This is a genomic window from Aminobacterium sp. UBA4987, from assembly GCF_002396985.1.
Taxonomy (GTDB): Bacteria; Synergistota; Synergistia; order Synergistales; family Aminobacteriaceae; genus Aminobacterium; species Aminobacterium colombiense.
This window is the reverse complement of sequence record NZ_DGZF01000009.1, coordinates 259,799-485,531: the sequence shown is the minus strand read 5'-3', so window position 1 is coordinate 485,531 and position 225,733 is coordinate 259,799. Positions and strand designations below refer to the sequence as shown.

Below are 225,733 nucleotides of genomic sequence, written 5' to 3'. Positions count from 1 at the left end.
GAGATAAAATACTATTTCTTTCGTCATCCGCGCGAACTGAATGGGGCACTCGCGGATCTTTTCTGTTCCCAACAACCATGGAGTTCCAACGCCGCCGACAATGTCCAAAGAAACGCACCCTCCCATGAAAACCGGAGTCCCGCTCCATGCCCCTGTCCAAAGAAAAGGGGCAGAACTCCTAAATCCCTTCTCAACGGCTTCAATAGGGCTGCTCTTTGATGCGGCCCACACCTCCGCAACATCAAAAGACCTCATGTCGTCAGCTATCATCTCGCAGTCTCCTGGAATCGCTCTGCGCAACACGAAACCCCCGCGAGATTTAACCTCCAACTTCAACACTTGGAATCACCGCCAAAATCGTCATGGGCAGTGGAAAGCGCTGCACGATATAGACGTTTCCGCCATTCCGGTCAAAGCCTGACGGGATGGCTATCGGAGGAGTATCTCCTGTAACAAGAGCAATAGGGTCTGTTACAGTAAAGGGCGGTTTCAGGTCTATCATCTGGTTAGGCCTGTCGCTATTTGGGGCTACAGCAACCCCTCTCGTATCTTGTACACGCAAAGTAACGTCTGTAATCCTCTTGGGCCGGCCTTGGACTGTGCCATCTCTTAGTTCAGCTTCAATCTGTAAGGTTTCTATTTCGCTTACGTAAGACAGCCCCACTGTTACATATTCCGCTGGTTCCGGAAGGGTAATAGCTCCACCCGTAACGACAAGGTCAGACACAACGCCGCCATCGGCCAAAACAGAAACGGCCTCGCCTTCAAGCCAATCCAGCCCCGAAATAGTCGAGGCGGCCTCGCCATGATAGGTAGCGCCGCAATCCACGAAGTAGGCTTTTTTAACATCTCGGTCCTCTAGTCTGACAGAAAGACGTTCTACAAATCGCCTTACGGTGCCGTTTATCGTTCTTTTGACTATGAAATAGACATCGTCCTGCTTCGCCCCTGGGATAGAGCATACGGACTCAAATTCTCCTGCCGTTTCGTGCTGGGTCCATGCCCAGACTTCGTGCTCCTTCATGTATGTAAGGGTTAAAGCCTTGCCATCATCTCGAATGACCCATACAAGACTCCACGGCTCCTGCTGGTAGGTCCAGTCGATGAGCTCATGGCCCTTGAGCAGGTGGTCTGACAACACGGTCAGGTCATTTCCAACGTAGCCGTCGCTCTCGAGAGAATAGCCGAAATCCCGGACCGTAGATCCCTTTTCTTGAACAAAAAGAATCGTATTCCCGACAATAAGGGGGGCAATTTCTGATGTGCCTCTGTAGCCCTCAGGAGATACATCCTTATCTCTGTACGAGAAGACGCCTGAAGATGCAGATATGCGCCACTCAGAACCACTTGTCAGAACTATGAGGTCTTTTAAGGGAATCATCCCCCTAATTTCATTCACCATGCGACTCACGATAGGAGCCGTTATAGCGTCCGAATCCACTTGTGGCGTAGATACCTTAAAGCTGTTGTAATTGCCTGCCTCGCTAAACCAGAGAGTACTCGGAGTTTTGGCCGTTCCGCCGAAACATAGCCGTTCCTGGAAGAACATTGTCACCTTCGGCCACCCCTGTGTTCCGTTCCATGCCCCAAGCCCCCAACGCTTCGTTGCATCAGTGGAAGCAATTTTCTTCTTTACAATTCCCGTTACAACAGTGTCGCTTGTAAACCCTGTAATTTTCACTATTCCATCATTGAGCCGCGGAGCCGCCGTAAGGGTCACGGTGCATGGGCCGGGATGGTCTGTGTCTGTAGAGTAGCCGGTCATTGTCACCCTTATTTTTATAACTGTTGACGTTGTGTAAGATCTGTCATGATTCCCATCGGTAATAGTGTCGGTAATGTATGTTTTGTACGGAATCCATGTAGCCCCATCGTCGTAAGATTTCTCTAACACCAGAGTCCCTTTCCATTTTCCACTCGTTCTAAAATTCCATTCCCCTTCCACTTCAAGCGCATCGCTCGTCCCATTAGCGCTGAAGACCTTTGTCGTCTTCTGTTCTCCGACATGATGAGATACCCGCACAAGGCCCCCTGCGTCTCCTGCGGCAAAGAGGCTTGCAGAAGCTGTCAACGTAACCGTCCCCCCTACGGAGAGTGAGCCTGATGACGTTATTGTCGTTGATGTGGTGTTTTCATCTTGGAATGGGCCATCTTGAAACTCGAAGGGGGCAAGCTCCCAGTTATCGTGGGCATATCGCCGGAGTTCCTGGGGAGGGTGGTTGGGGCTGCATAAAAAAAGTATATCGGCAGATTGGGTATATTTGATACTTGAGAGTTCAGTGGATGAGTATGGGGAAGTTATTTCATACGGGAGCTGCGTCGGCGCCAAGACATAACCGCCATCCACAATGATCCTGATGTACTTGTCTCCAAATTCAAGCACATACGCCTGTTCAGTAGAGTACATGAACGGGATAAGACGACTTTTCTTGTCTGGATATTTCGTCTCTCCTGCCCAGAGAGTACCAGGCCTATTACTTGCGCCCCCGTGCGGGTGGATAAAAACGTTTCTTGCCAGCCTGAGCCCTGTCTGGTACTTGGCCAAATCAGTTCGAGCCCATAAAGCTGGCGAAAGCTCCCCTGCCGCAAAGCTTGGCTGCATCGCCCTGAGGAAAGTCATGGCTATAACCTGGCCTTCCTGTATTTGTCGTAAGTGATTTTTCTACGGCCTTCGTTCGACGCCGTCACTTTCGCATTATTGAGCGCATACAGGTACAGTTCCATCATCTCGCCGCGCTTCCTGCTGTCAACCGACAAAGCCACGGCGATCTGCGCCGCCAAACGACACGAAAGGACCTGAACAAACTGAGGATCAAACATGGTCGGGTCCTCAATGCGGCCTGTATATTCCAAATAGGCCTTCTCGGTGTTTGTTACGATATATTTAGATGTGCCGTTGCTAGAAGCCCGGATCTCGAACAGAGCAACAGGCACGGATTCTCCACTTGACAAGACAATTTTGCGCGGGTACAGGCAATCCGAAGGCAGCGAATATGTGTACTCCCACCCTGGGAAGCTCACCCCGGCAACGGTGGCAAGGGCTGCCACTTTCGTGGCAAATGGCCATTCAAAAGACCTCAAAACCTCATCTCTGCATGGATCATAGTGTTGAAGACAAACACGAGCCTCCACAGACTGTTCATCCAGAGACGCAATAGCGTACCCGCCTATGGAAGACAGGGCCATGTTACAGATTGAAATAATGCTGACCGGCATGAGACACACTCCCCTCTATACAACAAAAAACGGGGAGAAAATTCCATCCCCCCGTTTATAACCTTTTTTTGCTTGTGGCCTTCCCCTTTGTCGTAGCGCTTTTTTTAACGTTCTGATCTTCTTTGGTTTCTACGGGTTCATTCTCTGGCTTAAAAAAAGATGGGCATGAAGCGAAATCTCCCTCCATGCCCACTTCCCAAAGCCGGTTGTCCCGGAAGCACTTCCGAACGCACCGGCAAAGCATTGCGCTACTCCGGCTTGTCTATGCCGCTGACGAGGAACGCTGTGAATTTCCCCTTCGTGAGCGCAGCTGTGCCTACGGTGTAAGACATGCGCAAATAGCGCTTGCACCCCATGGGGAGCCGCGCCGTGAGCAACGCTGTCCCCGCTACAATTGCAGTTTTTGCAAGAGCGGCGGTAGCAACAAGAGTGTCGGCACTTGTAAAAGCTTCGGTATCGCTCGTCTCAAGAGCGATAGCCACGGTGGCATCTCCAGTGCTAGTGGCAGTCTCTGTGCACAAAACCTGGAGCCACAAAGAGTCGATGGCATCTCCAGGCTTTGTGAGGTCAACGACGTCAGTGCTGGCAGCTGCGCCAAGGTCTGTCACTGCCTGGTTTTTGCTAAAGATAAGTTCTTTATCAAGAATCATATACATTCACTCCTTTCTAAGATGCCGCAGGCACAAGGGCCTCGGCATTGAGAAGCGCATCGCATCGTGCGACTGGAATATCATCAAAGGCCATGACCCGCTTGCCAGCGACAGTCTCCCAGGTCAGGTTGCTGGCAATTTTCTCAAGGATTCCAAGCCGTAGGGCACTGTGAACAGTGCGGTTCATGCACCATACAGCGCGGCCCATCCCAAGGACAGGAATGCGCTCGGAAGCCTGAACCATCAGTGCTATGAGTGCTTTCTGCCCAGCCGCTCCGGCAAGGTCGCTCACATCGATATTGGCGATGCGGACTGCATAGCGCCAATCACGGACAGTAAGGCCGATATCCCACTTATAGTGAGTCCTGTACCCCTGGTATTTCCCTCCTTGTGCGTCAGTAAGGGTCACCTCTCCGAGGTCTTGGTGGGACACTCCAGCCTTGGACCCCTTGGGATAAATGGCATGGACAGTATTCGGCCCAAAGACGACGAGCCAGACCGAGGTATTGTCGTCGCCCTGCCCGCCGCCATGTATGACGTTGAAACTAGACTTCGTATCATCTGTACTTTGGCGCGCTGTGTAGCGTGGGGCCAGTCCGGTGAATTTTTCAGGATCTGCGAGCGTGCTGCCATAAAAGAGGGTGCTGGCCATCTGCTGGTTCATGGCTTCCAAGAATGGCTGGTCCTCGGAGAGCCGGAATTCGGCGGTATTGCCGTTGAGGTCTGCGAGAGCCTTGTCTACCTCTGAATACGCTTCGAGCATGCCTGTCGAGTCTGTGACCTGTTTGGTCTGAGATTTGCTTGGCTGGACACCGTAATTGAGCATTCTCCATGTTGCGCTTGGCAAACCTGTACGTACAGTAGTCTTATGTCCGGTACCGTTGTTACACTCAAGGCACGTCAAATAATCGAGTACATCGTTTGTCTGATTCAGGAGCTCTACTATCGTCGCTATTTTCCCGTCAGGGTCGCTCCTGCGAGCAACATCCATCAAGGTGGGGTTCATATTTCCGATTGTGGTCATTTATACCACCCCTTCTATCAAGTTTTTATTTCTTTCCGTATAAGATTTCCGCAGCGCTCTTTTGCGCTGCCCCGCCGCTTCCGCCTCGTGGCGTTTGGTCCTCCGAAATCCGCATGCCTACCCTGTAAAGGAGCCGCAAGATCTCCGGATTGTTGAGCATCATAGCCTGAGACAATTCAGAACGAAGCTTGTTCTCAGGGTCAAACGCCTTGAACGCCGCGTTGATAACCCCTATGGATTCCGTGAATTTGTCCCCACCGTACTCCGGGTCTTTTCGTGCTGCCGCGGCCCATTCGTCGTTAATCTTGTTAGCTGCGTCAATGGCCTGCTCTGTGAAGGACTTGCCGTTTTCTTCGACATGTTCTGCGTAGGCCGACACAATTTCCTGAAGCACATCAGCGGCAACACCATGTTTTTGAGCGATAGGGGTAATGCGATCCAGAAGAGGCTGATCGACCTGCATCCCCTCCGGCAATGTGATTTTGTACTCCTCCGGCGCTGCTTCTTCGCCTTCCTTTTCCCCTTTCTCGCCATCCTCAGGACCTGCTTCTTCCTTCGGGTTCAGAAGATCTGCAGGAGTCTTCGCGCCGTCCTGCGACTGCTCTGTCCTGATAAGTTCTTCTGGAGTATTGTCGGATGGTGTCGGTTTTTCTATCTGCCCTACTTCGGGGTTATTCTTTTCGGGCGCTATCTGTTCAGTCATTCTCTTTTCCTCCCTTCAGGATTAAGTCATTTTTCAAAAGCCAATTTCTGTATTCGCGAGCCATAATACCTTCGTGGCCTGGGTCAATCTCCAATAGGTCTGCCTTGATCTCCAGCCCCACCGATCGTCGCCCCTCGTTGAAGAAAGAATGGCTATTCCCCGTAAATGTCGTGCGGTAGATCCCCGAAATTTCGAGGACCCTCCATAAAAAACGAAGACCCTCATCGGTGCCGAGGATCTTTTCTAAATCTTCTTTTTCTAATTTACGTTTCCGTAATATTCTTTCCTGATCTTTCCCTACCACGTTTTTTTTAGCCTGCGAGAATGATCGCTGTCTATCCACGCTATGCACCACCTAACCCGCCAAGAACGGCATCAAGCGCTGAATTGTTGCCCACAGGCGTCTCGGACAGGGTTTTCGCTCCCTGGACCATCCCCTGCATCTGCTCGGCCTGTTGCTGGGCCTGAATCTGCTCCGCTTCCGCTTGAAGCAGGGCAAACGCCTCTTCGTCCGGCCGTAAAATGTCAGAAGGAACGCCAATGTACGCTCCGTATTTCTGCAATGCGGCCATGGCATTGACCTTGTGCCTGACTTCCGGAAATGCGCTTATAAGAGATCCGGCGAAGGCGAGTGTTTGCTCTATGGCCACCGTCCCTACCATCCGCTGAGCCTGGGCGAGCGTGGAAACATACTCAGGCCTGATCTCTTCTCCTTGAAGGTCAAGCGGCGCTGGAGGGATGATCCCCGCCTCTGCCGCTATCTGGAATGTCCGATCAATCAAAGGATCAAGCATTTCGGAGTAAAGCTGCTCAAGTACCGGGCCTAGCATGAGAAGTTTTTCTTCGTGACGCTCCGCCACCTCTGTGGCGGTCATGCCTTGCCTGTCGAGGCTCGTTAGCATAAGGAACAGGTCCGAGAAAAATGCCCGTTCGATATTGATTGATACCCGCTGAATCTTCCGTTCGACCGCGTCAATATCCGGTGTCACGTCGTAAATGGGCCGTATCCCTGCATTGCTGGTGCTTGGGACGTAGTTTATCCCGCCCGGAACTGTAGCTACACTCCCCAGCTGCTGGAGCTCCGCTGGGACCTGAATCGCCGGGTCAATGACCTTCTGAATTGCCTCGAGGCAATCGCTTTGAAGCTCTTGAATCATCTTCGTATTTCCGAGCGCAAACCAACCTGGCGCACTTTTGCTGTACACGTCGTCGCTGACTGTAGACCAACGCGGTGTGATTGCTGGGAATTGTTGATACCCACTGAATCTGAGAAGCTTCCCGCTCTTGTCCGATGGGTCGAAGTACACGCTCATAAAAGGCATATTTCTGTTGTCTATTTTTTCGAAATCCCTGCCCGTATTAGGAGTTATTACGTGGATGACCTCAAAACGTGATCGCACATCTCCACGCGTATAGGCCTCTCTTACGGAGCTGCTGACATTGTCAATGCCAAATTCAGCGACCATCTGAAGCGCGCTTGGCGCAAAGTTCCGCGCCAAGGTATCAACTCTGCCATTGTTATCTGTTGCAAGCGCGTATTCCCCTGCTGTAAACGGCCTGCACCGGATGACGGTGTGAAAATCTTTTTCTAACAGGAAAGCATGGACGCCAAAGGAGCCGCACTCTGCATACGTATCAAGAAAAGAACTGTACGCATTGGACTTTGCGAAGATACGAAGCAGGATCAAGACGCATTTGTCCAGCCAGGCGCGGTATTCAGGATAATCACTCTTTTCGGGGTCACCAGGCAGCATAAGCTTGAACCATGGACGGGCCGGACTTGTTAGGCCCGACTGCATCCCGGAACAAAAGGTGCGATGGGCGATACGGGCGCTGTCGTCAATGATGTATGAATCACTCCGGTCACCTTTGTTTTCAGTTACAGAGCCGAATCTGCCTAGGTGCGGCACGACATAATCCGAAATATCACGCCATGTTTTTATCCACGATGACCGCTCCTCCTTAAGGGCGGCCCATTTAAGCGTTAAATCTCGGCGTATCTGCCCATAATCTTTCGACATGCTGCCACACCCCCTTCACTTGTGGAATGCTGTACATCGCTACTGCCCCAGTAATTTTTTCTTACCAACGTTAGGCGCAGCGTAAGCTCCTGCGAGCCTTGTAGCGCCAAACCCGCGAGAAGAGGCGAGGCGTTTTCTCATTATTTCCCGGGTTTCTATGCCAGTTGCAAGCTCTTCTTCCTGACGATCCTTCTGCGTCGGCGCGTTTATTTTAGCCTGCTCTTTTATCGCTTCTGTTTGCGCATTTATTGCGGCGTTTTGTTGAGCACTGGCTTTTTGCATGGCTGCTGCCTGCTCACGTGCCGCCTTTTTTTGCTTGTTTACGGAATAGACTGTCGCTGCTGTGACGGCAAGAGCAGCTACTACTGGTAGGCACACATTAAGCCCCCCTCTCTAAATATCTATCGTCTTTTGCGCCTATGGCGATTTAATGGGTCATATGGTTCTGTTTTTTGCATGGCTGCCCTGTGAGATTTCGGCATGACTGGCGCTGCGAAGGTGAGCGCTAAAGCGTCGGCAAGGTCGGGTGACGCAAGGCCTCGCTTTTTGATGTCATCTTTGCTCTCGAGCTGAATTTTCCCGTTCGACGCAAAACCGTATTCCGGCGCAATCAAATCATCCCTTAGGTCCTCCACGGAGGGTAAAATACCCCCGCTTTCGAGCCATTCCTTTATCTCGCACCACATTTCCGCGCGCAAATTTACGTACCGGTCCGGGTTCTTCGCACGTGAGCCAAAATTCACGGGGATTGGAGACCTTCCGAGCTGACGGAGTCTGTCAATAACGCCTGTCCCCCAGCCGACGTCAATGAAAGTAGCGTCTGTCTGGTGCTCATCCTCGAGACGCGCCACAACCCCCGCAAGCGTCATATTATCCATATGTCGCCACTGACCCAGAAGCTGCGAGCAAAGGCCTTGGCGCAGGAATATCGCGCTCCGATCGTCGCCGTACCAGGCCACGTCTACGCCAAGAACTTTCGGTGCATGCTGATACTGATCTGCCGTAAGCTGTTTCCCTAATGCCTGCTCGACAATATCTGTAGGTATGAGTTGTACGACAGACGCTGAGGGGAAGTCGCCCAACACCCTGACCCTGAAGATGTCCGAGTCCCTGCCATATTTTTTCTCCATGTCTGTGACATACTTCTTCGCTACCCGTGGTGAATCTTCTGATGAAAAATGGAGCCTGACCCACATGTCGCGGTCTCTGTGGAACGCTCTGTGAAAATATCCTGTGGTACGCGTGGGGTTCCCTGTCATTAAAACGCGGGCATCTGGCGTTGAGAGAGCGCCTTCCGCAACCTCGAAGATCTGTTCCGGAATGCCTGAGGCTTCATCAATGAGAAAAAGAAGATTCGTAGCGTGAAAGCCCTGTAGAGCCTCTGGGTTCTCTTTCCGGCCAGTACGCTTCACGGCGAAAGACGGAGAATTCAAAACGATAATTTTTTCGGAGGTGACTCTGATATTCTGTGCATAGAAAGGATGTAGTTGCGAATGCCACTTCATGACCTCTGGCCAGAGGATATCGTCCATCTGGTGGCCGGTTGGGGCTGTGCACGGTGCTTTCGCATCATCATGAGTGCAGAGGAACCACAGCGCAAGGACTGCCAAGGCCGTAGATTTCCCCGTACCGTGTCCGCTCCTAACAGCCACGTGAGCACCTGGCTTTGCAATAGCCGAAAAAAGCTCTTCTTGTTGAGGAGTGGGCCGCATATCTAGCGCTTCTTTTGCAAAGAGAGACGGAGACTCCCTGTGCTCTTTAATTTTCCTGATCGTCACGCTCCTGATCGTCCTCATGTCCAGGGGATCTGACATCTTTTTCCACCTCCTGGACGAGATCTGCGAGGCCAAAAGTGAGGGTACCGGAGATCTCCCGTTTCTCTGTGAATAATGACAAGTATTTTCCTAGTAGCTCTAGGGCTTTTACCTTGTCACAAGATGCAACTTCTATTCCGTGCCGGGTTTCTTTAATTCCAGCAATCGCAGCTTTCTTCTCTTCAGGAAGATCCCCAGTCGGTACAATCTCCACAGTAGAGTATGTATACGGCTCTTCCCCAATCTTTTCTCCTTTTTCGTCGAGAATTGCCCTTATCCCAGTCTTTTCAACAACCCTTGCATAGTCAGCTCCATTGGCAAATGCTATCTTTGCAAGCTCAGCGATAACTTTTTCTGCTGTGACCTTGTTTGATTTCTCCCTCTCCTGAAGACGGGCTTCGATTTCTTCCTTTACTCTAGTTTTCCCTAGCAACTCCGAGCCTATCTTGTCTGCATTTTTTTCTGAATACCCAGCCCTTATAGCCGCCTGAGTAGCATTGAGATCTATGAGGTATTCGGAGACGAATACCCGTTGCTTTGCGGTTAGATCTCTCTTGTTTTTTTTTACAGGGTTAGAAGCTTTAACGGCTGTTCCCATTCGCTTCTTGCCTTTTTGACGAGCGGCTTCAGCCACCCCTACTTTTTCGGCCATGGCAAGGACTTCTGTTTTTTGCTGTTCAGTCCATTGTTGTTTTTTTGTTGCCACAGGCCTCACCTCGCTTAATAAACAAAAAAGCGGCCCCGGGAATTCGGAACCGCTGAAAATTAATTATATTTAGCATAGCATGGAAATAAGACTTTTGCTGCCAGGAAACTGCCAAAAAACTGCCAAAAGTCTGTCACCCCTCTAAAAAGCCTAGGAACTTGGCGCCCAACCAAACAAGCTTTTTTCTCATCCTGTAACAATTCCGTCCAGATATCGCCATTTCGGCCTCGATCTCGCACCATTGTTTTTTCTGTCTGTACCTCAAATTAAAAAGCGTTACGAGCTCAGGAATCTGCTCTGTCAGATATGTGAGCATATGCTGTATAGGTGTTACACGCAGCCGATACCGGCCTATCATTTCGTCTAAAAATTCTTGCTGCTCGAACCATAGCGCCACTGGGCTGTAGATGGCCCCCCCTGTATCTACTCGTTCCCCCAGAGCGCTCGACGCTACGACGGATAGGCATTTCTTGCGATCTTGGAGATTCATCAACTGGTGCAGATTGAACGAGTATGCGTAAAATTCCCTCTCTACCGCTCTGAAAAGTCCGTCACCTAAGGCCAATTCAAGCTTCACCGCCTTGTCTTATTCTGCTGGCCACAAGAATTCTGGCTCTATGCCCAGTGTATCGCACACCTTCGGCAATAGCCTTTTAGATGGCTTCTGGCCATGCGCCCACAAATTTACAAGAGCTCTGCTGCACCCTATTTCTTTTGCGAAACTACGCTCTGTAAATTCCATTTGTTTAAGCATAATGTGCAGTTTAGTCATTGGACACCTCCTTTGCTTCTCGAAATGCCTCGCCAATCGCTCGCGTATAGTTGTTTACCATCCGCCTATCGGTAATATACCCGTACCCCAACTCCACCATCCTACGTCTGCGATAGGCGGAGGGGGTACCATCGCAATCGCAATTAAATATTTCACGCGCTTCCTCAATAGAAGCACACTTCTCACACCCTTCTTCTGGATACTCTCTACAGAAATATATTGTTTTTCTCATTCCTATCCCTCCTGTCAAAATTAAACTACCTCAATCAAAATCTGCGTCATGGGCTCATAGCCGTATATTTTTTTCATAACGCCATACTCGACTACCTGTGAGTCGTCGTGCCATGCCACTTCATTTAAACAGTCTTTTGTGAATTTGATTAAATTATCAAGATCCGGTTTCTTCGTGTGTTTTATTTCGCCATTGATCATTTGTTTGCTCTTTTTTTTGCTCGTGCTTTTTGGGATAGGCATAATAAATGTGCATGATAACCTCAGTGGTATCCCTGACTCCACAGGAGAAACGCCGGATACTCGCAGCTGTTTCATGGCCATAATTAGGAATCGTCCTTCTTCAGTTTCTTGCTCGCTTGTTTTATAAGCCCCTACGAAATTCCCTTTACGGAAGAACCTTGGTCTCGCTTTCGCTATAGGCTTACCTGGTATAACAATCTGTATCTTCATTATTGACATTCAATCCACCTCCTACTCCGCCTTGAGAGACGGTAAACTGACCACGTTGCTTTTACCGCCGAGAGCAAGCGTGTCACGCCACGGAATACCTAAAAGATTTTTCGGACGCAGTCCTGTCTTTTTTTTAAACGTAGTCACTCCATGAAGTGTATTATTTTGTTTACTACCTTCCCCTCCCGTATCACTCCACCGCTTATTAAAATTGGAATAGGTATCTCCGCCATAACTGCCATAGCTATCCGCCAAATTCAGCCAAACAGTGCCTGTTTTTTTAAGGACTCTAAACACTTCCTGGAAAACGTTCACAAGTCGGGAAATGTATTTTTCTGGGGTTCCCTCCAGTCCGATCTGTCCGTCGACATTATAATTTCGCATCCCAAAATAAGGAGGAGACGTAATACAGCAATCAATGCTCTCTGCCGAAAACGTAGAAAGCATTGAAAGAGCATCTCCACATAGGATAGTATTCGTTTGACATGCGAGTAATTTATTTCCCATTAGGACAAACCTCCTTTGTCGTTAGCTCTTCGTAAACCTCCCGTATCTTTCCGATGAAGTCGTTCTTAGATTTTGACTTTTCAGAAACCATGGTTACGATCCCCATGACGTCATTGTCTTCGCATATACCAGAGATTTTCATGGACTCCTTAAGAGTTGCAGAGCTGAGGAGGTTGCATCTCAATAAAATTCCCTGAACGGCATTGTTTAGGGTTTTCCCAGAATCTTCCTTTAACGGGTCAGTAATATTAATTAATGCTTTGGGCTCCTCGTTTCTCGTAACCTTTAAACCTTTAATCTTTATATCTTTAACCTTTATATCTTCCCGATTAGAATAGTGCCCCTCTGGTGCTTGCACCGTACTTGTACCGGAGTTGTACGAGAGGTCACTAGAAGCCTTGCTATCAGTTGGCGGGTCGGGAATAATTGACCGCGGCTCATTCTTGTGAGGGTTCTGATGTCGCGAGAACTTCCGTACTAATATGAAAGCACTCTCGTGCCCCTCTGGTGCTTGAACCGTACTTGTACCGGAGTCCTCTAGTGCAGTGTATCTGATAATAAAATGGGCTCTATGAAGGTCGTCTAGAAATTTATCAACATCGCAATCATCATATGGGAGAATCTCCGCTTTAATACGGCGAGGGTTGTCTTTTAGCTTCCCTTCTCTGTCAGAGATTGTCCACAGCCCTATAAATAGGAGCCTACAAAGTGGATCGAGCCCTGCCAATTTATCGTTCATAAAGAAACCTGGTTTTATGTTTCGTGTACGCGCCATCTAATCACCTTCCGAAAGAAGGGGCAGCATTGCGCTGCCCCTTACAAGGCTGTTAGTTGACAATTTGGTTAGATTCGAGACGGAGGGCAATCGAGATGTTTCCATCCTCCTCAATCCTTTCTGTCAGCTTTTCTTTTTTCTTCATCTCAGCAATTACAAAATGTCCAATCTCCGGGAAATCTTTTAACCATTTTCTATGCCGATTCATTCCTCGGTCTCTTCTTCCTTAAAGAGCAATCCGTCATTTCCCGGTTTATCCCTCATTGACTCAATGCGCTCTTTAACTGCCTCTACCGTCTTGTCGGCAACATTTTCTTTAGCAGCAACTGGCTCCACGTCAATGATTTCATGTACCTCATCCGAACTGTACATGCCGTTCAAAACGTCAGGCGCGTACAGTCGCCCAAAAAAGGCTGCTGCTCTGTAGTGAAGCATGAGCTCAGGCATAGTCTGCCACTTGGAACATTCTTGCCCCTGTCTGTCCTTTTTGGAGTACCACCCTTCGTCCTTTGCCATTTTGATAGTTACGCGCGGCCCCTTGAGCGTTCTGCCCGTCCTCTTGTCCTTGGTGTAGGCATAACATCCCCAGTCGTCTTCCCCCTCCGTCCCAAAGAATTGGAATTCGAGAGGATAAAACCTTCCGCAAGTATTGATTGCAGAAATAATGAACTGCGACCTCCAGCTTGGCCTTCCATAGATAACGTCCATCCCTTGCATAATGGCGAATACCGAGGCTCCTGTCCTTTGAGACATCTCAATGGCAATGATGACGTTCTCAGGTTTCTTCTGATACTCTCTGGGGATCATGTCGCTTCTGGCTAATGTGCTAGCAATCTTCCAAAAATCCTGATAGACCGCCAGGCTTCCGAACATCCCCGCCCCTTGTGTTGCAATATCAGACTTGCCCATCTGCTCCTGGGTCTCTATTTGAACATTACTCACTCAAAAGCCCTCCTTTTATTTGATAAAATCTGAATGGTCGTGATACCTGACCGGTCTTGAAATACGATGATAGGTCTAATTCTGGATGATCTTTCTGGTACTTCTTCCAGTCGAACGAAGTACGTCCTTTCTGCTCTTTCCAGTAAACTCTGGCCCCTGAACCCTCAACAATGCTAGAGCCGTATTGCGTCATAAGATCAGTAATAGTCTTTCTCTTCGCCTCCATGATCTCATTGGCTTCATCTGCCAACTCCTTGGCTTCAAGGTATCCTCTGACTGCGAAATACCATTCGGGCGTCTCTGACTGATATACGCCTTCGCCACCCACATCGGGAAGATCCACATCCAGCCTCGCATCTTCTGGAGCCACGCCATCAATAACATGCTTCTTCCACCATTTGGGGAGAGTGGCTTCCAGGACATCAATGAGCGCTTCATCTCGCTCAATGTCGAAATAGCGCATTTGCCAGTTGTCAGCACTGAATACGGCCAAAGAACCCCATGACCACCCTTTGACTGCAAGATAGTGCTGGAGCTGAATATAGTAGTATTCGGGGAGGCCCGTCCTCATGATTTTGCTGAAGGTCCTTGCCCTGGGGCACTTGATTTCCAATATGCCCGGGCCTTTGTCAGTCCCAACAATCTCCCTATCGACATTGGCAAGCATGCAGGGGATTTCCGGATGTTGCAAAACGCTGTTGACTCTCCTGACGTTTCGTCCGGTCTCGGCCTTGTAGAGATCAGCTACCAAACCTTCAAGCATCTTCCCTCTCTTCATGTCAGGCGTTTCCTCAACATAAACACCCTGCCCCGTCTTCTCCAGCCAGAGATCAAGCGGGGTTGAAAACGGATGGTCGTTGCCCAGGATAATTACAGGAGAGTCACTTCCTCCAAGTCCCTTCTTGCGCTCATTGAGCCAGTCCTCACGGCTCATACCTAGCGTGCTGACCAGCGCTTTACACATCGTCTTCACGCTCCCTTTCCCTCTTGCACGCAAGGTCCGCATCATTGAGTTTTTGCTCCCAATGTGCTTGCCCGTCGTATCTGTCTTCGCCTAAATAATCTTCCCAGTCTTGTCCATATAGCATTTTTGCGCCTCCTTCTGTTATAATGAGGCAAGTGCCATGTGCACTTACTCTCGGATGTTTTGTTTCCGCCTCTGTGTCGCTGCACAGAGGCTTATTCTTTGTCATTTGTTCAAGCTTGCCTTTAAGCGTTGATAGTCTTGCAATCTCGTGACTAACCCTTCTTTTGCTTTTAGGGTCGCCATACTTTTGTCGCAACCGTGCTGCCCTGGCAACCACTGCCTGTTGATATTCGATCTCATCCATCGTCTCCTGCAGTGCTCTCTGATGCGAGAGAAAGCAAATTCTGACATCGGACATGCCTAATCGCCTAATCGATAAACGCTGAGAGACGTTCCATCTCACCTACAGACACATCGTGGCTGTACCGTGGATCTAGCCTGGCTCGCTCGTCGGCACCGCAAAGGCTGTCCCGATAAGATCTGAGTTCCGTTTTCACCATCCAGAAGCCTCGCCCGTAATAGGGCCCGCGGACTGCCCCGTTCTGCGCGAGCAACCTCGCGAGCGATCGCCCTATCTTTTTAAGCATTTTCAGATGCCTCCTCTTCTATTTTTCTTACGAGAGCCTTAATATCCTGCACCCGCCACCCTACTGTGTTGCCTGTGATCCGTATGCCCTTCGGGAATCGACCCTCTCTAATTCCGTTGTACCAAGTGGCTGACGAGACCGGAATGATTTTAAGTACATCTGGCAACCGCAAGAATCCGAACTCGGGCATAGTTACATCTCCTTCCACGTTGTCGCCTCCTTTCTTTACGCCTCGCTGTTACATCAGTGCTTCTGTTGCAGCTCTAGCAATCTCTGAAAAGAAATTCCTGAGATCTGGATCATCTGCCCTGCCGTTGTCACCAATGTCTCTCATGATTTCTTTCACGCCCTCTGGGTCGTATCTTTTAGCGGCTTCTCCTAGTATTTCTACGACCCTGCTGGCTTCTTCTAGATAGTCTCCGTTTCCCCGGCCTGAGTCTCCTCTCGCCGGGGCTGAGTAGGGTTTTCTTGAAAAAAGATAGAAACTTCTACTCCTAAAGCTTTTGCAATGCTTTCAAGATCATCTACTCGAGGAGCCCTTTTGCCCGTTTCAAAGTTTACAATTGAGCTCCTTGAAAGTTTTGCCATTTCTGCTAGTTTTTCTTGAGTTAATTCCCTTAAAACGCGAATAGAACGGATGTTTTCCCCTATACTCACCACTTCACCCCCACTCTTGCTATGTAGTCAATCGTACTCTTTAAAAGAACTATATATCTAAATGTTACATATGTCAACACGAAAAGATTACTTTCTTACTCTTGATTTATGACCACATTCGTAGACAATTAAATAGAGGTGATGAGATGTCTGTTGAGGAAAAGCTCAAAGAATGTAGAGAGCGAAAGGGGATGACTCAGCAAGAAGTTGCGGAGAAATCCGGATATTCAAGAAGCTCTATTATTAATTGGGAAAAAGGGCTTAGAACTCCCGACGCTAATGTTTTGAAAACGTTGGCTCAAGTTTTTGGCACCACTGTCGCCTACCTTATGGGGGAAACAGATGGATCTACCCCACTTGACATCACCTCTAATGTACGAAAAGAATCAGCCCAATACTTTGACAAATGGATAGAAGTCCCTGTGCTAGATCCGACAGCAATCGCATGCGCAGGAGCCGGGAATGGAGGCATGACGGGGATTTACGCAAGCGCTGAAAAAACGATACTTCTACCCATTGATGTCGTAGGAAATATCTCTATAGATGCTGATAAAAAGCCGTTTGCAGTTTTGGTTGAAGGAGATAGTATGGAAGGCGCTGGAATCCCTGACAGAAGCACAGTCGTTGTGAATCCCGCAGAAGAAGTGTATGACGGGGACACGGTTCTTGTGTGCTTTGGCCTTCAAAACGAGTGGGCTATCAAATGGATCTATTTCAACAAAAAGGACGGCTCCATTGAAATTCGATCTGCCGCTCCTCAATACAAACCTATGCTCTTTACAAAAGAGGAAATAGACTTGGGGCTCTTTCGCATAGTTGGGAAAATTACAGCTTATACAGGGACCCCAAGGAAGGGAATATAGAAACATATTTCCCTCCAAAAACAAAAGATTCTTAGATGAGTAATCGCTCACAGTCCTAAAACAAAGGGGGGACAAAGAGCCATGAGAAGGAACATAAAATTATTATGGCTCATGTTTTTTCTAGTGTTCGTAGCACAGAGATTCACTCCAGCGGCTTGGTCTCAAAATGCAGGCACAATTTCGTTACCTAAAGAGCCGGAAGGATTTCGAGGGATAAGATGGGGGCAAAAACTCAGCGAGACGCCCTCAATGATTTACGTCCGTAGCGCCGAAAGAGCCTATGAAGGCTGGACTTCTTATTGGGTAATGGATGGCGAAAAGCTCTCCATCGGGCCTATTGAATGTACAAAAATCGAATATAGTGGATATGGAGACCTCTTTTATTCGGTCACGATTATTTTTAACGGGGAAGACGCATTCTTAATGGCTCAGGTCTTTGAAAAACTTTATGGATACAAGCCACATATGCCCGTCGTTTTGGGGCAAAACCAAGATCCATCGAAACTTTGTTGTAACTCTGTTCAAAATGAATGGAAATGGGAAGGAGAGCAAACGGAAGCAGTCGTGCGCGAATTTTATCGAGAAGAAGGAGAGAGAACACACATGGCGATTGCTTCTCTTACCCACAAGAAACTCTATGAAAAATGTCAGCGCACCATGATGGACGAAATAAAAAAGGACAAGGCCGATATGGTTGAACAAGCCCTCAAGGATATGTGATATCCCAGTGTGACTTTTCAAGTCACGACCTTAAGTATACAGGGACCCCAAGGAGGGGAATATAGAATCAGTACGGAGGTGTTTAGATGAGGGAGCTGGCTAAAAAAGTCGGAGCCTTCGTAATAAAAACGATCATATTTATATTAGCCGATCTTTTATTTGTAGTTATCTTTATGTTTCTATTAGGAAAACCACAAGCATCAACTTCCCAACATTTCGCCATGAGAAGTTTTACATTTTTCTCTCTCCCAGCTCTTGGATATGCCATTTATTCAAATAACATGACAGTAAAGGGAAGATTCTTTTCTTTCCTGAAGGGATTTGTAACTTTCTATTTACTATCCGTTCTTTGTGCTGTAACTGTAGGGCTTACTTTTGCCTTTGTGATAAAAAAGCAGGTATTCAACGTCGTTACATTCCAGATAATTAATCTTGTCCCTAAAATAGCAACTTTTTTACCGCCAATATTAGGTTTTTACATTACCTTCTCATCTATTAAAAAAGAGCAATTTAAGAATAACTTTTATATGAAGTTCCCTGGCAAACCGCACGTTAAAGAAGGTAAGAAACAATGGCAAATGCTAGCTCGGAGGTGACAGGGCGACATGGAAGAGGCAACACTTATCAGTATCATATTAGCCTATGTAGTAACAGGTATATCAATTACAGGATATGACTTTTCAACACCCCCGTTACATAGAAAAGGGTACGTCATACAGAAAAGATATTCAATCGCCATCTTGATATGGTTTATTTGGCCTTTTACGCTTTTGACAGACATCCGCCAAGAGCAACTTCTCTACAAAAGAGGCTTCCGGTATTTTATCGGAGTGCCCCTTATGTCACTTGGATTTTTCTTTTGGGGAAAACTCCTCATAGTAGTATTCACAAAATTCACAGGGAATTTCGAGATTTTTTCTTCCGATGGCAATAGTAAGGAAATTACAAAAAGCGACTTCGATAGCGGCCTTTTTGAAATAAGGGGAAAGGTGATTGCAATACATTGTCAACCATTACACGGGAGGTTTTAAATGAAAAAAATATTACTCGTGCTGCTTTTTATCCTCATTTTTTTTAGCACGGCAAGCGCCGACATGGGCGGAACCAAGCTGACCTATTATTCGCCCAAAGAGGGAGTTTTTAACTCCGACACTGTCACTTTAAAATGGAGAATACTATCCCACGACACAGTTAAAAATATAACGCTCGTTGTTACAGGAATCCAAGATGGGTCTGGCGCAACGTATAACAAAAAAATCACATTCGACGGGGATGACGGGAAGAAAAAAACATATACACTTACCGACCTCCCTCAAAAAACCTCCTTTGCATGGAACCTCTTAATAGAGACGACGGAAGGGACAGGGAGTTTTGGTTTTGCCGGAGTTCTTGCCACTTTTTCGACAAAATAAAATACTCATGGAGGTTAACGATGGACAATTCTGTAAACTGGAGATATGCTTTCGCTTGGTGCTTCCGGGTTGTGTTCGTTTTTTTAGTCGCCGGAATCGCTTATAATTTCTTTATCAAAGAAGACCCAGAGATCGGGCGATATCAAATAGCCACAGCGGGAAACGGCATGACATATCAAATCGATACAAAGACAGGGACAACACGCGTCCTTCTTCCATACGATAGCGAATCGAGTTCTAGTTTGACAGGTGTCGCCAAGGGGGCATGTTGGGTAGAAATCCAAGACGCTACAAGCCTAAAATATATGGAAAAGACGGGAAAAGAAATTGAGAAAATACTAAAGGAGATCCGCCAAGGAGAGCCACAAGGGGGAGCCCAAGACGGCTAGCCATGGTTGGAGTTTATCATGTAGCTGGAGATATGATTTCCTCTGGCTCGTGCCACATATATCGTGGTGTTCTTAGCGGTAAAGGACACGATATCAAAAAGATTTTTTTAGCCACGCTAGATAGCCTGTATGAGGATGATTTTTTTTCAGACGAAGATATCAAAGAAAATAACGAATGGCTCGACGAAGTCATAAGAACAGAGGGATAAAAATGGAAAACCCCAAACGCTTCCTCCCACTCATCCCCGCCCTACTTCTCTTCGGCTCCCTTATAAACGGTTGGCCATACGCCTACTTCCAAATTTTACGCTGGGTTGTTTGCGTCTCGTCCGGAATAGTCGCCTGGGGCAGCCTTAAGAACAACAGTATATTTATAGTGGCCCTTTTCGGATGCGTCGCTATTCTGTTTAACCCTATCGCTCCTATTTATCTTTCCCGTAGCGCATGGCTTCCTATAGACATAGCGGTTGGCGTTATGTTTGTATTTTTGATTTTTCGTAAACCATAATGATTCACAAGGAGGCAACCAAGATTACGCCTGAGGAATACGTCAAGCTGCGCCTTGAAAACCAGATAGAATGGTATAGTCAAAAAAGTAGCTGGAATAAAAAATGGTATGAACGACTGAAACGGCTCGAACTTGCAATGGCCGCAGCTATTCCTGTTTGTGTTGGTTTTCTCGATGGCCCTATTTGGCTTCGTGGCATTATAGCTTTATTAGGCGCATCTCTCGTTGTTATAGGTGGCCTTCATGGATTACATAACTTCCATGAAAATTGGATAGAATATCGTGCCACTAGCGAAACCCTTAAACATGAATGGCATTTCTATAACACAAAAACGGGACCGTATAAAAACGAAGATGACCCCTTCTCGCTTTTAGTTGACCGAACAGAAGGGATCATCTCTCATGAAAATTTGAACTGGGGAATGTTGTGTACTGGAGAAAAGAAAACTAAGTCTCACTAGGGGCACTAACCTCTCTGTATGATCTTTCAAATATGTCGGGTTTGCATGGATACTGTTCGCCACGCAAGCCTGTAATAATCCAATCCCCTACTGAAGCATGAAGCGGCCCTTCCAAAGTTTGGATAATCATTTCTTTATCTGTTTGGTACGCCTTAATTCGCACAGGAAGCTTTTCAAACCATCGTTCTTTTTGAGACATGTTTTCACCTCCATAATTTAATTATATATTGAAAGGAGCTAGAAGTATGCCAACATTACGTCAATACAATATTTTTATTAGTCATGCTTGGGATTATGACCAGCATTACGATAGGCTAGTTTCTCTTTTAAAAGAGGCCCGTTATTTTAAGATGCTAAATTATTCTGCCCCTAGAGACAAACCTCTTGCCCCGCCTAACTGTAATATTTCAGAATATGAGCTCGCCAGACGTATCAAAGAGAAGATAACGCATGCACATGTGGTTATTGTCATTGCAGGGATGTGGGTCGACTATAGCAAATGGATACACTATGAGATAGACACAGCGGCAACTATGAGAAGACCTATCCTTTGCGTTAAACCTTGGGGACATAAATGTGTTCCTAAAGATGTGGAATTTTATGCAAACAAAGTCGTTAATTGGGATACAAGTTCTATTGTCAATGCAATAAGAGAGCTCGCTTAATATTTATGGGCCTCGTGACCGCCTTAGGACGAAATAAGAGGCTCGTTTTTATTTTCCTACTTCCTCCAGCCAGCTCCCCCACCACTGCATCATTTTTTTTCGCTCTGGTAGATACTCAGCGTGATTGTACGCTGCCCTAATTTCGTTTTCCTCAGCGTGAGCCAGTTGCCGTTCTATAACATCCGAGGGCCAGCCATTTCCGTTAAGGGTTGTTGATGCCATAGACCGAAAGCCATGCGGTGTCATCTCGTCTTTCGTATATCCTAATCGACGAATTGCCGCAAGAAGGGTATTCTCGCTCATTGGGTCAGTATCTCTCCTCACGGAAGGAAAGATATATTTGCTGTTCCACGATATGGTTTTAACTTTTTTCAACACCTCAATAGCCTGAGAAGAAAGCGGCACAATATGAGGCCGTCGCATTTTCATCTTTGCGGCGGGGATTTCCCATTGCCTCGAAGAAAGGTCAATTTCCACCCATTCAGCCTTCCGCAGTTCTCCAGGTCGAACAAACGTGTACGCCAGGAAGAGCAGGGCGTATTTTACAAGCAATGTATTCATACCACTGATGGACCGCATAAGCCCGGCGATATCATTTCTGTTGGTTAGTGCTGCGTGGTGTTTCCCTACTCTTGGGGTCAATGCCCCTCTGAGTGCCCCTGTAGGGTCGTTCTTGCACTGTCCAGTGGCCACTCCATAGCGAAAGACCTGCCCACATATTCCACGCACCCTGTGAGCTGTTTCTATCTTGCCTTTTGCTTCTATATGTTGCAGGGCTTCTAGGATATCGGCTGATGATATCTGATCTATTGGCTGGTCGCCAAAGACAGGGAAGAGATATCGTTTTAACCGAGCGTCAACGGTTTCGGCGTGGCGTGGACTTCGTATAGCAACTATTCGCCTCTCGTACCATTCAAGAGCCACTTTTTTGAAAGTAATAGCAGTATCTTCTTGTCTTGTGAGGGGTTGCCCTGTGAGGTAGATAGATCTTTTTGCTTCGTCTCTTGCCTCTCTCGCCTCTTTGAGGCTCACCGTAGGGTACGGCCCGAGGGATTTTTTATATTCTTTTTTATCGATCCAGTATCGCAGCCGCCAATATTTTTTCCCGGATGGCATGATCTCCAAATAAAGGCCTTCCCCATCTGTGAGCATGTATCTTTTATCTTTTGGCTTAGCTTTCTTAATTCCGGTGTCGGTCAGCATTCCAGTCTCTCCCTTGTGTGTCCGGTCAGATTTTTGGCTGTGTCCGGCTGTGTGTCCGGTTGCGCCTTAGCTTGCCTTAATTGTAGATGGTCTGGGATAGACTGTCAAAATAGGAAAAACCCGCTTCGTGAGCGGGTTTTTAGACTTCCTTATACTTGGTTAAATTATCAAATGGCGGAGAAGGTGAGATTCGAACTCACGGAACCTCGCGGTTCAGACGCTCTCCAAGCGCCCGCCTTCGACCACTCGGCCACTTCTCCCTATCGGCAACGCTGGGTATTATAACAATTTCTTCAAAATTTTGCTACCCCCTTGTAAAAAAAATGGGCAGATCGGCCCTGCCACCGTCTGCCCACGTTGAATGGAGGGGGTGTTTATCCATTACACTTTGAAGAAATAGCAATATATACTAACGGGTAACTGCCAATATTTTCCAATGAATGCCTTAATCCCTTCTCTGTCAGAATCACATCTCCGGCACCCACCCGTTCTTTCTGCTTACCTTCAGTGTACATACCAATGCCATATATGATAATCTTAATTTCTTCACACCCTTCATGCTCGTGCTCTGGAATCAGAGCACGAGGCTCCATTTCCACCCAGCTTATTTCATGAAAATTACTTTCTTCATAAAATTCGTCAGGGGAAATGGTGCGGCTTCCTACCCCATCTAAAACGCCAAAAAGAGGATGGCTCTCAAGTTCTTCTATTTGACTCGATCGTATTATCATGTTTTCGCCGGTTCCTCTGTTTCCTTCGGAAGGTGGACAAGAATATTACACGGAGCATGACGCACAACCTTAGCCGCTACACTTCCAATGAAGAAGCGTTCAAGATTGCTCAGTCCCCGATGGCCGATGAGTATTAGTTCATATTTATTTTTTTCTGCCATCCTCAAAATCTCTTCGTATGGTGTTCCAGTGGCCAGCACAAACTCAAAGGGTGTGGCAGAAGCCCCTGACTCCCTCATGCCCTTTTCAATCATGTTGAGGAACGACTGGCGGATAGAATCTTCATTATAGTGAGGAGGATAGTCTACATAGCCTGGTATGGTCAGATCAATACGAGTTACGACATGAATAAAATCCAAGCGCTCAATACTATTTTTCTCAGCAAAACGAAAGGCGTAACTAATAAGTGACTGACTGTTTTGACTCTGGTCGATAGCTACCAAAGCTTTTTTCATATTCATCCCTCCTTTCGGTTAGAAGTATTATAAACTAAATATAGAGAATTTTGCAATGATGTATGCTAAGAAATATTTTCATTATTTCGTTGCCGAACAGAACAAAGAGTGATAGTCTTTCTCATGGTCAACAAATTAGAATTGAAGAGGAAACAGGCGGAGGTAACGGGAATGAAAATACAGGTTAACTCAGAGATTGGGAAGCTTCGTGCCGTCATTATGCAACCTCCTGGGAAAGGCATCGAACGATGCACTCCCCTTAATATCGGTGCTCTCGCATGGGACGCCGTTCCAAGCCCCCATAAAGCGGAAGACGAGCATAAGAAATGGGTTGCCACAGTAGAAAAATTTGGAGCCAGAGTTTTTCTAATGGAAGATCTTTTGCGAAAGATCCTTTCTGTTTCGAAAGTAAAAAAGGAGCTTATCTCTCAACTGGTTCAAACTGAAGAATCCTTTATTACAAGGCAGACTATGGACGTATTGCAAGAGTATCTTTTAGGTCTCTCTGCTCCTAAACTTGTAGACCAGTTGTTATTTGGTATAACAAAAGATGAGCTTAATAAAGCAGCCGGAGAGGTTTCCCTTGTAGACCTGGTGGATAAGAAAAATGAGTGGTGCCTCTTTCCCATGTCTAATGTACTCTATTCAAGAGATCCCGCCGCTGTGCTGGGAAACGGCATTGTTTACGGCAATATGTTTAATCGGGATCGAATTAAAGAGCCCTATTGTATTCGAGCTATTTTTAAACATCATCCTGAATTTCGAAATTTGGAATTTAAAACCTGGTATGGAGAAGATCCTGATGATGCTACCCCTGTAGAGGGAGGAAACGTCCATTGTTATAGCCCCAACGTATTTATTATTGGCATTAATGAACGAACCCACCCCGCTTCTATTGAAAAGATCGCACAAAGGACAATGGAAGATGGAGCGATCACGGATGTGCTGGCACTGATGTTCGAAAATCCGAGACTGAGCTCTACAGATTCCATAGGGTTGACTGTGCATGTTGACATGTTCCTCAATATGATTGATTATGATGCCTTTCTTTTCTTTCCTTATATAGAAAAGAAGATCACTGTGCTTCATATTACCCGCGGCAAGGGGGGGAGGCTTCATGTCAAACGGGAAAGCTCTCTTTTCGGCGCTATTAAAAAAGTGTTGAAACTTGATAGTATACGTATTATCAAGGTGGGAGGGGATGAAAGCGAAGCCGTTGCCTTTTCAGAACAGAGAGCTGGCTCTGGAGGAAACACTTTCAACCTTGAGCCGGGTAAAGTCTGTATATGGGATCGAAATGTAGCGACTATGAAGGCCCTTGAAAAAGGCGGAATAGATGTAGTAGCCGTGGAAGCTGACGAGCTGGTCAAAGGGGGAGGGGGCCCCCGCTGCTCCACCATGCCTCTCTGGAGAGACGATATTTAGGAGGGCTTGCGCCCTCCTATTTTTTATTTTTTCAGTTTAGGCAAAGTGTTGGCACCATGGGGCATGAGCCATGTTTTCAGATTGGTTCCCCGTTTTTGGTAGACCATATCGAGGGCTTCATCAAGAGTCTTTACAACGGTAATGCCCGTTCCCTCAAATTCAGAAGGAGGCATTTCAGTCACCATATAGAAATCCCAGTTTTCAGCCACATATCCGATTGTATAGCCTACATATTTTGCAATGGTAAATTCACGGCGGACTTCCTTTTCCCGTTCCACTGTGTTAGGAAATTCTTGAAGCATGAACTGAACTTCATCATTGCCGTAGCCTTCATTGCACGCGCTCAACACTATCATGGATCCGCCATGGGGAGCCGCTTCCATAGCGTTAAAGATGGTTTTTGATGTTTGATAAAAGTTAATATCTTTAGGGTAGCCCCCAGCCGTTGCAACAACAAGGTCAGCCAACTCTGGGATAGTAACTCCATCTTTTTTATCAACTATCCTGGCCCCTTCGTAAAATGCTTCTTGCCAGTCTCCCGCTACAGCGAAGGCTATTTTGCCATCGTTTCCAGGGATAGCGTTGAGCATAAAGGTCGGGTGCACCATAGCTGTAGCTTCCATCATATCCAGGTGCATAAGGTTGTTCTCAAAATTCCCCGATCTGCTGTTCATATTCCGGCCATTTCCAGGAACTGGGTCAAGCGCCAGAGCGTGATTAGCCATTATGGTCTCGTAGGAAGAAATGCCAGGGAGAATACCTTTGCGGCCTCCGCCCCACCCAGCCATAAAATGGTAGACTATGGCGCCAGTCACAACAATATGGTCGCACTCCAGGGCCTTTTTGTTCAAATGTACGGCTGTCCCATAGGATGTTGTCCCAACATGAACCATGTCTTCATGAGCCAGACAACGGTGGTCGGTTACAGAAAATCTTTTCGATAATTCCGGCCCCAGCAACAAGGCATGTTCCTCTGCCGTCTGCTCTCTGTGGGTTCCCGTAGAGCTGAGAAAAAGTATATCTTCGTCCCGCACTCCTGCCCTATTAAGTTCTTCTACTATAAATGGTAAATATACCCACATCCTCTGCCAGGCCCTGGTTACATCAGATACTACAATACAAACTGTTTCTCCCGGTTTTACGAGCTCACCCAATCTGGGTGAACCTATAGGATTCTCAAGAGCGTGGCGTGTCACTTCTTCTTCAGTACCGATAGATTCAAGGGGTTCGCTATCGATAACACCGAGAAGTTTCTTCCGGGGAATCGAAAAAGCCACATCTCCTTTTCCATATTTTATGGTGCTCGAATACATCAATACTCCTCCTCATGCAGGAAAAATAACATATGTGTAGAACATGGCTAAGGATCCGAAGAAGAGAAAGAAACAGAAGGAAGGAATAAGGGTTTTTCGCATCACTTCCCCTTCACGACCCAAAATGGCTACACAAGCACACACTGCTACCACGTTGTTTGGACATATCATGTTGCCAATAGCTCCCCCCGTGTTCTGCGCTGCAACCACAGGAAGAACATTGATGGAAAGATTCTTAACCGCTTCTACGTGTAATGGATTAAACATCAGATTGGACCCGAGGTTCGTTCCTGTAACAAAGCTTCCAATCTGACCGATGAGCACTGCCACTGCGGGATAGAAGAAACGGGCAATGGTTGCAAAGGTGACAGCCAGAGTGCTTATCTGCCCAGAAAGTTTCATACAATTCACCATGGCAAGAAGCAACCCCATAGCAACAAGTGCCGGGATAACCCGTTTGAAAGCTTTTACAGCGGATGATATAAAAAATTGACTACACCCTAATATAAATGAAGCAACAAAGGCACTTACTAAAATAACTGTACCTACCCAGACAGTGTAGCCGCCGCCAAAAGAAACAAGAGTTTTCAAGGGGAATGAAAGACGCACGGTGACAAGTAACGCACTCAAGATGAGATAGGGCAACAATGAACGAATAAAGCTGAGTTGGGAACCCTTTTCTTCAGTGGTTTCTACTGATAGGGATTCATTCTGAGAGTTAAATCTATACTCTTCCGGCACTGCCGCGTCTTTTCTGAACCAGAGATATGCTCCAAACAAGAAGGTCCCAGTCATTCCTCCAATCAAACTGGTCAGTTCTGTAACGGAAACCAGAAAGTTGCTCATGGTGAAGTTAATGCTTCCCATCATGAGGCCCATGACAACAATATCCTTCCAAATGCCCTTGAAGGCCTTTTTACCGAAGACAAATCCGATAATAAGAACAGGAAGCAACAAGTAGCCCAGGGCTATAAAGCGGCCGGTCATGGCAGAAACAGGAACAAAGTCAAGGCCGGCAGCCCCTGAGCCAACCACTGTAGTGACACCTGCCCCACCCCAGCATACTGGGCACGAGTTGCCAATAAGGCAAGCTGCGGCTGCAATAACGGGATCCATTCCGAGACCTACAAGGAAGGGGGCTGCCAGAGCTGCCGGTGCACCGGCACCTGCAGCGCCTTCAAGAAATGTTCCAAAGGGAATGGCTAAAAATAATACCATGAGCCTTTTATCCCGAGTAACGTGAGAAAGCCCTTGCTTAATAGAATCCATAGCTTTCGAATCCACCATTATGATCAGGAGAGTAAAGGCTGCAAATATAAGCCATACGATTCTAATTCCATCGAGAAAACCATTCCAGCTAGTAAGCAAAAGTGCTTCTACCGGGGATTTAAAAACCAGAAACCCAAGAAGAAAAGCGACAATCCAGCTAACAGGAGCAACGACCTTCGAAGAGTAGTTAAGACCTGCCATTCCAACAATAATAATTGCAATAGGCAGCAATGCGAGTAAAAAATTCATAGAATACTTCCTCCAATTCTCTTTTGAAATAGTGTAATCGTAGCTGCGGAGTACTCCATATATCTTCCCGGGATATTTGGGTATAAAAAAAGAGGCCGGGACCTTAAGGTCCCGACCTCTCAACAGCCCATGCGTCACAGAACTGTCGCCCGAGGATAGGACCGACATGTAATAATGAGCACGAGTATAAGAATAAGAACTATTAATATCGTTGCTTCTCTCACGGTCCGTTTCCTCCTTTTTTTATGCAAACTGTTCTGATGCAATGACACGAGATGTTACCAAAGCTTTAAGCTTTTGTAAAGTCTTGAATTAAAAGAACTTTCTCCCATGGATACTTTGTTGGCTTATCGATCCAGACAGGCAAAGAGGTCTGAAGCTTTTTCAGGCGTAGCGATCCTGACATAATTCTTGCCCAGATTTGGGTAATCTTCACCAGACCTTACGTCGATTCCCTTTGAAGCAAAAACTTCTCCCAGATGAACATCTCGATCTGAAACAGAAACGAGAGATATGGGGCAGCTGTTATATGTAGTTGCCACTCTATATCCTCTTTCTTTGAGTCCGGAAACGAGTACTTCTTTCTGTTCCCCTATCAATTTACGCACTGTTTCGAGAAGAGCCCCGCCTCGCAGGGCTTCCCGTGCTAAGAGGGCGCTTACTGAGGGCATTGGGAAGGGGAGGTCGCCTTTATCGTAGAATTTTCCAAGATTTCCGCTAAACACCCCATAGCCCACACGAGTTCCAGCAAAGTGAAATCCTTTTGTCAATGTTCGAGTCACAATTACGTTCTCATATCTCGGCACAAGCTGCATGGCCGACGCTTCTTTCGGAGCATAATCACAATAGGCCTCATCCACTATGACAATGACACCAAGTTTATGGGCCCTGGCTACAAGTGCTTCTATCTGGTCAAGAGGGATAAGCTGCCCCGTGGGATTATTAGGGTTATCTATATACAGCAGGGTATGCCCTTCATTCAACGCGCCAAGCAATGGGTCCACATGAAAACTGAAATTGTCTTCAGGGTTCATGGCAATGCCTTCGAAGCGAGCCCCGGTGACCCGCACTTCAGTAATATATTCTACAAACTGAGGAATATAGCCCAATACTGAAGAACGATCATCAAGAAACACCTTGTTGATCCTTTCTAATACCTGCATGGAACCATAACCAACTTTTACCTGATCTTCTCTTATGTCTGCAAAATCTTTCCAGTAATGACATACTTCTTCCAAAAGGGTTTTGTAAGAAGTATCCCCCGTCTTCCACATATTTGAAACCCAGTCAAAATTGCGAATGAATTCTTCGACCCCCGGTACGTGAGGCAATGTTGACTCCAGGCCATTGCAATTAAGGTCTACAGGATAGTAAACTTCGTGAATGTAACTCCCCCGCTCAAAATCTTTGAGATGAGGTTTTACTTTAGGGTTCCACATGCACCTTCGCCTCCTCAAATTTATCAGGAACTGCCGGCATCTCTTTGCCACGCAGCCTCATAAGCCCTACAGTAGCCAGAGGAATAACCATCACCGCAAGAAAATACCACGCCATAAAAGAATAACCGCGAGCTATGAGAGCGACAAGACCGGCCTTGGCACAGATGAAGCAAACCACTAAAACGGCAAGCCCCACAATACCTCTCATCTTCGGAGACATCTCTCCTCCCTTTTCCTGGTAAACCGAATTGATCCGCTCATTGAGTCCGTGTACAAAACCCGTAATTGTTTCTATACTTGTTCCAAAAAGCATCAGCACATAGGCAGAAAGAAGAACTCCCCCTCCAAGGTGGTCTTTAAGAATGCCAAAGATAGGAACCGACTCCTCCAGAACTGCCGGAAAGATAGGAGCCATGGCAAGGTATTCGATAAAGGCAGGAATCATCATAAGGATTGAAGCCACTATGCCGTTGATGACAGCATCCCGTCTTGTTTTTATTATATCTTGTAACGCATACAGCACCAGAAGAAATGAGACCATATTGTAAAGGGTGTATTTTATGCCCCCCATAAGCCAATTTGAACTTGTCGCAACACCATGGTCTCGGATAAAACTGCCAAAAACCCCATCCATTCCAAAGTGTCGAACTGTAGCTACAAGGAAAATAAACATTACGGCATACAGGAAGAATGACCAGTATGAAAGAATGGTTGAAATTACTTTTCCTCCGGCAAACAGGAGAATGGAAGTACCTACAAGAAGGACAGTTACGCCAACCCAGTAGGAAATGCCAAACCATTGCTGAAGAATGGTTCCAGCCGCAGAGGATAAAATGCCGCCCACAAGAACCACCAGGAAGATATATCCCGCTTCAAAAACAAGCCAGGTTGAGCCAGGAAGGAGGCTCTTAAAGAAGCTGCGGTAATTGTACAGACGGAATTTGCGAGCATAATCAAAGGTAAGGATGCCTACAAGAGCAAAACAAACAGTAGAAACTACCATGCCGTATAAACCCTCGGCAAGTCCGTTCATCATGAAGAATTCAACAAGCTCCCTGCCTGTTGCATATCCTCCGCCAATAAGCACAGACTGACATAAAAACCCAATCATCAGCCATCGGCTAAACCATTTGACCTGCGTAATATCCAGTAATTTTGAGATGATAGAACCCTTTGGGGCATCCTTTTTCATCTTTTTCACCGTCCTCTTAAGAAAATAATTAAAACTCTATTTCTTGAAATGGGGGCTCCATGTCTCTGCTCCTTTCCACCCCTGAGATATAAAAATATAAAAAAAGGGCGGGGCCCCTCTCATAGAAGAAAGGGGCCCCGCCCTAAAAGACCAACGCAATTAAGCGTCGATCCCAGGTGAGGGACCCACGCTAAACCAATAAAGGAAAAAGCCATTTATCAATAATGTTTCTTGAGTTTTCTCTATATTCATCATGGTTAGGAACCATATCATTTTTCTAAAGGGCAGTCAAGCAATTCTCCATAAAAAAACGGGCACATCGCAGTGCCCGTAATATTCTCTGGCGGAGAGGGTGGGATTTGAACCCACGAGACGGGTATGAGCCGCCTAATCGATTTCGAGTCGACCGCCTTCGACCACTCGGCCACCCCTCCGGTTGCGTTGACGTGAGCATTATAGCGATTTTAAATATAGATGTCCAGATAAGGGGAACTGTTCAAAATTTAATTAAATAGAGGCCGCTTTAAAGGCGGCCCCTGTTTTATTCACTTTCTCTCTATTAGTAGTTTTCCGCTTTGATCTCAAAATAAGCCTGAGGATGATCACAAACGGGGCATACTTCGGGGGCCTTTTCACCACAATGGATGTGGCCGCAGTTGGCACAATGCCAAACCTGTTTCTCTTCCCGCACAAAAATCTTTTCTTCTTTCAGGTTTTTTAGGAGCTTCAGATATCGTTCCTCATGCTCTTTTTCAATTTTTGCTACAGCCTTAAACAAATATGCAATTTTCGTAAATCCTTCTTCTTCGGCTTCCGCAGCAAATCTTGCGTACATATCAGTCCACTCGTAATTTTCGCCCTCAGCTGCATCTTTCAAATTTTGCTCTGTTGAAGGAATTCCATCATGCAAAAGCTTAAACCAGATCTTTGCATGTTCTTTTTCGTTGTTTGCTGTTTCTTCAAAAAAGGCCGCTATTTGATTCAGCCCCTCTTTTTTTGCTTTAGATGCATAATAGGAATACTTGTTTCTCGCCTGAGATTCTCCGGCAAATGCTTCTCTCAAATTCGCCTCAGTTTTAGATCCTTTCAAGTCCATCGTTATTCCTCCTTCTGTGTAATTACCCTTCTTTTTTGTTAAAATCATATTTATTATAGAATATTAACATCTTTTATTCAAACCTTGATACTGTTAGAAAACAACAAATTCGCGCGCCTGATTATGGTCATGGGGCGCTCGAATTCTGACGGCGCTTTTTAAAGTAATCCCAAAGAAGATTGGCGCTTTCCTGAGCCAATACCCCTTTTATAACCTCGCACCTGTGATTCAGACGAGAGTCTTGCACTATATTATAAAGTGTTCCGCAAGCGCCGGCCCGGGGGTCCGTTGCTCCGTAGACAAGACACTTTATTCTAGACAGCACTATAGCGCCTGCGCACATGGGGCACGGTTCCAGCGTAACATAAAGGGTAGATCCCCTTAAGTTCCATGTCCCCAGCCTTTCCGCGGCTTCTCGAATAGCAATTATTTCAGCGTGGGCTGTGGGATCCAGATGTTTACTGTTGCTACCCTTCCCTATAACTTCATTATTCCTAACCACTAACGCCGCAACTGGTACTTCTCCCTGCTCTGCCGCTTTTCTCGCTTCGTCAAGAGCCATATTCATAAAAAAGATGTCGGTGTCGCTATGAATCACGCCTTACTCTTCCTTTCGACTCGTATTCCTTAATTCTTTATAGGCATGGGGAAGTCTTCCCAGAACAACGTCTGTCCCTGTAATGACGGTCTTGCTATAGGCCTCTCCGAGAAGACAATAGGCAGAAGCGCTCTGGTCCATTCCTGGAACAGTTATGGCACATATGTTTCCTGTAGGGGAAACTATAAAAGAATTATCTTCTTTATCCCCACAACCTGCCCGAATTAAAAACACTCTATTTTCTGCTGCCCTGCATCGCGCTATTTTCTCGGTCATTGCGTGACGTTTGGCGTCAGCCCAGAAAAGTACCTGCACTCCCTCCAACATCATGCTTCTGGCAACTTCCGGCAAGAACATCTCTTCTTCGATGACAAGCCCTATACGTCCTGCTTCCGTGGAAAAGACTACGGGTCGACAAGCCTTATCTAAAAAGATAGGGCCGTAGGTGTTGTCCTTCGAAAACGCTATGGCGGCTCGCTTCTTATGACCGTCTATTTCCGCAAGGCCTCCTACGCAGACAACCACTTTCGGATTAAGCAAGGGGCGCAGTTTGTGGACCACTTCGTCAAAATCAGCTTTTTTGCCGCAATCGGGGAGGGAGATCAGGGATGCGTCCTGATCTTGCAATACCCTGATCATGCGGGAGGCCATAGCTACATAATGATCTGCTGTTTCTGCTGAAAAATGGGCTGCGGAGCAAACCGCTCCTGTTTCAGCTAAAACCATTGGTTTTGCCATTAGAGAGGTTACAGGCAGCTCTTCTGTAGGGTCAGTAAGACGGGCGAAGCATCGGTTTTCTTTATCAGGCAGTGGATAGGATGCCATTTCTGTGTCTACTGTGGCTATGAGAGCTTCCGGCGTGTCGGAAGGTGAAGATCCTATAACGTGTCCCAAAGGATTGATGACACAACTTCGTCCTGTATTCATTATAGAATATGCTTCGAGCCCGACTTTATCACATAAAATAATCCAGACCCCATTCTCAAAGGCCCGGACTGGGAGCATATACTCTATCTGTGGGTTCATCAAAAGGGTGGTACTAGAGGCTGAGGAGACAAGGTTTGCCATGTCTATAATTACTTCGGCGCCCTTTTCTGCTAATATGCGGGCTATTTCCGGAGCGCGGCCATCAGCGCATATCATCATGCCAAGCTTTCCCAAAGAAGTGTCAATGACAGAAAAAAGTTCGCCGGCTTCAATAAACTTGCGGTCAAAATGCCAAAGATTCGACTTGTAGACGCGTCCTAATATTTCACCTTCAGGCCCCCATAGAAAACCAGCGTTTCGTAACAGGCCGTTTTCCTGGACATAGAGCCCCATGGCAATGTGAACTCTGTAATGAGCAGCCCTCTGGGCCACTTCTTTCATAAAATTCGGCGTTCGCTTAAGGGCAAGTTCCGCAGCCTCTTCGTTCTCTCCAAGAAAATAGGCTGGCCAGGCACATTCTGGAAAAACGAGAAGATCCACTTTCTCTTCGCTGCAAAGACTATCTATCCATTCCAGGATTTCTTTCTCCGTCTGCTCATACTGACTCACATCCCGGGCTTCCAGCTGGATACAGGCTACCTCAAACATTCTGTCTCACTCCTTTTTATATAGTCTTGCTATGGGAGCTCAACCTTAACAACTATTTTACGAATTCTAGCAGGTCTCATCTGAGTTATACATCCCTTATGAACATCATGTGGAAAGAAAATTACAAACATACCGGGCTTTGTCTGAAAATATTCCCCGTCTCCATCATAAAGGGCAAAATCCCGAACAGCATCGTAAGCAAGAGCCTCTTCCATAGTTTTAAGAGGAGCATATCCTAACCACTCCTCCCCTGACAAAAGACATTGTATATCTGCATATTTTTTATGGGCTTCCCACACTTGCGCTTCCTTAGGCTTTGTGGTTGCTGATTGTATGATGGCAAAGACTGATGGCCCATCTATCTCATATTTGCCATTTTCCAAAGAAGCCGGAATGAGGTTATCAAGAAATTCAAAAGCTTTTCGAAACCGTTCTCCTAAACAAAAATATGTGGATGCATTATTTAACATATCAAATATCAATATCACCACTCCCTCTTCAAGGCTTGCGGCTTGGATGATGGTACAATATTTTTTGAAACAAAATGGAAAGGAGCGTTGTCATGCTTTCAAAGATTTTTCGTGTTTTTGGAATTCGTACTAAACCTATGGTGCCTCTTTCTGCTCACGACATAGTGACCAGATCACGTCACGCCAGTAAAACAATAGAATGGAGCCGTAATAAACGTTTAACCATTTACAATCCCCCTTTTTGGGGTATCCACCATCTTTTTATAGATCCTGATCTTCATCACGCTCTTATTGCCCTTAAAGAAGACGGGAACTCTTTTGTCTTTTATGGAAACTCCCAGGGGGCTGAACGCTGGGAAAAATACGATACAAATCTCAATATGTGTGATTGCGGCATTGTAGAAAACCAGGCCCTTACGTGGCTCATATACGAAGATTATGTAATCTATAACGGCGCTATGCTTCCTGCTACAAATGCACCCTACCACTGGGGACGTGTAATAGATAACCAGCCTTTCTACGCTTCTATTAACGAAAAGTGGGCCTCTCAAGGCATTTCTGAAATCAGAGAATTGGCCCCTTCTTGTTCGGAATCATAACAAACGCTGCTACATTTCATCCAACTTTAAAATGAGAGGAGCTATCTCGCTAAGTTGCTCTATACCCTTTATATCAGAATCTAAAAGGGGGATACGAGCAACGCCGAAACCACCAAACATCTCGTCGATCTGTTTTAGATACTGTTCTTGGTCAACTCGGCGCTTTTCGAAAAATGGACCTGCCTCCTCAGGAATAACTTTATTTACAATAACTCCCCCTATTCCAACGTCATGTTTTTTCAGTATTTCAATGGCCCGCTTTGTTTCTATAATGGGGAGCTTTTCTGCATTAAGAACAAAATAAAAAGCCGTATTTTTTTTATCCGTCAATATCTTTCTGGCCAAAGCAAATTTGTCACGCCTCGCCTGAAGCGTATCGATGATGGGGTCTTCCTTTATCTTTTCCTGAAGGTCTTTGTCGTATTTTGCAGCAACTTTCATGAGTTCCATGGCATTGGCACGCTTTTCAATCAAATGCTCTATCCAAATTCCAAGTATTTCTGGCAGGGTTATAAGCCGCAATGTGTGACCTGTTGGAGCTGTGTCAAAAACAATAACGTCGTAAGGATTACCTATGGATTCCATCAGTTCAATGAATTTATCAAAAATTGCCGCTTCCTCTGCGCCGGGAGACATATAGGCTATCTCTATCTGGCGTTTTATCTCATCAACGATTACGGCGCTGACGATGTGAAGCATTTTATCCTGAATGGCCTTCATATACTTTTTTGCTTCTTCTTCGGCATCAATTTCTATTCCCCAAAGATTTTCTGCCACAGGAATGACATCCAGGCCGATAGGCCTATTGAAAGCATCGGCAAGGGAATGGGCTGGATCTGTAGAAACCACAAGTGTTTTTATTCCTAGTCTTGAAAGAGCGTATGCATAGGCCGCAGCACATGTCGTTTTTCCAGTTCCGCCCTTCCCCCCAAAAAAAACAAACTGCCTTTTTACATGATGAACCATCGAAAAAGAGCCTCCCTTAATCGAAGTCGTATTGAGCCGCCTTTTCAGCAATTATAAACTTGCGATTTTGCATTCTCCGCTCCCATGCGATAAGGTCTTCTGCAAAATAAGGAAGAACCTCGAGCATGTAGTAGGAAATAGGGTTGGGAATGCCTAAAAAATCACCAAAAAGGAGTAGCATCAGATTATCATTTTCATCAAAGGCTTCTTTTCGAACAACAGCCATTCTCTTGTCTACAAAAGTTCCGTGAGTAAAGGCTCTTGCCCAGAAAAGAGCTTTCGAAAGAAGTTTGTCATTCTTTTTTTCGTTCTCTTCACTAAACATTATGGACACCCCGATAGAAAAGCTCTATTTCTTATATTACTAACTACTTATTTTTGTCTGAAGCGAGTACGCCACCTACCGCAAAGTCTGTTCTTTCCATTTCCATAAGAATGATTCGGACAGCATCTGCCGGCACTTCGATACTATTGCAAATAGCCTTGGTAACCTCATCCACAAGACGCCGTTTTTGCTCCAATGTTCTGCCTTCAAAAAGATGCACGTTAACGATTGGCATAGTGTTTCCTCCTTTTTGAATATAAATTCAAAACTGTTATGTATTATACCTTTTTTAATGAGCCATAGCTTCTTGGGCAGCAAAAAGCAGCATAAGATAAGGATCTTCAACAGTATTATGATAAGGAGAATGGACAAAATAATGAGAAAATAGTCCAGAAACAGTTTCCCTTCTGGTAATGATATCGATAAAACGTTCCGTTAAAAAGAGAGGTGATTCTCCATCAATAACAACTTGGAACCCTATAATTTGTCCCTTTTTCAGTCCTTTTTCGTCAGATGCAGAAACAACAACTTTCCAGAGTCCTTCCTTTCCGTTCACCATAGCCTTTTCTCGAGTATGATAGGGCAATGTGATGGAAAAAACCTGGATACCCAACGTATTTGCCAATTCCTCTGTCCACCCCACACTTCCCCAATGAAGATCGAAAATGGCACTCAGACCCCAGACCGTTGCAGGCGGCAAAAACATTTCTTTTCCCATAATATTGGCAGAGGCGACAAGTCCCTGACGCATAGCAAGAGTGCCAATAAGAGGCAAAATAGGACGTCCCGTAACAGCATCGCTGATTTGAGCAGCGTCGCCAACAACATATATATCGGGATGTGATGACTGCATTTTTTCGTTGACTACTATCCCCCGCTCAATAGAGAGTTCTGCACTTCGAGCTAACTTAACGTTAGGACGAACACCTGTCGCAAAAACAACGCCGTCAGTCTTTATCTCCGTGCCATCTGAGAGCACAACCCTGTCTGATCTGACTTCTGTCAGCTGTATGTTTTTATAAATAGAGACTCCCCATTCAGAAAGACGTTTGCTGACCTTCCCTGCCATATCCATATCCATTGCCGCGATAAGATGAGGCAGGGCCTCTACTAAAGTAACGGCAAGTCCTCTATCGTGAAGAGCCTCCACAACTTCAAGGCCTATGGCCCCACTGCCTACGACAACAGCCTGATCGCTCTTTTCCGCAAAGGCATCAAGTGCGCGGGCATCATCCGCACCACGCATAACGAAGATATTTTCAGCTAGTTTCCCTTTAGAAACGTATTCGCTCCCAACCATAATTTCCGTCAGATCTCGCACGTAACCTTCCTTATCTGATAAAAGCCCCTTTACGGGAGGAAGCCAGGGGACAGCCCCAGGCGCGAGCAGTACTTTTTCAAAATGAATTTCAAAGGGACCCTCTGAACTCGTTCCCCTTGCAATATGGTTCTCTGCGTCCAGTTCAGTTACGACACCACGAATAGCATCCTCGACAATCTCAGGAGGCAAACGGTCCGAGTTAGCCAAATCAACAACTTCTTCTTCAGGACCACCTGGAACAAGTTTTCTTCCAACGCCATAAGGAAGAGAACAAATAACTGTAGGATCCTCGTTCATCACAATTGAGAGACTCTTTTCACCCATGCGTCGAAGTGTCATATAAGAGAATCTTCCTCCAGGACCTCCTCCGATAATAAGCACTCTTTTTCTTAATGTTAACATTACTCCACCTCCACAATAATCAGACAATTTAATATACCGATTCTAACATACCATGGTGGGGTATATCAAGAGGCTACAAAAAAGCCCGGTCCAGGACCGGGCCACTAGCTTTATTTCGACTGAAGAAAGGCTCTGTATCCTTTCCATGCCATGAACAAATCCACTTTGCTGATCAGTTCCCATGGAGCATGCATGGAAAGTACCGGAACACCGCAGTCAATAACGTCGGCTCCCCTGTTTGCAAGAATGTAGGCAATGGTTCCACCGCCTCCTTCATCAACTTTTCCCAGCTCACCAGTTTGCCATACTACGTTGTTCTCATCGTAGAGGCCGCGTACAAAGGCCATAAATTCAGCACTGGCATCGTTGGATCCATATTTACCTCGACTGCCTGTGTATTTGAGTATGACCACGCCATTTCCCATGAGAGAGGAGTTTCGTTTGTCAAAGGGTTCCGGATACGTTGGGTCGAAAGCTCCATCAACATCGGCAGAAAGAACCTTGCTGTTGCTAAAGGCACGGCGAAGTAAAAGCTCTGAATAGTTCTCACTTCCCAAGGCTACCAGTTCAGCCACGGTGTTTTCATAAAAAACAGACTCCATCCCCGTGCTTCCCATACTGCCAATCTCTTCTTTATCAACAAAAAGAGCTGATGCTGTATAGAGAGGGTGTTCCACCTCAAGGATGGCGCGCAAAGAAGCGAAAGCACAGGAACGATCATCATGGCCATACCCAAGAATGAGACCACGGTCAAGACCGGCGTCGCGAGCTTTCCCCGCAGGTACGATCTCTATTTCTGCAGATGTAAAATCTGCTTCTTCAACCCCGTATTCCCTGGCAAGGATTTGCAAAACACCAAGTTTGACCTTTTCTTTAATATCGGCATCCTCTACCGGGATGTGGCCAATGATAACATTCAGATCCTCCCCCGAAATTCCGTCGCTCATTTTTTTCGATGCCTGGGATTTTCCCAAGTGCGGAAGAATGTCACTAATAACAAAGAGAGGATCATCTTCTTTTTCTCCTATGTTGAGGTGAACAAGAGTCCCATCTTTTTTAGCAAAAACCCCATGTATCGCCAAAGGCAGCGTAGCCCACTGATATTTTTTTATTCCCCCGTAATAATGAGTCTTGAGCAAGGCCATTCCCGAATCTTCATAAAGGGGCTGAGGTTTCAGGTCAAGACGGGGAGAATCAATATGACTCCCCACGATGCGAAGGCCCTCTGATAAAGGTTTTTCGCCTATAACGAACAAGGCTACCGCTTTGTTTCTGTTTACAGCCATCACTTTTATGCCAGGTTCTAATTGCCGGCCAGCTTTAATCATTTCTTCAAGCTCCACAAAACCGGCAATACGTGCCATGGAAACGATTTGCTCCACACATTCCCGTTCAATTTTCCCGTTATCAAGAAAATGCTTATAGTCTTCAGCTAAGGCGAATACCTGTTTTTTCTCCTCTTCCTGAAGTTTTTCCCAGGCGCTGGAGAAAGAGTAAAAGCCTTTTTCACGATATTTTGCTTCTATATCTCGATTGCTCAAATTTTAAGCCTCCTGCCTTAATAAATATTGTTATTTATTATACATCTTTCACTAGCAGCACTGTGAGGTCGTTGACATTCGTGCCAGTAGGACCTGTTTTTACGAGTGCGTCCACTCTTTGAAGGGCATGGTATGCATCATTATTCTCGAGAAGGGCAAGGGGGTCGAATCCACTCTGTCGTATTTTTTCTGCCGTTGTTCCATCCACGATCCCTCCTGCTGCGTCTGTAGGACCATCTGTACCATCAGAGCCTACTGAAACAAGCACGACACCAGCTATATTCTGCATCTCAAGAGCAGCAGCAAGAGCTATTTCCTGGTTACGTCCGCCTTTCCCCTTTCCTTTCACGTGAACGACAGTTTCCCCCCCTAAAATAATGGCGCAAGGCGGTTGGAGGGGGCGGGAATGCTCTGATTCCTCCCTGGCTATTGAGGCTAAGAAAGCTCCCGCATCTTTAGCTTCACAGCTAAGAGTTGTTGTGAGTATCAGTGTCTTATACCCTAATTCTGTGGCTTTTTCAGCAGCCTTTTCACAAAGCGTTGTTACGCTTCCAGTGATAAAGGTTTCTACGTTATTGAGGTCTTTAGGGGTTTCTTCTTCAAGTACCCTTAAAAGTCTGGAAGGCATTGTGAGATTATATCGAACCAAAATATCCAGGGTTTCTCTGGAAGTTGTAACATCCGGGCAGGCTGGCCCGGAGGCGATACTATCAAGCCGGTCACCTAGCACATCGGAAAGCACGATAGTATATACTTTAGCAGGGTTTACCCATTGAGCGAACCTCCCGCCCTTTACAGCGGAAAGACGCTTTCGGATCATGTTTATTTCCACAATATTAGCCCCGCAGCGAAGCATCTGATCTGTAATATCAACAAAATCCTTGAGCGAAACTCCCTCTTTCGGTTTTTCAAAAAGGGCTGAACCGCCCCCTGATACTAAAAAAAGCACCTGATCGCGGGGTGAAAGATTTTCTGTTATTTCAAGGGCTTCAGAAGTGGCCTTGAGAGAGTTTTCATCTGGCAAAGGATGACCAGCTTCCCATATAGAAAGTTTTTTTATTGGCCCCTGGCTATGTTCATATTTCGTTATTACGACACCCTTCGCTACCTGATCACCTAAAACATCTACGGCAGCCCTTGCCATACGCCATGCGGCTTTGCCTATTGAAACGAGGATAACCCGCCCTTCACAAGGCTTTTTTCGCAGCTGCTCCTTTACAGCATGTTCTGGCAACACTGCGTCAATAGCGTGGTGAATAATATGCATGACATCACGGTGAAGAGACATAGCCAAACCTCCTGATGTGAGTTATTGCAGGGTGGGTTCACGTCATCATCATAGACAATTCTGATAAAGAGCCAAAGCTTCCTCATCAAACTAGAAAACTATTTGCTTTTTCTTATCTCTCTTAAATATCCATATATAGTAAAACGGCTCTTCCCAAGTTCTTTGCACAATGTATCGACAGCTCTTTTCAACCTGAAAAAACCCTTTTCCTCAAGAGACTGGATGATCTCGAGTTTCTCTTGTTTGGTCGTATAGCGAAGTGGTCTTCCGCCACGCTGAGCCCTTGTCTCGTCAATCATTTTTTTAAGCAGCGAGTCAGAAGTTGGCACAAGAGTCTCAACTGAAGCTCCGGATGAGGATGATAAAGGAACAATTCTAGTCAGTTCTTCAGAAAGGTTTTTCAGCATTCGTGCTCGAGTCATATCGTAATTTATACAAAACAAACCAACAACCTTATTTCTTCTGTCACGTATCAGCGTTACGCTCGAACGCATAGGGCGGCCGTCAGAGGCACTGGAAGGGTAATTCGCAATAAAATCCACATCTTTATATTCGTCATTTTCTCGCAAACTGGTGCCAAACTCAGTAAGGGGAGATTGTTCTGTACGTCCCGTTAGTTCTCCATGAGCTATAGCTACTATTTTATGCTTTGGACCTGAAACATCATGAAGCACAATCTCGTAATCAATCCCCAAAGTCCGATCTAACATTTGTACAACTGGTATAAGTGGAAGCAACAGAGGATGGCACTTTTGTTTCATTACAGCACCCTGCCTTTCTGCGTACCTGCCCAACAAAAAAGGGCGGAATTCTCCGCCCCACATTGTATCATGGCATTCTTTTCTATTACACAAGACATCCAGGGATATTAACAACATTGTGTAACGATCTCTCAGACCCTGCTTTCACAATAGTTTTTCCTTTTAAAAAATTCCTCATAGAGCATTGACGCGCCAGAATAAAGGACGACACCGGCAGCAATCCACTGAAGGACTGCAAGGTTCAAACTTTTAACAATAGATACAGCGGCGAGAACACCTACAACACCGAAAATGCTTGAGAAAAGTGTGATTTTACGCCCGTATTGTCCTAGGCGGATAAACTCCATAGCACCCATAGGAACAGAGAATGTACACGCCCCCATCATTATGGGAAATACTGTTGCTGGATTCACGCCAAGAGCATAAATTGTTGCCATCGTGGGGGCACAAGACCCGACTCCCACATTATTCAAGGCTCCAAACACAAAGAGAAGAACCCAAGCTATGCCGAGCTTAGCACCGGAAAGACCGGTAGCATCTCCACCTAAAGGAATTATATTGAACTTTCCAGCCAAAATTAACACAGAAGTTAAAACAAACCCTACTCCCATAAAAGTCCTGATTGTCTCTGCTGGAAGTTTTACTGCAAAACGAGGGCAGATATAAGCTCCAAGCATCTGGGCCACAATACATGAAACAAGCGTTACCGTATCCACTCGAATGGTAGAAATATAAGCGAGGGCCATTATCGCTACTGGAATGACACATTGGGTATTCAATGTTCCGGGAAGTTTCGAATCGCTTGTAAGTTTTCTAGCCCGATACAAAATCGTGGAGAGGGCAAAATCAGAAATACCAAAAGTTGCAAGAAAAAACGTGATAGCCCCCCATAATGCCAGAAAAACATTGTTTCCCGGTTCTGCCCATGCATCTTTTTTGTGTTTCAAAAAATCTGCGGCAAACTTGAAAGCATAAAGACCATTCACAAGAGTAATTAATACGAGCAGCACTCCGACCATTTTGCCCTCCATTTTAAGTGATAGCACCGCCAATCACTGCGTTCGCAAGGCATCTTATATAAATTCAACATAATTGTCAATATAACACTTTTTTGTTTGTTAGCCATGACATGCTTTTAGATGCCTATTTCAACTTTTAAAAGGGAATTTTCAATGTGTGGTATAATATGAGCTGTATTCTAACCAGAAAAGTTTAAAAGGCCGTTCTGGAAAGTTGGAACGGCCTTTTTTATTTTGCGGCACTTCCCGCCATGCAGTCACGATGGTACCGAAACGTCATACCGCATGTGTCGCTTATATCGGAATTTGTAAGAAAGGTGAGGGTTTATTTTTATGAGTAAGAAACTTGTTTACGTTAATGAAGTCCCCTTCTGGATAACCCCTGAGGGTCGTTTAGAAGCAGTCGAGCTTCACAACGGACATGTTGTGGAACGAATTATGCTTCGTACTTCCCGTGGGCTTCAGGTTCTAAGAAGCACCGCTTCTATCTAGGGACAACATGCTGATTTAGAGGGACATCATTGTTTCTTTAAAAGTAACCTTATAACAGGCCTCTAGCAAGAGGCCTGTTTCGTTTTTCAAGTAAGTGCCACTATCGCTCTAAGTCGTCATGCTTTTTATTTTTTGAGGAAAGTTTTGCGAGCTTTTCAAGAAAATCCCTGACTTCTAGAGTGTTCTCTAAACTGTACTCCGCCAGTGATTTACGCTCTTTTTCACCATCCTTTACAACAATGCCTAACCCAGTATGCCTGATGGCTTTAAAAGCGTCCTCATCAGTAATGTCATCTCCAATATAAAGAAGAAGCGTTCTTTCAATATTCAGCCCTATAGCTTTCACCAACCATATAATGGCCTTGCCTTTGTCCCAGTCAAGATTTGGTTTTAGCTCCAAAACCATTTTCCCGAGCCCTTTTTTTAATTTTGGCTCGCGGGCTAGAACCCTATCTACAAGAAACTCCACTTCTTTAACACGATCGGATGGAACGAGACGATAATGCAGGGCAAGAGAAAATTTTTTCCGCTCAAGGAGAGCTCCTTCTATATCTTTAAACTTTTCTTCAAGAAATTTTTGGGCTCTATCCAATATCGGAAGATACTCTTTCCCAACCTGATAAGAGATCTCACCGTGAGGGCTTAATATATCAAAGCCATGGCTGCCTGCAAAAACCACAATATCGAGCTTTATCAAATCTTTAATTTCTTTCAGATCCCGGCCGCTTATAACAGCAACAGGAAATCGCATAGCTAACTTTTTCAGAGCATGTTTCATTTCTGAAGAGAAAACAGTGAGTTCAGGTCTATCTACGATAGGTGCCAAGGTCCCATCATAATCAAGAGTAATGAAAAGACTGGAATTCTGTAGTCTTTTTTCTACGAATTCCACAATTCCCATGGCAGAAGGAATCTTCTCCATAGGCTGAGCGTTGTCTGACAACTCCACTCCTACCGCTGGGGCTTTCATGGGAAGCACATTCGAATGAATTCCCCTTTCTTCAGGCACTTTATGTACTTTTTGTTCCTTTTTGCTATTGTTGTTAGACTTCACTTTGCTTAACTTCATAGTCAACCCCCCGAAAAAGGAGTGTGGAAACAGGCTACAAATGTATTGTAACCTAAAGGAGAATTTTCTTTAGGATTAATATTGTGCCTGTTCAAAGGCAATCATATTTTATAGCCTTGACACAAAGAGTTTGACGGGTTAAACTTTTCTCGAAACAACGAGAAAAGGAGAAGATTGCTATGGTATCGTCAAGAATAGAAGATTACCTTGAAGAAATTTTTGCCCTTGAAATGCATGGTGACGAAGCCACTGTAACACTCCTCTCTGAACGTCTGGACGTCACGAAGGGCACTGTGGTTTCCGCTATAAAAAAACTTGTAGAGGCTGACATGCTCGACCACGAGAGATACGGTGCTGTAGCTCTAACAGAAAAAGGCAGAGAACAGGCATTGAACATTTATAGACGACATGCTCATCTTTCTTTTCTCTTTACTGAAATTCTCGGTTTTGACAAAGAAAAAGCTCAAAATCTGGCATGTATTATGGAGCATGAAATGGATAGCGAAACCGATGGCAGGTTATTTGCCCTGACAGATTATTTTTGTCAGGCTTTGAGGGAAGGAGCCGCGTGGTTTAAAGAACTGCGCGTTGAAATGGATGACCCTTCCAGACTTCCCACTCCTCTTGTCGCACTGAAACCAGGCATGAAGGGTATTGTAAATCGAGTAACTTCAAACGGTTTGCTCAGAAAACGACTTATGGAAATGGGCCTTGTCCCTGGAACAGAAATTACATTTTCAAAAGCATCTCCCCTTGGAGATCCTCTGGAATTTGAGATTGGGGGCAGAAATCTTGCGCTACGACGCGGTGAAGCCGCAACTGTGTGGGTACGGCGAAAAAAGGAGAATGAAAGCCATGATGCCTCTTAGTTTCGTTAGAGAAGGCGCAGTTGTAAAGGTTGAGAATCTTGCGGGAGGAATGTCGTTTCGCAAAAGAATGGCAGAATTAGGTCTATTGCCAGGTTCTGTATTTACTGTTTTGCGTACGGGCGGCGGCCCATTTTTGCTTAAAATAGGTGAAACTCGTCTTGCCCTTGGACAGGGCATGGGGAATCGCATTTTTGTCAGGGAAATTTAGCCTAAAAGAGCACCGCTCTTTTTTTTATCATTTTAAATGTTTTATCAATCAAACAAAGAGGTGGAGATATGGGTACTCCAAAGTTAGTTCTACTCAGCGAATTGCCAGCGGGTAGTCTTGCTATCGTTTTTCGTGTCGATGGGAATCCTGAACTGAAACGGAAAATGCTGGAAATGGGCCTTGTGCCGGGAACTGAGCTCTTAATACAACGAAAGGCCCCCCTGAACGACCCTATATCTGTTTCATTTCGTGGCTATGAACTGAGCCTTAGAGTATATGAAGCTGAAAGTATTCTGGTGAGGAAAATCGAATTGGGTGGTTGCGACGGTAATTGCAAAACATGTTGGGGGTGTCATTAACTATGGGCAACATAACTCTGGCTTTGGCCGGCAATCCTAATACAGGAAAAACAAGTTTGTTCAATCTTTTGACAGGCTCCAGACAGCATGTTGGGAACTGGCCTGGAGTTACCGTTGAGCGAAAAGAAGGGCATTTTTCCTACGAGGGAATGAACTTTACTCTCGTTGATTTGCCAGGAATTTATAGCCTGGGAGCTGCTTCCATAGATGAACAGGTAGCGTCTGAATTCCTCATTAAAGAAAAACCTGAACTTGCCATCACTGTGGTAGATGCTTCAAATCTAGAAAGAAGCCTCTATCTTGTGGTGCAAATGCTCGAAGCCGGGCAGCCTCTGATCATAGCGTTAAACATGGCTGATGTTGCAGAAAACAAGGGCATCCGTATCCATCGCGAGAAACTGGAAAAAGCGTTGGGAGTTCCAGTTGTTCCCACTGTGGCCAGAGAGAGAAAAGGCTTAGAGGACCTTGTTAAAAGAGTGAAGGACAGATTTGAAAATGGCGTTTCCCTATCTCTTCTTGCCATACCTTATGGCGAGAAGGTAGAGCAATCTTTGGACAGGATAGCAAAAAACGTAAGTTCTGCACTGCTGAGAGAAGCAAACATTGATCGTCGTTTAGCCTCCATAAAAATAGCAGAAGGGGATCCTTTGATTATCTCCATGCTTGAAAAATTAGGAGAAGCAAAAGAGGTTACGGCCATTGTGGAAGAAGAAAACGAACGTCTGGAACTGGAGCTTGGCTACGATCTCTTAACCGCCGTTATAGAACGGCGCTGGAATTTCATTTCCGCCATTACACAAAAAGTCGCAGAACGAAATCTTTCTTTAAAGAAAAACCTGTCTCCCTCTGACAAAATAGACCGAATTGTAACCCATAAGATTTGGGGATTGCCCATATTTCTTATTATTACTTGGTTCATGTTTCGCTTCACTTACGCAGTAGGTGATCCTATTGCGGATTATCTCGACGGAACTATTTCGGCACTGGGAGAAAGAATCGCATTTTTAATGGAAACTGCCGGGTTTCCACTTTTTGCGGGAAGTTTTGTGGCAGACGGCGTTATTGGAGGTGTAGGGTCAATTGTAGTCTTTTTTCCACATATAATGGTCCTCTTTGCCTTTATCGCCATTCTTGAAGATTCTGGCTATATGGCACGAGGTGCCTTTGTTATGGACAGAATTATGAGAGCAATGGGCCTGCACGGAAAGAGTTTTATACCCATGCTAATGGGCTTCGGCTGTAATGTCCCCTCCATTATGGCTACCCGCGTTCTGGAACGCCCCCGCGACCGCATGATTACTCTTTTGGTTCTTCCTTTTATGAGCTGCTCTGCCCGACTTCCTGTATATTTGCTTTTTGCAGGTATATTTTTTGGCAACCATGCTGGAACCATTGTATTTTCGTTGTACGTACTTGGAATTGCAATAGCTGTCATTTCAGCCAAGGTGTTGGGCAGTACTCTTTTTAAAGGAGAATCGTCACAATTTGTAATGGAACTGCCCCCATATCACCTGCCCCAGGCTGGTTCTGTATTAAAGAGCGCCTGGGAGCGTGCCAGTCTGTTTTTGAAAAAAGCTGGGACTGTTATTTTTGGAGCCGTTATTATCGTTTGGGTTATGGCTAGCCTCCCTCTTGGAGTTGAGTATGGCTCTCACGAAAGCATTGTCGGCCGTATTGGAGACATGCTGGCTCCTCTATTTGCTCCTGCGGGGTTCGGTTTCTGGCAGGCTGGCGTAGCACTCTTCTTCGGCTTTTTTGCAAAAGAGATTGTGGTAGGAACTCTCGGAACATTACTAGCTGGAGGCGAAGCAGGTCTTGCATCAGCATTGCCAGCCCTTTTCTCTCCCTTAAGCGCTTATGCTTTTCTTGTAATGACACTGCTCTATGTTCCGTGTATCGCTGCCGTAGCGGCTTTTAAACGGGAAACGAACAGTTGGAAATGGACCTTCTTTATGATCGCATACACTACTCTCATAGCATATGGCGCCGCCGTTATCGTTTATCAGGGAGGGCAGTTGCTACTCGGTTTGTCATAAAACGAATAAAATGTTTTAAAGCACCAATCCTCTCAAACCCAGCATAAGTAAAGAGGCCTCTTTCGAGGCCTCTTTACTTATTTAAAACTCCACCGCCTCGTAACTTGTGGTAAGCCAGGCCCCCTGCTGATCAAGCTCTTCAAGAGCACGGCTGCTGTCATCAGGCTGAACATTTACGCCCTTTATCCCATCTGTAACTATGAAAACCTCAAAACCTTCTTTCAAGGCATCAAGGGCGGTGCTTTTTACACAATAATCTGTTGCAAGGCCACAGATAAACACCCTTAAAATAGACTGGTCCCTGAGCATTTCCAATAATTCAGTGCCGTCAAAAGCAGAATAGGCATCTTTATCCGGGCTAGCCGCCTTGCTTATAACCGCTGCACTTGAAGGAATGTACAGTTCGGGATGAAAGGCTGCCCCCTTCTGTCCCTGAACACAATGGGGCGGCCACGGTCCCCCTTGTTCCTTAAAACTTATATGGTTCTCTGGATGCCAATCTCTGGAGAAAAACATGGGGATGTGGCGGCTTTCACAATATTGAACAAGGCCATTAATCACAGGCACAACGTCCTCCCCGCCAGGAACAGCTAACGATCCCCCTTCACAGAAATCATTCTGAACATCTACTACAATAAGCGCATCTCCAGTTGTAATAGCCATAGGGTCATCACCTCTCCTGTTATTATAAAATAAAAAAGCCGAAGCGAATCACTTCGGCAATGTAACTTCAATATGGCGTTCCAGACAGGATTAGATTTTTTATAGTGATATATAACGATTTTTTATAAGGATATAAAACTTACAATGTGCGCATTTCTTCTACAGAAACGTTTTCCAGACCAAGTTCTTTTAGTCCTACTCCTGTCTCAAAATAGTTTTGACCATTTACGACGCTTGATAAATGAATGATGCTATTAATTGTAGGAGCGGCAATTCCTAATTTTTGTGCCAAGGCCGAAACAGGAACGAGAAGATAGGGCACATCTTCTATGAGATATCTGTAATTCATTGAAGTTGGTGCATCCGTTCCGTGACCACAGTAAACGCTGTTATTCAAAATAGTTTCTCTTAAAGTTTTTCCCTCAAGGTTATATAGTTTCTTCATATCGTCCATAGTCGACAGTAGATCTATTCCAAGTGCTTCCCCAATGAACATGCGTTCCCGATCCATCGCTTCCATAACGCTACAGACAGATTCTGTCATGCCATCACCGTAAAATCTAAAATTGCCGTTTTCGGACTCGATTCTTCCCGCATTCATAATCATAGTGGGACAGTGGAGAATCATATTTGTATTATATAAACCTATAGCTATGACGTTAGGAGCTGCTTTTAGTTGTATAGGAAAGGCCTGTTGTATTTGAGATATAAAAGTTTCAGTCTGATTTCCAGGCAGAGTAGCTATGGAAAGATGCTGTTTTATACCCCATATGTTGACTCTTCCAAGTGCTTCCAAACGACATGCATAGGGCATGGTGTCGGCTTCTGCCATTTTCAAAGATGTAGTATTTCCTATTTTCTTAAGGTGGCTTCTGAAAACGAGTGAACCAAAATTCCCTGGCATAAGTACAAGTTTTTGATTGTCTTCTATATAAGGAGCTATTGATTCCAAAATTGGTTTTTGAGCGAAACTCGGAGCAAGAAAGTAAATAATATCGGCTCCTTTTATAGCTTCTTCAGCACTTGTCGTTACGTTGGCAAGATGCCCCTTTTTCTCCATTATTCCTGTTAAAGTGATGGTTTTACTTTTTTTCAAATCTGCTATTTTATGCTCTAGTTGAGGGTGCTCAAAAAGTGTTACTTCAAAATCCTGTGAGGCAAGATCTCCTGCGAGGGCTTGCCCGCCGTTCCCTGCTCCAAGCACTGTTATTCTAGTCATCGTTAAAGCCTCCATTTTAAAACTAATAAACCGAATTACACTCATAGACTATAAAATAAAATTAAGTTATAATAAGCACTTCTTCCGTTTCATAGCAAAAAATATATTATCATATATGGAGGCGCTACAAATGTTGAAAACATCAAAAATTTTCATATTGAGTGTGATTATGTCTTTAATCGTTGCTGCTCCCTCTTTAGCCGCGAAATCGGTAATGGATCGTACCGTGATCCGTGTGGGGACAGAGGCAACTTACCCCCCCTTCGAGTACAGAAGTGAGAAAAATGAAATTGTAGGATATGACATCGATGTCGTTAAAGCTCTTGGAGCTCATTTAGGTAAGGACGTAGAACTTGTTGACATGTCTTTTGACGGCCTTATTCCTGCTTTGCTTACCGGAAAAATTGATATGATTGCCGCGGGAATGACAAATACGGAAGAGCGCAGAAAAAAGGTTGATTTTTCCGATGTTTACTATGAAATTGAAAATGCCTTTGTTACAAAATCAGATGATGAATCCATATCTAAAATAGAGGATCTTGCAGACAAAGTAGCTACCGTTCAAATCGGAACAGCGCAAGATATCTTTATTACTAATACGAAACTTCCAAAAGAAATTAAACGTTTTCAGAAAAATGACGATGCTTTGAGGGAAGTCTTATTGGGACGATCAGATTTTTGTGTTGTTAATCTTACAGTAGCCAATGCATACCTTAGAAATAACGACGCCTTTGGCAGCACGTTGAAAATTGGTTTTCGGAACTTTATACATAAACAAGGGGAAGGCATTGCCTTAGCTATTCCGAAAGGTGACACGACTTTTCAGGAAGCTCTCAACAAAGTTCTGGATGAAATGAAAAAGAGCGGGGAGCTTTTAGGGCTCAAGAAAAGATATCAGATAGACTAAGGGGAAGTAAAAAATGGCTCGGTTGTTGTGTCAATCTCAAATAAGCAAAATGATTACGATGCATGATGTCGTAGAAATAATTGATAAAACATATAAAGGTATGGGAGAAGGAACTGTAATAAACCCAACGAAAGGAACATTGGATTTAGGCGAAAGTTCTCCATATCCCCCCTATCACGCAGATATAAACTCTATGCCTGCATATGTAGGATGGGTAGATACAGCCGGCATCAAATGGGCAGGAGGCTGGATGGATAACCCTAAGCAGGGGTTGCCTTATGTAAGCGCTATCATTGTATTAGTCAACCCAAGAAATGGCATCTTTACTGGAGTTCTCGACGGTACCCTGATAACAAACATGAGAACCGGCGCCCAAACAGCTGTCGCTTTAAAATATCTTTATCCGGAACAAAAATCATTAACAGTGGGGCTTTTTGGAGCAGGAGTTCAGGGGCGCACCCAAATAGCCGCTATTTCAGAAGTTTTCGATATAGACGAATTAAAAATATATGATGTTGCACCTAAATCTGCAAAACTATTTGCGGAAGAGATGGGCAGCAAGATCTCGGGGAAAATTACGATTTGCACCCAACCTCAAGAGGCAGCTCAAGGTCATGCCGTTATAACTGTAACTCATGCAAAAGATGGCTTCTTTAAAAAAACGTGGTTTGAACCTGGAACAGTGCTCTTCCCCATGGGGTCTTATAAGGAGTGCGAAGATGAGACTCTTTTGACTGCGGATTACATTGTTGTAGACCATGTGGCGCAGTGCCTTCACCGCGGGGCATTAAAGGATCTCGCAGAAGCTGGCAAAGTGTCGCAAGAGGATATTACGGCTACGTTGGGGGAATTGTCAGTAGGTGCAAAAAAGCTCACTGCTTCGTCCTCTTCTCGCGTTCTTTGTGTTCCTATTGGGACAGGTGCTATGGATGTTGCTGTGGCATCAGTTGTTTTACAGCGAGCGGAAAAGGAAGGGATAGGAGACACATTTAATTTCGCTATATAATTATTTCATTTAACCTTGCTATTTTGCTCAAATAACATCATTCTCTTTTCATACCATTAAAACAACAAGTCCTCGACAGCCCTCGAAAGGGGGCTGCTTTTTATGTCGAAAGATAAAACTTGGAATACGTTTTGGCCTAAGAGGCTTACTAAATAGCAAAGCTTGGATAGGGGCTTTCACCCATCCATATGGAGAGCTAAGGCATTTACGTACCTCTTGTCACGTGTTTGCATTAATCAACGACAGCCTTTTGCGCTAATAAAGTCGTTGTGAAAGTTACAATAATTAAGTACCTTGCTCCAAGGTATTCCAAAAAAGACATTAATGTACTCTATTTTTTATCCATACTGTGATTCACAATAAATATCCTCAATGCTTGGCTGACTTAGAAACTGATATCATTAGATATAGGAGAAAAAGTCTATCTCCACCATTCTTCCCCTTCGTTTTCATGCCAAAAATCAATTCGATGAATATCCTCTTTAATAGCGGGTTTTTGAGCTATAACGGTATTCAAATCCCCTTGAGTATCCTGATCCATCTGAAGTTCATTATCTGTATTTCTTTTTGTTGCACCTTTTGTATTTCTGTCTTGGAAGAGAATAAACAACCCCAAAAGAGCTAAACATACAATGCAAAAAAACAACATTGGTCATCGCCTCCCTTTAAGCAATATTTCTTCTCGTTAGTGAATTAATTCTATCTGTTAAACTCTCTATATAAACGAAGCATATGTAACCTTTATTTTACTCCATCTTTAATCTAGCAAAATACAAATCAGTTAGAAATGCGATTGGCATAAATCAATGCATACTTCTGATTCAATTAACTCTTCAACATTATCTGAGAAGACTTAAAAAAGACCCAACCGCTTCTAGTTTCCCCCAAGGGATTCTGTGATGTCTTCCACTCGCCTTACGAAAACTCCTATCAGGTACATTTATATCATAGCTTCCTCAACGGATGTTTCTCTCCAATGCCGCTCTATTATGGATGTTTCGAAGGACAGACGACTCAGATTCGACACCTTGCGGGTGATTTCATCCGCTTTCTTGTGAAGCTAGCTGGCGTAATATCCTGCCCTGGTGTCCACCCACTTTGGAGATCGTTCGCACCGACTTGCCTCGCACGCATCTTCGGCATCCAGAAGACTGTTCAACGTGCCTTCCACGCTCTTTTTCACCATGTGGTTAAGATAATTGCGTATCTCTCTTTCATTAATTAATGCTGATAATCTTTTGACCCAAGAATGTTACCAGTCTCTTTTCTTATAGTTAAAAGACACTTTCTCTTAGTTTGTTACTAATTGAAAAGCAAACATATCTGATTCTCCTTAATCAGGCAACTGAATTCTTAAAAAAGAATAACAAAAGAAAAACTTCAGATTGCAAATTCTTATCTATTAATCTCTAAATCACCCACAACATATTTATACGAGGGACACCCTTTAGGATGTTTAGGGCAAAACCATTTTTCTCCTCTACCAACTTTTTTCAATCGGTATTTTGTTTTCCCATCTTTCTGGCATACAGGCTTGTTGATAAATGGTGCCCTTTCTTCAATACTTCTGAGATAACCTTCGCATGCTTTATTTGTACAGCCATATTTGAAGGGTTGCTGATCCCATTTTCCATGTTGTCTTTTCTGGTTCACGATCTGCAACTCTGAGCCACAGAGAGGGCATACCCTAGCGCTGCCATCTTCGAAGAATGAATTCTTTCGTATATGCTTCGCCTGTAAAAACTCTAAAGTAAGTTTCGCATGTTCAGGAGCCTGAAACCTTCTCATAATCTCTGTTCTCCCTCTGCTGCTACTCCAATTTAAACTTCCTGTATAAATAATCTTCTCATCAATAATTATATCCTTCCCATGCAATCCACTGGAATAATGTACGACAGCTCCACAATCCCTTAAATTACGAACTACATTTTTCACATATGAAGCATTGCTTGCTTCACCTAAAGGCGGAGTTAATATTGTTACTTCTACCCCTCTCTGAAGCGCGCTATGGATAAAGGGCTGAATCTTAGACCATCTATATTCGCCAAAAAAAGGAGCTAACCCAAAAATAGATTTTTGTGCCTTTGAAAGGTCCTTCAAAAAGTAGTCAAAAAAATTAGATTCGTCTAGAATTACAAGACTTGAGGGGAAATCAGATCTCAGAGGTAATCTTAATGGCTCATTCATTCCTTCATTAAATGATTTGCATGAACTACAAGATTGGTAAAATTCATCTACTGATATAAGATCTGCCTTATTTACAAGCATTTCCCAGAATTGTCCCATTGCACTGGTGTTTTTTGCGTGGCTATTTAACCACTCTGAGGAACCAAGAAAAATAAATTTGTTTTTCGCTCTCGTTACTGCAACGTTAAAATCTCTTTTTACATCTTTAGTATCTTTTGGTGTAGTAAGTCTTGAAGACCAGTAAGGATTCTCAAGAACTGAATCAAAGATAACTATCTCTGCCTGTCCACCTTGAAAGGTATGAACAGTACCTGCCGCAACATTTTTGTCCATATCCATATCTTGAAGCAGTTTGTTAATCAATCGTTTTTGGGCTGAATAGGGAGTCACAATCGCAACATAATTCTCATCATTTCTACAAGAAAGATCTCCTTCCTTAAGAGCAAAAGAAGCTATTTCAACAGCAAGCTTTGCACTATATAAATTGAATCTACTTAAGCTTCCTGATTGTTTGCCACACCAACATTTTAGGTCTGAAGTGTCAACAATAGTTAGAGGATTAGGAGAAAGAAATCTGATTGATTTATTATTATCTATATCTTTTAATCGATTTTTGGTGACGCTGTGATCCTTTAATTTCAAGCCGGAACTTACATAAACCAAATCTCGTGCTACTTCAGCGATCTGTGGTAACATTCGCCTTTGAGTGTCTAGTTTGACGAGACATTTATTGCACCTCACTGGTTTAAAATCCTTTACCAAACCTGAAAGATGGAAAACATCAACACCTAAGCGTTCTGAAACTAGCGAGTCTTCACTTTGCACAATGGGAGGCAACTGCAAGAAATCTCCGACCAAAATTACTCTTTTCCTTCCTCTAGCGGCTGCTAAGAAAAGAAGAGGGGGTAATGCCATAGATATCTCATCGACGATTACAGCATCAAAGACTTCATCTTTAAATTCATAATCTCTGTAATTTTTTGTAAGTGTACAACATACTAAGCGAGCTTTCTCAATAACATCATTCATTATAAGATCCAGTTTTTGCCTTAACTCTTGAATCTTGGCCTGGTACTCTTCTATTTTTTTTTGAATTTTATCCTGTTCGGCTATTAATGAATCAATATCTGGTATCCCAAGATTATTTTGCTTTTGTCTTCGGACTTGGTTCTCCAGATTAGCCTTTGTATCGGAAGCACTGTACAGATCTCTTTCCTTGATATCAATTTCTTCCTGGTTCATTTGTAACTTAAATCGTACGTTTTCCAACTTATCATTGGCACGCTTTATTTTATTATTCTTGAATAGCCAAGCATTTCTCGCTTTTTGAAGTTCCTCTTCTAACTGTAATCTTTCTTTCTCTAACCCTTTCGCCACATCCTTTAGATGTTCGATGTAACCTTGAAAAGAATTACATTGTTTGTCCATTTCTTGCACCTTTTCAACTAAGGCAAGTTCCTTTTGTTTTGATTCAATTGCTGATTGAATCATTTTACGTTCACTTTGAACTTTCTGTAGTTGAAGTTCTTTTTTCATCACATCGATTTTAATATCTTTAGCCCGCTCTTCTATTATCCAATCTAACTGGACTTCTTCTGGAACTTCATTTTTGACTGCTTTCCCAATTCTTATGACTTTTCGCTTAGAAATCCACCTGCTATCTTTCAATGAGCGATTGTACGTTTCAATTAAAGCGTTATCCACTGCCGTATTCGTATGAGACATAAGAATAACCCTTTCGCCATTTTCAATAAGTCTAGAAATTAATTGTGAAATTACAAATGTCTTCCCTGTTCCTGGAGGTCCCCATAAATAGCTGACTTCTTTAGAACAACATGCATCAATAACCTTTTTAGTTTTTTCGTCAAGGTCAGGAAGCAATCCTTTCTGTTCAATAGAACGTAGTTCATTATTTGAATCTAATGGATGGAATATTTTCACAGGGAAAGGAGATTCTAATTGCCTCTCTTTTTGGGATATTTCTTCAAGTCTTTCAGAAAGAAGCCTCAGGTTTTCTGTGGTATCAATTATGAACATTGATCGGAACAAACCATTTTCTGGCAGAGAAAAACCTTCTAGCAAGATAGTAATTCTATCCCCATTTTGAGCAAGAACAGTCGCAGTTAGCTCTTCTCCCTCAAATTTTATTTTGCCTCTTGCATCCTCAGGAATCCTTAATCCATCTGCAAGCGAAAATACCATAATCAATTGGTTTTCCGAAATCTTTTCTTTGACTTTTCCTGATAACAACTCATAAGAACGATTAGCCCCTTCTCTTTGAAGGCAATCTATTTCCTTGAGAATCGACTCATTAAACCATTCTGCAATTTTAACGTCGGTAGTAGGGATATTCATATCAAGACTCCTTTTAGAACTATTGTTTAAAAGTTTTAATATATTTATTCAACTAACTCCCTGGTATACACTGGTAGAAGGATTTAATCTAATATGGCAAAGTCATTTGATGAACAAAAGAACGTATTCAAGTAACATCTTGAATTCACCACTTTATGTGATGTGTAAAAAAATAAAAAACTGATACATCAAAACAAAGAGAACATCTATAAGGAATACCCTTTTCTTCAAATCAATCCATAAAATGAAAAACTATATGTAACACAATTTTTTTGTTCCATTAATAAAAATGCATGGAAACTAATGATAGCAGAAGTTGACATATGATGGAGATATTCCATCCCTTTCTCTTTTTCTTGATACATTATATTTGCTGCGTTTGGAACTTATATTAAGAGGGGTTCACTATCGGATTTGTTCAACCTATTCGAGACAGGAAAAAATCTACCTTACTAAGAATTTCTGAAAGACCACAACCTCTGATCTTATATTCTTTTTTGTCGTTGGCATCAACAGGGGGGATAGATCTCTTTTGACTTCGAGACTTCCTCCCACGTTGGCATATAAACAATCTCCCATTATAGTAATGGGAATTACATTTCAGAGACAGCAGTCTCGCCATTGGATATTACAATTTCTCTGGTTATGCTGCATATCACTCTGCTTGTTTTATTCAGTTTTATTCAGTTTTTGTGCAGTATCTCATACAATATAGCGTACCATATTTTATGAGAAACAGCAGCCCAGCCTCAGCAGGAATCCCCAGTTCCATAATATATCTTCAAGAGTTAGAGATGCTATAATTAAAATAAAGCCCTTTATCAGAAAATGGCGGATCACGGAACCTGTCTCCCAACCGGGTTTTTTTCTTGATTCAGCGAAGAGGATCATGTCTGCGCCCATGAGCAGGGCAAAACCTGGCGCACAGAGATGAGAGATCCACCTGGTGAAAAAGAGCAGCAAGGAACCGCCGTAATCATCAGACAAGAGTCTTGCCCACATCTCAGAGGTATGAATCTTGGATATCAAGACCATTGAATGGTCCTGGGCCATAAGGATCATTATGAGCCCCCTTGTGGCGCCAAGTTCCGTAATACGTCTTGAAGAAAGTAATTTGTCCTCTGCTGCCATTAAGAGTATCCCATTTACCTTTTCAATGGATCCATATTTAATTATTAATGATATAGAGAATACTCTAATTGATGTCTGTTTTCAACATGGATGAAAAGACAGTTCCCAAATCAGGGCCTCATTTGGGAAGGTGGTTTTTGTGGGCTTAAGCCCGTGCTGCGGGAATGTTTGGGGGAGAGCCGAAGCGGATTCTCTTTTATATTTTCCCCAGCAAAGTCTTTATGGAATATTTTGTGTCTTTCTTGTCTTGAACTTTTGGAAGGCTTTTCGCTAGATCTTTATGTTTTTGTCATTTTCCCGAGGAAGAAAACAAGATAAAGGAGATACAGAATTCTGTAGATAAACGCTACAATGGTTATGAAATAAGAACCTAAGTTAGAATCTTCTTTGGCACGCCGTACAGGATTCGAATCCGTGACCTTCGATTCCATAGACTAGCCAAGAGCAATAATCTTCTTAAAGATTGCAAACACTGAACTTTCCCCTGCTCCTGTTTCGAATTCCAGCGAACCGTGTTCAGTATATTTCATCTTTTCAGGGGTGTCAAACAAGCAGAGATAGTGTCAATATTCTTTCGTATGTTTATTTTCAGCCCCAAGATTTTAGCGTCTCCCTGGAGGGGGAATTTTTTCTTTTTCTCATATGTGCAAGAGGATGAATTCCTTTTCAGCCAGATCCCGTCGAGGTAAACATACGGATATTCACCCTGTCGAAGATAAAACTCTACATCCTTCCGGGGACAGCGGCATCTTTTTATCTGAAAATATGTGGAAAATATTGACACTACTAATCAACGCCGGTTTTTTGCGCTAATAAAGTCGTTGTGAAAGTTATTCATCAGTTGCAATGTTTCGGTCTTCATTTTTAGACAACAAAAAAACCGCTCTTTAAAAAAGAGCGGTGATATCCAAATGGCGTGCCAGACAGGATTCGAACCCGTGACCTTCGGTTCCGTAGACCGACGCTCTATCCATCTGAGCTACTGGCACGTATATCTTGAACGCAGGAAATATTACCACGGAACAGGCATTCATGCAACCTTTAGGGAATATTTTACCTCATTTTCTTCCATTATAAAAAACCCTGCACTATCCCATAGACCACCATTTAGATAGCTTTTAAATCAAGTGCATATTCATACGATATTTTTTGTTTATTAGAAGTCTTAGTATAAGCAATTTCTTCATGTGATAGGTTAGTTAACTCTTTCCCTTTTAGAGGGCCCAACGCCTCTAAAACCTCATCAATAAGTTTCTTTTCTCGCTCAGACAAAAGGCCACAATGCGAAGAATTTTGAGGAAGCGAAATCCAATGTTGAGTTTTTTCATCCTCACATTCAATTATATCGATATCTAAGGCACCAACTTCATTTAAATATTCATATATCGTGTAACTGAATGCTCCTCCAGGAACAGGGCCATATTGCATATTAACATACTGAAGCCCTGTAATAGAGCGAGTTAAGGTTTTAAAGGCATAAAAATCACAGTAAAATAAGAGTTTATTCAGTTTCAAATATGATACCCTTTCCCCCATCTTAGAGAGAAGATAAACTACGACCCATTTGAGCTTTTCAAGAGAAAACGCCTGAAACCCATTTAATAAATTAGGTTGCTTATCAGTCCCACAAAATTCACACTCCAAATACCTAGCCTTCTCAGAAGAACAATCAATGTTAGTTTCCATTGCACTAATAATAGCGCTTTTTACTTTTTCGTAGTCTGCCACAGACATTAGAGATTTATGTTGGTTTAAAATTTGTAAATAGGAATCTGGGTTTTTCGCTAACTCTAAAATAGTATGTACCGATTGGCTTGGAATAGAACCTTTTTCATATCTCTGAAGAGAAGCTTCTCCAATACCAAGAGAACGCGCAAAAAGCGATTGTGATAATTTATAACGCTTTCGAATATCCACAACATCAGCAGCAGACATAAGAGCATTTCTCTTCCTATACTCTTCGTATGCTTTGTCAAGCAAAGCAGCGTAGAGCTTGTCGCCAATAGGCTCATTGCAATAAGGGCAAAAATGGATATTGGAACTAACCTTAATTTTTTCCCCTTTTATTTCAAATATTTTTGTGAATGCTCTTAAAACTTTCTTTGAGAAAGTTCGCCCACATTTCGAACATTCATATTTAAGCATAATATAGCCCCCTCCCTATTACACTTCAAAAACTTAAAGCTTGGTTATCCTTTTCTTTAAAATTCGTCAAATTCATGAAAAGATAAAACCTTACAATGCTTACAATCTGGACTTAGCTTAAGTTTGACATATATCTTTACTTGATCGGAATGAATTTCTGTAACAATTTTAAAGACGCACACTTTGCTTGGATATTTTAAGTTGTCATCTTCTACTGGAAACGAATAGTAATCCTGCGGTGTCAACTTTAGGCAAAGATCATACACATCTTGGAATCGCAATAAGTACTTCCTTAAAAAAACTTCGTTCTTTTCTCTAGGTATAATTTCCCTGTTTTCCTCTGATATAAGAGCTCGCTTAGCATGTAAAAGAAATAAAACTACTGGCAATGGGTCAGAAATAGCACTCACCATCTTACATCAATTGATGTTATCTTTTGATGTAAATTATATGCCACTATTTATACTTGGTCAAACAAGAAATAGTGTCTCATGTTTACTGTTGACAGTCTTGTGTTCTTTCTCAGTACTTTCAAATCATGTTATCCTATACTTATGAATATCTTAGGAGGTGATCTTTATGGCAAACAAAAAGGACTCCACCATTTACAGAAAAATAGATAGCGAAGGCAAAACTTTTACCTGGTATTACGCTATTCAAGAAGGCGAAAATTTCGTGCTTTATCAAAGCAACACAGAGGAAGGAACGAGAGAAAAAACTGCCATTTACGGAGCCGATCCCTCAGAGCTTCTAGAAAATCTTATTAATCAAACGTCATGTGAATACCGAATTATAGTTGAGGAGAAGCCATAAAAGGCCTTTTTCTTTGAAGGAGCCACCCAATTTAAGACGTTAAAAAACTGCAAAATCCGGAGGATAGATAATGAAGAAAAGTATTGGAATACTTGGAGGAATAAGCTTAGCGTCCACAATACAATATTACAAAACGATCACTGATTTGTATTATGAACGGGACAAGGACTATTATTACCCCGAAATAGTTATCAAGAGCTTAGATTTTCAATACTTTACTGACCTTGAGAATGAAAGAAGAACTGAAGAATACATCGACTACATAGTTAAAGGAATCAAATCATTAGAAAGTGCAGGAGCCGATTTTGCAATTATGGCAGCAAATTCTCCCCATTCAGTTTTTGATAAGGTCGTAGAAAAAGTTGAACTCCCGATAATAAGCATAGTTGAAACGACAGCAAAAAAAGCAGTTGAGCTCAACCTTAAAAAGGTTTTACTAACTGGGATTAAATACACTATGCAGGGGAGATTTTATCAAGATGGGCTTGAAAAATACGATATTGAAGTGATAACACCAACGGAAAATCATCAAGACGAGATAAATTCAATTATATTTCAAGAACTGGTGATTAATAGATTTTCAGAAAAGACCAGATCCAGAATGCTGGAAATTATTAGTAGTTATAATGTTGAAGGAGTTATTTTGGGATGTACCGAACTCCCATTGTTGTTAAATCAGGAACACTCTCATCTAAAGCTGTTGGATACATTAACATTACATGCTAAAGCTGCTTTGGAATTTTCGCTAGCTGCTTAAGTGGCACATATAACAGAGATAGAGAGAAAGTCGCATGGTCAAAAAAGACCGATGCGACTTTTTATTTGGGGATATTTACTGCACTGACATAAGTTGTCGCTGCTCATTGTTACACTAGAAATATATTTGATAAAAACGTAGCAAAGGCGGTTTTTAGAAATGAAAAACATTTGAGATTTAAAAAAGGAGGAGGAATACTTATGAAAGAGATAAAAGTTTGCGCAAAGATGGACCATAACTATTTGCCCCCCGGGTAGAACCAGAAAGCCTATCTAATGCTAGAACTTGCCGCTCCAGTCACAGAAGCCGCGGGCTTCAGCTTGATAAAAAGATGGAAATTGTCGTTTTAGTTTGACAAGATCGGCCTCTGTTTTTACAATTTGCGTAGAGGACTGGTAGTCCTCAAGCCCCGCAAGGCTCCTTCACCGGGCAAGTATAGCCCGGCTGCATCGAGCCAGGCGGAGCTTTTTTGTGTTGCATACCGTAATCGCTCTTCAGCTTATTAAGCACCATTCCTAAATCAGGTTTTCTTCGTGCAGGATTTCAATTACATAAGCTGCTGCCTTAGCACAAACTGACGGGCACTTGTCATCATGACCGCCAGCTTCTAAAAAAGCGGCCTTTTCATCAGGAATCCTTAAATCAAAGGATCTGCCCATTATTTTTGTTTGAATGCCTTTACACTCTGAAGTTCCGAATTCCTCTTCAAATTTACTCTGTAGTTTATCTGCTAAACGGAAGCTTTTGAAACGTTCTCCGCCAGGATCAGAAAAATGAGCATAATCACGGCCAAGATGACAACTCAATGCCATTACACCGCCTGTAAGAGCACCGCATGAATTGCCTGTCAGCCCTATACCACCGGACAAACCAGTCGCAGCCTTAAACACATCATCACTAATTCCACCAATAGTTTCCTTTATGGCGGCAAGCACACACTGGGAACAGCCGCCATATTCTCGCTCATATTTCGCTGCCAGTTCAGAAGCTTTAACTTGTAACAGTTCGAGGTCCTTTGCTTCCATGAATGGTCCCTCCTTGCTTGTCATTAGAAAATACAGCTAAAATATAATTGTTCATTGATTTAAATCTTAGCACGTTGCAAGATTTAATAGAGCATGGCATATAGACTCGACAATCAAAGGTATTTTATCAGGTTATCCTCTACTTCGAATAAGCCTGGCATTCCACGAACATTAAAGGCCTTTACCGGGCGTACATTTCGCAAGAGCCACGCATATCCCGCTGGATTCGGCAATTCGTCAAAAAGCGCTGCCTTGAAATGTTTTTCTTCAAAAGGAACAATATCGTAAAGTTCAACCACACACAAAGCAGAACCAAGAGGGAACAAACCTAGAGACTCGTCTGGTATATCATCAACCTCAGGAATATCTGCCCATAGCTTTGATGAGCAGATAAGAAGATCACCCCTATATTTTCTTCTCCAGGATCTCCACTCCACAGTTTTGTCACCCCATAAAATAAAAGACGTATAGGGTTGAAGCACCGATAAAGCTTTCATATTATCCCCTCCTTATTGCTTCTTTGTTACCTTATAAGAGATGAAGTGAGTAAAGCGAAAGCTAATCAATGAAGTATAGTGCCCATTACGACTTTAAAATAAATTCCACTATGGGCCAATCTGCGGGGGCCATGTCAAGTCCCCTTAACTCTTCTGGATTGAGCCACGACAGGGCCTGGTGTTCATTATTTTTAAGTTTGCCAGACTGCCATTCACACGTATAGGCCATGAGTTCTATAGAAATATGGTTGTAATCAAAAAACGATGAGCAGAGGTATTCTTTGACTTTAATGTCAATATTGAGCTCTTCCCGAATTTCTCTTTTAAGGCAATCTTCCGGAGTTTCATTTTCTTCCATTTTGCCGCCTGGAAATTCCCACTTGTTTGGGAGAGAGCTTTCAGGACTACGTTGCGCTACTAAAACTTTTCCGTTTTTGAAGATCACGGCTGCTGTAACTTTTTTTCGTTCAGACATTTTGGGCTCCTATTGCGGTTAGAAATGCGCTTATTCGGTTAAGTTTCGTTAATAGCTTGTTATTGCCCCTACGATAGTTATTATCATAACAAATATATAAAGGAAGTACTAAAGACAAAAAGAAAAGCCCAGGCTTTTAAGAGCCTGAGCTTTCGTAGCTTTATATTAAATGGCGGAGAGAGAGGGAAAGAAACAACAAGTTTAAAACATTGCAATTAATGGGTTAATATCTTTTGCTTTTATTTTGTGTCCGGTTTTGTGTCCGGTTACGCTAATGTACTTAGCGACTAAATTAAACGGTAAATAATAACTTTTCTTTAAAGATTTTAACACCTCTTTAAAAATAAAACCGTATCGAATTGACATTTTCCTACCATTTCTCCAAATAGGCCATAAACACTCACACTGTTGAATTTAACCTATCAAGACAACTATTGATACCTCTTCAAAAAGTTTACCGTGTTCTAGTGTAAAATGAGAGGTCGTTTTCTCACGCGTTCATAAATTTCCATCACTTGTTTGTGCCCCCCTAAAACTTATATCCTTTTATTAGCAATTAAATAAAAGGAGGAAAAGATATAATGGCAAAAAAAATTTGTTACATCATTATATTGGCTTTTTTTATACTCGCCATTTTTTCTAAGCCTGCCTGGTAGGACTTCCTAAAAATAAAACAGCAGAATAAAAAAACGCCCCAGAGAGGGCTATAAATCATAGTGTTTTTCTCTGGGGCGCTTACTAGGGGGTTGCAACAAAAATCTATCTATTCCAAGGCCACTTTCCTTTTTTATCCTTATATATAAAGCTCCCCATGGTCAGCAACGCAAGAATCAGACCAACATAAGACCAACCCTTTCCAGCTATATCTGCGAAACTCATTTAGATGCCTCCTTAATTTCCTACTACATACCCTACGCCGAGGGCCAGTAAAATATAGAGTTTGTTTTTCGCTTGATCGCTTTGTATCTCTTCTTTCCAGGCTTTTCTTTCCTCATCTAGCTGCATTTTGAGATCTTCTAGTTGTTCCTTTGTGGTTTTTTGGTGACTAAGGATCTCGCCCTTAAGATTTTCGTAAGCTTTTTCCCAAGCTTGCGATTCTACCCTGTATGCTCGAATTAATGTAAGAGTATCCCGACCGTCGGTCTCATTTCCCCAAAACCCCGCTTCAGGGGCTATCCACCCCTTGGGAACATACTTCCATTCTGCGAAACTTGACGAGCTCGTCATTAAGGCCGCGAGCGACATCATCAGGAGGCAACACGCCAATTTTTTTAATCGTCTTCTCACGGATTATTTTCACCTCCGTTTTCGTTTTTCTCTCTATTTCGTCGAACGTGGCAATTAGCCTTTCAAGCTCTTCTTGGAGTTCTTTTACCTGGTGATCTGTATGTTGCTTCGCTTCGGGAATTTGAGGAATGCGAGTAAGAGAATAAAAAGTCCAGCAAAAAAAAGCCACGCACAAAATGGCGAGCCCTATCAATATCCAATTAAGCTGCTTATTTGTGAACATGCCCCTCACTCCTTTGCCTTTTTTGTGGCTTCGTAGCTTGATGATGCATAATAGGCTGCTAGGGTAATTCCTCCGAACCACTTCAAGAGTTCTGCTGTATTAGGCGGCACGTCAACACCTTGAACTCTGCATGCAATTAAAACTCCTCCTACCAGCACCGCAGCATAAACCGCTAAAGGCTTTCTCAAAGGCCTTGACCCTATCCAGTTCAACATGGAATCACTTCCTTAAGAAAGTTGGGAATAGAGAATGTGCTGTCCATCCGATGACGCCACCAACCACCCCCGCAGCAGTAATCCACGCCTTGAGCCCTGCATACTGCCGTTCTAGCTCACTAATTCTTGCATGCTGCCCCTCTTGATCAGAAGATAGCTCGGCCATCTGCCTATCCCTGTCATCGAGCCGCTGCTCAATTCTGGCGGTTCGGTCGCGGATCTCCAAAAGAATCTTGCTGTCTTCAGTCATCAAGATCCCTCCTTGAAAGCTGCCTCTATTCCTCTAAAGAGTGCAACTGCCATTAAGTCCTGATACGCAGCATTTGAAAGGAGCGTCTCCATTTTTGAATTCGTAATAAAATCCAGTTCGATAAGAACTGCTGGCATAGATGTCCTTCTAAGCACACAAAAATTGGACTCCTTATCAATATCTCCATCGCTCCAGTCTCCACGGATCACTACATCAGGGAATGCTTCCGCCCACGCTTTCGATATACTCGTAGCGACATCATCAGCCCTTGTTTTTCCACGGCTCGTCCATACCTCAAAACCACTTGCCCGTGCGGAAGCTGATCCGTTGCAATGAAGCGACAAAAAGAGATCCGCATTGAAGGCGTTAGCCATAATAGCTCTGTCGTTCAACCCAACAAAAAAGTCCCCCCGGCGTGTAAGGAGGACTTTGTGTTTTGGTCCGAGCAGTTTTTTCAATTTCAGTGACACCGCCAAGGCGACATCTTTTTCTTTCTTGCCCTTTGGCCCCACGGCCCCCGGGTCTTTCCCACCGTGGCCGGGATCGATGACTATGCGCATACCCTCACATCCTCAGTATCATTACCGCAATAAAAATGACCGCCCCTGTGAGCAGGAGCGGCCAGAAATCCTGGGACTGACTCGCTACCACATAATCTCCTCCAACTCCTCAGGCGACTCCGCCGCCTCGATCAGCTACCAGCTTATGCTGTCCAGATCACTCTGGGTCTGCGCTTCGGATATATCATACCGAAGCAGTTGCTTCTTCGCATGCGCCTGTGCAAATGCAGTACTCATTTCCAGAAGCACGGTCTGGGCATCGGCAAGGGGAATGTCGTAATGGCTCACGTCGTTGGCATCGGTGAGGTAAATTGTAGTTGCCCCACTTGCCTGTGCAATCTTGATGGCCCCTTCCACCATGATGCTGTCCTTCATGTCGAACTGCATAGGGAAGCCGAGGGAGGTCATAACGCTTCCTGCGACATGATCTTTGTGCGACCGTGAGATTTCACTGTACTTGCGTTCCCGTGCCTGTTCAAACTTGTCCTCAACTGTAATTACCTTTGTCCAATCAATACTCATTCCGGCAACACCACCTCTCCGTCATTTGTTACAGTAAGCGGCTCTGGGAATCTCGCTTCATGCGATGCGTTGGCACCGTGTGGCAGTAATATTGTCAGTTCGATTTCTCCGTTGATGCGGTTTACATCTGAGAGAATAAACTCACAACCAATTGCCTCACGTGGTAATGTTGCACCTTCTGGCAACTGTGAAAAATCATAGGTATCACCGTTTATTGTGAGAGCGTCACCAACCTTAGATACTTCTAGGGTTCTATCGTCTCTTATTGGGCTAAGATTAATCAACATTAGTACCACCTCCCGATTGCAAATGACACAATCACCATTGATGTCCCTGTCGCACGGGGATTAATATCGAGAAAACTCAAGGCACACGATGTTGTGGTTGGGTGAGATATGCTCGACCAAGAACCGCTTGATCCCCATTTTGATTGATTTATCGCAACGGGCGCAACTGAAAACTCACATGGAAAAACCCAATCCCTGCTTCCTACATAAAGACTGCCGTATACACCATTAATTGCTTGATTAGTTACAGTCTGGTTTAAATAGCACTCCATCGTACCATCAACAAACTTTACATACTCTCCGTTCGCATTTGAACCACTTTCCCAAATTGCACTCGTATGCTGTTGTACCGCATACAGCACAGCCGATATTCCGTTGTTTATTATATTACCTGCCACGGTTATGGTTGTAACGGTGTCATAAACTGATGCACTAACCACCGCATAAACCACGCCTCCTGTGCCAGTGATTTTAAGGACTCTGCCCTTCGTAAAGATTGCCGTCTGGTCACCTGTGACGCTGAATTTATTAGAGGCAACGTATGTCGGAGTCAGCCCTGTCGGATAGAACTCGCCGAAAGCCGCTTTGAATCCAGCAGGCGTAACTACACGTTCGTTGTCCGTGCCTTGTTTAACCTCGTCTGGTGTGGCAAGTTCAACTACGCCTTTGACGGTTTCAGAGGCTTTTGGCAACCCATACTGAGCCAACGAGTAATCAACTGCGCTGATAGAGGCTGTAATAGTGCCGTCTATCACCACATTCGTAACGGTGTCAAACGCACTCGACACAACAGAGAGATATTTAATCTCTGCACCGTCAGTAATTTTGAGTATTCGCCCCGCCGTGAATATTCCTGTCAGGTCGTCAGGCACGCTGAACGTAGTCGCATCAACGTAAGTCGGCGTTACATTTGACACCTTGAACTCGTCAACGTTCGCTGTGGTCGGGTCTTTTAGTGTTCCGTCAGGGTTAATGCTAACGTTTAGACGTGACGAGAGATTACTTAGAGTCCCTTTCGCCGCCGCTACGTCAAGCCCCAGCGTGTTTGTTGCCGCAACCTCAATCCATGCCGTACCATCATAAATGTGCTCAATTCCTGTGTCCGTGCGGTAACAATGCTGTCCCGCAACTGGCGTGTCTGGAAAAGCTGTACCGCTGAAACTTGACCTCAATGTGTTCTCGTTGTTGCGACCGTTAATGTTGTCCTGCAAAATATTAGTAGTCCCGTCAGGGACATCTGAAATGTATGTCTGAGCCATCTTTTAACCTCCTTTTTAATATCCTTTAACAACTAATTGAACTTGCCCTGATACTGCCGCCCCCGTGCGGTTGTAGCATTTGAGAGTAAGCCCCGCCTCGGAAAGCAACGTAACATCAGGGAAAACATTTCCTGAGCCGCCTATTACCGTTGTTGTAATTTCGGTTGGCGTGGCGTAGAAATCCTTGTCATAATCATTGACAAAGTTGACTGTCAACCCTCCGCTCGGAACGCTGACCACCTCGGAGATGGTGATGTCAGGCACGTCATAATATTGCTGTAGTTTTGTGATTTCAACGTGCGCTGTTGTGCTTGTGTAACTGAGTTTTAACTTGTACTGGATATACCTAAACGCATACTCTCCTGACAGGTACGGAACCCAGTCCGACCATGTAACGTTGTCATCACTGAATCTGATGTCGATCGTCTCAATGGCGGGCATTGTGATACGGCCGTAAGTGTCTGTCGGATATTCGCTGTATATGCGCTCGCCAATGTCGCCGTAGGTCGGCGTTGAGCCAAATAAAACTTGCCAGACAAAATCATACAGAATCCCAGTATTACCTACTTTGAGCGTGTCAATTACGTCTGATTCAAGCTCTGTGTAGTCCTGAGCCACTCCATAATGCTCAATCAGCAGTTCTGAGTACGTGTCCTGCAAGTCCATGTATCTGATTCGTGATTCGGCAATAAAATACCCTTGCTCGGACATGTACAGTCCATCAAGGGTCATGCCTGTGCTGTTACTTATATCGTCTCGGTTCAGCACGATGTTTTTGTAATTATTCATTCCTGAAACATTGCAAACGGAACTGACGGCGTTGACTGAGTAGTTGCCGCCGTTGTCAACGCCTTTTGCCCAAAATACATGTGTGCCATCCCATAATCCCTCAACGGTCGCCGGGAAAGTGCGCACTACAGCGTAAGCACTCGCAGTCTCCCACGATGTGCCGCCACGCCTTATTTCCACTCTGTTGTAGTCGATGTTCGTTGGCGTTAAGCCTGAGAACGTGACGTGGGAGCCATTCTGCGCCGCCGTGAAGCGTGTCAGGTCGGGCGGCGGCGAATCAATGCCTTTAATGTAATAAGGTGTGCTTACTGTGCCTGTTGAGCTGAACCCCCAGCTGTTTACGGTCTCGACTTTAACGGTTATCGTGTTGCCGATTCGCACATTACTTACTTCACAACTCGGAGCTGTTCCCTGTGGCACATCCTGCCAGTAGGTATAAGCCCCGCCGTTGTAGGAGTAGGACACCCTGTATCTGGATGCGATGTCAACAGGAGGCCACGTTGCAAAAACCGAGGCGACATGAGTACCATCCCTGAGTTTATATCCGTCTTCCGTCAGTGCTACCCTTGCCACGTTGGGCGGGTTAGTTGGGTCATCTAGCTGAGTGTTGATCCTCTCAGGCACGTCTAACGCCCTGTCGTTGTATATCTCTGCGACATACTCAGAGCAAGACACTGTAATTAGGTCGTCCGTGCTGTCATTGTCTGTTACGGCTATAACCCTAAACCATTTGTCAACCCATCCCGGCAGGTCGTGAGTCAGCGCAATAACATCTCCTGCCTCAACGTCTGCGTCTTTAAGCGAAAGATTGAATGTGCAGAAGTTGCGAACTCCCTGAGAGCTGTCGAGGATATAAGCCCCCATGCGCCCGGCCTGTGCGCTGTTAGTGATTCCACGAAGTGAGAATGACCGCTCGAAAACACCTCTTGCGTTTATATCAGCGACATCTTCAAACACTGTCGTGGTCAATTCGTAACTCTGAGCAGGGTCTACCCACTCAATAACTACCCTGTTCAAGATGTCCTCATCCGCACTCTGCCACCATGAGAATGAGCCTTCTACTATCTGGTCAAGCCCAACCTTCTTGTAATAAGTCGAAGCGGGCATGTCAATGTAAAGCCCTATTTTTTCACGGTGCAGAACGTATCCACGGCAACAAGCCAGCATCTCGGATAAGATGTCTATAGCCGACTTCTGCGTGTCGATAATGTAATCAAGGCTGAACCTCGGAAGTCCTCCTATAAGCCCATCACAATAATTCGCCGCCGCAAGAAATGAGGCATAGTCGAGTTTGGCTGATGGGATACCTAAACCGTATCTTGTATTGGTCAGAAAGTCCCTTATTATCCATGCTGGATTGCGGCTGAACTTTGTCCCTGTCGGAGTCCAAATTTTCATCCCCTTGACCATTGAGGTGATTACTGGATTGCCGCTTAGATTTTCCTGCGCTTTGAGCGTTACCGCTACAAAAGCGAGGTCGTTCGGGTAAGGTCTACGTCCGCTAGGGTCACGGCTGTCTCGTGTGGTCGAGGTCGTGTTGAGATATACTGACGCCGAACAGTCTTTTATCGGCATTGTGATAACCGTTTTGCCGTCTGTATCAAGGATACGGCGCATGTTCTCATCGGTCTGTGAGAGATATTGGGACTTTGAGCAGTTGACAAACGCCCATACATAACGGATACGCTCTTCACCCTGCTCCCTATCATAATAGGTTTGTTTTACTAGCTGTTTTCGTTGATAAATTACCGCCCGCCCATTAAACGGATCGTTAATATTAAATTCATTCGCATATACATCATAAATGCTCTCAACTGGACCCTCTGAGATGCCGATGTACCTGATGACCCTTGTTTTTCCCGCATCAAGAAAACGCTCGTAAAACACGTTGCCTGCTACCTTCACGGGACCGCCGTAGATAATCGGAATCGGCAGCATTTGAGTTTTTGTATTCTGGAGCGGCCCGAAGGCATAAGAGGGGCTGTTCTCGCCGATGTCTATTTCCTGCGACATAAATAGCGAACCGATTGACACAAGTTCAATCAGCGCGGCGAAGCCAGTCGCAAATGTTAAGGCTGTTTCGCCTATTGCTATACCAATTAATGTGGCCACTCACTCACCCCCTCAACCTCCAGAATCGGATACCCTTCAACGGTCTATATCTGCTGATCCTGCTTGCGCTGTTTAGCCCCGTGTGAAGAACTAGCCCTTCATCTACAAGAGTAAGGACATGACAGTAGCCGATTGTCTCGACCGTTGCCATGTCCCCAACTTGAAACTTATCTACTTCGTTACAGAATCGCGGTATTATCTCTATAATTCTGTGTGAAAACTGTCTTAAATCCTTGTTATACCAACATGTATCAATATCTCCGAGTTCAACTTTTCTGCCCCATAAAATCTTTTGTGCATATATCGCCAGACTTAAACAATCCGCTTCTTCGGGTGGATTACCTGACCCCCACGGAATACCGATTAACCTATCCACGGTAGACCCGCCTGACATCTTTTGCGGCAGGGATATAAGGGAAGTCGTTGATACAGTAGAACCGCCGTGGGCATTTCTTTTTAAGGCTAAAGTCAGCCCAAACTTCCGCATTGATAGCAGTCTCGGTTATAACCGCCTTTTTAATGTGTCCAACAAAGAGTAATTGCGCTCCGTCCGGATATGCCAAAAGGTCACGGAATCCTCTGAACACGTGAACCTCTACGCCGTTCAGTTTATAAAACTGCGCCAATGCCGAGAATGTCCTGTCCACGTTGTCAAGGCTGATTGTCGATGTCTCTATCGTGTTATCTGTTGAGACCTGGACTTGCTCAAACTTGACACCGCATGAGTAATAAGTTTCCGCTGTCCCTGACTCGTTGAACCAATTAATATCTGTCCTGCTATGCGTTACAGGGTCAAAATCGCAATCGGTGAGGTACAGGCTCTCCTTAACAGCGGGATTCGCCACGCTCGGAATGTTCAATATCCTGACAAACAGTATCGGCGCAATCTCAGCTTGCGCTATCTCGGTCTTGACTCGTGTGCTTGCCCTGCTCATTTAGAGAACCTCCTCTATAATTACGGAACATTCCCCGAAAGAGGTCAGACCGTGGCGTGTCATACTTAAAGAGCTCTCCTTAAATGTGACTGATATAGCTGTACTTTCGCCCGGCGGTGTCCAGTTAAACGCCTCATAACTGCCTTTCCGTGCGTTATAAAACGTCACAACATCGTCTACGGTTGACCATGCACCCTTAAATGTCAGATTCCACTCTCTGGGCTTTGCCCCCTTATATCTGCGTTGAGTTTTCCCGCTTTCAAAGGTCGTCTTTAGGACGTTATGGCTGTAGCCAACTTCCCAGATATACTGTGGTATAACGCTGAATGTCTCAGCCATCAACTACACCCCCTGCTGTATGGCTTTTCGGACAGAGCCATTGCGATAGATATTTTCGATAACGAGGGATTCCACGGCAGCTTTGTTGTTTCTCAGCATCTGAATAAATGACTGACTGTCTACGGCGTTGATGTTCATGGTGATATGCGTCTCGCCACCGCCTTCAGCCTGTACACCTAGTTCCCCGCCTGTTGTCCGTGTCAATGGCATGACAGCCTCCGGCCCAGCCTCACCCATGAGCCCCAGCCCGTGCGCCATGGGGAATATGGTCGGCCGGTCCACGATACCGCCATTTGCGAAGGGCACGATATTCACGCCCGCGCCGCCGCCGTCGGCGAAGCCGAACAACCCAAAAATCGATTTCAGCAAGGTGCCCTTGATTACAGCATATGCGATGTCCTGCGCCAGACGCCGCAATGAATCACCCAGATCTTCACCATACGCTATGGCCCCGGCGAATGCACTAGAAATTAGGTCAGGTACCTCAATAAATTTTTCCCTGAGTGCTGTTTCAGCCTCGCGGACAAAACTCCCCAGCGTCCTCGTGCTGGCCTGTATAGAGATATCGAGCGCCGTCATTGCGGAGTCGATCTGCTCTACCGCTCCGGGAAACATGGCGAACTGCTCCCTGATTTTCGTGAGGGCTTCCCTGTACTGCTCCAATCCGATATTGCCGATGTCGAGCTGCATCCGCAGGGCTTCCAGCGAACGCGCCGCGTCCTCGGAAGCGAAGGTCTGATTAAGTTCAAGAGCGATGTTTCTTGTCTCCTCCATGAGGTTTTGACGCTCTTTGAGGGCTTCTATTTCCTTGCCGGTCTGCTCCCCTATTTTTTTCGAGGATTCGATTCTCTTTTGCGCCTCTTCGTTTGAGATGCCAAGAGACTTGGCAAGCGAAACGGTCATTTCATCGAAGACCTGTTTCGTCGCTTTCCCTTGGGAACCTACCTTCTTCATCGCCTCTTCGGACTTTTTGAAGGTGTCGAGAATCGCCTGTATTTCCGGTGTTACTTGAGGTTGAGTTCCCGCCGTTACAGGAGTTTCCCTTGTGCCTCTTATCACGCTTCCGCTCTGCCGTGAAACGGAGTCTTTGTCGTACTGTTCAAGAGACTTCGCCAGCTTCATTGTCGCCTGCTCTTTGGACGCGATAGCAATGGAGCCTTTCCAACCCTCCGCCCCGAACAGCCCGCCGGTTCCGAGCGATTGCAGCTCGCGGAGCTTCCCAACGTCCATCTCGTTGATTTCCTTGTTGAATTTCGCCGCCGCTTCCGCCGAACCCTCAAACGACTCAGCAATCGCTATCAGGGCGACAGTAGCCGTAGCGACAATCCCGCCGGGAGTAAACATCCTCAACGCTTTAGAAGTGAGAATGAGAGACCGTGTAAGCTTGCTGATAGCCAACAGAACAGGACCTATGGCGGCGGCGTAAAGCCCGTAGCTTACGATGTTCGTCTTCATCTCGGGAGAGAGTTCGGAGAAGCTCTTCGTCAACGCAGCGACCCGATTAGCCACAACCATTAAACTCGGAGTCAGCGTCTCTCCTATCTCGCGCCCTGTCGCGGCGATGTTGTTCCGGAGGATGGCAAGCCGCTTTTCTGTGGTCTGATAGAATATCGCGGTCTTCTCCTGGAGTTCGTTGTTTTTCCTCCACGCCTCGCTGCCGAGCTTGACCGCGTTGGTGAATACCTCGCTTGCCCCAGTCGCCCTCAGAATGGCATCCCGGAGACGGATCTCTGTGATCCCCATTTTATCGAGCACCTCGATAGCCGTCATGCCGGTGCCCTCTAAGCTGGCAAGTCCCTGGATGAATTTTATGATTGCTCCCGTGGCGTCCTGCTCAAACAGGGTGGAAAATTCCTGTACCGACATCCCCGCTACGGTGGCAAAATCTTTAACCGCATCCCCGCCCTTAACGGTGGCGAGCTTCATTTCAATCATCAATTTCGAAAACGCTGTGCCGCCAGCCTGCGCCTCGATGCCGACACTGGACAAAGCGCCGCCGAGAGCCAGCATCTGCGCCTCGGTCATGCCCACCTGTTTACCCGCGCCAGCGAGCCTGAGACCCATCTCCACGACCTCTTTTTCAGTCGTGGCCAGAGAGTTACCTAGGGCAACCACTGTCGAGCCGAGCCGGTCGAAGTTTTTCTGGCTCATCTGGGTTATGTTCGCAAAACGAGCCAGCGAGTCTGCAGCCTCGTCTGCGGACATGTTGCTCGTCTCGCCCAGCTGGATCATGGTCTTTGTGAAGCCGAGGATATTTTGTCTCTTGATGCCGAGCTGCCCTGCGGACGCCGCCACCCGTGCGATCTCCTCCGCCGCCGTGGGCATGGTCTTGGACATCTCGACGATGCCCTGCTCCATAGCCTTCAGCTCCGCTTCCGTTCCGCCCACGGATTTTTTCACCTTGGCAAATGCGGACTCGAATTTCACGGCTTCCCGGACCGCCAGCGCTCCGAGTCCCACGAGGGGGGCGGTGACGTTGCGGGTCATGGCCGAGCCGAACCGCCGTGCGTTCGCGCTCAGCTTGCCGAGCTTGTACTCCACCCGCTTCAGACCACGCTCGAGTTCAGTCACGTCAGCGCCGAACATGTATCTAATCTTTTTCTTCGCCACTCTTATCCCCCCTCCTGGCCTTCACCCGTTTTTTCAGATGTTCGTGATATTCGCCCTTGCTCATAATTTCCCCGTCCACCCAGTACCCGGCCAGGTCGTTTGTCCGGACGGGATGCTTCAGCCGGCCGCAGGCGTTCATTATCCAGGCCGCGTGCTGTGCCCGTTTTTGTGACTCCAGATATTCCGAGTACCTCCAGGCATAAATGAGGTCGTCAACTTCGCCCCAGGTGAGCCGCCAGAGGTCCTCGTGAGTGAGCCGCAGGGGACCGAGAGCGATCAGCGTAAGTTCCTGTGCCGCCTTCTCCCAGTCCCCCGCCGTCAGTTTTTTCCCTTCTCCTCCGCGACCGCGTCAGGCAGCCCGAACACCCGTTTGAACGATGCGAGGAATTTAGGGACCGCCTCGCCCAGCGCATCAATGTACAGTTTCTCCTCGGAGTCGAGGAGATCTCCCACTTCGTCGAGAGTGAGGTCTCTGTTATCCCAGAGCATCCCCGCCCAGATAATGGACGTGCCGAGTTCCATGTCACGCCCGTCGAATCCTCCGGTGAGGATGTCCGCAGGCGATTTCCCGATTTGCTCCTGGAGTGCCCTCAGTGCGTTCACGCCGTATTTCAGTTCACCGATTTTCTCTTTCACACTCATGCCGGGTTCAACTCCAATTCCCCGTCTCCCTGGACGGAAATCGATACACCAACCGCGTCCTCGGTTGCGCCCGAAGGCGACCAGTTTGTGATATGGCCTGTCCCTACGTACTCCGCCAGTTCGTCGCGGAGTTCCACCGCCGGATCTGTCGCCCCGATGAGGGATGCGCTTCCGAGGGTGAGTTCCGCCTCCACCCCGGTGGGGAATGAAATGACAAAATCCGCTCCGTTCGCCACCACGAGGATTCCGGTGTCGTCGTAGGCTGTCCGGAGTGCGGTCTGTATGGCGGCCGCAGTGGCGTTGTACGGAAGAGCATCTGTTATGATCGTGTCCCCGTCGCCCAGGGTGAACGTACCGCCGCTGGCCCCGCCCAGGTCGAGGTCGTAGATTTCGTCCGCGCCAAAGGGTAGGAACGTAAATTCCATGGGGGTGCCCTCAAGCGCCCGCGCGACCAATTCCTCCTGCCCGTCGTCCGTAGGGTCGTAGAACAGGTCCATGGTGCCCGACCAGCCCGCCTGCCCCACGAGGAAATTTTTCCAGGTCGTGGAGAGCGTTGACACATCGATGGTCCCGAGGGCAGTCTCAATCGAGAATGACCGAACCTCCCCCACAGGCACCGCCACCCCGGCGACATCGAGCCTGACGATGGCCTTTTTTGCCGCTATTGCGCTCATGCCGTCACCACCCTAAGAGGCGTTGGCGTTCAGCGCAAGCTCGCCTGTGCCCTGGTAGGAAATGCTCAGTCCCACCGCGTCTTCCGTCGCGCCGGAGATGCCCATGGACGTGATGTACGCCGTGCCCACAAGCTCCGTTTTTCCCTCTCCGGCCCCAAGGGGCTGCACCGTGAGAGTGCAGAGCGTCCCGGCCCGCGCCTTGCTCACCAGGTCCGCCTGCGCTGCGTCCGTCGGGTCGTAAAAACACTCCAGGGTTCCCGACCAGCTAGACTGCCCCACAAGGTAGTTTTTCCACGTGGTGCTGAGTACAGACGCGTCGATGGTTCCCAGCGCTGTTTCAATGCTGTAACTCCGGACCTCCCCCAGCGCCGTGGCAGTCTCGCCCACCGTCAATTTCAGAACGCTATATTTCGCAGCAGTTGCGCTCATTCGATTACCTCCTCAAAAAAAGGCCCCTCGCATGGAGGGGCTTATCTATCGTATCCCTTGATTGTCAGTACGCCGTGATACCAGCCGGACGGGTCTTTCAGCACTGTTAGCTCCTCGTAGAACCACTCGGACGGGAGTGCCGCCCGCACAAGGTCGGCGATTTGCAGCACCTCTTTCCTGCCCTGGTAGCTGCTCCAGATGTCCAGGTCGTAGTACCAATTCCGCTCCGTCTCGTTGATAATCCTGCCCCGGAGGGACTGCTGATATCCGAGGGCGATGTATGGACCGTCCGTCCCTTCCGGAACCACGTCATAGACACCTGTGATTTTCGCCATGAGAGCCGTATTCCCGGTCAGGGCGGTATAGACTGCCTGCCCCACCGTTAGATGACTCATCCCTCCACCCCCTTGCGCAACGCCTCATACATCACGGCGGTCAGCCTCGCCTCCGTTTCCTGCTCGTGGGCGCGGCCGGAGGGGTACAGAAAAGGACGGGCGGGTTTTTTCTTCGTCGAGTGCTCGACGAAGTGAGCGTAATAAACGTCTACCCCACCAGATTTACCTCCTGCTGACACAGAAGCATCGAGGGTTTTCTTTGACACCCATGGTCTGATGGTTCTTCTCAATGCCCCGGTGTCAACAGGAACTCTCCGGCGTGCATCATCGGCAATTTTGTCCGCCATTTCCTTCAGTACCTTACGTGCGTCCTCTTGAACATCAATACGCGCTTTCCGAAGGTCGCGGATAAGTTCATTAGTCCCCTCAACTCTGATATTTATTGGATGGCTCATGGCAGTTCCACCTGGCAGTCGAGGTCCAGCCACTCGCGCCCTTCCGGACGGATCGCCTTGACGATGAGCCGGAACGTCCTCCAGAGCACCACGTCATTTATCTGCACGGTCATGGTGGTGGCGGACTGCCGTATCCGGACAATGTGCGTCCGGATCTCCGCGTCCGCCCCTGCGAGTATTCCGTCACGGGAAGCCGGTACCCTGACCCCCGCCCAGACGGTGGCGACCGCCGTATCTTTTACCGTCCAGCCGCCCATTCCGTCCGTTGTGCGCTTCTCCCGCTTGATGTCGATACGGTCGCAGAGTTCCCCTATCCGGCTCATACCGTCGCCTCCCGGTACGGGGCGAGCAACTGTTTCACGCCCCACGGGATGGTCTGTATGGCGTATTTCGTGTCGGCGGCCGCTTCCCGCTGTTCGTACCATTCTCCGATCAGCAGGAGCATGGCCTGTTTTATCGCCTGTGGTATGTTCGCGTCGTAGTCCGTTTCCTCCGTATCAGGGTCGCCCTCCTCCTCGCCGGGAATGACCGTGACCACAGGCTCATACCCGGTGGTATAGGTAATTTCGATGGCACCCGGTCCACGGAGCCGCGCTGTCGGCCAGGATTCAAACGGCTCGAGGCAGAGTTCACCACCGGGCGAGAGGTAATAGAGGTCAGTGCTCACGGTATGCTCTGCACCATCGCTGTCCGTGTATTTCACGGACTCGATTGACTGCACCGGGCCGCAGGGGAGACGGAAGGGGTCGTATGGCCACGAGGAGAGGTAGACGACCCGGGTCTGCTCTACGAGACTTCCGACGAGATAGTTTTCCACGTGCTCCCGGGCCGCAACGATCAAGGCGGTGATGAGGGTGTCATCTGATGTGTGGTCTACGCGGAGATGGAGCTTCACCTCCGCAGTCGAGAGAGGTTCAGCCGCCGGAGGGGTAATTACTTTCAGCTCCATCGGTTGTCACCTCACTTTTTCCGGGGCTTTGCTTTTGCCTTGACGGCTTTCTCCGCAGGAGGTTCCACTGCAGCCGTTTCCACCACCGGAGCCACCACAGGCGGCGGTGCAGGTTTCGCCTTTTCGATAGCCACGGCGTAGCCTCCGGATACCAGCCCGGCAGCCACATTGAGAGGCAGGTCAATTTCAACACCTGCATCGGCCTTCCAGTCAGGGCCGGCGGCGCGTGTCAGCATTTTCACTCTCACAACACCACCCCCTCGATGATAAATTCAAACGTCCCGGCCCCGGCGTTGCCGCCGTTGGCCACGGTGATTTTGATCCGTTCGTCACAGACCGGGATCGGGGCGTAGGAACCATCCACGTCCGTGCCCGTGTTGTCTTGCGCCTTCACCATCGGATAAATAACGGCGCTCGCCGCAAGGTCGTCCTTGTCCCAGACAACCACCGCGCCTTTGTCCGTCACGATGTCGATGTCCGATCCTACGTCCAGCCCGCCGCTAGTTGGTTTGATGTACCGCACGGAGCGTACCATCCCGTTTAACGCCGGAGTGTAGACCGTCGCCGCGCCCTCTGCGTTCGTGAGGACGGGAACGGATACCCGTGTCAGTCTCATACCGTCACCCCCCTACTCGGAGGCGAGGATACCGACACCCTCAAGAGCTGCGAGTATGGCATTCACCGCCGTAACTATTGCGGGCCCATCTGCCGCTTCTGCGAGATCTGCGATGTTACTCGCCTGTGTCCCGGCTGCGGTTATCTTCCCGCCAGCATTGACCACCAGCTCGTCACCGCCTTGTTTCATGTACACTTTAGCGTTGTAGCTCATGCGTTCATCTCCTTAATCAGAATGTAAAAAAGAGGGGCTTTAAGCCCCTCTTCTCATGCCGTGCCCGCGATGGGCGAAACGTGCGTTTCCTCGTCGAGATCAGTGGCCGCCGAAGTTATCGGGGCGGCACGGGATTTGAACAGGATAGCCCACACCGGCCCCGTCGCGGTCGCAACTCCGCGCGTGATTTTCGCGGCTACATACCGTTTCAGCGGGCGAACGAGCCCAACCTTGAAATACGTCTTGTTGCTGGCCGCCTTCGTTCCGGCGAGGTCCGCCAGGGTCGCGCCGTTGCTGGCGCTGTCTTCCTGGAGATTTACAAAATTGCCCGCGTTTTTTGTGGTGATAGAGCCGAGAAAAACAACCTCCCGGTATCCGGCCATGTCCACCACGTCCGTGGTTATGGCAGCGGTACCGGAGTCCTGCGCGGCCTTGACCATCATCACCTTGCAATTTTCAGAGAGGTTCACTCAAGGCACCCCCTTCTATCCGAGCTTGACGCGGACAAACGACTCGGCGAGGACAGGGGCTCCGTCGGCGTACATTCTGCCAATGAAGCCGATCTGGGAGGTTCCCGCGTAAAGTTCGACGAGCCGCTGCAGTTCCACGCCCTGGAGCTCTGCTATCCAGTAGTTCGACCAGTTGCAGAGCGCGCCGACGTACAGGCCGGTGGTCCATGTGGTGGGAACGTATTCAGACTCATCAACGGGCAGCCCCATGAGGATGTCCGGCTCGCCCACGGTAATGCCGGGCCGCCAGAGGTACTGTCCTTCGCCGTCCTTCAGTTTGCTGATTTTCTTCACACCGTCGCGGTGGAAGATCCACCGGGCGGAGCCGCGGTACTGCGCCTTGAGCGCGTATTTCGCCTCGGTGAGTCCGTCGGCGGTAACAGCCGTATCACTGTTGCCGGTGCTCACGTCCCGGTCCGTGTTGATGCCGTTTGCGTCGGCGGTGAAAATCCCAAGGGGTTCTCCGTCGCCGTCGCCGTTGAGGAACGCGTTTTCCTGTGCAACGGCGAATTTGTACGCCAGGCGGTCCGCGACAAGGTTTTCAATCGGCAGTGCGCTGGTCCGAAGCAGTTTCATGGAAATTTTGATCAGCTTGGAGAGCTGTTCGGGCTGCAAGCTGCGCCGTCCGAAGGCCATGGTGCTGTCCTCGGAGGGAGCGGCTATTTCCGTGGTCCACGTGGGATCGGCAGGGTCAGCCGTAAGCGTCGGAACACCAAGGGTATCGCTGCCGGTCACGGGCAGGACGGTGGCGTACTGACGGACAAATACCCGGTTATCCAGCCCCTTGATGAGCCGTGCCACGAACTGCTCGGCGGCGTGGAGAAACCCTCCGGACGCGTCGCTGTCGTTGGCCAGAGCGCGATATTCGGCCGCGTTGCCGTTGATGAGGAAGCTCCGGAATGCCTGAAGTTTCCTTTCTTCAGGATTCTCTTTCTTACCCTCGGGTTCCAGCCGTCCGGCCTCTGCGAGCCGCCTTTCCTCTTCACGGAGTTCCTGCTCCCGCTGGATTTTGTCTCCGAGCTTCCGGGCCTCGTCAAACGCCTTATCGTACTGTGCCCTCTCCTCGGCGCTCAGTTCCCGCTTTTCAGCCTCTGCCGTGTCCAGGAGCTTACGGGCCTCTGCTACCATCGTTGCGCGTGCTTCCATCATTTCCCTGATATTCATTTCAAACCTCCAACAGTCGGATTTTTTCCCGGAGATATTCCGGGGCTTTTGGTGCCGGTTCTTTTTTATGCTCCTTCGCCACGTCGCCAAGGCTCCGTACCCCGCTGGTGGCCGTGGGGTACGCCGGATACGTAACAGGTGAAACGTCATACAGTTCCCGGACCTTAACGATGGTCCTGACTACAGGGTTCCCAGACTCGTCCCATTGCTCCACGTCCACCGTGAAGGCGAAGCTCGACTGATCAACGTCCCCGCGCTTGATGCTCTCCACCAAGTCCCGCGCCCACTGCGCGTCCGGCGGTGTGACCTCATAAAAAAGCCCCTGCTCGTCCTCGCGGATCTGCAGGGTGCCGTTTTTTGTGCGTCCTAAAACGTAGTTCGGATCGTGGTTCCACAAGGCTCTTACGTCGCTTTTCCCGATGGCCTCAGTAAATGCGCCTTGGGCGATTTTTTCCCGCATGCCCCACATTTCTTCCGAGAGCTCGTTGAACCGCGCCGCGTAGCCAATGATTTTCAGCGGCTCATTCTCCGCCTGCTGTATCCGGAACTCCGCCGGGATCGCTCGTATTTCCCTGCTGTCCATCCTCTGCCTCCTTTCCCGCCTGCGAGATGGGTATCATTTGCATCTGCAGGTAGTGTTCATCGCCGCCTTCGACCGGATTAAGATTCTCCAGTGACCGGACCTCGTTGATGCTCATCCAACCGCTGCGGATGGCGACCTCGTATGCATCATAACGTGATTTCACGTCGCCCTTTAACATGCCTTCCGGCTTGAACTCTGCAAAATACCTCTTGCGCTCCCCCGGAGATAAGAGCTGCAGGGATATAGCCTGTTCAATCCTTTTGAGCCATGGCGAGAGACTGAATTTCACGAAGTCGATACTCTGGTGTTCGATGTTGCTGAACGTCGCCTTGTCCAGGTCGCCGATCATGTGCAGAGGCACACGGAAGATCCCGGCGATCTCTGAGCGGTTGAATTTTCTCGTTTCGAGAAGTTGCGCGTCCTCGGGATTGATCGTCAGCGGTTTGAATTTCAGACCGTTTTCAAGGATGGCCACCCGGTGGGCGTTGTCCGTGCCTTGATACAGGTCGTTCCACGACTTTCTGAGACGTTCGACGGCTGACGGGTCTTTGAAAAACGCGTCCGTCTCCAGTACACCCCTCGGTGTCGCGTCATTGTCGAAAAATCTCCCGGCGTACTCGCTCGCCGCTATCCCCTGCCCGATGGCCTCCGCCGCCACCTTCACCACGGAATGACCCCGAAGGCCGTCGAAGCCCAGACCCGGGATGTGGAACAGTTCTCCCCACAGGAACGTCCGGCTGGTGCCGTCCTTCATCGCCACGTCATATACGAGTTCTCCTGTGGTGAGGACCTTCCTGGGTGTGACCGTGGATGGATCGAGGAACCAGAGCGCTGCCACCCGTCCGGCGTTGTCAAGGTCGATGAGGGCATATGCGTTCCCCCACAAGGCGAGTGATGCGGTGACGGCCTCCCAGAACGAAAACGCTGTCTGCCGAGGGTTCGGGGCACCGTGCAGGAGTGGATAAAGATAATGGTCGGCAGCCTCCTGCCGTTCATCGCCTTTGCGCCGGTAGATTTTGAGCGGCAGTTGCGCTACTGACTCCGAGAGAACGCGTACGCAGGAGTAGACTGCTGAGAACCTCATGGCTTTTTCTTCGTCCACCACGGCATCTCCTGTCTCCCCCGTCAAAATGCGAATTATTTCGGTCTCGGAGGGGTGAACTGACAAGCTCATTCCCCGCCGGAAAGCGTCCAAAAAACGCGAAAAAAATGGTTTTTTCAGCTCTTTCACCTCCATCCGGGCATTAAAAAAGACCCTTTCGGGCCTAAAGTGTTATCAATCCGCGCGATTCGTAAACGGATTCTCGCTCGTCTTGAGCCTCCTGCATAGCTGCTATGGCTATAACAAGAGAAACGATAGGGTCTATTTTTTCTGTAGATTTTTCTTTGTTTGGCTTAATATTCCCCGCTGGATCAGAAGAAATAACCACGTTATCTGCTGCCCAGGTAAGAACTGGGTTATCACCATGCCTGAGCGTTTCATTCAAAACATGGGTTTCGAGTATTTTTGATGGAGCAGTCATTGAAGCATATCCTTGCCCTACCGGGACCACATCAATGCCAGCGTCTTCGATTATTCTTGTAACTTCTTTTGCCCCCCAACGGTCAAAGCCTATTAACTCAAGAGCCGGATATTGTTTTTTAAAAGCTATTACTTCCTGAGCTATCGCCCTGTCATCGATAGCATTACCCTCAGTCCCTATTAGATACCCCTTTCCCATCCAATGATCATAGGGTACCTTATTTTTTTTGACTCTCTTCCACAAGTTTTCCAGAGGGCACCATGATTTATTCAAAACGTACAGAAGGCCATCTTCCGCTGGTTCAAAGACCAAAGTAAAAGATGCAAGGTCATTGACAGAGGCCATATCCAACCCGCCATAACACCTGCGGTTCCAGAGTATTTCTGTATCGAATTCACCGCCGCAGGCTTTCCACATGGCAAGGTCAAACCATCGTGTTTCTGCTCTCGTCCAGACATTGAGTCTATAGCGTTTAAAAGCATTTTCTTTCGCAGGTGATTCTTGGGCTTCCAGGCATTCCTGCCGAAAGTTTTCCAGTTTTATAGTCTCTCCCAAGGAGGGGTTTGCCATAACCCACGCATCCTCATCACGCCAGTCTATTTCCTCAATGTCAGAATTTCTTGCTTCTGCATCTTCCCAATTCGTTGAATAGATCAGGGCAAAGAACGAATCATCAAATAGTAGCCCTTTGAGAATCTTTCTGGCGTATTCATGCTGTTCCCAGCAGATCGTGTATCGGTCGAACCCCGCTGTAGTAATTGAAATGATAAGTGGCTGATCCCTTGCAGCCCCGCCATAGCGCAACGTATCCCAAAGGGCTCGTTTTTTCTGAGCATGAAGCTCGTCAAAGATCAAGCCGTGAATGTTGAGCCCTTCTTTCGTCGGTACGTCTGCGCTCAGAGCCTGGTAGATGCTGTTTGTTTTTGGATAATAGATAGTCTTGGTAGACGGCCTTCTTTTCAGCCTTTTCTTCAGTGCCGGGCTCTTCAAAATCATTCTCTCTGACCCGCCAAAAACAATGCTGGCCTGCTGCCGGTCAGCAGCTGCAGTATAAACTTCTGCACCCTGCTCGCCGTCTGCCATAGTCAGGTAAAGTCCCAGACCGGAACATAACTCTGATTTTCCATTCTTCTTCGGAATCTCTATGTAAGCCTGTCGAAACCGCCGCGTCCCATCTTTGCGTTTCCATCCGAAGAGCGGCGCTAAGAAGTTGTATTTCTGCCAGTCCATAAGCAAAAAAGGCTCGCCTGCCCATCTCCCCTGGGAGTGCTTTAGATACCGTTCAAAGAAATTGATAACACGCTTGCCTGCACGCTCGTCAAAGTAGTGACCAGTTGAGACAGCGTGTTCATCCGCTATGGTAAGGGGTAGCTTCTCGGCGTCAAACTCCACATGGGGATATTTATTCTTGACATCGGGACGATACCATTTCATTCAAAATCAGCCTCAAATGGGTCGATTTCTTTATCCTTCGGGAGAACCAGACGACACCTCGAAGACGGAGTCAGGCCAAATTCAGCACAAAAGGACTTGATTATCTGAGCGTATTTGATGGCCATGGCCACCTCGGGACGAGGCACTAAATTCACTTCTCCACGAACGTTGGTATATGACATTGTCATACCTTCTCTGTTTATCGTTTCCGTGGCTTCCAGCCATTTGGAATACGCGTCACAATAAACTGCGAGGGCTGCTCTGTCTATTTTGCTTAAGAGCCCTAGATCATAAAGGTCCTTGGCTATTCTTTTCCATTCGTTTTTAGCACCTTGACCAAGAGTCGACGGACAGAGCGGTCTTCCCTCTGGTTCCTGAGCATCCAAATTCAGCTTCCGCTTTCCTGGATTCCCCTCCAAAGCTTTCAGTTTGTCAGGTTTTGGCCTTGGTCCCCGCCTGCCCATCTCATCACCTCCAATTCAAAAGGCTAAGCGAAACTTGCGGACACGCACAATCTAATCCACGCCGTTGACTTAGGGCTCAGGTTGTAGAGATTTTATCCCCCCCTACCCATGCTTTTTGTTATGGCACGCCCGACATAAACTTTGTAAATTACTTTCGTCAAGAGGCGCACCGCCTTCACTAATCGGCAGAATGTGGTCAACCATTTCTGCTAATCTAACTTTCCCGTTCCGTTCACATTCCTCACATATCGGATGTGCGGACCTATAAAGTTCTCTGAGCTTCCTCCACCGAGTGGAAGCATAAAACTTATGTAGCTTCGGCCTCAACTGGTTATATTGCTTCTCCCGCCGTTTTCGCTTCTTTTCCATCCACGCTTCACCGGGTTTTCTGGGCATGAGTTCACCTCTCTCCCAAATACCAAATATAAACTTTAGTTTAAATTGCCATAAAATAGCGATCACCTACACTTTGTAAAAAACTTCCTCATAAGACTAAATATTTATATAACCCGCTCTACTACAGGCTTTGCGCCTTGATAGAAAGGCGGAGCTGATCTAACGTGAATCTGACATAACTTATGTTCTGTAACATTCGCCAACTACAACTTCGAGCCGCATGAACACAGGCTTTGTTGCCAGTTATAAATGACTTAATTTTGCGTTTATTAAAAAACTTATTTATATCGCTTATTTAATTCCCTGGAAGGTAACACTTTCATAGATAAAATCCTTCTGGACTTGATCAACGCAAATGTAGCGAAGCGTGTCCTTTGCTGAGTTGTGGCCATATATCTCTTGTATGGCAGCTATATCTTTTGTAGTTTTATAAGCCCAGTATCCCCATGTTTTACGTATAGTGTGTGTTCCTACTGATTCTTCTATTCCGCAGGCCTCTTTTGCCTCTTTAAGAATTGCGTACGCTGTTTGCCTAGTGATGCTTCTAAGACTTCCATCTTTGTTTCTCTTGCGTGAAATAAAAAGAGGATATTCCATCTCAGCTTCTTTAAAAGGTGTTAGATATTCTCTTAAAAAATCTCTGACGGGATTATTTATCTTTATAAGACGGGTTTTTCTTGTCTTGTTTTCTTTTATGTTTATGTGTGTTCGAATCTGCCTTCTGCCCCCAGGCTTTTCAACAAGAACATCTTTCACTTTTAGTTTTAGAAGATCCGTTATCCGCAACCCAACGTGTATTCCCATAAAAACCCAACCGTAATCTCTAAAATTTTTCTTATGAAGATATTTGAGCATCGCTTTGATTTGTTTTCGATCTTTAAGCGGTTGAACTGTGTTCATCGCCCACCACACGCCTGTCTCATTCGATTAATAGACCAGCCCCTCTTTGCCCTTCGTTCGCACCAACGGCGCATTATACGAAGATCACAGAATTCCATGTACGTAATGATTTCGGCTCCAAAAGGGAGAGGGGAACATCGTACATCAGACATGCCAATACGTACGCATTTTTTCTCTGGAATTCCCCAGAGAACATACTGCCTCGCCATGCTGATGCCTCCTCTCAATAAAAAAGGCCCCAACAGAAGAATCTGCCAGGGCCTTTCGTATTTATTTCCACACTACCATTTTAACAGTTTTAAAAAGATTATCAGCGGAACATCAAACATATTATTAACGGAGTATTAGAGACTTTGGTTTTTATTCTCCAAACAACGCGAGCTGAAAGCCTCCTATCACCTCACGAGCTATTGCCAATGGTACCGTCTTACGTCTTCTTGTCACTGTTTTAGGATTAACGGAATATTTTGTTGCAACACGTGCTAACATACTTTCTTTATAAAGCCTTGAAGAGAAAGGATTATCCATGTATCTGACATGATCTATAAACATATTCCAGTCAGCAGGAAATACTTTTCTGAATGATCTTGCTGACTGGACTACCGTTTCCCATGTACCTAATGTCTCAAGGAATTGAACAATGGCATCTCCAGCTGCTATTTGGCCGAAAAAAGCGTCAGTATTCACACTTGAATCTACCCGCTCAATATCATCTTCGCTTTTAATAGACTGCGCTAGCTCAAACCACTCGACATCAGAAAGAGGAGGACGCTCTCCCAATAAGACCATTACGCCTGATGGGTGGTAGGTCACAAGTAAATCTATAATTGCTGATAAGCGCTCTATCTCATTCATTGTCATCCTCCTCTACTTCCTTACCCTTGCTGTTGCTTAAACCAGGCGTTATATACCTTTTCTTCTAAAGTATCTCCCTCAAATTTATAAATAGGCTTCTCCCCTTTTTTAGGGTTATCCCACTTTTCCCACGCTTCTTCTAATGTTTCACATGGGCCTGTTTGTTGACCATAACATTCTGAACATATTATGGTTATTTTATTTCCAACTTCTGTTAGAATTTCTATTTTTGGAGGGCCTCCGCAGTATTTGCATTTCATATGGCTAGCCATTATTTGTCCTCTTCATATCCTCATTCTGTTTATCCTACCTTACACTCTTTCAAACTCAAGAACCCACACCCATGGGTTATCTCTCCATTTTTTACCGTCCTTAGCAGTAGAATCCCAAAGTTTTATAAAATTGTCTTTGTAAATTTTTTCGCATGTATCTTCAAGACAATTAATTGCAGAGTTTTGTATTGGATCCACCCCTTCTTTTTTTATATCATTTATGGATATTCGTTGAAGAAGATCAATGCGTACATTAGTTATCCTTAGAGTTATTCTACTTGCCCATCGCGGCATATGTACCGCAGATCGCCACTTGCCACGAATAGCCTTTGGATTATGGAATCCGTACCTGCTATCGGCATTATCTATACAAAAATATGCCCCATCAGCTGCAAACCATACAGGCCAATACCTGAAATTACTTGGTGGATCAGCATTTAAACTCTTTTCTACGGCCCATTTTTCTTTTACCCAAAGATGGGCACCTATATTACCGAATGGACAACTGAAAGGTGTCCATAAAAAGTGAGATTTTTTAAAATGCTCTGTAAGAGCAATTCGACTCATCGTTTTCTTGCCTTGTAAAATAGTCCTTACCATTTCGCTATTAAACAAAATTGGTTTTTCTTCAGGGAGTGCCATTGTTTTTTCATGCATGCCGTTTACCTCCTGCGTTACCTTCCTATAGGCAGTTTCTTCTGCACATTCTTGCGTGTTCTAAAATCCCGCGCCTTGATAAACAAGGGGTGCGACATCTCTGTCAGCCGAGAAACTATTCTCGTACCGTGCTCACCCAACATTTCTTTAAGCTGTGACATAGAGCACGCATTTGTTGTTATCACTGTCTGTTTCCCCGACCTGTACCGTGCGTCTATGAGAGAAAAAAGTTGCTCATCGACCCAACTTTTATCCTTTCTCTGTGCCCCTAAATCATCAATGGCTATACAATCGGCATCTTTTACGGCCTGTTGGGTTTTATTTGCTGTTCCATCCTCAAAGCCCGAACGGATTTCATCAAGCAAATCAACCACCGGCACGAATACTGCGCTTTTCCCACGTGAAGTAAGAGACTGAACTATAGCAATGGCCAGATGGGTTTTTCCCACACCCGTACCACCACCTAAAACGAGAGAGAAACCATCTTCCACACTCGCCATGGCCAAACCCTTTGCAGTTCTGATGATAGGATCATCCATGGTCTTAAATGTATCGAAAGTACAGCGTTTCATGGCTTCTGGAATTTTGCTCGTTTTTACCAACTGTTCAGTTTTCTTTTGCTTCTCGTATTTTTGGCGATCTAGGCAGTTACCTACTTTTATTGATAAAACTTGCCGACCAAATAATTCTTCAAAACGCATTACATACCTCATTCCGCGGTATTTACACCCGCCATATCCCGGGCAATGAGTGCAATAACGATCTTGCTCTTGTACGTAAAGAATGTCTGAAGCAGAATTATCTAAGGCTTCTATCGTGAGCGACGGATCTTTAAAATATTGCTGTAAATATTCGAGTGCTTTTTTCTCGTCTTGGGCTTTTCTACGAGGGTACTGAGTTAACAAAGCTTCTAGGCTTGTCATCGTCTCTGTCATTCAAGATCACCTCCGTATTTTTCAAGCAAAGCCTGCTGTTGCCTGGATTCCCACTCTTTTAAGTCAGACGCTCGCTGTTTTTCGTATGGGTCGTCAGGTGTCAAAGCCCTTTGTGTTTTAGATTTGCCATTCCGCCCCGAAGTCTGATATTTCAAGCTTTCGTAAATATATTCGAGAGTGAGAGTGTGCAGCGGACGTTTCTTTTTCTCGTATCGCGATACAGCCTTCCCAATCTCTTGGTTCACCCGTGCGGGAACATGAATCTTTTCGAGGGTTTTGACCGCGGAAAGTTCTCCTGGCGTAATTCCCTTTCTACCCGTTTTGAGCAAGAAATATTCCACGGTTGGGCGCATCACCTGAGGAACCTCATCAATATCAACGAATTCTGCATTTTCCTGTGAAGGAAGGGCCTCGTCAGAGGGGGGTTCTTCCTTCTCTGAAAGAGAAGTAGTATCTAGTTCACTAAATATAGTTCTGGGTGACTCACTGTCAGGGGGGGTATGACTACCAGTCATGGGGGGCTGACTCTCTGTCATCCCCTGAGCCCCCAAAATATCGTAAATATTCGATGATTGCCCCTTCTCTGTCATTCTTTCATGAATACGTATAAGTCCTCTTTTTTCAAGTCCCTCAAGGCATCTTCTAACTTGCCGTGCAGAACAAGAAGCCGCCTTTGCAAGGGTTTTTACAGAAGGGAAGCACGAATTAGCTCTTGACGCAAACGTACAAAGAGCTACATACACCATTTTTTCATATGTTGACAGATCTGAATCCATAATCACAGGAATATCAACCCTCGCAAAAGGAAATGCCCTGCAATCTACAACTTTAATGTCATTCGCAGACATGCTATTTCACCCCTGTACTGCCAAAACCGCCCTCTCCACGCTCGGTTTCATCCAGTACATCTACAACTACAAAGCCTGGTAATTCCACTTTGAGAATCACCATCTGGGCTAGTCTGTCTCCACGCTGAATGGTAAAGGGCTTTGTACCATCATTTCGAAGAGGAAGCATTACTTCGCCTCGATACTGATGATCAATTACGCCTACCCCGTTACAGAGGTGAATTCCATGCTTATAGGCCAATCCGCTTCTTGGAAAAATAAAGCCGCCATATTGATATGGAATAGCTACCTTAAAACCAGCTGGAATGTTGCAAGCTTCACCTGGATAAATAACAACATCTATAGCACTTCTAATGTCTGCTCCGGCATCGCCAATATTTTTTCTTTTAGGTATAAAAAGATCGTCTTCGACAACAATTCGTAAATTATCCATGACTAAACCTCCTTGGGCTTTACACATCTCAAAAAAAGTTTGTCGTTACCATGTTTGCGCTCGCATGCTGCAAAATTGAAAAACGGATCTAGCCGAATATATCTATTCCCATCCGAATGTAAGAATATTTCCCCTACACGCTGTTGCTTTGTTCTCTCACGACCGCTTTTATCTACATACTTTCCTACAGCGACAAAAATCTCATACTCTACGCTAGGCATTCGTCTAGTTCCTTGATTTTGTTGTGGTGAAAGACCACAGGGATGTTCAGCTTATTGGCATACTCTATTTCCATCTTGCAACCTTCAGAGCTCGCCCAATCGCCGAATACCCAAACCTCATCGGCAAGAGATAGCATGTTTCGGCATTGTTCAAAAACATCTTTTTGGTCGCCAAAAACAGGCATAAAACTAAATGCATGAATGGGAGAAAGAAGTAGTGTGTCTTTGGCTCCCACTATGGCTGATACGTTGCGGCATATAGTATCTATAGCTACACTATTTTTCCAAATTTCATCGATATCGGCTGTTTCTCCTCGCAGTGGATGTGCTATATAAATTTTTTTCATCTGATTACCTGCCATTCCGACCTACAGGTAGCGCCGCTACCCCGGTCTCTTGCTCATATTGATGGTCAAGAGTGCGAAAAACGTAGGAAATACCACTCCCGGTAAGTTTTATATTCATCGTTGAGGTTATTGCATCTGCTATTTTTTGCCAGCTATATCCCGCTATGCGGGCATCTCTAATTTCACAATAAAGCTCCGTTACTATTTTTCGAGTAATGCCACTTGATTTGTTCGGTTGGGGCACTTTCGCCATGGAAGTGAGCTTTGCTCTAGCCGTACACATTCCAGCGATATCAAAGTCAGTCATTACGCCGCATCCTCCTCAATATGCTAAAATGAGGCTAGGAGTTACAGCTCCTAGCCTATAAGTTTTCAAACAGTCTCTGATTTTCGGATCAGAGACTCTCTTTTTATCCTTTGGCAAGCTTTTACTATTATTTCCCTCGTACGAGTGTTCTCTTCAGTTCGTCGAAAAACAACGCCTCGCAATTTTTGCCCTCTATAGTTCAACAAACTAACAACTGCATTTCGGACAGCTCTTTTCATGCCAGACACATTCTTTCTCTTTGTTTTTGGAGATTTGCCAGCTGCGCAATCTCATCTCTAATCTTTTTTCTGCTTAGACTATCGTTATATTTTTGATGTAACACCTCTGCATGTGCCGTCCTAACACGTTGCAGTTCAATAGCGTCATCAAATTCTTTTAAAGCTTGAGCCTTTGAAAGCCATACAACGCAATGCATTGTTAACCCTCTTCTACGAAAGCTGAAAGCTTTTGAACGTCTCTGATTGATATATCTTTATATCTTGCGCTAAGCCTTTTCCGTTCATCCGCTCCGCAAATGGCACTGAGAAGACTGGAAGCCTCTCTTTTTGCAAACCATATTCCCTTGAAATAGTATGGGCCGCTTATCACGCCGTTTTTAGCCAACATCTTTAAAAGACTTTTCCCTATTTTTTCAAGCATTCGCTTCGGCCTCCTCTTCAATTTTCTGAACAAGATTTTTTATGTCAGATACTTTCCAACCAACTATATTTCCAGTGATTTTTATTCCTTTGGGGAACCGTCCCTCTCTAATTCCGTCGTACCATGTTGTTCGTGAAACCGGTATGACTTGAAGAACTTGCGGGAGTCGCATAAAACCGAAATCCGGGATGTTCATGATGTCGTAACCTCCTTTGCGACCATTTGACCTGTTTGACGTTCATAAATGCTGTACATGTTACTTTGGGACGTCCTCAAGGTGTTCTTGAAGATGAGATGGACGGCGAGGAGACAACCTGTTAGCCTCTATTCTTCCCAGCACATATTCCTTCTCTCCTATCGCCAATAGCACCCAACCTTGAGACAACAAAGAATTCACTTCGTCATGGTCATTCGTAGTTCTTATCTTGTTTACTCCGTACAGTATCGACATAACACACCTCCTGAGCTCTCTCTATTCGACTATCAAGGTCCCTGCTCGCTTTGTTTTTATTCCTGAAAGAGCCTCTATATACTTATTGAGTTTCCGAAGCGCATAAACAAACAGAAATCCTTTTTCAGTGTTCGCTTCCCCGTTATCCATAAGGTCTTGGAATATCACTGTTACTTCTTCCGGCGTATCGCAAGTTTCATGCAATATTTGAACTGCCTGTATAGCCTCCGCAAGAATGTTTATTAGATGGAAGCCGCTGAGCTCTCTTTCCTGCGGAGGGGTGTAGGGTTTATCAGTTCGTCAATTGTGCAACTAAATAAATCTGCCAGTTTTTTAAGGTTCTTAATTCCTGGATCTACCTCATGTGCAGGATTATCGGATTCCCATCTATAAATCGTGTTTTCTGTAACACCCATAGCTGCAGCAAGCTGAATCTGCGTCATTTTTTTTCTTTTTCTTTGAACGGAGATTCCTTTCAAAGGATCGCCCCCTTTCCTTAATTTTCTTCATACCCTTAACTTAGTGTAGATATTACACTTAACATAATTATTAATCAATAGGACAAAAGCCCTATATCTACAATATGTTAAGGCTTTTATTCCTCTGGTATGAACTTTAATCAGATTGATGTTTGCCTTAATTGTGTGTAGAGTAATATGGGTGATTAAAATGTCGTTAGGGAAAAGATTAAAGGCTCTGAGGAAGGTAAGAGGGTTTAAACAAAGAGATTTAGCAAAAGTTCTCGGTATATCCGAGAATACTATGTATCGTTGGGAAGCCGATATGAACGCCCCCTCTGATGAAGATAAAAAACGCTTAGCCTCTATTCTTGGGACATCCATAGCCTACCTTATGGGAGAGACAGAAGAGCCAGCCGCCTCTAAAGAAGCAACTGTTCGAAAAGATTCTATTAGGCATTTTGATCAATGGATTGAAATACCTGTTCTTGATCCAACAGCTATTGCATGTGCCGGACGAGGTAATGGGGGCATGATTGAGATTTATGCTAGCGCTGAAAAAACGATACTTCTACCCATTGATGTCGTAGGAAATATCTCTATAGATGCTGATAAAAAGCCGTTTGCCGTTTTGGTTGAAGGAGATAGTATGGAAGGCGCCGGAATCCCTGACAGAAGCACAGTCGTTGTGAATCCCGCAGAAGAAGTATATGACGGTGATGTTGCCTTAGTTTGTTTTGGCTTGCAAAAAGAATGGGCAATAAAATGGGTATATTTCGACACAAAAGATGGTTCTGTTGAAATCCGTTCTGCTGCCCCCCAATACAAGCCCAGAAGCTTTACTAAAGAAGAAATAAACATGGGACTTTTTTATATCGTCGGGAAAGTGACACTTCTAACGGCGGTTCCAAGGAAAGGAATTTGATCTTTATCTAAAATACACGTTTTACTACTTAAGGAGTGACCAGCATGAAATGTGAAAGGTGCGGCGCTGAATATAGTGGGGATATTTGTCTCCATTGTCTTTGGCGAATGCACTGGGGAGATAAAATACATGACGAGCCACCCCAACAAAGGCGTATGGAGCGAGCTCAACTTATCGCTAAGGTAGATAATCTAGATGCGGTAAAAGGTTCTTGCACAATTAAAGGAAGTAGCTCTACTCCATATATCACTACTCTTACATCCTGCACTTGCACAGACTTTAAACGAGCCTTCAAACGTAAACACACTATCCCTTGTAAACATATTTATTGTCTTGCCCATGAGCTCGGAATTATAGATCTCGGTAAAATTTCCAACGTTGTTATAACTTTCAATGAAGATAAAAAGCACAAAATTGACTCCCTTCAAGAAGATTCCCAAAAAGAACTTTACGCACTTTTGACGCGTTGGATATATGGTCTAGACACTGGCTCATGGATTTATTGCCGTGATGAATCTAGTCATAGAGAGTTGCTTTCTAAAGAAATCTTACAAGAAGTGGATTCACCAGAAAGACTTCTTGTCTTAGTCCACATCAGAGATTTACGCCAAGTCTTAAAAGAAAATAATTTAAAATGTCCACGAACAAAGAAAGAAACAATCAAACTTGTCTATTCACTTTGTCCAGAATCTGTTGATGAACTTAAAAAAGACTACTGCATAGTGAAATTCAAAGAAGAGGCTCGTGGCATCCGAGGTAAAGTACGAACCCATTTGAAAAAGAATTTGTTTCAAGATGATTTCGACTGTACATCAGATGATGCGCTCTATTGGGGAAGTTATATTTACGAACTTTCAGACTAGGTAGGTGGGAATATTCAAAATGAACATAGACACTCTTTCACCCGATGCAAGAACGATGCTTGCTTTTATTTTGCACATCGACATTATCGGACATCAACATGCAGAAGAGATAAACAAAAAACTGCAAAAAGAAGACCCTTCGAAATACAAAAAGCTCATGAAAAAACTCGACTGGCAAACATGGGAGTTGCCAAATAAAGGTATTGAAGAACTACTTGATAAGAATTTTATTTCTTTTGATAAAAAATATAACAGGGGGACAAAAATAAAGTTCCGCTTGAGCAATAGTCTACAAAGAGCAAAAAACGAGCTCTACACCACTTTAAAAAGCGAATTAAAACATGGCATTAACATGTGCCAAGAAACAACGCTGGGTTCCTTGTCAACACTTAAGACATTGCTTAAGGCGTCAAGCACAAATGATAACGATATTCGCTCAGGAAGGATCTTGCAAACTATCAGATGCAAATATTGTTCAGACTGGTATATGCATGTTCCCGACTGTTTTAATGCCGCTTTAGATATACAGCTGATGGAGCGCAACAAAAACACCGTCTCCTTTCTTGCCTGGACCCAAGGCTCTAACTTTGGCTTTGCCAAGGGAGACATTATTTATAAAAACTCTTATGCGGGCTCAAGTGTCTCTCCTTTGATTCAAATCGATGCTGCGTCCCCTGCAAGTATTCAAGATGGGAAACGTTTCCCAGGACATGTAAAGTTTTCATGGCATTTTACAGAAAACAACACATCTCACAGCATGACTCAAGACGAGTTCGTCCACTTCTTGATCAATGGCCCCCAAAAGAAGTTACAAAAACCACTGAAATCCAGGAGAGATTTCACTGATAAGTTGTTACGTAAAGAATGTCAGCTAACGCTTTTTTCTTAAAACTTATATTTGGAAATATGCAGGGAGGAGGTTATTTAAATACTCAACTTTGTAGCTATAGATTTTGAAACAGCGAATGAGAAAAGATGCAGCCCATGTGCTCTTGGAATAGCTATTGTTGAAAATGGCGAAATTACAGAAACAAAATCGTGGCTCATAAAGCCACCTAAAGATTACTATTACTTCAATCCTTTCAACGTTAGAATTCATGGTATTCAAAAACGCAATGTAAAAAACAAGCCTGAATTCAACCAAATATGGGAAGAAGTTAAGCCTCTACTTACAAACGCTACCGTCGTTGCGCATAACGCCTCTTTCGACATTAGCGTTATTCGAAACACCCTTCCCCTTTACAGTTTAGATATTCCAGATTGTGACATTGTTTGCTCTGTCGCTGTTTCCAAAGGAGCATGGCCTTTTTTGTCTTCATTCTCCCTGCCTGTAGTAGCAGGTCATCTAGGATTGCCTCTTATACATCACGACGCGGAAGAAGATGCAAAGTGTTCAGCTGAAATCATTTTGGCAGCGTGCAGGGAGCATAATGTTAACGATTTAAAAAAACTAAAAAAAGAGCTGAGATTCCGCATCGGAGGAATCTGTAACGGGGAGTACACACCTTCAGGAATTCATTTTCCTGCAAGAGCAAAACCGCGACATCCTTCTCCCGAAGAATGTGGCAAAGATCCTTTTCACCCTTTTTACGAGAAAAAGATTACTTTTACAGGAACATTGGTATCTATGACTAGAGAGGAAGCTTTTTGCCTGGTTGAAAAAGCCGGTGGGACCCCTCAACAAGGCGTTACGATGCAAACGAATTATCTTGTGATGGGCATTCAGGATTATTCCCTATTCACTGATGGGGAAAGAAGTGCCAAGACGAAGAAAGCAGAAGACCTGAGAGCGAAAGGTTTTCCAATAGAGATAATGTCTGAGGCTGATTTTTTGAAAATAATTTAGGGGATTTAAGCAATAGAGCCATTTGGCGAATGAAAAAGATGGGGGGCAATAATATGATTTGGTGGGAAAAAACGGTTGAATATAAATTTTTTTTACATATGTTGGAACGCGGGCTTATAAGCATATTCCCTCTTGATGGCAATCCAGAAGAAGCTGGAGATGCCATCCTCAATTTTGAAGGGAATTTTTTACTTATAGAATTTAAAAGGACTAAAAAAGACATCGATTCTGAGAACAAAAAATTTAAGGGAGAAGACGTTTATTTTGAAAATGGAGAGTTACTTCCTCAATTAGGAAATAAAGGGGAAAGCTTTTTTTCAAAGCATAGTGAAGAAGCAAAAGCACATTTTTTTATTTATGGGGAATTTTGTCATGATAGAGCTATCATATGTGCTCAAAATTACTGGTATCCGAAAATTGAGCTAGACACTCCTATTACCATTGGAGAGTGGCATAGACAAAAGGCTATTCAATCTCATGCAGAAGATCTTTCTGGTTCTCTAGAGCTTGCTTTTTCAACGTTCTTTCTTAATCGAACGAACCGTTCAGGTATCATTAAGGGCGGTGTTATTGGAGGGAAAAATCAATCTGGAGAATGGAAACTAAGCGCTCGTTTTTCAAAAAGTAATCTCATTAATCGCATTCAAAGAATTGCAAATCGAAGAGATCAAATAACCCTTTCCCGCATGGATGCGGTAGAGTTCCTTAAAGTATTTCAACATAAGAAGGATTCTGAGCCTTATTTTTTCTATCTAGACCCCCCATATTATGAAAAAGGTGCCGGACTTTACGACAATTTTTATCAGCCAGAGGATCACTCAATCTTAGCCAATTATATACAGAAACTAGAATACCCGTGGATTATATCCTATGATAACGTTCCTGAAGTTCGTAAGCTTTATAGCGACTATCGAGCAATTACATATTCCCTTAACTATACAGCGCAGACAAAAGAAGTAGGCCATGAATTTATGGCTTTTTCTAATGGGCTTACTCTACCTAATGACATTCGTCAAAAAAAATCTTCCTTTGGCTGCATGCGGGATGTCATAGCAGTGAATTGGAATTAACGTTTATTTCAACTCCTCCAGCCAATTCCCCCACCACTGCATCATTTCTCGTCTCTCCGGAAGATACTCCGCATAGTTATAGGCAGCACGAACAGAGTTACCTTCAACGTGAGCAAGTTGACGCTCAATCACGTCAGGAGCCCATCCATGTTCATTCAACACCGTGCTTGCCATGCTCCTGAATCCATGCGGAGTCATCTCTTCTTTCGTGTACCCGAGCCGCCTGATTGCGGCAAGAAGAGTATTCTCGCTCATAGGTCTGTCTTTTGTTCGAGTTGACGGGAATAAATACCTACTATTTGCTGAAATAGTTTTCAATGTTTTAAGAACGCCCAGTGCTTGAGAAGAAAGAGGTACGATATGTAGCCGCCGCATTTTCATCTTCTCAGCGGGAATGCGCCACTCTTTTTTATCTATGTTAATCTCTGACCATTCAGCCTTCCGCAGTTCTCCAGGTCGAACAAACGTGTAGGCTAAAAAAAACAAGGCATTTTTCACCTGCAAGGTATTCATGCTATCTATTGATCGCATAAGCCCGGCGATATCTTCCTTGTTCGTTAAACTTGCATGGTGCACAACAACCTTAGGCGTTAGAGCTCCTTTTAAGGTCGCTGTAGGGTCCCCAGTGCATCTTCCTGTGGTAACACCATATCTGAACACCTGTCCGCATATTTGACGTACCCTGTGAGCTGTTTCGACCTTGCCTTGGGCTTCTATTTGACGTAGTACTTGCAGAATTTCAATAGGTGTTATTTCGGGTATGGGCCTAGTACCAAGAGCAGGAAAAAGATATCTTTTTAATCGAGAGGCTACTGTTTCTATGTGCCCAGGGCTTCTTACACCTTCTATTTTTTTCTTAAACCACTCTGTTGCAACGTCCTGAAAAGATCGTGTTCTATCGTTTGATAGTGGTTGGCCAGTTCGAGCGATAGCCATTTTTGCCTGATCTCGAAGATCTCTAGCTTCTTTTAGTGTTATTGCGGGATATTGCCCTAAAGATTGTTTATATTCTTTTTTGTCAACCCAATACCTTAACCGCCAGTATTTTTTACCGCTCGTCATGATCTCCAAATACAGACCATCGCTGTCAGAAAGCATATATCTTCTCTCTCTCGGCTTTGCCTTGCGTATCGCAGTATCAGTCAGCATTGACAGTCTCTCCTTATGTGTACGGTCAGAGATTTTGTTGTGTCCGGCTCTGTGTCCGGTTTATCTCCGGTACCCCCCGATTTTAGCCGTAAGGTGTCGGACTGTCAAAATAGAAAAAACCCGCTTATCAAGCGGGTTTTCGTACTTCTTCGTAATTGCTTGTTTTATTAAATGGCGGAGAGAGAGGGATTCGAACCCTCGGGGGCGGCAAAGCCCCACTCACTTAGCAGGCGAGCGCCTTCGACCACTCGGCCATCTCTCCTTAGACTGCGGGAACTATTCTATTAAGGGAACCTAGTTCTGTCAAGCTTTTTCAAACTTTTATTTCTTGTTATGTAGTCTTCCTATTAGTCTTTTTTCTCTTCTTTCTGCTCATCTGCGACTGGCTGAGTTGTGTTTTCCGCTTCTTGTGTTTCTTCTACTGGTTTTGGGAAAATAGATTCATCCAAAATAACAACTTTCGCATTTTCTTTAAGTTCGCTGACAAATTTCATCTGGGCTTCTTCGTTCTTTTGATTCGTCAGCAGAGCTTTGATATCGTTGCTGACTTCATCAAAGGAAACAGTGCTCGCTTCAAGAACCTCTTTATTGAGAACGACCATTATGTCGTTGCTCGTAATCTCGATGGGAGGAGCTACCTGGCCAACAGAAAGGTCTTTCAGCGTTTCGAATTTATCCTGCATGCCTGACTCAGGAACAAAGACTGGAGCTTCATAGCCAATGCTTTCTTTCTTGTCTTCTGAAGTTACCTCTTCCAGCAGGGCATCCCACTTGGAGCCGTCTTTTTTTAGCTCTTCGTAGATTTTGTCTGCCGCTTCTTTATTGCTGAAACGGGCATAAACAACCTTTCGCCCTGCCGGCCGGCTAAAGAAAGCATCCTTGCCTTTGTCGTAGAATTCCTGAACTTCTTCAGGGGTCACCACAACTGTGCTCGCAGCCTGCTCAACAACCTTCTGTTGAGAAAGCTGGGTGCCTATATTGGCTCTCAAGGCATCCATCTTGATGTCATTGTCGGAGAGATGCTTCTGAAAGGCCTCTATCGTAGGGAACTGGGAACTTATCTGTTTGATAACATCGTCAATTTCCTGATCAGAAGCTTTAACTCCCCTGCTTTGAACAGCTTTGGCCAGCTCTGTTTCTATGATCATGCCGTCAAGAACAGCCTGACGGATCGCCATCAAATCATTGGATGAAACGTCTTTTACATTGTTTCTCTCTACATAGTTCATTACGTTTGCTTCTAAGGTTGAACGCATAACTTTTTTGCCGTCTATCTCAGCAACTGCGTAATCTTGTACCCCTTCTCCCTTTGGAGCTCGCTGCCGCCCGCTGAAGCCATACATCCCAAAAATTGAGAGCACAAAAATAACGACAAAACCAAACATGATCCAACGCATATTTTCCCTTAATGAACGCATTAACAAAGCACATCTGCCTCCCTTGACATAAACCAATGCTAACGGCGTATTCTAACATATATTCGACTAATAAGGCTACGTAAAAACCTAGACTTCTGCCAGAGAATGCCCCCAGGTTGCTTCTACTTTAAGGGGTACGGATAGCGTGGCCGCTGATTCCATAATGTCTGTCAAATCTTTTACGACAGCTTCTTTTTCTTCTGCTGCACACTCACAAACGAGAGAGTCGTGAATTTGCAAAACAAGATGAACATTCTGCCGTTTCTCAAAATGCTTATAAAATTTGATCATGGCCATTCTGGCAATATCAGCAGCTGTTCCCTGAATAGGGGTGTTTACTGCGATACGTTTCAAGGCTCCTCGATCCCGCGGGTTCACAGAAACTTCATCCAGCGGACGAATTCTGCCGAAGTCTGTAACAGCATAACCACGTTTCCTGGCGTCCTGATAGCTTTTTTCAATATAATCCCGAACCTTCGGGAGGGCCCTAAAGTACCTGTTAATAATATCTCCTGCCTCTTGCTGTCCGATGCCTAGGCGGCTTGCCAGGCCAAAAGAACTCATGCCATAAAGAAGGCCGAAGTTTACAACTTTCGCGAAACGACGAAGTTCCGGCGTTACCATCTGGGGATTTACATTAAAGATCCAGGATGCTGTTTCTGTATGGATATCACGCCGTGCTTCAAAGGCTTCTTTTAAACGTTTCTCATCACAGAGATGGGCTAAAACTCGAAGTTCTACCTGAGAATAGTCTGCGGCTACAAATATGTTTCCGTCCTTATGAGGGACGAGCCCCTCTTTAAGACGGGTGGACCATTGTCCAAAGGCTGGCAGGTTCTGCAGGTTGGGGTCTCGGCTGCTCAGGCGTCCTGTTCCGGTAGAAGTGGATTCGAAAGTACCGTGGATCAGGTCTGTATTTTCATCAGCGGCACTCACAAGGGGATGAACAAAGCCAGATCGCATTTTAGAAAGCTCGCGGTGTTCAAGTATAAGTTCCGGCACTTCTTTCTCAGGGAGCCCCATTTTAACAAGTTCTTCAAGAACGGTAACGTCGGTGGAGTACCCTGTTTTTGTTTCTTTTATAGGCGGCATGTTCAATTTTTCAAAAAGAAGCCAGGCCACCTGTTTCGGCGAGTTGAGATTTATCCGTTCTCCGCCCTTTTCTGCTATGGTATCTTCTATTTCAACAATTCTTATTTCAAGGTCTGAATCCAGATCATTGAAGGATTCTCTATTAAGGCCTATCCCCCACGTTTCCATACGCCATAACACTGGAATAAGTGGGAGCTCAACATCTCGCATGAGCTTATCCAGGCCTTGATACTGAGCGATATTGCTGCTTAAGTCATTTTTTACTCTCCAGAGCTGCCCTGCGATTTCCACTGGATCCGCTATGCTTTCTGCGGCCCAGCTTTCTGGACCGTGGGATTTTGCATCGGGGTGCAGTAAATAGTGGGCGATTTGGGCATCCCACACACGGTCACTTAAAGGAGCGTCTTCTTTAAAAAAACCCTGCATCATTTTATAATCAGAAGTTATGACATTACCTGTCTTTAGCCACTCAAGAAGGGAAGCTGGTGCGGCATGAGCATTTACGACGCCATGCCAGTAGCTTCCGCTCTGGGCCCGCAGGGCAATACGGGCCTTTTCCAGCTTCATGGGGTAAAAACCCTCAGGAAGACAGTAAAAGGCCAATTCTTTTTCATGCAGGATTTCCGCCAGGTTGCCCTCCACTGCTTCGCCTATTTCAAGCTGAACCTCTTCCTTTGTTGTTTCGTATTCCCCCGATTTTCTAACCCGATCCAGAATCTTGTGCAGGCCCAGACGCCGGCAGAGCTCTTCAAAGGATTCAAAGTTCACTTCTGTCTGCGTGAACTCTTCCACTGTTAAGGGGAGATCGCACTTTAAACGTATCAGCTCGCGACTTTTAAACGCCGTTTCCTTCGCTTCTATAAACTTTTTTTGCAGCCCTGGCTTTAGTTCATCAAGGTGGTCATAAATATCTTCGAGTGATACGTATTGTGAGAGTAGTTTTTTTGCTGTTTTTTCTCCCACTCCCGGAACTCCCGGTATATTATCCACTGCGTCACCTAGAAGGGCTAAGTAGTCTGGCATGACAGAGGGAGGGAACCCCCATTCCTCTTCAAAGGAAGCCTCATTGTATTCCGTAAAAGTCGAGACCCCTTTTATGGGGCGGATGATTCGAACTCCGGGCTGAAGCACCTGAAGAATATCCTTATCTGAAGTAAGAGCGATAACCTTTACACCAAGCCTTGCGGCGCCGCACACCGCCGAGGCGATGACATCGTCAGCCTCTACCCCTTCTTTCACCACTACTTTAATGCCCATAGCCCGTACCACTTGCTGCAGCAAGGGAACTTGCACCTTGTACTCTTCAGGTGTAGGGCGACGTCCCATTTTATATTCCGGGTAGATCTCGTGCCTGAACGTAGCTCCTGGAGCGTCGAAAACAACGGCTGTCATGTCAGGGTGGCAGTCATCTATAGTTTTGAACATCATGTTGATAAAGCCAAGGATCGCGTTTGTTGGCGTTCCATCTGGCGCCGTCAGTTCAGGCAATGCATAAAAGGCACGAAAGGCAAGGGCATGGCCGTCTACAAGAAGTACCGTTTTATCTTTCAGGGTATTCAACTCCTTTTTATTGCTTCTAACAACTGTGGTATTACCTGCTTTTTTCTCGAAATGACCTTGGGCAAATAAAAGCTTCCGCCGCTTATTGGCACTCCGAATGCGCTGGAAAGAAATTCTTCATGGTTTCCTACGTACAAAATTTCTGAACCTTCATTAATAATATCAGTAAGCATAAGAAGAAGCATATCATAGCTTCCCTGGAATTTTCGCTGTTTCATAAAATCGAGAAGGGCTTTTCTATGAAAAGAACGCTCCGTATTATAGAAAAACACCTGACTGATGCCGACCTTAAAATCAGCAACATCAAAAATTTTAAAATCTGTAAAGAATATCTCTTCTGCAGATTTCCCCTCAAGAGAGGTCCCCGCCTCAAACATGGAGCGGGAGAATGTCTCGATATCCATACCTGCAATTGTTGCAAGCTCCTGGGCGGCTTCTCTATCCTGAGTGCTGCTAGTGGGCGATTTGAACATAAGAGTATCAGAGATGATGGCCGCACACATAAGCCCGGCAATTGACGATGGCGGCTTTATCCCGTTGTCTCTGTAAAAGCCATATACAATAGTCGCAGTACATCCTACAGGGCGATTTATAAAAACAATAGGATATAGCGTTTCTATACTCCCTATTCTATGGTGGTCAATAACTTCAAGTATTTGAGCCTGCTCCAGACCTTCTGCAGATTGTGACTCTTCGTTATGGTCAACCAATATTACCTTTTTCCCGGTAATGTTGAGAAGGTTCCGGCGTGATAACATTCCTACAGGAATTTTATTGTCGAGTATTGGGAACTGACGATATTTATGTTTAAGCATAATCTCTTTTGCGTCATCAACCTCTTCTTGAAGACTGAAGGTAATGAGTGATTGAGATTTTGCTACATACTGAACTGGTATGCTTTGCCCAATACGCTTAACTGTTGTGAAAGTATGGTATGGCACTGTGATAAGGTTGACCTTTTTCTCTTTAGCCAGATTTAAAACTTGATCTGAAACCTTTGAGCCCCCTGTTATTATAAGAGTGTGGACTTCTTTCTTCAAAACTGAGATCTGCACATCTTCTCGATCGTCTACGATGATGAGTGTTTTCTCATCAAGTCGTCTTTCCAAAGTCGCCAACTCCATTGCAGCCACAAGAATGTTGCCGCTGAAGGTTTTTTTGTAAGAACACAAAATCTGGCCGTCGAGGGTGCGCTCTATGTTTTCAAGGGGAATAGCCACTCTTGAAAGGTCTTCTGATATTTCAAGGCTTGCTCTTGCTATGTCTCCTACTGTCACAAGTCCAATGAAAAAGCCTTCTTCATCCACTACATTGACCGTATTTGTAATGTTTTTACCCATAATGTTCCAAACATCGGATAGGGGCGTTTCTTTTTTAACTGAAACAGGCTCATCGAAAGCTATGTCAGAGAGCTGTGTGTAAAGGTTTTCGATCAGCTCAGGAACCGGTTCCTTGAAATAATCAAAGACAAACCCTGTTTCATTGTTTACAGGGCCAAGTCTAACCGGAAAGTAGTTGTTTTGGGGGGAAATGATCCTCTTAAAGTAGCTGTAGGCTATGGCAGAACAGATAGAGTCAGTATCAGGATTTTTATGCCCCATAACATAAATAGTATTCATTTCGAACCTCCTCCCATGGAGGAATAATTTGCTCTTATATTATATTATTGAAAGAAGTTTGGGAGAAATATATTAAGAACATGTATAATAGCTGCGTTGATGAAATTTGATGTGAGGAGGCAATTTAGAAATGAACAAGGAAGCACGTGTCCGTTTTGCCCCAAGCCCCACAGGCGCCTTGCATATAGGTGGAGGGCATACGGCGTTGTTCAACTGGCTTTGGGCCAGGCATACAGGTGGAAAGTTCATTCTTCGCATAGAAGATACCGACCGCGAACGTTCTACGAAGGAATATGAAGAGACCATTATGGCTGGGATGACATGGATGGGTCTGGACTGGGACGAAGGCCCTGATATAGGAGGCCCTTACGGTCCTTATCGCCAGTCAGAACGGCTGGAAATCTACCATAAATACGCACAGCAGCTTCTTGATGAGGGCAAAGCCTACACTGAGGGCCCTGCGATAATCTACAAGGTACCAGAAGGGATATCCCTTGCTTTTGACGATATTGTTTACGGCCGAATCGAAGTTAGAAGCGAAACACTGAAAGATATTGTCATGATCAAAAGCGACGGCATGCCTACTTACAACTACGCTGTGGTCATCGATGATTACACCATGGGCATTAATTACGTCATACGAGGGGAGGACCATATTTCAAACACCCCCAAACAGCTGCTCATTTATAAGGCGCTGGGGTGGGAAGAACCCCAATTTGCCCACCTCCCCATGATTCTTGGAAAAGATAAGAAAAAACTTTCTAAACGTCATGGCGCTACAAGCGTATATGAGTATCGCGATCTGGGATATATGCCAGATTCTGTGTTCAACTTCCTCGCAATCCTGGGCTGGTCTCCTGGAGATGACAGGGAAGTCTTTTCCAGAGAAGAGGCCATTAAGCTTTTTGATCTTAAAAGGGTCACAAAGCGTGCTGCTGTCTTCGACATGGACAAACTCAACTTTATCAATCAGGAGCATCTCAAGGAGCTTGACCCCATGGTTCGCCTGGAAATGGTGGAACCCTTCTGGAAAGAAGCGATGTTGCCTGTTGAAAAGCATTCAAGGGAATATCTTGCCCAGGCTCTCGAGCTTATGGGCGGACGTGGAAGAACAACCAAAGAGCTCGCCGAATACTCCGATTACTTTGTCTCTTTTGAGCCAGTGAAAAATAGATACGATGGAAGCGACGTGTCGGAGGAGGATAAGAAAGTTCTTCGCGCTTTTTTCGGGGATTTTCTAAAGATCGATTCATGGAAAGCAGGGGCCATGGAAAAATTTGCCCGTGACTGGTCTAATGAAAAAGACGTTAAGATGAAAAATCTTGCCATGCCGTTACGATGGGCTTTGACAGGCGTAAAAGTAAGTCCTGGGATTTTTGAAGTGGCGGAACATCTGGGTCGGGATGAAGTAAAAGAACGACTGGCCTATTATGGATTTGTAAACCCGTAAAATAACTTAGGGGGGCTTGAAGCCCCCCCTAAGTTATTTCTGGATATCTTATTTTTCTTCCGGTGCCGCTTTGGCTGCCTGAGCAGCAACTTCGACCTGATGGATCGCATCCTTCGGACAAAGTTCGGCACATTTGCCGCATCCCACACACTTTTCCTTGTCTATGACATGGGGCTTTTTCAATTCACCGCTAATTGCGTTGACGGGGCAGTTTCTAGCGCATTTTGTACATCCAATGCACTTTTCCTCGTCTACTTCATACTTCACTGCGCTTTCAACTACAATATCTTCTTCCTTTTTCTTTGTTGGGCCCGAATCGCGAACTATTTGAGCCTTCCGATCGTAAGAAGATATCAAATACTCCTTCGACATGGAGAGGCACTTCACCGGGCAAATTTCAGTGCATTGAGCGCAGAAGCAGCAACGATCTACGTGGATCTGTATTTTCTTTTCTTCCTCAAGAAACTCTATGGCATTCGCGGGACACACGCGAATACAGAGCTTGCACCCTATACAGCGTTCCTTGTCATAATCGAGCCGACCGCGAAAATAGCCCTGGGGCTCAATAGGCGGATTGAGTTTTATTTTTCCCTCCTCCGCTGCTTTCAGTGCGGCAGTAAGAGAGTCAGGCATAGAAGGCACCGGGAAGGGATTTGTAAAAACTTTGTCCACCCATTGGCGCAAAAGCTGTAACGACATTCTGTTAAGCATGGTCATCCCCCTCCCTTAAAGGATTACATCAATAGACAACAGAATCATGCCGGCCAAAGAAAGACCAGCAATTTTAACCCAGTAGAACTGGGAAGCCTGCCATATTTTCAGTCGCCCAAAGGCTGTTCTGATAAATGTAACGCCAAAGACCTGCACCGCAAAGACTTTGACCCAGAACCAGAGGAAGTCAACGACAAAAAGCAGCGGCCCTGTAAAGCTAAAGACCTTTCCAAGGGACCAAGGAAGGAACAAGGCCACTATGATCGCTGACATGGCCAGGGCTCTCAAGGCAAAAGTAATTTTAAATAACGCCAGATTTGTGCCCGAGTATTCTATAATGAGTCCCTCAAGAATCTCTGTCTTCGCTTCAGGAATGTCCATAAAGCCCTTTCCTGTTTCGCCAGGAACCACCATGAGCAAAGCAGCAAAAAGACATAGAAGACCAAGAAGTCCCATTTTGCCCACTATGCCCCAGAGAGGCATTCCCACAAAGGTTTCAAGGCTAAAGGGCTGTCCTGGAATGCCATGCTTGTAGGCTACCCAGGCCATTGTTGTGACAACTACTGCCAAGGGCAGCTCATAGCTCATCATGAGAATCATCTCACGCTGGGCGCCAACATTGGCAATGGGGTTTCCACTGGCAAATCCTCCTATGGCCATGGCGACACCGGCAAGACCGAGAAGATAGATAACAAGAATCAAATCGCCCTCAGTTCCAAGTATGGGCGGTAAAGAGCCGATAGGGATATAAAGAAATAGCAACAACATAGTTGCCGCGGCTACCCAAGGGGCTCCGTTAAATGCCCATTTCACTGCTCTTCTGGGAACGATATTTTCTTTTCCAAGCAATTTCAGAATGTCGTAAAAAGGCTGAAAAAGAGGCGGTCCCCACCGCCGCTGCATTCTGGCATGGATAACCCGGTCTGCCCCATCAAAGAGAATGGCCACAACTGATACGAGCAACATTAGGGCAATGCCTGCCACTAGTTTCATTACTACGTTGATAATCATGCCTTCTTCAGCCTCCTCGTCTTTTCTCTGCTCATTTCCAACAGCTGATTTTTCGAGTAGACCTGTCCGGCCTTTTCACTATTTCCAGTGATAAGGGTTCTTTCCATACAGGAGATACATGGATCAATGCTATTAATAATAAGAGGGGCATCGGCCAATTCGTTGTTGCGGAACATTATTGGCCATGAAACAGCGTTGGAATAGGTCGGGGCTCTCACTTTCCACCAATAGACGTTCTCCTGGCCGCCTTTCAGTCTTACTACGTGAGTATCATCTCCACGGGGAGCTTCAATAGAACTCCATCCTTCTCCATCAGCAGCCTTTAGAATATTCAGCACTTTCACAAGGCTTTTCTCAAAAACGATGTCTCCCTCTGGAAGTCCTTCGATAATCTTTTCAAGAATGTCAAGAGATTGGTAGAGCTCAAGAACCCGCACGAGGAAGCGGTCAAAAACGTCGCCATAGGCCTTTCCAAAATAATCCTGGGGTACCACAGGTTTTACATCAAGGTCGGCATAGGCTTCATAGGGTGAAGACCAGCGAAGGTCGCACCTCACCCCGCTAGCCCGGGCAGTGGGCCCAAGGGCGCAGTAGCGCATAGCCTCTTCGTATGTAAGAATTCCAACGTTGCGCATTCTGGCATGAGCCACTGGATCCTCTGTTACCACATCGTAAAATGCTCCCAGTTCGTCCCGATAAAACTGGACCATTTCTTTGATCACGCGGACTGTTTCCGGGGTAAGGTCCCATCGGACACCGCCGACAGTGCCAACACCATAATTTACGCGGTTCCCAGTATAGGACTCGAGGACATCCATAACCTTTTCACGAAGCACCATGCCAAGGTGAAATGCGGAGTCAAATCCAATGCTGTAACATGCCACTCCAGCCCACAGGGCATGAGAGTGGACTCGTTCAAGTTCAAGCACTAGGGCCCGAATATACTGGGCTCTGGGAGGAACTTGTATTTGAGCGGCATCTTCCACTGCCCTTAAAAAGGCAGTAATATGGCTGAAAGAACAAATTCCACAGATCCGCTCTGCAAGATAAATTATCTGAATAGGGTTTCGCTCACGTGCCATAAACTCTATTCCTCTGTGAATAGCACCTGGACGAACCCTTGCGTCTACTATTTTTTCTCCGTCAAGGTCGAGCCATGCTGTAATGGGTTCTTTCAACCCTACATGGACAGGACCTATCGGCACTTTGTATGTCTGAGTTTTTCCACTCGCCATAATCGTCCCCTCCTAAGAGAGTTCCCGAAGGTGTTCAGCATCAGGACCTGTTTCGTCTCTGCGCCACGGTTTAATCGACTCATCCCAGTCTTCGGGAAGAAAGACAAGAGCCTTGTTCTGAAGTCCTTCAAAATCTATTCCCAACATTTCACGCATTTCCCGTTCGCTATACTCTACTCCCGGAATGGTTTTGAAGAGAGAGGGCATGACGAGGTCAGATTTAGGAATTGCCACGCTCACTGTTACACCCAATCTTTTATCGCGACCCGCTACCCTGAAAAGACTGAAGTGATAATTCAATGACACAACATCACCATCGTCATTGCCTGAGAGTACGTGGAAATGAAGGAAATCGAACCCGAAAAGAAACTCCACCAACTCAAGAAACTTCTCTCTTGATGTGGTCAGCCATATTTGGTTGTAGATCACTGCCTGATCATTTCCGGCACGGTATTCTCTCACGTCTTTCACCACATTCTCACCAAAGGAATCTCGAAGAGATGAGAGAACGTTTTCAAGAGGAAGAGCGTTCTGTGCGTAGTTCATTGGAGTCTTCATTATTTATCAACACCTGCCTTAAGCAGTTCTTCCCGCTTTGATTCCAGCTTCAAGACAGCCTTCGCCACTCCTTCTATAATGGCTTCTGGGCGTGGAGGGCAGCCATGGACATATACATCCACTGGAATAATGTTATCGACTGGGCCCTCAAGGCTATAGGATTTATAGAAAACATCCCCAGATGCGCCACAGTTCCCAACAACAACTACAACCTTAGGATCCGGTATCTGGTTATAGATTCGCAGCAGCCGATCCTTCATATACTTCGTTACCGGGCCTGTAACCACTAACACATCAGCATGCCGGGGCGTTCCAACAAGTTTCATGCCAAAGCGCTCTATATCATAACGGGGGCTGATTGTAGCGACAATTTCGATGTCACATCCGTTACATGATCCGGAGTTACATGTCATAACCCAAAGGGATTTGGGCAACACTTCAAGATATTTTTCTAGCCTCATCTTTCAGCCTCCTAAACCACGAGGATCAGCGCAGCTATCACTGCGGCGGAAAGCACAAAATATCCCATATAGTCGCGCATATGGCCACTATGCATGGAGATCAAAACCTTGTAGTAAGGTTCCAGTGCTTTTCTAAATCCCCAGTAGGAAGAACTGGCCGGCACAGAAATTTCCGCCCCATCTTCAGGGACGACGTTACCAGACCAATAAATCTCATCCTGCTCTGTTCCTTCTTTATAGTCACGCCGCCCTACCGAACGAAGCCAGAGGGCAAAAAAGGAGGCGATAAAAAAGAAGATCAGCCAGGATATGACATCCCAATAACCAAATCCTGTGAAGACCTTATTCCACATTACAGCCCACCTCCCATAACTGCTTGTATAAACCCGCCCTGATCCACAAGAGCCTTAGCCGCTGGCTCCACTAAATGGGAAAGAGCCCATGTGGGGAAAAGGGAAAGACCAATAATTGCCACCGTCAAAACGGCCATACCCACAATCATGCTGGTGGGAACTTCTTTTACCGTTGCGTAGCAGGCTTTCTCCGGCCCCAGATAGGCAGTCTGAAAAACCTTTACGAAAGATGCCAAGGTAAGCACGGACGTTACAAGGGCAACCACTGCCAAGAACGGATGTACTGCGAAAACTGACTCGTAGATAAGTAGTTTCGATACAAAACCATTGAAAGGCGGAAGTCCTGAAATAGCCGCGGCCGCAATGGCAAACATAAATGTGGTATAAGGCATTTTCCGAGCCAAACCCCCGAGTTTGTTTAAATCCCTTGTTCCGGTGGCATAGTAAAGAGCTCCTGCGGTCAAGAAGAGCAGGGCCTTATACATGGTGTAGTTAAAGATATGGTAGATACCGCCTTTCATAGCAGTAAACCCATAATCGGCCATAGCCTGAGGGCTTCTCAGCGCCAACAGACCTACGCCAAGGGCCAAAAGCATGTACCCTACCTGGGAGATGGAGTGATATCCCATGAGACGTTTCACTTCGTGCTGAACTACAGCCATTGAAACGCCGAAGAACATGGAAGCAGTTCCAAGAATAACAATTACCCAGGGAATAAAAGAGCTGCCGAGAGTGGCGCCATACAAGCTGAAGCAAACTCTCATCAAGCCATAAAATGATGCCTGGCTTACTGCAACGAGAAGGCATGTGACTCCTGCCGGAGCTTCTGCATAGGCATCTGGCATCCACATATGCATGGGGAAGGTTCCGCACTTCATTGCCAGCGCTGCTACAAGGAATGCCAAGACGCTCTTTTCCACAACGCCAAGCTGAAGCATATGGGCCACTCCTGCCATGTTCAGGACATTGTAGCGTCCATAAAGCATGCCGATGGCTATAAGCACCATCATCGCTGCAAGCTGGGATACCAGCATATATTTTAAGCTTGCCTCAACGGCTTCGGGCCGATCTCTCCAGAAGGCGATAAGACCGAAGGATGCCGCTGAAGCTATTTCGAGAAATACAAAAAAGTTGAAAAGGTCTCCAGTAACCATAAGACCCAGCATTCCTGTTGTCAGAAGAAAATAGAGAGATGTAAAACGGCTCATACCCGAAAAGCGATCCATAAAATGGACTGAATAGAGTGCACCGGCAAAGGAAACGATACTGCCGGCCAACGCCATAAATGCGCTGAAGGCATCTATCTCAAGAATAATCCTTATGGGATAAGCCATACCAGAAGGAAGGGTGAGAGTAGTCTGTTCCCCTCCCATCACATAGACCATCACGCCGTTGGCCGTAACAGACTTCCAAATTAAAAATGCTAAAACCAACGTTAAAAACGAAAGACTGACCATCCAAACGTTTCGCAGCGTCTTTCCGCCTAATGAAAATAGAGGCGTTGCGAAGGCCCCAAGAAGAGGGATGGCCAATATTAATGCTGGAAGGTGTTCTTGCCAGTTCATCCTCGCAACCTCCGTATTTCGTCAATATTCAAAGTTCCATAATGGCGATAGATCAGCATCAAGAGCGAAAGCATGAGAGCTGTTGTCGCCAAAGCAATAACGATGGCCGTCAGAGTTAAAGCCTGGGGGGTGGGCAAAACCATGAATTTCTCCCCACCTGCAAGATATCTCACAGGAATTGAGCCGCCGGTTCTATAACCGAGCACAATGAGAAACATATTCGTTGCCGATTCAATAACGCTGATGCCAATGGCTATTTTAAACAGGTTCCTTTCTGTCAAAACGGCAACAAGCCCTATGAGGAACAGCACGCCAACTACAAAAAAAGGAGCATTACCGATCATGGCCGCTTTCCCCTCCTATCTCGTAGGTATCGAAGAGGCGTGTGCCTTTGAACATGTGAATAATGAGAAGGGATAATTCTCCAACCACCTCAAACCCCACCGCAAGGTTCATCAATGCTATAGTTCCTGAAGGATGGAAAATACCATGGCCCGACTTCGCTACTTCCGCTGCAGGAATAGAAATAAAGTTATAAAAGAAGGAAGTGGGCATTCCCATAAATCCCAAAACTATAAAGCTTAGAAGGCCAAAGCCTATCATTCCATTATAGATGCCCTCGTTAAGCCAGTTTTTGAGTCTTTTCCAACCATAGGCAACAAGCAGAAGAGCAATAAAAGTGGCCGCCACTGCTCCTCCCTGAAATCCTCCGCCGGGAGTCATAACTCCATGAATAATCACGTAGGATCCGAACACGACCATAAACCAGGCGAAAATATCGCAGCCCGTTCGAACAACTACTGATAGAGGCTTCATTTCTTTTTGCCCCCTTCCCTGAAAAGAGCTAAGACGGAAGTTGCCGCTGTGAAAAGGACAGCAGCTTCGCCAAGAGTATCAAACCCTCGAAAATCAAAAACAATGGATGTGACGGCATTTTCAGCAGAACGATCTGCCATTGCGTGTTCCAGAAAATAATTATCCATAGCTACCTGGCCCGGTTCACCAAAAGGATGAATGGTATCGAGGGCTCCCCAGACCAAACCGCTAAGAATAAGAGCCGCAATTACAAAGAGTGTTTTCTTCATCGCATGTCACCCCCGGTTTTAGTCCGAGCTTTTCCGCAACCTCTTAAGGCGATAAGATAGATGGCCGTGCTAAGCCCTGCACCTATGCCTGCCTCTGCTATGGCTACATCTGGGGCTCGCAAGAGGTAAAATTCAATAGCTAGTATCAAACTGAAAACACCAAGGGAAATAACCGACGACAAAAGGTCGCGAAACCAGATGGCAAAAAAAGCCGAAATAACGAGCAACGTGAGTATAGCTATATGGAAAACTTCACTCACTGACAACACCACCTTTACGCTCTTCTGCCTCAGCCAGACGGTCCACCACTGCCATCTTAGGTAAAATGCCGCTTCTATGGGCTGCTCGCGCTATGGCATGTGCCCCAGTCGCATTCGTAATAAGAAGCACCATAACAGCTATAAGAGCGTGAATAATGAGAACTGCAAAACGGCTCCCCCCACCTTGATACATGCGAAAGGCTGCATAAGCCACAACACCAAGCGACATAAAGATACTGCCAAATGTTGTACATTTCGTAGCCCCATGAAGCCTCGTATAGACATCTGGGAACCGATACAAAGAAATTGCACCGAGAGTATTGAAAATAAGCCCTATAATTACAAGAATACCAACGACATACTGCTCAGCCACGCTACATCCCTCCCTCTATAAAACGGGCAATGAACATGGTCCCTACAAAGGAAAGGGCTGCATAAACAATGGCTACATCGATCATGACCACAGAATCGTACACCGCTGACAACAAGACCATAATAGCCACCACCAGAGTATTTACTGTATCTAAAGCGACAGCTCTATCAGGTATTGTAGGTCCGGCGATGAGACGGCCAAAAATTATAACGGCCAATATACCCAAAACTGCAGCTCCCCACATCAATAGTTGAGTACTCAATCCGCTAACCTCCTTGCCCAACGTGCAAAAGAACCATACACCTGCTCCTCCTTAGGAGACACATCAAGAACATTGATCCAGTGGATATAATAGGCCCCGTCATCGTCTACATCCACTGTAAGTGTTCCTGGAGTTAACGTAATAGAATCTGCAAGGATCATCTTTGCCAGATCAGTTTTCAGGCCTGGCTCCAGTTTGACTATCCCTGGATTGATATGTCCCGTAACGACTCGCATTGCAACATCGAAGTTGGCTTTGATGAGTCCTATCGCAAAAGGTACACAGAGGTAATAGATAAAGGTAAGCCAATGAAGAGGATTCAAAATTTTGAAACTGAAAGATTTTGTGGGGTTCCATGAATGAAAGGCGAATGCAAGAACAGTAGCAAGAACAACTCCTATACCTACCTCAAACACAGGTATGCTGCCTCCAGACCAAACAAGCAGAAGATACATTGATAAGGATGCGACAAAAACAAACAATGTTTACACCCCCTCTACGTAAAGTATATTCAATTAGCATACATTATACTCCATTCAACTTTAAATTGTAAATGAAAGTTCCTTTCTTTCAAAAGTAAGAACCCTCTCTCTGACATGATTGGTTCTTTTTTTATATGTCTTATTCCCTTTAGTTCTTTAAATTAATTGATCTATTTAAACTATAGTTTATAATATCTATGGTGATAAGGTTTTTATGATATACTTTAAAGTCTTGTAGGAAAATATATATAGGAGTGTCGTCTATGCCCTGGTTAAATCGTTATAAAGTACTTATCGCTGATGGTGCCCTTGTCCTCATAGCATTATTCTGGGGCGTAGGATTTGTAGCTATGAAAGATGCCCTCGTTAGTTTTTCCCCTTTCTGGCTGCTGGCCCTTCGATTCACAGCCTCTTTCATTCTTATGGCCATCATCTTCAAAAAGCGTTTGCGAAAGCTTACGGCTGCCAACCTTAAAGCGGGTCTTTTAATAGGGGTTTTCCTCTTTCTCGGCTTCGCTACACAAACAATCGGGCTGACATTCACTTCTCCAGGTAAACAGGCTTTTATAACCGCAACCTATGTTGTAATCGTTCCATTTCTTTCGTGGGGACTGAAAAAAATCTTTCCCGGCTACCTCTCTTTCGTTGCATCCCTCATTTGCCTTGCAGGGATGGCCCTTCTCACTCTTCAAGGCAATGGTGATACACTCTCTACTTTTAACAAAGGTGACTTGCTGACTTTTGCCTGCGCTATTTTCTTCGCGTGTCATATTCTGGCAATCGAAATGTTTGCTTCCAAGATGGATCCGCTAGTGCTCGCTACTCTTCAGATTGGAACTACAGCGCTCCTGAGCATTGCCTGTGCCCTGTTATTTGAAGAATGGCCCGGTTCCATTGCATCAAGCGCATGGTGGAGTATCGCTTTCACAGTTCTCTTCTGTACTGTATTTGCCCTTTCCATTCAAAATGCAGCTCAAAAATTTACACCTTCAACCCATGCTGCGATCCTACTCAGCCTAGAATCTGTATTTGGAGCACTTTCTAGCGTTCTGCTACTTGGTGAAATTTTTACTATCCCTATGGTTTTGGGATGTTTATTAATCCTGATTGCCGTCTTACTCACTGAAATTGGTCCCACTTTATTGGGAAAACTGCAAATTATCAAGACTATTTTCTATCTTTAGAGGATATATCGCAAGATGCAACATCATCTGAAACAACATCTTCAGATACAACTTTTGCTTTCTTTTCCTCTGGCGGTAGTTCACCAAGTAATTTCACTCGATCTGCCGGGATGGTAAAGGTGAACCCTATTTTATCTCCCCTGACCTCAAGTTCGGCATCCGATATCTCGGCATCTATTCCCGGTATGAAGTCAAGGGTTCCCTGCATTGTCTCTTTGGCTTCCTCTTCAATGGATTCTTTGAGCTTCTGTCCTTCTTCCAGAATATCGTCAACTACGGGAAGGGAAACCATATTCTCCTTCGAAGCTTTCTTTGGCTTTATCTGAGCCTGTATTTCCCGCAATTCTTCTTCCCTTGATTTTTGCTTTGGAAGAACCTCGGGCTGTGATGGATGTTTTATATCCACCTTTAGGGGTGCCTGCTGCTTTTTCTGGGGGGAAACCGGAGTTCCTTCTCTTTTAACCGGAGTGGCTGCTATTCCAGAAGAAGGCTTCTGGTTTGAGGCAGGAGCAGTCATTTTTGTGGTGGGGGGCATGATAGGGAGGGTTTCAGAAAGATGAAGCTGTGGAGAGCCGTTTTCTGAAACTTTTAGATTTTCTCTCATGTTCAAATACAATAAACTTCCCGTCATGGCCCAAATAAAAGCAAGGACACAAGCCAAAAGAAAGGGAAATCTCTTCATCTCTCTAGTGCCTCCTCTTAGACTTGCCTTTCTCGCACCTTTCTTGTCTTTCTCTTAATTCTTTTTTTTCTGGCGGGACAAGACATTTTTCGCCCCACCCTATAAGATCTTCACGACCGGCAATCTTTAATGCTTCTCGCACAAGACGATGGTTAGAAGGGTTACGATATTGCAACAACGCCCTTTGCAATTTTCTTTCATGGCTGCTTTTAGGTACATATACCGTTTCCCTTGTTAACGGGTTGATTTCTGTGTAATACATGCAGGTGGCCAGGCTTCCGGGGGTTGGGATAAAATCCTGAACCTGTTCAGGCATGAAGTTAAGATCTCGCACAAATTCTGCCAGTTCTATTGCTTCTTTCAAACCAGCCCCGGGATGGCTGGAAATAAAATATGGCACAAGATACTGTTTTTTCCCCAGTTTCTTATTCATATTCTCATATTCCTTCATAAACTGTTCATATACATTTTTTCCTGATTTGCCCATTAATGTGAGCACATTCTCTGAAACATGCTCCGGAGCCACTTTTAACTGGCCACTTACGTGATACCTGCAAAGCTCCTCGAGAAAGCGTCTACTGCTCTTTTTATCCGCTAGAAGGTAATCGAAGCGAATTCCAGATCTTATAAAGACCTTTTTGACACCTGGTAACGCTCTAAGCTTGTGCAATAGCTCTAAGTAGCCTTCATGATCTACACGTAAGTTCCCGCATGGAACAGGGCCAATGCACTGTTTGTTCTTACATGTTCCTCGCAGGAGCTGCTCATCGCACGACGGTCGGTTAAAATTCGCAGTGGGCCCCCCGACATCGTGAATATATCCCTTAAAACCAGGGAGCTTCGTCAGGAGGATGGCCTCGTCCATGACGGATTCTTCTGAACGGCTCTGAATTATTCGGCCCTGATGAGACGTTATGGCGCAAAAAGCACAGCTTCCAAAACATCCTCGGTGAGTAGTGAGGCTGAACTCCACTTCCTTGAGAGCAGGCACCCCTCCTTCCTTTTCATACATGGGATGCCATGTGCGTGTGTAGGGAAGCTGATAAACAGCATCAAGCTCTGATGTGCTCAAAGGTGCAGCCGGTGGGTTCTGGACAACGTAGAAATTATCATGACGCTGTACTACCGTTTTCCCTCTCACTGGATCCTGTTCAAGATACTGAATGCGAAAAGCTTCAGCAAAGGCCGCCTTATCACTCACAACAGATTCGAAAGAAGGACATTCTTCATAATCCCAAAGTCTTTCAATACTCTGGTTTTTATAGCAAGTTCCATGTATATCCCGTATTTCTGAAACCGGTATCCCCTTTTTCAATAGCTCTGCGATCTGGCTGATCTGCTTCTCTCCCATTCCATACACCAGCAAATCAGCCTGGCTATCAATAAGGATGGAACGACGAACAGCATCTGACCAGTAATCATAGTGGGCAAACCGGCGCAAACTCGCTTCTATCCCGCCGATTATAAGAGGAATGTTCCCCCAAAGTTCACGAATACGATTGCAGTAGGCTATAGTCGCCCGGTCTGGGCGCTGCCCAGCCTTTCCTCCAGGGGAATAACTGTCCGTGCTTCTGCTTTTTTTAGAGGCTGTCAGTTTGTTCAGCATTGAGTCAAGGTTGCCAGCTGAAACAAGTACTCCCAATTGAGGGCGTCCCAACCTGGCGAAGTTCTTCGTGTCACGCCAATCTGGCTGCGGTATAATACCCACCTTAAAGCCTGCATTTTCAAGGATGCGCGTTATAATGGCATGGCCGAAACTAGGATGATCAACATAGGCATCAGCACTTATGAAAAGGAAATCAAGGATGTCCCAGTCTCTTTGCTCCATATCTTTTTGCGATACTGGTAAAAAGGAATACGTCAAAAAAACCTCTCCTCAAAAAATATTTGGAATAGGATATTATAATCACTCATCGTCCTTTTTGGGTAGTTTCTCAAGAATCGCCCGCTCAATGTTTTGTATTTCCAAACGCTCTTCTTCGTCGAGAGCCGTCATTACCTCTTTTCTAAATGCCATTGCCAGGGCAGTCCGCGGCCTTTCCCGTTCACTTCTAGGCACATCTTCCCCCCCTGGAATCTCTCCCCACGATATTTTTTTCCTGTTAAAGTAAAGATCGAGGTCGACAAACCGCTCTCCTGTTTCTGTATATTCAAGCCCCATGAGGGCTCTTTTTACCATTCCTGAGTCAAGGAAGGTCAATATGCGTATGCAATAGACCGGTACAGGCATGAGAATGTGTGCATAATCTTTGCCCCATCCCTCTCCGATGGTAATGCTGATCTCCAGTCCTTCCAAAGTCAGCCTTAGTCGTCGAGAGTGAAGCCAGTACTGCTTGTTTGCATCATAAACACGAATTTCCATTACGTTCCAATCGCGGCTGCCCAGACCAGCATTGAAATAGTGGAGAGCTCTGTTGTTCAGTCGTTTAAAGAGCTCTTCAAAGGGCATGTCTATAAAAAGAGCTTCTTCAAAAAGATCGCCCTCTTTAAATGCCAAACCATGTTTTAAAGACTTTTCTGTAAAACAAACAGGAACGCCGCTAGCCTCTGAAAGAAAAATTAGATCTGAAGATACCTGCCCGCACCGGCCGCCAAAGTCATTCTGAATTTCTTTTAGCACTGTGCGATAATCACCAAATACTCTAAAGAAAATGACCCTGGGCAACCGTTCTACATATTCAAATACATCTGTTGCTTTTTCGTTAATAATACGCTCCAATATTTTGTCGGGGTGATTCGTGGTGACTAGAATAACTGGGAGGGTCTCGGTACAAGCCTTCAAATCGCTGACAAGCAAAACTGCCCTGCTCTCTTCAACTGATGCCAATGTTTCTTCAAAGGACCTTTCATTAGCGGAAAAAAGTTCAACATCGAAATTTTGTTGTAGCCATTGTACAATCTGCACTTTATCTCCTTTAAGAACAAGCATCGGAGCTCCTTTTCTAATGACGTTAATCATTTAATGGCCCCCCTCTCTATGCATTATCTGTTGAATTCTTTCTAAAGCATCCACAAGGTTTTCACGGACTACAAAAGATGCCATAGAATCATATTGGGTGGGTTCTCTGTTGAGAATAATAAGCTTAGCTCCAGCCTCATGGGCCTCTAAAGGGAAAAAATTAGCAGGTGAAACATTTAAGGATGATCCCAGAACCATAAAAACATCACTTTTTAATGAAAGTTCATGAGCCCGCCTCATAGGGGTATCGGCCAACATTTCACCAAAAAGGACCACTCCTGGGCGAAGGATGCCTTTGCAGTCTGGGCATAACTCTTGCGTTAACAAGAGCTCAGAAGAAAATTCTTTTTTACAGCGGTGGCACCTCGCTTTCCTAAGGGTGCCATGGAGCTCTACAACATTCCTACAGCCGGCTTCCTGGTGAAACCCGTCAACATTCTGGGTTATTATACCTTGGAGAAGGTTTTCATCTTCCCATTTTGACAATATGCAGTGACCAAGATTCGGCGAGGCATTCTTCAGAGCATTGATACGATATCGGTAAAAATTCAGAAAGGCTTCTCTATTATTTTTCATTGCGTCTATAGACGCCAAAGCCATTGGATTATAACGAGACCATAGACCCTGGGAAGATCTGAAATCAGGCAAACCCGATGAGGTGCTCATCCCCGCACCTGAAAAAATAACGAGGTGATGAGCGCTGCTTAGACATTCCGCAATTTTTTCATATTGGTTCATACCCATCCCTCCTGAGAATTATCTTCTTCTCATGATGTAAGCATGCGACAGTCTAAATAATAGTTTAGCATGTTCAGCCTGATTCAAAATCTTTTAGAGTCCATGCCATGGTATTAGCCGCGAAGATAGGCGAGATGATAACCAGTTAACCGCCAGCCATAGTGAAACTTCTGCCCGGGAAAAAACTATATCGATAGCTCCCATAGATTCATAACCACTTCTTTCTTTTAAACAAATAGATCATGACAAAAGCAATAAAGCCCATTATTACCCATACGAATGGGTATCCCAATTTCCATTCAAGTTCTGGCATGTATTTAAAATTCATACCATAGATACCTACTATAAAGGTTAGGGGAATAAAGAGAGTGGCAATGACCGTAAGAACTTTCATCACGTCGTTCATACGGTTGCTTAAGGAGGAAAGATAGAGGTCAAGCATTCCAGAAACTGTTTCCCTGAAATTTTCCACAGTGTCTATGTTTTGAATGACATGATCGTAAAGATCACCGAAATAGGTTCGGGTTTGAAGCTGGATAAGGGAGCTTTCAGTTTTACGAATAGTATTTACAGCTTCCCGGAGAGGCCATACTGCATGTCTTAATATCAAAAGTTCCCGTTTCATTTTATAAATTGAACGAACCGTTTCCTGGTCAGGATGAGCTAACAGAAGGTCTTCTGTATCCTCTATCTGCTCTCCCAGACGTTCCAAAATAACAAAATAACGGTCAACAACTGAGTCCATGAGGGCATAAAGAAGGTAATCGGCACCAAGACGTCTAAAGCGCCCTGCTGCACTACGTATTCGTTCCCGGACGGGTTCAAAAACATCCCCAATACGCTCTTGAAAGGATATTACGAGATTATCTTTCAGTATAAAGCTAACCTGTTCTATGGTGAGGTCTCCTGTTTGCTCGTCAATGTCGAGCATCTTAAGAACAACATACAAAAAATCTTCATATTCGTCTGTTTTGGGTCGTTGCTCTGTATTAAGAATATCTTCAAGAACAAGCGGGTGGATAGAAAAAGTTTCGCCAATCTCTTCGATAAGTGGCGCTTCATGAAGCCCCACTACATCAAGCCAGTCTATTACCCCTGCTGAATCTTTCCTTTCATAATCATGAAAGTCGGATAAAGACCTCTCATCTAAAACATCCACACCATATCGCATCAAATGCAACGCAACATCACCCATTTTTTTCTCTCCTACATGGATAAGGCTCCCAGGCGGAAGCCCCGCCTTGTCAGAACGGCGATGCTTCTTTAGCTTTTGTGCCATTAGTATCTCCCCTTTATCAGTTATCCAGGGACAGATGCGACTCCTAAATCTTATTAAAAAATAAGAAGCCCGGCCAGACCAAAGAGTATAAAAAGAAGAGGAGGGTTATTTTTAAATACACGAATCTGAAAAAGAACAAGGCCCAAACAAAAGAGAGCGGCCGTCTGCCACTGGGAAAGAGCAGTTTTTAAAAGAGGAACCACTGCAAGAGTCAATAGAGCTCCCACTGCTGGACGCAACGATCTTTTAAAATGCTCAACTTTCTCGTCGGAACTTTTCTTCATCATGAGAAGAACTAAAAGCAAGATAAGAAGAGGCGCTATAACAACAGAAAGGGTTGCTACAAGAGAACCTAAAACACCAGCCTGATGATATCCTACGAAGGTCGCGGCATTGATGGCAATAGGTCCTGGAGTGACCTGGGCTAAGGCCAAAACCTGATTGAACTCTTCGAGAGTCAACCAGCCGTAATTCATGACAAGTTCATGCTCTATAAGAGGGATGGTCGAAATACCGCCACCAAAGGCCCCTATTCCAATCCGGGCAAAGGCCAAGGCGAGCAATAGAAGCTTCACGACTTTTTCTCCTTTCTAAGCCATTGAATGGCTACCCCCCCAGCTACAGCAAAAAGTGGGTGGATATTAAAGAAGACCATTAAAAGGATAACGAAGGCATAGGGGACTAAATTCAAGAGGTCAGAAATAAGAATGGATTTCAGTTGTCGGACTACAACATTGACCAACAGTGCTGCTACTGCACAAATAACGCCAAGGAAAAAAGCCTTTAATGCAGGGGAATTGTGATATTTCAACACAAGATTCGAAAGGAGCAGAATAATAGTAAAAGGAGGAACTAAAACCCCTAAAACTGCCATGAACGCGCCCCTAATACCACTATAGTGCTTCCCTATAAGAAAAGAGGATGATACAGCTATAGGCCCTGGCATTGCCGCGGATAGGCTCACTATGTCCAACAAATCCTGTTCAGACATGTCACCTCGTTTGCGAACTTCAGTTTCTGCCATGCCAAGGATAACTACGCCTCCTCCAAACGTTACGGAACTAATTTTAAAAAACATTTTAAATAGCTGCCACGGTGTCATAGTAATGCGTCAATCCTTTCCTCCGTTTCGGCACCATTCATGTCAAAAGCAAAAAGAATCATGAATAGCCCCCCTAGAGGCATTGTACATAATTTAACGACTTTTACAGCTTAAAAAAGGCAAGGGAATCTCTGTAAATGGAAACGCTGGCAAACCAAGATTGCCATTCCCATCAAAAAGGGTTTGAGCCTGCCTTCGTATCTGTTGCCACAAAAGGGGTTTGATACTTCCATCCTGTGTTTCGATAACAGCAGAGCAGCTTTCAATCCAGTCTCCAGTATTGCAGTATATAAGGGCTCCAATCTTTTTCATGACAGGGCGATGGATATGGCCGCAAATAATGCCTTCCACATTATATCTCTCTGCGGTTTCCGTGATCTTCCTTTCGTACCCGCTTATGTACTTTACAAATTCCTTTACTGTCCTTTTTGCCCTTCTTGATAACGACCATGTTGAATTATCAGAAAGAAACAAGCGACTAAGGCCGTCATTCAACCAAAGTGATGTTTCGTAAGCTGCGTCCCCAATTCTTGCCAGCCATTGTGTATATTTTGATACAATGTCAAATTCGTCTCCATGAGTTATTAAATAACGTCGGCCATCCGCAGCTGTATGAAAGGCTCTTTCAAGGATATGTATCCCACCAAGAGTTCGTCCGCTAAACTCCTTAAGAAAATCATCATGGTTTCCAGGGATATAGAAAATCTCTGTTTTTTCAGATAATTTAAGAAGCAACTGGAGAATATAGTGGGAGGAACGAGTTTTTAAGGCTTCGTGTCTGAATTTCCAGCCATCTATAATGTCCCCCACTAAATAAAGGCGGTCACAAAAAGAAGAGGAAAGGAAGGCCGCTAACTGGTCGACCTTGCTCCATTTAGACCCGAGATGAACGTCAGAAACAAAAATTGTACGATAATGCATCGCTTCGCCCCTTTTTATAAAGTCGTATCTGCCCTGAATCAAACAGTTCTAAACCTGTTGTTCCCATCGTGCGACAATATATATTCCCAACAAAATAAGAATACCACCAATTATGGTGATTGTGTGGACGTTCTCTCTCCACAAAAGCCAAGCTAAAAATGAGCTCCCAAGAGGTTCCCCTAAAAGCGCGACAGAAATGCTCCCTGGGTTGAGGTAACGTAACGCCCAATTATAGCAGCTATGCCCAAGAATTTGGGGGATAAGAGCCATGCCCCACAAAGCCCCCCATGTGGAGAAAGGAAATCCAGTAAAAGGATGACCTTTTATCAGAACCAATAACCACAAAAGAACCGCTGCCATACTATAACAGAGCGAGGTATATGTAAGCAATGAAACGCGATGCCGCGCGATTCGGCCGCATAAGAAATAAAAACTGGCGGTCCACGCTCCTATCAGGGCCAGAAAGTTTCCCCATAAGGCCGTTCCTCCCACTGAAAAATCTCCGGCGCTTATGACAATCCCGCCAATAAAGGCAATGCCTATACCAGACAACGTCGTTCTGCTTACCCTATCTCCCGTGATCGCCGGCGCAAGAAGGGCAATCCAGATAGGAATAGTATCAACAATGACAACAGAACTAGCTACTGTCGTATAAAACAGCGAAGATATCCAGAAAGCAAAATGGAGAGCAAGGAACACTCCTGACAAAAGAAGAGCCCTCCATTCTCGAGGGCGAAGAGTTGCTATTTCTTTTTTACACTGAACTAAAGCGACTGGAAAAAGAACAAGCGCTGCCAGGCCAACCCTATAGGCAGCTATCACAAAAGGATGAGCCGTATGGGCCATCCTCGCAAATATTGCACCTGTAGATATAGCCAGAATGCCTGTCGCTAAAACCCAAAAAGGGGGTAGGCAGGGAGCATCTTCAGTACGCTTTTTCATAGGCATAGACTACCACAAAAAGGGCGAAAAAATACATGATACGTTATAAATCCAATCTGCCTCTCTTCTCTTTCTGCTAAAAATATGGCATAGTATAAGCGCGCTATAAAGTGCTGTAACGGAGGTGAGTGTAAGAGTGCTTTATTCCAAATACCCTCCAGATTTGGTAAAGAAGGCTCTTGATCTAAGCTCCAGGATAGATTTTTTGTTACGCCAGGATATAGTAGAATCGGTAATTCACGATGCAACAGTATGGCTTCCATCCCTTGGCCAGGAATTAGGCCTCCCATCTGTTTCTTCTGTTTGTGAATCCCCTATTAATTGGAAACAAATTATAACCACTCTTTTTCATTGCACACTGCTGACAAATCTGGAAAGTCGCGAAACACCTGAAGAAGGAGCTCGACGATGGCATTTAGTGCTCTCTGCAATGGCCGAAACAGCTTTTCCTTATTTATATGACACCCTCCCCGAACGCCAATTCATGAAAATCGCGCAACAAGAAATCGTTACCACTTCTACCAGAGAATCTGCGCCCCACTTACCCTGGGATTCTGTGCCTTCATGGAAATGGGGGCATTATGCCAGCATTTATCTTGACATTCCTGAATCTAATGAGCTTTTTTGGCATATCAAGGAAAATAACACGGGGTGGACAACTGCCCATATGGCATCACTGCATGGGCGCATTTTTGCCAGTTCATCACTGCTCCACCAGCAGACAAGATGTGTACCTTTAGGTTTAATTCTCGACTCTTCTCAAAGTAAAAGACAAAAAACTACTCTTAAGATGCTCTCTGTGGCATCGGTTTATTATTTGGCAGGATTCGTTTTCCCTCAGGTTAATGAATATCTGGAAGCTCCTTTTGACAGCGTGAAGACAACGGTTATCGAAGCCATTCTAAGTAAAGGCACAAAACATCAAGATCCATCATGGTTAAGTGGAGCTCTTCGCAATTTGTATATTCTCTATGGAAAACTTCCTCTTGAAAAAATAGGACGGCTTGCCGTTCTTCTCTTCAGAAGACTCCAGGCTCTTCTCTATTCTGAACAGCTTTTGCGAAGCACAATAAGCGATATGGGGAAACTTTTTTCAAAACATGCGGGTAAAAATGCTACAGAGAGGGTTCTCCGTGTATTTGAAGGCATGGTTCCCGAATATTCCTATTGGCTCATCCCAACCTAAAAACAACCTAAGAGGTATTGGCATTAGACCCGACAAGCGATATTATACGTTGTTATAAAGCTGACCTTAAGGTCAGCTTTATAACAGTTGCGTTTCTTCAAAGCTTTGATAGTATGGCTTGGGAGTACTCAGAATATTTTGGAAGCAGGGATTATTTTATGCGTATAGTTATAGTAGGAGCAGGAGAAGTTGGGTATCACGTTGCGAAAAGCCTCTCCACTGAAGGTCATGATATTACTGTTATAGAAGAAGACGAAGAAAGAGCTCTAAAAGTAGACAATGAGCTAGATGTTATCACGATACGAGGGAATGGTTCACGTCCTTCCGTACTAGAAGAAGCCGGTGTAGTTGCTGGTTGTTCTGTAGATATTCTTGTTGCGTGTACAAATCGCGATGAAGTGAATATTATGGCTTGCTGGATCGCTAAAAGGGCAGGCGTAAAACGAGTTATTTCGAGAGCGCGGGGATTGGAGTACACAGACAGCCCAACGTGGGCACGAGACTTGGGAATTGACGTAATGAGCTCTCCAGAAAGATCTGTTTCGCGCCAAATCATAGAGCTCCTCACTGTCAGTTCTGCAGTGGAAACAGCGGAACTTCTCGAAGGGGTCGCCGGCATTTACGCATTCCCCATTGCCCTTAAATCACCTCTCGCAGGTGCTAGTTTGAAACAGCTCCGTGTTCGATACCCTCATGTTACAGCTATCATTGTGTACGTGAAGCGTAATGGCAAGGGTTTTGTGCCATATGGCGACAATGTTTTACAAGAAGGAGATCTGTGTTTCACAGTCATAAGAAAAGACCAGGTTTGGAAGCTGGAAGAAGTTTTTACAGGGAAAAAGAGTACTCCCCTTCGCAGGGTTTTTATAATTGGTGGAGGAAAGCTGGGATTTCAGGTTGCACACCGCCTCGAATCCCAATATAGAAATGTGGATATCCATCTTATTGACCATAACAAAGAAAAGTGCGAGCGCATAGCCACCGAATTACAGCGCACCCTTGTGTTGTGTGGAGATGGCGCCGATGAAACACTCCTCAGACAAGAAGGGATAGAAGAAGTGGATGGCTTCGTTACCGCAACCGAAAGCGATGAAACCAATATTCTTTTAGGAGTTGTTGGGAAAGCATTGGGGGCTAAAAAAACCATAGCCGTCGTCCGAAAACAAATGTATATGCGCCTCGATAATTACATCTCGGTGGACTCCATGGTAAATCCTAACCAGGCTCTCGCATCCGTAATTATGAGCAACGTTCGATACCCCTCAGGAGCAGGTACGCTTTCACTTCTCGATAAGGTTGACGCAGAAATGCTTGAGGCTCATATTCCTGTAGGAAGCCCGCTTTCTGGTCTTTCCTTGGCAGAAATGAATCTGCCTAAAGGAATGCTTTTTGCCCTTGTCCGCCGTGGCAAGGAGGTCTTCGTCCCTATTGGTGATACTATTTTACACGAAGGAGACCTAGTGACTATTTTCGCCTCCTCTGAAATGATGCCCTTGGCAGTAGAAAAACTTGGAGTAAAGTAACGATGAAACTCCGACTCGTGGCACGGGTACTTGCCCTCCTATCTTCTATGATCTCGATTTTTATGTTCTGGCCGCTTTTCTGGGCATTTCTCGACGGAACCCCGGATGTTAAGGCTTTTTCAGTGTCAATTGCCATTGGTTTTTTAATTGCGGCCTTCCTCTATATATGGGGCAGGAAAGATTCGTTTCAAGACATTGGAATACGGGAAGCTTTTGCCGTTGTAACTCTTTCATGGGTTACAGCCTCAATTATCGGAGGTCTTCCCTATCTTTTAAATGGGACTGCAGCAACATTTACTGATGCTTTTTTTGAAGCCATGTCGGGATTTACCACTACCGGCGCCTCTATACTCACAAATATTGAAGCAGAACCAAGGGGCATTCTTTTTTGGCGTGATCTTACCCATTGGCTTGGCGGAATGGGAATTATAGTTCTCAGCCTTGCCATTTTGCCCTTTATTGGAGTGGGTGGAATGGAACTCTATAAAGCTGAAGTTCCCGGACCTATTCCTGAAAAGATGACACCCCGAATTCAACAAACGGCTCTACTTCTATGGGGGGTTTATATTTTTCTTTCTGCACTGCAGTCTATTTTATTACTCTGTGGAGGGATGAACCTATTTGATGCTCTGACCCACACATTCGGAACCATGGCTACAGGTGGTTTTTCTCCTAAAAACGCAAGCGTCGCCCATTATGGAAATGCCTATATCGACTGGGTCATTACCATTTTTATGTTTTTAGCTGGTAGCAACTTTGCCCTTCATTATCATTTTCTTCAAGGGAAATGGGATGCATGGTGGAAAGACGGCGAGTTTCGTGTCTATTTTTCTATCACGACATGCTGCACCTTCATTATTACTATCCTTCTTCTAAGAAAAGGGATTTATAGCAACATATTTGAAGCTTTAAGATATGCCGCCTTCCAGGTCGTTAGTATCATTACAACAACAGGCTTCGTCACTGCTGATTATGAACTCTGGCCTATTTTTACTCAGTTTTTGCTTCTTATACTCATGTTTATCGGGGGATGTGCCGGATCCACAGGCGGCGGCATCAAAAACTTACGTATAATGGTTCTTGTTCGCCACGCCTATACAGAACTTTATAGACTACTTCATCCCAAAGCCATTATCCATACCAAAATTGGAGATCGGACACTCTCTAAAGAAATAGTGGGCTCCATAACAGCTTTTTTTCTTCTTTATATTGGTCTTTTCACCTTGGCAACTCTGCTTATGACAGGCCTTGGGTTAGACTTAGTATCTGCTATATCAGGCGTAGCAGCTACCCTTGGAAATATCGGACCAGGATTGGCCATTGTCGGGCCAACTAAGAATTACGCACTGATCCCTGATATAGGCAAATGGATTCTATCCTTCTGTATGCTCTTGGGGCGACTAGAACTTTACACAGTCCTTATTTTATGTGTTCCAGCAACGTGGAAGCGATAGAAATGAGCCCGGCATAAAGGAGCCGGGCTTTTTATATTTCGTTTTCGTTGTCAATCTCCCGTCTTGTTATCACTTCTCGTGCCTTCTTCAATGCCTCTGGCTCTCCCAACACAAGCAGCGTATCATATGGCTCTAGTACTGTTTGTCCACGAGGGACAAGAAAGTTTTTATCTCTTCTCACGAGGAGAATTAAAGCACCTGGAGGAAAATACAACTCACCTATAGTTTTTCCAACCACTGCTGTTCCAGGAAGAATATCAAGCTCTCGCGTTTCGTTTCGTACATCGTTTTCGGTTTTGTCAAATTCCAAAGGGTATCTCGGGCGATATTCTAAGGGTTTGTCCACCTTTAAAAAACGGGCAAGGGGCATGAGAGTCATTCCTTGAAGCAAAACTGATGTTAACACAATAAAGAAAACCATATTGAATATCTCATTAGACTTTGGATGGCCCAAAAGAAGGGGGAAAGTTGCTAAAACAATAGGAACTGCCCCTCTCAAACCAGCCCATGCCGCCAAGGTTCGCTCGCTAAAAGAAAAGGAACTTCCAATGAGTGTCAAATAAGTAACCACAGGTCGAGCCACAACCATTAGAAAAGCCGCGCTCAAAAGCCCATCTTTGGCCACACGTGGCAACTGGGAGGGGAAAACGAGCAGCCCTAAAACTAAAAACATGATAATCTGCATCAACCATCCCATGCTATCGTGAAAACGAATCAGGCTTTTTTTATAAATAAAATCACTGTTTCCTAATATAAGACCACATACATAGACTGCCAAAAAACCATTTCCGCCCATTTTTTCAACAAGACCATAGGTCAAGAGGACTATGCTAGCTCCAAGTACAGGATAGAGCCCTTCGTAATCCAGACGAATCCGGTTCATAAGCTTTGCTGCTCCTCTGCCTAACAACCAACCTGCCACTCCCCCGAAAATCATTTGTACCACAAACCTTGGAAGAAGCTCTGTCCAGCTCATGGTGTTTTGAGAAATAACCTGAAGTACGGCGAGGGTTAAAAAAATCGCCATGGGGTCGTTGCTTCCAGATTCAAACTCTAAAAGTGAGCGTAGATTGTCTCTCAAGCTGACCCTTCGAGAGCGAAGCACAGCAAAAACAGCAGCTGCGTCTGTTGAAGACACTATAGAACCTAATAGCAAGCCATCTTGCCACGAAAAGCCTAGTATGCAGCAAACAAAGAGTCCCATAACAATAGCTGACAAGGCTACTCCAATAGTAGCCATGACAACACCTCTCACTAATACTGGTTTAATGTTATACCAATGAGTGTCAAGACCTCCTGCAAAAAGAATAAAAGCAAGGGCTACGCTGCCTACCATGTTGGCCGCAGCTGCATTATCGAATTGAATACCTCCCGGACCATCAGAGCCAGCGAGCATTCCAATTGCGAGGAAGGTCAAAAGAGCGGGGAAACCAAACCGTTCTGCCAGTTTGCTCGAAAATATGCTTAATAGAAGGAGTATTGACGTTACAAGAAATATCAATGGCAGATCAAACACTTTCATCACCTCAAAAAAACATTCTTCAGTTGACCATTTTACGGGAAACCTGTAATATATACGTGTTACTTTTTTCTTGTTTCGTGTTACGCACTTGCGCAATAGATAAGTATATTGTACTTCACAATATGGACACTGACACTTCAGTCCGTTGATTCTCCTCAAGAAAGCGGAAAGGTCCCCACCTGGCTTTTCCGCTTGATATTTTTGTAAAAATCATGCTTTAATAATATTATAAAAGACACTGAGAGCAACTTTGTTAAGGGAAATAGCATGACACAAAGGAGGAAAACTTATGAAAGCATATGTTGATCAAGATATGTGCATCGGGTGCGGGTTATGTGTTTCTCTGTGTGATTCTGTTTTTGAACTAGATGAGAATGGCAAGGCTTTTTCAAAAATAGAGCCCATTCCTCAATCATCAGAAGGCTGCACTCGCGATGCGGCGGATCAGTGTCCAGTCGAAGCAATCCACATAGAAGAATAAATGGACTGGGTATTTTGCAGGGAGGCAGCATTATACTGCCTCCTTTTTCATAACATTAAAACGCTATCGTCTTCCCCTTCTTCATCAAAAGTGTAATTGGGATTTTTAACAATACGCACCTTGTCTATGCGCTGCCCCATTACTTTTACAACCTCAAAGCGAAGAGGTCCCCATTCAAGGGCAGCTCCAACTGCTGGCAAAGTCTTGAACTGTTCAAAAAGCCACCCGCTCAATGTACTGGATTCACTTTCGGGGGTGTAGGGCATCCGGAGAAACTTTTCAAAGAGTTCTTCCAGGTAGGCATCACCGCTCGCTAGATAGATATTTTCTTCTACCTGGGTATAATATTCCTTGAAATCGTCGTGTTCATCGTATATTTCGCCTACTAGCTCCTCTAAAATATCTTCAAGGGTAATAATCCCGGATGTACCGCCATATTCATCTAAAACAATGGCAAGGTGGGCTTTATTCCTTTGCAACATCTTTAATGCGTCCATTAAGGTGGCGCTGCCTGCTATCAGCAGTGGCGGAGCCATAATAGAACGAAGGTCAACATGCTTGTCATTGATATAATGGTTCAGAAAATCTTTTTCGTTGAGAATGCCAATGATATTGTCAAAGGTTCCTTCATATATTGGAACACGGGAATAATGATTCTTCAGCATAAGATTTTTTACATTCTCGAGGGGCTCATTCACATTTAACGCAAAAAGGTCCACTCGTGGAGTCTGTATTTCACAGACTTCTATCTCTGAGAAATTCACTGCGTTACCTATAATATCCTTTTCGACCTCAGGCAATTCTCCTTCTTCTCCCATGGTTTCTACAATACTTAACAATTCATCATGGGTGACGCTGGGCAAGGCGGCTGTTCTGCTTTTGCCCCGCAGGTAATTAGACAGATTTGTTGTAAGCCATGTAAGGGGGGAAAGAAGAAAAACAAAAAAATACACCCAGGCTGCAGCACCGAGAGCAAAGTTTTCAGCCTTATCCTTCACAAAAGCCTTGGGAAGTATTTCTCCAAAAAGGATGATGAGAACAGTCATGAGAAGTGTTGCATAAACCGCGCCGATAGGCCCCATCAAAACAGAAAGGATGCCTGCCGCCGCAGAGGTCATGACAATATCAACGATATTCCCGCCAATGAGGATCGCAGAAATCGTTTTGTTGAAATCCTTTGCAAGGTCGAGCGCCTTTTTAGAGCCTTTACGTCCCTCTTCTACAAACCGTTTAAGACGTATTTTATTAACACTGGAATAAGCTGTCTCGCTTGCTGAAAAAAAAGCCGAAAGTATGAACATAAAAACGAAAAATAGAGCGAACAGTATTACGGTACTCTCAGCCACTAAAAAAAACCTCCATTTCAGGCTATAAGGCTATAATTTTACTATGAGTATAATAACAGAACATTAAGAGATAATGTTGCTTATTGTTCTATTTGTTGATTAGTGACTTCGCCACCTATGGAGCCTTGGTAAAAACTCAGAAAGCATTTGCCGTGCTTTTTCTTTGTCGAAACCCTCAGCCACCATGAAGGGGATACACTTTTCTATCATCTCGTCTATAGTTATACGCGGCTGCTCAAAAGCCCCGTTTCTGTAGCAATAAATACAATAGTCATGGGAAAGGCTTCCGTTTCTTTCCGAACCTAGAAGAGAGGGGTCTTCAAGAGGCATTCCACAATTTTGACAAACCTTTTTCATGGCACTACCTCCTTTAATAAATGAAAATTATGTTTTAATATGAGTAATAATAGTAGCACAACTTATGTATTGCCACTCTTGCCTTTTTATTTTTCCCCCCTATTTCTGTATCTGCAAAACTCCCTGTAAATCCACTTCTTGCGGTAAGGGTAGAAAGCGTTATTAAGTTTTTAGGCGTACCCTACGATCAACCTCCTGTGGGAGGCCTTCGGTTGAATTTTTCTACATTTCACGTATAATGGTTTTTTGTATATAATGAAATAGATATTTATATTCAATTGCGTTGTATCCACTAAACAGATTTCTTTTCTTTGTATTTCCCAGAAAGGATGTAGAAAATATTGAAATACACATTCGATCCGCTGCGAGGGAGTATTTTCTCGGTATTCCTGTACTATTCCTCGCTGACGGTCGTAGGAATGTTGGCGGTTTCCTCGGCCAGTGCCATCGATGCCGCTTTTCTAGGAAACATGGATGGCGAGGCCGCCTTGGCTACAGTAACGCTGACACTCCCTTTTGTTATTCTTGTGGGAGGAGTGGCGTTTATGATGGGTATTGGAGGATCAGTTTCCTGCGGCAAATATCTCGGAGCCGGCGATGTTCAGACAGCATCGGCCATTTTTACAAAAACTCTTCTGGCGACCCTTCTTTTCGCAGTGGGAGTCTGTTTCACAGCAATAATAGGAGTGGACCAATTAGTTGTACTCCTGGGTGCAAGCCCTGCCATTGCTCCATCTGTGCGCACTTATGCATCAATTTTAACCCTATTTATCCCTTTTTCAGTTACAGGAATTTGTCTTTCATATTTCGTAAGAGTTGACGGCAGACCGCTTCTTGCTGCTGTTGCTATGACTGTAGGTGCCATAGTAAATGTTTCCCTTGATTGGCTTTTTGTCGTAAAACTTCGTTGGGGTATACAGGGAGCTGCTTTCGCGACGGGACTTTCTCAAATCACCCTCCTCAGCATGCTGTTTCCCCATTTTTTACAAAAAAAGGGGAAATTGCGCTTTAGTATGCGAGGAGGCTCATGGAAAGAAATTGTCCGAGCTGCCTATAACGGGTTCTCTGAATTTGCCAACGAAATTTCAGCTGGATTTCTTACGTTCCTCTTTAACAGAATCATGATCAGGCGTTTAGGGGTAGCCGGTGTTGCTGCTTATACAATTGTCAACTACATACTCTACCTTGGCTCTATGGCATGTTATGGTATCGGCGATGCCATACAGCCAATTATCAGTAAAAATTTTGGTGCTGGAAAAGCTAAGCGAATCAAGGGTTTCTTATGGATAGCAGGCGGAACAGTTACTTTTTTAGGTATCCTTATTGTGAGCATTCTACTTCTGATGCCAAACTCAATGATTAAGCTTTTTACAAACTCAGAAGCAGAAATAACAATATGCATTGCCCGTGATTTTATAGCTCACTTCTGGCCAGCTTTTTTGCTTATTGGAATCAATATCGTCTTTTCTTCATATTTTACTGCTATGCAAAAGCCGGTACACTCAGCATTTATCGCCATATCGAGAAGTCTCGTAGCACCAGCAACGCTGCTATATATACTTCCTCTTTTCCTTGGCAACAAGGGGATATATATGGCTGTTCCATTAGCGGAGCTCGCTACATTCATCCTTGCACTCGCACTCTTTATGCCGAACTCTCCATTAAAACTGATACGCTCTGACCAAATCTACAAAAAACTAGGAGAAAAAAGAGAGCTTTTCCCACAAAAGGGTGTTCCCACTTCAGAATCACGCTTCTCATAACATTTTAAAGAATGGAATAACCCACAAGAGAAGAGGCACCACAATTACAGTAACAACGCCACAAAGGCCTGTAGCAAGGCTGCTGAAGGCACCCTCTGTCTCTCCCATCTCGAAAGCCCGGCTCGTCCCTATAGCATGAGAACTAGACCCAATGGCCAGACCTCGAGCAATCGGATGATGAATCCCAGCTATTTTACAAAGAATGGGCGCCAGAATAGCACCAGTTACTCCCGTAATAATAATAGAAAACACTGTAACAGGAACTATACCCTCAATAATGCGGGCTATTTCGATTCCTATAGGGGCTGTCACAGATTTAGGAACCAGAGACAGAAAAAAATCATTGTTAAGATTTAAAAAACAGCATAAAAACCAAATACAGACAAAAGAAGTGAGAACCCCTGCAACTATAGAAAGCATTATCGGTTTCAGAATAGCTTTTAATCGTGACAATTCACGGTATATGGGCACTGCTAAGAGAACAGTAATCGGACCGAGCAACATAGCGATAACATCTCCACCGCGCCTATATTCTTCATAGCTATAGTCAGTAAATGTCAGAGTAATGCCGATCACTAGAGATGAAAATACTACTGGAGGCAAGAGGACAAATCTTGCTTTGTCACGAATCCAGCACCCCAAAAGATAAGTGCCAATGGTAAGAACTATGGCAAAAAGAGGGGTTTGAAATATTTCTTTAAAGACTGCCACTGGACTTTTCCTCTTTTCTTCGAAGAAGGTACTGTGCTGTTATGCCCGTTGCTACCATAACAAGAGACGTAGAAAGAACAATTATGAAAATTAGCTGTGGAACAACACCAAGTATTTTTTCTTTGGCCGCTACCACACCGACAACAACAGGCACAAAGAAAAACGCCAGATTTCCCAGGCAAAAGTCGGCTAGATCCTTTAACGATTCAGCAGAAATAACGTTATAATACATAAGGACAAATAAAAGTATCATCCCTATAACACTTCCAGGGATGGGAATGCCTGATAAGACCTGAATACTTTGACCAATAAAGAAAATGACGCATACAATGAACATTTGCAGTAAAAGTTTCAAGGCAATCCCTCCTTAAACCTAAAATTCCGTCAGATTGTACGTATAAATACGTGTCCGCGCCATAAAAGTTTTTCTACGGTTACCGACAAAAATGTTTCCGGGAAGAAAACTCTCCCGGAAACATAAAAAGGAACTTTGATCTAAATGTTCTGTAAAACCCCAGAAAATTACGGTGCGTAAACCCAGAGATCAGTCAAAATTGTGCACCCTGGAATTGGCAACGGAGCGGGAACTTCAACTGCTGAAAAGGGCAGGGCCTGCCCTGGTAAACAATGTTGCCAACTCTGGTAAGCAGGGTAGAATTCGTTAAGATCAGTGTGGAACTGTTGGATGCGGACTACATTTTTCAAAGAAGTTCCTGCTGCCTGGCAAATCTTTTCTGCGTTGTTCAGAATATATTCCATCTGACTCTGAGCAGAAGAACCAAAATAGGGCTGTCTGGGATCAATTTCGCATCCTAAAGCAAGCCCATTCTCATCAGCGGCCATAAGACCAGTAATAAAGAGAAGATCACCTGCTCTGATCGCCACTGTCTGATCTTCATATCCTGTAAAGACATCGTGTTTGATGATTTCTTTTTTGGTTTTTCCGCCATCAGCAAGAGCCAAAACTGTGATTTCTATTGCCGCTTCAGAAATTGCGAAGCCTGGAGTAGCTGTAGGAATAAGTGTTGTTACCGGCGGGTTTTCAGGGAAATACTTATTCCAAACTTCTCTGAAGGCGGGGAAATCTTCTATGTCTCGCATATATACCTGAGCCTTAACGATATTGCCAAGGGATGAACCGCTTGCTCGTAATGCTGGCTCTAGTCTATGCTTAATAATATACTCAGTCTCTAGTTTTATCTGCTTGCCACGCCAGAGATAACCAGGTACAGGACGTGCCTCTGGTGGTATACACTCATTTCTTCCTTTACCACTTGTCGCCATCATTCCTGCTACGAAAATAAAGTCACCTGCACGTACAGCCGGAGCATATCCGGAAGATGCCGGCGCATCTATCTCAGGTGGTTTAATAGCTTCAACAGAGAAATCCTCGCTGGGGACAACCGCTATCATCTCTACCTCTATATCTGCATTATCAATAAGAAGCCCCTTTTGCAGAATAGAAGTGCTTGGGGGAATGTAATCACCAAAGGCAGCCTTTCTCCCAACATGATATGGGTCTACTGCTTTCCAAGTTGTATAGTACTGATCTACTCGTACCACGTTAGACATGCCGCTTCCCGCACTAGAAAGCAAGGATTTGAGTCTGTTGAAAATGAAATCCGTTTCCTTTTCATTTTTAGGTTTGCCTGACCTCGGAAGACGAGGGTTGTATACCTCCGGAGAAAGTCCTTGTTTAAAATCAGTAGCCATGTGCCCCGTCGCAAAAATCCAGTTACCGGCTTTTATTGCCTGGGCATACTGTATTTTCCCTTTAGCTATTTCGACAGGGGACAAAAATTCCAATGTTTTCTTCTTTGTGTCATCCATATAAATTCTCCTTTCTCTTACTATGTGGCTATTTTTGAAATGTCAATAATAATAGAAAGTGCCTATCAAGCTGCCTCACATCTCCTACTTTTTATTTCTCGTCTAACACTAAATACTAAGAATAGGATAGCCGTTACTATAAAGGCCAGGGAATAAGGTCTGGTAAAAAATATCTTTATACCAGCATCTGGCAACATCAAAGATGCCCGCAGGCTTTTTTCCATAATTGGACCTAAAACCAAGGCCATTGCCACTGATAGGACAGGGAAACCGCCTTTCTCAAAAAAGTAACCAATGAGTCCGAAAATAATGGAGAGCCAGAAATAGTAAACGTGACCGTAGCTGATAGAGGGACCTACTATTGAGAGGACTAAAACAAAGGGAATCATATATTTATTATCCACCATCGTGGCTAGCTTGCCTATAAAATTAGCTAAAAACAACCCCATCAACAAAAGCAACACATTAGAGATCATCATCGCTAAAAAGATAACGTAAACCAAATCCAGTTGGTCACGAAATAGGCTTGGTCCTGGGACCAATCCGTGGATCAGCATAGCACCCATCATCATCAGGGTATTGGAATCACCAGGAATTCCCAGCGTTAGCATAGGGACCAAAGCCCCACCTGTTACAGAATTATTTGCACTTTCGCTTGCCACAACACCTTCCTTAGAACCTTTGCCATATTCTTCTGGATGCTTGGAAGCTCTCTTAGCTTCGCCATATGCCATAAAGGAAGCCATAGTTGCTCCCAGCCCCGGCAGTATGCCAATAATGGTTCCTATAATACTGGACCTCAAAATATTAAACCACATTTTAGGCAAGTACTTGTACGCAGAGAAAATTCCTGTCACTTTACACCTTACAATATTGGAAGCAGCAGGGCGCCCCACCATTCTGAATGCCTCTGCAACACATAACAACCCTATAGTCGCCGGAACCTCAGGAATACCTATAGTGAGTTCTTGAATACCGAAGGTAAATCTTGGGAAAGGACAGATTAAGTCTAGCCCTACCGTAGAAAGCAGTAATCCGAAGGATGCTGCTATAAAACCTTTAAGAACAGATTTACATGACATGGTAAATACTACTATTATGGCGAGAAGACAAAGAGAGAAATACTCCGGCCCTGCAAAAAGAGTCGCAATCCGTGCCAACTTCAATGAAAGGAAAATGAGGACAATACAACTGAAAATTCCGCCAATAGAGGAACTATATGTAGCTAAGCCTAAGGCAGTGCCGCCCTCACCTTTTTGAGTCATAGGCCACCCTTCCATCGCTGTTACGGCTGCTGTGGGTGTTCCTGGAACATTCATGAGGATAGCCGTTATGGATCCACCATATATACTGCCGCAATAGATTCCGCACATCATAATGAAAGCCGAGTACTTTGACATCGTGAATGTTACTGGAATCAACAATCCGATAGCTATGGTCGAAGTAAGACCTGGAGCAGCACCGACCATTATGCCGGAAAACACTGATCCAACAAGAAGTAAAACTTGGGTTGGTTGAAATATTATCCCTAAAGCTTGTGCGATCATGCCATCCATATTCAAAAACCTCTCTTCTTAGATCAATTCAAAAAAAATTCCCAAAGCTTGCCTGTTGGAAGGTAAACCCCTATAACAATGGCGAATATATAATACAAGCCACCACCTAAAGCGACGCTAAATAAAGTACTATTTAACACCTTGCTGCCAAGCACTCTCATTATGAGAAATATGAAAATGATCGTTGAAGGCAAAAAACCTATGGTGATAATAAGAGCCGGATATATTAAGCAAAGTAAAAAAGCGTAGACAGTATTACGAATTAAAATCGATTCTTCATCTAAAGCATCTTTTCTCCAGACCACGCTTAGCTTGCTTAAGCTATCTAAAACAAAAGAGAATCCGCCATTATTTTTGAAAAGTGATATCATAAGAAGGAGTGCCCCAGATCCTGTAAAAAGGGAAAAAACTCTCGGAAAAAGAGCAAGACCGCCTGGATCTGCATTAATAACAGGAAAACTAAATGTTTGCACAAAAAAAATCAAACTCACAGAAAATGTTAAAAGAGCTACTGCCCACTCCGCGATAATAACCATGGTAACACCTCATTCTTCCCAAGTAGGCCTGCCTGTACCTCTGCCAAGGCAAGGCAGGCCTATATAGGTTTACGTACTTAAAGAGAGATTATTTTTTTATTATCGAATCTCCTTTTATAATTGCTTATTGTCAAAGGTCAAAGGCTACTTGCTCTGCATCAAACTTAAAGCCTTGGTTATGTTTTCCTGCATCTTGTAGAGATGCTCTGTGTATGCTGCACTATCCTTTTTGTAAACAGACTGTCCCAGCTTTTCAAGTTCTGCCCTGAATTCAGGAATTTCCCATACTTTTTTGTTAGCTTCTTCAAGAATTTCCTTCACATCTTCGGGAAGCCCCTTGGGACCGCCGATGCCGTAAGGAATTTCCCATACGATGTCATAACCAAGCTCTTTAAATGTCGGAACGTCAGGGAAGTCAGGGTGTCTTTCGCTGCCAAAATAACCGATAAACTTCAGTACACCATCATTAACGTAGGGAATGGCGGGTCTAATGTAAGAGCTGACTACATCCACATGTCCACCCAGTATTGCAGCGTTCATTGCTGGAGAGCCGTCATGCGCTATGGCTTTGGCGCTGAATCCAGCCTGATCCATCCACAACAACAGCGGCTGATGGTGGCTTCCGCCTAAATCAGAAACACCCATGGTCATCTTGTCAGGATTCTTCTTTGCTTCTTCAGCGAAGTCCATTGCTGTGTTCCAGTGTGATTTGCTCTGTGCCACTAGAACAGGAGACTGATAGCAGAAACTTCCTATAACATCGAAATCACTGATATCAAGGGGAGCGAGGTTCATTGGCTTATACTTGGGTAAATCTCCCTGGACAACAACGAGGGTATATCCATCAGGTCTGGCATTTTTGGCTGCGGCGTATCCTATACTTCCGCCACCACCAGTGATGTTTTCCACAACAATCTTCTGTCCAAGAATCTGCTCCAGATACTTCGTATAGATTCTGCTAGCAGTGTCTCCACCGCCCCCTGCTTGCCACATTACTATCCACTTTATCGGCTTACTGGGATAATTTGACTTTCCAGCTGCCATGGCAGGTTCAACGCAAACAGCGAACATCAGGGAAAAAACAAACATAACCAATACAGCGACAAACGCTCTTTTCTTTACCATTCTTTATTCCCTCCTTAGTTATTTAGAAGCCTAAAAGCTTTCATAGTAGCCAGGGGAACAAGCTAAATGATCTTATTCGGTTAATCCTATCTTTTCTCCGCAACAATCTTGTTTTCAAGAACGCCAAGGACATCGCATTCTATACGGCAAACATCGCCGGGGAACATGTGGGTGGGATTCTTGCTGAACTTAGCAATTCCGCCAGGGGTTCCAGTTGCGACCACATCGCCTGGTTCAAGGGTGAAAACCTCAGAAAGGAAAGCTACAAGTTTGGGAATTCCATAGAGCAAATTCTTAGTATTGGAACTCTGCAGCTGCTTGTCATTTACCCAGAGTTTAAAGTTCAGATCCATAGGATCAGCTACTTCATCTGGTGTGACAAGGGTAGGCCCCATGGGGGCGAAAGTATCAAAGGTTTTTCCTCTTAAGACCTGTTTGTCGAGGGTGGTAATATCACTGGCCGAAACGTCATTGAAGATGGTGTATCCTGCAATATAGTCATAAGCATCTTCCTCAGATACATAACGAGCAGGTTTGCCGACCACAAAGGCCACTTCAACTTCATAGCCAAGCTCATCTGTGGCATCTGGTTTAATAATGCAATCTTCTGGACCACACACACTGTTCTGATACTTTGAGAAAATTCTTGGCGCTGCAGGTGTGGGAACACCTGTCTCTTCGATAAAATCTACATAGTTGTGGGAAAGGCAAATTATTTTTCCTGGATCAGTGATAGGTGCCATAAGCTTTACTTCAGAACGCTCAAAAACCGCCTTATCATCTATGGTGCCCTCAAGCACTTTACGGGCAAGATCCATACCCCTCTCTTCTCTCGTGAGAAAACGCTTCATATCTGACGGCAAAAGGGCGTCCGCTACTACCTGGGGAGTGGGATCTCCTTCTTTGCACAGCTGTTTGGCGTAGGCAAGATTAAGATCGATAACTTTGTCTCCCACAAGCGCACCTAGTCTGTTGGTATTACATTTCTGGAAAGTTACTAAACGCATGCTCAAACCTCCTAATCGGTATCTTAAATGTCGGCTAGATCACAGATTACAATGCGTGGATTATGGCCTGTGTCATCTCTGATGTTTTCGCAGTTCCACCAAGATCTCGGGTTACAACCTTGCCTTCCCTTATTACGGTGGCCACTGCATTCTCCACTCGGTCTGCTCCTTCGCTATAACCAAGATGGCGAAGCATGAGACAAGCAGAAAGAATCATAGCGGTTGGATTGATTCTGTCTTGACCGGCATATTTGGGAACACTCCCATGCACAGACTCAAAGACAGCGATATCATCTCCGTAGTTCACTCCTGGCCCCACACCAAGGCCACCCACAAGACCTGCTGTAAGGTCGGAAACCATGTCGCCGTAGACATTGGGCATAACCATGACATCAAATGCTTCCGGCATTAGTACCAATCTCATACACAAAGCATCAATGATTACCTCGTCGAATTCGATTTGAGGATAATCTTTCGCAACTTCTCTGGCTGTCTTCAGAAAAAGACCATCAGTAAGTTTTAAGATATTGGGTTTTACTGAAGCCGTTACTTTTTTTCGCCCATTGGCGATGGCATACTCAAAAGCCTTACGAACTACCCGCTCCGAGCCTTTTTTTGTTATGAATTTCAGGGCTACAGCTACGTCGTCACTAAGCATCTGTTCTTGCCCGGCATAGGTGTCTTCCGTGCTTTCACGTACAACGATAAGGTCGAGATCTTTAAAGTTGGAACGTACGCCTTCGTAGTACTTGGCGTGGCGGATGTTGGCGTAAAGATCCAACTTGACTCTTAACGTTACGTTGGGGCTTCTAAATCCCTCCCCCACAATGTTTGTAAGGGGACCCTTAAGTGCAACCTTGTTGCGACGAATAGACTCCAGGGCTTTTTCGGGAACCGGTTCGCCGTATTCCGGCACTGCTACCTGTCCGGCTGCAACTTCTTCCCACTCTATCCCCAGCTTGAGGGCATCAACGACTTGGCGGGCTGCATTAACTACTTCTGGGCCTATTCCATCCCCTGGTATCAAGGTAATACGCGTCATATCGTTCTCCTCTTCTTATGTTTTTCCAAAAACGTTTGCACACATCGTTGTGCGCAAAAGAGCACTAAAACAACAATTTATTTATTTTTCTTGCCGATCTGATGTGTAACGCGATCCATGGCTTCAAAGGCATGCTTGTTTGCCGCTTCAAACGCTCCGACTGCATCCTTATTGAGCAATGCATCATAAATAGCCTTATGGCCATCTATCACATCTCCCCATCGATCAATGTTGCCAAGGGAAAGTTCCGCATATCTCCTGAGATTTTGTGAAATGCTGTTGTAGTATTGAGATAAAAGGCTGTTATCTATTGACTCTATAATCAGGCTATGGAAGGCCGTATTGGCAGAAACCATCCCCTCAAAGTCACCTTCTTCGATGCAACAACGGGATTCTTCGATGTTATTGGCTAGAGTCGCAAAATCCTCTTCAGTGAGCTTCTGAGCTGCTGCATAACAACCGTAGCCATCCAGCATGGCTTTGAGCTGATAATGTTCATGAACATTTTTAAGGCGTATTACAGAAACCCTTGCGCCACGATAGGGTAAAAGTTCAACAAACCCCTCATGGGCCAACATTCTCAACGCTTCTCTGATTGGTGACCTGCTTACCCCAAACATATCTGCCAAAAACGATTCTGTAAGGCGCTGGCCCTCCTCTATTTCGCCATCAAGGATCTTCTCTCGAGTAACATCTGTAATGCGGCGTGCAATTTGCAAAATCTCAGGAATCTGCTGTGTCCCCATTTTATTACTCCTTATCATTTAAGTTTTTTACTTAAATACGAGCGTCAAAGGCCTCTGTGTATATCTTGGCAATATCCTCAACAGTCAAATCGCGTGCACATCGACCCAAAAGACGACGCTCCTGCCAGCCTGCCTCTGCCCATCTTCCTACTGCGGTGCGATCTGTAATACCCACCTCCGTTAAGCTAATGGGCATTTCCACACTCTTCATAAAGGCAGCCATTGCATCCAGGGCACCTTCTACTCCCTCTCGAACAGAAAGCCCTTCCATATTTTCGCCCATAGCTTCTGCGAGAAGCATAAGACGCCTTCCCTTAGAGGCAGAAATGGCATTAAAGCAGGAGGTAAGCAAAACGCTTAATGAAACACCATGAACCACGTGGTACTCTCCGCCAATGGGATAGGCCAGAGCGTGTACCAGGCTTGTCCCGGCATTATTTAATACCATGCCCGCCATAAGGGAACCGAGAGACATCTGGTAGCGCGCATCTATATCATTAGGATCTGACCAAGCAACGCCAAGGGATTTTGTGATAATACGCACCGCTTCAAGAGCCAGTGCATCTGTAATAGGATTGGTTCTCTTGGAAACAAAGGGTTCTGCAGCATGAAGCCAGGCATCAAATCCGGAGGCACTAGTGACATTACGGGGGCTAGATACTGTAAGCATCGGGTCAACAATTGCTACGTTAGGAAGAAGAGCATCGGAAGCTACTGCTTTTTTTACATTGTTCTCCTGGTCTAAAAATATAGCGTGCTTCGTGATTTCAGACCCTGTTCCTGCGGTTGTTGGAATCATAATAGTGGGGCGCCCTTTGTGCTTTACTTTGTTCCGTCCAAAATACTCTCTTGTTTTTCCTGGATTCGTCGTAAGGGCTGAGGACATTTTAGCTACATCAAGAATACTACCGCCGCCTACGCCGATAACCACATCGAAGCCGCCGTCTGAAACTATCTTTGCAACAGCCTCTGCCAAATCTGTAGTTGGCTCTGTTGTGGAACGTTGGAGCACGTTCACATCATAATCGATTTTTTCACTTTTAATTGGGGCAAGCACCTTATCAAGAATCCCTGCTGATTTTACTGATGGCCCCGTTACAACGAGAACCCTTTTACCATTAAGACTTTTCACTTTTTCTGCGACACTGTTGACGGAATCTATACCAAAAGCAATGTCAGGCGTCACAAAAGCAATATTTTTCCACATATGAACTCCTCCTTAATTAATAGTTTTTTAAATAAAATTGTTTTTTGGGGATATTTTTAGATTCCTTTGTTATAAATTTCTCACAGTGCTGCGCTCAACGTGGAATATTGTACATTATGTACGATCCTGTTGTCAAGTTGATGAAGTCTTGCAGAGCCAAGAAGTGTATATAAGAGGGATTAAACTACTAATTTACTCAGGAAGTTTATTGGGATTGCGCATGCGGAAGCATAGATGTACGGGATTTGGTGGCTGCCTTGGCATCAAACAATTTCCCAGATATACCATTATCCAACTCTAATGCCGGGAGAGTGTTCTCCCAGAGGGTTTCTGGAACGTGGGAATAACACAAACCATTTTGGGAGGAACCTTTAAAGAGTTTATAGCTCCTCATCAAAAAAGGATGTAGCCTTCTGGTAAAACGTAAATCATAGAAGGCTACTCCACCTCTTTAATAATGGCATAAAGCAGTGCAGATTGATAGTAATAAAGCTACAACACTCCAATCATAGGGACAGTAAGATTCCCCACAGGCATAATCACACTGCTAAAAGAAGATCCATGTTTGTTCTTTACGAATGAAAGAGCTTCGTCGAGGTCATTGATTTTTTGAGCAAATAACATGGCTGTTTGCTGCTGATCAAAATTAGAAATCAGCAAAATCTCCTTATTCAAAGCGACACGGGCAATACCAAACGCCTTATGACCGCCTAAAACAAATTTTTGACGTATTTTCTCTATTACTTCCATTGGCGTACGAGACATCCTCAGGAAAATTTCAAAGGTTTCCTCCCCAAACCCCATGGGACATTCCGCTAATAAAATGATCGTTCCGCCCTTTTTTGTGATGCGGTCTGCATGGTCCAGAGCCTTTTGTGCCTGGTACATGTTTATGTCCCTGGGGAACCCTCCGCAAGAAACAAATGTCACATCCACTTCCTCTGGCAGTGGAATCTCGTACATCTCCGCGGAAATTTTCACGCCTTCAAGCCATGCTTTTTCAAAGTCTCCCGCAACTACTTCAACTATTTCTTTTTGGCTGTTTGGAACTACATTAACAATGAAATCCAGACCTGCCAAACGAGCTCCTTCCAGCATTTCATTGCTAAGGGGGTTTGCTTCTAGCGGTGGCATAGAATCGAGCAGTCCCACCATTCTGGAATGATTGGATTCTATCGTTTCCCTTGAAGCCACTCCTGGCAGAATGGATTTCCTCCCTCCTGAAAAACCTGCAAAATAATGGGGAAGGATTACGCCAACTGATATTAGAAGGTCTGCTTCGCAAGCCTCTCTGTTGATGAAAATAGGAGTGCCATAAGATGTTACCCCAAGGTTTTTTACATTTTCGCTGTCACAGTCATGAGATATGAAACGGTACCTTTCAACAAGGCCTTCTCCGAATATTTGTTTATTCTGCTCGACGGAGTGCGGTTCGTGTATCCCCGTAGCTATTAGAAACGAAATCTGTTCTTCTTTCAAACCCTCTCCATGAAGAATTTCAAGAATAGGGGGAAGAAGTATGTCATTTGGCGTGGGGCGGGTAATATCATTTACCACAATAACGACCTTTTCAGGCTTTTTGTTTCGCACAATATGGGAAAGAGGCAGGGTCCCCAAAGGAGCCTTAAGTTTCTCACGCACTAATTGAATCGGAGATTTTACACCTGGCCGTTCATTGGCGGTAATAATGTTAGCTTGAACAAGTTCCTCCATGTTTAAACGCAGAGAACCCTTTCCATATTTTAATAACAAGTCTATCGTCCCCCCTTCTTTATATTTTTCAGTTTCCTTTTCTTACATCCGTTAAAAAAGAAGTTTTGGTAAAAAGGTAGTAATAGCCGGGACATAGGCCAAAATGAAAAGCCCTAAAACTAAAACAAATAAAAATGGAATAATTTTAATCGTAATCTGACCTATAGAAATATCACTGATCGCACAGGTGGCGAAAAGAGAGATGCCTACTGGCGGGGTTGCCATTCCAATAGCCAGAGAAATAACTGTAACGACACCAAATTGAACCATATCGAAACCCAGCTGAGAAGCAATAGGTGCAAATATAGGAACCACAAGGAGTATAATTGCTGCCGTTTCCATAAATGTCCCAAGGATAAGATAAATTATGAGCATTAACGCATAAATTACTACGGGGTTGGTAGAGAAACCAAGAATAGCCGATGAAAAAAGCTGTGGAACTTGCTTGATCGTCATTAGCCACCCAAAAGGATTGGCAGCGGCGATCAGAATCATAATCATTGCAGAGTTGAGAGCGGCTTTATAAAAAATAGGCATAATATCTTTCCATGTCAGTTCTTTGTATATGAAGCAGCTGACAAATAAACCATAAACAACTGCTATAGCTGCGGATTCAGTTGGAGTAAAGATACCCGTCATAATGCCGCCAAGAATAATAACAGGCATTAAAAGCCCCCAGATGGCTTCCACAAAAGAAGTTTTTCTATCGGTCCATGACTTCTTCTCTTCCGTAGGATAACCTTGTTTTTTTGACTGAATTCTGTTCATACCTAATAAAAGAAGGGAAAGAAAGATGCCTGGGATAATTCCTCCTATTAAAAGCTGCCCTACCGAAACATTCGCCACTGTGCCAAAAACGACCATAGTGATACTTGGGGGAATAATTACTCCAAGACAAGCAGCAGCCGCCACTACCGCTGAAGCGTAAGATTTATCATATCCCCGCTTCTCCATTTCCGGAATCGTCAGGCTACCCACTGCAGCGGCGGTTGCTGGAGTAGATCCGGAAATAGCCGCAAAAAAAGTACAGGCCACTATAGAAACGGCTGCCAATCCTCCCGTAATGTGTCCAACCAAAGTGCTAGCGAGAGATACTATGCGCTTTGAAACGCCACCTCGCTCCATTATGGCGCCAGCTAACATAAAGAAAGGGATGGCTAACAAGGGGAACGAATTTGCTCCGGCTACCATTCTCTGGGGAATAAGCACTATGGGCATACTTCCAGAAGCTATGAGACTTGCCAAAGATGCTATGCCCAAAGAAAAACCTATTGGGACATTGGCAATAAAACAAACAACAAGCGAAATAATTAAAGCAGATAACAAGGTTTTCCCCTCCCTCTACTCGACAATTTGGCTGAAGTTTTTGCGCATTTGTTTTAGACAGTAATAAATATTTAAACAACCTGCAACAGGAATGGAGAGATACACCCAGAACATGGGTAATCCCAGAGCAGGAGATGGCTGATTCTTCGTTGTTAGAGATATTTTCCAGCCGTAATAAATGAGGTAGCCGGAAAAGACTATAAGGGCTGCATATACAAGAATCTCTACACTTTTCTGTATTTTTGAGGGAAGAAGGTTAACTACTACATCTATTCCTATATGAATTTTTTCTTCTATACCAATAGCAGCTGCTATGAAAGTACACCATATAAACAAAAAGCGGACTAATTCTTCTGCCCATGATGGAGCGTTATTAAAAACATAACGCATAACAACTTGGTAAAAGGTCAAAAAGGTGATGCCAATCATAATAATGGCAAGAAACCACTTTACCAGGTAATTCATGCTAAATGGAAGCTTTTGTTCTCTATGAGTCATGGGAAACCACCTCGTAATATTCAGAAACATTGTTTTGACAACCATCTAAATACAGGAAACAAAAGCGCGGTTAATTAGAAATCAGGGGGCTGACACAATAACGGCAGCCCCCTATAAGTGAAATGTTGTTACTTCGTGTTGTTGATCTTTTCTATAAGCTCTTTGCCGTAAGCTTCATCCCCGCCCCCTACAACACTGTAATAGGAGGGGTACAGTTTCGTCTGGGCTGTCTCGATGAAATCGGTTTTATCAACTTCATTGATCTCCATGCCTTTTTCTTTCAATACCGTTCTCATGGCTACTTCATACTTTGCCAGCTCTTCTCTCTGAATGTCACATGCGATCTTTGCACTCTCGGCAATAATTTTCTTATGTTCGTCGCTCAGAGTTTTCCACCAATTTTCAGAAGCAATATACTGCCTTGGGTAATAGAAGTGGCCGCTCAGAGAAAGATATTTCTGTACTTCATAAAATCTCTGGCTGAAAATAAGGTTAAGAGGGTTTTCCTGTCCATCAACAACACCTTGCTGAAGAGCCGTATAGAGTTCTCCAAAAGCCATGGGCACGGGAGATGCGCCAAAAGCAGCAAGAGTATCTATCATGACCTTGCTTTCCATAACACGAATCTTGAGTCCTTTAATGTCAGCCATGGTGTTAATAGGTCTTGCATTGTTTGTAAAATATCTGAAACCGCCGTCATTGTAGGCAAGGTGTCTAATGCCTACGCCTACATATTTCTCCTGTACCATCTGGCCAAGTTCGCCATCGAGCACCTTATGGGCATGGTCTATATCACGGAATATAAAGGGTAAATCCCAAAGCATTGCTTCTGGAACAAAACGCCCCATAGGGCCATTCTCAATGTCACCGATCTCAATGGTTCCCATTTGCACGCCTTCAACTATGGTTCTGGCGTCGCCAAGCTGGCCTGCAGGATAAAGCTCTACCTTAAGGGTTCCGCCTGACTTTTCCTCTACCATTTCCTTAAACTTTGTACAAGCGATATTCTGAGGATCTTCCGGAATAGTATTACCGTTGTGGGCAAATTTGATAGTGATTGTTTTAGCTGCCTCTGCAGCTGTCCCCACTGCAAAAACACATACGCAAATAACAAGTACTAAGACTGACAACATACTAATCCCTTTTTTAAACATTACTTCCTCCACCTCCAAGAAATAGTAAAAACGTAGTCCTTTGTACCGTGCTATTACCGTGCTATTACGCCTTATCAATAATGTTCCGTGCTATTTCCTCAAACTCCTGCTCAGTCAAAAGAGCGCTCTTTTCGAAAGCTTTTGCTTTTATGGCATTAACTATTTCCAGCTTCACATTAGCGTCTTTTACATCGAGTCCCAATTTATCAAGATAGATGTCAACAGTTGGAATGCCGCTCATCTTTCCAATAGTAACCTTTGCGTCTGGATGTCCTGTCAAACTGTAGAGATAAGGAGAAAGCTCAAGGGGAGCCTCGTCATTGGCATTTTTAAACCATCCCGCCACAATTCCGGATTCAATGTCAGACACGTTTTCTCCTACTATTCCCCTGTTCTGACGAACTTTAAGACCAGAAATACTCTGGAGATATCGAGAGAGAGGATAGAATTTATTGTACTTTAAACCTGTATCCACTCCGTACATGGTCAGAAGGGAGAGAGCCACATCTTCGTAAGGAGCGTTCCCCGCCCGCTCTCCGATGCCAGAGATAGTTGTATGGGCAATATCTGCTCCAGCTGCAAGGCCGGCAAGAGTATTCGCTGCACCAAGGCCAAAGTCATCATGAAAATGGATGCCTACGGGTTTATCTGAAATCCGCTCTTTTACTTTCTTTATAAGGAAGGGAACGGCCTGGGGCATAAGTCCACCCATAGTATCTACTACTGTGAGTTCGTCCATATGGCCATTTTCTGCAATGAGCTCTATCAAATCGAGGTATTCATCGATACCTGTTCTTGTTCCGTCTATAGTGAAGAAAGAAACGTACATCCCATTATCACGAGCATAGAGGGTAGACTCGATGGATACGTCTATAGCCTTCTGAACTTCCCACCTATAGGCATATTTCAACAGATGATCACTTGTTGGAACTTCCATGACAATGCTCTTAACACCACAATCAAGGGCTCTTTTCACATCGTCTTTCATACAGCGGGCGAAAGCAAAGATTTCTGGACCAAGGTTGCGCCTAACTATCTCTTTGATTGCCCCTTCATCTTGATCTGAAACTGCGGGCATACCAGCTTCTATTCTGTGAATACCTACTTCTGCCAGCTTCTCAGCTAAAGCAACTTTTTGATCTTTAGTGAAGATGAGCCCTGATTGCTGCTCACCGTCACGAAGGGAAACATCGTGAAACTGAATTTTCTTAGAAAAGTCGAACCCTTTCCTTGCCTCATCTGAAAAGTTCCAGGGACTCGTGTACCATAGATCTGTCTTCCAAGGAGTGGGAGAATTGTTGAATTTTACTGTCATAATCTTAGCTCCTCCTCATAAAAAGTATGCTTAAAATTTATTTACCCAGTTTTTGGGATTATTGCCTGTCAACGCTCTTACTATTTCCTGGGCCGCCTTTCGTCTTAACTCTATTTCAGACTCATCTGAATAGAAAGCTGCGTGAGGGGTAAGAATGATATTGTCCAGCCCGGCAAGAGCAAAAGGTGCCTCAGGAGGCTCTATTTCCAGCACATCAAGGGCAGCTCCTGCTATACGCTTTTCAACTAAAGCCTGATAAAGATCTTTTTGATTCACAAGAGGTCCTCTCGAAGTATTAACAAAAAAAGTAGAAGGTTTCATAAGAGATAGAGTTGATGCATTGATAAGATGGTGTGTTTCTTTTGTAAGAGGCATATGAAGCGAAAAAAAATCAACAGTCGAAAACATTTCTTCGATGCTTGCAACGCGTGTAATGCCAAGGGAGTTGAATCTCTCATCAGAGAGGTACGGATCATACCCATATATATCCATTCCAAAAGCCAGAGCTCGCGTGGCTACTTCTCTGCCTATGGCACCGCAGCCAAGAACTCCATATTTTTTCCCTCTCAAACGGGGAACCGGCTTCGCAAGTGTTACATCCCATTGGCCGCCTTTGATTTTCTGGTTGAGATAGGAAACCTTTCTTATCCCTGAAAGGAATAAGGCTATGGTATGATCTGCAACCTCTTCTATACAATAATCAGGGACATTACATACCATAATCTTTTTTTCGGTAGCTGCATCCACATCTATATTGTTGACTCCTATTCCCGTTCGTACAATGATCCTGCACTTATCGAGCTTGCGAATCACCTCTTCGCCCACCGGTGCGTATACCACCAGCATAGCATCGCAATCATGCCCTTCAGTTATGAAAGCCGACGATGTTTTGTCAGAGGAAATTTGAAGTTGCGCGCCTATTTTAGCCAACTCCTCCTCTTCAATGACTGAGTCGGGGAAAATAGTATCTGTCATGAAAACCTTGAAATTAGCCAAAAGCATTGTCCCTCCTTCATCACAGCATTTTTTCTTTTACCCTACGACTAATACAAGTTTCCCTGTCCCACCTCCATTAACAACTGAGATCAATGTCTGCTAACAAGGTCCCTTATAGAACGTTCTATATCTTCCAAATGAGCGAGCATGGCTTTCTGTGCGTTATCTGCATCAAATGAAAGAATGTAATAGAGTATTGAGGAGTGAAAATCCAATGCTCGCTTAATTTGTCCTTCACGCTCAATAACATACATATTTTCTGAAAGAGTTAAATCTCGGGTAGCATTCAACATTTCAACAAGCACCATGTTCTGGCTCATCTCCGCTATTTTTTCATGAAAATCAAAATCCGCTTTCAAAAAAGGCTGTTCATCGTCTACAAGCGTCATCGCGTACTTATGCAGCTTTTTCAAGGCATCTTTCTCTTCCTTAGAAGATCTTATCGTTGCAAGGGATACTGTTTCACACTCTATTATTTTTCTCGCTTCTACAAGTTCCTTTACAGAGCACTGCTTAAGAAGAAGAGAAATTTTAAAATGATCAGAGAGAAGTGAGATGTTTTCGGTCAGAAAAGTCCCCTCTCCGCTGTGGACTTCTAGCACGCCCATATACCTGAGAGCTCTCATCGCCTCTCTTACAGATGCTCTGCTAACCCCAAAACTCTCAGCTAAATCTCTTTCGGAGGGCAATTTGTCTCCAGAAGAAATCTCTCCGTTAAGTATTTTTTGTTTTAAGGCCTCTACTATACTTTCTGTAACAGATTGTCGATTAATTTTTGTAAAAGAAATTCCCATCTCTACCACTCCTACAAAATATGCGAATGACTTTTTAAAACATTTGAACTTTAATATTTTTTAAAAAATGCTATTATATTTATGAATTTCATTAGTGGTAAGAGGTCTGACCACTAACTTGTATAAATTTACGCTATATATTAATCATTGTCAAATGGTGGAATAAAAACACTATTTATATAGAAGGGGGTTACAGCCTATGACCAAAACTGGATATCCGTTTATACAGCTTGAGGGAAGTCCTTTTGAGAGAGGAAGGATATACGGCAAAGAATGTTCCAATCTTATTCGAAAAGGCATTTCGAATTACTCTTTTATGTTTGAATCCTTCTCCGGAATGAGCTGGGTGGAGGCCAAAGAAAGAGCAAAAAGTTACATCCCATTTATAACAGAATACAGCCCACAGCTTATAGAAGAAATGAAAGGCATCGCTGAAGGAGCAAATTTGCATTTTGACGACATTGTCACCTTAAACTCCAGAAGTGAAATTGTTCCCGACAATACACTCGATGGGTGCACAGCCTTCGGAGTTTCTTCCTCCGTTTCAAAAGATGGAGTTGCTTACGTGTGTCAAAACTGGGATTGGATTCGAAGACAGGGAGATACACTAGTCGTTCTGCAAATTAAACAGGAAGAACCTCTGCCACAACTTTTATTCATTGCAGAAGCTGGCATTATAAGCGGCAAGGGGATGAACTCCGCTGGCATAGGCGTTTGTTTCAACGCCCTTTCAACAGGCAAAGGGAAACCTGGAGTCCCTATTCATATTTTGCTGAGAGAGATTATGAGTTCCCCCACTTTAGGTGATGCTGTCGAAGCTGTAGCCAGAGCAGAACGGGCTAGCTCCGGGAATTTTTTAGTAGGGACTGCTGAGGGGGAAATTATAAACATTGAATCTGCCCCTTCAGATTTCGGGGTGCTCTACGCAGAAAAGGGATACCTGGCCCACACTAATCACTTTCTTTCTCCTAACATCATATGTAAAGAAAAAGACCATGGTAAAGTCATATTGCCAGACACCTTTCACAGGCTTGGCAGGATCAATGTGCTGCTTAATGAAAATGTTGATTCTGTAGACCAAAAATTGTGCCAAAGATTTTTGTCAGACCACAAAAATGCGCCTGATGCCATATGCAGGCACGAAGATCCTAGAGATCCAGAGGGAAAACAGCTGGCATCGGTATACTCTATAATAATGAATCTCATGGAGAGAACCTTATGGATCAGTGATAGCAACCCGTGCACGAGCGAATTTTGCTCATACAGTTTTAAAAAATAATACTGTTAACAGAGATCTAAATAAGGACAGGCTCGGTAAAAATCAACCGAGCCTGTCCTTATTTATTTGAGACTTACCAATAAATTTGCTTCTAGATCTAATCTCCCTTTGCAAGACCTAGCACTGCTCGGGCCCGCATTAAGGCCTCATCAATATCCTTGCAAAAATTTTCTGCCCCTACCTCTTCTATAAACCCTGATCGTCTGAAGGCCCTTCTAGGCTGCGGCTGAACTCCTGAAAAAATAAGCTGCGTTTTTTCTTTCTGGCATCTATGATAAAGCTCTCGTAAAACATGAATAGCTGTCGCATCTATTGCTGAAACCTTTCTTGTTCGAATAATAAGTACAGGAACCGGCTTTTCCAGATTGCGCAGGGCATTTTTGAATTCATTAACCATGCCAAAAAAGAAGGGGCCGTTCACTTCAAAGACCTCTACTCCAACCGGCACTTTTCTTAAAGCTATGGCATTGGGATCATCTCCAAAATCCTCTTCTCCTCGTACTTCTTTGGTAATCATGCTCACATCGGTAATCTCCGACATTCTCCAGATAAAAAGAAGGGAAGCCATAACTACCCCAACCTGAACAGCCACTGTCAGGTCAACAAGAACTGTAAGGGCAAAGGTGAGAACCAAGACAAAAGCATCACTTTTCGGACCTTTAAAAATCGAAACAAAGTGATGAAGTTCGCTCATGTTGTAGCTGACCACGACAAGAATGCCCGCTAAAGCCGAAAGAGGAATAAGCTTGGCTATGGGAGCGCACAGCAAAAGCAGGAGGGCAAGGACAATGGAATGTATGATTCCGGCCACAGGGGTCTTAGCACCGCTTTTTACGTTTGTAGCCGTTCTGGCGATAGCGCCAGTGGCTGGAATGCCTCCAAATAAAACGCTGCCAATATTAGCAACACCCTGAGCTATAAGTTCTGCATTGGGTTTATGTCGCCCGCCTATCATTCCATCAGCCACTGTGGCAGATAAAAGAGACTCAATTGCCGCCAGCAGGGCAATAGTAAAGGCTGGTTTCACTAAAAGTCCGATTTGGGCAAGGTCGAACTTTGGTAATGAAGGAGCAGGCAACATGCGGGGCAAATCTCCGAAGCGGCTTCCTATTGTCGCCACATCCAAATGGAGAGCGGCAGCAAGAACTGTTGCTGCAATCATGCCTATTAGCATGGCAGGCAGCTTGGGCCAAAAACGCCGCACCATCACAATTACAAGAATGGTTCCAAACCCTATTGCCACAGTTTGAGGATCAAAAGAACCCAGGTTCTTCAGATAAACTTGCCACTTCAGTAAAAACTCCGCTGGGACATTTTCAACATTGAGACCTAAAAGATCGCGAATCTGAGTCGAAAAAATGACTACTGCAATGCCCGTTGTAAAACCGGTAGTTACGGGGAAAGGAATAAATTTAATAAAACCGCCCATGCGAAATACACCAAACAATATGAGGAAAACACCTGCTATAAGAGTGCAAAGTGCCAGCCCGGAATAACCATATTCAGTGGCGACGGCAGATACAAGCACTACAAAAGCACCGGTTGGACCACCTATCTGCACACTGCTCCCCCCAAGAGCAGAAATCAGAAAACCTGCTACAATAGCTGTGAACAAACCTCTCTCAGGAGGCAGTCCGCTGGCAATCGCAAAGGCCATAGCCAGTGGAAGGGCCACAATGCCAACAGTAATTCCCGCGAAAAGATCAGCAACGGCCTTCTCGCGAGAGTATTGCTTCAATTCACTCAAGAGCTTCGGCGTATACACATCAATCTTCCTTTTCATTTAAATAGATTTGGCCTTCTGGAATAAGCGGTAGGCAGGGCACAGGCCCGAATAAAAGCCACTATCAGTTTAACATCTACAGCGCCAAAATCAATGGTAATTTTTAAAAAAGACATGTTTATTCGTTTTAAGTCTAAATTGTTCTGTCAATTTCTTTTTTATATTAAGCTACCACCAGGAACCACTTGCCTATACACAGACCGACAATTGTTTTTAGGAGAAACACAGCACGAGATTATCATTATCTGATAATGCTTTTTTATTACTTGAGTTGACGCAATCAAATTGCCATACTAAACTCTATTTTATGAATACTTGAAAGGAGTGATGCAGTAATGCCTCAGGCCATTGAGATCAGGTGGCATGGACGAGGAGGCCAAGGAGCCAAGTCTGGCTCAGCCATACTCTCCGAGGTGTTGTTCGGGGCCGGGAAATTTGTGCAGTCCTTTCCCGAGTACGGGGCGGAACGCCAGGGAGCACCCATGAAAGCCTATAACCGGGTGTCTGACCAGCCTATCCGCAAACGCTGCGGCGTACAGAATCCTAATGTGGTAGCAGTCATAGACCCAACATTGCTCGATGCTGCCCGTCCAACCGAAGGATGTGATAATAACACAATCTACCTTATCAACACCCCCATGTCTCCAGCCGATGTTAAGAAGAAACTCGGTCTTCCAGATGCAGTCAAGGTTATCACTATCGATGCAACCAAGATCACCCTGGAGGAGTTTGGTCAGAACCGCCCCAACGCTCCTATGCTTGGAACCTTTGCTCATATCTTTACAGAGGTTCCCATTCAGGCATTCGTTGAACACTTCGCGCACAAAATGGCTAAACTACCTGAAAAGGTACTATCAGCCAATCTCCGAGCCATCCGGAGGGGCTATGAGGAGGTACAGATCGGATGAGTGGCAGCAAGAATTGGAAAGAGATGAAGGATGTAGGCAAACCCCAAAAATGGCAGGATGTTCCCATGGGAGGAATTGCTTACGGAGCTTCGGCCGAAAACGTTGAAACTGGCCAATGGAGAAGCATTCGTCCCGTATGGAATGAAGATGAGTGCATATCATGCATGCTTTGCTGGGTTCAGTGCCCGGACCGTTCCATTACTACCGATGAAAATGGAAAAGTAACGGGTGTCGACTACTTCTACTGTAAGGGTTGCGGAATTTGCGCCCAGGTGTGCCCCAAAAAGGCCATAGAGATGCGGCCTGAGGCCGAGTTCGCGTAGAAGGGAGCAGAAGAAGATGCCTCGTAAAGAAATTACATCAGGAAACTGGGCTTTTGCTGAAGCAATGCGCCAAATAAATCCGGACGTCGTTGCGGCATATCCCATCACGCCTTCAACAGATATAATCATGAAATTCGCAGAATTTGTAGCCAACGGCGAGGTCGACACAAACTTTGTTACAGTAGAAAGTGAGCACTCTGCCATCACTGCCTGTGTAACGGCCTCAGCTGCGGGAGCTCGTGTCATGACAGCTTCAAGCGCGAATGGCGTAGCGCTCATGCACGAGATATTCCCTATTGCGGGTTGCTTCAGAACCCCCATAGTCTTTGGGCTAGTGAACAGAAGCGTAGGAGCCCCCATAAATATCCACTGCGACCACAGCGATAGCATGGCCCAACGGGATTATGGGTGGATACACCTATACTGCGAAGATGCCCAGGAAGTATACGATTCAGCCTTTATGGCCATACGGCTCAGTGAGAACAAAGATGTTCTTACTCCCGTATTTGTCTGCCAGGACGGCTTTATTACCAGCCATGGCTTCGAACCTGTAGAGTACCTGGACGATGAAACTGCAAAGAAATTCATCGGCGAACGGAACCCAATAAACCCATTGCTTGATATTGAAAATCCAGTAACATACGGATCCTTTGCCATGTCCGAGTATTATTTTGAGATCAAGCGTCAGCAGATCGAAGCAAACAAAAAAGCTCTTGAGCTTTATGACGGAATTGCAAAGGAATATGAAGCCATATCTGGCCGCTACTACCCCATGATCGACTGCTACAAAACTGATGATGCCGATTACGTAATTGTTGTCATGTCTTCTGCATCAGGAGCAGTGAAAGATGTGGTAGATGAAATGAGGAAAAAGGGACACAAGGTAGGGTGCCTTCGTATCCGCATGTTCCGCCCCTTCCCCACTGAAGCAATAGCTGCTGCCCTTAAGGGTAAAAAAGCGATTGCTGTTCTTGACAGAAGCCTGAGCTTAGGCGGAACCGCGCCACTTGCAGCAGAGGTCAGAAGCGCCCTCTACGCTGCCGGAGAATTAATCCCCACCAACAGCTGCATATATGGCCTTGGCGGAAGGGATTTCTTCCCACAGTATGCTGAGAATATCTTTATGGACCTCATAAATGGCAACATTTCGCCCGAAGAGCACTACATCGGCCTTCTAGAATAGGGGGATAACGAAGATGAGTATAAGAATAAAAGATGTTGTTCATAAAAAAAGCCCTATGACACAGGGACACCGCATGTGCCCTGGTTGCGGAGCCCCTACGGCTGTACACCAGGGACTCATGGGAGTAGATTTCCCCCTCGTAGTGGTTAACGCTACTGGATGCCTTGAGGTTTCTACAACTGTGTACCCCTTTAGCGCCTGGCGCGTGCCATGGATTCACACGGCTTTTGAAAATGCCGGAGCTGGAGTTTCTGGCGTAGAAGCAGCCTATCAGGCTCTGAAGAAGAGAGGGAAAATAGACAAAGAGATCAAGTTCGTCGCTTTTGGCGGCGATGGCGGAACCTACGATATTGGACTTCAGTCCCTTTCAGGTGCCCTCGAAAGAGGTCATGACTTTACCTACATTTGCTACAACAACCAGGGGTATATGAACACTGGAGCCCAGCGAAGCAGCGCCACGCCTCGAGGAGCCAATGCCACCACTTCTCCAGCAGGCAGCGTCATTCCCGGCAAACTGCAAAAGCCCAAAGATCTTACAAGCATCGCAGCGGCCCACCATGTCCCTTACGTGGCTCAGACAACGTTGTTCAATCACATGGATGTAGCCGCCAAGGTTAAGAGGGCTATTGAAACTCCAGGACCAGCTTTTGTAAACATTCTTGTTCCATGTGTTCTTTTTTGGAGAATCGATCCCGCTCTTCAAGGAGATATCTGCAAAAAAGCCGCTGATACTCGTTTCTGGCCTATTTATGAAGTTATTGAAGGAGAATGGAAACTCTCATACAAGCCTAAAAAACGGGTACCTGTAGAGGAATTCCTGAAACCTCAGGGACGATATTCCCACCTCTTTAAAGGAGAGAAGTCCAAAGCCCTTCTAGAACAGGCCCAAGCCGATATAGAGAAGGACTGGGAGTACATCCTCGACCGCTGCAAAGAAACCTGGGAACCTCAGGATTAACTAATATTTCCACACAAATAAAGAAGCAATCTGATTTAACGAAAGAGCCCAGCCGATTAACAGCGGCTGGGCTCTTTAACTTACACAAGCCTTTGGCTTTAGCTCAATTGATTCCTTAAGACGAGGGCCTTTTATCCTACTATCTTCTCTTTGCCATGGTATTTTTCCTCAATTACATTTTTAGGAAGATACTCTTCTTCCATTTTTCTGATGTACTCAAGGTTAACCACTTCTGCAAATTCCCTAAACGATATAAGTTTATCAAGGTATCGATCGGATACTCCTTTTTCTTTGATTTCACTCATCACATCAAACATACCCTTTGCTGCTGAATAAAGGGTAGAAAGAGCAGGTACAATCCATTTATACCCCATCTCCTCTGCTTCCTCTATTGGAATGAGGGGTGTTTTGCCTCCTTCTATGAGGTTAAGCATTAGAGGAATGCCCCTAAGCTCTACGGCCGTTTTCTCGATCTGGTCGCGTGTTTCCAGGGCTTCAACAAACACCATATCCACTCCAAAATCAGCGGCTCTCTTAGCTCTGGTAAGTGCATCTTGGTACCCATTAACTGCAATGGCATCTGTCCGGTATATAATCACAAAATCGGGATCAAGGTCCTTTTTTGCATCCATGGCAGCCCGGAGCTTGCCCTCCATTTCTTCATACGAGATCACTTGTTTGCCTTCCATGTGTCCACATCTTTTTGGGGCAACCTGATCCTCCATAAAAAGCCCTGCCGCCCCTGCTGCTATATACTCCTGTACCGTACGATAGGCATTGACGGCATTTCCAAAACCATTATCAGAATCACCAACCACAGGAATATTGACAGCTCTTACTATGGCTCTGACCTGAGAAGCCATTTCGGAAAGAGTGAGAAGTCCAATGTCAGGCTGTCCCAATATCGCAGCAGCTGTACCGTATCCCGAATGCTGAAGAGCTTCAAATCCAACCATTTCACATATTCTGGCACTTAGCGAATCATAGACCCCTGGTGCTAAAATAGCCCGAGATTCCTTAAGCCTGTTTCTAAGCAATGTTGATTTTTTCATGGCTACTCCTCCATCCAGTTGATTTTTTCGTAGCTAACCCTCAAAAGTTGAGCAATCACCCAGAAGATTAATTATCCGCTGCTATTCCCCTTCCGGTGGAGTATCGTTTTTCTATTTCACAAATAGCAGGTAATCCGATAAGTTTATTGAACTCTTCAAAGGCTATCATCTTATCTACTATGTTTCCCGTAGACCCCGTTTCCTTAAGGGTCTTCATTACTTCTGACACTGCCCTTGCTATGACATAGGTAGAGGTCACCGGGAAAATTACCAGATCATAACCTATTTCTTCGAGCACAGATACTGGAAGAAATGGGGTACGACCATGTTCCACCATATTTGCGAGAACTGGAACAGAAAAACTGGAAGTAATCTGTTTCATTTCCTCTTCCGTTTCAGGAGATTCTATAAAAATAATATCTGCGCCCGCTTCTTCGTAGGCCTTGCCTCTTTCTATGGCTTCATTAATGCCAAAACTGGTTCTGGCATCAGTTCGAGCCATAATCATAAGCTCATCATCCTGTCTGACGTCACAGGCTGCTTTTATCTTTCCTGTCATCTCTTCGATTGATATTATCTCCCTACCCAGCATATGGCCACACTTCTTGGGTGCTACCTGGTCTTCCAACTGCAGGCATGCAACACCTGCTTTTTCATATTCCCTTACAGTTCTGGTCACATTCACGGCATTGCCATAACCTGTATCCGCATCGGCTATGACTGGGATATCCACAGCATCTACAAGTCGAGATGCCCTTGCCGCCATCTCGGTTAAGGTAAGTAATCCCACATCAGGTTTGCCCAACATGCTCGCAGAAGTTCCGTAACCCGTCATATAGAGAGCATTAAAACCCTCTGTTTCAACTATCCTGGCAGTTAGTCCATCATGTACACCAGGAACTACTAATATTTCTTTCCTGGAAAGAAGTTTCCTCAATCTGATTCTGCTATTTTCCTTTTTCAAAACTACATCCCCTGTCCACTTCCTGACTTAATGCATTATTGATGGCAACCAGAGACTCATTTGCGGGAATGCTATAGAAAGTAGCAACATGAATACCATGAGTATGATAAAGGGCCATACTCCCTGGATGATGTCTGACATGCGGATGTCATCACGCAAACCATTTATAACGTAAAGATTCATCCCTACAGGAGGTGTTATCAATGCCATGGTCATGTTTATGGTGAGGACAACAGCATACCAGATTGGGTCAATATTCAAAGCAAAGAGAATGGGAGTGACCAAAGGCATGGTAAGTAAAATGATAGAAACTGTTTCAAGTATCATCCCTAGTACTATCATAAACAGGTTCATAGCGAGGATGAACATTAGAGGCGACAGATTGTTCTCTATAATTAACTGGGTCAATTTTTGCGGTATCATAAGCATTGTCATGACCTTACCAAAGAGGACTGCAGCAGCAATTATTACTGCAATCATACAGGAAGTACCCACTGATTTCAGACAGATTTCGGGTAGTTCCTTCAATTTTATAGTTTTGTAAATCACTACGGTAATGATAAGGCTGTAGATTAAACCTACTGAAGCAGCTTCGGTGGGGGTAAAAATCCCACTATAGATACCACCGATGATAAGTACCGGAAGAAAAATTCCCCAGATATTCTTACGAGTTACCGCTAATCTTTCAGGCCAGCTGGTTCTCTCCATGGGAGTAAAGCCTCCCCTCATGCTTTTTATTACAGCATAGACAACAAATATGGCGGTCAACACGAGCCCCGGTATCACTCCTGCAATGAAGAGCTTTCCCACAGATTCCTCAGTAATTGCACCATAGAGAATCATCGGAATACTTGGGGGGATCAGAATACCCAGAGTTCCTCCGGCAGCAAGAAGTCCCAAAGTAAATTTTTTATCGTACCCTCTCTCTATCATTGCTGGATATGCCACCATTCCAATGGTAGCAGCAGTTGCTGCACCTGACCCTGTTATGGCTGCAAAGAAAGCACAGGCAAGGATAGTGGCAACGGCAAGGCCCCCAGGAAGATGTCTGACCCAGGCATTCATTACTTCAAAAAGGTCGTCTCCGACCCTCCCATCCAAAAGAATTTGGCTCATCAGAATAAACAAAGGTATGGACAAAAGGGTAAAGCTTTCCATGCCTGAAAACATTGTAGTTCCAACGATCTTGGTAGGAAGACTATAAAGAAATATAAGCAAAACAGAAGTAGAGCCGAGAGAGAAAGCAACAGGAAGTCCCATAAAAAGAATTATAAGAAGAAGGCCTATAACCAAGAGGAAATTTAGCATTGATTTTCCCCCTCCTTTTTTTCATGTCCGCTAAGGGTAGGAAATTTAGCGCCTAAGATTATTACGAACTGAAGAGTGAGAAGGCCGAATCCCACAGGAAGGGCAAGTTGGGGAATCCACAGTGGAACTCTCAGCGGCGTCGCTGATAACTTATTATATTTAAGCGTGGCCTTCAACATTTCAAAACCCTGTAATGTTACATAAGCTGAAAAGAGCATTCCCAAGATACTAGTAAAGAATTCAAGGTAATTTTGAGTCTTTTCTGAAAACCTAATGACTAGGAGATCTATCCGTACATGTTTGCCTACTTGCAGTGTATAGGCAGCACCTGCTAACATAGTCCACATGAAGATAAAAACCGATATTTCTTGTGCCCAAATAGTTGGTGAGTTGAAGACGTACCTTGCTACAACTTCATAAAAAAGGATGATCCCCATTACAAGAATACCTAGACCGCTGCTGTATCCAATCAGGAGATTTAACCTTTCTGCAAGTTTTTTTAAAGATGAGAACAAGACTACTCCCCCCGTCTTACTGAAAATAATTTTCTGAAAAACAAAAACACCATTAAACCTTTGGATGTCAAGAATTTCTCAACCTAACAAACTTGATCTTAATACTCTATTAAATTCAAGTTCCCCTCATTTTTACAAAAAATAAGGTAGAACATTATGTTTTAGTGAAGGGAGAAGGATGCACAACCTTCTCCCTTCACTAAAATGATGCTAAAGTTTTTACTTTAAAGATTTATTTTCTTTACTGTTAGTCAAGGGATGCTACGATTTCCATGAGTTTTTTACCAACTTCGCCAGTTTCCTTAACAAAGGCATCCCTTACAGGCTCTGTCGCTTTCATGAAAACTGCTCTTTCCTCATCATTAAGCTCGTAAATCTGAACTCCACCATCTTTAATAACGTTATAGGCTTTCTCTTCAGCTGCAGTTATTGATCCACGGATAAATGTGGCCGCATCTTCCCCGGCTTTAAGGAGAACTTCCTTTTCTTCATCCTTAAGTGAATCCCACCATTCCAGGTTCGCCTGGACGAAAAACTGGGCAGTAGTATAGTTCGCAAGGGTCATATACTTCTGAACTTCAAATATTTTTCTTGAAACTGCAGCAGGCATTCCTGTGGTGGCACCATCAACGGTGCCTCTTTGAAGAGCCATATACATTTCAGAAGAGCTCATCACTGCGGGGATGCCGCCCAGAGCCTTTACTGTATCAGCAGTCCCCTTGCTAAAGGTTCTTATTTTGAGACCTGCAAAATCAGCAGGTTTCGCGAGTGGACGCTTGCTGTTATAGAATTGGACCAGACCGTAATCTACCCAAAAAACAACTTTTGCTCCCTTGCCCATGAATTCATTGTCAAGGATATCTCCTGCACCTCTCTCTATGAACTTTTTGGGGGAGTCAAGATCTTTGAAAATGAAGGGCATCTCAAAAACATCAGCTGCGAGAACCATCCCTGACCACTTGTTGACTGGTACTAAGGCCAGCTCAACAAGTCCTTCTTGGACAGCTTCTACTATCTCAGTATCCTTAAAAAGCTGTGCTGAGTGAAAAACCTCAACTTTCATTTTTCCATTGGAGTACTCTGCTACTTTCTGGGCAAAGCAATCCATACCCTCGGAGATGAAGTGTGATGGTGGAAGCTGGTTGGAAAGTCTCCATGCCGCCGCCATTGCTGGAAAAGCACAAAAAGTCATAATTAGTGCTACTACAATAGCTGTTGAAAAAAATCTCCCAAGTTTCATTTTCCTTACACCTCCATTATTTTATTCCTTGTTCAAAATAGCGATACTCTCCTATAACATATGAACTCTTGTTAATTGCCAACATCTTTCGACGTTCGCAAACAAAATTAACCTTTGGATTTAATGTTTTCTATCCTTCTTGCAAAAAGACTCCAGGATCTGCTCTCTTTAAGTTTTTCGAGCTCCCCACTTTTTAAGAATTCCAAGATTTTGTAATGATTACGAGCAGCTTCCTCAAGGTTTTTTTCATTGCTAAGATCGTCAAGCATTCCCAATTCCAGCTGATGATACAAGTCAGACAGGATATTCATTGTCCTAGGGCGTTCTGCTTTGAGCCATGTAAAGTAATGGAACTCTATATCTTTTTTAAAAAAGGCCAAAACCTTTTCATCGGGTGTCATCTCAGATCGTGCTATTTTCACCATTTGATCAATGAGCCATGAGAGGTAACTAAAATCTGATTCTTTCAGAAGTTCTTTTTTAACCAAAGATTCATATATGCTGCCTTCCAAAAGGTAACGCAAGCCATAAATCTCTTCCATCTCTTCCACGGAAAAAGCGCTGACAAAGGCTCCCCTCCGGGGAATGGTGGTTACCAGACCATGACTCTCGAGACGACGAAGAGCCTCCCTTACCGGAGCCCGGCTAATATTAAATTTTTCTGCGATTTTGGACTCAACTATCTTGTCCCCCTTTTTATACTTCTTTGAGACAAGAATTTGATTTCTTATGTAATTCACCACTTGAGATGTAATCGTTTCATTAGAACCGCATTTTTTATTGACCATATAATTCCTACTCCTTACAAGCCTCGATATAATTACAATTAGTCGACAGTTAACTACTATTATGTTTAATATACAGCAATAAGGGATCCTTTGCAACTAGGGCTAAAAAGCGCTTTTATAACATCAAAACACCGCTAAAACAGCAGGATAACAGACAAAAATTACCGTTTTTTGCCTATAGTGTCGACATATACTATAAATAACTTCTTAAAATAAAATTTGACGACTAAAAAAGAAAACCCTGGTTTTTATTTTTCCTATTATTATTGTCATTTAGCACGCATCGTTTAGAGAATCTAATTAGCAGATTATCATTACAAAATATAAATATACACGACGTAGTAAAAAACAAAGAAACTAGAAGACATCTGAGTTAAAAGAGATCGTGCATCTCAATCATAGAGCATATCCTCATTATCATCAGCTAGCTTTATTTTCATAATAGATAGGAGAAATGCATAATATTCCTTGTTCGACTTAATTGACAAAAAAGAATATAGATATATAATTTTGTCGACTATCAACAAAAGCGGTGACTGGATCTACCTGAGGTTTTTATTAGCAAAAATTTCTTTCCTGGAAGATTAAACCATTGCCCGCGAGATTGCAGATCACCTTAAAACAAGCAAAAACTTTCTACTAGCCATCGCAAAGCAATGCGATTACTTCCTTCATGAAAATATGATTGCCAACAACCTCAATAAAAGCTAGTTTCCCGTGAGAGTTTACCTTTCGAGCATTAAAATCGGATACGTTTTTTATGAAACATTTAGATTGAGAGGAAAGAATATTACCTTAAATTTCACTAGTTCAATTTCCGAGGAGAAAGAATGCTTTTCTATGTTTTTAAAATGGAACTCGTACTGTAAATATTACTGAAAGGGTGTGGAAATTTAATGGGGGTAAAAGGTGCACTAACAAATTTGAAGGTACTGGATCTCACGAGGGTATTGGCTGGGCCTTTCTGCACAATGATGCTTGCCGACATGGGGGCAGATGTTATAAAAATCGAGCAAGCAGGTCGAGGTGATGATACTCGGTTTATGGGCCCCTTTCAAAAGGGTGAAAGTGCCTATTATATAAACCTTAACAGAAATAAAAGGGGAATGACTCTTAATCTTAAAGATCCTGTGGGGAAAGAACTCTTTCTTGAAATGGTCAAGAAAGCAGACATTGTGACAGAAAATTTTCGTCCCGGCACAATGGAAAAACTAGGTATCGGTTATGAAACTCTGAAAGAAGTCAACCCCCGCATCATTTATGCCGCTATTTCTGGATTTGGGCATACAGGGCCATACAAAATGCGCCCTGGATATGACATCATAGCCCAAGCTATGAGCGGACTTATGAGCACTACTGGATGGCCCGGAGGAGAACCGACCCGTACAGGAACTGCAATGGGAGATGTTTTAGCAGGCCTTTCCTGTGCTATCGGCATTCTTGCTGCAGTCAATTCAAGAAACATAACTGGGATAGGCCAGAAAGTCGATATCGCCCTTGTAGACTCTGCAGTAGCGAGCCTCGAGATCATTAACATGATTTATCTTGTTGAAGGAAGGGTTCCACAAAGAATTGGCAATCGTTACGAGTCTACTTATCCTTACGATTCCTTCAAGGCTTCCGACGGTAGTCTTGTAATCGGGGCTGCTAACAATAAACTATGGCAAAGTCTTTGTAAGGTAATAGGAAAACCTGAGTTGGCAGAAGCCCCAGAATACCTTGAAGTCAAAGACCGTGTGGGGAAACACGAAGAACTCAAGGTTATTGTCGAAGAATGGACCATGAAACATACTGTCCAAGAAGCATTTGACTTAATAAATAAGGCTGGAATTCCTTGCGCTCCCATAATGACTATAGATAAAATCGTAAATGACCCCCACATAGCGGGAGACCGGGAAATGTTTGTTAAAACTAACCATCCGGTAGCGGGAGATCTGACGATAACTGGAAGCCATATTAAGCTTTCGGATACCCCCACCTCGATAAGAACCCACTCTCCTCTCCTTGGGCAGCATAATGCCGAGATACTAGAAGAACTTCTTGGCCTTGATATTGAAAAGGTCAAAGAATTAGAAGGGAAAGGTGTTCTTTAATGATGGACAAGCAGATCCCCCATTCGGCAACCATTCGTGAAGTATGTCCGAGAGACGGTTTTCAGAGTGTTAGGGACTTCATACCTACAGAAGATAAGGTAAAATTCATAAACACCTTGGTTGAAACTGGAATTTCAATAATGGAGGTTACATCCTTTGTAAGCCCTAAAGCCATCCCTCAAATGGCAGACGCAGCGGATGTAATGGAAGAGTTCAACAAGAGATGGAAGGACAAAGTAGAATCTGTAGTGCTTATTCCTAACCTTAGAGGCGCCGAAAACGCTCTTAAAGTTAACCCTGACTGGATCAACTTTGTACTGTCTGCCAGTGAATCTCACAACAAAGCAAACACCAAGAGAACCGTAGCCGAATCTCTAGAAGAGCTCAAAAGGGTAGCAGCAATAAAAGGAGAAACCAAACTATGCGTTTCTGTTGCTACTGCATTTGAATGCCCGTTTGAAGGCACCGTTAATCCAGATAACGTGATCAGGGTTCTCGATGCCATATTCGAAATAGGAGTGCATGGAATTACACTTGCTGACACTATCGGAACTGCTAATCCATTCGAAGTGACTACGACACTTTCAAAAATCAGAGGAAAATATGGAAACTATCCATTCTTCCTTCACCTTCATGACACCCATGGAATGGCATTGGTGAACACTCTAGCAGCCTTACATCTGGGATTCAACTCTTTTGACTCAGCTGCAGGAGGACTGGGTGGATGTCCTTTTGCTCCTGGCGCAGCTGGAAATGTTGCCACAGAAGACTTGGTCAACTTTTTAGAGAAAATTGGTGTCCAGACTAAGGTAGACCTTCTAGGGGTAATTTCTGCCGCAAGGAATATGAAGGCTTATGGTCTTAAAATAATGAGTCATCTTTCGGCAAGCAGTGTCGGGAAAGAAAGCAATAGTTGCCATCAATTATAGATACGATATAATCCAGAACTCTTGGTAAAAACGAACAGGAGGTGGCGGCTTGCCCCCATTCTGGACTTCCACCGTATAGATACGTGCAAAAGAGCCCAGCCGCTATTAATCGGCTGGGCTCTTTAATTTGCTTTCTATTTTCGTATATGCAGGTTTTAATTAAAGAGGCTGGGTATGTTGTAGTCCTTGGCAAAGCCCTCAAGAAGAGTGCACGTAGCTGCATCAAGAGGAACTCCATCCTTTATAGAAACAGCCCTGTTCCCCCATTCTTTTTCTCCGTGAACGTAGATTCTGTCATAGCCCGGTGCTCTTTCACTGTTCTGAATTTCAGTAAGAATAGAATCAACATGCTTTTTAATTTTTTCCGCATCTCCAAACAGATCAAGTCTGAAAACTGCAAAGAAATGGGCGGTTCCTGACCCTTCCCCACCTTGGAAAGTGTACCTGCTCCAGGTTCCAAGAGAAAGACCTGAACACAACAGCTCTACAAGAAGAGCAAGGCCATATCCTTTGTGACCGCCTAACATCTCGCCCTCTCCGCCAAGGTATAATTGCCCTCCAAAAGGCTCTTTAGAGAGAATAAGATCTTCAATATAACGGGCATCAGATGAGTTTTTACCATACTCATCCACGGCCCAGCCAATAGGCATCTCCTTCTTCCGTCTGCCATACACTTCAATCTTTCCGTGAGCAACTGTTGTGGTGGCCATATCGAGAAGGAATGATTCTTTATTATCTCTCGGTATAGCTACCGCTATAGGGTTTGTTCCAAGAAGCCTTTCCCTTCCCCCTGTTACAATGCCGCATTTAAGAGTGTTCGTGAAGGCCATGCCTATCATGTTGTGAGATGTCGCCATATCAGCCCAATAACCAGCTATCCCAAAATGGTTGGAATCTTTTACAGAACCAAAACAGACTCCTGTTTCAAGCCCCTTTTTCAGGCACTTCTCCATAGTAAACTTTGATATATAGGGTCCTATTCCATGTTTCCCGTCTACAGAAAGAGAAACGGGGGTTTCATGAATAACTTCAGGTTCTGCTGCTGGCCTGGCGGATCCTCCTGCCACATTTCTCTTATACATCGCAAGGCGCGCAACCCCATGAGAAGGGATGCCCCTCGCGTCAGCTTCAACCAAAACCTTTGCGGTTATATCAGCCTGGGCCTGCGGGTAGCCAAAAGATTTAAGAACTTCAGTGGTAAATTCAAGCAACGTCTGAGCATCAACTTTTTTCAACTTCATCATTTATGCCTCCTCTGGAAGGGAATCCGCCCCTTTGGTTTCAACGTTCGTAGAATATCCTTGCCCCTAGGCCAGAATTCCTAGGCGATCAGGTAAACCAACAAGTTTTTCAAAAGCTTTCTTAGTTGATGCGACGTCGCCTGGCCCTTGCCGAGGCAACGATTCAAATATTTCGTAAAAATATTTTTCCATTTTTCTGTCCCCTTTTAGATAAATTGCCCCTTTGGATTTTTATGGTTATTTGCGCAGAGAAGCTTTAGAAAAAATGTAGTCCGGTATCTCAACATTAAATTCGATGGCATCTATGATAAATTCCGTACCCTCCCCAGTAGCCAAGACATCTTTAACCGTAGCTCTCTTGGGATACCACCGATCTTGAACTTTGAAAACCTCGTTAATTAAAAAGGTCTTTAATAGCTTGCCGCCTTTGGCAAAACGATCCTCTCTCAAAGGAAGATAGTTTTCTTTATCCACCCATAACTTTCGGGAATTATATGATAGCCCCTCTTCTTTTGCAGTGAGTTCAAGGACATAACAATCTCGATTGCTGAAACTCTCTTCACCAACAAGCTCAACGTCGTATAAATTGCTCAATTTGGGATCCTCCATATAATCTTCATAGGATATATCGGAACCCATCAAAGAACGCCTGAGCATATGGCCGGCTATTTTTATTGTACGATCTGTCGCTGGAGTGTATATCCATAGCTCATCGCCAAGCTTTAGCATCTTTGTCCCCTGTTCTCGGGGAGGGGATAGAAATTCGGTAAACGCCTTATCCATACCCTCTACCCACGATTGGGCCTGCATGGTCCGAGTGCCTCTACTACCCTTTACAATCATTGTGCTAACAACCTTTCGGTTATCGGCAATATAGTTAGCATCCACTTTCTCAAGAATGCTAATGCCGGAAAGCTCTTCTCCGTAGGAAAGGCCACAATGGGTCATCAATAATAACAAAAGGATCAATCTCTTCATATTTCCAGCTCCTTAATAAGTTGGGCCGTTTCTCTCTTATAGATACCTATGCCAGCAAACATAGCCCCCGTTACAGAAGCAAAGACTCCCGGTAAGAATCCGATGATATAACTCGCTGGTGTCACCTGAGCTCGTATGACATTTGATATGAACATACTGGATTTTTGCATTATTTCGCTAAAGTCTATCCCCGTATATTGCATATAATACGAAATGGCGAGTCCTAAAGCGGTTCCTAAAATTGACCCTATGAGCCCAATGATCAATGATTCAATTATCATTCCACGGTATAAATGCCCCTTCGATTCCCCCATGGCGAGACGTACGCCTATTTCGCCATAACGGCGCAGGCCGTTCATCAAGCCAGAATTCCAAAGCACGATAGACATAGCCAAAACAAAAATACCAACAATAATACTTGCCACGGCTCCGGCATATCGCAAGTATTCCTCAAAATTATCCTGCTGACCAAGGGATGTCATTAGAGGAGAAAAATCATTATCTTCCCTTGCAAATTCCTTATTAAATCGCTGAGCTACCTTTTTCATACGATCATTTGAGTAAAGCATATCCTGCGTATACCCCACGATTTCACTTGCGCTATCTGCCATGTCAAGGGCAGATTGCACATCTCTGATATCTACGATTATGGTGCTTCTATCCATTGGGGTCATGCCAAAATACACCGTCCCTATAACTTTAAAGTTATAGGTTGCCATAGATCCGTACATGGTTGATCCAATAAGGGTCACTGTTCCGCCTATATCCACGCCCAGTTTTTTTGCAAATTCATCGCTTATCAATATTTCGTTTGATTGGCTGGGATAATGGCCTCGCACAATGGATTTCTCTATATTGAAAAGATCTTTTTCAGGAGTGTTTTCGCCAAAAAGGTCTATTCCCAGACCAAAGGCGGGACCCTGGGCCTTAGTCTCCCCCTTTTCGTCAGGAACATCAAGAAGCCCTCCGAAACGGATCCTCGGAGTCCATAACATGTCCTCTTCATTATTTTTCAGCCAAGAGAGCAGGTCTTCTACTTCCATGATGGCCAAATCATTCGGAATCTGGTCTGAGAGTTCTTTGTATGCTCTTGTCATAACCTTTACATGACCTGTATCAAACTTCGCTGTAGAGCTTATTAAATTCCCCATGGCCCCCTCCATGAAACAGTAGAGGAATACGGTTAAGAAAACCCCGGCGCTGACCATAAGAACGGGGAACAGGCTCCGAGAGCGGTCTCTCATTAACCCCTTCAGAATAAAAATAATCATGATATTTTCCCCTTTAACGCTTCTGTGGGCTGGAGCTTCGCTATCTTGCTTGATGGCAGAAAGCTGATAATCGTTACAACCACCATAAGAAAGAGCATTGTTCCTAAAACAAGCTCTGCCGAGTATATAGGGTAAAGTTTATCTGAAAGGGCGAAACCATATCCCTCCACTATCTGGGGTATAGACAGCCCCTTTTCAGAGAGGAAAGATAAAAGAGGCATTCCGAAAATCAGTGAAACGCAAATCGCCAGCACTCCCTGGATCACGCCTTCCATAGTAAAAAGCATAACTACCTGCATTCTTGTCATGCCTAAGGCTATTAATGTTCCAATCTCCTTTTTTCGCCTGAAAATAGAGAGCACCTGTGTATCAAAGATTGCGAGCATACCCAGGAACAATAAAATTATGTAAACAATTGAGGCGGAAATCCTTTCCGACTTTATCCATTCTGTAAGGTCCCTTAATAAAAAAGCCTGCGTATTAAAATGCCACCCAGGGTACGTCCCAATCTTGCCAGCATCCCTGCTAACTACTACTATTGTTGCCTCTTTCTCTAAAACAGTCATTTGACGCAACGCATCAAGGGGCACCCACAAGACTCCACTATCAATAGTAGGGACCTTGGTGTCCATAATGTGCACAACTTTCCCTTCCATGGCATCGAAGGTTCCACGAGCATCTCTCCAGCGTATTGTCACATAGTCGCCAATGGAAAGATTTTTGTTCTTTGCCATTCTTCTGCCTGTAAGGATGGGCAATTCACCCTCTTGACCATAAAGAGAGTGGGAGGGGATGTTTAAAATTGTCTGTGATGGATCAATGCCTCTAAGCTCCGCTGCCTGGGCTCGCCCCAAAAGATAGATCGTCGCCTGACGGATAAGAATGGGCGTAGCTTCTTTATTTTCGATTATCCGTACCAGGCCATCTGGGACAACGCCGTGACCATCCTCAACAGATAGCACGTCGTATGGATCATAATTCTGTTGCCAGTATTGGCCCCCTGCCACCTCATCTTCAATCATAGCTCTGGAACTCTGGGCAAGAATGCCTGTGTAGAGGCCCTGAAAGCCCACGATAACAATAAATGTCAGGGCAAGAACAGCCACATTGAGCCACGTTCTGAGGCCAGCCTCTTTAATGTTTCTGAACGCCAGTTTCGCGCCAAGCATCCTAGTGGGCTCCTTCAGAAATTATTTCATCCTGCGCGACCCGTCCATCGAACAAATGGATCTTCCTCCTGAGATATTTCATCACCTTCTCATCATGGGTGGCAAAAATAAAGGTGGTTTCAAGTTCTTTGTTGAGCTTCACCATCATTTCCAAAATATTGTAAGAGTTTTCACTGTCGAGATTAGCGGTAGGTTCATCAGCTAAGATCAATTCTGGTCGTTTCACTACGGCCCTGGCCACCGCCACCCGCTGACACTCCCCTCCAGAAAGCTGCGCAGGCCTAGAGTCAATCTTGTCTGTTAAGCCAAGCCACTCCAGGGCATCAAATATCTTTTCCTTCCTTTCCTTTTGAGGCATTTTAAGAAGCAATAGGGGAAATTCTATATTTTCGTAAACGTTATAGACAGGAAAAAGGTTGTACGTCTGAAAAATAAAACCGATATGGTGGTTCCGCAATTGAGCGGATTCCTTATGGGACAAGTTTTCTACATTCCTGTCTATGACAACAACGCTGCCCTCTGAGGGAGCATCAAGAGCGCCAATAATGTTTAACAGCGTAGTCTTGCCAGAGCCGCTGGGCCCAATCAATCCGCAGAATTCACCCTTTTTAAATTCGAGATCGACGCTGCTGAGAGCCGTAAACGTATGATCCCCCATAGGATACCTCTTTGTCAGCCCTTTTATATTCACTATCGGCATCAACAGACCCCCTTTATGCCACGTACGTTAATAATTATACAATATAGTGCATATTATGCCTGTTCCGGAGTAAACGCTCTCTGTATCACAGCTATTGTGAAAGGCAGTCACATTTATAAGCCAGTCGTCGTAGGTGCGTTGCCAGCTCAGGTTGGGGTACAGCTCGTCTTTTTGCCAGTCATAATATGCAATGAGTGTAATGGTATCGAGAACACTCGTGCTGAAATCCACTGAGATTGCCGATATTCTAGAGTCGGTTTCCAGTTCCCTTATACCGCTGCCAGTGGATCGCAAATAATGTTCCCCGAGAATGTGAACGCCCGGGCCAATATCGAAGGTATAGTCGGCCCCAATAGTGAGATGCCTCGTCCAAAGGGAATGACTGGAATCCTTTTTTAACTCGCTGAAAGCAGCTTCGAACCATAAGCCGATGCCAATATCAAAGCTGCCGTCTATAGCATAACGGTTCTCCACTCCGCCCATAAGTATGTCTGGCTGAATTCTACTCCACCAGTGTTTATCAACCCGTCTGTTGTGGTACGTAAAAGCCATTTCCCCCTTTGGAACAGGAAACTCATACCTGAAGCCATACTCCACCCTATCCCCATCTGTTTTAAAGGTTTCCAGCCCTTTTAGATCATCATTGCCGTATAGCCCCCATATCCAGATGTTCGAGTTGTTGAGAAAGTAGTATCGGCCAAGAAGGGCATATACACCATCTGTAAGATTCAATGGATCTCGCGGATCAAGCTGATCAAACCATTTGAGAGAACGGAGTATGCGAGCCGGTCCGAAATTTATCCTCTGAAGACCAAGGCGCACCTCGTATCGATCGCCGGATAATCGCCCCCAAGCTCGGTACAAATCTACGTCAAAATTATCCCCCACCTCTTTAAATGAATCGAAGGTGGTGTGCGTATGAATATCCAGGGAAAGAAGGGCATCAATCGTAAGCGCATCGCTAATACTCCCGCTCCAGGTCACCTCAGGAATATATCTGAACCCCATTTGCCCGTCTATGTTGTCATTATAAACTCCCCAAAGGGAGACCTGCCCTTGATGTTCAAAAGCGTTAACGGGGGCAGAGTGAAGAGGCGAAACAAAAAGAAGCACAAAAACAAGCATTGTTCTCATATATTTTCGCTTATCTTTTCTATCTGAAAAAAGCTTCTTTGAGGATTTCATTCGCATAAGACCCTCCTATTTAATTTACAGGCAAGATCTTTAAAGGATATACACGAGGCGGATATGAAGAGTTGTGTCGATCAACGTACAAGATGTAGCACAGAGAATAATTTATGTAAGAATATCACTCTGATACCATATTGTGCAAACCTTGTTAACTGATATAAATATGGGAAACTTCAAGATCCAGGAAGGTGGCTTAGACTACAGTGCGCTCGGCCACATATTGCAGGCACCAGATAGTTCGCGACATCCGAGGGAGCCGACTTCATTCAGGATGGAATTACCGGGGCGAACTTGGCGATTCTTGTCTTTTCTTGGGGGTGCCACTTACGAGGACGTCGAAATTTCGGCGTTTCGAGGATTTGTTTGCTTTCCTCCGAGATTGGTTGCCTTGAGTTCAGAAAACCGGACGCAATTTAAGCGGGACTATGATGCCCAGGTCATCGAGCCTGAAAGATATCTATCACGTGATCGAGCAGCGATTTGATCATCGTCGCATTCGGTACCCCCCTGGCGGAACTGGCCTTATCGGTTATCGCCACCTGCAGGGGGACATGACATCTGAAGTAGTTTGGCACTTCTAATGGCTATTATGAGAACCAGCTAGATGTTCGCTTACAGATACCTACAAGCATTAGCATCACCGGTACCTCAATCAACACGCCAACCACCGTTGCAAGGGCGGCACCGGACGACAGTCCGAAAATCATTACGGCGGTAGCGATAGCGACTTCGAAATGATTGGAAGCCCCGATCATTGCGGCTGGAGCAGCATCTTCATAATTCAGTTTGAGCATTTTGGCTGCGCCGTAGGTCAGCCCGAAAATAAGAACAGTTTGGATAAAGAGCGGAATTGAGATCCAGAGAATGGTCAGGGGATTGGCCAGAATGGTTTCGCCTTTGAAGCTGAACAGGAGTATTAGCGTCAACAACAGTGCACTGATGGTTACCGGTGTCAGCATGTGAAGAAATTTTTCCTTGAACCACGCTTCGCCCTTGTACCCAATAAGCCATTTGCGGGAGAAGTATCCGGCAACTAGCGGCAAGGCTACATAAATGGCGACGGAAAGCAACAATGCCTGCCAGGGAACCGGTAGTTTGCCGACGCCAAGCAGGAAACCACCCAATACGCCATAGAGGGCAAGCATTGTCAGAGAGTTGATTGCGACCATTACGAGTGTCAAACCGTCATTACCTCGAGCCAGATAGCCCCAGACCAGAACCATGGCGGTACAGGGAGCGATTCCCAGCAGGATACATCCGGCAAAGTAACTTCGCCACAGCGGAATCTGAAGCATTTTAATGCCATCTTGCAGCACAACGGTTCCGGCACCATGCTCCGCTCCGACCAGCAGGTCGAGGCCAAAGGGCATTTTTACCAGATCCATCGCTTCGGTTCCGAGCGATCCCTTTAGCAAAACGCCCAGAAATAGCATGGCGATGGCGTACATGGTGAACGGCTTTATACACCAGTTGATGAACAAGGTCAGTAAAACAGGCTTTCCGCTTTTGCCTGCTTTTACGACGCTGGCAAAGTCTATTTTCACCATAATCGGGTACATCATGAAGAACAGACAGATGGCAATCGGGATGGAGACAACAGGTGCTCCATTGACATTGATGCTCATTCCATCCAGTGTTTTGGCCAACCCCGGGGCAATTTTTCCGAGAAGAATCCCAGCGATAATACACAACCCTACCCAGACGGTCAGATACTTCTCGAATATGCTGGTCATATGCCGGTCATTCGCCGGACAAATTTCGTTGTTCATTGAGACAAACCTCCTTTTACTTAACAGTTGTAATTACCGCCGAATGGACATTCTTTATATAATCCGTTTCCGTCCGCACTATCAATATTGAATCAGGACACCCATGTGCTGGCAGGCACACGGCTCTTCGTGCTCCACAAGAGCCAATACAATCCGAAGCCGGTTTGCGTCTTGAATATTGCAGTCAGTTTATCTATATTTTGCCCCACCTATGGTTGCATAATGAGCCAAGAATCTTAGTAAGATATGTAAAAAAAGCCCCCCAGTCAAGTTCCTTTGCAGATTTTAAACTAAAATACCGTATATATATGTCAGACTATAATAAATGCCTGTAAGAATGAAAGCTGTTCCAGCCATTCGTCTGACCCAGATTTCGATTTGCGTCAGCCGATTGAAGGCTTTGCCGACATAGGCGGAACCAAACGCCATGAGGAAGGCGAATATGACTACCGGTAAAGAGGTGCCGATGCCGTAGACCACCGGCAGCATGATAGATGACTGTTGTTTCAATGCCAGTGGCAGAAGTCCGCCGAAGAACAGACCTGCCGACACCGGACAAAAAGAGAGGGCAAACAGAAATCCAATCGGGAAAGCCCAAAGTACCCCGCCTTTTGTTGCCTTCTCCTGAAGTTTCTCCGCACCAACGTGCAAAGTTATACTGGAACCGAGCCATCCCAGAAGTACAAGTCCCAGTATGATAAGGATCGGGCCGAGGGCTTCATTCATATATTTCTGCAAAAAGCTGGAGATCTCTGCTCTGCCAAGCATACTGGTTGTAATTACGACGCCTAGAATGACGTAGGCAATTGTGCGTCCTGCGGAATAAAGAATACCAGAGCCGATGACGTGGTTCTTCTGTCCGGCCTTTCGCCCTATAAATGAGACGGCTGCAATATTCATCGTCAGCGGGCAAGGGCTGATCGCTGTCAGGATGCCTAGCCAAAGAGCAGATAAAAAGACTGTCCAGATCATGACTTGCCTCCAGTCTTTTTTAGATACCCGTCTATGGCGTCGCTGATATATCTGTTGAAGGCTTCAGGATCTTTCATCAAGGTCCAAACATCATCCAGTCGCTTATAATCAGTGATGACTCCATTTTCCATTTCAGCCACTACCACACAGCTTGCAAAAACTTCAAACTGCTCGGCCAGTGCTTCGTTTTCTTGGAAATTGTCTTTAATCCACTGAATTTTCCTGTCAGCCAGCTCATCACTGTAAGAGCTGGTCAGCAATTCCCAAGTCATTTTTTCGATGGTATTACAGGTTATACAGCGAAAGGTAGAGTGGAGATAATAAACAGCCACCTGACGTCCATTCTCGTTAAACAGACTATTTGTTTGCTTATCCAACTTCACGGAGTGTTTGCCAAGTGCAAATCCGATGCTGATCATGGCAAAGGCAAGCAGACAGTTGGTCAGAATCTTCTTCAGCCGTTCCATATTATCCTACTCGCTTTCCGAAGCATCAGATTTGTTCGGGTCATTTTCCTGCAGAACTACTTTAAAGGAGAAGCCAAGCTCTTCCCATTTTTTCAGGATATCTTCTTTGGAGATGAATCCTTCATGCCTCCAGAGCTCCTTGCCGCTAGCATCAAAAAAGATCTGTGTAGGAATTGACCTAATTCCATAAGCCTTAGCTTTTTCTTTGTTCTCGGGTTGCCAGACATCAATGAACTCAACGTCAAATACGCCTTTGTATTCCTTGGTCAACTCATCAAGAATAGGAGCCATCATTTTGCAGGGGATGCATTTTTGGGCTCCGAGATCGAGAAGCTTAGGTAATCTCTGCACTGCCTCTGCTTTTATCTCCGAGGCTGTTTTCTCGGCGTAGGTGTACTTGCCGCAGGCTATCAGTATAAACAAACATAGACTCACGAACAGTAATAAGAACAAGCTATTCTTTTGAGCTGCTTTCATAAGCACACCTCCGGCAACATAGCAGTACTGAGCAGGCAACTACTTGGTCAGGGTAGCGCAAAGTAAAGAGCGTTCCGCAAAAGGTCGTTTGGCTTCCTCAACAGGCATGATCATTTGTGCGACGATTCTCCAATTCTCCTCTTTCATAAAAATCAGGTGCATCAAAATAACAATGATCACACTGGAAATAACAGCTCCGTCAGCTTGCCATAGAATTGGCCTGTATCTTCAGTCTGGCCCTCTCTCCCCCATACCCTATTAAAGTATTGTGTTAAATACATATCCGCCTACAACAGCTGTAGCCCATATGACAACAACGATTGCGCAGACCAAACGCTTTTTGAAGATGCTCCCGAGCATGACCATTTCGGGTATAGCCATGCCAGCGCCGCCAATGATCAAAGCAATAACTGCTCCCATACTCATACCTTTTTGAGACAACGCCAACCCAATCGGAATAGCTGTTTCTGCCCGGATATAAAGTGGAACACCAATAGTGGCCGCAATTGGAATTGCAAACGGATTATCAGGCCCGGCCATCTTTGTTACGAAATCTTGGGGAATGTATCCGTAAATTACTGCACCAATGCCGACACCAATGAGAAGGTAAATAAGGACAGCTCTGAAATCACCCCAGGCAGAAATAAATGAAGCCTTTAATTTTTTCGAAAAATCCATTGGAACATTTTCAGACTCGTTATTAGCACCACAGCAGTTAGATTTGATCCTCACCATTTTCACATATTGTGCCCCCCCTATTTTTTCAAGGAAAACACCGAAGAAAATCGATCCGAAAAAGGTGACGGAGAAATAAATCAAGCAAGCCTTTATTCCCATAAGCAGCCAGACCATGCTGATAATGATTGGATTCAGCAGAGGCGAAGCGATGACAAATGACATAACCGGCCCAAAAGGTGCCCCGGCGTTCAGCAAACCTAGTGTCATTGGTATGGTTGAGCAAGAACAAAAAGGGGTTAGTGAGCCAACAACAGCGCCCAGAAAATTACCCCATATCCCGCGACGAGCGAGCCACTGCTTGAGTTTATCTTGCGGCATATACATTAATATTAGCGCAACAAGCGTACTGATTCCTATAAATAGAACAACCAGCTCTGCGGTAATAATCAAAAAAAATTGAATGGTGCTAACAAAATTGTTCATCCTGAAATCCTCCTTGACATCGTTAACTATGTCAACGATAAAGCCCCCAATTTAGCCCTTCAGCGCTTTTGCCATTGCAGTAAGCATTTCAACTATATCAACCAAGGAATGCCCCGACATCTTAGAAACAAGAGCATGGAATTGTTCCATATAGCGCAAATTAGCGGATAACAAGACCTGTTCTCCTGACCTTGTTATTTCCACACAGCAGACCCTTGCATCTTTATGCGATTTAACTTTTTCGACATATCCTTTTTTTTCGAGCCGATTCACAATCCTAGTTGCACCACTTTTTGTAAAACCAAGTGAATAACCGACATCTTGCACGGGGCAATTCGGTGAGGAAGCAACTTTATCTAATGCTATGAACTCCGGCATTGTAAGGTTTTCACAGCATTCGCCATTCAATCCTTTGGGGCCAAAATGCCACGCAAGTTCAATTAATGATCTGCTTATATCCGAAATCGCGGTTTGCTTCATATAGCCTCCAAAATTACCATGGATTAATTGCAGCAAAGCCATTCTTGACGCTTTCTGCAATATTAAGCGGTATTATAAATCAATTAGTTGACATCGTCAACTATATTTTCAAAGTTTTTTGTTCCCCTGGCTGGCGGTAAAATATGCCCTCAATATTATGCCCCAAAGGGGGGGTAGGGAGGTATTCATATCTTTACTTCGGCCATCGGTGGTTCACTCCTTCGGTTGGGTTTGGTTTGGTGACTTTACTTTAACTGAAAACCGATAGCTTTTTCTAACCTTTTATTCCACCCCATTTTAGCTCAGAGAAATTTACAGTATTATAATCGTTCAAACCTTGTTAACTAATATAAATATGGTACTTTGTAATAAATATTAGAGAAATAGATTATAGTAGTGCATAGACATTGGAGTAACAGGAGGGATGATGATGGAAAACTTCGAACTCATGGGCAAATTCTATCTGGGGAAAGAAATAGAACCCCAAAGTGGTAAAGTGAGCGATAATTTAGTGCTTTATGATTCAAAGGACCTGACAACCCATGGAATGATCATAGGGATGACAGGCAGCGGAAAGACCGGCCTTGGCATAGCTCTTCTGGAAGAAGCCCTCATGGATAACATTCCCGTAATAGCCATCGACCCCAAAGGGGACATTACCAACCTCCTTCTATCATTTCCAGAACAGCGGTCAGAAGATTTTCTGCCATGGATCAACATAGAAAATGCGACTGCAGAAGGTTTTCCCCCTTCTGAATATGCTGCCAGGGAGGCAGAAAAATGGAAAAAGGGCCTTGCCGGGTGGGGAATAGACGGTGACAGAATAAAAAAGATGAGGGAATCTGTCAGCTTCAGCATTTATACTCCGGGAAGCAATTCTGGCATAAAAGTAAACGTGCTCGGGTCTTTCAGATGCCCCTCTGAAAAAATCATCAACGATCATGACCTTTTTTTAGAAAAGGTTCAAAACACTACATCCACACTCCTCTCTCTTCTAAACATTGAATCTGACCCCCTCTCCGGAAGGGAACACCTTCTCATATCAAAGATATTTGAGCAAAGCTGGAGAGACAGCAAAGATGTAGATTTGCCAATGATCATAAATGGAATTCAGACCCCTCCTTTTGCCCAAATTGGAGTTATGCCCACAGACACCTTTTACCCCCCAAGCGAGCGATTCAAACTGGCACTTGCTCTGAACCAGATATTGGCGTCCCCAGCCTTTAACCAATGGATGACCGGAGTTCCCCTTGAAATAGGCAGCTTCCTTCACTCTCCCGAAGGGAAGCCCCGGGCCTCGATATTTACAGTTTCACACCTCTCTGACAACGAAAGAATGTTCTTTATTTCCATGGTCCTCAACGAAATAGTCGGGTGGATGCGAACTCAGACCGGAACCCCAAGCCTTCGAGCCATTCTTTACATTGATGAGGTATTTGGGTATATGCCTCCCGTAAAAGAACCACCTTCAAAAAAACCTCTCATCACCCTGCTCAAGCAAGCTAGGGCCTTCGGTATCGGAGTGGTTTTAGCTACCCAGAACCCCGTGGATCTGGATTACAAAGGACTTTCAAACATAGGAACCTGGTTTATAGGGCGCCTTCAGACCCAGCGAGATAAAGACCGCGTACTCGAAGGGTTGGAGCGGCTCGAAAATGCGTCAGGGTATGACCGCCAATTTCTCGACAAGGCCATAACGGGTTTGAAAAAAAGAGAGTTCCTCCTCAACAATGTTCACGAAAACAGCCCTTCTATTTTTACTTCACGATGGGCCATGTCATATCTCAGAGGGCCGCTCACCCGGGAGCAGATATCTTCTATTATGGAAGAAAGAAAAGAAGAACCCCATGTTGAAGGGGCCAAACCGGCCATGGAAAGAACCAGAGGCGTAAAAGGATACACCTCCCCTGTTAAACCGGCCATCTCACCTGATGTCAATGAATTCTTTGTTGATCTTCCTGTCACATCCGATTCCTGGGCATATAAACCCTTTATCGTAGGTAGCGGTGACATTTACTATTCGAACCCAAAACTGGGCATTGAAGAAAGAATCGCCTGCCTATTGGGGGCAGAAGCCCCACACAATACCCTTGAACCAAACTGGGAGAACGCCCTTGAACTTGATGAGGGGGATCTTTGCAGAGAGGGCAACGAGCAATTGAAGTTTCTTGAGCTTCCGGCAGCTATGGCTAATCCCAGCAATTATAAAAAGTGGGAAAAAGCCTTTCAACGATGGATACGTCAGAATAAACCTCTTGTAATCTTCAAAAATCAGTCTTTGAAACTAGCCGGTTCACCCGGAGAAGGCAGAGGGGATTTTGAAATACGGGTTGAGGAAGCCCTGAGAGAAAAAAGGGATATGGGAATTGAAAAACTAAGAAAAAAATATGACAGTAAAATGGCGACCCTCCAAAAACAGCTCATGGCGGCAGAACAAGCCATTGCAAGAGAAAGCGAACAGGCCAAGAACAGAAACATCGATACTGTCATATCCTTTGGCTCAGCCATTGCAAGCGCTCTGCTCGGCAGAAAAAGCCTTACTGCCACTTCCACTTATAGAATGGGCTCCGCCCTTTCAAAAGCGGGCAAGCTCAAAAAAGAAAAGATGGACATAGCAAGAGCCGAAGAAAAAACCCAATTCATACAAGAACAATTAGCCGCTCTTGAAGCAAGTTTGAATGAAGAAATAGAGAAACTTACAGAAAGCATGGAGAAATACAGGGAGGCAACCCAGGAACATCTTGTCCGTCCCCAAAGCACCAATATTAACATCAAGGTCTTTGGGCTCGCCTGGGTTCCTGTGGAAATAGAAAACTGAGAAAAGAGAAAGGGAGGCAGTGCCTATGAAGCCGAGGAACATAAGCGACAGAGTTCAATGGATGGGAGCAATTGACTGGAACAGAAGACTTTTCGATTCTCTAATCCCCCTTCCCGACGGAACCAGTTATAACGTCTACTTTGTTCAGGGGTCTGAAAAGACAGCCCTAATCGACACAGTAGACCCTGCCAAAGTAGATATTCTGCTTGAACAGCTGAAGGATATTCCCCATATTGACTATCTTATATCCCATCATGCCGAGCAGGACCATTCTGGATCCATTCCTGTGATTCTTGAAAAATACCCTGAGGCAAAACTGGTCTGTTCACAGAAAGCCAAAGAGTTGCTCATCGATCACCTATGCGTTGCCGAAGAAAGAATCAAAATCGTTGAAGATGGCGAAACCCTATCACTGGGAGACCGCAACCTGACCTTTATTTACACCCCCTGGGTCCATTGGCCTGAAACCATGGTTACATACCTGAAGGAGGAAAAGATTCTTTTTACCTGCGACTTCTTCGGATCCCATCTTGCGACATCAGACCTCTACGCAGGGGACGACCCCTATGTGTGCGAGGCTGCAAAACGCTACTATGCGGAGATTATGATGCCCTTCCGCACAATAATCAGAAAAAACATGGAAAAGATCGAGAATCTCGACTTTGAGCTTATCGCCCCTAGCCACGGCCCAATCTACGATAAGCCCCAATGCATCCTCGACCATTATCGCGACTGGATTTCTGACAAGGTCTCTAACAAAGTGGTAATCCCCTACATCTCTATGCATGGAAGCACAGAGAGAATGGTGGATTACCTTGTAAGCTCTCTAGCGGAGCGGGGTATCAAAGTTGAGAAATTCGAGTTGTCCTCAACGGATATTGGCAAGCTTGCCATGGCCCTGGTGGACGCTGCCACCATCGTAATCGGAACGCCGACAGTGCACTACGGGCCTCATCCTGTAGTCTTCTCTGTAACCCAGCTCGCCAACGCATTAAAACCAAAGGTTAAATATGCGGCTATTATCGGTTCCTACGGCTGGGGAACCAAAGCGGTGGAACAGATCGCCGGATTAATTCCGAACCTGAAGGTAGAAGTGCTCGACACCATCATGTGCAAAGGCTTCCCACGGGAAGAAGACCTGAAAGCATTAGATACCCTTGCCGACAAAATAAAGGAGAAACACTCACAGCTATAGGCACCTGCTTGCAAAACAGCGCATAGATAGAGGCCGCATGAACCAGTGGTGCGGCCTCCTTTTTAAAGCAAGCACTTCAAAACCAGGAGGAAGAACATGGTTATATCGCTGAAAAGAATCTATGAAGAGCCTGATGTCAATGATGGATACCGCATTCTTGTGGATCGCCTGTGGCCCAGAGGCCTATCAAAAGAAAAGGCAAAAGTGGATGAATGGATGAAGGAAGTCGCCCCATCTAACAGCCTTCGCAAGGCTTTCCACAGCGGAGACCTTAGCTGGGAGGATTTTGAAAAGCAATACATAGAAGAGCTAGAAAACCAGCATGACACCCTTCGTGCCCTTGTAATTCGCGCAAAATCTGAAAAAGTAACCCTGCTCTACAGCTCAAAAAACAATGAACAAAACAACGCAACTGTGTTGAAAGAGTATGTGGAGCGGATGAGCATGAAATAAAAGAAAAACCTTGTCCAATGGCGTACTCTTCGAGGGCTGCAAAAATTAAACATGGCATGATAAACCATAACCAAGTTGCAAGCTATAAACTTGCAGTGTTTTTTATTAAATGATATAAACATTCATATAAAAGACTAAATTTTATTATCACTCCTACACCAACTAGTTGGTTATTGGCAAGCTAAGGTAAATCTGATTTTTTATGAGTTCCGCTTTGGAGAAAATACAATAATATTTTACGAAAAGAGCTGAATTCGTAATGATAGAAAACGTTTTAACTCCTATGTCCTCATTAATTCTCGACGGCCTTTGGGGAACACCGATCTCTCGTTTTTTCACCATAGCTATTCTTTCAATAGCTATTCTTTTCCCTATTTTAGCGCTAACTCCTACTTTTAGAAAAAATTCTACATCGTTTATCTTTGACCACGTCCCTGTTCTTCTAACCACTATTGGTCTTTTCGGAACATTTGTAGGCATTGCCGTTGGCCTTGCAAATTTTGATGTTGGCAATATAGACCAAAGCATACCGCAATTGTTAAATGGGATGAAACTTGCTTTCTGGACAAGCATTCTCGGAATGGCTTGTTCTCTCGCTTATAAAATAGTTCAAGTTTTTTACGGCTCTTTTAGAAATAACAATGACTACAAAAATGTTACTTCTTACGATATTTTTTTAATAATGCAAAAACAGGAAGAGATTCTCTCCAGCATAAAAAAAAGCATTAACGAAACGGAAGATGATTCTCTCGCTTCACAAATGAATCATTTCAAAATTGAAATTCAGAAGAATATTAAAGAAGGAAATGAAACTATTGAACTTTATTTTTTAGATGTACTAAAACAATTTGGAGAATTTTCTAACAATATGACCCAAAAAAACACCGAAGCCATCATAGGCGCCCTTAAAAAAGTTATACGTGATTTTAATACAAAAATAAATGAACAGTTCGGAGATAATTTTAAAGAACTAAATCATGCTGTCAGAGCTATGCTTAAATGGCAGGAAAATTACAAGGAGCACATCGAAAGACTTGAAGCCCGCTTTCAAGATACATATGAAAAAATCTACTCCATTTCCGTTGTTATGGAAAGAATTAGTGAATCCACTAATACTATCCCTGAAGCTATAGATTCCCTGACTGAACTGTTGAACGCTCTTGAAGTTGAACTTGAAAAAGCTTCAGAGTTACTTAAAGGATTCGCAGCTTTGAGACAGGAAGCAGAAAATGTCTTCCCTACAATAAAACGAGGCATAGAAGATTTGACCATAGATTTTTCTACAAGCGTACTTGAGAGTAGTGAAAAGACTGGAGACATTGTAAAAAAACAGAAAGAGATATTTCATGATCTTTCTAAACGATACACAGAGTTTGCCCTCCATCATGAAAACCTAATGCAAGAAGCTGTTGAAAAGTTTAAAACTATATTCTCAGACACATTTCTTCATGTAGGAGATGAACTGAAAACACAATTCATTTGTTTTGATGAAATGATGGAAAATGAAATGAGAAATGCCATCGTAAATCTCGGGCGTAATATGACTTCAATTGCTCAAAAACTGGTCGATGATAACTCTAAAGTGATAGAGCAGTATAAAGTGATTGAGCAATATTCTGAAATCACAAAAAATCTTTCCTGTCTCTTGGTGGAAGCAACTGAAAAATCCAAGGAGGAGATAATGAGTGAAAATTGATAAGTTATTCAACGTTAGCCAAGCAGAAAAACAGGGAACTCAATGGATCTCTATTTCGGATATGATGTCTGGACTTATGATTATTTTCTTATTCCTTGCTGTCGCCTACATGAAAGACATCGAACAAGAAAAATATAAAGTAGAACAGGTTGCCATTCTTTGGGATATAACACAGGAATCTCTTTATAACGACCTAAATAGAGAATTCAAAAATGACCTTCAAAAATGGCAGGCTGAAATCGATAAAAAATTGCTTTCTGTCCGATTTAAAGAACCTTCTGTTTTTTTCCTTTCTGGAAGTTCAGAAATTTCTCCTGGATTTAAAAAAATTCTAGATGATTTTTTCCCTCGCTATCTTAATGTTCTACGCTCCTATCGGAATAATGTCACTGAGGTGCGTATCGAGGGGCATACATCCTCTGAATGGGAAGGTGCTTCAGAACCACTAGAAGCCTATTTTAAGAACATGGAACTTTCGCAGGACAGAACACGATCTGTACTTCAATATTGTCTTTCGATAAAGAGCACGCAAGATGATTTTGAATGGGCAAAAAAAAATCTAACAGCTAATGGTCTCTCTTCGAGCAAGCCCATTATGAAAATAAATGGGGACGAAAATCCAGCGCTTTCTAGAAGAGTGGAATTCAGGGTCTGCACCGATGCTGAATCAAGAATAATTTCAATTCTTCAAGGTATAAAACAATGAAACTAGATATTTCTTTCCCCGAGCTTGATACAATACGAAAAAAGATTGGCGCACCTTTAATCAATTGGAATCCGGAACCCAGTATAAACTTACCCGAAGCTATATTCGAGATTTCCTTTGAAAATAATGAAAATGGCGATTTAATTTTAAAAAAACTTTTTGAGAACCCGCGGAAAATGGCTTCTATAAATGGAAATCTAGCTTTAATATATATCCCCGAAGTTAGAAAAGAATATATTGAAAGTCGCAAATTTCATTTTATGGAGTGTTCGCATATTCAAAAAATGCGTGACCAGGGGCGATATGAACAATATATCGCTACTAACAGGCTAACTGGGGAATTTAAAATGGCCATTATTTCCAGTGAGCAACGATATGAAGAAGTCATTCCACTAAGAGTTTGTCGTTGCTGCCTCCAAAGCTTTAATTATCGAGGATATAAATATGCCGCAAAGGAACAGCGAGATTATATTTATGATACTTTTAACATTCAAGACTTTTTAAAAGAGACCTCATCATACTTTTCAGCACTCCCCAAACGACGTGACTTCAATATGCAAATGAATACATATCCCACCAATTGGAAAGACATATCCTACGTCTACAGAGATAGCGTAAGATGGAAATGTGAAAAATGTGGCGTTTCTCTTTTGCAACATCATGAATTACTTGAAGTACATCATCTTGATAGGGTGAAAAATAATTGTAACGTAGAAAACCTCGAAGCTCTTTGTAAAATATGCCACAGTGACATACATCGTAATAAAATAGTTACAAAAGAAGAGAAAGAGTTAATCAAACACCTCCGAACGACAATTGCTTAACCCGGTAGTGTCAATATTCTTTCGCATATTTGTTTTTAGACCCAAGATCTTGCAGTCCACCGGAAGGGGGATTTTTTCTTTTTCTCATACTCTCATGGCAAGATTGACTGGCTTTCCTAACGGACTAAAGAGCCTTCTTTTGGAAAAGGATTTTAAGGAGAACAAAGATCGCACTGACAATTGTTGTAATGGCAACAAAGAGGTAAAGGAATCGAGTGGAGGGATTCTGGAAGAGAGTTCCTACACATTTCTGGAAAATGGGAGCCAAAAATTGCCCCAAATAGATGGTGGCCGATACGATGGCAGTAGCTCTGATGGAATATTCCGAAGGCACTCCCTGAGTGGCCTTGTAAAAGAATATGGGATATATGGAACGGTTAGAAAATCCTATAAGTGATGCCCCGATAAAAACCATGCCTATGAATGTGGAAAAGTAAAGGAATAAAAATCCGGCGCTTATTATGAACAGCATGACTGGCATAAAGAATCTTCCCGTAATTTTAAGGGTTCTTGGCAAAACAAAGCCCGACATGGCGCCAAAAAGGGTTGTAAATGCTATGGCAAAGCCAGCCATTCTAGAATCACCCAATCCATTGTTTTTAAGAAACAGGGCCATGGTAGGTGTTATAACAAAAAACAGAATACTGAAGAGAAGCATTATAAAAGCTACCTTGTAAACATGGGTAGGGAATTTCCCAGATGCCGATGTTGCCTTCTGTGATTTCCCGTGATCATCTGGAAGGGCTCGAAGTATTAAGAAGAAGACCGGCAATCCACATAGATAGATCAAAAAAGGGAGTCTCCATGATACAAGGGCTAGGTAACCGGAAATGGTAAGGGCAAACATACCTCCTATCATATTTAGGGATGTGGATAGTCCAAGCATTTTCTGCCTTTCTCCCTCATCAAAAAAATCTGCTATCAGAGAAGTCGAAAATGGAACAAGCATTCCAAGACCGATACCCAACATCAGGCGCAGTGTTAAAAGAACATATATGTTGCTTACCGCTCCGCCTAAAATTCCTGACACGGTAAAGGTAAGCAACCCGGCAAGAAGTACTTTTTTTCTTGAAAATCTTTCTGCAAGCCATATGGCTGCAAGAAGAGAGGGAACAATGGCAAAAGCATGAAGAACAACCACGAGTTGAACGAGAAAGATCTCTGCTGAAGAGAAATAGGCTGCCATCTCTGCAAGGGCAGGCGAAACTGCCGAGGTGGAAACGATAGTAAGAAGAGACAGTGAAAGAATTGCATATTTCAGCATTTGTGTCATTTTATCTTCCAATCCCCAGGGAAATATGTTTACATCTGATTCCAGAAAACAAGATCCATTTCATTCTAACAGATAATAGAGATTAGAAATTGCGATTTATTAACTTGTTTCCTGAACTGTGATGTTGCACTTGGTTGTTAAAAATTGATACAACCGGAATCTAAAGACATTGCCACTTCAAAAAGGGCTAAATTGAACAGATTACGTAACATCCAAGTTCGGGGGAGAAAAAAACATGTAACAGCATTACAAAAAAGTCCTCCTTCAGTTGCGTTCGCAAAACTGAAGGAGGAAAAACATGTAGGGCTATTAAGCCTTTATAGTAAAAGTTTTCTCCAGAACTGATACCAATATTTACTTCTACGACAAAAATTATGGGGTTCTCCACGCAAATCGCGGGGAAGCTGGCCCGTAAATTGCGTTTTTTGCCCCAGTAATCAACGCCCAAACCTGATTGCCATAGTCGAAATGCCACCATTCCTCTGGATAGTTTGTAAAACCTGCCTTCTCCATAACCGCGTGTAGCATTCGCCGATTGCGCAATATAACCTGTTCTCTTTCTGAAAGAGTTTCACCGGCTTCGAGGCGATCTTCCAACCATCGGGATTTTGAGCGATCAGATGTTTCGTCAAAGTCAGCTCCCATGTCGAGCATTATGCCGTTCTCATCAGCGATAGTACAATCCACTGCTCCACCTGTAAGGTGGGGAGAAGGGCGTGCTGGGTCCTTCGACGGAAGTGCCACGAATTTTGAAGCCTTTTCCTGCAAGGTTTCCTCTGAGGCATCTGGATATTCAGAGCGAAGTCTTTCTACATAGGCAAAAAAGAGGCCTTTCTGGAGCTTGACGGGCCTCCAGCCATCGAAAAGGACGAGCCGATAACCTGTTGGCAGATTTCTGGCAGCCGATACTAATCTTCGAAAAACTTCTTCACGAAGATAGGCCTCAGGGAGTGCTCCTTTGATGCCCTCAAGGTAATACTGCTGCAACACAACAACACAGTCAGGGCAGAGACCTACAGGGACAACTGGCTCCCCATTTTCCACTATAGGAACGGTATATGCTTTGGCAAAGGAAAAATCAAACTGCGAAATAGGTTTATCATACACAACTTTCCCTCCTAAAGACCAAGCAGCCGCGGTATGAAGGTCGTAATCGGCGGAAATGTGATGATTATTAACAACACAAGCATGGAAACACCGATGAAGGGCCAGATGTGAATAAACACATCCGAGAGTTTAACGCGACCAATAGCGGCAACAATATAATTGCATGCTCCCATGGGAGGCGTTATCAGCGCTATCGTTACATTGAGCGTCATCACCACTCCAAAATGAAGGGGATCTATTCCAGCCTTTATCGCTAGCGGAGCGAAAATTGGCGTCAGCAGCGACAATGTAGAAACTTCCTCCATGAACATGCCGATGGGGAAGATTATGGCTGAGAACACGACCATTAGCAGAAAAGGACTCTGAACAAGTCCGCTCTGGGTAAGGAATGTGGCAAAGCGCTGGGGCACCTGATCCCACTTAAGGAGCCATCCGATAACAGTTGCTGCACCCATAATGAGGAAGATGGAACTTGTTAACCGGGCAGTTTCATAAAGCGATTCCCAAATACCCTTCAAGGTTAACCCTCGGGTAAAGAAAACCCCTACAACAAGGCAATATGCGACAGCTAATGCTCCAGACTCAGTGGGCGTCACTATGCCAGTCACTATTCCACCGATAATAATGACGGGGGCTAAAATGGCGCAAAAGGATCTTTTGAGTGTTGCCCTAGCATTGGCGCGAATCGCCTTAGAATCCAGTATTGGCATATTGTTCTTACGGGAGTAGAAATAGTTCATGACCATAAAGGCTGCTCCCAAAAGAAGCCCAGGGAGAACACCAGCCGCAAAAAGTCCGCCAATGGAAGTATTGGTCATTGAGGCGTAGATAATCATGAAAACGCTCGGCGGGATAATCGGACCTATGAGCGAGCTGCCAGCTGTCAACCCTGCAGCATATGGAGGAGAAAAACCATCCTTGATCATAGCCGGTATAAGAAGCGTTCCTAGCGCGGAGGCATCAGCTGCCGCCGAACCATTTACACCAGCTAAAACTATTCCTGCTACAACATTAACGTAGCCTAACCCTCCACGGACAGACCCCACAAGTAGTCGGCTAAATTCCATCAGGCGATCCGTCAATCCCGATTTATTCATCAGAATGCCTGTAAGAACAAAGAATGGTATGGCCATCAAAGCAAAGGAGTCCATGCCTCCATAGAATTGTTGTGCAAGCACACGGATCAAAGACCAGTCTCCTAAGGCTATTATGCCGGTAAGTGCTGTGGTAACCAAGGCTAAATACAATGGCAACCCCGAAAACATTAATATGAAGAAAGAACCCAGCATTATCAAACTCATATTATAGGGAGACCTCCTTCTCAGCATCCTCGCACATATGCGATGAAGCAAAGGAAAGATGCTTAAATACAACAGCTATAAGCAAGAAGAAAAAACCTACGGGAATCGATAGGAGCGGGTAGGTTTTGGGGATATTGAGGGCCATGGTTTTCATGTGTGACATACCCATGGCATTTTGGTAGCTAAGGTACATTAAAAGACACAGCATCCCCACTGTTATAAGAAAAAGCAATCGCGACATTACTTTCTGCAATGCTAATGGCAACTTTTTGGTAACAAAATCAATCGTCATGTGGTCACCGTGCAAAAAGGCACCACATGCACCTAGCATAACCAGCCATAAGAGCGAAAAACGCGCCACTTCCTCAGTCCATATCATGGAACTTCCAGTAATATATCGTTGGAATATACCAAACAGAATATCCGTGATCGTAAGAGTGAGGAACGCCACAGCGCCCCAGGCGCTGAGGCGTTCCAGTCTTGAGATCCAAACGGATACCCCTGGTTTCTGGGTAAAATCCGTCATGAAATTTATTACTCCTTTGCTTTTTCGTTGGCAACCTTCGCACTCTCAAGGGCGAGGTCTATCCACTCCTTGCTCATCTTGTCACTTAGCCACTTCGCAAAAGCGGGCTGGCCTATGTTACGGAAAGAATCCATTTCTTCAGGGTTAGGAGCATAAGCTTTCATCCCTTTATCTACAAGGAACTGGACATAAGATGCATCCTGCTCTTCCATGGCCACCCTGTTCAGCGCATTCGCCTTTTTAGCGGCTTCAGTGATAATTTCTCTGACTTCGGGGGAAAATCCGTTCCACATATCGCCATTTGCAACGAGGAACTGGTCAGAATACTGGATATTTGCGAGAGTGAGGTAATTCTGAACTTCAAAGAGGCTTCCCATCTTAATGTACACTGCTGGGTTCATTTGTCCGTCAACCACGCCAGTTTTGAGTGCCATGTATATTTCAGTCCATGGAATCGGCGTACCGCTGGCACCAAAGGCCTCGAAAAGCGCAACCTGTCCCTCATCCATGCCGCGGAACTTCAGATTCTTAAAGTCTTCTGCTCTCTTGATTTCTTTTTTATTGTTCGTGAAAGCAAGGAATCCGCCTTCTTCAACCGCTTCAAGCAAAACAATGCTGCTTCTCTTCTGGAATTCTTCTTTGGCCTTTGCCCAATATTCGCCCTCGTCAAAGAAGTAATGAGCGGCCTTATAACTATCGAACATAAAGGGGACAGCCGACGCATAAATCTCAGGGAAAACGGGGGCAACACCAGCAAAGGACGCAAGGTTGAACAGTGGCTGATTCATCCCCTGTTTGGACATAAGTTCAATTCGTTCTTCTTCGTTTCCAAGCTGGCTATCAGGGAAGAGTTTTAGAGTAATTTCTCCCTTTGTTCCTTCTTCGACAAATTTCTTAAAATTGACAGCGTAAAGGTGCAGACCGTTGTTCTCGGCATCTGCGGGACCTGTATAGGCCATTTTAATTTCCGTTGCCGCAAAAGCCATTCCACATGTCAACATAACGATACTAAGTGCTAATACAAAAAGCCGTTTCATATTTACCACTCCTCTACATTATGATAATGAAATTTTGCAGATTACCTGGCTCCTGACACAGAGCTAATCTGCTACCAAGGTACGAAAAGCCTATGAATACTTGGCTCTGAGCAAAACTACCAACAGAAAAGCCTTCTTGAAGCCTTCTTGAAGCCTTCTTGAAGCTTTCTAGAAAATCACCAGACTTTTGCGGATGCCGAATAAGCAAATGAGCCCAAATAAAGAATAACAGCAACCAACAATTCATATGACAGAGAAAAAGCACAGCCTTACTGAACAAGTTTGCCCTATTAAGCTTGGCACAAAAAGGCACTTCAAGTCTCTCGTTATAAATTACTTATGGGGCGTTCTTGTTCGGAAAGACCACAACCCAAAATCCATGCGCTAAATACTTTTTCATAATGTAACTCTTCTTCTCTCAGTGCAGACGCAACGTTTTTCCCATAGCCTATACAATTTCTATTTCTATTTTTAGCAGATTAGCCGCATCACATCTGGAATACTAACACAAAAAAGCACAATATTTGTGTTAATATAAACAACAAATAAAATTTATGCAACTAAATTTAACCACACTATTTTTACAAAAGGAACAATATCTTCAAAAGAAGAAGCGCACTTTTTATGCGTTACTATCAAAGCTAGATGCTTTTTGTGTATCAAGGTGCCGTTGCCAAAAGAAAATTATTATGAATTTATGCCTGACAGCGGTAGTTCAGCGAGATGGTCAATTAAGATTACTTACTACTTGAAAGGGAGGCATTATTTATGAACACTCGCATTTCCATGATACGGCGCGTAATATTCTGTATCCTGCTTTTTTCTTTTGTATTGATGGACGCCTTCACACCACTGCACACTTTTTTACCCCCAGCCTATGGGGGGGAAGCCTCTCAAAATAAAGAAGCGCTTATTTTCATCGATGAGTTTGAGGGGGGGCGGGCATACGTGACTGAAACCGGTCGCTATTCCGTTCTCCAACTGAACGGGTCGTGGCATCAGATGGGGCGCCAGTACGGCGCTCTGGTTTTCAAGAATTTGCAGGAATTTCACCATTCCATCGTAGCCGACATGGAGAAAAGAGGCCTCTGCAAGAAACAGATCTCTGGCATTTACGAAATATATTCAGGATACTCACTGCCCATGAAGGAGCTCTTAGCGGGCATGGCTGAAACATCAGGGCTTACTTTGGAAGAACATATACTGCTTGATGGATCTTTTTATACGTTGCCGGAATTCGAATTCATGAACCTCCCAGGCCAAAACGAGAATAGGGCATGCAGCGGCATTGCAGTTTCATCACCCAGAACCGCAGACGGCAAACTGTACTTCGCCCGTAACTGGGACATGACCCCCGATGCCATGCGACCATATCTCAAACACCTTGCCTGTGTGGTGTTTAATCCTGAGGAGGGCCAGAGTTTTGCCAATATCCGACCAATCGGGCAGGTGTACGTTGAAACAGCATTTAACGAGTCAGGAGTATTTGTAGAAATGAACAATGGCGGGGCATCTGATCCAGGCATAAATCCTGATGGTACCTTTGTTGTTACGAAACTTTTCGACCTGATTCATGAGAACGGTACGCTGGAAGCAATGGTCCGGGGGTTGCAAGAGGCTAAACTTGACCAGTCTTCCATCATTCAGGTGGCCGATAAACAAAGGGCCGTATCTGTAGAGATTCCCACTTTTGGATTCCGCGTGCTTGAACAGCAAAATGGTGCCCTCTACGCGCTGAACAACTTTGCCCGCCCAACTCCCCTCGAATGGAAAGGGTGGGTTGTGGAGATTCCCGATGGACAGTACGACGATCGACAATTGAATCTGGACCGCTTGTTCGCTTCCCCCCAATGGCAATCGGGTGTTACCCTCGACATGGTCAAAGATATGATGAACAAAAAGATTGAAGACGGAGGAGCGGCACTCTATATGCCGCCTTTCGGTACGGTCATCCAGGTAATCACAGTTCCCGAAGACATGGTCGTGTACTTCCGAAGCTACGGATATTCCAATTGGGGAAAGGTTGATCTATCGAAGTTGTTTGAATGATGTGAGCAGTAACGTCTGACCAACCTGTTCCTCGACAAAATGCAGCCCTCGAAGAAAAGGCAAAAGAACTTATCGGCGCGGACAGATATGAAAGAACTGAAGACCGAAAATTTTAGATAGCAAATTTAAATAATTTGAAGATGGTCACCCATGTTCATTTGTAATATCGCAGTCATAGATCTGAAACCACACACTGTAAACGTATCTTGCCCGTTGCACAGCTTTTAGAACACTACCGAGCACTCAATACCCAAACGAAAGCAATCAGACCTGATCTGCTGGCTTACCCGGGTGAAATATTCCTCTGTCATATACTCTTCTAAACCATATTTCTTATAGACAAAGTCTGCATAGTGGTAGTTCATACGATCCACCAAAATGTAATCAACAGTCCCAGTCAGCAGGTTAATCAGTTTTTCCGCACCCGGAAGAAGTGGAGCAATCATCGCATAGGTCCGGATTCCCTGCCGATGTAATTCTACAAGAGCGTTTATTCGCTCAGGTATAGACGGCGCAGCTGGTTCAAACAATTTTCTTATACAGTCATCTGCGGTCGTTATGGAGAACCCTACTTCTATATTTTTTGCTCCTCTGAGGATGTCCATATCCCTGAGGACCAATGGAGAGCGGGTCTGAATCACTACAGGCCAGTCTTCGCGAACCAATATCTGCAAACATTGCCTCGTGAGCTTGTATCTTCTCTCTAAGGGCTGATATGGGTCACAGACGCCACTAATCCAGACTGTCGCCTTCTTTTTCTTACATATCTCTTTCTGCAGCAACTCTGCAGCATTAACCTTCACATCAACAAACGCACCCCAAGGTTCATTGTGACCAGTGAACTTTTTCATATACCGGGCGTAGCAGTAGGTGCAGGCATGCTGACAACCGACATAGGGGTTGATGACATAGGGGTAGATTTTTGAGGCTGAAAGAATGCTCTTGGCTTGTATTTCCCGAATAATCATGAAAGCCTCCTTATTTGCATAGGTTCTGCGCTGCTGGCAGGTAATCTGCGTCAAGGTATTCCATGCCCTTACAATCCATATTGCCCCACTCACCGTTTGCAAAAGTCACCTAACAAAAAACCGCTATTGCAAAGATTATCGCACGACCTTGATCAACGACAGAGCTCTATCTGGTGAGACGAGGGGATTTGAGAAAGCTGAATCAAAAAACAACCACACAACACCAGAATAAACTCAATAATATTGCCATAAACCTCGACTGAAAGTCCACATATCGACACCAACTCTTGAAGCCACGCTCCTACAATAAACGGTACAATCTCACCAAAACCGAAAGTTTTGCTTGGGGAAGCAAAAGCGAAAGGCTATACTCCGTGCTCAAAATGCTATCCCGCTGACTGAAAGAAATGGAGATGAGTTGAAGACTAAAAGTGCAGAGCGGGTTGTAAAGAAGACCACCCTTTAGCATTAATAGTTTAAAAAAACGGTTGACAAATCACTTCTTATGGTAAAAGATAGTAATTGATTACTTTCTTTGTGGAGGTTTATATGAGTTCATCAAACAAATATCTTTCTAAAGAGAAACGAAGAGCGATGACGGTAGAAGCAGTAGTCGAGTTGGCTGGGGAACAGAATCCGAGCGAAATTACCACAGCTGCCATAGCCAACCGCATGGGATTGACTCAGGGTGCTCTTTTTCGCCATTTTCCAAACAAGGATGCTATCTTGCAAGCAGTTATGGAATGGGTAGCCGAACGGTTAATGTCTCGCATCGAAAAGGCGGTAGACGCAAAATCCTCCCCTCTTGGCGCACTTGAAAGCATGTTTATGGCGCATGTAGGTTTTATAACAGAGCATCCCGGTATTCCACGTATGTTATTTAGTGAATTGCAACGTTCTGAAGAAACTGCCCCTAAGCAGATGGCACAAACACTCACTCTGCGTTATAAAGAGCGCCTCAATCATTTGTTTGAACAAGGAAAAAACTGTGGCGAGCTTGACGAAAAGCTTGATAGCGAAGCTGCGGCTACTCTCTTCATAGGCTCTATTCAAGGATTGGTCATGCAATCGTTGATAGCTGGAGATGTGAGCCATATGCGCCGCAATGCTCCGAAAGTTTTTGCCATCTACCAGCGGGGCATAAGGAGTGCACTATGAAAAGATTGCCTATCAAAATACGTACACTGGCACTGATATCTATACTTGTGCCTCTGTTTGCGCTTTTTGTCTATGTAGCCTTTCGCTCGGGGCCACTTGCTCCTGTATCAATTGTGTTGACCACAGTCGAGAATAAAAGCCTTTCACCAGCACTATTCGGCATCGGAACCATTGAGGCTCGTTACACTTACAAGATTGGCCCAACGTTTGCGGGCCGGGTCAAAAGTTTGGATGTACACGTAGGTGAGCATGTGAAGGCGGGGCAAGTGCTTGGCGAAATGGATCCGGTAGATCTTGATGGACGTATCAAGGCTCAAGATGCCACTCTGAAGCGAGCGAATGCTCAAATAAGAGAGGCGCAGGTGCGTAAGAATTATGCGAAGACACAAGCTTTACGTTACGAGCAGTTACTTAAAGCGGGTTACACCAGTGAAGAGGTGGCAGACGCTAAACGACAAGAACTGTTGGTTGCGGAAGCAACGCTGACTGGGGCACGTGAGGAGCTATCTCGTGTACGTTCCGAGCGAGAGGCATTAGAGGCGCAGCGCAGCAATTTGTCTCTGATTGCACCAGTTGACGGATTGATCGTATCACGTGATGCCGATCCTGGAACCACCGTAGTTGCTGGCCAGGCTGTCGTAGAACTGATCGACCCGTACTCACTGTGGGTCAATGTCCGCTTCGATCAAATTCGAGCGCGTGGTCTCGCCGCCGGTTTATCAGCCCAGATCAGGTTACGTTCCCAGGCGGGAGAAATGCAGACAGGGCGTGTTCTGCGAGTCGAACCATTGGCAGACGTAGTTACTGAGGAAGTATTGGCCAAAGTTGTATTTGATCAAATTCCTGATCCGATGCCACCAATTGGTGAACTGGCCGAGGTCACGATTACCCTGCCAACGCTTGCGGCAGCGCCAGTTATCTCTAATGCCGCTATCCATCACATTGATGGCAGATTGGGCGTGTGGCAGGTTATAGATGGTGATCTTCGCTTTACACCAGTTTCACTAGGGATCGCTGATTTGGAGGGCCGCGTACAGGTACGAGAAGGACTCAAAATTGGCGACCAGGTAGTGATCTACAGCGAAAACCCATTGAATGAACACAGCCGAATTCACATTGTTGACCATATTCCAGGGGTGACACAATGATCAATTTGGCAGGTCGCGACATTATGCACTCCTGGGGAAAGTTCGTCTTTACCGCCATGGGGCTTGGCCTGCTGATCGGCGTTACTCTATCCATGGCTGGCATCTATCGCGGCATGGTGGATGACGCTAAGGTACTACTCGACAACAGCGGTGCTGATCTCTGGGTGGTACAAAAGGACACGCTTGGTCCTTACGCTGAATCATCAAGCATCTACGATGACACCTGGCGCGGGATACGAGGCATGCAGGGCGTGGATCAGACAGCGAACATCACCTACCTCACCATGCAAGTACGCAAAGAAGCAAGAGATGTACGCGTCATGGTTACCGGCATCGCACCCGGAGAACCAGGAACACCAGGCTGGCCGCCTTATCTCGTAGCAGGACGTCAGATCACCCGGAGCCATTACGAGGCCGTTGCCGATATCGCCTCGGGATTTAAACTTGGTGAACACATCCAGATTCGACGTAACCAATACACCGTGATTGGACTGACTAGAAGGATGGTTTCTTCCAATGGTGATCCCATGGTGTTTATTCCGCTTAAAGATGCTCAGGAAGCCCAGTTTCTAAAGAATAACGATGCCATACGAGAACAGCGCCGACGAACAGCTGAAAACCCAGCTTTCAACCAGCCCGGAGTGCCTGCTTTGCTTGATGCGGTTATTGCCTCGCAAAGCATTAACCCTTACGTCAACGCTATTTTGGTGCGGGTTGAAACAGGTCATGACCCAGAAGAAGTCGCTGAATCGATCCGCCGCTGGAAGCGCTTGACGGTCTACACTCGCAGTCAGATGGAGGAAATTCTTGTCGGCAAGCTGATCGCCACCTCATCAAAGCAAATTGCGATGTTTCTTGTGATCCTTTCGATTGTGAGTTCGGTTATTGTCGCCTTCATCATCTACACGCTGACACTTGGCAAAATAAGGGAAATCGCCGTGTTAAAACTGATCGGCACAAAAAATCGCACCATTGTCGGTTTGATTGTACAACAGTCTATTGCTTTGGGCTTGATCGGTTTCGTGGTTGGGAAGATCTCGGCGACTCTGTTGATGGCACCTATTTTTCCCAAATATGTGCTGCTGGAGCCTCTCGACTCAGTTCTTGGTTTTATCGCCGTGATTATGATCTGCGTCATGTCGAGCATTATAGCCATTCGTGTCGCTCTTAAGGTCGATCCAGCCGAAGCCATAGGAGGTTAATATGACTGGTAAAGGCATTCGCATCTCAGGGTTGAGAAAACGCTATGGAAGCGGCGATACTGCTGTTGACGCTTTGAAGATGGTAAACATGCACGTTGCGCCGGGGGAAGTCGTTGGGCTGATTGGACCTTCAGGTTCTGGCAAGAGTACGTTGCTTAAATGCTTAGGTGCTGTGATAGAGCCGACTGCTGGGCAAATGATGCTCGGAGATGACATTATTTATCACGATGGCTGGAAGGTCAAAGATCTTCGCGCGCTACGTCGTGACCATATCGGCTTTGTATTTCAAGCGCCGTATCTGATCCCTTTCCTAGATGTTACCGACAACGTCGCTCTGCTGCCTATGCTGGCGGGGAAACCTAACGCCGAAGCGCGTCAACAAGCAATAGAATTGTTAAAAGCGCTTGATGTGGAGCACCGCGCCAAGGCTATGCCATCTCAACTCTCTGGTGGCGAACAACAACGAGTGGCCATTGCACGCGGTTTGGTCAATCGTCCTCCGGTAATATTGGCCGATGAACCGACTGCCCCCCTTGATAGTGAGCGTGCGCTGGCGGTCATCAGAATCTTGAACGATATGGCCCAAAGGTTCGAGACTGCTGTTATTGTCGTTACCCACGATGAAAAAATAATCCCCACCTTTAAACGTATTTATCATATCCGTGACGGAGTAACCTATGAAGAGGAAGGTCAAGGGCGCAGCTTTGAGTGAAAGCTTCTCTGTAGCAGGCGATTTTAAAAAACGTCCGGTGAAGGCGGCACCGTACGATAGCCTAAGACAATCGTTAAAAGCGGCCACAAGCTAGGGCCAAAATTTATGAAGAAAGAAAACCCGCCTACCCAGAGAATTACTCTGGAGAGACGGGTTTGTCTTTTATAATTGGTGGAGGCGCGGGGACTTGAACCCCGGTCCGACAAGGGCCAGCCGTGGAAGCTCTACGAGTGTAGTTCCTGTTTTAGTGTCGGATGCAGCCCCCCAGGAACAGGATGCCGCGCTCCCTAGCCCCTTTATCTTTCTCACAGAGCCAGAGGCACTCTCTGCGAGGCATTCACCTAATTATGACGCCTGTCAGCAGACCGGTGACTAATCTACTGAAGACGTGGCTGAACTAAGCAGCCAGTGCGTAATTATTATTGTTGACGTTTATTGTTGTTCCGCCGTTTAACGAGGTTGCGGAGTCCTCGACCCGCTCTTCCAGACCCTCCATCTTGCCGTCGAAACCAGTCGCCCCCCTATTCTCTATCTTCTCGCCGCAAGGCTCTCGCCATAGATCGTTTTGCATCTCGCTCCGCTATGGTGTCCCGCTTGTCGTGTTCTGCCTTTCCCTTTACCAGTGCCAGCTCTATTTTTGCATGCTGACCGTTTTTTATATAGATGGAAAGCGGCACGAGGGTTAAGCCTTTTTCGCGAATTTTGCTGTTCAGTCGTATTATCTCTGCTTTATGAACAAGAAGCTTTCGATCCCTTTCTGGTTCGTGGTTATAATAGCTTCCCTTCTCATAAGGGGAAATATGTACGCCAATAAGCCACATTTCGCCATTTCGAATGAGAGCGAAGCTGTCTTTTAAATTGACCTTGCCGGCTCTCACCGACTTTATCTCTGTACCAGTGAGTACAATGCCGCACTCAAAGGTGTCAAGTATAAAGTAATCATGCCTGGCTTTTCTATTCACTGCGACTTTATCTATAGCCAAATTATTTCCCTCCAAGGCTGATTTTAGCAGAATAGTCAGCATTAGTCAATTTGCTTTTTTGTCCCTTAACTGGTGGTTATAATAAAAAAATCCTGGCCAAAAAAGCCAGGATCATTCTTCTATATGGTCGGGGCGAGAGGATTCGAACCTCCGACCTCCTGGTCCCGAACCAGGCGCGCTTACCAGGCTGCGCTACGCCCCGAACGGCGAGATTGTATCACGCCCCAAAGAGGTCGTCAAACCCCTAATGAGCTCTGTCGTCCTCTCCGCCAGAGCTGTTGCCATTTGATGTTTCCTGGGAGCCCTTGCGTAAGTTACGCCAATTTAAGCGACCGCCGGGATTTGTGCTGTCTCCCACTGGAATCTCTGTCCAGCCCCATGGAGTCACCATAATAAACCTGAAGACCACGCCCTGCCCGAAGAGGGTCTTGATATGGGCAGAATAGCGCAGCAGGTCGGAAAGCATATAGCTGTCGCAGACAAGCCATACACGTTGGCACACGTCCCGGCCAAAGAGAGATGCGTAATCGATGGCCATGCGAATGCCATCCTCAAATTGCGCTGGACCAAGGGCAAGCACAATGGCATCGTCATGCCCCTTAGGTTTGTGAATCGATGGGATGACATCGACAAATTCTTCGGCCCACTCAAGGCGAGAGAAGAGGTTATCCATATCCACCTCAAAAGGCTCCTCAAGATAGGGCATCAATATTTCTCTTTCATTGTCTCTTAATTCTTCTCCTGCCAGTATGTCTTCCATCCAAGACTGGACATCTGTTATAAATTTCAGCAGATAGGTGGGATATCCCTTTCCAGACATGGCCACAAGTACATCCCTTACTGTCCACTGATCTTGTTCCCTTTTGTTTTCGCCGTTAGGCTTGGTCATTCCCCTACCTCCAAAGTACCCTTTGCATATTGTTGATGAACAGCATAACATAAAGTGTGTAGGTTTACACGATTTATATTACAATAAACTTTGACAAATAAAAGATTATTTTTATCACAAGGAGGAACGAAATGACTTCTTTGAAACTATCTCGTAAGAACACTCAGTTTCTTATGATCGACCTTCAGGAGCGCCTTCTCCCCGCAATACATGGATTTGAAGAAATAAAAGCCAACGCTCTCCGCCTTGTAGAAGGAGCAAAAGTGTTAGAAGTTCCCTTCACTTACACAGAGCAGTATCCCAAAGGATTGGGAAGCACAGATCGTCAGCTTCTCGAAAAAATTGAGGGAAAAACCGCTTTTCAGAAATTGACCTTTTCCTGTTGCGACGAAGAGGGATTCATCGATATTTTAGAAAAGAATGATAAAAAACAGATTGTCCTATGGGGTATAGAGAGCCACATTTGTGTTCTGGCAACAGTCATGGATCTGATCAAGGCAGGTTTTACCATCTGGGTCGCCGCAGATGCCTGCGGAAGCCGCAACAGGAACAATCATGACCTTGCCCTCAGAACTATGACACAAATGGGAGCAATAGTCGTTCCGACAGAAACCGTGCTCTACCAGTTAATGGAACGGTCTGGCACTCCAGAATTTAAAGCGTTGCTGCCTCTTTTTAAATAAAAAAGTAAGAGGCTTTCTACAAAGGGGGGCTTTTTGTGACTGTGGAACGGCAGAAAGCATTAGAATTGCACCGGAGAGCTCGGGGTAAAATAAAAATGTACCCCACCGTAAACATCAGAAATGAAGAAGATCTTGCCGAAACTTACGTTCAGGGAAGCGCTTACGCTGCTGCAGAAATACAGGAAGATCGTGACAGATCCTATGAATACACAGGGAGAAACAACCGCCTGGCGGTGATTACGGACGGAACATCTGTCCTGGGAATGGGCAATATCGGCCCACACGCCGCGCTGCCTGTTATTGAGGGGAAGTGTCTTCTTTTCAAAAAATTCGGAGATATAAGTGCTATCCCTATTTGTATTGAAGCTCAGAGCGCTGAGGAAATAATCGAAACGGCAAAACATCTGGCCCCTACCTTCGGGGCTATTGATATAGAAGACGTGTCGAGCCCAAATATATCTAACGTTGTAAAAGCGCTGCAGTCTATTGAAATACCTGTCTTTTCTGACGATCAGCAAGGGTCTTCCGCTGTGGTTTTAGCTGCTCTGACAAATGCTTTAGCTGTAGTGGACAAGAAAATAAGCGATATAAAAGTTGTCATACACGGGGCTGGCGCCGCTGGTATTGCTGTAACTGACATGCTTCTCTATGTAGGGGTCGAAAACATTGTCTTGCTGAACAGCAAGGGTATTCTCGGTCCGCAAAATCCTTCTATGAACTCTATTCAGCGGAGTATGTCAGAACGGGTCAATCCTGAGGGATTAAAGGGAAACCTTGATGATGCAATTGAAGGCGCGGATGTGTATGTTGGCCTTTCCTCCAGGGGAAAGTTTTCCTGCGACCAGATCAAAAGGATGAATTCTTCATCCATAGTATTTCCTCTTTCGGTGCCTTACCCTGAAATAACTGAAGAGGAAGCCCGATCAGCAGGGGCACGGATAGTAGCCATGGGTCTTACCTCATGCAAAAATCCAATGCCAAACCTTCACATTTATCCGGGGCTGGTACGGGGACTTCTCGACGTTCGAGCTACAGGTCTCAATAAGAATGTGCTCATGGCTGCCGCGAAGGCTGTTTCAGGAGTAGTTGATAAACGGCGAATGAACGAGAACCACATTATGCCCGACCTTTTTTCTGATGAAACAGCCCCATGTGTAGCGGAAGCTGTAGCGCAATCTGCCATTTCTGAGGGTCTCGCCAGACGTTCGGTGCCGCCCAAGAAGATTTACGATGATACGTGGCAAAGGCTTTTTGGAGGATACTCCCTCCGCGCATAGTTTAAGAACAGAAGGAGGCCCGTTAAAAAGGGCCCCTTCTTTTGTTTAACTATGTGGGAAAAGCAGTTACTCTAACACAACTACAGGTTTAATTAAGTCTTTTGGTTTGTCTTTCATCAGTAGCAACGCTTCTTCCATTTTATCAAAACTATTAAATTCATGGGTAAGCAACAAAGAAGGATCCAGGCGTCCATATTGAACAAGGTTTGCTAAGTTTTCCATACGAACTCTTCCTCCTGGGCATAGCCCGCCGCGGATGGTTTTATGCGCCATGCCACATCCCCACTCAATGCGAGGAATGAGAAGATCTTCGCCTTCGCCAAAATAGTTGACGTTAGAGATGACAGAACCGGGTTTAGCCATTTTTACTCCCTTTTTAATCATGTCAATACCAGGAGCGGCAACAATTACTCTGTCTACTCCCTCTCCATGGGTCAGTTCTATAATCTGATCTACAATTTCTCCATTCCGATAGTTGATGATATCCGTAGCGCCATAGGCCTGGGCAACTTCGACACACTTGGGCCTGCTTCCCACGGCAAATATACGACCTGCGCCAGCAAGAGCCGCCCCAGCCACAGCCATAAGTCCTACCGGGCCAATTCCAATAACAACAACACTCATGCCAAATTGGATCTCAGCCAACTCTACTCCGTGAAATCCAGTTGTAACCATGTCTGTTATCATTACAGCAGCTTTGGGCGAAATCCCATCTGGCAACAACGCAAGGTTCATATCGGCGTCATTAACATGGAAAAACTCTGCGAAAACGCCGTCCTTAAAATTAGAAAATTTCCATCCCGCAAGAAGACCATTTGAATGTTGAGGGAAACCGCGCTGTACAGCTATGGAACGCCAATCGGGAGTAATAGCAGGAACAATAACTCTGTCTCCTGGTTTGAAATCCTTAACTTCTGTCCCAACTTCTTCCACTACCCCAACTGCTTCGTGACCGAGGATCATATCTTTTCTGTCTCCGATAGCCCCTTCAAAAACAGTGTGGATATCAGACGTACAAGGAGATACCGCAAGGGGACGAACTATGGCATCAAAAGGACCTGCAACAGGTTTTTCTTTTTCAATCCAACCTGTCTTTCCAATACCTAACATAGCGAATGCTCTCATAATGTATCCCTCCTTTTTAAAATCTAAACGGGGTAAAAAGGCATGTTTCATTTGTGATTTTTTAAACACACTTCTAATTTAGTCATTATAGACTAAATATTATAAAAAACAATAGAAAAGATATTTTACTATTGTTTTTATTTAGAATTAACCATCTTGTTCTTGAGTTAAAGGGGAGAGTTATTCTCAAGAGGAGAGAACTATTTTCTTTTTTCGGTATTGAGAAAGGATAGCAACTACCCATACTAACTAAAACATAGCCTCAAATAAGCAAAAAGCCCTCAGAGAAAATTCTCTGGGAGCTCGCTGTTTTAAATGCATTTTGAGTTTGTTTAAGTAGCTTTTGAAAGAAATTTTTTTACCACTTAAAGCGGGAAAGAAGAAGGGCCGTCCCCGCAAGGGTAACCCATAAAGAGTGTCTTTCACTTCTCCAGACGATGGACCAGTCATAGGGTCCATGAAGACGATCCCCTGGCCAAAAAGAAGGAATAAAACGGCCTGCCGATTGGCGGTATACAGAGTAGGCCTCCCCAAATTTTTTTTCGAGGAAGGATTCTTCGTAGGGAACTATCCATACCCCATAGATAAGAAAGAATGAGGTTAGGAAAAGGGCTACAACTAACGGCCCGGCTAATAGGGCCCATCCAAGGCCTATGAGGCCATTTCCCACATAGAGAGGGTTTCTTACAAAAGCGTAAGGGCCCCAGGTTACAAGTTGTTCTGCCCCTACTTTTTCTCCCCTGTATTTCACAATACAGCCCGAAGCCCAAAAACGTATAAGTTGACCTAACGCAACAAGAAGCAGTGACGGAACCAATCTACTCTTCTCCGGGCTGGCCAAAAGTAATATGAGAAGGTAAAGTGCCGTCCATAAACCTCCTCGCAACTTGAAGATGAGGGCACGAAGGGCATCACGCGTCATTTTCAAATTTTCCTCTTTCTTCCATAAAAATCTGTTCGCTTACTCCCCATCCTAAAAGACGAATAGCTACAGCCGCTCCCATGCCAATTGCCAGATACTCTGTAAAAAAACGCCAGAGAATGGCCATAACTCCTGCGATATGCCAAGGGACAAGAAGTCCAAATAGAGCGGCGCCGCCGCCTTCTGCTACTCCGCTCGCCCCTGGAGTTGGAACGAAATAGAGTACAAACATGAACACAGCTTGGGCCATGAAGGCCTGCAAATAGTGAACAGGAAGCCCTACGGCCCAGATCAGGCAGGGCAAGACAGAGAAGAGACAAAGAAGATGAAGAGCGGAGAGAAAGACAGCCCAAATAAAATGTGGAAACCCAGACGAGAAAAAGAGGCGGAAATTTTCACTGTAATTATCTATCTCAAGGTTAATCCGTCTGATAACAGCAAGAACCTTGAGATGTTTCACTATCCCAAAACGTTTGAGCCAGAGGGTCAATATTTGCCCCCATTTTTTCATAAGCTTTGGCCTTGTAAGGCTAAGAACAACCAGTATCCATGAAACCCCTACAAAAACGGCCACGTAGGTGAAGATGCTTTTTATAAAGAGACCCGTGCCCAAAAGTTCAGGTTCCAAAAGGATGGCTAGAGGCACCACTATGCCTAACAGAAGAAGAGTAAGAAGGGTGCGGGTGAGGGTAATTGCCACTCCCTTTCCAATAGGCATGTCCCTTTTATAGAGCACAAATACCTGAAAGGGCCCCCCGCCGCTTTGCATAGGCGTTACCGCACAACCAAAGTAATGGAGCCAGGTCAAAACCAACCCAAGACGAAAACTGATATGTTCTGAAGCTGCTTTGGCAATAGCACAAAAACGCATTGCATCACAACACCAGGCGCATATCACAAGAGCAAAGACTAGAAGCAAAACAGACTTCCGGGCTGACAACAGCATTCTGACAGTACCTTGATCCACGCTAGATAGAAGAACCAAGGCGCTGACTCCAAATGTCAATGTTAAAAATATCAATAGTCCTTTTCGTAATGACACAGGAGACACACCTCTCATTCAATCCCATGGACTCTTTCAATGAAACATGCCGCTTCGAAGAGCCCATTTACAACATTTACAGACAAACACCTTCTCTCTTGCTCGAATTCAGCGCCATAACCTGTTCGCACAAGTATAAAGGGACATCCCGTGTTCTCGGCTAAAAGGAAATCTGGCTCATTATCCCCTATGATCCAGCTTCTTTTCAAGTCTATGGATAAATCTTCAACAGCATTAAGCACCATGTCAGGGAAAGGCTTTCGACATCTACACTGCCGCCTGTAACGACCTATCGTTGCTTCCGGATGGTGCGGGCAATAATAAAAAGCATCGATAGAAGCTCCTTCTTTCTCTAATTCACGCTGTATAAATCGGTGACTTTTTTGCACAAAGTTTTCATCGAAACAACCTCTTGCAACACCGCTCTGGTTGGTCACCACAACAAGCAGATATCCTAATTCTTTCATTTTCTTAAGAGCTAAAGCAGCTTTAGGGATAAGCTTTATCCTTTTCAAATCGTCTAGATAAGGAACATGCTCTATCAATGTTCCGTCTCTGTCAAGAAAGACTGCCGGTACCATCTTTTCTACCATGCTTTCCCGTGGGCAAGGGAGCGAAGATTCTCTATATAGGAATGGAGGCCCTCAAGTGATGGATTTATTTTTTCACGTATTATGCCGGCTGCTTCTGCATGCTTCCGTTCTTTCATAAATTCCGAAGTTCGCTCCAGATCATCTATCAAAGCTTCCCGATGAGCTTCAAACTCTTCATCCATTCTTTCTCTCTCTTCTACCGGGAGAAGGATCTGTAATTGGTATATGGTTTCCAACTGCCAACAGATGCCTTCCACTGCATTTATCAATGCCGTCATAGCGTCATCTGCCTGTTTTTTATCTAAAGCGGAAGCGCCTTTATCCATAGTGTCAATTATTGTTATGAGGTGTTTTTCAGAGTTTTCCAGAGATTCCATAACAAGTTCCTGAACAGACATGCTTATAAAATTGACCATAACAATTTCTCGAAGAGCTTTAAATGCTTCCTCTTCTATGGCTACACCATCAGCCTCAATGAAGCGAAGCACTTTTCCTTCATTTGAAAGGATCTCTTTCACCTCTCTGAGCATGTCTTCCCTATCTCTTGATTTGCTTGAACGTAAAGGTACCCTTTTGTCATCAATGGATGTGATCAAACCTTATTCCCCCCCTTCTGGTGCTTTTGAGAGTTCTGTTTTCCACCATTCGATCATGTCCTCTACGGTTTCTCTCAAGGCCCGATGAGGTTTCCAGCCTGTGTGTCTCTCTATTTTTGAAAGGTCATTCCAATAGATAAGTTCGTCTACAGATCTGACAAGAGATAAGTCCCGCACAACTTGCACCGATTTCGAACATCCTGAAAGGACGATATCAAGAAGTTGCTGCATGGATACGGCATCTGCACCGGAGATATTGTAAGCTTCGCCGGCTTTCCCTTTTTCCTGAAGGGCCCAAAACCCCTCCACTGCATCGCGAACGTCGAGGAAAGCACGCTTCGTATGAAGATTGCCCACATGAAATTCCGGGCCAATAATACCAAGGTCGATCTGCGCGCGCCTTCGGGTAAAATCCGAAACAACCTCTCCAGTGCGGCGAAGCCCAACACAATTTCCAATTCTCAATCGAATAATATCCAGGCCATGGGCATTAAAATACGTAGACCCCAGCAAGTCCTGGGCTGCTTTCGACATGCCGTAGACATGAGCCGGCCGGAAGGGCTGGCTCTCTGTGACAGGAGCCTCTGAAGGGTCTATAAATCCGTATGCCGCCGTTGAAGAAGCCAGAAGTACCCGTGTTCCTCGAAGGTCGAGATGAAGCATGGCCTCAACGAGGTTCAACGTGCCCATTACATTCGACTCAACAGTATATTCAGGTTCTTTATAGGAAACCATTGGATAACTTTGAGCCGCAAGGTGGTATATGACATGGGGACGCACTTTCTGAAGAGCGTCTTCCAGGTGGGAGCGCTGTCTGACATCAATATTGAAGAGCCCCTTCGCATAAGATGCGGGAACGCTCATATCGTTAGTAGGCCGAAAGTAAGAACCCCATACCTCACAACCTTTTTTTGCAAGAAATTCAGAGAGATGGCTGCCAATAAACCCGCCAATACCTGTAATAAAGACTCTTGTCACCATTTTTATAAACACCTTCTTATGAGCTAAGGGAATTTATGAACTGAGGAATCTCCATCTGACTTTTTTCATAATCTTCAGGAACGCCAATATCGATAAAGTATCCCTTCGCTTCAAAAGCATATACATCCTTCCCGTCGTTAAGCAATGAGGGCAATACGTTTTTTTCCCAGGAAAGCCGCCCTTCCGGGAGAGGTTCCAATATGGAGCGCTTTACAATATACATGCCGCCATTTACAAGCCAATGGCCATCACACCCTGCCTTTATGGAAGGGTTTCCAAAACGCAACACCCGATTCTGTTTGTCTACCTCTACTGGATCGGTTCTTTCTATGGAAGGCCATTTACGCAACGCAATGAGTACATCAGAGTCAAGTTTTCGACTCTGGTGGAACATTTGTTCTATGTTTACGTCAAGCAATGTATCCCCATTAAGGAATAAAAAACGCTCTTTTTGAATGAGAGGAAGGGCGTACCGCAAGGCCCCTCCTTTATCAAGTGGCTTTGGCTCAAGGCTATACTCTATAGAGAGCCCCCATTTCTCGCCATTCTGGCAGTACTCAATGATTTGCTCTGATTTATATCCAAGAAGCAAGACACATTGACCTATCCCTTTTTGTCGAAGGAAGAGGAAGAGCCAATGCAAGAAAGGTTTGCCGTCTATTGGGGCAAGGGATTTGGGACAATCTGATACGACACGTCTGAGACGCGTCCCCAGCCCACCTGCAAGGATAACAGCAAGTTCATCACCCATTGGAACAAAGGGCCTCCTCTATTAAACCGCAGATTATATGTCCCCACGTAATGTGAAGCTCCTGAATTCGGGGGGGGTGAGACGATGGGGCTGTAAGAAGAAGAGAAGCGATCCTTGCTAAATCTCCGCCATTTTCACCAGTCATGGCTATTGTCTCAATACCCTTCTCTTTCGCCCACGTCAGAGCTTTGACTACATTGGGACTTGCGCCGCTTGTAGAAATTCCAATAACGATGTCTCCTGGCGCGGCCAGTGCTTGCAGCTGCCTGAGAAAGATATTTTCATATCCGTAATCGTTAGCAAGGGCTGTGATAGTGCTGGGGTTTGTTGTTAATGCCACGGCTCGCAACGCTTTTCTGTTTTTTTCAAAGCGACCTACAAGTTCTGCTGCCAAATGTTGCGCATCTGCTGCTGAACCGCCATTCCCCAAAAAGAAAGCGGTTCCTCCGTGAGATAGCGCTTGTATTATTAACTGGGAAGCTGATGCCACTTTTTCTGCTAAAGATAAAGCCGCAATTTTGACATTAATCGATTCCTGAAGTTGCTTCTGCACTTTTTCGATCATGTAACCAATCTCCTCCAGCTCTTCTTCGAGGGCTATTCTACCACGTAGTGAAAGAAAGTTATCTTTCTATAAGGGCGCCCCCATTTACTATCTGGTGCAAAGATTCCGGCTGAAGCTGGGCAAAGCCTATGCGCCATGCCAAAATAGCGGCTTGGGTCCTATCACGCAAATCAAGTTTTTTCAGGACGTGGCTCACATGGTTTTTTACAGTTTTTTCTGAGAGAACCATTTTACTAGCCACTTCAGAATTGCTCAGGCCCTGAGCTAACCAGTAAAGAATCTCTTTTTCTCTGGGGGTCAGTTCATAGAGCTGGTCATTTTCTTCCTTACGTCTTGAAAATGACGTTAGAAGCTTTCCTGCTACCTGGGGATCTACATAAGGCTGGTTTCGATTGGCAGATCGAATGGCTGATAATAGTTCTACCCTTCCGGATGCCTTGAGGACAAAGCCTAAGACTCCTACAGAAGAAAGGGCTGAAAGGCTGTCTTCATCGTCTTTAGCACTAACTGCAACAAATTTAATGCCATGAGATAAGCTATTTAGTTCTCTGACTAATTGTATTCCATCTTTTTTGGGCATATTTATATCAAAAAGAAGGATATCCGGTTTTTTTTCTCGTACAACCTTAAGAGCTTCTTCTCCATCGCCAGCTTCGCCTATGACCTCAATATCGGACTCGTACTCTAATAATTTCTTTACCCCATCCCTAAAGAGTCTATGGTCATCCGCTATTACAAGGCGTATAGAATCCATGATTCCACCTCCGCATAATACTCTGTGAGCCTATTCGCGCCTATGATATAGTGTAAATATAGTGGTGAAAAAGAATTTTAAAAATTTCATCTTTAGGCTAGGCCCATAGTCCCAATTATATTACCACATTCCATAATAGAAAAAGAGAGATAGAACATGATAGATAACATACAAGAGAAACGGGATCTTCAACTTCAGCCTATGCTGCGCAAACGATTTGGGAAAGCCCTCGGTGATTTTTCAATGATCGAAGAGGGGGATAGAATACTTGTTGGACTTTCTGGAGGCAAGGATAGCCTGTTTCTCCTCGCTGCCCTGACCGCCTTCCGAAAAAAGTCTCCCCGCCGCTTCGAATTAGGAGCATGCACTGTGGATATTACAGGCGGAGAGATGGCAACCCGTCCCCTTTCTGAATTCTGCCGTAGCCTTAACGTAGAACATTTCGTGACCATTTATCCTATTTCAGAGATAATAAAAAAAAGAGAGGAGAAATCACCTTGCAGCTTCTGTGCCAACATACGGAGGGGCATTATAAGTTCAGAAGCTGTGGAACGTGGATATAACGTTCTCGCATTGGGGCATAACCTTGATGACGTAGCCGAAACAGTGCTCATGAACCTTTTTCAGACTGGCCGGTTTAAAAGCTTCAAGCCCAAGTTCTGGCAAAGCCGAACTGGCCTGTGGGTTATCAGGCCCCTTATATACATTGGGGAAAAAGACATTATGAAGGAGGCCCAGCGGCTACATTTGCCGGTGACAGAAGATAAATGTCCCTTTTCCCTTCATACTCAGCGAAGTAGAACTCGTACGCTTATAGAAAACCTTGCAAGAGAGAATCCAAGTATTAAAAAGAACATTATCCACGCTCTTTCGTCAGTGCGACTTTCAGATGTCTGGAAGATAGAACAGGGGAGTCAGATGAATAACGGGGGATAAGACGAAAAAAGAGCCGTCTCTGAAAATGAGGCGGCTCTTTGCTTATGTTCGATTTTGCAGTTCAATGCTTATTTTAAAAGTCCTGAGACGATCATATCGATGGCCTGGTCTGAAGAAAGACCCTTCGCCATAAGACCAGCTATTTTATCATCTGCGATACGTCCAATGGCCGCTTCGTGGGTTACTTCCGCTTCAGGATGGGATGCCCTCACCACTGGGGAGGCATCGGCCACGGCTTCTCCTTGAACTACTTCTGTGCAATCCACATGGCCTTTAGCGCCAGATGCCGCACCATCTATCATACCGAGGAAACTTCCCACACTGCGCCCCTTCAAAACTGTCCGGGTTTTTATAAGGGCTGAACTATTCCGTCCAGAGAGCTTTACCACATCCTGAATCTTTATGGTGTCATCATCCTTGCCATAGACCTTCGACGTCAATTCTACTCGGCTTCCTTCTCCCGCGGCGTCTATGTCGATTTTAATATCGAGAGAGCCTACCCTTCCCTCGATAAGTGAGAAGTCGTTTACATAACGTCCGCCTTTTTCGACCTTCACTTCTGTGACAGGACGAACCTCCATCTGGCTCTTTGGGCCATGAAAATGAAGTTCTTTGTAGGTTACGTCAGCTCCCTCACCTATTTCTACCACACCCTTCATGGCGTGAAGAAACTTTTCCGCATGGGGAAAGACGCAATGGGCTAAAAATTCAACATGTGCTCCACGGCCGACAGTGATGTGGCTGTCTATAATTTGACGACCTTCTTTTCGGACATCGCCGAAGCAAAGATGGACAGGATCTGTTAAGCGAGTCCCTTCCTCTACTTCTATAACAGCCCTTACCCCGTCCTCTGTTTCATAGGCTTCGATATGAACGCCCTCTACTTCATGATAATCAACAACCTTGTTTGCGCCGATGAGAGCATAGGCTCCCTTCCGATGGTTGAAATAATTGTACCCAGGGACACTGGCCGCTATGGTTAATATTTCTTGAAATTCTTTACTGATTTTTGGCACGGCCCATCACCTCGTCAAGAACTCCCTTTCGGCCCATTTGCTCTTCCTCGCAGCCTTCGCAGGGCCGACACTGAGACATGAAATATCGCTTCACGGCAGCAGCGCTTCCCTCGAGAATAATACGCCCATCACACATGAGATAGGATCGGTCACACCCGGCGGCTACGTCTTCGCGGTGGGTTATGACCATAACGCCGCTCCCCTGGTCGGCAAGAAGACGTAAAAGCCCCAAGACTTCTCTCAAGGCAAGAAGGTCTACTCCTGAATCCGGTTCATCAAGAATTGCAAGGCGCGGTTTCATAAGGTAAATGGAGGCCAGCTCTATTCTTTTGCGCTCCCCGCCTGATAAACTTTTATCTATGGCTCTGTCGAGAAAGAGAGAGCTCATCTGTACAAAATCCATGGCCTCTTCAAGGTTCCGTTCAGAGCTGTTTTGAGGCCCTATACGCAAATAATCCCGGATGGAAATACCCTCGTACCGCGCCGGCATCTGCCACGCCAATGTCAGCCCAGCCTTGGCACGATCAGTTATAGACCAGCTCGTAATGTCCTCTCCGAGAAAAGATATAGAGCCCTTCACAGGAATATAGTCTGGCAACCCCATTAGAGCATAGGCAAGACTTGATTTTCCGGCCCCATTTCGGCCAAGGACGCCTGTTACTTCCCCTGACTCCACTCGCAAACTTATATCTTTAAGTATGGTAGCGTTATCCCTACGCACCGTTATGGAATCAACTTTGAGGAGCGATGTATCCACGTTTCTCCAATCCCTTCTTTTATGAACTTAACTTCGAGAAAGCCTGCCCTCTCAAAACACAGAAGTATTGTATCACTTTTCCTCTATTGGAACGGTAATAGTCCGGGAAGAAAGGATCTTTGAAAAACGAGCAACTTCTTGAGCCTGTACTTCGAACCCCGACCTTCCCATCAAGGCAAAAGTATACTCTTTGCCAAGTTCTACCCCTGGCTGATCGAATGGATTGATATCCATGATAAACCCGGTAAGAGCTGTTGCATACTCCAACAGATAGATCAGAGCTCCAAGGTAGAACGCATTCAACTCCGGAATCTCCAGCCAAAGCACAGGCCGCCCTGCTTTTACAAGGGATGACGCAGTGGAAAGCTGTTCTGAATATCGCAACATGTTCATTGACTGGCCAAAAAGATAGGAAAGAGAAGTGAGGCTTTTCTCTTCTGCATGTGGAATAACGATATCTTCCTTGAGAGAACTTACGTGTAACAGCAAAAATAATTTATCGTCAGGGCCTTCTGTGTAAAGCTGCAGTTGTGAGTGCTGATCGATAGTTCCGAGGGCTTTTATTGGCGTTGATCCCTTTCCTTCCTTTCCGAGGCTTTCCCCCCAGAGCTGGGCAAACCATTCGCTCAACATAGAAAGGCTGTCAATATAAGGCATAAAAACGATCATGTTTCTTTTTCGGATAAAATGAAGCCATGAAATGGCGGCAAAGACCCAGGCAGGATTCCCTTCCATGTCATGTTCATCTGCAAGAAAGTCTGCCATTTTCCGGGCTCCTTCAAGAAGGCTATCTGTATCCGCTCCCAGAACCGATGCAGAAAGAAGTCCTACTGGAGAAAGCACTGAATAGCGCCCCCCTACATTGGGTGGAACAGGCAAAACGGCGCAGCCTCTTTCTTTCGCAAACTCTCGGAGTATCCCTTTTTCAGGGTCTGTGATAATGATTGTCTGGCGAGCGGCCTGCTCTGCCCCTACAGTTTGTTTCATTTCTTCCCAGAAGAAAAGGAAATTGGCCATAGTTTCTGCAGTAGCACCAGACTTGCTGACAACGATCAGGGCAGTATGGCGAGGGTCTACTCGATCCCAGATGGCTCTATTCTCTTGGGGATCAACATTATCAGCCATGTAGAAACGTGGACGGGGAAGAGTTGGACTCATCTCATTCCAGTATGGAGGCAAAAGGGCGTTATGAAGCATCAGGTTTCCCAGAGCCGACCCGCCAATACCTATCTGAATCACATCAGTCATAGAAGAGAGCCGCACAGCCAGATCATTGATTTTTTTATATTCATTGTGGGGAAGAAGAAGCCACCCCGAACCTTCAAGTTTCAGCTCGGAGCGGCTTCTCAATAAAACATCTGCCTTTTTAATAAGAGGAGCAAGATTCAGAAGCTCCTGGAAGGTCGTTGCACCTGATGTCAGATGTTCGCCTAACGCAGCTCCGTAATGAAGTTTAAGCAAACTCTTCATACCATATCCTCCCTCTCATTTTTAAGACAGAAAAGTTGTCCTTTCTATATCACTTTCCTATCTTGGCGAGTTCAGCGTCAATAGCCGTTCTGTCAAAACCTACAATGTATACATCGTCAAACTGAACAACGGGCACTCCCATCTGCTTGGTTCTTTTTACCATATCCATAGCGGCTTCTCTATCTTTTGCTACGTCAACGACTTCAAATTCTACGCCTTTTGAAGTAAGATACTCCTTGGCTTTTGTGCACCAGGGACACGTGGGTGTTGAATAAACCTTAATCATTATTTACATCCCTCCGTCTGAGCGGTTTTTATACATACCCCTAATAGGTATATTATAGGGTCACCCTTCATTCGTCAAGCCAGAAAGCAGGTCCTTTATTTTTTGTACAAAGCCACAAACAAACGGGTTTTTTTGATGTTACAATGGAACATATTTTGTATTGACAAAATAAATATAACATATAATGTATCAACTTGAGAGCAGATAACATAACCCCTAATAACATAACCCCTAGTATATCTTCGCAAATGAGGAGGAAATAAAGTGTACAAAATAATATCAAAAAAGCTTGTCGTTCCCAAGGAGTTCGATGTATGGGTCGAGGCTCCGAGAGTGGCGCGACATGTTAAGCCCGGGCAGTTCGTCATTATTCGTACGAACCCCCAGGGAGAGCGTGTCCCTCTCACCGTGGCAGACTATGACCGAGAGAAGGGTCTGATTAGAATGATTTTTCAGACCGTTGGAAAGACCACAGCTGAGTTTGCCGACATGAATGTGGGAGACTGTTTGACCGATATTCTTGGCCCTCTGGGGATGCCCAGCGAGATCAAAAATTACGGTACAGTTCTTATGGTTGGAGGCGGAGTGGGCATTGCAGCCCTTTTCCCCATTATCAGAGCGCTGAAGGAAGCCGGAAACAAGGTTTACACGATCCTTGGCGGAAGAACTAAAGATCTCGTTATTATGAAAGAAGAGTGTGAGAAATACTCAGATGAGCTTCTCATCACCACAGATGACGGATCTGCCGGCAAAAAGGGTGTCGTTACCGATGCTATGGTGGAGCTTGCTGACCGCGGAGTGAAAATTGACCAGTCATGGGCTATAGGCCCCTCCATCATGATGAAATTTGCCTCATTGAAAGCGAAAGAGCTCGACATTCCCATGTTCGTGTCATTGAACCCAATCATGATCGATGGAACAGGCATGTGTGGCGGTTGCCGGGTAACCATTCATGACCAAATCAGATTCGCCTGTGTCGACGGGCCAGAATTCGATGGCTGGGGCGTGAACTGGAACGAGTTTATGAACCGCATGCGCCAGTACAAAGACGAAGAGAAAATGTCTTTGGAAAAATATAAGGCTGAAATGGGTGAAGAGTAATGGCTTTAGATATTGCCCCGAAAAGACTTCCCGTTCCTGAGCAGTCCGCTGAGGAACGAATTAAGAATTTTAACGACGTTGTTATTGGCTATAGCATTGAAGAGGCAGTGACCGAAAGTGCTCGGTGCCTTCAGTGCAAGAATGCTCCCTGCATTAAAGGCTGCCCGGTCAGTATTGATATTCCTGGATTTCTGAAGGCCATTAAAGAAAAGGACCTTGAGAAATCATGGGATATTATCAGTCAATATACGAACCTTCCAGCTGTCTGCGGCCGTGTTTGCCCCCAGGAAAAACAGTGTGAAGGTGTTTGTACTGTAGGGAGAATCAAAGGATACGAACCTGTTTCCATCGGCAAAATGGAGCGGTTCATAGCCGACTGGAAAGCAGAACATGGCAGCAAGGTCGCTCCTAAAGTTCCTGAGCAGACAAAGGGCAATGTGGCCGTTGTGGGATCAGGGCCTTCAAGCCTTACAGTAGCCGGAGACCTTGCCAAGATGGGCTACAAGGTTACAGTCTACGAAGCCCTTCACGCGGCTGGCGGAGTGCTAATGTACGGTATTCCCGAGTTCCGTCTTCCCAAAGCTATTGTGCGCAGGGAAATAGAGAACATCAAGGCCCTTGGCGTGAAGATCGAGACTAACGTTGCTGTAGGACGAAGCGTCACCATCAAAGAGCTTCAGAGCCATTTCGATGCTGTTTACATCGCTACAGGAGCTGGAACTCCTCACTTTATGGGGGTTCCCGGAACCAGCTTGAACGGTGTCTATTCCGCAAGCGAGTATCTCACCCGCATAAACCTTATGCACGGATACGAGTTCCCCAAATATGACACCCCCACCAAAGAATCTGAAAAGGTGGTCGTTGTGGGCGGTGGAAACGTAGCCATGGATGCTGCCAGATCTGCTCTTCGCCTTGGCGCAAAGAGCGTTCAGGTTGTCTATCGCCGTTCCCTTGAAGAGCTCCCCGCTCGTATCGAAGAGTATCACCATGCAGTGGAAGAAGGCGTGGTTTTCAACTGGCTTACCAATCCTGTGGAGTATGTAGGAAACGAGACGGGAAACATAGTTGGAGTGAAATGCATACGCATGGAACTTGGCGAACCTGACGCATCTGGACGCAGACGGCCTCAGGAAATCAAGGGCAGCGAGTTTACAATTGAAGCAGATACCATTATCGAAGCTATTGGTCAGGGCCCCAACAAAGTGCTGCTTAGTGCCTTCCCAGAGCTGAAGCTCAACAAAAAAGGTTACATTGACGCTGATCCCGAAACGGGCCAGGCAGATCCTGAATGGGTCTTCGCCGGCGGAGATATTGTAACAGGTGCCGCTACTGTCATTCTTGCCATGGGTGCAGGAAAGAAGGCTGCAGAAGCCATAGACAAGTACATTACAGAGAAGAAAGCTGCTGGCAAGTAAGAGAAAAGTCTTCTTTTACAGAAGCTGAGGAGGGATGCTGAGATGTCTATTGATGAGAAAAAGGCTTCAAAATGGGAAGATTTTCGCGTAAGGACATTGGAGATAGCAGCTCGGCGTAACAATTCGGACTTTGAAAAGTATATCGGGTCTTTAACAGAACGAGCGTGGAAACATGTGCTATCTGAAGGAAAGCTCAATCCCGATCTGGCAGAAGCAACTATGTGGAAGTTCTTCTGCGAAGATCAGAAAAACCGATAACTCTACTTTTCTGAATAACTCAGCTAAAAAGCATAACGAATAAGAACCAGGGCCTCGACTTAAAAGTCGAGGCCCTGGTTCTTTATGTCCATTTTTAAGAAAAATGTTCTATTTTATTCCTCTTCTTCTTCTTTCTTATGCTCTTCAATAACTTTCTTTGAAACATCTCCAGGTACTTCTTCATAATGGTCGAATTCCATTGTAAAAGTACCTCTTCCGGAGGTCATAGACCGAAGCACTATGGCGTATTTAAACATTTCAGAGAGGGGAACCTGAACTCGAACCACCTGCAGACGGCCATGGCTGTCGATTCCAAGAATTCGTCCGCGGCGGCTGTTCATGTCTCCCATGACGTCGCCAAGGTAATCTTCAGGAACAACGACTTCCACTAGCATAATGGGCTCAAGGAGTACAGGGCTGGCTTCAAGAATGCCTTTTTTGAAGGACATGGAAGCCGCTATCTTAAAAGCCATTTCAGAGCTGTCTACATCGTGGTAAGACCCGAAGAAAAGCTCTGCTTTGAAGTCTACCGTGGGGAATCCAGCCAGTGGTCCTTTGACCAGGGCTTCCCGCAATCCTTTTTCTACGGCTGGGATAAAGCTCTTGGGGATGGCCCCGCCTACTACCTGATCTTCAAATACAAATCCCGCTCCCCGTTCGAGAGGTTTGTAGCGAATGTGGACATCGCCGTACTGTCCCCGTCCACCAGTCTGTTTCTTATATTTTCCCTGGGCTTCTGCTGTCTTTCTGATCGTTTCTCTATAGGGAACCTGAGGTGTTCTGGTTTCAAGTTCCACTCCATATCTTTCACGGATACGGGAGAGGAGGATTTCAATATGCATATCACCCATGCCGGAGAGGACATTGTCTCCTGTCTCTGGGTTCTTAGCGAAGGTAAGAACGGGGTCCTCTTCCAGAATTTTGTGGAGTGCATTGGAAAGTTTATCTTCATCTGCCCTGCTCTTTGCCATAACGGCAACGCTATAGACGGGTTTAGGGAACTTGATTGGGGGAAAGGTATAAGCGGTACTCTTCACTCCCAGCGTATCCCCTACCTGTGTGCTGTGAAGCTTGGGAATGGCGATGATATCGCCGAGAATAATTTCTTTTTCATCTAGGCCATCTTTACCCCTCATGGCCTTAAAGGAACTGATACGCTCCTCTTCTTCCCTAGTAACATTATAAATACTGCTGTCACTGGATAGATGTCCTGAATTAACTCTTATATATGAAAGTTTTCCTACATAGGGGTCGACCATGATCTTGAAGCACAGGGCTGAGAAAGGAGCTTCAGGATCAGGATCGATATTAATAACTTCATCGCCCTTAAGAGCCTGGCGGGGGCGTGATTCCAGCGGGGAAGGAAACATGTCGCCCAGGAAATCGAGAACCTGGTGGACACCTATATTGGCTGTCCCTGACGCAGGGAGAACTGGGAAAATCTGACGTTCCCGAATGGCTTTTCTTGCAACTTTAACGATTTCCTCATGAGAGATCTCGTCTCCTTCGAGATACATCATCATAACTTCATCGTCAGCTTCTACAACGGATTCTATTAGGGATTCCCTGGCAGCTGATACTTCATCAACCATCTCTGCAGGGATAGAAATCTCTTTGAATGAACCTGACCCATCTGTAACGTACTCATAGGCCTTCTGGTTCAATATGTCCACAACCCCCTTGAATGATGCTTCTTTCCCTATGGGGAGGAAAAAGGGGACTGCCTTGTCAGATAACTGTTTTTTAATATCGTCTAGAGTTCGTGCATAGTCCGAGTTCTCGCGGTCAAGCTTGCTTACTACGAAAGCAACCGGTATGGAAAAATCCTCAGCATACTCGTAGGCCTTTCCTGTCTGGACTTCTACACCATGGAGACCACTCACTACAGCCAAAGCAGAGTCTGAGACTCTCATAGCTGAACGCATTTCACCAATGAAATCAGCGAATCCTGGCGTGTCGAGAAGATAGAGTCTTTTCCCGTTCCGCTCCAATGTAACAAGTGCAGTATTAATGGAAATCTGTCGCTTCTGCTCCTCTGCTCCAAAATCTGCGACGGTGTTGCCGTCTACGACATTCCCCATACGGTTTATGTCACCATTTGAAAAGAGCATCGCTTCTACAAGGGATGTCTTTCCGGCCCCACCGTGAGCTGCAATGGCAACACTTCTAATGTCTTCAGGTTTGCGCGTTCCCATACCCTACTACCTCCTCTATTACACCCGACTGCTACCACTTCAGCAACTCAGACAGCAAGCCGGCAGATTTTTTTGTTTTGATTTACACCGTATCATCTTACGCATAGCTATAAGGATAGTCAATAAAGAGAAGGACAGGGAACGGGCTCCCTGCCCTTTTTGCTCCTATTCTTCTAGAAGTTTCGCCAAAAGTGAAGCAGCTTCTCTGGGATCAGTCTGTCCTCGGGCTTCTTTCATAATGAGTCCCTGAAGGAATTTCTGCTTTTTACCCTTTTTATCCTGACCGCTCTTAATGGTTTCCACCACATCAGTGTTGTTTTCAAGGATATTTCGTATCATTTTCTCAAGATCGGAGCCAGAAATTCCGCCTTCCTCAACTCCACAGATATTCATGGCTTCTTCAAGAGAGACCTTCTTTGCTGCCATTGTATCAAAAACTTCTCTCGCAGCGGTTGTTGAAATTTTGTTGTCATCAACTTTTGCGATAAGTTGGGCAAGCACAGAAGCATCTACTGGGAATTCCGTAATATCAATTTTTTGATCGTTCATGACTCGCAGCACTTCCGTTCGAACCCAGTTAGAGGCTCGAAGGGGGCTTGCACCGGCCTTGACGCAGGCTTCATAAAAATCCGCAAGAGCCATATGCTCAGAAAGAATCATGGCATCAGTTTCATTCAACTCATAAAAAGACATGAAACGCTCCATCTTCTGCCATGGGAGTTCAGGCAATGTGTTTCTAACTTTCTCAACATACCCTTCCGGAAGAATCAAAGGGGGAAGGTCAGGTTCAGGGAAATAGCGGTAGTCATGAGCTTCCTCTTTGCTTCGGGTTGCCCTTGTCACCCCTTCCACATCATCCCAATGACGGGTTTCCTGAGTTATTTCCCCCCCCTCCGCCAAAAGCTGGCTCTGTCGTTTTATTTCATACTCGAGAGCTCGCTCAAGGGCTCGAAGGGAGTTCAGGTTCTTTATTTCTGCGCGGTTCCCCCATCGTCCATCGGAACATTTGACTGAGATATTGGCATCCACCCGCAAAGACCCTTTTTCCATGTCGCCATCAGAAACGCCGAGGTACCGAACAAGCTGGCGAAGGCGTGTTACATACTCCTTCGCTTCTGCCGCAGACCGGATGTCGGGCTCCGAAACTATTTCTGCCAGGGGAATGCCGCCTCTGTTGTAATCCACAAAAGACTGATCGGCTCCTACGAGACGCCCGTCTGATGCCTCATGTACAAGCTTTCCAGCGTCCTCTTCAAGGTGAAGTCTCGTGATGCCTATCCGGTAATTTCCCCCTTCTTCTGTGGAAACATCCACATATCCTTTTTCAGCGATGGGGAGATCATACTGGCTGATCTGATAGGCTTTGGGCAAATCCGCGTAAAAATAATTCTTCCTATGGAACCGCGTAGCTGTATTAATAGTACAGTTCAGCGCCAAGGCTGCCTTAACTCCGTATTCTACCGCTTTGGCATTAAGGGCTGGAAGGCTGCCGGGCAAGCCTAGACAGGCTGGACACACATTCGTGTTCGGGGCGACTCCAATATAGTCTGTGGAGCAAGAGCAGAAGAGTTTGCTCTTTGTAGCAAGCTGTACGTGGATCTCAAGACCAATTACAGGTTTAAAAGTTAAATCAGCCATTAGCGAACACCTCCCTGGGCAATAGGTGCGCAACCGAAGGTTTTCTCGTGTAGAGAAGCTGTGGACAGCAGCCCTTCTTCATCCCACCATTGGCCGATAAACTGTACTCCGAGAGGCCGGCCGTCAGCGGAGAACCCCGCGTTAAGAGAGAGGGCTGGAAGTCCGGCCAGGTTGACTGGCAATGTAAAGATATCGGCCATGTACATCTGGATAGGATCGTTGATGAGTTCTCCTTTTTTAAAGGCAGGCGATGGCGCTGTAGGAAGAAGTATGGTATCCACGGAGCCAAAAGCTTTTACAAACTCCTGTTTTATGAGCTGCCTGGCCTTCTGGGCCACCAGGTAGTAGGCATCATAGTATCCCGAACTTAACACGTAGGTCCCCACCAGAATACGCCGTTTGACCTCAAGGCCAAATCCCTGGGCCCTGGTCTTCGTATAGAGATCGAGAAGAGACTCTGCATCGGTGCTCAAGCCATACCGCACCCCATCAAAGCGAGCCAGGTTAGAACTTGCTTCTGCCAGAGCCAGAATGTAGTAACAGGGCAAGCCGTATTCCACCATTGTGGGAAGTGTGATCTCAACAATTTCAGCCCCCTGCCCTTCGCAAAACTTCAGTGTCTGATCAAAAGCCTTCCTGACCTCGCGGTCTATGGCATACTCCTGTATTTCTTTTATAACGCCGACCCTTCTCCCTTTGAGGGATTCTGCATTGAGAGCCTTGGTATAATCTGGGCGAGGACGGCAACTGCATGTGGAGTCAAGCTCATCTTTCTGAGAGATGGCGTTGAGTACGAGGGCCAGATCCTCCACTGTCCGGGCAAAGGGACCTATCTGGTCGAGGGATGAAGCAAAAGCCGCAAGACCCCGTCGGCTTACTAGCCCGTATGTCGGTTTGAAACCATAAATACCGCAAAAAGCGGCTGGCTGGCGAATAGACCCGCCTGTATCGCTTCCGAGGCTGAAAGGAACATATCCTGCGGCAACAGAAGCTGCGCTTCCGCCTGAACTGCCGCCTGGGACGCAGTCAAGCTTCCAGGGGTTGGACGTTGCGCCATAAACAGAGTGTTCCGTAGTTCCCCCCATGGCAAACTCGTCGAGGTTGGTCTTTCCCATAAGTACTGCCCCAGCTTCGGCCAACAATTCTATAACTGCCGCGTTATAGGGTGGTTTCCACTGCATCAGCATTTTACTGGCGCAGGTGGTTGGAATTCCCTTGGTACACATATTGTCCTTTACTACAAAAGGAACTCCTGCGAGGGGAGGAAGTTTTTTCCCCGACGCCACGGCTTCGTCTACAGCCTTGGCCTGGGCCATGCCTGACTCTTCAGTGATAGTGAGCATAGCCGATATCTGGGGCTCTAGCTCCCCTGCCCTGGCCAAACATGATAAAAAGACCTCACTGGCTGAGAATTTCCCCTCATGAATGCCCCGGGTTATTTGGGCGGCGGAAAGTTCATAGAGCTTCATGTCACTCCTCCTCCACTATCCGGGGAACCCGGAAGAAATCTTCATAACGATGAGGAGCTTCAGCCAAAACATCCTCCCGTACAGAGCTGTCTATAGCTCTGTCTTCTCTCCACGGAATATTTTCTTCCACCTTGAGGGCAAAGGCATCTATCCCTTCGAGGTCAAGTTCATTAAGCCTATTGAAATAAGTCATTATTTCTTCAAAATGCTGGTGCATGGCCTGAACTTCGTCTTCTGTTATTTCAAGACGGGCAAGGGCCGCAACATGCCGAATATCATCTGCTGAGACCGCCATGGTCACTCCTCCTTCTCAATACTATCCGTATGTTTCGAAAATACCCTCTCGTAAGGGCGGATCATTTGTAAGAACTCTTCCTCATTTATAATGGTTATGCCAAGTTCCCTGGCTTTCTGCAGCTTGCTGCCAGCACCTGGACCAGCCACCACTATCGACGTTTTCTTGCTTACACTGGATGAACTCGCCCCTCCAAGGTTCTTTACAAGGGCTTCAGCCTCTCCCCTGGACATGGATTGAAGTTCACCTGTAAAAACAAAACGCTGGTCTTCGAGGGGCCCCTCCCCACTTGACATGCTTTTTTCTTCTGCCATCCGAACTCCAGCGTCCTTAAGGCGCGAAATCATCTCTTTGTTCGCTTCATCGTCAAAAAAAGCCTTTATAGAAGCCGCTATCTTGGGACCAACCCCATCTATAGAAGAGAGTTCCTCTTCTTGGGCTGACGATAAAGCATCAAGGCTATGAAAACGATCGGCAAGTATTTCTGCCACTTTTTTTCCGACAAGACGAATTCCCAGAGCCGTAATGAGATTTGAAAGAAATCTGTTCTTAGAAACACTCAAAGCTTGCAACAGGTTTGAAGCAGATTTATCCCCCATTCTATCCAGGGAAAGCAAGTCTTCACGCTTCAACGTGTAAAGGTCAGCCATGTTCCTAATAAGCCGCCTGTCTATAAGCTGCGTAATGAGTTTATCTCCCAGTCCACGAATGTCCATGGCTGCTCTTGAAGCAAAATGAGCAACTCCTTCTCGAAGCTGGGCCGGGCACGATGCCCTGTTAGGACACCGCAGGGCAACTTCGCCAGGGATTCGCATGACATGGGATCCGCAGGCAGGACATGTATCAGGCATCTGGAACTCAACTTCATTTCCATCCCGTTCCTCTGTCAGAACCCTTACCACTTCCGGGATGATCTCACCTGCTTTACGAACAACTACTTTATCTCTTATGCGGATATCTTTTCTGCGAATTTCATCTTCATTATGCAAGCTGGCCCTTCTCACTACAGTTCCGGCAAGATGGACCGGTTCGAGGTGGCCCACTGGAGTGAGAGTCCCTGTGCGGCCCACAGAAACCTCTATATCGAGGATTCTGCTTGTTTTTTCCTCTGGCGGATATTTAAAGGCAATAGCCCAGCGAGGAGCTTTTGCTGTGGTGCCCAGATCTTCCCAAAAATCAACCTGATTGATCTTCAGAACTACACCATCAGTACTATAGGGCAGGGAGAATCGCTTTTCCCGCCACTCCTCTATAAATGCGTCAATATCCTGCCGTGTGCTGCATACTCCCCATGCACTCTGCACTGGAAATCCCAAATGCTGAAGCCAATGGAGAACCTCTTGTTGGGTCCGTAATCCATGCTCCTGGGGATGGGCTACATAATAGAGAAAGATTGAGAGTTTTCTCGACGCTGTAATTGACGAGTCAAGCTGACGAAGACTCCCGGCTGCGGCATTTCTCGGATTAGCGAAAAGGGGCTCTCCCCCTTCTTCCCGTTCCTGGTTCAACGCCGCAAACTGTTCCCTCGTCATCAACACCTCTCCGCGAACTTCCATGCGGCCTGAAACCTTCTCTCTGAGACGAAGAGGCAAAGAACGGATCGTTCTCAAGTTTGCCGTTACATCTTCCCCTACCAGCCCATCGCCGCGAGTGGCTCCCCGGATAAAAACACCATCCTCATAAATAAGAGAAACAGCCAAACCATCTATTTTCAGTTCGCAAAGATACTCCAGATTGCCAAGCCCCAACCCAGAAAAGACACGGTCACAGAACGACCATACCTCTTCTTTAGACAAAGCGTTATCAAGGCTGAGAAGGGGGCTCTCATGAATCACTTTCTCGAAACGATCAAGGGGGGCTCCTCCAACGCGGTGTGTGGGAGAATCAGGATCGTCAAATTCAGGGAAAGCTTCTTCTAAAGAGGTCAATTCCCTGAAGAGAGCATCATACTCATGGTCTGCTATTTCCGGGGTATCGAGAACATAGTAGAGATGGGCATGGCGATTGATTTCTTCCCGCAGAGCTTCGATACGTTGCAGTGCTTCCCTCCGATCCACTGAAACAAGCCTCCCCTTTACGCTTTTGGACGCATGGCTGGGAAGAGAATGACGTCTCGTATTGAGCGGGAGTCCGTTAAGAACATGACAAGACGGTCAATCCCTATGCCAAGTCCCCCTGTAGGAGGCAAGCCGCATTCAATTGCGTTAATGAAGTCCTCATCAAAAACGTGGGCTTCCTCATCTCCCGCTTCTTTTTTACGAAGCTGGTCAAGAAAACGCTCTCTCTGATCGAGGGGGTCGTTCAGTTCGCTATAGGCATTTGCCACTTCTGAGCCACAAATAAAAAGCTCAAAACGATGGGTGTAATCAGGATCTTCAGGGTCTCTCTTCGCCAGAGGGGAAATCTCTGTGGGGTGACCTATAACAAACGTAGGCTGAACAAGTTTATCCTCTACGTAGGCTTCGAAAACTTCGTTCAGTACCGCGAACCGGCTCTCCGTGCCCTTGAGCTCCACTCCCTTTTCATCGGCAATTTTCCGCGCTTCTTCATCTGTCTTTATGGTTTTGAAGTCTATTCCCGTATACTCTTTAACAAGGTCGAGCATGGTCACCCTGCGGAAGGGTTTACTGAAATCGAGCTCGATTCCCTGATAATTGACAACAAGACCATCAACTGCCAACGCCGCATTTCGAACGAGCTCTTCAGTAAGATCCATCATGTCGGAGTAATCAGCGTAGGCCCAATACACTTCCATGAGAGTAAACTCAGGATTGTGCATCGTGTCAATGCCTTCGTTCCTAAAGTTTTTGCCAATTTCAAAGACTCGGCCAAACATCCCCACCACAAGACGTTTGAGGTATAGCTCCGTAGCGATGCGAAGGTACATATTCGCATCAAGGGCATTATGGTAGGTCTGGAAGGGACGGGCATTCGCTCCTCCAGCCAAAAAAGAAAGAATGGGCGTTTCAACTTCCAGAGTCCCATGATCTATAAGGGTCTTTCTCATAGAAGCAATAATATCGGATCTTTTTCTGAAAGTATCCCTTACATCAGTGTTAACCATTAAATCGAGATACCGTTGACGATAGCGAACCTCTGTGTCTTTCAGACCGTGCCATTTTTCCGGAAGAGGACGGAGGACCTTGGAAAGAAGGGTGCACTCCTTTACGAGAATTGTGAGCTCACCCCGCCTTGTTCTGAAGGGGATTCCGACAACGCCAACAAAATCTCCGTTATCCACCCATTTTTTTGCGAAGCCATAAGCTTCTTCTCCCATGGCATTAAGCTGGAAATAAAGCTGCATGGTATCTGTTTCGTCCTGGAGGTTCGCAAACATGGCCTTTCCGTGTTTGCGGAGGGTCATTACACGGCCTGCTACAGAAAGGATTGCATCCTCATCTGCTTCATCTATTTCAAGATGATCAAAGCGTTGGCGAACATCATTCAATAGATCTGACCGCTCCCATCGCTCTATAAGGAAAGGATCATAGCCCTCCTCTTCTCTTAGCCTTGCCAGTTTTTCTTTTCTTTGACGAAAAATTTCTTCCTCTGGCAGAGCGATTTCTTCTGTTTTGATTTCTAAGTTGGCCGACACAACATGTCTCTCCTTTCGAAATAGTGCTCGCAGCCGCTCATGAGATCCCGAAGTGCGTTCCAGCCATGTAGACATGCGCAGTCCCTTCGAAGTTCTGCTATTCCAGGAATGCTCTTAAACATACCGGAGAGAAGCCGCTTTATCAAAATTTCAGCCAGTCTGGGGCTGGCCATTTCTGCTATATGGTCCCCCAACTCAACAAGCAAAGATATTTGCAACCCTATTGAAGGACATAACAATCTATTATCTACCGAAAAGCCCAAAGCTGCCAGTGTCTGTGGAAAAATAAATGGATCTTTCAAGGCCCCTCGGGCTATAAAAACGGAAACGCATCTTTTTTCCAGATAATCCAAGGCTTCTTGGGGGGTAAAAACATCCCCGCTGGCACTAATCATATCTGGAAAGGTTTCAGCCAGATCAAATACACTCTGGCGATTAGCCACCCCCGCATACCGCTGGGAAGGGGTACGACCATGTACACAGACGTTATCTGCTCCGGCAGAGAGCAGCTTTTCACAAAATGACGCCGTCATAGAAAATCCCCGCTCCGAATATATTCGGGTTTTAACCCAGACAGGGGCACCCAGTTCTTTCAGTGATTTCACCATAGATGTCGCTTTTTCTGGGTCTTCAAGCAAGCGGGAACCTGCCCCCTTTTTAAGAACTTTAGGCATAGGGCAGGCCATGTTGATCCCTAGAGCGGCAAATCTGCCAGG

At 45.1% G+C, this 225,733-nt stretch carries 252 protein-coding genes, 5 tRNA genes and 1 other RNA gene (1 of these 258 only partly in view); 58 read left to right on the top strand and 200 right to left on the bottom strand.

Features of this window, described 5'->3' with window-relative positions; translation table 11 throughout:
• The 24 genes from B2U56_RS06590 to B2U56_RS06475 form a co-directional block, all read right to left on the bottom strand.
• On the bottom strand, window positions 1–270 hold the 5' portion of the coding sequence (locus tag B2U56_RS06590) for a hypothetical protein (protein WP_286952881.1). The gene continues 156 nt to the left of window position 1, outside the view; the window shows 270 of its 426 coding nt (coding positions 1–270); it begins with the start codon at window positions 268–270; the stop codon falls past the left edge of the window.
• A gap of 49 nt (window positions 271–319) precedes the next feature.
• Window positions 320–2,620, bottom strand: coding sequence for a hypothetical protein (locus B2U56_RS06585; protein WP_286952879.1), 2,301 nt, complete (start codon window positions 2,618–2,620; stop codon window positions 320–322).
• 2 nt (window positions 2,621–2,622) lie between these two features.
• Entirely contained in the window at window positions 2,623–3,216 is a 594-nt protein-coding gene (locus tag B2U56_RS06580; protein ID WP_286952878.1) for a hypothetical protein, read from the bottom strand.
• Window positions 3,217–3,464: 248 nt separating this feature from the next.
• Entirely contained in the window at window positions 3,465–3,866 is a 402-nt protein-coding gene (locus B2U56_RS06575) for a Bbp16 family capsid cement protein (RefSeq protein WP_286952877.1), read from the bottom strand.
• Window positions 3,867–3,882: 16 nt separating this feature from the next.
• A complete protein-coding gene (locus tag B2U56_RS06570) occupies window positions 3,883–4,890 on the bottom strand; it encodes a major capsid protein (RefSeq protein ID WP_286952876.1) in 1,008 nt (335 codons plus the stop codon).
• Window positions 4,891–4,915: 25 nt separating this feature from the next.
• Complete coding sequence (locus B2U56_RS06565) at window positions 4,916–5,593, bottom strand: hypothetical protein (RefSeq protein ID WP_286952875.1); 678 nt, start codon at window positions 5,591–5,593, stop codon at window positions 4,916–4,918.
• A complete protein-coding gene (locus B2U56_RS06560) occupies window positions 5,586–5,936 on the bottom strand; it encodes a hypothetical protein (RefSeq protein ID WP_286952873.1) in 351 nt (116 codons plus the stop codon). Before B2U56_RS06560 ends, B2U56_RS06565 begins: the two co-directional genes overlap by 8 nt.
• A 1-nt stretch (window position 5,937) precedes the next feature.
• Entirely contained in the window at window positions 5,938–7,614 is a 1,677-nt protein-coding gene (locus tag B2U56_RS06555) for a portal protein (RefSeq protein WP_286952872.1), read from the bottom strand.
• A 39-nt stretch (window positions 7,615–7,653) separates the two neighbouring features.
• Window positions 7,654–7,992 carry a hypothetical protein gene (locus B2U56_RS06550; RefSeq protein ID WP_286952871.1) on the bottom strand — a complete coding sequence of 113 codons (339 nt, stop codon included), beginning with the start codon at window positions 7,990–7,992 and terminating at the stop codon, window positions 7,654–7,656.
• A gap of 23 nt (window positions 7,993–8,015) precedes the next feature.
• On the bottom strand, window positions 8,016–9,392 hold the full coding sequence (locus tag B2U56_RS06545) for a hypothetical protein (RefSeq protein WP_286952870.1): 1,377 nt from the start codon (window positions 9,390–9,392) through the stop codon (window positions 8,016–8,018).
• Window positions 9,373–10,134, bottom strand: a complete 762-nt coding sequence (locus B2U56_RS06540; protein WP_286952869.1) for a terminase small subunit — start codon at window positions 10,132–10,134, stop codon at window positions 9,373–9,375. The genes B2U56_RS06545 and B2U56_RS06540 overlap by 20 nt, the downstream gene beginning before the upstream one ends.
• A 133-nt stretch (window positions 10,135–10,267) precedes the next feature.
• Entirely contained in the window at window positions 10,268–10,711 is a 444-nt protein-coding gene (locus tag B2U56_RS06535; protein ID WP_286952868.1) for a hypothetical protein, read from the bottom strand.
• Window positions 10,712–10,720: 9 nt separating this feature from the next.
• A complete protein-coding gene (locus tag B2U56_RS06530; protein ID WP_286952867.1) occupies window positions 10,721–10,906 on the bottom strand; it encodes a helix-turn-helix domain-containing protein in 186 nt (61 codons plus the stop codon).
• Complete coding sequence (locus B2U56_RS06525; protein WP_286952866.1) at window positions 10,899–11,138, bottom strand: hypothetical protein; 240 nt, start codon at window positions 11,136–11,138, stop codon at window positions 10,899–10,901. Before B2U56_RS06525 ends, B2U56_RS06530 begins: the two co-directional genes overlap by 8 nt.
• A 20-nt stretch (window positions 11,139–11,158) precedes the next feature.
• Window positions 11,159–11,599: a RusA family crossover junction endodeoxyribonuclease gene (locus B2U56_RS06520; protein ID WP_286952865.1), complete on the bottom strand. Its 441-nt coding sequence runs from the start codon at window positions 11,597–11,599 to the stop codon at window positions 11,159–11,161.
• Between the two features lie 12 nt (window positions 11,600–11,611).
• Window positions 11,612–12,097, bottom strand: a complete 486-nt coding sequence (locus B2U56_RS06515) for a DNA methyltransferase (RefSeq protein WP_286952863.1) — start codon at window positions 12,095–12,097, stop codon at window positions 11,612–11,614.
• Window positions 12,087–12,872: a hypothetical protein gene (locus B2U56_RS06510; RefSeq protein WP_286952861.1), complete on the bottom strand. Its 786-nt coding sequence runs from the start codon at window positions 12,870–12,872 to the stop codon at window positions 12,087–12,089. Before B2U56_RS06510 ends, B2U56_RS06515 begins: the two co-directional genes overlap by 11 nt.
• Window positions 12,873–12,924: 52 nt before the next feature.
• Window positions 12,925–13,080, bottom strand: a complete 156-nt coding sequence (locus tag B2U56_RS06505; RefSeq protein WP_286952860.1) for a hypothetical protein — start codon at window positions 13,078–13,080, stop codon at window positions 12,925–12,927.
• On the bottom strand, window positions 13,077–13,814 hold the full coding sequence (locus tag B2U56_RS06500) for a recombinase RecT (RefSeq protein WP_286952859.1): 738 nt from the start codon (window positions 13,812–13,814) through the stop codon (window positions 13,077–13,079). The genes B2U56_RS06505 and B2U56_RS06500 overlap by 4 nt, the downstream gene beginning before the upstream one ends.
• Complete coding sequence (locus B2U56_RS06495; RefSeq protein ID WP_286953113.1) at window positions 13,807–14,778, bottom strand: YqaJ viral recombinase family protein; 972 nt, start codon at window positions 14,776–14,778, stop codon at window positions 13,807–13,809. Before B2U56_RS06495 ends, B2U56_RS06500 begins: the two co-directional genes overlap by 8 nt.
• The gene (locus B2U56_RS06490) at window positions 14,771–15,145 is read right to left on the bottom strand and encodes a hypothetical protein (RefSeq protein WP_286952857.1); all 375 of its coding nucleotides are present in this window, start codon (window positions 15,143–15,145) and stop codon (window positions 14,771–14,773) included. Before B2U56_RS06490 ends, B2U56_RS06495 begins: the two co-directional genes overlap by 8 nt.
• A gap of 64 nt (window positions 15,146–15,209) precedes the next feature.
• Complete coding sequence (locus B2U56_RS06485) at window positions 15,210–15,338, bottom strand: hypothetical protein (RefSeq protein ID WP_286952855.1); 129 nt, start codon at window positions 15,336–15,338, stop codon at window positions 15,210–15,212.
• 82 nt (window positions 15,339–15,420) lie between these two features.
• Window positions 15,421–15,636 (bottom strand): helix-turn-helix transcriptional regulator, encoded by a 216-nt coding sequence (locus B2U56_RS06480; RefSeq protein WP_286952853.1) that lies wholly within the window; start codon window positions 15,634–15,636, stop codon window positions 15,421–15,423.
• Between the two features lie 200 nt (window positions 15,637–15,836).
• Window positions 15,837–16,085, bottom strand: a complete 249-nt coding sequence (locus B2U56_RS06475; RefSeq protein WP_286952851.1) for a helix-turn-helix domain-containing protein — start codon at window positions 16,083–16,085, stop codon at window positions 15,837–15,839.
• A 146-nt stretch (window positions 16,086–16,231) separates the two neighbouring features.
• Between B2U56_RS06475 and B2U56_RS06470 the strand changes: the two genes are divergently transcribed.
• From B2U56_RS06470 to B2U56_RS06435, 9 genes are all read left to right on the top strand, one after another.
• Window positions 16,232–16,948, top strand: coding sequence for a helix-turn-helix domain-containing protein (locus B2U56_RS06470; protein ID WP_286952850.1), 717 nt, complete (start codon window positions 16,232–16,234; stop codon window positions 16,946–16,948).
• Between the two features lie 81 nt (window positions 16,949–17,029).
• A complete protein-coding gene (locus B2U56_RS06465) occupies window positions 17,030–17,668 on the top strand; it encodes a hypothetical protein (protein WP_286952849.1) in 639 nt (212 codons plus the stop codon).
• A gap of 86 nt (window positions 17,669–17,754) precedes the next feature.
• Window positions 17,755–18,264 (top strand): hypothetical protein, encoded by a 510-nt coding sequence (locus B2U56_RS06460; RefSeq protein WP_286952848.1) that lies wholly within the window; start codon window positions 17,755–17,757, stop codon window positions 18,262–18,264.
• A 9-nt stretch (window positions 18,265–18,273) separates the two neighbouring features.
• Window positions 18,274–18,699, top strand: coding sequence for a hypothetical protein (locus B2U56_RS06455; RefSeq protein ID WP_286952847.1), 426 nt, complete (start codon window positions 18,274–18,276; stop codon window positions 18,697–18,699).
• Window positions 18,700–19,080 (top strand): hypothetical protein, encoded by a 381-nt coding sequence (locus tag B2U56_RS06450; RefSeq protein ID WP_286952846.1) that lies wholly within the window; start codon window positions 18,700–18,702, stop codon window positions 19,078–19,080.
• A 20-nt stretch (window positions 19,081–19,100) separates the two neighbouring features.
• Entirely contained in the window at window positions 19,101–19,469 is a 369-nt protein-coding gene (locus B2U56_RS06445; protein WP_286952845.1) for a hypothetical protein, read from the top strand.
• Window positions 19,470–19,471: 2 nt separating this feature from the next.
• Window positions 19,472–19,678 carry a hypothetical protein gene (locus B2U56_RS06440; protein ID WP_286952844.1) on the top strand — a complete coding sequence of 69 codons (207 nt, stop codon included), beginning with the start codon at window positions 19,472–19,474 and terminating at the stop codon, window positions 19,676–19,678.
• Entirely contained in the window at window positions 19,645–19,977 is a 333-nt protein-coding gene (locus B2U56_RS09810) for a DUF6804 family protein (RefSeq protein WP_414631799.1), read from the top strand. Before B2U56_RS06440 ends, B2U56_RS09810 begins: the two co-directional genes overlap by 34 nt.
• Window positions 19,977–20,438, top strand: coding sequence for a DUF4231 domain-containing protein (locus tag B2U56_RS06435; protein ID WP_286952843.1), 462 nt, complete (start codon window positions 19,977–19,979; stop codon window positions 20,436–20,438). Before B2U56_RS09810 ends, B2U56_RS06435 begins: the two co-directional genes overlap by 1 nt.
• On the opposite strand, the gene B2U56_RS06430 is transcribed toward B2U56_RS06435, so the two are convergent.
• Window positions 20,425–20,637: a hypothetical protein gene (locus tag B2U56_RS06430; protein WP_286952842.1), complete on the bottom strand. Its 213-nt coding sequence runs from the start codon at window positions 20,635–20,637 to the stop codon at window positions 20,425–20,427. The two genes, B2U56_RS06435 and B2U56_RS06430, sit on opposite strands and share 14 nt — an antisense overlap.
• Window positions 20,638–20,683: 46 nt before the next feature.
• Between B2U56_RS06430 and B2U56_RS06425 the strand changes: the two genes are divergently transcribed.
• Window positions 20,684–21,103 carry a TIR domain-containing protein gene (locus B2U56_RS06425; RefSeq protein WP_286952841.1) on the top strand — a complete coding sequence of 140 codons (420 nt, stop codon included), beginning with the start codon at window positions 20,684–20,686 and terminating at the stop codon, window positions 21,101–21,103.
• Between the two features lie 48 nt (window positions 21,104–21,151).
• Here the strand turns inward: B2U56_RS06425 and B2U56_RS06420 are convergent, their stop codons facing one another.
• From B2U56_RS06420 to B2U56_RS06405, 4 genes are all read right to left on the bottom strand, one after another.
• A complete protein-coding gene (locus B2U56_RS06420) occupies window positions 21,152–22,306 on the bottom strand; it encodes a tyrosine-type recombinase/integrase (protein WP_286952840.1) in 1,155 nt (384 codons plus the stop codon).
• 172 nt (window positions 22,307–22,478) lie between these two features.
• A tRNA-Ser gene (locus tag B2U56_RS06415) sits at window positions 22,479–22,566 on the bottom strand.
• A 114-nt stretch (window positions 22,567–22,680) separates the two neighbouring features.
• Window positions 22,681–23,037, bottom strand: a complete 357-nt coding sequence (locus B2U56_RS06410) for a cupin domain-containing protein (protein WP_013048606.1) — start codon at window positions 23,035–23,037, stop codon at window positions 22,681–22,683.
• On the bottom strand, window positions 23,034–23,492 hold the full coding sequence (locus B2U56_RS06405) for a universal stress protein (RefSeq protein ID WP_013048607.1): 459 nt from the start codon (window positions 23,490–23,492) through the stop codon (window positions 23,034–23,036). Before B2U56_RS06405 ends, B2U56_RS06410 begins: the two co-directional genes overlap by 4 nt.
• 171 nt (window positions 23,493–23,663) lie before the next feature.
• Between B2U56_RS06405 and B2U56_RS06400 the strand changes: the two genes are divergently transcribed.
• Entirely contained in the window at window positions 23,664–24,917 is a 1,254-nt protein-coding gene (locus B2U56_RS06400) for an arginine deiminase family protein (RefSeq protein ID WP_013048608.1), read from the top strand.
• A gap of 23 nt (window positions 24,918–24,940) precedes the next feature.
• Here B2U56_RS06400 and larA (B2U56_RS06395) read toward each other — a convergent pair whose 3' ends face one another.
• From larA (B2U56_RS06395) to B2U56_RS06355, 9 genes are all read right to left on the bottom strand, one after another.
• Window positions 24,941–26,230, bottom strand: a complete 1,290-nt coding sequence (gene larA, locus B2U56_RS06395; RefSeq protein WP_286952839.1) for a nickel-dependent lactate racemase — start codon at window positions 26,228–26,230, stop codon at window positions 24,941–24,943.
• Between the two features lie 12 nt (window positions 26,231–26,242).
• Window positions 26,243–27,748: an L-lactate permease gene (locus B2U56_RS06390; RefSeq protein ID WP_286952838.1), complete on the bottom strand. Its 1,506-nt coding sequence runs from the start codon at window positions 27,746–27,748 to the stop codon at window positions 26,243–26,245.
• Between the two features lie 347 nt (window positions 27,749–28,095).
• Window positions 28,096–29,187, bottom strand: coding sequence for a pyridoxal phosphate-dependent aminotransferase (locus B2U56_RS06385; protein ID WP_286952837.1), 1,092 nt, complete (start codon window positions 29,185–29,187; stop codon window positions 28,096–28,098).
• Entirely contained in the window at window positions 29,174–30,388 is a 1,215-nt protein-coding gene (locus tag B2U56_RS06380) for a hypothetical protein (RefSeq protein WP_286952836.1), read from the bottom strand. Before B2U56_RS06380 ends, B2U56_RS06385 begins: the two co-directional genes overlap by 14 nt.
• A gap of 332 nt (window positions 30,389–30,720) precedes the next feature.
• Window positions 30,721–30,813 (bottom strand) — tRNA-Ser (locus B2U56_RS06375).
• A 125-nt stretch (window positions 30,814–30,938) separates the two neighbouring features.
• Window positions 30,939–31,475, bottom strand: a complete 537-nt coding sequence (rbr, locus tag B2U56_RS06370) for a rubrerythrin (protein WP_013048613.1) — start codon at window positions 31,473–31,475, stop codon at window positions 30,939–30,941.
• Between the two features lie 127 nt (window positions 31,476–31,602).
• Window positions 31,603–32,070 (bottom strand): tRNA adenosine(34) deaminase TadA, encoded by a 468-nt coding sequence (tadA, locus tag B2U56_RS06365; protein ID WP_349679263.1) that lies wholly within the window; start codon window positions 32,068–32,070, stop codon window positions 31,603–31,605.
• Window positions 32,071–32,076: 6 nt separating this feature from the next.
• Window positions 32,077–33,648 carry a carbon-nitrogen hydrolase family protein gene (locus B2U56_RS06360; protein WP_273312646.1) on the bottom strand — a complete coding sequence of 524 codons (1,572 nt, stop codon included), beginning with the start codon at window positions 33,646–33,648 and terminating at the stop codon, window positions 32,077–32,079.
• Window positions 33,649–33,677: 29 nt separating this feature from the next.
• The gene (locus tag B2U56_RS06355; RefSeq protein WP_041459359.1) at window positions 33,678–34,130 is read right to left on the bottom strand and encodes a YhcH/YjgK/YiaL family protein; all 453 of its coding nucleotides are present in this window, start codon (window positions 34,128–34,130) and stop codon (window positions 33,678–33,680) included.
• A gap of 80 nt (window positions 34,131–34,210) precedes the next feature.
• On the opposite strand from B2U56_RS06355, the gene B2U56_RS06350 reads away from it, so the two are divergent.
• Window positions 34,211–34,717, top strand: a complete 507-nt coding sequence (locus B2U56_RS06350; protein ID WP_286952834.1) for a hypothetical protein — start codon at window positions 34,211–34,213, stop codon at window positions 34,715–34,717.
• 9 nt (window positions 34,718–34,726) lie between these two features.
• On the opposite strand, the gene B2U56_RS06345 is transcribed toward B2U56_RS06350, so the two are convergent.
• From B2U56_RS06345 to B2U56_RS06310, 8 genes are all read right to left on the bottom strand, one after another.
• A complete protein-coding gene (locus B2U56_RS06345; RefSeq protein WP_213700417.1) occupies window positions 34,727–35,683 on the bottom strand; it encodes an ArsA family ATPase in 957 nt (318 codons plus the stop codon).
• Window positions 35,684–35,699: 16 nt separating this feature from the next.
• Window positions 35,700–36,008 (bottom strand): hypothetical protein, encoded by a 309-nt coding sequence (locus tag B2U56_RS06340; protein ID WP_414631798.1) that lies wholly within the window; start codon window positions 36,006–36,008, stop codon window positions 35,700–35,702.
• A gap of 43 nt (window positions 36,009–36,051) precedes the next feature.
• Entirely contained in the window at window positions 36,052–36,243 is a 192-nt protein-coding gene (locus B2U56_RS06335; protein WP_013048620.1) for a 4-oxalocrotonate tautomerase, read from the bottom strand.
• A gap of 54 nt (window positions 36,244–36,297) precedes the next feature.
• Complete coding sequence (locus B2U56_RS06330; protein ID WP_286952833.1) at window positions 36,298–37,731, bottom strand: FAD-dependent oxidoreductase; 1,434 nt, start codon at window positions 37,729–37,731, stop codon at window positions 36,298–36,300.
• Between the two features lie 110 nt (window positions 37,732–37,841).
• Window positions 37,842–39,272, bottom strand: a complete 1,431-nt coding sequence (locus B2U56_RS06325; protein WP_213700420.1) for an aminopeptidase — start codon at window positions 39,270–39,272, stop codon at window positions 37,842–37,844.
• Window positions 39,273–39,309: 37 nt separating this feature from the next.
• Entirely contained in the window at window positions 39,310–40,560 is a 1,251-nt protein-coding gene (locus B2U56_RS06320; RefSeq protein WP_286952832.1) for a glycerate kinase type-2 family protein, read from the bottom strand.
• A gap of 98 nt (window positions 40,561–40,658) precedes the next feature.
• Window positions 40,659–41,321 (bottom strand): helix-turn-helix transcriptional regulator, encoded by a 663-nt coding sequence (locus tag B2U56_RS06315; protein ID WP_286952831.1) that lies wholly within the window; start codon window positions 41,319–41,321, stop codon window positions 40,659–40,661.
• A 131-nt stretch (window positions 41,322–41,452) separates the two neighbouring features.
• Window positions 41,453–42,340: a sulfite exporter TauE/SafE family protein gene (locus B2U56_RS06310; RefSeq protein ID WP_286952830.1), complete on the bottom strand. Its 888-nt coding sequence runs from the start codon at window positions 42,338–42,340 to the stop codon at window positions 41,453–41,455.
• A 333-nt stretch (window positions 42,341–42,673) separates the two neighbouring features.
• Between B2U56_RS06310 and B2U56_RS06305 the strand changes: the two genes are divergently transcribed.
• Complete coding sequence (locus B2U56_RS06305; protein ID WP_013048626.1) at window positions 42,674–42,832, top strand: hypothetical protein; 159 nt, start codon at window positions 42,674–42,676, stop codon at window positions 42,830–42,832.
• A 100-nt stretch (window positions 42,833–42,932) separates the two neighbouring features.
• Here the strand turns inward: B2U56_RS06305 and otsB are convergent, their stop codons facing one another.
• Window positions 42,933–43,901: a trehalose-phosphatase gene (gene otsB, locus B2U56_RS06300; protein ID WP_286952829.1), complete on the bottom strand. Its 969-nt coding sequence runs from the start codon at window positions 43,899–43,901 to the stop codon at window positions 42,933–42,935.
• Window positions 43,902–44,080: 179 nt separating this feature from the next.
• On the opposite strand from otsB, the gene B2U56_RS06295 reads away from it, so the two are divergent.
• The 4 genes from B2U56_RS06295 (at window position 44,081) to feoB (ending at window position 47,373) form a co-directional block, all read left to right on the top strand.
• Window positions 44,081–44,770, top strand: coding sequence for a DtxR family transcriptional regulator (locus B2U56_RS06295; protein ID WP_286952828.1), 690 nt, complete (start codon window positions 44,081–44,083; stop codon window positions 44,768–44,770).
• Window positions 44,757–44,978: a FeoA family protein gene (locus B2U56_RS06290; RefSeq protein ID WP_286952827.1), complete on the top strand. Its 222-nt coding sequence runs from the start codon at window positions 44,757–44,759 to the stop codon at window positions 44,976–44,978. Before B2U56_RS06295 ends, B2U56_RS06290 begins: the two co-directional genes overlap by 14 nt.
• 68 nt (window positions 44,979–45,046) lie before the next feature.
• Window positions 45,047–45,337 carry a FeoA family protein gene (locus tag B2U56_RS06285; RefSeq protein WP_213700895.1) on the top strand — a complete coding sequence of 97 codons (291 nt, stop codon included), beginning with the start codon at window positions 45,047–45,049 and terminating at the stop codon, window positions 45,335–45,337.
• A 2-nt stretch (window positions 45,338–45,339) separates the two neighbouring features.
• Window positions 45,340–47,373 carry a ferrous iron transport protein B gene (gene feoB / locus B2U56_RS06280; RefSeq protein WP_013048632.1) on the top strand — a complete coding sequence of 678 codons (2,034 nt, stop codon included), beginning with the start codon at window positions 45,340–45,342 and terminating at the stop codon, window positions 47,371–47,373.
• Window positions 47,374–47,454: 81 nt separating this feature from the next.
• On the opposite strand, the gene pncA is transcribed toward feoB, so the two are convergent.
• Both pncA and B2U56_RS06270 read right to left on the bottom strand, forming a co-directional pair.
• Window positions 47,455–48,036 (bottom strand): bifunctional nicotinamidase/pyrazinamidase, encoded by a 582-nt coding sequence (gene pncA / locus B2U56_RS06275; protein ID WP_213700894.1) that lies wholly within the window; start codon window positions 48,034–48,036, stop codon window positions 47,455–47,457.
• Between the two features lie 139 nt (window positions 48,037–48,175).
• A complete protein-coding gene (locus B2U56_RS06270; protein WP_286952826.1) occupies window positions 48,176–49,255 on the bottom strand; it encodes an NAD/NADP-dependent octopine/nopaline dehydrogenase family protein in 1,080 nt (359 codons plus the stop codon).
• Window positions 49,256–49,385: 130 nt separating this feature from the next.
• Between B2U56_RS06270 and B2U56_RS06265 the strand changes: the two genes are divergently transcribed.
• Together B2U56_RS06265 and B2U56_RS06260 are read left to right on the top strand one after the other, a co-directional pair.
• On the top strand, window positions 49,386–50,162 hold the full coding sequence (locus B2U56_RS06265) for a transporter substrate-binding domain-containing protein (protein ID WP_286952825.1): 777 nt from the start codon (window positions 49,386–49,388) through the stop codon (window positions 50,160–50,162).
• A 13-nt stretch (window positions 50,163–50,175) separates the two neighbouring features.
• Window positions 50,176–51,168, top strand: coding sequence for an ornithine cyclodeaminase family protein (locus B2U56_RS06260; RefSeq protein WP_286952824.1), 993 nt, complete (start codon window positions 50,176–50,178; stop codon window positions 51,166–51,168).
• 421 nt (window positions 51,169–51,589) lie between these two features.
• Here the strand turns inward: B2U56_RS06260 and B2U56_RS06255 are convergent, their stop codons facing one another.
• The 5 genes from B2U56_RS06255 to B2U56_RS06235 all read right to left on the bottom strand — a co-directional run bounded on the left by B2U56_RS06255 (window position 51,590) and on the right by B2U56_RS06235 (window position 58,986).
• Window positions 51,590–51,817 carry a hypothetical protein gene (locus B2U56_RS06255; RefSeq protein ID WP_286952823.1) on the bottom strand — a complete coding sequence of 76 codons (228 nt, stop codon included), beginning with the start codon at window positions 51,815–51,817 and terminating at the stop codon, window positions 51,590–51,592.
• A 746-nt stretch (window positions 51,818–52,563) separates the two neighbouring features.
• Entirely contained in the window at window positions 52,564–55,710 is a 3,147-nt protein-coding gene (locus B2U56_RS06250; protein ID WP_286952822.1) for an AAA domain-containing protein, read from the bottom strand.
• 726 nt (window positions 55,711–56,436) lie between these two features.
• Complete coding sequence (locus tag B2U56_RS06245) at window positions 56,437–56,841, bottom strand: hypothetical protein (RefSeq protein WP_286952821.1); 405 nt, start codon at window positions 56,839–56,841, stop codon at window positions 56,437–56,439.
• 912 nt (window positions 56,842–57,753) lie between these two features.
• Window positions 57,754–57,830: transfer RNA gene (locus B2U56_RS06240), tRNA-Arg, on the bottom strand.
• 118 nt (window positions 57,831–57,948) lie between these two features.
• Window positions 57,949–58,986, bottom strand: coding sequence for a type II TA system antitoxin MqsA family protein (locus tag B2U56_RS06235; protein WP_286952820.1), 1,038 nt, complete (start codon window positions 58,984–58,986; stop codon window positions 57,949–57,951).
• 579 nt (window positions 58,987–59,565) lie between these two features.
• On the opposite strand from B2U56_RS06235, the gene B2U56_RS06230 reads away from it, so the two are divergent.
• Complete coding sequence (locus B2U56_RS06230) at window positions 59,566–59,799, top strand: hypothetical protein (RefSeq protein WP_286952819.1); 234 nt, start codon at window positions 59,566–59,568, stop codon at window positions 59,797–59,799.
• 70 nt (window positions 59,800–59,869) lie between these two features.
• A complete protein-coding gene (locus tag B2U56_RS06225; RefSeq protein WP_286952818.1) occupies window positions 59,870–60,556 on the top strand; it encodes an aspartate/glutamate racemase family protein in 687 nt (228 codons plus the stop codon).
• A 515-nt stretch (window positions 60,557–61,071) separates the two neighbouring features.
• Here B2U56_RS06225 and B2U56_RS06220 read toward each other — a convergent pair.
• The 48 genes from B2U56_RS06220 to B2U56_RS05990 form a co-directional block, all read right to left on the bottom strand.
• Window positions 61,072–61,581 carry a C-GCAxxG-C-C family protein gene (locus B2U56_RS06220; protein ID WP_013048640.1) on the bottom strand — a complete coding sequence of 170 codons (510 nt, stop codon included), beginning with the start codon at window positions 61,579–61,581 and terminating at the stop codon, window positions 61,072–61,074.
• 113 nt (window positions 61,582–61,694) lie between these two features.
• Window positions 61,695–62,078, bottom strand: coding sequence for an ASCH domain-containing protein (locus tag B2U56_RS06215; RefSeq protein WP_273313204.1), 384 nt, complete (start codon window positions 62,076–62,078; stop codon window positions 61,695–61,697).
• 85 nt (window positions 62,079–62,163) lie between these two features.
• Window positions 62,164–62,553, bottom strand: coding sequence for a (deoxy)nucleoside triphosphate pyrophosphohydrolase (locus B2U56_RS06210; RefSeq protein WP_213700568.1), 390 nt, complete (start codon window positions 62,551–62,553; stop codon window positions 62,164–62,166).
• Between the two features lie 1,165 nt (window positions 62,554–63,718).
• Window positions 63,719–64,063: a hypothetical protein gene (locus tag B2U56_RS06205; RefSeq protein ID WP_213690763.1), complete on the bottom strand. Its 345-nt coding sequence runs from the start codon at window positions 64,061–64,063 to the stop codon at window positions 63,719–63,721.
• A gap of 5 nt (window positions 64,064–64,068) precedes the next feature.
• Entirely contained in the window at window positions 64,069–64,278 is a 210-nt protein-coding gene (locus tag B2U56_RS06200; protein WP_213690764.1) for a hypothetical protein, read from the bottom strand.
• A gap of 4 nt (window positions 64,279–64,282) precedes the next feature.
• Window positions 64,283–64,528 carry a hypothetical protein gene (locus B2U56_RS06195; RefSeq protein ID WP_213690765.1) on the bottom strand — a complete coding sequence of 82 codons (246 nt, stop codon included), beginning with the start codon at window positions 64,526–64,528 and terminating at the stop codon, window positions 64,283–64,285.
• A complete protein-coding gene (locus B2U56_RS06190; RefSeq protein ID WP_286952816.1) occupies window positions 64,528–65,088 on the bottom strand; it encodes an N-acetylmuramoyl-L-alanine amidase family protein in 561 nt (186 codons plus the stop codon). Before B2U56_RS06190 ends, B2U56_RS06195 begins: the two co-directional genes overlap by 1 nt.
• A 135-nt stretch (window positions 65,089–65,223) precedes the next feature.
• Window positions 65,224–65,610 (bottom strand): hypothetical protein, encoded by a 387-nt coding sequence (locus B2U56_RS06185; RefSeq protein WP_286952815.1) that lies wholly within the window; start codon window positions 65,608–65,610, stop codon window positions 65,224–65,226.
• Entirely contained in the window at window positions 65,607–65,897 is a 291-nt protein-coding gene (locus B2U56_RS06180; protein WP_286952814.1) for a hypothetical protein, read from the bottom strand. Before B2U56_RS06180 ends, B2U56_RS06185 begins: the two co-directional genes overlap by 4 nt.
• Window positions 65,897–67,156, bottom strand: a complete 1,260-nt coding sequence (locus B2U56_RS06175) for a hypothetical protein (RefSeq protein WP_286952813.1) — start codon at window positions 67,154–67,156, stop codon at window positions 65,897–65,899. Before B2U56_RS06175 ends, B2U56_RS06180 begins: the two co-directional genes overlap by 1 nt.
• Before the next feature lie 15 nt (window positions 67,157–67,171).
• On the bottom strand, window positions 67,172–70,057 hold the full coding sequence (locus tag B2U56_RS06170) for a phage tail protein (protein WP_286952812.1): 2,886 nt from the start codon (window positions 70,055–70,057) through the stop codon (window positions 67,172–67,174).
• A 368-nt stretch (window positions 70,058–70,425) separates the two neighbouring features.
• On the bottom strand, window positions 70,426–70,992 hold the full coding sequence (locus B2U56_RS06165) for a hypothetical protein (protein ID WP_286952811.1): 567 nt from the start codon (window positions 70,990–70,992) through the stop codon (window positions 70,426–70,428).
• Window positions 70,993–71,331, bottom strand: a complete 339-nt coding sequence (locus B2U56_RS06160) for a phage tail protein (protein ID WP_286952810.1) — start codon at window positions 71,329–71,331, stop codon at window positions 70,993–70,995.
• 3 nt (window positions 71,332–71,334) lie between these two features.
• Window positions 71,335–73,941, bottom strand: a complete 2,607-nt coding sequence (locus B2U56_RS06155; RefSeq protein WP_286952809.1) for a phage tail tape measure protein — start codon at window positions 73,939–73,941, stop codon at window positions 71,335–71,337.
• A complete protein-coding gene (locus B2U56_RS06150; RefSeq protein ID WP_286952808.1) occupies window positions 73,922–74,080 on the bottom strand; it encodes a hypothetical protein in 159 nt (52 codons plus the stop codon). The genes B2U56_RS06155 and B2U56_RS06150 overlap by 20 nt, the downstream gene beginning before the upstream one ends.
• A gap of 179 nt (window positions 74,081–74,259) precedes the next feature.
• Window positions 74,260–74,583 (bottom strand): hypothetical protein, encoded by a 324-nt coding sequence (locus B2U56_RS06145; RefSeq protein WP_286952807.1) that lies wholly within the window; start codon window positions 74,581–74,583, stop codon window positions 74,260–74,262.
• Entirely contained in the window at window positions 74,580–75,257 is a 678-nt protein-coding gene (locus B2U56_RS06140) for a hypothetical protein (protein WP_286952806.1), read from the bottom strand. Before B2U56_RS06140 ends, B2U56_RS06145 begins: the two co-directional genes overlap by 4 nt.
• A 12-nt stretch (window positions 75,258–75,269) precedes the next feature.
• Window positions 75,270–75,686 carry a phage tail tube protein gene (locus B2U56_RS06135; RefSeq protein ID WP_286952805.1) on the bottom strand — a complete coding sequence of 139 codons (417 nt, stop codon included), beginning with the start codon at window positions 75,684–75,686 and terminating at the stop codon, window positions 75,270–75,272.
• A gap of 41 nt (window positions 75,687–75,727) precedes the next feature.
• On the bottom strand, window positions 75,728–76,081 hold the full coding sequence (locus B2U56_RS06130; protein WP_286952804.1) for a DUF3168 domain-containing protein: 354 nt from the start codon (window positions 76,079–76,081) through the stop codon (window positions 75,728–75,730).
• Window positions 76,078–76,509 carry an HK97-gp10 family putative phage morphogenesis protein gene (locus tag B2U56_RS06125; protein WP_286952803.1) on the bottom strand — a complete coding sequence of 144 codons (432 nt, stop codon included), beginning with the start codon at window positions 76,507–76,509 and terminating at the stop codon, window positions 76,078–76,080. Before B2U56_RS06125 ends, B2U56_RS06130 begins: the two co-directional genes overlap by 4 nt.
• Window positions 76,473–76,799 (bottom strand): head-tail adaptor protein, encoded by a 327-nt coding sequence (locus tag B2U56_RS06120; RefSeq protein ID WP_286952802.1) that lies wholly within the window; start codon window positions 76,797–76,799, stop codon window positions 76,473–76,475. Before B2U56_RS06120 ends, B2U56_RS06125 begins: the two co-directional genes overlap by 37 nt.
• Complete coding sequence (locus B2U56_RS06115) at window positions 76,796–77,425, bottom strand: head-tail connector protein (protein ID WP_286952801.1); 630 nt, start codon at window positions 77,423–77,425, stop codon at window positions 76,796–76,798. Before B2U56_RS06115 ends, B2U56_RS06120 begins: the two co-directional genes overlap by 4 nt.
• Window positions 77,426–77,436: 11 nt before the next feature.
• Complete coding sequence (locus B2U56_RS06110; protein WP_286952800.1) at window positions 77,437–77,661, bottom strand: hypothetical protein; 225 nt, start codon at window positions 77,659–77,661, stop codon at window positions 77,437–77,439.
• Window positions 77,662–77,669: 8 nt separating this feature from the next.
• Window positions 77,670–78,041 carry a hypothetical protein gene (locus B2U56_RS06105; protein WP_286952799.1) on the bottom strand — a complete coding sequence of 124 codons (372 nt, stop codon included), beginning with the start codon at window positions 78,039–78,041 and terminating at the stop codon, window positions 77,670–77,672.
• 12 nt (window positions 78,042–78,053) lie between these two features.
• Window positions 78,054–78,254 carry a hypothetical protein gene (locus B2U56_RS06100; protein WP_286952797.1) on the bottom strand — a complete coding sequence of 67 codons (201 nt, stop codon included), beginning with the start codon at window positions 78,252–78,254 and terminating at the stop codon, window positions 78,054–78,056.
• A 53-nt stretch (window positions 78,255–78,307) separates the two neighbouring features.
• Window positions 78,308–78,724: a hypothetical protein gene (locus tag B2U56_RS06095; protein WP_286952796.1), complete on the bottom strand. Its 417-nt coding sequence runs from the start codon at window positions 78,722–78,724 to the stop codon at window positions 78,308–78,310.
• A gap of 15 nt (window positions 78,725–78,739) precedes the next feature.
• Window positions 78,740–79,927 (bottom strand): phage major capsid protein, encoded by a 1,188-nt coding sequence (locus tag B2U56_RS06090; RefSeq protein ID WP_286952795.1) that lies wholly within the window; start codon window positions 79,925–79,927, stop codon window positions 78,740–78,742.
• 1 nt (window position 79,928) lies between these two features.
• Window positions 79,929–80,510: an HK97 family phage prohead protease gene (locus tag B2U56_RS06085; protein ID WP_286952794.1), complete on the bottom strand. Its 582-nt coding sequence runs from the start codon at window positions 80,508–80,510 to the stop codon at window positions 79,929–79,931.
• Window positions 80,449–81,612, bottom strand: coding sequence for a phage portal protein (locus B2U56_RS06080; RefSeq protein WP_286952793.1), 1,164 nt, complete (start codon window positions 81,610–81,612; stop codon window positions 80,449–80,451). Before B2U56_RS06080 ends, B2U56_RS06085 begins: the two co-directional genes overlap by 62 nt.
• A gap of 163 nt (window positions 81,613–81,775) precedes the next feature.
• Window positions 81,776–83,467 carry a terminase large subunit gene (locus B2U56_RS06075; RefSeq protein WP_286952792.1) on the bottom strand — a complete coding sequence of 564 codons (1,692 nt, stop codon included), beginning with the start codon at window positions 83,465–83,467 and terminating at the stop codon, window positions 81,776–81,778.
• Window positions 83,464–83,931, bottom strand: a complete 468-nt coding sequence (locus B2U56_RS06070) for a phage terminase small subunit P27 family (RefSeq protein WP_286952791.1) — start codon at window positions 83,929–83,931, stop codon at window positions 83,464–83,466. Before B2U56_RS06070 ends, B2U56_RS06075 begins: the two co-directional genes overlap by 4 nt.
• 102 nt (window positions 83,932–84,033) lie before the next feature.
• Window positions 84,034–84,300, bottom strand: a complete 267-nt coding sequence (locus B2U56_RS09805; RefSeq protein ID WP_414631800.1) for an HNH endonuclease — start codon at window positions 84,298–84,300, stop codon at window positions 84,034–84,036.
• 318 nt (window positions 84,301–84,618) lie between these two features.
• Entirely contained in the window at window positions 84,619–85,227 is a 609-nt protein-coding gene (locus B2U56_RS06065; protein ID WP_013048512.1) for a tyrosine-type recombinase/integrase, read from the bottom strand.
• Window positions 85,224–85,436: a hypothetical protein gene (locus tag B2U56_RS06060; protein ID WP_286952790.1), complete on the bottom strand. Its 213-nt coding sequence runs from the start codon at window positions 85,434–85,436 to the stop codon at window positions 85,224–85,226. The genes B2U56_RS06065 and B2U56_RS06060 overlap by 4 nt, the downstream gene beginning before the upstream one ends.
• A 151-nt stretch (window positions 85,437–85,587) precedes the next feature.
• A complete protein-coding gene (locus B2U56_RS06055) occupies window positions 85,588–86,082 on the bottom strand; it encodes a hypothetical protein (RefSeq protein ID WP_286952789.1) in 495 nt (164 codons plus the stop codon).
• A 20-nt stretch (window positions 86,083–86,102) separates the two neighbouring features.
• The gene (locus B2U56_RS06050) at window positions 86,103–86,354 is read right to left on the bottom strand and encodes a hypothetical protein (RefSeq protein WP_286952788.1); all 252 of its coding nucleotides are present in this window, start codon (window positions 86,352–86,354) and stop codon (window positions 86,103–86,105) included.
• A gap of 39 nt (window positions 86,355–86,393) precedes the next feature.
• Window positions 86,394–87,011, bottom strand: a complete 618-nt coding sequence (locus B2U56_RS06045) for a hypothetical protein (protein WP_286952787.1) — start codon at window positions 87,009–87,011, stop codon at window positions 86,394–86,396.
• A 17-nt stretch (window positions 87,012–87,028) separates the two neighbouring features.
• On the bottom strand, window positions 87,029–87,946 hold the full coding sequence (locus B2U56_RS06040) for an ATP-binding protein (protein WP_286952786.1): 918 nt from the start codon (window positions 87,944–87,946) through the stop codon (window positions 87,029–87,031).
• The gene (locus tag B2U56_RS06035; protein WP_286952785.1) at window positions 87,943–88,794 is read right to left on the bottom strand and encodes a helix-turn-helix domain-containing protein; all 852 of its coding nucleotides are present in this window, start codon (window positions 88,792–88,794) and stop codon (window positions 87,943–87,945) included. Before B2U56_RS06035 ends, B2U56_RS06040 begins: the two co-directional genes overlap by 4 nt.
• A 1-nt stretch (window position 88,795) precedes the next feature.
• A complete protein-coding gene (gene dut / locus B2U56_RS06030; protein ID WP_286952784.1) occupies window positions 88,796–89,227 on the bottom strand; it encodes a dUTP diphosphatase in 432 nt (143 codons plus the stop codon).
• Between the two features lie 208 nt (window positions 89,228–89,435).
• Window positions 89,436–89,795 carry a DUF4406 domain-containing protein gene (locus B2U56_RS06025; RefSeq protein WP_286952783.1) on the bottom strand — a complete coding sequence of 120 codons (360 nt, stop codon included), beginning with the start codon at window positions 89,793–89,795 and terminating at the stop codon, window positions 89,436–89,438.
• A 4-nt stretch (window positions 89,796–89,799) separates the two neighbouring features.
• Window positions 89,800–90,102 carry a hypothetical protein gene (locus B2U56_RS06020; RefSeq protein WP_286952782.1) on the bottom strand — a complete coding sequence of 101 codons (303 nt, stop codon included), beginning with the start codon at window positions 90,100–90,102 and terminating at the stop codon, window positions 89,800–89,802.
• Window positions 90,103–90,337: 235 nt separating this feature from the next.
• On the bottom strand, window positions 90,338–90,538 hold the full coding sequence (locus tag B2U56_RS06015; protein ID WP_286677293.1) for a hypothetical protein: 201 nt from the start codon (window positions 90,536–90,538) through the stop codon (window positions 90,338–90,340).
• Window positions 90,539–90,540: 2 nt separating this feature from the next.
• Window positions 90,541–90,762 (bottom strand): hypothetical protein, encoded by a 222-nt coding sequence (locus B2U56_RS06010; RefSeq protein WP_286677292.1) that lies wholly within the window; start codon window positions 90,760–90,762, stop codon window positions 90,541–90,543.
• Window positions 90,755–90,958, bottom strand: coding sequence for a helix-turn-helix transcriptional regulator (locus tag B2U56_RS06005; protein ID WP_286677291.1), 204 nt, complete (start codon window positions 90,956–90,958; stop codon window positions 90,755–90,757). The genes B2U56_RS06010 and B2U56_RS06005 overlap by 8 nt, the downstream gene beginning before the upstream one ends.
• Window positions 90,959–91,018: 60 nt before the next feature.
• Window positions 91,019–91,213, bottom strand: a complete 195-nt coding sequence (locus B2U56_RS06000; protein ID WP_286677290.1) for a hypothetical protein — start codon at window positions 91,211–91,213, stop codon at window positions 91,019–91,021.
• Between the two features lie 21 nt (window positions 91,214–91,234).
• Window positions 91,235–91,417 (bottom strand): hypothetical protein, encoded by a 183-nt coding sequence (locus tag B2U56_RS05995; RefSeq protein ID WP_286952781.1) that lies wholly within the window; start codon window positions 91,415–91,417, stop codon window positions 91,235–91,237.
• Window positions 91,418–91,455: 38 nt separating this feature from the next.
• Window positions 91,456–91,692: a helix-turn-helix transcriptional regulator gene (locus B2U56_RS05990; protein WP_286952780.1), complete on the bottom strand. Its 237-nt coding sequence runs from the start codon at window positions 91,690–91,692 to the stop codon at window positions 91,456–91,458.
• 190 nt (window positions 91,693–91,882) lie between these two features.
• On the opposite strand from B2U56_RS05990, the gene B2U56_RS05985 reads away from it, so the two are divergent.
• From B2U56_RS05985 to B2U56_RS05965, 5 genes are read left to right on the top strand one after another with little or no spacing between them, the layout of a single operon-like run.
• Window positions 91,883–92,596, top strand: coding sequence for a helix-turn-helix domain-containing protein (locus B2U56_RS05985; RefSeq protein ID WP_286952779.1), 714 nt, complete (start codon window positions 91,883–91,885; stop codon window positions 92,594–92,596).
• A 44-nt stretch (window positions 92,597–92,640) separates the two neighbouring features.
• Window positions 92,641–93,459 carry a hypothetical protein gene (locus B2U56_RS05980; protein ID WP_286952778.1) on the top strand — a complete coding sequence of 273 codons (819 nt, stop codon included), beginning with the start codon at window positions 92,641–92,643 and terminating at the stop codon, window positions 93,457–93,459.
• Between the two features lie 19 nt (window positions 93,460–93,478).
• The gene (locus B2U56_RS05975; protein WP_286677285.1) at window positions 93,479–94,348 is read left to right on the top strand and encodes a hypothetical protein; all 870 of its coding nucleotides are present in this window, start codon (window positions 93,479–93,481) and stop codon (window positions 94,346–94,348) included.
• 39 nt (window positions 94,349–94,387) lie between these two features.
• Entirely contained in the window at window positions 94,388–95,305 is a 918-nt protein-coding gene (locus B2U56_RS05970; RefSeq protein ID WP_349679262.1) for an exonuclease domain-containing protein, read from the top strand.
• Between the two features lie 53 nt (window positions 95,306–95,358).
• Window positions 95,359–96,375: a DNA adenine methylase gene (locus tag B2U56_RS05965; RefSeq protein ID WP_286952777.1), complete on the top strand. Its 1,017-nt coding sequence runs from the start codon at window positions 95,359–95,361 to the stop codon at window positions 96,373–96,375.
• Window positions 96,376–96,378: 3 nt separating this feature from the next.
• Here B2U56_RS05965 and B2U56_RS05960 read toward each other — a convergent pair whose 3' ends face one another.
• From B2U56_RS05960 to B2U56_RS05940, 5 genes are all read right to left on the bottom strand, one after another.
• Window positions 96,379–97,524, bottom strand: coding sequence for a tyrosine-type recombinase/integrase (locus B2U56_RS05960; protein ID WP_286952776.1), 1,146 nt, complete (start codon window positions 97,522–97,524; stop codon window positions 96,379–96,381).
• A 172-nt stretch (window positions 97,525–97,696) separates the two neighbouring features.
• Window positions 97,697–97,786 (bottom strand) — tRNA-Ser (locus B2U56_RS05955).
• An 85-nt stretch (window positions 97,787–97,871) separates the two neighbouring features.
• Window positions 97,872–98,942 carry a peptidylprolyl isomerase gene (locus tag B2U56_RS05950; RefSeq protein ID WP_286953109.1) on the bottom strand — a complete coding sequence of 357 codons (1,071 nt, stop codon included), beginning with the start codon at window positions 98,940–98,942 and terminating at the stop codon, window positions 97,872–97,874.
• Between the two features lie 87 nt (window positions 98,943–99,029).
• Entirely contained in the window at window positions 99,030–101,594 is a 2,565-nt protein-coding gene (polA, locus tag B2U56_RS05945) for a DNA polymerase I (RefSeq protein WP_286952774.1), read from the bottom strand.
• Window positions 101,591–103,213: a putative manganese-dependent inorganic diphosphatase gene (locus B2U56_RS05940; protein ID WP_273312455.1), complete on the bottom strand. Its 1,623-nt coding sequence runs from the start codon at window positions 103,211–103,213 to the stop codon at window positions 101,591–101,593. The genes polA and B2U56_RS05940 overlap by 4 nt, the downstream gene beginning before the upstream one ends.
• A gap of 130 nt (window positions 103,214–103,343) precedes the next feature.
• Between B2U56_RS05940 and gltX the strand changes: the two genes are divergently transcribed.
• Window positions 103,344–104,663, top strand: coding sequence for a glutamate--tRNA ligase (gltX, locus tag B2U56_RS05935; RefSeq protein ID WP_286952773.1), 1,320 nt, complete (start codon window positions 103,344–103,346; stop codon window positions 104,661–104,663).
• Between the two features lie 48 nt (window positions 104,664–104,711).
• Here gltX and B2U56_RS05930 read toward each other — a convergent pair whose 3' ends face one another.
• The 14 genes from B2U56_RS05930 to B2U56_RS05865 are packed head-to-tail and all read right to left on the bottom strand — an operon-like array spanning window position 104,712 to window position 113,019.
• Window positions 104,712–105,374 carry a 4Fe-4S binding protein gene (locus tag B2U56_RS05930; RefSeq protein WP_013048646.1) on the bottom strand — a complete coding sequence of 221 codons (663 nt, stop codon included), beginning with the start codon at window positions 105,372–105,374 and terminating at the stop codon, window positions 104,712–104,714.
• Window positions 105,375–105,389: 15 nt separating this feature from the next.
• The gene (locus B2U56_RS05925; RefSeq protein ID WP_286952772.1) at window positions 105,390–106,385 is read right to left on the bottom strand and encodes a respiratory chain complex I subunit 1 family protein; all 996 of its coding nucleotides are present in this window, start codon (window positions 106,383–106,385) and stop codon (window positions 105,390–105,392) included.
• Window positions 106,382–107,620 carry a nickel-dependent hydrogenase large subunit gene (locus B2U56_RS05920; protein ID WP_286952771.1) on the bottom strand — a complete coding sequence of 413 codons (1,239 nt, stop codon included), beginning with the start codon at window positions 107,618–107,620 and terminating at the stop codon, window positions 106,382–106,384. The genes B2U56_RS05925 and B2U56_RS05920 overlap by 4 nt, the downstream gene beginning before the upstream one ends.
• 12 nt (window positions 107,621–107,632) lie before the next feature.
• Complete coding sequence (locus B2U56_RS05915; RefSeq protein WP_013048649.1) at window positions 107,633–108,178, bottom strand: NADH-quinone oxidoreductase subunit C; 546 nt, start codon at window positions 108,176–108,178, stop codon at window positions 107,633–107,635.
• Window positions 108,178–108,639, bottom strand: a complete 462-nt coding sequence (locus B2U56_RS05910) for an NADH-quinone oxidoreductase subunit B family protein (protein WP_013048650.1) — start codon at window positions 108,637–108,639, stop codon at window positions 108,178–108,180. The genes B2U56_RS05915 and B2U56_RS05910 overlap by 1 nt, the downstream gene beginning before the upstream one ends.
• An 11-nt stretch (window positions 108,640–108,650) precedes the next feature.
• A complete protein-coding gene (locus B2U56_RS05905) occupies window positions 108,651–108,992 on the bottom strand; it encodes a hypothetical protein (RefSeq protein WP_013048651.1) in 342 nt (113 codons plus the stop codon).
• Entirely contained in the window at window positions 108,992–110,557 is a 1,566-nt protein-coding gene (locus B2U56_RS05900) for a proton-conducting transporter membrane subunit (RefSeq protein WP_286952769.1), read from the bottom strand. The genes B2U56_RS05905 and B2U56_RS05900 overlap by 1 nt, the downstream gene beginning before the upstream one ends.
• Window positions 110,554–110,901, bottom strand: coding sequence for a sodium:proton antiporter (locus tag B2U56_RS05895; protein WP_013048653.1), 348 nt, complete (start codon window positions 110,899–110,901; stop codon window positions 110,554–110,556). Before B2U56_RS05895 ends, B2U56_RS05900 begins: the two co-directional genes overlap by 4 nt.
• Window positions 110,891–111,373, bottom strand: coding sequence for an MnhB domain-containing protein (locus B2U56_RS05890; RefSeq protein WP_013048654.1), 483 nt, complete (start codon window positions 111,371–111,373; stop codon window positions 110,891–110,893). Before B2U56_RS05890 ends, B2U56_RS05895 begins: the two co-directional genes overlap by 11 nt.
• Window positions 111,370–111,642 carry a hydrogen gas-evolving membrane-bound hydrogenase subunit E gene (gene mbhE, locus B2U56_RS05885; protein WP_013048655.1) on the bottom strand — a complete coding sequence of 91 codons (273 nt, stop codon included), beginning with the start codon at window positions 111,640–111,642 and terminating at the stop codon, window positions 111,370–111,372. The genes B2U56_RS05890 and mbhE overlap by 4 nt, the downstream gene beginning before the upstream one ends.
• Window positions 111,639–111,902, bottom strand: a complete 264-nt coding sequence (locus B2U56_RS05880; protein WP_013048656.1) for a Na(+)/H(+) antiporter subunit B — start codon at window positions 111,900–111,902, stop codon at window positions 111,639–111,641. Before B2U56_RS05880 ends, mbhE begins: the two co-directional genes overlap by 4 nt.
• Window positions 111,895–112,275: a monovalent cation/H(+) antiporter subunit G gene (gene mnhG / locus B2U56_RS05875; protein ID WP_213700012.1), complete on the bottom strand. Its 381-nt coding sequence runs from the start codon at window positions 112,273–112,275 to the stop codon at window positions 111,895–111,897. The genes B2U56_RS05880 and mnhG overlap by 8 nt, the downstream gene beginning before the upstream one ends.
• Window position 112,276: 1 nt before the next feature.
• Complete coding sequence (locus B2U56_RS05870) at window positions 112,277–112,519, bottom strand: monovalent cation/H+ antiporter complex subunit F (RefSeq protein ID WP_213700013.1); 243 nt, start codon at window positions 112,517–112,519, stop codon at window positions 112,277–112,279.
• A gap of 14 nt (window positions 112,520–112,533) precedes the next feature.
• Window positions 112,534–113,019, bottom strand: a complete 486-nt coding sequence (locus B2U56_RS05865) for a Na+/H+ antiporter subunit E (protein ID WP_213700011.1) — start codon at window positions 113,017–113,019, stop codon at window positions 112,534–112,536.
• Between the two features lie 263 nt (window positions 113,020–113,282).
• On the opposite strand from B2U56_RS05865, the gene B2U56_RS05860 reads away from it, so the two are divergent.
• Window positions 113,283–114,203, top strand: coding sequence for a DMT family transporter (locus B2U56_RS05860; protein WP_286952767.1), 921 nt, complete (start codon window positions 113,283–113,285; stop codon window positions 114,201–114,203).
• Here B2U56_RS05860 and B2U56_RS05855 read toward each other — a convergent pair.
• From B2U56_RS05855 to B2U56_RS05815, 9 genes are all read right to left on the bottom strand, one after another.
• Window positions 114,187–114,885, bottom strand: a complete 699-nt coding sequence (locus B2U56_RS05855) for a hypothetical protein (RefSeq protein ID WP_286952766.1) — start codon at window positions 114,883–114,885, stop codon at window positions 114,187–114,189. The two genes, B2U56_RS05860 and B2U56_RS05855, sit on opposite strands and share 17 nt — an antisense overlap.
• Window positions 114,886–114,889: 4 nt before the next feature.
• Window positions 114,890–116,749: a YgiQ family radical SAM protein gene (locus B2U56_RS05850; RefSeq protein ID WP_286952765.1), complete on the bottom strand. Its 1,860-nt coding sequence runs from the start codon at window positions 116,747–116,749 to the stop codon at window positions 114,890–114,892.
• Between the two features lie 42 nt (window positions 116,750–116,791).
• The gene (locus tag B2U56_RS05845) at window positions 116,792–117,844 is read right to left on the bottom strand and encodes a hypothetical protein (protein WP_286952764.1); all 1,053 of its coding nucleotides are present in this window, start codon (window positions 117,842–117,844) and stop codon (window positions 116,792–116,794) included.
• A complete protein-coding gene (locus tag B2U56_RS05840; RefSeq protein ID WP_286952762.1) occupies window positions 117,845–118,582 on the bottom strand; it encodes an SIR2 family NAD-dependent protein deacylase in 738 nt (245 codons plus the stop codon).
• Between the two features lie 208 nt (window positions 118,583–118,790).
• The gene (gene corA / locus B2U56_RS05835) at window positions 118,791–119,861 is read right to left on the bottom strand and encodes a magnesium/cobalt transporter CorA (RefSeq protein ID WP_286952761.1); all 1,071 of its coding nucleotides are present in this window, start codon (window positions 119,859–119,861) and stop codon (window positions 118,791–118,793) included.
• A gap of 53 nt (window positions 119,862–119,914) precedes the next feature.
• Window positions 119,915–120,436 carry a chromate transporter gene (locus tag B2U56_RS05830; RefSeq protein WP_286952760.1) on the bottom strand — a complete coding sequence of 174 codons (522 nt, stop codon included), beginning with the start codon at window positions 120,434–120,436 and terminating at the stop codon, window positions 119,915–119,917.
• Complete coding sequence (locus B2U56_RS05825) at window positions 120,433–120,963, bottom strand: chromate transporter (protein WP_286952759.1); 531 nt, start codon at window positions 120,961–120,963, stop codon at window positions 120,433–120,435. The genes B2U56_RS05830 and B2U56_RS05825 overlap by 4 nt, the downstream gene beginning before the upstream one ends.
• Window positions 120,964–121,056: 93 nt before the next feature.
• Window positions 121,057–121,884 carry a UDP-2,3-diacylglucosamine diphosphatase gene (locus B2U56_RS05820; RefSeq protein ID WP_286952758.1) on the bottom strand — a complete coding sequence of 276 codons (828 nt, stop codon included), beginning with the start codon at window positions 121,882–121,884 and terminating at the stop codon, window positions 121,057–121,059.
• Between the two features lie 48 nt (window positions 121,885–121,932).
• Window positions 121,933–122,826 (bottom strand): DMT family transporter, encoded by an 894-nt coding sequence (locus B2U56_RS05815; protein ID WP_286952757.1) that lies wholly within the window; start codon window positions 122,824–122,826, stop codon window positions 121,933–121,935.
• A gap of 136 nt (window positions 122,827–122,962) precedes the next feature.
• Here B2U56_RS05815 and B2U56_RS05810 point away from each other — a divergent pair, with 136 nt between their 5' ends.
• From B2U56_RS05810 to B2U56_RS05800, 3 genes are all read left to right on the top strand, one after another.
• Entirely contained in the window at window positions 122,963–124,012 is a 1,050-nt protein-coding gene (locus B2U56_RS05810; RefSeq protein WP_286952756.1) for a hypothetical protein, read from the top strand.
• 158 nt (window positions 124,013–124,170) lie between these two features.
• Window positions 124,171–125,535: a Trk system potassium transporter TrkA gene (gene trkA / locus B2U56_RS05805; RefSeq protein ID WP_286952755.1), complete on the top strand. Its 1,365-nt coding sequence runs from the start codon at window positions 124,171–124,173 to the stop codon at window positions 125,533–125,535.
• Window positions 125,536–125,537: 2 nt separating this feature from the next.
• Window positions 125,538–126,989 (top strand): TrkH family potassium uptake protein, encoded by a 1,452-nt coding sequence (locus B2U56_RS05800; protein WP_286952754.1) that lies wholly within the window; start codon window positions 125,538–125,540, stop codon window positions 126,987–126,989.
• 31 nt (window positions 126,990–127,020) lie between these two features.
• Here the strand turns inward: B2U56_RS05800 and B2U56_RS05795 are convergent, their stop codons facing one another.
• On the bottom strand, window positions 127,021–128,511 hold the full coding sequence (locus B2U56_RS05795; RefSeq protein ID WP_286953107.1) for a potassium/proton antiporter: 1,491 nt from the start codon (window positions 128,509–128,511) through the stop codon (window positions 127,021–127,023).
• Between the two features lie 289 nt (window positions 128,512–128,800).
• Between B2U56_RS05795 and B2U56_RS05790 the strand changes: the two genes are divergently transcribed.
• Window positions 128,801–128,992 carry a ferredoxin gene (locus B2U56_RS05790; protein WP_213700065.1) on the top strand — a complete coding sequence of 64 codons (192 nt, stop codon included), beginning with the start codon at window positions 128,801–128,803 and terminating at the stop codon, window positions 128,990–128,992.
• 47 nt (window positions 128,993–129,039) lie between these two features.
• Here B2U56_RS05790 and B2U56_RS05785 read toward each other — a convergent pair whose 3' ends face one another.
• Both B2U56_RS05785 and B2U56_RS05780 read right to left on the bottom strand, forming a co-directional pair.
• On the bottom strand, window positions 129,040–130,338 hold the full coding sequence (locus tag B2U56_RS05785) for a hemolysin family protein (RefSeq protein WP_286952753.1): 1,299 nt from the start codon (window positions 130,336–130,338) through the stop codon (window positions 129,040–129,042).
• Window positions 130,339–130,437: 99 nt separating this feature from the next.
• Window positions 130,438–130,695, bottom strand: coding sequence for a zinc ribbon domain-containing protein (locus tag B2U56_RS05780; protein ID WP_286952752.1), 258 nt, complete (start codon window positions 130,693–130,695; stop codon window positions 130,438–130,440).
• A gap of 341 nt (window positions 130,696–131,036) precedes the next feature.
• Here B2U56_RS05780 and B2U56_RS05775 point away from each other — a divergent pair, with 341 nt between their 5' ends.
• The gene (locus B2U56_RS05775) at window positions 131,037–132,458 is read left to right on the top strand and encodes an MATE family efflux transporter (protein WP_286952751.1); all 1,422 of its coding nucleotides are present in this window, start codon (window positions 131,037–131,039) and stop codon (window positions 132,456–132,458) included.
• On the opposite strand, the gene B2U56_RS05770 is transcribed toward B2U56_RS05775, so the two are convergent.
• The 17 genes from B2U56_RS05770 to B2U56_RS05690 all read right to left on the bottom strand — a co-directional run bounded on the left by B2U56_RS05770 (window position 132,453) and on the right by B2U56_RS05690 (window position 150,053).
• Window positions 132,453–133,169: an LrgB family protein gene (locus B2U56_RS05770; RefSeq protein ID WP_286952750.1), complete on the bottom strand. Its 717-nt coding sequence runs from the start codon at window positions 133,167–133,169 to the stop codon at window positions 132,453–132,455. The genes B2U56_RS05775 and B2U56_RS05770 overlap by 6 nt on opposite strands.
• Window positions 133,156–133,524 carry a CidA/LrgA family protein gene (locus tag B2U56_RS05765; RefSeq protein ID WP_286952748.1) on the bottom strand — a complete coding sequence of 123 codons (369 nt, stop codon included), beginning with the start codon at window positions 133,522–133,524 and terminating at the stop codon, window positions 133,156–133,158. The genes B2U56_RS05770 and B2U56_RS05765 overlap by 14 nt, the downstream gene beginning before the upstream one ends.
• Before the next feature lie 167 nt (window positions 133,525–133,691).
• A complete protein-coding gene (locus tag B2U56_RS05760) occupies window positions 133,692–134,999 on the bottom strand; it encodes a RidA family protein (RefSeq protein ID WP_286952747.1) in 1,308 nt (435 codons plus the stop codon).
• Window positions 135,000–135,064: 65 nt separating this feature from the next.
• Window positions 135,065–136,555 carry a tripartite tricarboxylate transporter permease gene (locus B2U56_RS05755; protein ID WP_286952744.1) on the bottom strand — a complete coding sequence of 497 codons (1,491 nt, stop codon included), beginning with the start codon at window positions 136,553–136,555 and terminating at the stop codon, window positions 135,065–135,067.
• 23 nt (window positions 136,556–136,578) lie between these two features.
• Window positions 136,579–137,091, bottom strand: a complete 513-nt coding sequence (locus B2U56_RS05750) for a tripartite tricarboxylate transporter TctB family protein (RefSeq protein WP_213700037.1) — start codon at window positions 137,089–137,091, stop codon at window positions 136,579–136,581.
• A gap of 144 nt (window positions 137,092–137,235) precedes the next feature.
• Window positions 137,236–138,216, bottom strand: a complete 981-nt coding sequence (locus B2U56_RS05745) for a tripartite tricarboxylate transporter substrate binding protein (RefSeq protein WP_286952743.1) — start codon at window positions 138,214–138,216, stop codon at window positions 137,236–137,238.
• An 86-nt stretch (window positions 138,217–138,302) separates the two neighbouring features.
• Window positions 138,303–139,223 (bottom strand): fumarylacetoacetate hydrolase family protein, encoded by a 921-nt coding sequence (locus B2U56_RS05740; RefSeq protein ID WP_013048682.1) that lies wholly within the window; start codon window positions 139,221–139,223, stop codon window positions 138,303–138,305.
• 46 nt (window positions 139,224–139,269) lie between these two features.
• Window positions 139,270–140,265, bottom strand: a complete 996-nt coding sequence (locus B2U56_RS05735; RefSeq protein ID WP_013048683.1) for an isocitrate/isopropylmalate dehydrogenase family protein — start codon at window positions 140,263–140,265, stop codon at window positions 139,270–139,272.
• Between the two features lie 77 nt (window positions 140,266–140,342).
• The gene (locus B2U56_RS05730) at window positions 140,343–141,011 is read right to left on the bottom strand and encodes a GntR family transcriptional regulator (protein ID WP_286952742.1); all 669 of its coding nucleotides are present in this window, start codon (window positions 141,009–141,011) and stop codon (window positions 140,343–140,345) included.
• Window positions 141,012–141,042: 31 nt separating this feature from the next.
• Window positions 141,043–142,218 (bottom strand): iron-containing alcohol dehydrogenase, encoded by a 1,176-nt coding sequence (locus B2U56_RS05725; protein ID WP_286952741.1) that lies wholly within the window; start codon window positions 142,216–142,218, stop codon window positions 141,043–141,045.
• A 492-nt stretch (window positions 142,219–142,710) separates the two neighbouring features.
• Window positions 142,711–143,970, bottom strand: a complete 1,260-nt coding sequence (gene larA, locus B2U56_RS05720; RefSeq protein ID WP_286952740.1) for a nickel-dependent lactate racemase — start codon at window positions 143,968–143,970, stop codon at window positions 142,711–142,713.
• Between the two features lie 51 nt (window positions 143,971–144,021).
• Entirely contained in the window at window positions 144,022–145,296 is a 1,275-nt protein-coding gene (locus B2U56_RS05715; RefSeq protein WP_273015171.1) for a TRAP transporter large permease, read from the bottom strand.
• Window positions 145,297–145,311: 15 nt separating this feature from the next.
• Window positions 145,312–145,794, bottom strand: coding sequence for a TRAP transporter small permease (locus tag B2U56_RS05710; RefSeq protein ID WP_273015172.1), 483 nt, complete (start codon window positions 145,792–145,794; stop codon window positions 145,312–145,314).
• A 128-nt stretch (window positions 145,795–145,922) separates the two neighbouring features.
• Window positions 145,923–146,948: a DctP family TRAP transporter solute-binding subunit gene (locus B2U56_RS05705; protein ID WP_213700179.1), complete on the bottom strand. Its 1,026-nt coding sequence runs from the start codon at window positions 146,946–146,948 to the stop codon at window positions 145,923–145,925.
• A gap of 64 nt (window positions 146,949–147,012) precedes the next feature.
• Window positions 147,013–148,263 (bottom strand): LeuA family protein, encoded by a 1,251-nt coding sequence (locus tag B2U56_RS05700; RefSeq protein ID WP_286952739.1) that lies wholly within the window; start codon window positions 148,261–148,263, stop codon window positions 147,013–147,015.
• Window positions 148,264–148,293: 30 nt separating this feature from the next.
• The gene (locus tag B2U56_RS05695; protein ID WP_286952738.1) at window positions 148,294–149,259 is read right to left on the bottom strand and encodes a C-terminal binding protein; all 966 of its coding nucleotides are present in this window, start codon (window positions 149,257–149,259) and stop codon (window positions 148,294–148,296) included.
• An 89-nt stretch (window positions 149,260–149,348) separates the two neighbouring features.
• Window positions 149,349–150,053 carry a FadR/GntR family transcriptional regulator gene (locus B2U56_RS05690; RefSeq protein ID WP_286952736.1) on the bottom strand — a complete coding sequence of 235 codons (705 nt, stop codon included), beginning with the start codon at window positions 150,051–150,053 and terminating at the stop codon, window positions 149,349–149,351.
• A gap of 199 nt (window positions 150,054–150,252) precedes the next feature.
• Between B2U56_RS05690 and B2U56_RS05685 the strand changes: the two genes are divergently transcribed.
• Window positions 150,253–151,332 (top strand): C45 family autoproteolytic acyltransferase/hydolase, encoded by a 1,080-nt coding sequence (locus B2U56_RS05685; RefSeq protein WP_286952735.1) that lies wholly within the window; start codon window positions 150,253–150,255, stop codon window positions 151,330–151,332.
• 97 nt (window positions 151,333–151,429) lie between these two features.
• On the opposite strand, the gene B2U56_RS05680 is transcribed toward B2U56_RS05685, so the two are convergent.
• A complete protein-coding gene (locus B2U56_RS05680; RefSeq protein ID WP_286952734.1) occupies window positions 151,430–153,115 on the bottom strand; it encodes a SulP family inorganic anion transporter in 1,686 nt (561 codons plus the stop codon).
• Window positions 153,116–153,450: 335 nt separating this feature from the next.
• Between B2U56_RS05680 and B2U56_RS05675 the strand changes: the two genes are divergently transcribed.
• Genes B2U56_RS05675 through B2U56_RS05660 form a run of 4 tightly spaced genes read left to right on the top strand, consistent with a single transcriptional unit; the run spans window position 153,451 to window position 156,487 of the window.
• Entirely contained in the window at window positions 153,451–154,023 is a 573-nt protein-coding gene (locus B2U56_RS05675) for a 2-oxoacid:acceptor oxidoreductase family protein (RefSeq protein WP_286952733.1), read from the top strand.
• A complete protein-coding gene (locus B2U56_RS05670; RefSeq protein WP_273015319.1) occupies window positions 154,020–154,346 on the top strand; it encodes a 4Fe-4S binding protein in 327 nt (108 codons plus the stop codon). The genes B2U56_RS05675 and B2U56_RS05670 overlap by 4 nt, the downstream gene beginning before the upstream one ends.
• A gap of 16 nt (window positions 154,347–154,362) precedes the next feature.
• A complete protein-coding gene (porA, locus tag B2U56_RS05665) occupies window positions 154,363–155,529 on the top strand; it encodes a pyruvate ferredoxin oxidoreductase (RefSeq protein WP_286952732.1) in 1,167 nt (388 codons plus the stop codon).
• 13 nt (window positions 155,530–155,542) lie between these two features.
• Window positions 155,543–156,487, top strand: a complete 945-nt coding sequence (locus B2U56_RS05660; RefSeq protein ID WP_286952731.1) for a thiamine pyrophosphate-dependent enzyme — start codon at window positions 155,543–155,545, stop codon at window positions 156,485–156,487.
• A gap of 131 nt (window positions 156,488–156,618) precedes the next feature.
• On the opposite strand, the gene B2U56_RS05655 is transcribed toward B2U56_RS05660, so the two are convergent.
• The 6 genes from B2U56_RS05655 to B2U56_RS05630 form a co-directional block, all read right to left on the bottom strand.
• The gene (locus B2U56_RS05655) at window positions 156,619–157,539 is read right to left on the bottom strand and encodes an isocitrate lyase/PEP mutase family protein (protein ID WP_286952730.1); all 921 of its coding nucleotides are present in this window, start codon (window positions 157,537–157,539) and stop codon (window positions 156,619–156,621) included.
• A 67-nt stretch (window positions 157,540–157,606) separates the two neighbouring features.
• On the bottom strand, window positions 157,607–158,503 hold the full coding sequence (locus B2U56_RS05650; RefSeq protein WP_286952729.1) for an isocitrate lyase/PEP mutase family protein: 897 nt from the start codon (window positions 158,501–158,503) through the stop codon (window positions 157,607–157,609).
• A 27-nt stretch (window positions 158,504–158,530) separates the two neighbouring features.
• The gene (locus B2U56_RS05645) at window positions 158,531–159,811 is read right to left on the bottom strand and encodes a TRAP transporter large permease (protein WP_286952728.1); all 1,281 of its coding nucleotides are present in this window, start codon (window positions 159,809–159,811) and stop codon (window positions 158,531–158,533) included.
• The gene (locus tag B2U56_RS05640) at window positions 159,805–160,326 is read right to left on the bottom strand and encodes a TRAP transporter small permease subunit (protein WP_286952727.1); all 522 of its coding nucleotides are present in this window, start codon (window positions 160,324–160,326) and stop codon (window positions 159,805–159,807) included. The genes B2U56_RS05645 and B2U56_RS05640 overlap by 7 nt, the downstream gene beginning before the upstream one ends.
• Window positions 160,327–160,573: 247 nt before the next feature.
• Window positions 160,574–161,566 (bottom strand): DctP family TRAP transporter solute-binding subunit, encoded by a 993-nt coding sequence (locus B2U56_RS05635; RefSeq protein WP_273015388.1) that lies wholly within the window; start codon window positions 161,564–161,566, stop codon window positions 160,574–160,576.
• 107 nt (window positions 161,567–161,673) lie between these two features.
• The gene (locus B2U56_RS05630) at window positions 161,674–162,354 is read right to left on the bottom strand and encodes a GntR family transcriptional regulator (RefSeq protein WP_286952726.1); all 681 of its coding nucleotides are present in this window, start codon (window positions 162,352–162,354) and stop codon (window positions 161,674–161,676) included.
• Window positions 162,355–163,250: 896 nt separating this feature from the next.
• On the opposite strand from B2U56_RS05630, the gene B2U56_RS05625 reads away from it, so the two are divergent.
• Both B2U56_RS05625 and B2U56_RS05620 read left to right on the top strand, forming a co-directional pair.
• Window positions 163,251–164,447: a CaiB/BaiF CoA transferase family protein gene (locus B2U56_RS05625; protein WP_286952725.1), complete on the top strand. Its 1,197-nt coding sequence runs from the start codon at window positions 163,251–163,253 to the stop codon at window positions 164,445–164,447.
• On the top strand, window positions 164,447–165,376 hold the full coding sequence (locus B2U56_RS05620; protein WP_286952724.1) for a hydroxymethylglutaryl-CoA lyase: 930 nt from the start codon (window positions 164,447–164,449) through the stop codon (window positions 165,374–165,376). The genes B2U56_RS05625 and B2U56_RS05620 overlap by 1 nt, the downstream gene beginning before the upstream one ends.
• Window positions 165,377–165,531: 155 nt before the next feature.
• On the opposite strand, the gene B2U56_RS05615 is transcribed toward B2U56_RS05620, so the two are convergent.
• The 7 genes from B2U56_RS05615 to B2U56_RS05585 all read right to left on the bottom strand — a co-directional run bounded on the left by B2U56_RS05615 (window position 165,532) and on the right by B2U56_RS05585 (window position 171,920).
• On the bottom strand, window positions 165,532–166,620 hold the full coding sequence (locus B2U56_RS05615) for an Ldh family oxidoreductase (protein ID WP_286952723.1): 1,089 nt from the start codon (window positions 166,618–166,620) through the stop codon (window positions 165,532–165,534).
• A gap of 63 nt (window positions 166,621–166,683) precedes the next feature.
• On the bottom strand, window positions 166,684–166,809 hold the full coding sequence (locus B2U56_RS05610) for a hypothetical protein (protein ID WP_286952722.1): 126 nt from the start codon (window positions 166,807–166,809) through the stop codon (window positions 166,684–166,686).
• Window positions 166,810–166,854: 45 nt separating this feature from the next.
• Window positions 166,855–167,595: an outer membrane lipoprotein-sorting protein gene (locus tag B2U56_RS05605; protein WP_286952721.1), complete on the bottom strand. Its 741-nt coding sequence runs from the start codon at window positions 167,593–167,595 to the stop codon at window positions 166,855–166,857.
• Window positions 167,592–168,866 (bottom strand): ABC transporter permease, encoded by a 1,275-nt coding sequence (locus B2U56_RS05600; RefSeq protein ID WP_286952720.1) that lies wholly within the window; start codon window positions 168,864–168,866, stop codon window positions 167,592–167,594. The genes B2U56_RS05605 and B2U56_RS05600 overlap by 4 nt, the downstream gene beginning before the upstream one ends.
• A complete protein-coding gene (locus B2U56_RS05595) occupies window positions 168,863–170,035 on the bottom strand; it encodes an ABC transporter permease (RefSeq protein ID WP_286952719.1) in 1,173 nt (390 codons plus the stop codon). Before B2U56_RS05595 ends, B2U56_RS05600 begins: the two co-directional genes overlap by 4 nt.
• Window position 170,036: 1 nt before the next feature.
• Window positions 170,037–170,735, bottom strand: a complete 699-nt coding sequence (locus B2U56_RS05590; protein ID WP_286952718.1) for an ABC transporter ATP-binding protein — start codon at window positions 170,733–170,735, stop codon at window positions 170,037–170,039.
• A gap of 27 nt (window positions 170,736–170,762) precedes the next feature.
• Complete coding sequence (locus B2U56_RS05585; protein WP_286952717.1) at window positions 170,763–171,920, bottom strand: hypothetical protein; 1,158 nt, start codon at window positions 171,918–171,920, stop codon at window positions 170,763–170,765.
• A 431-nt stretch (window positions 171,921–172,351) separates the two neighbouring features.
• Here B2U56_RS05585 and B2U56_RS05580 point away from each other — a divergent pair, with 431 nt between their 5' ends.
• Complete coding sequence (locus B2U56_RS05580) at window positions 172,352–172,507, top strand: hypothetical protein (protein ID WP_286952716.1); 156 nt, start codon at window positions 172,352–172,354, stop codon at window positions 172,505–172,507.
• A gap of 6 nt (window positions 172,508–172,513) precedes the next feature.
• On the opposite strand, the gene arsB is transcribed toward B2U56_RS05580, so the two are convergent.
• From arsB to B2U56_RS05550, 6 genes are all read right to left on the bottom strand, one after another.
• Entirely contained in the window at window positions 172,514–173,695 is a 1,182-nt protein-coding gene (gene arsB, locus B2U56_RS05575; RefSeq protein WP_286952715.1) for an ACR3 family arsenite efflux transporter, read from the bottom strand.
• Between the two features lie 285 nt (window positions 173,696–173,980).
• On the bottom strand, window positions 173,981–174,667 hold the full coding sequence (locus tag B2U56_RS05570; RefSeq protein WP_286952714.1) for an aromatic aminobenezylarsenical efflux permease ArsG family transporter: 687 nt from the start codon (window positions 174,665–174,667) through the stop codon (window positions 173,981–173,983).
• Window positions 174,664–175,134 carry a nitrophenyl compound nitroreductase subunit ArsF family protein gene (locus B2U56_RS05565; RefSeq protein ID WP_213701023.1) on the bottom strand — a complete coding sequence of 157 codons (471 nt, stop codon included), beginning with the start codon at window positions 175,132–175,134 and terminating at the stop codon, window positions 174,664–174,666. The genes B2U56_RS05570 and B2U56_RS05565 overlap by 4 nt, the downstream gene beginning before the upstream one ends.
• Before the next feature lie 6 nt (window positions 175,135–175,140).
• Window positions 175,141–175,611 (bottom strand): thioredoxin family protein, encoded by a 471-nt coding sequence (locus tag B2U56_RS05560; protein ID WP_213701024.1) that lies wholly within the window; start codon window positions 175,609–175,611, stop codon window positions 175,141–175,143.
• A 258-nt stretch (window positions 175,612–175,869) separates the two neighbouring features.
• The gene (locus tag B2U56_RS05555; protein ID WP_286952713.1) at window positions 175,870–176,772 is read right to left on the bottom strand and encodes a permease; all 903 of its coding nucleotides are present in this window, start codon (window positions 176,770–176,772) and stop codon (window positions 175,870–175,872) included.
• A gap of 51 nt (window positions 176,773–176,823) precedes the next feature.
• Window positions 176,824–177,294: a MarR family winged helix-turn-helix transcriptional regulator gene (locus B2U56_RS05550; protein ID WP_286952712.1), complete on the bottom strand. Its 471-nt coding sequence runs from the start codon at window positions 177,292–177,294 to the stop codon at window positions 176,824–176,826.
• 388 nt (window positions 177,295–177,682) lie between these two features.
• Here B2U56_RS05550 and B2U56_RS05545 point away from each other — a divergent pair, with 388 nt between their 5' ends.
• From B2U56_RS05545 to B2U56_RS05520, 6 genes are all read left to right on the top strand, one after another.
• Window positions 177,683–180,070 (top strand): helicase HerA domain-containing protein, encoded by a 2,388-nt coding sequence (locus B2U56_RS05545; protein ID WP_286952711.1) that lies wholly within the window; start codon window positions 177,683–177,685, stop codon window positions 180,068–180,070.
• Between the two features lie 25 nt (window positions 180,071–180,095).
• Window positions 180,096–181,265, top strand: a complete 1,170-nt coding sequence (locus B2U56_RS05540; protein ID WP_286952710.1) for an FprA family A-type flavoprotein — start codon at window positions 180,096–180,098, stop codon at window positions 181,263–181,265.
• Window positions 181,266–181,361: 96 nt separating this feature from the next.
• Window positions 181,362–181,718 (top strand): DUF488 domain-containing protein, encoded by a 357-nt coding sequence (locus B2U56_RS05535; RefSeq protein ID WP_013048714.1) that lies wholly within the window; start codon window positions 181,362–181,364, stop codon window positions 181,716–181,718.
• A 259-nt stretch (window positions 181,719–181,977) separates the two neighbouring features.
• A complete protein-coding gene (locus B2U56_RS05530; RefSeq protein ID WP_286952709.1) occupies window positions 181,978–183,414 on the top strand; it encodes an ECF transporter S component in 1,437 nt (478 codons plus the stop codon).
• Entirely contained in the window at window positions 183,404–184,120 is a 717-nt protein-coding gene (locus tag B2U56_RS05525) for an OmpA/MotB family protein (RefSeq protein ID WP_286952708.1), read from the top strand. The genes B2U56_RS05530 and B2U56_RS05525 overlap by 11 nt, the downstream gene beginning before the upstream one ends.
• A complete protein-coding gene (locus B2U56_RS05520) occupies window positions 184,117–184,944 on the top strand; it encodes an HNH endonuclease signature motif containing protein (RefSeq protein WP_286952707.1) in 828 nt (275 codons plus the stop codon). The genes B2U56_RS05525 and B2U56_RS05520 overlap by 4 nt, the downstream gene beginning before the upstream one ends.
• Before the next feature lie 124 nt (window positions 184,945–185,068).
• On the opposite strand, the gene B2U56_RS05515 is transcribed toward B2U56_RS05520, so the two are convergent.
• From B2U56_RS05515 to dctP, 5 genes are all read right to left on the bottom strand, one after another.
• Window positions 185,069–186,217, bottom strand: coding sequence for an MFS transporter (locus tag B2U56_RS05515; RefSeq protein ID WP_286952706.1), 1,149 nt, complete (start codon window positions 186,215–186,217; stop codon window positions 185,069–185,071).
• Between the two features lie 372 nt (window positions 186,218–186,589).
• Window positions 186,590–187,324, bottom strand: coding sequence for a M15 family metallopeptidase (locus B2U56_RS05510; protein WP_286952705.1), 735 nt, complete (start codon window positions 187,322–187,324; stop codon window positions 186,590–186,592).
• Between the two features lie 11 nt (window positions 187,325–187,335).
• Window positions 187,336–188,625 carry a TRAP transporter large permease gene (locus B2U56_RS05505; protein ID WP_286952704.1) on the bottom strand — a complete coding sequence of 430 codons (1,290 nt, stop codon included), beginning with the start codon at window positions 188,623–188,625 and terminating at the stop codon, window positions 187,336–187,338.
• A 1-nt stretch (window position 188,626) separates the two neighbouring features.
• Complete coding sequence (locus B2U56_RS05500; protein WP_286952703.1) at window positions 188,627–189,151, bottom strand: TRAP transporter small permease; 525 nt, start codon at window positions 189,149–189,151, stop codon at window positions 188,627–188,629.
• Between the two features lie 8 nt (window positions 189,152–189,159).
• The gene (gene dctP / locus B2U56_RS05495) at window positions 189,160–190,188 is read right to left on the bottom strand and encodes a TRAP transporter substrate-binding protein DctP (protein ID WP_286952702.1); all 1,029 of its coding nucleotides are present in this window, start codon (window positions 190,186–190,188) and stop codon (window positions 189,160–189,162) included.
• Between the two features lie 768 nt (window positions 190,189–190,956).
• On the opposite strand from dctP, the gene B2U56_RS05490 reads away from it, so the two are divergent.
• Window positions 190,957–192,237 (top strand): C45 family autoproteolytic acyltransferase/hydolase, encoded by a 1,281-nt coding sequence (locus B2U56_RS05490; protein ID WP_286952701.1) that lies wholly within the window; start codon window positions 190,957–190,959, stop codon window positions 192,235–192,237.
• A 224-nt stretch (window positions 192,238–192,461) separates the two neighbouring features.
• Here the strand turns inward: B2U56_RS05490 and B2U56_RS05485 are convergent, their stop codons facing one another.
• The gene (locus B2U56_RS05485) at window positions 192,462–193,205 is read right to left on the bottom strand and encodes an SPL family radical SAM protein (RefSeq protein ID WP_286952700.1); all 744 of its coding nucleotides are present in this window, start codon (window positions 193,203–193,205) and stop codon (window positions 192,462–192,464) included.
• A 549-nt stretch (window positions 193,206–193,754) separates the two neighbouring features.
• Between B2U56_RS05485 and B2U56_RS05480 the strand changes: the two genes are divergently transcribed.
• Genes B2U56_RS05480 through B2U56_RS05465 form a run of 4 tightly spaced genes read left to right on the top strand, consistent with a single transcriptional unit; the run spans window position 193,755 to window position 197,425 of the window.
• Window positions 193,755–194,363, top strand: coding sequence for a TetR/AcrR family transcriptional regulator (locus B2U56_RS05480; RefSeq protein ID WP_286952699.1), 609 nt, complete (start codon window positions 193,755–193,757; stop codon window positions 194,361–194,363).
• On the top strand, window positions 194,360–195,511 hold the full coding sequence (locus B2U56_RS05475) for an efflux RND transporter periplasmic adaptor subunit (RefSeq protein ID WP_286952698.1): 1,152 nt from the start codon (window positions 194,360–194,362) through the stop codon (window positions 195,509–195,511). The genes B2U56_RS05480 and B2U56_RS05475 overlap by 4 nt, the downstream gene beginning before the upstream one ends.
• The gene (locus tag B2U56_RS05470; RefSeq protein ID WP_286952697.1) at window positions 195,508–196,713 is read left to right on the top strand and encodes an ABC transporter permease; all 1,206 of its coding nucleotides are present in this window, start codon (window positions 195,508–195,510) and stop codon (window positions 196,711–196,713) included. Before B2U56_RS05475 ends, B2U56_RS05470 begins: the two co-directional genes overlap by 4 nt.
• 1 nt (window position 196,714) lies before the next feature.
• Window positions 196,715–197,425 carry an ABC transporter ATP-binding protein gene (locus B2U56_RS05465; RefSeq protein WP_213691882.1) on the top strand — a complete coding sequence of 237 codons (711 nt, stop codon included), beginning with the start codon at window positions 196,715–196,717 and terminating at the stop codon, window positions 197,423–197,425.
• 169 nt (window positions 197,426–197,594) lie between these two features.
• Here B2U56_RS05465 and ssrA read toward each other — a convergent pair.
• From ssrA to B2U56_RS05445, 4 genes are all read right to left on the bottom strand, one after another.
• Window positions 197,595–197,946, bottom strand: a transfer-messenger RNA (tmRNA) gene (gene ssrA, locus B2U56_RS05460).
• Complete coding sequence (gene smpB / locus B2U56_RS05455; protein ID WP_013048730.1) at window positions 197,947–198,408, bottom strand: SsrA-binding protein SmpB; 462 nt, start codon at window positions 198,406–198,408, stop codon at window positions 197,947–197,949.
• Window positions 198,409–198,532: 124 nt separating this feature from the next.
• A tRNA-Pro gene (locus B2U56_RS05450) sits at window positions 198,533–198,610 on the bottom strand.
• A gap of 42 nt (window positions 198,611–198,652) precedes the next feature.
• Window positions 198,653–199,297, bottom strand: a complete 645-nt coding sequence (locus B2U56_RS05445; protein WP_286952696.1) for a hypothetical protein — start codon at window positions 199,295–199,297, stop codon at window positions 198,653–198,655.
• Window positions 199,298–199,428: 131 nt separating this feature from the next.
• Between B2U56_RS05445 and B2U56_RS05440 the strand changes: the two genes are divergently transcribed.
• Both B2U56_RS05440 and B2U56_RS05435 read left to right on the top strand, forming a co-directional pair.
• A complete protein-coding gene (locus B2U56_RS05440; protein WP_013048732.1) occupies window positions 199,429–199,980 on the top strand; it encodes a hydrolase in 552 nt (183 codons plus the stop codon).
• A gap of 35 nt (window positions 199,981–200,015) precedes the next feature.
• The gene (locus B2U56_RS05435; RefSeq protein ID WP_286952695.1) at window positions 200,016–201,257 is read left to right on the top strand and encodes an NAD(P)-dependent malic enzyme; all 1,242 of its coding nucleotides are present in this window, start codon (window positions 200,016–200,018) and stop codon (window positions 201,255–201,257) included.
• A gap of 66 nt (window positions 201,258–201,323) precedes the next feature.
• Here the strand turns inward: B2U56_RS05435 and B2U56_RS05430 are convergent, their stop codons facing one another.
• From B2U56_RS05430 to B2U56_RS05390, 9 genes are all read right to left on the bottom strand, one after another.
• Window positions 201,324–202,382 carry an NAD(P)-dependent alcohol dehydrogenase gene (locus B2U56_RS05430; RefSeq protein ID WP_286952694.1) on the bottom strand — a complete coding sequence of 353 codons (1,059 nt, stop codon included), beginning with the start codon at window positions 202,380–202,382 and terminating at the stop codon, window positions 201,324–201,326.
• Between the two features lie 358 nt (window positions 202,383–202,740).
• Window positions 202,741–203,304, bottom strand: a complete 564-nt coding sequence (locus B2U56_RS05425) for a methyltransferase family protein (protein ID WP_286952693.1) — start codon at window positions 203,302–203,304, stop codon at window positions 202,741–202,743.
• A complete protein-coding gene (locus tag B2U56_RS05420; RefSeq protein WP_286952692.1) occupies window positions 203,294–204,346 on the bottom strand; it encodes a lysylphosphatidylglycerol synthase transmembrane domain-containing protein in 1,053 nt (350 codons plus the stop codon). Before B2U56_RS05420 ends, B2U56_RS05425 begins: the two co-directional genes overlap by 11 nt.
• 14 nt (window positions 204,347–204,360) lie before the next feature.
• Window positions 204,361–204,939 (bottom strand): D-glycero-alpha-D-manno-heptose-1,7-bisphosphate 7-phosphatase, encoded by a 579-nt coding sequence (locus B2U56_RS05415; protein WP_286952691.1) that lies wholly within the window; start codon window positions 204,937–204,939, stop codon window positions 204,361–204,363.
• Window positions 204,933–205,535: a hypothetical protein gene (locus B2U56_RS05410; RefSeq protein WP_286952690.1), complete on the bottom strand. Its 603-nt coding sequence runs from the start codon at window positions 205,533–205,535 to the stop codon at window positions 204,933–204,935. The genes B2U56_RS05415 and B2U56_RS05410 overlap by 7 nt, the downstream gene beginning before the upstream one ends.
• A gap of 3 nt (window positions 205,536–205,538) precedes the next feature.
• Window positions 205,539–206,516 (bottom strand): GDP-mannose 4,6-dehydratase, encoded by a 978-nt coding sequence (locus tag B2U56_RS05405; protein ID WP_286952689.1) that lies wholly within the window; start codon window positions 206,514–206,516, stop codon window positions 205,539–205,541.
• Window positions 206,517–206,532: 16 nt separating this feature from the next.
• Complete coding sequence (locus tag B2U56_RS05400) at window positions 206,533–207,267, bottom strand: nucleotidyltransferase family protein (protein WP_286952688.1); 735 nt, start codon at window positions 207,265–207,267, stop codon at window positions 206,533–206,535.
• Entirely contained in the window at window positions 207,260–207,832 is a 573-nt protein-coding gene (locus tag B2U56_RS05395) for a D-sedoheptulose-7-phosphate isomerase (RefSeq protein ID WP_286952687.1), read from the bottom strand. Before B2U56_RS05395 ends, B2U56_RS05400 begins: the two co-directional genes overlap by 8 nt.
• Before the next feature lie 58 nt (window positions 207,833–207,890).
• Window positions 207,891–208,586, bottom strand: coding sequence for a response regulator (locus B2U56_RS05390; protein WP_286952686.1), 696 nt, complete (start codon window positions 208,584–208,586; stop codon window positions 207,891–207,893).
• A gap of 156 nt (window positions 208,587–208,742) precedes the next feature.
• Between B2U56_RS05390 and B2U56_RS05385 the strand changes: the two genes are divergently transcribed.
• Window positions 208,743–209,522, top strand: a complete 780-nt coding sequence (locus B2U56_RS05385; RefSeq protein WP_286952685.1) for a tRNA 2-thiocytidine biosynthesis TtcA family protein — start codon at window positions 208,743–208,745, stop codon at window positions 209,520–209,522.
• Between the two features lie 68 nt (window positions 209,523–209,590).
• On the opposite strand, the gene B2U56_RS05380 is transcribed toward B2U56_RS05385, so the two are convergent.
• The 4 genes from B2U56_RS05380 to B2U56_RS05365 form a co-directional block, all read right to left on the bottom strand.
• The gene (locus B2U56_RS05380) at window positions 209,591–210,538 is read right to left on the bottom strand and encodes a SufB/SufD family protein (RefSeq protein ID WP_286952684.1); all 948 of its coding nucleotides are present in this window, start codon (window positions 210,536–210,538) and stop codon (window positions 209,591–209,593) included.
• Window positions 210,522–211,295 (bottom strand): ABC transporter ATP-binding protein, encoded by a 774-nt coding sequence (locus B2U56_RS05375; RefSeq protein WP_286952683.1) that lies wholly within the window; start codon window positions 211,293–211,295, stop codon window positions 210,522–210,524. The genes B2U56_RS05380 and B2U56_RS05375 overlap by 17 nt, the downstream gene beginning before the upstream one ends.
• A gap of 72 nt (window positions 211,296–211,367) precedes the next feature.
• Entirely contained in the window at window positions 211,368–212,765 is a 1,398-nt protein-coding gene (locus B2U56_RS05370; protein ID WP_286952682.1) for a glucose-6-phosphate isomerase, read from the bottom strand.
• A 49-nt stretch (window positions 212,766–212,814) separates the two neighbouring features.
• Window positions 212,815–213,051, bottom strand: coding sequence for a glutaredoxin domain-containing protein (locus B2U56_RS05365; protein ID WP_273015652.1), 237 nt, complete (start codon window positions 213,049–213,051; stop codon window positions 212,815–212,817).
• 264 nt (window positions 213,052–213,315) lie between these two features.
• Here B2U56_RS05365 and B2U56_RS05360 point away from each other — a divergent pair, with 264 nt between their 5' ends.
• From B2U56_RS05360 to B2U56_RS05350, 3 genes are read left to right on the top strand one after another with little or no spacing between them, the layout of a single operon-like run.
• Window positions 213,316–214,152, top strand: a complete 837-nt coding sequence (locus B2U56_RS05360; protein ID WP_286952681.1) for a sulfide/dihydroorotate dehydrogenase-like FAD/NAD-binding protein — start codon at window positions 213,316–213,318, stop codon at window positions 214,150–214,152.
• Window positions 214,152–215,567: an NADPH-dependent glutamate synthase gene (gltA, locus tag B2U56_RS05355; RefSeq protein WP_286952680.1), complete on the top strand. Its 1,416-nt coding sequence runs from the start codon at window positions 214,152–214,154 to the stop codon at window positions 215,565–215,567. The genes B2U56_RS05360 and gltA overlap by 1 nt, the downstream gene beginning before the upstream one ends.
• A 42-nt stretch (window positions 215,568–215,609) precedes the next feature.
• A complete protein-coding gene (locus B2U56_RS05350; RefSeq protein ID WP_013048750.1) occupies window positions 215,610–215,825 on the top strand; it encodes a hypothetical protein in 216 nt (71 codons plus the stop codon).
• Between the two features lie 113 nt (window positions 215,826–215,938).
• On the opposite strand, the gene fusA is transcribed toward B2U56_RS05350, so the two are convergent.
• The 7 genes from fusA to B2U56_RS05315 form a co-directional block, all read right to left on the bottom strand.
• Entirely contained in the window at window positions 215,939–218,020 is a 2,082-nt protein-coding gene (fusA, locus tag B2U56_RS05345; RefSeq protein ID WP_286952679.1) for an elongation factor G, read from the bottom strand.
• Between the two features lie 165 nt (window positions 218,021–218,185).
• Entirely contained in the window at window positions 218,186–219,658 is a 1,473-nt protein-coding gene (gatB, locus tag B2U56_RS05340) for an Asp-tRNA(Asn)/Glu-tRNA(Gln) amidotransferase subunit GatB (protein WP_286952678.1), read from the bottom strand.
• Window positions 219,658–221,127 (bottom strand): Asp-tRNA(Asn)/Glu-tRNA(Gln) amidotransferase subunit GatA, encoded by a 1,470-nt coding sequence (gene gatA, locus B2U56_RS05335; protein ID WP_286952677.1) that lies wholly within the window; start codon window positions 221,125–221,127, stop codon window positions 219,658–219,660. The genes gatB and gatA overlap by 1 nt, the downstream gene beginning before the upstream one ends.
• A 1-nt stretch (window position 221,128) precedes the next feature.
• A complete protein-coding gene (gatC, locus tag B2U56_RS05330; RefSeq protein WP_013048754.1) occupies window positions 221,129–221,422 on the bottom strand; it encodes an Asp-tRNA(Asn)/Glu-tRNA(Gln) amidotransferase subunit GatC in 294 nt (97 codons plus the stop codon).
• A 2-nt stretch (window positions 221,423–221,424) separates the two neighbouring features.
• Entirely contained in the window at window positions 221,425–223,479 is a 2,055-nt protein-coding gene (gene ligA, locus B2U56_RS05325) for an NAD-dependent DNA ligase LigA (RefSeq protein WP_286952676.1), read from the bottom strand.
• Between the two features lie 17 nt (window positions 223,480–223,496).
• Window positions 223,497–225,017: a lysine--tRNA ligase gene (lysS, locus tag B2U56_RS05320; protein ID WP_286952675.1), complete on the bottom strand. Its 1,521-nt coding sequence runs from the start codon at window positions 225,015–225,017 to the stop codon at window positions 223,497–223,499.
• Window positions 225,002–225,733 (bottom strand): tRNA-dihydrouridine synthase family protein (locus B2U56_RS05315; protein WP_286952674.1); only part of this gene is annotated, 732 nt, incomplete at its 5' end. The genes B2U56_RS05315 and lysS, both read right to left, overlap by 16 nt.

Bases quoted from the DNA above. Each gene is read 5' to 3' on its own strand.
- B2U56_RS06430 (WP_286952842.1), bottom strand. From the start codon at position 20,637: ATGTCTCAAAAAGAACGATGGTTTGAAAAGCTTCCTGTGCGAATTAAG.
- mbhE (WP_013048655.1), bottom strand. From the start codon at position 111,642: ATGAAGAAAACACTCTTTGTAATTGCGGCTCTTATTCTTAGCGGTTTG.
- B2U56_RS05920 (WP_286952771.1), bottom strand. From the start codon at position 107,620: ATGGCGAGTGGAAAAACTCAGACATACAAAGTGCCGATAGGTCCTGTC.
- B2U56_RS05615 (WP_286952723.1), bottom strand. From the start codon at position 166,620: ATGATGAAGTTGAAAAAAGTTGATGCTCAGACGTTGCTTGAATTTACC.
- B2U56_RS06190 (WP_286952816.1), bottom strand. From the start codon at position 65,088: ATGCGCATAGTCATCGATCCCGGCCACGGTGGGAAAGACCCGGGGGCC.
- B2U56_RS05405 (WP_286952689.1), bottom strand. From the start codon at position 206,516: ATGGTGACAAGAGTCTTTATTACAGGTATTGGCGGGTTTATTGGCAGC.
- B2U56_RS05430 (WP_286952694.1), bottom strand. From the start codon at position 202,382: ATGAGAGCATTCGCTATGTTAGGTATTGGAAAGACAGGTTGGATTGAA.
- B2U56_RS06090 (WP_286952795.1), bottom strand. From the start codon at position 79,927: ATGAATATCAGGGAAATGATGGAAGCACGCGCAACGATGGTAGCAGAG.
- B2U56_RS06200 (WP_213690764.1), bottom strand. From the start codon at position 64,278: ATGTTGAACTGGATAGGGTCAAGGCCTTTGAGAAAGCCTTTAGCGGTT.
- B2U56_RS05370 (WP_286952682.1), bottom strand. From the start codon at position 212,765: ATGAAGAGTTTGCTTAAACTTCATTACGGAGCTGCGTTAGGCGAACAT.
- B2U56_RS05750 (WP_213700037.1), bottom strand. From the start codon at position 137,091: ATGGTTATTATCGCGGAGTGGGCAGTAGCTCTTTTAACATTTTCTGTG.
- gatA (WP_286952677.1), bottom strand. From the start codon at position 221,127: ATGAAGCTCTATGAACTTTCCGCCGCCCAAATAACCCGGGGCATTCAT.
- B2U56_RS05975 (WP_286677285.1), top strand. From the start codon at position 93,479: ATGAACATAGACACTCTTTCACCCGATGCAAGAACGATGCTTGCTTTT.
- B2U56_RS06060 (WP_286952790.1), bottom strand. From the start codon at position 85,436: ATGGCGAGGCAGTATGTTCTCTGGGGAATTCCAGAGAAAAAATGCGTA.
- B2U56_RS05845 (WP_286952764.1), bottom strand. From the start codon at position 117,844: ATGATTAACGTCATTAGAAAAGGAGCTCCGATGCTTGTTCTTAAAGGA.
- B2U56_RS06185 (WP_286952815.1), bottom strand. From the start codon at position 65,610: ATGAGTATTGATTGGACAAAGGTAATTACAGTTGAGGACAAGTTTGAA.
- B2U56_RS06315 (WP_286952831.1), bottom strand. From the start codon at position 41,321: ATGAAACAAAAGTGCCATCCTCTGTTGCTTCCACTTATACCAGTTGTA.
- B2U56_RS05605 (WP_286952721.1), bottom strand. From the start codon at position 167,595: ATGAAGAGATTGATCCTTTTGTTATTATTGATGACCCATTGTGGCCTT.
- B2U56_RS06035 (WP_286952785.1), bottom strand. From the start codon at position 88,794: ATGTCTGCGAATGACATTAAAGTTGTAGATTGCAGGGCATTTCCTTTT.
- B2U56_RS05415 (WP_286952691.1), bottom strand. From the start codon at position 204,939: ATGGTAGAAAAGATGGTACCGGCAGTCTTTCTTGACAGAGACGGAACA.
- B2U56_RS06260 (WP_286952824.1), top strand. From the start codon at position 50,176: ATGGCTCGGTTGTTGTGTCAATCTCAAATAAGCAAAATGATTACGATG.
- B2U56_RS05825 (WP_286952759.1), bottom strand. From the start codon at position 120,963: ATGACACCGTGGCAGCTATTTAAAATGTTTTTTAAAATTAGTTCCGTA.
- B2U56_RS06450 (WP_286952846.1), top strand. From the start codon at position 18,700: ATGAAAAAAATATTACTCGTGCTGCTTTTTATCCTCATTTTTTTTAGC.
- B2U56_RS06575 (WP_286952877.1), bottom strand. From the start codon at position 3,866: ATGATTCTTGATAAAGAACTTATCTTTAGCAAAAACCAGGCAGTGACA.
- B2U56_RS06410 (WP_013048606.1), bottom strand. From the start codon at position 23,037: ATGATAATACGATCGAGTCAAATAGAAGAACTTGAGAGCCATCCTCTT.
- B2U56_RS06530 (WP_286952867.1), bottom strand. From the start codon at position 10,906: ATGACTAAACTGCACATTATGCTTAAACAAATGGAATTTACAGAGCGT.
- dut (WP_286952784.1), bottom strand. From the start codon at position 89,227: ATGGATAATTTACGAATTGTTGTCGAAGACGATCTTTTTATACCTAAA.
- B2U56_RS06510 (WP_286952861.1), bottom strand. From the start codon at position 12,872: ATGGCGCGTACACGAAACATAAAACCAGGTTTCTTTATGAACGATAAA.
- gltA (WP_286952680.1), top strand. From the start codon at position 214,152: ATGGCTTTAGATATTGCCCCGAAAAGACTTCCCGTTCCTGAGCAGTCC.
- B2U56_RS05635 (WP_273015388.1), bottom strand. From the start codon at position 161,566: ATGAAACTTGGGAGATTTTTTTCAACAGCTATTGTAGTAGCACTAATT.
- pncA (WP_213700894.1), bottom strand. From the start codon at position 48,036: ATGGCTATTACAACTGGAGATGCGCTTATTGTAGTAGATGTTCAGAAT.
- B2U56_RS06460 (WP_286952848.1), top strand. From the start codon at position 17,755: ATGAGGGAGCTGGCTAAAAAAGTCGGAGCCTTCGTAATAAAAACGATC.
- B2U56_RS05520 (WP_286952707.1), top strand. From the start codon at position 184,117: ATGAAACTAGATATTTCTTTCCCCGAGCTTGATACAATACGAAAAAAG.
- B2U56_RS05600 (WP_286952720.1), bottom strand. From the start codon at position 168,866: ATGATTATTTTTATTCTGAAGGGGTTAATGAGAGACCGCTCTCGGAGC.
- B2U56_RS05730 (WP_286952742.1), bottom strand. From the start codon at position 141,011: ATGGGGACACAGCAGATTCCTGAGATTTTGCAAATTGCACGCCGCATT.
- B2U56_RS05505 (WP_286952704.1), bottom strand. From the start codon at position 188,625: ATGAGTTTGATAATGCTGGGTTCTTTCTTCATATTAATGTTTTCGGGG.
- B2U56_RS06505 (WP_286952860.1), bottom strand. From the start codon at position 13,080: ATGAATCGGCATAGAAAATGGTTAAAAGATTTCCCGGAGATTGGACAT.
- B2U56_RS06230 (WP_286952819.1), top strand. From the start codon at position 59,566: ATGGCAAACAAAAAGGACTCCACCATTTACAGAAAAATAGATAGCGAA.
- B2U56_RS06555 (WP_286952872.1), bottom strand. From the start codon at position 7,614: ATGTCGAAAGATTATGGGCAGATACGCCGAGATTTAACGCTTAAATGG.
- B2U56_RS05500 (WP_286952703.1), bottom strand. From the start codon at position 189,151: ATGACGGATTTTACCCAGAAACCAGGGGTATCCGTTTGGATCTCAAGA.
- B2U56_RS06000 (WP_286677290.1), bottom strand. From the start codon at position 91,213: ATGTCGATACTGTACGGAGTAAACAAGATAAGAACTACGAATGACCAT.
- B2U56_RS05350 (WP_013048750.1), top strand. From the start codon at position 215,610: ATGTCTATTGATGAGAAAAAGGCTTCAAAATGGGAAGATTTTCGCGTA.
- B2U56_RS05725 (WP_286952741.1), bottom strand. From the start codon at position 142,218: ATGTGGAAAAATATTGCTTTTGTGACGCCTGACATTGCTTTTGGTATA.
- B2U56_RS05915 (WP_013048649.1), bottom strand. From the start codon at position 108,178: ATGAAGACTCCAATGAACTACGCACAGAACGCTCTTCCTCTTGAAAAC.
- B2U56_RS05860 (WP_286952767.1), top strand. From the start codon at position 113,283: ATGCCCTGGTTAAATCGTTATAAAGTACTTATCGCTGATGGTGCCCTT.
- B2U56_RS05390 (WP_286952686.1), bottom strand. From the start codon at position 208,586: ATGGATTCTATACGCCTTGTAATAGCGGATGACCATAGACTCTTTAGG.
- B2U56_RS09810 (WP_414631799.1), top strand. From the start codon at position 19,645: ATGGCTCGACGAAGTCATAAGAACAGAGGGATAAAAATGGAAAACCCC.
- B2U56_RS05645 (WP_286952728.1), bottom strand. From the start codon at position 159,811: ATGCTAAATTTCCTCTTGGTTATAGGCCTTCTTCTTATAATTCTTTTT.
- B2U56_RS06420 (WP_286952840.1), bottom strand. From the start codon at position 22,306: ATGCTGACCGACACCGGAATTAAGAAAGCTAAGCCAAAAGATAAAAGA.
- B2U56_RS06045 (WP_286952787.1), bottom strand. From the start codon at position 87,011: ATGCATGAAAAAACAATGGCACTCCCTGAAGAAAAACCAATTTTGTTT.
- B2U56_RS05570 (WP_286952714.1), bottom strand. From the start codon at position 174,667: ATGATCTGGACAGTCTTTTTATCTGCTCTTTGGCTAGGCATCCTGACA.
- B2U56_RS06085 (WP_286952794.1), bottom strand. From the start codon at position 80,510: ATGGACAGCAGGGAAATACGAGCGATCCCGGCGGAGTTCCGGATACAG.
- dctP (WP_286952702.1), bottom strand. From the start codon at position 190,188: ATGAAACGGCTTTTTGTATTAGCACTTAGTATCGTTATGTTGACATGT.
- B2U56_RS06255 (WP_286952823.1), bottom strand. From the start codon at position 51,817: ATGTTGTTTTTTTGCATTGTATGTTTAGCTCTTTTGGGGTTGTTTATT.
- B2U56_RS05385 (WP_286952685.1), top strand. From the start codon at position 208,743: ATGATAGATAACATACAAGAGAAACGGGATCTTCAACTTCAGCCTATG.
- B2U56_RS06195 (WP_213690765.1), bottom strand. From the start codon at position 64,528: ATGACTGAAGACAGCAAGATTCTTTTGGAGATCCGCGACCGAACCGCC.
- gatC (WP_013048754.1), bottom strand. From the start codon at position 221,422: ATGGCGGTCTCAGCAGATGATATTCGGCATGTTGCGGCCCTTGCCCGT.
- B2U56_RS06215 (WP_273313204.1), bottom strand. From the start codon at position 62,078: ATGAAAGCTTTATCGGTGCTTCAACCCTATACGTCTTTTATTTTATGG.
- B2U56_RS06225 (WP_286952818.1), top strand. From the start codon at position 59,870: ATGAAGAAAAGTATTGGAATACTTGGAGGAATAAGCTTAGCGTCCACA.
- B2U56_RS05530 (WP_286952709.1), top strand. From the start codon at position 181,978: ATGATAGAAAACGTTTTAACTCCTATGTCCTCATTAATTCTCGACGGC.
- B2U56_RS06385 (WP_286952837.1), bottom strand. From the start codon at position 29,187: ATGTGGAACCCTAAAGTAAAACCTCATCTCAAAGATTTTGAGCGGGGG.
- B2U56_RS06290 (WP_286952827.1), top strand. From the start codon at position 44,757: ATGATGCCTCTTAGTTTCGTTAGAGAAGGCGCAGTTGTAAAGGTTGAG.
- B2U56_RS05560 (WP_213701024.1), bottom strand. From the start codon at position 175,611: ATGAAAGCAGCTCAAAAGAATAGCTTGTTCTTATTACTGTTCGTGAGT.
- B2U56_RS06065 (WP_013048512.1), bottom strand. From the start codon at position 85,227: ATGAACACAGTTCAACCGCTTAAAGATCGAAAACAAATCAAAGCGATG.
- porA (WP_286952732.1), top strand. From the start codon at position 154,363: ATGCCTCGTAAAGAAATTACATCAGGAAACTGGGCTTTTGCTGAAGCA.
- B2U56_RS06405 (WP_013048607.1), bottom strand. From the start codon at position 23,492: ATGAAAAAAGCTTTGGTAGCTATCGACCAGAGTCAAAACAGTCAGTCA.
- arsB (WP_286952715.1), bottom strand. From the start codon at position 173,695: ATGAACAACGAAATTTGTCCGGCGAATGACCGGCATATGACCAGCATA.
- B2U56_RS05480 (WP_286952699.1), top strand. From the start codon at position 193,755: ATGAGTTCATCAAACAAATATCTTTCTAAAGAGAAACGAAGAGCGATG.
- B2U56_RS05535 (WP_013048714.1), top strand. From the start codon at position 181,362: ATGGTTATATCGCTGAAAAGAATCTATGAAGAGCCTGATGTCAATGAT.
- B2U56_RS06025 (WP_286952783.1), bottom strand. From the start codon at position 89,795: ATGAAAAAAATTTATATAGCACATCCACTGCGAGGAGAAACAGCCGAT.
- B2U56_RS05365 (WP_273015652.1), bottom strand. From the start codon at position 213,051: ATGATTAAGGTTTATTCAACACCCACGTGTCCCTGGTGCACAAAAGCC.
- B2U56_RS05625 (WP_286952725.1), top strand. From the start codon at position 163,251: ATGGGGGTAAAAGGTGCACTAACAAATTTGAAGGTACTGGATCTCACG.
- B2U56_RS05925 (WP_286952772.1), bottom strand. From the start codon at position 106,385: ATGATTATCAACGTAGTAATGAAACTAGTGGCAGGCATTGCCCTAATG.
- B2U56_RS06135 (WP_286952805.1), bottom strand. From the start codon at position 75,686: ATGAGCGCAACTGCTGCGAAATATAGCGTTCTGAAATTGACGGTGGGC.
- B2U56_RS05930 (WP_013048646.1), bottom strand. From the start codon at position 105,374: ATGCTTAACAGAATGTCGTTACAGCTTTTGCGCCAATGGGTGGACAAA.
- B2U56_RS05745 (WP_286952743.1), bottom strand. From the start codon at position 138,216: ATGGTAAAGAAAAGAGCGTTTGTCGCTGTATTGGTTATGTTTGTTTTT.
- B2U56_RS06270 (WP_286952826.1), bottom strand. From the start codon at position 49,255: ATGACTAGAATAACAGTGCTTGGAGCAGGGAACGGCGGGCAAGCCCTC.
- B2U56_RS06305 (WP_013048626.1), top strand. From the start codon at position 42,674: ATGAGTAAGAAACTTGTTTACGTTAATGAAGTCCCCTTCTGGATAACC.
- B2U56_RS05710 (WP_273015172.1), bottom strand. From the start codon at position 145,794: ATGACTCATAGAGAACAAAAGCTTCCATTTAGCATGAATTACCTGGTA.
- B2U56_RS05620 (WP_286952724.1), top strand. From the start codon at position 164,447: ATGATGGACAAGCAGATCCCCCATTCGGCAACCATTCGTGAAGTATGT.
- B2U56_RS06075 (WP_286952792.1), bottom strand. From the start codon at position 83,467: ATGAAATGGTATCGTCCCGATGTCAAGAATAAATATCCCCATGTGGAG.
- B2U56_RS06110 (WP_286952800.1), bottom strand. From the start codon at position 77,661: ATGCTGACACGCGCCGCCGGCCCTGACTGGAAGGCCGATGCAGGTGTT.
- B2U56_RS05740 (WP_013048682.1), bottom strand. From the start codon at position 139,223: ATGCGTTTAGTAACTTTCCAGAAATGTAATACCAACAGACTAGGTGCG.
- B2U56_RS06180 (WP_286952814.1), bottom strand. From the start codon at position 65,897: ATGTTGATTAATCTTAGCCCAATAAGAGACGATAGAACCCTAGAAGTA.
- B2U56_RS06495 (WP_286953113.1), bottom strand. From the start codon at position 14,778: ATGTGTAAAGCGCTGGTCAGCACGCTAGGTATGAGCCGTGAGGACTGG.
- B2U56_RS06295 (WP_286952828.1), top strand. From the start codon at position 44,081: ATGGTATCGTCAAGAATAGAAGATTACCTTGAAGAAATTTTTGCCCTT.
- B2U56_RS06335 (WP_013048620.1), bottom strand. From the start codon at position 36,243: ATGCCAATCGTTAACGTGCATCTTTTTGAAGGCAGAACATTGGAGCAA.
- B2U56_RS05680 (WP_286952734.1), bottom strand. From the start codon at position 153,115: ATGAAAAGGAAGATTGATGTGTATACGCCGAAGCTCTTGAGTGAATTG.
- B2U56_RS05685 (WP_286952735.1), top strand. From the start codon at position 150,253: ATGACCAAAACTGGATATCCGTTTATACAGCTTGAGGGAAGTCCTTTT.
- B2U56_RS06585 (WP_286952879.1), bottom strand. From the start codon at position 2,620: ATGACTTTCCTCAGGGCGATGCAGCCAAGCTTTGCGGCAGGGGAGCTT.
- B2U56_RS05610 (WP_286952722.1), bottom strand. From the start codon at position 166,809: ATGGAAAAATATTTTTACGAAATATTTGAATCGTTGCCTCGGCAAGGG.
- feoB (WP_013048632.1), top strand. From the start codon at position 45,340: ATGGGCAACATAACTCTGGCTTTGGCCGGCAATCCTAATACAGGAAAA.
- B2U56_RS05910 (WP_013048650.1), bottom strand. From the start codon at position 108,639: ATGAGGCTAGAAAAATATCTTGAAGTGTTGCCCAAATCCCTTTGGGTT.
- B2U56_RS05960 (WP_286952776.1), bottom strand. From the start codon at position 97,524: ATGCTGACTGATACTGCGATACGCAAGGCAAAGCCGAGAGAGAGAAGA.
- B2U56_RS06220 (WP_013048640.1), bottom strand. From the start codon at position 61,581: ATGGAAGCAAAGGACCTCGAACTGTTACAAGTTAAAGCTTCTGAACTG.
- B2U56_RS06580 (WP_286952878.1), bottom strand. From the start codon at position 3,216: ATGCCGGTCAGCATTATTTCAATCTGTAACATGGCCCTGTCTTCCATA.
- B2U56_RS06490 (WP_286952857.1), bottom strand. From the start codon at position 15,145: ATGGATGAGATCGAATATCAACAGGCAGTGGTTGCCAGGGCAGCACGG.
- B2U56_RS06330 (WP_286952833.1), bottom strand. From the start codon at position 37,731: ATGTTAACATTAAGAAAAAGAGTGCTTATTATCGGAGGAGGTCCTGGA.
- B2U56_RS06435 (WP_286952843.1), top strand. From the start codon at position 19,977: ATGATTCACAAGGAGGCAACCAAGATTACGCCTGAGGAATACGTCAAG.
- B2U56_RS05965 (WP_286952777.1), top strand. From the start codon at position 95,359: ATGATTTGGTGGGAAAAAACGGTTGAATATAAATTTTTTTTACATATG.
- B2U56_RS05490 (WP_286952701.1), top strand. From the start codon at position 190,957: ATGAACACTCGCATTTCCATGATACGGCGCGTAATATTCTGTATCCTG.
- otsB (WP_286952829.1), bottom strand. From the start codon at position 43,901: ATGAAGTTAAGCAAAGTGAAGTCTAACAACAATAGCAAAAAGGAACAA.
- gatB (WP_286952678.1), bottom strand. From the start codon at position 219,658: ATGGCTGATTTAACTTTTAAACCTGTAATTGGTCTTGAGATCCACGTA.
- B2U56_RS05595 (WP_286952719.1), bottom strand. From the start codon at position 170,035: ATGCTTGGCGCGAAACTGGCGTTCAGAAACATTAAAGAGGCTGGCCTC.
- B2U56_RS06165 (WP_286952811.1), bottom strand. From the start codon at position 70,992: ATGAGCAGGGCAAGCACACGAGTCAAGACCGAGATAGCGCAAGCTGAG.
- B2U56_RS05545 (WP_286952711.1), top strand. From the start codon at position 177,683: ATGGAAAACTTCGAACTCATGGGCAAATTCTATCTGGGGAAAGAAATA.
- B2U56_RS06360 (WP_273312646.1), bottom strand. From the start codon at position 33,648: ATGTTTGAGGTAGCCTGTATCCAGCTGGAAGCCCGGGATGTGAGTCAG.
- B2U56_RS06140 (WP_286952806.1), bottom strand. From the start codon at position 75,257: ATGAGCGCAATAGCGGCAAAAAAGGCCATCGTCAGGCTCGATGTCGCC.
- B2U56_RS06445 (WP_286952845.1), top strand. From the start codon at position 19,101: ATGGACAATTCTGTAAACTGGAGATATGCTTTCGCTTGGTGCTTCCGG.
- B2U56_RS06425 (WP_286952841.1), top strand. From the start codon at position 20,684: ATGCCAACATTACGTCAATACAATATTTTTATTAGTCATGCTTGGGAT.
- B2U56_RS06205 (WP_213690763.1), bottom strand. From the start codon at position 64,063: ATGTTCACAAATAAGCAGCTTAATTGGATATTGATAGGGCTCGCCATT.
- B2U56_RS06235 (WP_286952820.1), bottom strand. From the start codon at position 58,986: ATGCTTAAATATGAATGTTCGAAATGTGGGCGAACTTTCTCAAAGAAA.
- B2U56_RS06350 (WP_286952834.1), top strand. From the start codon at position 34,211: ATGCTTTCAAAGATTTTTCGTGTTTTTGGAATTCGTACTAAACCTATG.
- B2U56_RS06470 (WP_286952850.1), top strand. From the start codon at position 16,232: ATGTCTGTTGAGGAAAAGCTCAAAGAATGTAGAGAGCGAAAGGGGATG.
- B2U56_RS05780 (WP_286952752.1), bottom strand. From the start codon at position 130,695: ATGAAAAAGGTTTGTCAAAATTGTGGAATGCCTCTTGAAGACCCCTCT.
- B2U56_RS05760 (WP_286952747.1), bottom strand. From the start codon at position 134,999: ATGGATGACACAAAGAAGAAAACATTGGAATTTTTGTCCCCTGTCGAA.
- larA (WP_286952839.1), bottom strand. From the start codon at position 26,230: ATGTATTCGAGCACCATAAAATATGGAAAAGGAGATGTGGCTTTTTCG.
- B2U56_RS05515 (WP_286952706.1), bottom strand. From the start codon at position 186,217: ATGACACAAATGCTGAAATATGCAATTCTTTCACTGTCTCTTCTTACT.
- B2U56_RS06010 (WP_286677292.1), bottom strand. From the start codon at position 90,762: ATGCTTGAAAAAATAGGGAAAAGTCTTTTAAAGATGTTGGCTAAAAAC.
- B2U56_RS05465 (WP_213691882.1), top strand. From the start codon at position 196,715: ATGACTGGTAAAGGCATTCGCATCTCAGGGTTGAGAAAACGCTATGGA.
- B2U56_RS06070 (WP_286952791.1), bottom strand. From the start codon at position 83,931: ATGGGCAGGCGGGGACCAAGGCCAAAACCTGACAAACTGAAAGCTTTG.
- B2U56_RS06120 (WP_286952802.1), bottom strand. From the start codon at position 76,799: ATGAGCCGGATAGGGGAACTCTGCGACCGTATCGACATCAAGCGGGAG.
- B2U56_RS05735 (WP_013048683.1), bottom strand. From the start codon at position 140,265: ATGACGCGTATTACCTTGATACCAGGGGATGGAATAGGCCCAGAAGTA.
- B2U56_RS05890 (WP_013048654.1), bottom strand. From the start codon at position 111,373: ATGAAGCCTCTATCAGTAGTTGTTCGAACGGGCTGCGATATTTTCGCC.
- B2U56_RS05980 (WP_286952778.1), top strand. From the start codon at position 92,641: ATGAAATGTGAAAGGTGCGGCGCTGAATATAGTGGGGATATTTGTCTC.
- B2U56_RS05630 (WP_286952726.1), bottom strand. From the start codon at position 162,354: ATGGTCAATAAAAAATGCGGTTCTAATGAAACGATTACATCTCAAGTG.
- B2U56_RS05590 (WP_286952718.1), bottom strand. From the start codon at position 170,735: ATGCCGATAGTGAATATAAAAGGGCTGACAAAGAGGTATCCTATGGGG.
- B2U56_RS05950 (WP_286953109.1), bottom strand. From the start codon at position 98,942: ATGCGTTCATTAAGGGAAAATATGCGTTGGATCATGTTTGGTTTTGTC.
- B2U56_RS06150 (WP_286952808.1), bottom strand. From the start codon at position 74,080: ATGAACGCCTGCGGCCGGCTGAAGCATCCCGTCCGGACAAACGACCTG.
- B2U56_RS05800 (WP_286952754.1), top strand. From the start codon at position 125,538: ATGAAACTCCGACTCGTGGCACGGGTACTTGCCCTCCTATCTTCTATG.
- B2U56_RS06160 (WP_286952810.1), bottom strand. From the start codon at position 71,331: ATGGCTGAGACATTCAGCGTTATACCACAGTATATCTGGGAAGTTGGC.
- B2U56_RS06455 (WP_286952847.1), top strand. From the start codon at position 18,274: ATGGAAGAGGCAACACTTATCAGTATCATATTAGCCTATGTAGTAACA.
- B2U56_RS05900 (WP_286952769.1), bottom strand. From the start codon at position 110,557: ATGAACTGGCAAGAACACCTTCCAGCATTAATATTGGCCATCCCTCTT.
- B2U56_RS05840 (WP_286952762.1), bottom strand. From the start codon at position 118,582: ATGAACCAATATGAAAAAATTGCGGAATGTCTAAGCAGCGCTCATCAC.
- B2U56_RS06265 (WP_286952825.1), top strand. From the start codon at position 49,386: ATGTTGAAAACATCAAAAATTTTCATATTGAGTGTGATTATGTCTTTA.
- B2U56_RS06005 (WP_286677291.1), bottom strand. From the start codon at position 90,958: ATGAACATCCCGGATTTCGGTTTTATGCGACTCCCGCAAGTTCTTCAA.
- B2U56_RS05795 (WP_286953107.1), bottom strand. From the start codon at position 128,511: ATGAAAGTGTTTGATCTGCCATTGATATTTCTTGTAACGTCAATACTC.
- B2U56_RS06250 (WP_286952822.1), bottom strand. From the start codon at position 55,710: ATGAATATCCCTACTACCGACGTTAAAATTGCAGAATGGTTTAATGAG.
- B2U56_RS05585 (WP_286952717.1), bottom strand. From the start codon at position 171,920: ATGAAATCCTCAAAGAAGCTTTTTTCAGATAGAAAAGATAAGCGAAAA.
- B2U56_RS05485 (WP_286952700.1), bottom strand. From the start codon at position 193,205: ATGATTATTCGGGAAATACAAGCCAAGAGCATTCTTTCAGCCTCAAAA.
- B2U56_RS06015 (WP_286677293.1), bottom strand. From the start codon at position 90,538: ATGCATTGCGTTGTATGGCTTTCAAAGGCTCAAGCTTTAAAAGAATTT.
- B2U56_RS06340 (WP_414631798.1), bottom strand. From the start codon at position 36,008: ATGTTTAGTGAAGAGAACGAAAAAAAGAATGACAAACTTCTTTCGAAA.
- B2U56_RS06520 (WP_286952865.1), bottom strand. From the start codon at position 11,599: ATGTCAATAATGAAGATACAGATTGTTATACCAGGTAAGCCTATAGCG.
- B2U56_RS06345 (WP_213700417.1), bottom strand. From the start codon at position 35,683: ATGGTTCATCATGTAAAAAGGCAGTTTGTTTTTTTTGGGGGGAAGGGC.
- B2U56_RS05475 (WP_286952698.1), top strand. From the start codon at position 194,360: ATGAAAAGATTGCCTATCAAAATACGTACACTGGCACTGATATCTATA.
- B2U56_RS06050 (WP_286952788.1), bottom strand. From the start codon at position 86,354: ATGGCTAGCCATATGAAATGCAAATACTGCGGAGGCCCTCCAAAAATA.
- B2U56_RS05580 (WP_286952716.1), top strand. From the start codon at position 172,352: ATGATGCCCAGGTCATCGAGCCTGAAAGATATCTATCACGTGATCGAG.
- B2U56_RS05425 (WP_286952693.1), bottom strand. From the start codon at position 203,304: ATGACGCGTGATGCCCTTCGTGCCCTCATCTTCAAGTTGCGAGGAGGT.
- B2U56_RS06390 (WP_286952838.1), bottom strand. From the start codon at position 27,748: ATGAATTTTTTACTCGCATTGCTGCCTATTGCAATTATTATTGTTGGA.
- B2U56_RS05940 (WP_273312455.1), bottom strand. From the start codon at position 103,213: ATGAATACTATTTATGTTATGGGGCATAAAAATCCTGATACTGACTCT.
- B2U56_RS05540 (WP_286952710.1), top strand. From the start codon at position 180,096: ATGAAGCCGAGGAACATAAGCGACAGAGTTCAATGGATGGGAGCAATT.
- B2U56_RS06100 (WP_286952797.1), bottom strand. From the start codon at position 78,254: ATGAGCTACAACGCTAAAGTGTACATGAAACAAGGCGGTGACGAGCTG.
- B2U56_RS06175 (WP_286952813.1), bottom strand. From the start codon at position 67,156: ATGGCTCAGACATACATTTCAGATGTCCCTGACGGGACTACTAATATT.
- B2U56_RS06020 (WP_286952782.1), bottom strand. From the start codon at position 90,102: ATGACTGACTTTGATATCGCTGGAATGTGTACGGCTAGAGCAAAGCTC.
- B2U56_RS05395 (WP_286952687.1), bottom strand. From the start codon at position 207,832: ATGATCGAAAAAGTGCAGAAGCAACTTCAGGAATCGATTAATGTCAAA.
- B2U56_RS05550 (WP_286952712.1), bottom strand. From the start codon at position 177,294: ATGGCTTTGCTGCAATTAATCCATGGTAATTTTGGAGGCTATATGAAG.
- B2U56_RS05660 (WP_286952731.1), top strand. From the start codon at position 155,543: ATGAGTATAAGAATAAAAGATGTTGTTCATAAAAAAAGCCCTATGACA.
- B2U56_RS05705 (WP_213700179.1), bottom strand. From the start codon at position 146,948: ATGTTTAAAAAAGGGATTAGTATGTTGTCAGTCTTAGTACTTGTTATT.
- B2U56_RS05790 (WP_213700065.1), top strand. From the start codon at position 128,801: ATGAAAGCATATGTTGATCAAGATATGTGCATCGGGTGCGGGTTATGT.
- B2U56_RS05445 (WP_286952696.1), bottom strand. From the start codon at position 199,297: ATGACCAAGCCTAACGGCGAAAACAAAAGGGAACAAGATCAGTGGACA.
- B2U56_RS05400 (WP_286952688.1), bottom strand. From the start codon at position 207,267: ATGGGTGATGAACTTGCTGTTATCCTTGCAGGTGGGCTGGGGACGCGT.
- B2U56_RS05855 (WP_286952766.1), bottom strand. From the start codon at position 114,885: ATGAAGAGATTTCCCTTTCTTTTGGCTTGTGTCCTTGCTTTTATTTGG.
- fusA (WP_286952679.1), bottom strand. From the start codon at position 218,020: ATGGGAACGCGCAAACCTGAAGACATTAGAAGTGTTGCCATTGCAGCT.
- rbr (WP_013048613.1), bottom strand. From the start codon at position 31,475: ATGGACTTGAAAGGATCTAAAACTGAGGCGAATTTGAGAGAAGCATTT.
- B2U56_RS06130 (WP_286952804.1), bottom strand. From the start codon at position 76,081: ATGAGTCATCTAACGGTGGGGCAGGCAGTCTATACCGCCCTGACCGGG.
- B2U56_RS05755 (WP_286952744.1), bottom strand. From the start codon at position 136,555: ATGGATGGCATGATCGCACAAGCTTTAGGGATAATATTTCAACCAACC.
- B2U56_RS06565 (WP_286952875.1), bottom strand. From the start codon at position 5,593: ATGACTGAACAGATAGCGCCCGAAAAGAATAACCCCGAAGTAGGGCAG.
- gltX (WP_286952773.1), top strand. From the start codon at position 103,344: ATGAACAAGGAAGCACGTGTCCGTTTTGCCCCAAGCCCCACAGGCGCC.
- B2U56_RS05470 (WP_286952697.1), top strand. From the start codon at position 195,508: ATGATCAATTTGGCAGGTCGCGACATTATGCACTCCTGGGGAAAGTTC.
- B2U56_RS06040 (WP_286952786.1), bottom strand. From the start codon at position 87,946: ATGACAGAGACGATGACAAGCCTAGAAGCTTTGTTAACTCAGTACCCT.
- B2U56_RS05690 (WP_286952736.1), bottom strand. From the start codon at position 150,053: ATGGGAATTTCTTTTACAAAAATTAATCGACAATCTGTTACAGAAAGT.
- B2U56_RS06515 (WP_286952863.1), bottom strand. From the start codon at position 12,097: ATGGGAAATAAATTACTCGCATGTCAAACGAATACTATCCTATGTGGA.
- B2U56_RS09805 (WP_414631800.1), bottom strand. From the start codon at position 84,300: ATGGAAAAGAAGCGAAAACGGCGGGAGAAGCAATATAACCAGTTGAGG.
- B2U56_RS06525 (WP_286952866.1), bottom strand. From the start codon at position 11,138: ATGAGAAAAACAATATATTTCTGTAGAGAGTATCCAGAAGAAGGGTGT.
- B2U56_RS06245 (WP_286952821.1), bottom strand. From the start codon at position 56,841: ATGGCAGCAGAGGACAAATTACTTTCTTCAAGACGTATTACGGAACTT.
- B2U56_RS05700 (WP_286952739.1), bottom strand. From the start codon at position 148,263: ATGACAGTAAAATTCAACAATTCTCCCACTCCTTGGAAGACAGATCTA.
- B2U56_RS06115 (WP_286952801.1), bottom strand. From the start codon at position 77,425: ATGGAGCTGAAAGTAATTACCCCTCCGGCGGCTGAACCTCTCTCGACT.
- B2U56_RS06320 (WP_286952832.1), bottom strand. From the start codon at position 40,560: ATGTCTCTTCACCGTGATGTCATGCATATTATTCACCACGCTATTGAC.
- B2U56_RS06145 (WP_286952807.1), bottom strand. From the start codon at position 74,583: ATGAGTGTGAAAGAGAAAATCGGTGAACTGAAATACGGCGTGAACGCA.
- B2U56_RS06285 (WP_213700895.1), top strand. From the start codon at position 45,047: ATGGGTACTCCAAAGTTAGTTCTACTCAGCGAATTGCCAGCGGGTAGT.
- B2U56_RS05565 (WP_213701023.1), bottom strand. From the start codon at position 175,134: ATGGAACGGCTGAAGAAGATTCTGACCAACTGTCTGCTTGCCTTTGCC.
- B2U56_RS06400 (WP_013048608.1), top strand. From the start codon at position 23,664: ATGAAAATACAGGTTAACTCAGAGATTGGGAAGCTTCGTGCCGTCATT.
- B2U56_RS05895 (WP_013048653.1), bottom strand. From the start codon at position 110,901: ATGATCGGTAATGCTCCTTTTTTTGTAGTTGGCGTGCTGTTCCTCATA.
- B2U56_RS06570 (WP_286952876.1), bottom strand. From the start codon at position 4,890: ATGACCACAATCGGAAATATGAACCCCACCTTGATGGATGTTGCTCGC.
- B2U56_RS06210 (WP_213700568.1), bottom strand. From the start codon at position 62,553: ATGTCTGAACGAAAAAAAGTTACAGCAGCCGTGATCTTCAAAAACGGA.
- B2U56_RS06055 (WP_286952789.1), bottom strand. From the start codon at position 86,082: ATGAATGAGATAGAGCGCTTATCAGCAATTATAGATTTACTTGTGACC.
- corA (WP_286952761.1), bottom strand. From the start codon at position 119,861: ATGGCACAAAAGCTAAAGAAGCATCGCCGTTCTGACAAGGCGGGGCTT.
- B2U56_RS05670 (WP_273015319.1), top strand. From the start codon at position 154,020: ATGAGTGGCAGCAAGAATTGGAAAGAGATGAAGGATGTAGGCAAACCC.
- B2U56_RS06310 (WP_286952830.1), bottom strand. From the start codon at position 42,340: ATGGTCGGAGTGCTGCTCGTATTAATTACTCTTGTGAATGGTCTTTAT.
- trkA (WP_286952755.1), top strand. From the start codon at position 124,171: ATGCGTATAGTTATAGTAGGAGCAGGAGAAGTTGGGTATCACGTTGCG.
- B2U56_RS05440 (WP_013048732.1), top strand. From the start codon at position 199,429: ATGACTTCTTTGAAACTATCTCGTAAGAACACTCAGTTTCTTATGATC.
- B2U56_RS05870 (WP_213700013.1), bottom strand. From the start codon at position 112,519: ATGTGGGGAGCTGCAGTTTTGGGTATATTGGCCGTTATAATTTTTGGC.
- B2U56_RS05655 (WP_286952730.1), bottom strand. From the start codon at position 157,539: ATGAAAAAATCAACATTGCTTAGAAACAGGCTTAAGGAATCTCGGGCT.
- B2U56_RS05820 (WP_286952758.1), bottom strand. From the start codon at position 121,884: ATGCATTATCGTACAATTTTTGTTTCTGACGTTCATCTCGGGTCTAAA.
- B2U56_RS05675 (WP_286952733.1), top strand. From the start codon at position 153,451: ATGCCTCAGGCCATTGAGATCAGGTGGCATGGACGAGGAGGCCAAGGA.
- B2U56_RS05905 (WP_013048651.1), bottom strand. From the start codon at position 108,992: ATGTGGAATAAGGTCTTCACAGGATTTGGTTATTGGGATGTCATATCC.
- B2U56_RS06440 (WP_286952844.1), top strand. From the start codon at position 19,472: ATGGTTGGAGTTTATCATGTAGCTGGAGATATGATTTCCTCTGGCTCG.
- B2U56_RS05985 (WP_286952779.1), top strand. From the start codon at position 91,883: ATGTCGTTAGGGAAAAGATTAAAGGCTCTGAGGAAGGTAAGAGGGTTT.
- B2U56_RS05555 (WP_286952713.1), bottom strand. From the start codon at position 176,772: ATGAACAATTTTGTTAGCACCATTCAATTTTTTTTGATTATTACCGCA.
- B2U56_RS06105 (WP_286952799.1), bottom strand. From the start codon at position 78,041: ATGAGACTGACACGGGTATCCGTTCCCGTCCTCACGAACGCAGAGGGC.
- B2U56_RS06465 (WP_286952849.1), top strand. From the start codon at position 17,030: ATGAGAAGGAACATAAAATTATTATGGCTCATGTTTTTTCTAGTGTTC.
- B2U56_RS05815 (WP_286952757.1), bottom strand. From the start codon at position 122,826: ATGAAAAAGCGTACTGAAGATGCTCCCTGCCTACCCCCTTTTTGGGTT.